The following is a 230,686-nucleotide window of genomic DNA, read 5'->3' on the forward strand; positions in this document are numbered from 1 at the left end:
ACAAGCTGATGCTTATCGAGACATAGGCATTGTGTGGCGAAAAACCACAGGTCGCATTAGGGATTTCAGACTCTTTAGCCAACAGTTGGAGTTATTTCTTAATAAGCAATGTAGCTTAGACGGTCAATGTAACGAATAATAAAAAACCCCAAATAAAGAACCCCAAATAAAAAATTTGGGGTTTTTTTATTATTTAAACAAACTATTTTTCCCCTTCCCTCGACTAACATAATAACAAAACCATTAAAGGCAGATCAGATGACGAGGCTAGTGTGTTTTTTCAATCACTTGAAACATTAATTGCCAAGGCGCAACAGGGCAATAAACGGGCGTGGTTGAAATTAGTCAAACAGCACGAAACACAGGTATATAACTATTGCTTACGGATGTTAAGTCATCCTGATGATGCAATGGACTTGATGCAAGAAGTGTTTATTTCTGTGTATAAGAGCTTACCGAGCTTTCGTGGTGAATCGAGCTTCAATACTTGGCTTTATCAAATTGTGCATCGCCGTAGTGTTGAATATTATCGCCGCCGTAAACTGCATCAAAGCTTGGACGGTGTGCCTGAAGAAAGTTGTGAGCATAGCGAATTAGAGACTAATCAATTGCAATACCAGCAGCATCATGAACTCAAAGAGATGATGAACAATTTACCCTGGGAGCAACGTTTGGTTGTGGAGTTAAAATTTTTTCAGCACTGTACATTCGAAGAAATAGCTGAGCAATTAGGTATTTCGACTAATACAGTTAAATCAAGACTATACAGTGCATTGGGCAAGTTAAAAGTGCATTTGGAGGCCGTAGATGGCTAATTTAGATTCATTATTTACCGCATGGCTAGAAGGTGAAAGCCTGACAGATGAGCAAATTACATTGCTGCAAGCCAATGCTGAGTATGCATTAATGATGAGCAATGCAATTAAGTGGCAACAGCAGAGCCGAGAATATGAAACGATGAAAGTTCCTCACTGGGACAGAGAATCCAGCATGCCAAAAGTGCAGAAATCGCATCTGTTTTTCGGTTCAGGGATGTGGGCGATGGCTGCCTCAATTGCATTATGTGCTTGGCTATTTATGAGTAATCCGCAACAAGGAAATCAGCAGTTACTTGAACAAGTGGCGAAGCAAACGAATTTGTTAGAGTCGCAGCAAAAGCAAATTGATCAGTTACAAAATATTTTAACGGCGCAAAACCAAGTACAGCAGCAACATATGTATCAACTAGCCAAAGAAGCAATCAAAACAGGGCGAATAGAGCGTCAAGAAGATATTGCCAGCGTGCTTGCGTATATCAAAACGCAGCGTGCTCAAGACCAAGCATATTTGCGTATGCAGTTGAATGATTTAGCAGAGCAAGTGGACGGCAGGCCATTGCCAACCGTTGCCAACAATGTGGAGTATTAAAATGTCAAAGAACATGATAACCAGTGCAGTGCTATTGTTATGTGGTATAGCAGCAGTTAACCCTGTGTCTGCCCAAAGTACAGAGGAATTAGACAGAATTCAGCGTGAAGTCGGGATCATGGAAAAAATCCTAACAGCGGCTTTAAAGCAGGATACAGATAACAAAGTTAGAAATGTCTCAGCAAGTTATTTACAGCATCAAGGTGTGGTATTTAGCTTTGACGTGCGAAGCCATTCTCGCTGGTCAAGTGTATTCGCATCCGTGCCCGATGCACCACTTCCACCATTGCCTGATATTGACTTTGAAGAGATCAGCGAAATTGAAGTATTAGGTGAACATGTACAAGTTATTAGCGATGCCGTTGTTGTAAAAACGCAAGAAGCCTATCAACACGCGATGGAGATGATGCGTGAAAGTGCAGAGCGTGTGCGCGAAGTCGCAGAGCAAGAGCGTGATGTTAGTCGAGAAATTCGTGATCTTGAGCGTGAAAAGCGTGACCTTGAATTTGATCGCCGCCACGATAAAGATGCAAAAGAACAAGAGCTTGAAAAACGTAAAAAAGAGCTGCAAGCATCAATTAAGGAGCTTGAAAAACAACAGCAAAAGTTGTCTTTACAGCAACAAGCAATGCGTAAAGAGTTAGCGGAAAAAAAACAAGCACGTATTACAGAGCAAAAGCAGCAGTTGGCAGAGCTTACACAGCGGGTGGATAAAAGCTTGTCATTGACTTTATGTGATTACGGTAGTGGATTAAGAACGCTGCCGAATGATGAGCATGTTAGTTTTATCATTCGTGGCATGAGCGAGCACAAGGGCGAGCAAATTAAAGTGTTTAAAAAATCAGACATTAAAAAATGTGTGGTAGGTGATATTAAAGCAGATGCTTTACTTAATCGCGCAACCCAGTATGAGTTTTGAAATGGTGAAAACGTTCTCAACAAAAAGCAGCCTATAGTGGCTGCTTTTCATCCATTGTAAAAGGTTTTAAGTTAGGTAAGAAGAGTAAGTAAACCCATACAACCAGATTAAAGTAGGGCACTAGCCCTAAGCTTGTGAATACTTTAACTGGGTACCCCTTAAAAGTTGCATTACGGTAACATTGATAAGCTATCCCTAGGTTAATGATCAGCAACAAAACGATTAATTGTGTCATTACTTTCTCCTTTATACCGATAATACATGAACTTAACGATGTTAAGTTATTTTCAGTATGTGTGATCTAATAATTAATGTCATGTTTTTTTGGTTGTATCACCATAAAAGCGTGACATTTTGTGTTGGTGTGAATTAATTATAGATGAGTATTATCAGGATGAAAGTTAAAAAACCAATAAAATTGTTTAAAAATGTATCAATTCTAGGTGCGCGTTTGCTAGCTAATTGTTAGCTAAAAAGTTTATCCGTAGATATTCTTTCAAGCTCACTAGTAATTTTTTCAACAGGCACTGGACGGGCAATAAAGTAACCTTGCCCGTAATCGATGCCTATTTCTTTTAGTGCTAAAAATATTTCTTTATTTTCAACATATTCTGCAACTGAGCGCTTATCTAGGGAGCGGCTAATATCATTAATTGCTTTCACTAACGCTAAATCAATGGGGTCGTTGAGCATGTCACGTACAAATGATCCATCAATTTTCACATGCTGTGCGGGTAGTTGTTTAAGGTAGTTAAACGTACTAAAACCTGTACCAAAATCATCGATAGAGAAATGGCAACCTAAACTATTGAGACGCTCTATCATTGCTCTGGTTGCGGCTAAATTATTAATACTGGCTGATTCTGTGATCTCAAAAATAATACGCGTAGGCTCAACGTTGTATTCTTCTAAGCTTGATTCGATATGCGGTAATAAGCGCTCATCTAAAAATGATTGCGCCGATAAGTTAATAGCGATCTGATTCAGCTCAGGGTACTCGGCAACACTTTTAATTGCATTTTTAATGACGCACTGATCCATCAAATAAGTGTCATTAAGTAGCTCTAATGCAGGAATAAATTGATTAGGGTAAACCAGTTCATCATTAAGTTTTAAGCGTAATAAAGTTTCAAAATAGGCAACATGGTTGCGTTTAAAATCCCATATTGGCTGATAATGAAGTTCAATTGAATCATGCTGTAGCGCTTGGCGAATACTATGTCCCCACTCTAAACCAGCTTGCAGATTATTGTGGCTACTGTCTTCTTTTGAGTAGCAATGGACTAAATTTCGGCCTAGGCTTTTTGCTACGTAAAGCGCAATATCAGCCTGTTTAAGACATTCGCTTGGGTCGTTGTTTTGTGCGGTAATCTGCGTCAGACCAATTGAACAGCTAATTGAGTAAACTTGTCCTTCAGAGTGAAATTGATGTTTTTCAATTGCCATACAAATGCTTTCTGCGACTAAGTGAGCATCGAGCAGGGTCGTATTTTTTAAAATGACTGCAAATTCATCACCACCAATACGACAGACTAAGTGCTCTTCGCTAATATTGGCTGTAAATAACTGGGCCACTTCTTTTAGGACAATATCACCTTGCTGATGACCTTTACTGTCATTGATAATTTTAAAGTGATCTAGGTCGATGTATATCAGTGCATGTTCAGCATCGTTACTGGTATATTTAGCTTGGCAAATACGTTGTAATTGCTGGTCAAAGTAGTAACGGTTATGCAGCTCAGTTAAGGTATCGTGAAGGGCTAAGTGGCGTAATTGTAACTCAGCTTGTTTGCGTTCATGAATATTGTCTATCGTTGCCGTAATCGTGGCTGAGTTGCGGCTATTTTTAATCAGTTGCATACGACATTCGACCCAAATAGCATTGCCATTTTTATGCTTCAGCTGTATTTCAACTTGTTGCTGTTGCGCACCGCCATGTAAGATGCTTTGTACGGTATCTTGTAATTTGTGTTGGCATTGAGGCAGACAAAAATCTGCAAGCGACTTCGCTAAGCTCGATTTTATACCGTAGCCAGTCAGACTTTCCCATGCAGGGTTTATAAAACGAATATGCCCTTGTTGGTCAAATTCAAGTACCACAGTATTAAGGTGAAGCAAAATACGCTGGTGAGCTGAAAACAGTTCTTTATAGCGGCTTTGGCTTTGACTTAACTGCTCCACTTTTTGAGCAAACTCAGCATAACTCACCATAAAGTCTTCACGACGGGCGGCGTGGTCGCACACTTTACTCAATAAAGACTGATCATAAGGCGCACGAATAAAATCAGTAACGCCAGAAAGTAACAACTGCTCCGCGTAATCTGCATCATTGTTATCAATGATGGTGACAATCGCCTGTTTTGGATTATGCTGCAAAATTTCACTAATTAACGTGCCAGCAGGATCAGACTGAGACTGAGTTGCATCAATCAACACGATTGCAAACTTTTGCTGTAAATAAGTAGCAAGTGCTGTTTTTGTCGACGTTGTATGCGTCACTGCAAAGCTCAACTTAAGTTGCTCAGTAATGCTATGTGCTTTGCTATTATCAGTTTCGAGAAGTAATAAGTTTAGCCGACTGCTTTTTTCTAAATGAGTTGAAAGCACATTCGCTAACACTTGTGGCAGCATATCTTGGCGTTCAAATGGTAATACAGCATCAATACCGTAGCTGCGAGCTGTAGTCTCTGCAATACGCTCACAATAAATCGGCGGCGTAAGTAAAATGGGGGTGTTTTTCGGTGTTTTTAATAGCCCAGAGCGGATCATGCGAGAGAAGCGCCAACCGTCTATTTTTCCGACTTCAAGACCTGTAATTATAATATCTACAGGGTGAGTTTTGAGGATTTTTAACGCGTCTTGAGAGTCGCTTACTTCAATAAACGAAAAGACGTTAAGTTTATTGAGTGTTGACTTAATTGTCTCACGTTCTGCAACGCTAGCGTTTAAAATTAGCAGTTTTAACTGCTTTGCCATGGCGCTACTACCTCTTAACTTAACCCATGTTTAATGAATAAGTTAGAATAATGACATTTTGTCTAATCTACAAGCAAACTTTACCTAAAATGGCTAATAAGCCTGTTAAAATTGCACGACTTTTACCCTAGGTCAATATGCACTTGGCTTTGCTTGAGGTAGTGAGCGTATCAGAGTAAACTTGGCGCGTTTTTATTTATAAGAGATACACTCTATGCGCGTGGCCGACTTTAGCTTTGACCTTCCAGATGAATTAATTGCTCGTTTTCCGAAAGCGGACCGTACAAGCAGTCGTTTACTCACTCTTGATGGCCCATCAGGCCAAGTAGAGCATAAAGTATTTAGCGATATTTTATCGCTTGTTAATGAAAATGACTTATTGGTTTTCAATAACACCAAAGTGATCCCTGCGCGTATGTTTGGGCAAAAAGAGTCAGGTGGTAAGCTTGAAGTGTTGGTTGAGCGTGTACTCGACGAGCACCGTGTACTGGCTCATGTACGTGCGAGTAAATCGCCAAAGCCAGGTTCTAAAATTATTCTCGAAGGCAAAGCAGAGGCAACCATGGTTGCCCGTCATGGTGAGCTATTTGAACTTGAATTTGCCAAAGATGGAAATGTGTTAGATATCTTAAACGATATTGGTCATATGCCATTACCCCCCTACATTGACCGCCCTGATAACGAAGCAGACCGTGAACGCTACCAAACCGTTTACGGTGAAAAGCCTGGTGCCGTAGCCGCGCCAACTGCGGGCCTGCATTTTGATGATAAGTTAATGGCGGCCTTAAAAGATAAGGGCATTAATATGGCATTTGTTACTTTGCATGTTGGTGCAGGGACATTTCAACCTGTGCGTGTTGATTCGGTTGATGAACATGTAATGCACTCAGAATACATCGAAGTACCTGATGAGGTGGTTAAAGCAGTAGCAGAAACCAAAGCAAAAGGCGGTCGCGTCATTGCCGTAGGTACTACCTCAGTACGCTCGTTAGAATCTGCTGCTAAAGTACATGGCGGCAAACTAGATACTTACTTTGGTGATACCGATATCTTTATCTACCCTGGTTATCAGTTCAATGTAGTTGATGCTATGGTGACAAATTTCCACTTACCTGAATCAACCTTGATTATGTTAGTGAGTGCCTTTGCAGGGCAAGATAACATTATGGGTGCTTACCATACGGCTATTAAGGAGCAGTATCGCTTCTTTAGCTATGGCGATGCGATGTTTTTAACGCGTAAATAAGCGTTAGTCATCTTATCACCCCGTAAAAAGCCCAGCATTTCACTGGGTTTTTATTTTTTAACCATTCTTACTAAGTTATGTGTTGATATGAAGCCTCTGCAAAGCGCTGAATTCTGCATCGTGGGAAGAGTTTAGCTAGCGGGCTTTTTATTTTCGAATTTAGCCCAATTAATAGTAATAAACCCGCAAACAGGGTAGAATCGAGCGGTTAAATTATAGCTTGTTGGACTGTTTTTCCGACACTGAGGATAATATGAAATTTGAATTAGACCGCACTGACGGTAAAGCGCGCCGCGGCCGCTTGATTTTTGAGCGTGGTGTAGTAGAAACACCCGCATTTATGCCGGTAGGTACTTACGGCACTGTGAAAGGTATGACACCTGACGAAGTGAAAGAGACCGGCGCACAAATCTGCCTAGGTAACACCTTTCATTTAATGCTACGCCCAGGCACAGAAATCATTAAGCAACACGGTGATTTACACGATTTTATGAATTGGGATCGCCCAATCCTAACTGACTCAGGCGGTTTCCAAGTATTCAGCTTAGGCGCAATGCGCAAAATCACCGAAGAAGGCGTGATGTTTAGCTCACCTGTGAATGGTGAAAAAATCATGCTTTCGCCAGAAAAAGCGATGCAAGTTCAGCGCGATTTAGGCTCTGACATCGTGATGATTTTTGACGAATGTACGCCATTCCCTGCCACTGAAAAAGAAGCAAAAGATTCGATGGAGTTATCACTTCGTTGGGCTAAACGCTCAAAAGAAGGTCATGGTGATAACCCTGCTGCGCTATTTGGTATTATCCAAGGTGGTATGTACCCAGAGCTTCGTGCACAATCACAAAAAGGCCTAGAAGAAATCGGCTTTGATGGTTATGCATTAGGTGGTTTATCGGTCGGTGAGCCGAAAAACGAGATGATCAATATTCTTGATCACTGTGCTTACAAAATGCCAGAAGACAAGCCTCGTTACTTAATGGGTGTTGGTAAACCAGAAGACTTAGTTGAAGCGGTTCGCCGTGGTATCGACATGTTTGATTGTGTAATGCCTACGCGTAATGCCCGTAACGGCCACTTATTCGTTACTGGCGGCATTGTTAAAATCCGTAATGCAGTACATAAAACAGACACCGGTCCATTGGATCCTGAGTGTGATTGTCATACATGTAAAAACTATTCACGTGCATACTTGCATCATCTTGATAAATGTAATGAAATCTTAGGCGCACGACTAAACACGATTCATAACTTACGTTATTATCAGCGCGTGATGGAAGGCTTACGTAATGCCATCAGTAATGGCAAACTAGACGAATTTGTTGCAGATTTTTATGCACGCCGCGGCCAAGAAGTGCCAGAGCTTGCAGATACATCAGATTAAATTTTTAGAAAAATTAAAGAGGAAGAGAAATGAGTTTATTCATCTCAAACGCCCACGCAAGTGCGGCAGGTGCAGCACCAGCAGGTGGAGGCATGGAAATGCTAATCATGCTAGGTATTTTTGGTTTGGTATTTTATTTCTTAATCTACCGTCCACAAGCTAAGCGTGTAAAAGAGCATAAAGCACTAATGAGCGCAATGGCGAAAGGCGACGAAGTACTCACGCAAGGTGGTTTAGTGGGTAAGATTACTAAAATCGCTGATGATAAAGACTTCATCGTGATTTCATTAAACGATCAAGCTGAAGTAACAGTACAAAAATCAGCTGTTTCTTCAGTACTGCCAAAAGGCACTATGAAGTCGCTATAACAATAAAAATAAGGACTCACACGTGTTAAACAAGTTTCCATTATGGAAGTATTTACTTGTTCTTGTTGTGTTAGTCGTTGGTATTTTATATGCCTCACCTAACTTGTATGGCCGTGATCCGGCCATACAAGTATCAGGCACTAAAGGTACTGATGCTGACCTCAGCGTACTCGATAAAGTAAATGCGACCCTCAAAGAACATAACGTTACTGTTAAATCAAGCAAACTTGAAGACGGACAGATCCTGGTTCGTTTTAAGAATGTTGAAGAGCAACTAAAAGCGCAAGACCTACTGCGTGATTCCCTTAGTGAAGATTACATCTCTGCAATCAATATGGCACCAGCTCAACCTGAGTGGTTAAAAGCATTGGGCGGTAACCCAATGAAGCTAGGCCTAGATTTAAGCGGTGGTGTTCACTTTACTATGGAAATCGACATGGCGACGGCGGTTGATACTCAGCTTGAGCAAATGGAACAAGATTTTAAAAGTGACTTACGAGAAGAAAAACTACGTTATCGCACCATTCGCCGCGTAGCAAATAGCGATCGTGTCCGGGTTGAAATGCGTAACGAAGAAGATAAAGATGCGGCAGAGCGTTTCTTATCAACCCGTTACCCACTGAATGTTTATATTGATGATAGCAGCAGTGATAATGCTTTTTACGTGAGCATGAGCGAACAAAAGCTTAAAGAAATTCGTGACTACGCTATCAAGCAAAACGAAACAATCATTCGTAATCGTATTAACCAAATCGGTGTTGCAGAGCCTAACGTACAGCGCCAAGGTGCTGAGCGTATTATCGTGCAACTTCCTGGGGTTCAAGATACTGCCCGTGCAAAAGAAATTCTGGGTGCAACAGCAACACTAGAATTCCGTGAAGTAGACGAAAATGCAGATGCAAGTGCCGCTATGCAAGGTCGTGTACCGCCTGGCACAGAAGTGATTATGGCACGTGAAGGTTATCCTGTGGTGCTGAAAAAACGCATCATCCTTGAAGGTAGTCACATTACTGGCGCGCAATCAGGTATGGATGAATATCAGCGTCCTCAAGTAAGCATTAGCTTAGATAGTAAAGGCGGCGCTAAAATGAATGCCTTCACTAAGCGTGCTATCGGTAAACGCATGGCAACGGTATTCATTGAATACAAGCCATCAGGTAAAACAGACGAAAACGGTAAAGCACTGCCACCAATTAAAGTGGAAGAAGTCATTAACGTGGCAACGATTCAAGCCCGCCTTGACCGTTCATTCCGTATTACTGGTATCGATAACCCTGCTGAAGCGCATAACTTAAGCTTATTACTTCGTGCCGGTGCATTAGTTGCGCCAATTCAAATCGTTGAAGAGCGCACAGTAGGTCCAAGCTTAGGTCAAGAGAATATCGAAGCGGGTATGACTGCGGTTGCACTTGGCTTTGCGTTTGTACTTGTGTTTATGCTTGCTTACTACAAAGGCTTTGGCATGGTCGCTAATATTGCCCTAGGTGCTAACTTAGTGCTAATTGTGGGTGTTATGTCATTAATTCCAGGTGCAGCGTTAACGCTACCGGGTATTGCTGGTATTGTACTGACAGTCGGTATGGCCGTTGATGCTAACGTACTGATATTTGAACGTATTCGTGAAGAACTTGCTGATGGCCGTAGCCCGCAACAAGCCGTTCATTTTGGTTACGACAGCGCATTTAGCACCATTTTCGATGCTAATATCACAACGCTTATCGCCGCCGTGATCCTGTTTGCAGTGGGTACCGGCCCGATTGCTGGTTTTGCAGTCACACTTGCGATTGGTATTATCACCTCTATGTTTACAGCCATTGTTGGTACCCGTGCGGTCATCAACTTATTCATTGGTGGTAAGCGTATTGATAAGTTGTCGATTTAGGAGTCAGCATGCAAATTTTAAAACTAGGTGGTAAAACACTACCGTTTATGAAGTTACGTAAGTTTGCCATGACAGTATCAACTTTGTTGATCTTGGCTTCTTTCGTATCGTTTTTTACTAAAGGCTTGAACTTCGGTCTCGACTTCACTGGCGGTACAGCGGTTGAAGTGGGCTTTGCACAGCCTGCCGATCTGAAAAAAGTGCGTGAAGCCATTACTGAAAGTGGCTTTGAAGACTTCTCAGTACAGCTGTTTGGCTCAAGTAAAGAGATTTTAGTACGTCTTGCACCACAAGGGGATGGCGTAAAAGCAGAGGTGATTGGTAATCAAATCATTACGGCGTTAAAGCAAACAGATTCAAGCGTTGAAATGCGCCGTATCGAGTTTGTTGGTCCAAGCGTAGGCGAAGACTTAAAAGAGCAGGGTGGCCTTGCCATGTTAACTGCGCTTATTTGTATCTTGATTTACGTTGCGTTTCGATTTGAATGGCGCTTTGCGGTAGGTGCGGTATCTGCGCTTTTACACGACGTTATTATCACGTTGGGCTTGTTCTCAGTGCTTGGTCTTGAGTTTGACTTAACGATTCTTGCGGCCATTTTGGCGGTAATTGGTTACTCACTCAACGACACCATCGTTGTATCTGACCGTATCCGCGAAAACTTCCGTAAAGTACGTGTTGATGACACGATTGAAATTATCGATATTTCATTAACGCAAACCCTAAACCGTACCTTAGTTACATCAATCACCACGATCTTAGTATTGATTGCGTTGTTCGTATGGGGTGGTCAAACGATTCACGGTTTTGCGACAGCATTACTATTTGGTGTGTTCATCGGTACTTACTCTTCTGTATACGTTGCTTCAGCAGTAGCGATTGCAATGGGTGTCAGCAAAGAAGACCTAATTCCAGAAGTAATTGAAAAAGAAGGTGCGGATCTCGATCCTATGCCTTAATAAGCCTAGCTTGACAAGAACCGCCCTGTTGGGCGGTTTTTTATTGGAACAAATTTATGAAACATCTCTTAATGAGTCTATGTATTATCTACTTATTGAGTGCCTGTAAAGACCAACAAGAGCAGCAATCAACAGCAGCTCAACAATCACAAGAGGCAACTTTACAACAACCACTAATAGCCTATGAAGGCTTAGTGTGGAGGGTGTTAACTAGCCTACAAGCTGAGTCGGATCAATTAACGGTTAAAGAAGCTATCGATAGCTTGATAAACTCATCTGAGTCGCTATTTTTAGCAATGAAAACACAGCTACCAGAATGTGAAGCTAGTTTGCTAGCAATGGCTGATTATGTGTCTAAGATGAAAGCGACAAAGGCGGTACAGTCGACGCCGATGAAGCACGCCCCTGCGTTACCCGATTTTACAGAGCCTCGTTGTTACCATACGCAACAGTTACTGCTTAACGCTTTAGCCGTTTTTGCTATCGCAGAGCAGGCTGCAATAACTGAACAAGACTACCATCAAGCTAAGTTAAAAATGATTGATAGTATTGCGCGTATTAAACAACTAAATTGAATAATCATCATGGTGATAAGTTAAGTTGCCATAAAATTGTCATACAGAATTGCTACTTTAATTGCCTACTTTTAAAACAGACGCTAGGTGAAAGGTGAGCGAACCACTACAGCGAATTTTAGATAACAGTGAAATAAAAACCTTATTTCAGCCTATCTTTGATATTTCTAATCAGCATATCTTGGGTTATGAAGCCCTTAGCCGTGGTCCAAAAGGCTCAGAATTAGAAATGCCTAGCGCCTTGTTTCGCGAAGCAATTGCATGCAATAAAATTTCAGAGTTAGAGCTCTTGTGTCGAAGTAAGGCGATAGAAAACTTCGTTAAGTTAAACTTACAAGGTAAGCTCTTTTTAAACGTAAGCCCAAAGACTCTACTCGACCCGTGCCATCCTAAAGGAGAAACATTACATCTTGTTGAACATTTTGGTTTGGCGGCGAATCGTGTTGTTATAGAAGTCACTGAGCAAGAAAAAGTGGAAGATGGCTTTTTATTATTAAAGACTATTGGCCATTATCGTGAACTCGGTTTTTCCATTGCTATTGATGATTTAGGGGCAGGCTATTCAGGTTTAAAGCAATGGTCTGAATTGTGTCCTGACTTTGTAAAAATAGATCGCTACTTTATTGATCACTGCGACCAGAGTGTGGTGAAAAAAGAGTTTCTAAAATCAATTATTGTGCTTGCCAAAGCAACAAACACGCAAGTTATTGCTGAGGGAATTGAGCGGGCAGAGGAGTTACGCTTGCTTGAGGGGTTAGGGATTCAACATGCACAAGGGTTTTTACTGGAAAGACCAAGCTTACAGCCCAGCTATCAAATTAATATTCAGTGCTTAGCACATTTAGAGTCATCTGATAATCCGAGTAGTTTTGAGCAATCGATGGCTATTGGCTGGTTAGCTGTGGAATATGCCAGTATCGAAACAACCACACGCTGCAAAGATGCGCATAGCCTTTTTGAGCAAGATAAATCGCTTACAAGTCTTGCTGTTCTTCAGCACAATATTCCCGTTGGATTACTACACCGAGACCAACTAACAGAAGTGTTCGCCGCACCTTATGGGCATGCACTTTATGATAAACAACCGGTGACATCCTTGATGGACAAGCAACCTCTGGTCGTTGACGAAAATGAGTTACTGGATACGGTAAGTCAGCAAATTACCGAGTTTGAATTTGATATTCGCCGGCATATTGTCATTACCCGTGAACAGCAATATCTTGGTTTAGCGCCATTGCGTAATATTTTAAAGCATATTACAGAAGAAAAAATACGCCATGCTCAACATGCAAACCCATTGACTATGCTGCCAGGTAATGTCGCTATTAACGAAGCGATTGAGTTGAGACTTCGCAATAAATACCCATTTTCACTCGCCTATGTCGATCTAAACCATTTTAAACAATTTAATGATTTATACGGTTATGCAAGCGGTGACAGTGTTATCAAATTATTAGCAGAGGTTATTGTTGACGCATCTAGTCTCAGTAAAGGGTTTGTTGGCCACATAGGGGGGGATGACTTTATGGTGGTGTTTGATAAAGAGGATGCACACACCGTTTGCCACAACATTATAGCTTTATTTGAGCAAAAATCGCGTGCCTTTTTTACCCCAGAGCATATTGAGCAAGGCGGTTATTGGGCCAGCAATAGAGAAGGTAAAAAGCAGTTTGTGCCATTGCTTACATTATCGATAGGCCTTGTGAAGCCCGATTTAGAGCTTTGTATCAATAGCCATCAAGTTGCTGCATTGGCGACTGATGCTAAAAAAGAAGCTAAACGTTATCAAACGAGTCATTTGTTTGTCTGTAAACGCAGTCGTCCTGCCCCCGCGGTGGTCAGGCTTAGCTGTGCAAGTGATGACACAGCGCGTATCGGATTATGAATTAATTTTAAGTTGGACTAATTTTACTTGTACCACTTAAAGGCTAGGTGTAGCTTAAAAAAAACACAATGATAAAAATAATAATGAAGCAATTAACAGCCGTAGCCTTTGTATTAATCACACTAATGTGCAGCCTAAATGTGTATGCCGATACCGTTGTTAATCTAGCAGTTGAACAACGTCCTCTGTATAAACGTGATGATTACCTTAATGAGCTGTTACTTAAAGCCTTAGAGGCTGCTCAATTCCCTGTTAAGATAAACAAAGTGTTGGTTCACCCCCATCAACAACGAACCTTGCTAAGGCTTGATGCTAATCAAGCTGATATCTACTGGAGTATGACCAGCCCAGAGCGTGAGCAATTAGCCATTGCCGTGCCAGTCCCTTTATTCAAAGGGTATATTGGTAAGCGGGTATTACTGACAAAACGGTCATTTTTACCTCGTTTTACCCAGCTTAAAAATAAGCGTGACCTCGCCCAGTTCACTGCTATACAGGGGCATGACTGGCCTGATACAAAAATTTTAGCTCAAAATGGTCTATCGGTTAGGCCATTAGCTAATTATCAAGCCATGTTTAGCTTAGTTATTGCAGGGCGCGTTGACTATTTTCCTCGCTCTTTTATAGAAGTTATGTCTGAGCTTGAGCAGATAAATGACGAGCGGTTAGTGATTGTTCCCGATGTGTATATTAGTTACCCAACTGCATTTTATTTCTTTGTCAGTCATCGTAAGCCAGCGTTAGCGAAAGCGTTGTTGAAAGGATTGCAAACGATGCAAGCATCGGGAGAGTTTGATGAAATGTTTAATCGATACTTTGCTGAAGGTTTAGCGAGCTTGCCATTCAAAGAAGGTAATACGCTTGAAATTGCATTGGAAAATGAGTACTTTCGGCCACAAAAAAAGGAGCCTTAGCTCCTTTTTTAGATTACAACCGCTGTTAGCGAAGTAGTGACTCAGTTAATACAGGACGAATTTCACGAATGATCGCTTGTGTTAACTTAGGTGCACCGCAGATGATGTTGCCGCTTTGGTTGTAGTTAATACCCCCTGCGAAATCAACAACCATACCGCCAGCTTCTTTTACTAAAAGCTCGCCCGCTGCTGTGTCCCATGGCTTAAGGCCAATTTCAAAGAAACCATCAACACGACCCGCAGCAACATAAGCCATATCTAATGCAGCAGAGCCTGCGCGGCGAATATCTGCAGTGTGTACGAAAAGTGCTTTAAACGCTTCTGAGTATGCGTCTAAGTGATGCTTTTGCTTGAATGGGAAGCCTGTTGCAAGGATAGAACCTGCTAACTCGTTAGTTTTAGTTACGCGTAAACGCTTGCTGTTAAGCTGTGCGCCTTGACCACGTGATGCAGTGAATAATTCACCACGAATAGGGTCATAGATCACGGCTTGGTCTAAACGACCTTTAACTTTAAGTGCAATTGATACTGCGAAATGAGGAATACCCTTGATGAAGTTTGTTGTGCCATCAAGTGGGTCTACAATCCATTGGTAATCTGCATCTTTACCTTTGTGCTCACCAAGTTCTTCACCTACGATACTGTGATCTGGGTAAGATTTTAAAATAGTGTCACGAATTGCGGCTTCAGCTTCTTTATCGATGTTAGTCACTAAGTCGTTAGTGCCTTTTTGTTGTACATCAACTTTTGATAAATCTTCGCTTGCACGAAGTAAAATTTTGCCTGCGTTACGCGCAGCGCGAACCGCAATGTTTAACATTGGATGCATAGCATTACCTTTGGGTTGTAAAAGAACGAATATATTTAAGCCGGCGTATTCTAGCGGTTTTTACTGCAAAGTAAACAACAAAGCAGAAATAGTTTTGGTTGTTTTTTGTACTGAGCTGATTTTAAATTAAATTTCGACCTTATAAATTTTAACAGCGAAAAACTTTTAGCGCAGTTTCGTGCTCTAATTCATCCCGACTTATCACCAATAAACGTGATAAATCGCAAACATGATCTACGATCAATTATGATTGACTGCACGATCTATATAGCCTCTAGAATTGCTTTCGTGCTAGAATTCGCGCAATTTTTGACATTCAGTAAGTAACAACGCAATGACACTTGATGATATTCGTATCGTATTAGTTAACACATCTCATTCTGGTAATATTGGCTCAGCAGCACGAGCGATGAAAACGATGGGTTTATCAAATTTATACCTTGTTGATCCTGCTTGTGAAATTGATAGTCATGCCAGTGCGCTTGCAGCGGGTGCAACCGATGTGCTCGGCAAAGCGGTGGTTGTTGATACCCTTGCCGATGCCATTGCTGATTGCTCTCTAACAATTGGTACTAGCGCGCGTTCGCGTACGTTATCATGGCCTATGGTAGAGCCGCGTGAATGCGGTGAAAAGCTCGTGGCAGAGGCTGAAAATGGCCCAGTTGCACTTGTGTTTGGTCGTGAGAATAGTGGTCTAACTAATGAAGAGTTACAGCAATGTAATTACCATGTATGTATTCCTGCAAACCCTGAATATAGCTCACTCAACCTAGCGATGGCTGTACAAACGCTATGCTATGAAACACGCATGGCTTACTTGAATACACAACCAAAAGCGCAAGAAGAAGATGAAGCAACCTACCCAAGTGCTAAACAAACTGAGTTGTTTTACGAGCATCTAGAACAAACATTGAATGACACTGGCTTTATCATTAAACAACACCCAGGTTTAGTGATGACCAAATTACGTCGTTTATTTAATCGCGCACGTCCTGAAGAAGCCGAAATGAATATTCTGCGCGGTATTCTTACCTCAATTAATAAGTCTATAAAATAATCACTGGTTATAAGTATAATACTTGACTAAATTACTCAGGTAATTACAATAACACCTAGTACTTGACTAATTTTGTCGGGTATTCGGTTTTATCAATGATGAACATCTATTTTATCAGATGATAATACTTGACTATTTTGGTCTGGTAATTAAAATTTGCACACCTTAGCGTGCAGTAATATCGGGGGCTCCATGAAGTTAACATCAAAAGGCAGATACGCAGTAACCGCCATGTTGGATGTTGCACTCCATACAAATGTGGGTGCAGTGCCCCTGGCCGATATATCAGAACGACAAGAGATTTCCTTATCATATTTAGAACAGCTATTTGCCAGACTTAGAAAAAATGGCTTAGTGAGTTCAGTGCGTGGCCCCGGTGGCGGATATTTATTAGGGCGTGACGCAGATAAAATTTCTGTTGGTGATGTTATTAATGCTGTTGATGAATCTGTTGATGCAACTCGCTGCCATGGTGCAACGGGTGGCTGCCAAAGCGGCATGCGCTGCTTGACTCATACTCTGTGGTCTGATTTGAGCGCACGTATCGAAGATTTTTTAAATAGTATTACCCTTGCTGAATTGGTTGAGAAATCAGACGTAAAAGAAGTCGCATCTCGCCAAGATAACAGCATCAATAATGCAATTAAGCAACTGGAAAACATTCAAGTAAGCTGTCAACTGTAGCTTGACGAAAGCGGAGAGAGAAATGAAGTTACCGATTTATTTAGATTACGCAGCAACCACGCCTGTTGATGAACGTGTGGCAAAAGAAATGATGCAATGCCTGACTATGGACGGTAATTTTGGTAACCCTGCATCACGCTCACACCGTTTTGGTTGGCAAGCTGAAGAAGCGGTTGATCAAGCGCGTACAGATATTGCTGATCTAATTAATGCTGATCCACGCGAAATCGTGTTTACCTCTGGCGCAACAGAATCAAATAACCTAGCTATTAAAGGTGCGGCGCAATTCTACAAAAAGAAAGGTAAGCACGTTATTACGGTTAAAACAGAACATAAAGCTGTTATCGATACATGTCGTGAACTTGAGCGTCAAGGGTTTGAAGTAACCTATATGGACGTTGAAGAAAACGGCCTTCTAGACCTTAAAAAGCTGGAAGAAACAATGCGTGATGACACAGTGCTTGTAAGTGTCATGCACGTAAATAACGAGCTAGGTGTTATCCAAGATATCGCGACAATCGGCGAAATGTGCCGTGAGCGCAAAATTATGTTCCACGTAGATGCTGCACAAAGCGCAGGTAAAGTACTTATCGACGTGCAACAGTTAAAAGTAGATTTTATGTCGTTCTCTGGCCACAAAGTATATGGTCCGAAGGGGGTTGGCGCACTTTACGTTCGCCGTAAGCCACGTGCTCGTTTAGAAGCACAAATGCACGGTGGTGGTCATGAGCGTGGTATGCGTTCAGGTACACTGGCTACTCACCAGTTAGTAGGTATGGGTGCGGCATTTAGAATCGCGAAAGAAGATTTCGAAAAAGATCATGCACACATCAGCGCACTACGTAAGCGTTTGATTGATGGCATCATGGCTGATATGGACGAAGTTTACTTTAATGGTGAACCAAGCCAGTCAGTGCCAGGTATTGTAAACATCAGCTTCAACTTTGTTGAGGGTGAGTCGTTATTAATGGCTGTTAAAGACATTGCTGTTTCATCAGGTTCAGCCTGTACCTCAGCAAGCTTAGAGCCTTCTTATGTACTACGTGCATTAGGCCGTAATGACGAGTTAGCACACAGCTCAATTCGTTTCAGCATTGGCCGCTTTACGACTGAAGAAGAGATTGATTACACCGTTGAACTAATCAAAAACTCGATCGGCCGTTTACGTGAGATGTCTCCTCTATGGGAAATGCATCAAGAAGGTATTGATTTAGATTCAGTTGAGTGGGCGCATCACTAATTAGTGATGAACCGCCGCTAGCAGGTAGTGAGGATAGTATTATGGCTTATAGTGATAAAGTAATCGATCATGTTGAAAATCCACGTAACGTGGGTGTATTAGACAAAAACGATCCGTCAGTTGCAACAGGCATGGTGGGTGCACCAGCGTGTGGTGACGTAATGAAATTGCAAATCAAGGTATCACCAGAAGGTGTTATTGAAGATGCAAAATTTAAAACATATGGTTGTGGTAGTGCAATCGCTTCTTCTTCACTTGTAACTGAGTGGGTAAAAGGCAAAACCTTAGACGAAGCGGCAACAATCAAAAACACTGATATCAGTGCTGAGCTTGAGTTACCGCCAGTGAAAATTCACTGTTCTATTTTAGCGGAAGACGCAATTCAAGCAGCAATTGCTGACTACAAAAGCAAACAAGCGAAGTAAGAGATAATTTCATGGCAGTGACATTGACAGATGCGGCAGCAAACCGCGTAGAATCATTTTTAGCAAATCGCGGCAAAGGCATTGGCCTACGCGTTGGCATTAAAACGACGGGCTGTTCAGGTCTTGCTTATGTTCTTGAGTTTGTTGACGACTTAGCAGAAGGCGACGAAATTTTTGAAAGCCGTGGTGTAAAAGTAATCGTTGATGCGAAAAGCTTAGTGTACATTGATGGCACTGAGCTTGATTACACCAAAGAAGGTTTGAATGAAGGGTTTAAGTTTAATAATCCGAATCAAGCTGATGAGTGTGGATGTGGCGAAAGCTTCACGGTTTAAGCTCAAAAAATTTTCCTCGCTTGAAGCCCTGCCTATGTAGGGCTTTGTTATTTCCTGTTCACCTAGTTGGATAATGTAATGCGTTACTTTGAATTATTTGCAATTCCAGTTGATTACAATATTGATTTAGCGACGATAAATAAACACTACCTTGAGCTGCAACGCGCAGTTCACCCTGATCGCCATGCCAGTTCAAGCAGCCGCGATAAGTTACTTGCTGTGCAAAATGCGGCTGAAATCAATGATGCGTTACAAACCTTAAAACACCCCGTGAAGCGCGCAGAGTACATGTTGAGTGAGCTAGGTGTGGATATTCGTGCTGAACAGCAAACCTTACAAGACCCACATTTCTTAATGCAGCAAATGGAACTTCGCGAAGAACTCGAAGAGCTTGAAAATGCCGCAGATCCTGATGCAGCCATCGCGCAGTTTGAAACGCAAATTAAACAGTTAGACAAGCAATATAGTCGCGAACTTGCTGAGCAATTAGCCAGTAATGATGAACAACAATGGCAAGCAGCTGCGGATAATATTCGTAAATTAAAGTTCGTTTATAAATTGCGAGATGAACTTGAGCGCATTGAAGACAGTTTATTTGATGATTAATTATTAGTTGTATAAAGCAGCTATTTAAGAGTTTAAAAAGAGCATTATGGCATTATTGCAAATTGCTGAGCCGGGGCAGAGCGCGGCACCACATGAGCACAAATTAGCAGTCGGTATTGACCTTGGTACGACTAACTCGTTAGTTGCAACAGTGCAAAGCGGCGAAGCCCGTACACTGACTGATTTAGCAGGCAATGCGATGCTTCCATCGGTTGTGCAATACCAAGCAGATAGCATCGTGGTGGGTGAACGAGCGGCGGCAGCTGCCACTCAAGACCCTGCTAATACTTTGATCTCAGTGAAGCGTTTCTTAGGTAAAACGCAGGCTGAAATCGAAAAAAGTTATGGTCAACTGCCGTATCAATTTTGTGAGCATGATGGCTCGTTAGCAATCAGCACCGTTGCGGGTGCAATTAGCCCAGTAACTGCATCGAGTGAAATTTTAAAAGCCTTGAAACTGCGTGCAGAAGATAGTTTTGCAGGGCAAGATATTTTAGGTGCGGTTATTACTGTACCAGCGTATTTTGATGATGCACAGCGACAAAGCACCAAGGATGCCGCTGAGCTTGCTGGCATCAACGTATTACGTTTACTAAACGAGCCAACAGCGGCGGCAGTTGCTTATGGCCTTGATTCAGGCCAAGAAGGCATTATCGCCGTATACGATTTAGGTGGCGGTACGTTTGATATTTCTATTTTACGCCTGCACCAAGGTGTGTTCGAAGTCCTTGCTACAGGCGGTGACTCAAGCCTAGGTGGTGATGATTTTGACTCACTGTTAGTGGATTACTTCAAAAAACAAACCGGTGTGAGCGAGCTTTCTGCATCGGTACTGCGTTTATTTATTAATAAAGCAAAAGCCTGTAAAGAAGCGCTAAGCCAATACCAAACTGTCAATGTAGGCTTAGAATTTGATGGTCAAAGCCACAAAGTTGAAGTAACCCGCGAAACCTTTGATGAACTAGCACTTGGTCTTGTGAAGAAAACACTGCGTTCTTGTCGCCGTGCGGTAAAAGATGCGGGTATCGAAAACGAAGAAGTACTGCAAGTGGTAATGGTTGGCGGCTCGACACGTATGCCAATTGTACGCTCTCAAGTTGCGGCATTTTTTGATAAAGAGCCACTGACTTCAATTGACCCTGATCGCGTCGTTGCACTCGGCGCAGCATTACAAGCAGATGTACTGGTTGGCAATAAACCAGATTCAGACATGCTGCTATTAGACGTATTACCACTGTCATTGGGTCTTGAGACCATGGGTGGCTTGGTTGAGAAAATCATTCCACGTAATACCACTATTCCTGTTGCACGTGCACAAGAGTTTACCACCTTTAAAGATGGTCAAACGGCGATGTCGCTGCATGTACTACAAGGTGAACGTGAGCTAGTTGATGATTGCCGCTCGCTGGCAAAATTCAGCTTAAAAGGTATTCCGGCCATGGCCGCAGGTGCTGCGCATATTCGCGTAACCTTTAAAGTTGATGCAGATGGCTTGTTAAGCGTATCGGCAATGGAAAAATCAACCGGTGTGCAAGCTGAAATCCAAGTAAAACCATCATTTGGTTTATCGGATGACCAAGTTGCGAACATGCTAAAAGATTCAATGAGTAATGCCAAAGACGACATGCAAGCGCGTATGCTTAAAGAGCAACAAGTTGAAGCGTTACGCGTTGTTGAAGCACTAGAAGCATCACTCGCAACTGACAGTGCATTACTTGATGAACAAGAATTAGCTGCGTTAAAAGCAGAAATTGCTAAACTTGTTGCGGTACGCGAAAGCGCAACAACACCGGCAGAAATTAAAGCAGCAATTGAAGCTGTCGACAATGCAAGTAGCGAGTTCGCTGCGCGTAGAATGGATGCATCAATCAAAAAAGCGCTGCAAGGGCAGTCAGTAGACGAAGTTTAACGAGGTAAGGTATGCCACAAATTATTTTTCTTCCACACGAAGAGTTATGCCCAGAAGGCGCTGCTATTGAAGCTCCTACAGGCGAAACCGTATTAGATGTTGCGCTTAAAAATGGTATTAGTATTCCGCATGCCTGTGAAAAGTCATGCGCGTGTACAACATGCCACTTAATTATCCGTGAAGGCTTTGACTCTTTAGATGAAAGTGATGAGCTAGAAGATGACATGTTGGATAAAGCATGGGGTCTTGAGCCTGAGTCTCGTCTTGGTTGCCAAGCAATTATTAAAGATGAAGATCTGGTAGTTGAAATTCCAAAGTATAATCTCAATATCGTTAATGAAGAGCATTAATTCTTAACGGCTTTGAATACCTAAAAACCGCTGTAGTTGCTTGGTCTCTACAGCGGTTTTTTGTTTTTGCGGTCCGCTTTACTAGGAGGTTTTATGTCTGATTTAGTTTTTTCTGATTCGTTTATCGATGGTGACTTTTATTCTACGAGCCAGCGCTTTAGTGTAGATAACCCTGCAACCGGACAAGCAATTACTGATGTGTCTGATATTGATGAAGCTGGCGTTGAGCTGGCCATTAAAAGTGCTGACGAGGCATTTAGCAAGCTAAAACAAACAACGGCAACTGAGCGTAGTGAAACGTTGCGTCGCTGGTATGAGTTGGTTATTGAGCACAAACAGCAACTTGCTGAGCTGATGACCAAAGAGCAAGGCAAACCTTTAAAAGAAGCATTGGGTGAAGTGGAGTACGGTGCGGGCTTTATTAAATGGTTTAGCGAAGAAGCCAAGCGTAGTTACGGCGACACGATTCCTGCTACAGACAGCCAACATCGTCTATCAACCATAAAGCAGCCAATCGGTGTTGTTGCTGGTATTACACCGTGGAACTTCCCAATCGCCATGATCACCCGTAAGGTTGCCCCTGCATATGCAGCGGGTTGTAGTTTTGTTATTAAGCCTTCTGAGCATACCCCTTTATGTGCAATTGCTTTGGCTTACCTTGCAGATAAAGCAGGGTTTGTAAAAGGGGCGTTAAATGTAGTGGTCTCAGAGAATGCAAAAATGGTTGGCGAAATCATGACTGAATCTGAGCGTGTACGTAAGTTCACATTTACAGGTTCAACCGCTGTAGGTAAGCAGTTACTTTCACAGTGCGCATCAACAATAAAGCAAACATCGATGGAACTTGGTGGTAATGCACCGTTTATTATTTTTGAAAATGCCGATTTAGATGAAGCTGTTGCTGGCCTTATGGGGGCTAAATTCAGAAACGCAGGGCAAACCTGTGTGGCAGCAAACCGAATTTTTGTTCAGCGTTCAGTGCTAGAGACGGTGCTTGAAAAACTCACAGACAAAGTGGCTGAGTTAAAGGTAGGCAATGGCTTGGATGACGGGGTGGATATTGGCCCATTAATTTATCCTAAAGCAAAAGAGAAAGTGCAAACACTTGTGCAAGATGCAGTAGATAAAGGGGCGTCATTAATTGGTGATAACAGCGAACTTGAAGGTAGCTTTCAAGCGCCATTGATTTTAACTGGTGTGACACCACAGATGGATATCTACCATGATGAAGTGTTTGGTCCTGTAGTAAGCATAATTGCTTTTGATGATGAACAAGAAGTCTTGCAGCTTGCTAACGATGTGCCGTATGGTTTAGCTGCGTATTTTTACAGTGAAAATATCAAGCAAGTTTATCGCGTAAGCGAAGCACTTGAATACGGCATGATTGGTATTAATGAAGGACTCATCTCAAACCCTGTTGCGCCATTTGGTGGTGTAAAGCAATCTGGTCTTGGCCGTGAAGGTGGTCATCAAGGATTAAATGAGTACCTTGAAGAAAAGTATCTTTGCATTAAGGTCTAATCTCACGCGAAATAAATTTCACGCCTACACCGGTAGGCGTCTTGCTTGCATGGCGCGTTTAAATTTCTGTGCCAAACCAGTTTCACGCCGACATCTTCCCGTTTATTTCCGATAAAATGATAGCGCTGTCATTTTAGTTTTTATATGATAGGTATGAATAATAAACAAAAATGACAAGTAATACGGAAAAAATACCGTAAACTCAGGGCATAAACGAGGAGAAAGTAATGGGTTTTAAAAAGTCTGCACTCGCTGCAATGATAATGGCAGCACCTATAATGGCAAACGCGGCACTCACACAGTCGCAGGTAAATCAGTTTGCTAAAGATACCGAGTTACTGTTTTCAGTTGAAGATAACTTTCGTAACAGAGACGCGGGCTTTTTAGGAAAAATCACCCTTAACAACCGCTCTGATGTTGCGTTACCTGCAGGCGAAAGTGATTGGCAACTTTATATCCATTCGGTTCGTAAAATTTCAACAGAGCATGTCGCAGGCCTCAATGTTGAACATGTAAATGGTGACTTACATCGTCTTGTACCAACCAGCTCATTTAAAGGGTTAGCAGCAGGCGAAAGTTTAGATATTCCTTTCGATGCGCAAGTATGGATTGTTGCATACAGTGATTTTATGCCGCGTGCATTTTTTGTGGCAGGTAAGAGTAAGCCAGCCATCTTTGCAAATACAGACACTGAGGACTTTAAAGAGTTTGTTACGCCATTCACTCGTGATAACCAACTATACCGTTACAACGAACCAAGAGATTTATCCGTTTTGGCAACGGCAAAAGTGCGTTTTGAAAGAAACCAAAAAGATAAAGTCGAAGTAAATAAAGACGATGCTTTAAAACGAATTATTCCAAAACCGCAAAAAGTTGATTTTAACCGCGGCACAACAACACTTAACAGTGATTGGCAAATTAGTTACCAAGGTCAGCTTAAACATGAAGTCATGGTATTCATGCAAGACCTGCAAGATGACTATGGAATTAGTTTAAAAGCTCAACCTGACCATATAAACCTTGGCAAAGAAAAAATCATTCGCCTAAACGTTGACCCTGCTTTAAACACAGGTAAAGCAGAAAGTTATACACTGGAAATTGACGATGATGTCATTAATATCGTGGGCAGTGATAATGCCGGTGTATTTTATGCGATGCAAAGTGTATTAAACCTAATTCCAGCAGGCAGCAAAGACTCTGCAAATTTACCACAGCTTGAATTAGAAGATGCTCCGCGTTATGGCTGGCGTGGCATGCATTACGATAACGGTCGTAACTATCATGGCAAAGAAGCCATATTCAAACTTGTTGAGCAAATGGCTCGCTATAAAATGAATAAGCTACATTGGCACTTTTCTGAAGATGAAGGTTGGCGTCTTGAAATCCCAGGCTTACCTGAACTCACAGACGTTGGCGGTTATCGCTGTTTTGATTTAGAAGAGCGCGAGTGTTTATTAACGCAGCTTGGTACAGGGCCATTTAAATCAGGCTCAGGTAATGGCTACTTAAAACGTGATGAATTTGTTGAGCTATTAAAATTTGCCAAAGATCGCCATATTCAAATTATCCCAGAAGTTGAAGGGCCTGGTCATGCGCGTGCCTCAATTAAAGCGATGGAAGCGCGATACCATAACCTGCTTGAAGAAGCAGAAAAAACAGCTAAAAATAACATCAAGTCACAGTCAGCTAATAAGGAAATTCAAAATGTAGATATTGGCCCTGCAACACAATATTTATTGACCGATCCTAAAGACACCTCTGTGTACATGACAGTTCAAAACTACAAAGATAACTCGATGAATGTATGTATGGACTCAACCTACGCATTCTTAGATAAAGTGACCTATGAACTACAGCAGATGTACCGCGAAGCAGGTGTGCAGCTAAAAAATCTACACATAGGTGGTGATGAAGTCGGGGCCGGTTCGTGGATTGGCTCGCCGATTTGTCAGGCGCTGTTTGCTGATCCTAATAATGGTGTTGCAGGCCCTGCAGATTTAAAACCCTATTTTACTCAGCGTGTTGCGACCTTACTTGAGAAACGTGGCATCTCTCCGGGTATATGGGAAGATGGCATTATGTATGATCGTGAAAACTCGTTTAAGCGTGATGAGTTTCCAAATAAAACCTTTACCGTTAATACATGGGATAATATCTGGGAGTGGGGGGTTGCAGATAGGGCGTATCGCTTAGCTAATGCCGGTTACCAAGTGGTGTTATCGCATGGTACGCATTTGTATTTTGATCACCCGTACGAGGCAAACCCTGAAGAGCGTGGTTATTACTGGGCAACCCGTTACACCGACACCAAAAAAGCGTTCAACTACATGCCAGATGATGTGTATGCCAATGCTGATTACACACGCACTCGCGAGCCAATTGTTAATCTAGAGGCGTTAGTTGGTCGCCCGTTACCTAAGCTTGAAAAACCTGAGAATATTTTAGGTATGCAAGGTCAAGTTTGGTCAGAAACAATCCGTACCGAAGATCAAGTGCTAGCGATGATCTTCCCACGTATTTTATCGGTTGCAGAGCGTGCATGGCACAAAGCTGATTGGGAAGGGCAAAGCGTTGATAGCAAAAAACAAGCAAAAGATTGGGCGGAGTTTTCAAGTGCCGTTGGCTTAAAAGAGCTTGAAAAACTAGCTCAAGGTGGCATTAATTTACACTTGCCTGTGCCAGGTGGAGTGATTGAAAATGGTAAGCTGTATGCCAACAGCGCCTTTGCTTATTTGAGCATTGAGTACAGCCTCGATAACGGCCAAAGCTGGCAGTCTTATGCTGAGCCAGTAAAGGTTGATAGCAAGGCAAAAGTAGCTCTGCGTACTCGCTTAAATGAGCAGCAAACCAGTCGCGTTACTTTTGTTGGAGAGTAATGTTTAAGGTATTTCGCGCGAAATAAATTCGCGCCTATTATATGGCGCGTTTTTAACGGTTGCAGAGTGCGGCATCTTCGCGCGAAATAGATTCGCGCCTATTATATGGCGCGTTTTTAACGGTTGCAGAGTGTGGCTCCTTCGCGCGAAATAAATTCGCGCTTATTATATGGCGCGTTTTTAACGGTTGCACAATGTGTACCTTTGCGTGAGTTAAGCTCATAGCTAAAAGAAATATGTCAGCGCTGTCATTTTTGTTGCGATAGTGTTATAAATATTTAATATCAATTTTATATAATTAATCTAAATGAGCAGCATTGCAGGGCCAATGCATGCTGTGATTGGGAAACGTTATGTCAGAAACGAATAAACAAAGCAGCTTAGTGCCAATGGCAATAGTTGCGACACTGTTTTTTATTTTAGGCTTTGCCACATGGTTAAATGGCTCGTTAATGCCGTTTTTACAACAAATTTTACAGCTTTCACCGTTTCAGGCATCACTGATAATTTTCTCATTTTATATTGCAGTAACATTTACAGCGATCCCATCGGCGATGATCATTCGAAAAGTGGGCTATAAAAATGGCATGGCGCTGGGAATGGCAACCATGATGGTAGCAGGGTTATTGTTTATTCCTGCGGCTAAAACGCAAGTGTTTGCACTCTTTTTATTTGCTCAACTTGTTATGGGCGCAGGTCAAACTTTGCTACAAACAGCCGTTAATCCATACGTAGTGAGAATTGGACCAGAAGAGTCCGCGGCAGCACGCGTGAGTGTCATGGGGATACTCAACAAAGGAGCTGGGGTTATTGCACCGATTGTTTTTACCGCGCTGATTTTAAGTGATTTTACGGGGTTTGTTGGTAAAGAATTAAGCCAAGCTGATATCGATGCCATGGCAAATGGTTTAATACTCCCTTATTTAGGAATGGCGATTTTTATTGGTGTACTCGGTTTTGCCGTCACTAAAATGCCATTACCAGAGCTAATCGACGATGCTGATGAGCAAAAACCAGGGCAAGTAAAGGAGGCGCTGAGCCACCCAAGCCTTGCGTTAGGGATTGTTGCATTATTCGTTTATGTAGCTGTTGAAGTAATTGCTGGCGATACAATTGGCAGCTTCGCACTTTCATTAGGTGTTGAAAAGTATAGTGTTATGACTTCATACACTATGGGGTGTATGGTATTGGGTTACTTTTTAGGAATTTTATTAATTCCACGTATATTGTCGCAGCAAGTTGCACTAACAATTTCTGCGATTTTGGGTTGTGCGCTTACAATAGCAATTGTTACAGTAAGCAATGAGTCTGTTTTTATTTCAACATTACTAGGCCTAAAATCGGTACTTCCTGATACCTTATTACTCATCGCTGTGCTAGGCTTTGCTAATGCGATTGTTTGGCCAGCAGTGTGGCCGTTAGCATTATCAGGTTTAGGCAAACTAACGAGTGTAGGCTCGGGCTTACTTGTGATGGGTATAGCCGGTGGTGCATTTGGCCCGTTATTTTGGGGTTTGGCAAGTGGCGGAGTTAAAAGTGCTGACGCCCAACAGGCAGCCTATATTGTGATGTTGCCTTGTTATTTATTTATCCTTTTCTATGCTTTAAAAGGGCATAAAATGAAAAGTTGGAAGTAATAATAAGCTTAAGGTTAAGTTATACAAATACTAACCTTGAGCTGTGAAAAGCATTTCTAGTAAATAGAAATAATCCCGTGTGTAATGCCACCGAAAGGTGGCATTTTTTTGTCAAAGCTAAACGGTACGTAAATTGATGTAAAACTGCTTCACAGAATAAGAGAGCTTTCCCCGTTTTTGTCGATTTTTCCGTTGTATCCGTTCATTTTTATGATCCAAGGCCAATAATCTCAAGATTTTCTACGGCTTAGTCAACTTAGCCAAATAGCTATTTATCAAATCAAGTCTTTGTTCCTCAAACATTATCCAAGCTTATTAAAAAAGCAAGGTGCTTACTAAATGAATGGAAGGGATGGAAATCAGGGGAACGCATTGAGATGAGTACTTGTGGATATGATGCTTTGCTGGATAACACGTTAAGGAATACCCAGCCATTTTACCTAATTAAAAATTTAGATGAATTTAAAACGCCATCGAATATGGTAATATTCGCAAATACAGCAGATAAGTGAAATGGTATAGGCAATAGAGCCTTTATCAAGTAGCTATTAGTAAAAGCTTTAGAGCAGGGTAAGCTCTAGAGCCCCTAAAAGGATTAAAATGAGATATTTAGTAACAGGTGCAGCTGGTTTTATAGGCTCTGCGGTTATACGCCATATCATTGAAAACACAAAAGACTCCGCTATTAATGTTGATAAACTGACTTATGCAGGTAATTTAGAGTCATTGAAATCGGTTGATTCGAGTGAGCGTTATACTTTTGAGCAGGTAGATATCTGTGACCGTGAAGAACTTGATCGCATTTTTAGGCAATATCAACCAGATGCTGTGATGCACTTGGCTGCGGAAAGCCATGTTGATCGTTCAATTACAGGCCCTGCAGAGTTTATTCAAACAAATATAATCGGCACCTATAATTTACTTGAAGCTGCTCGCCAGTACTGGAATACATTAGAAGGTAATGCTAAAGAAAAATTTAGATTTCATCATATTTCGACAGATGAAGTGTATGGTGATCTGCCACACCCAGCAGACCTTGCTCTGGAAGAAAATGAGCTGCAACCTCAGAGTTTGCCATTATTTACAGAGCAAACAGCTTATGCACCAAGTAGCCCATACTCTGCAAGTAAAGCATCGAGTGATCATTTAGTAAGAGCTTGGGCTCGTACCTATAATTTTCCAACAATCGTCACCAATTGTTCAAATAATTACGGCCCTTATCATTTTCCTGAAAAGCTTATTCCATTAGTGATATTAAATGCTTTAGAAGGGAAAGAGCTGCCGATTTATGGCAAAGGTGATCAGATCCGTGATTGGTTATATGTAGAAGATCATGCCCGTGCCTTATATAAAGTAGTGACAGAAGGAAAAGTCGGAGAAACTTACAATATTGGTGGGCATAATGAAATGCAGAATATAGAAGTCGTAAAAATGATTTGCGATCTTTTAGATGAGTTAGCCCCAATTAAACTTAAAGAGCTGAAATCGAAAGAGGGTGAATTATTAACTACATATTCTTCACTTATAAAGCATGTAAATGATCGCCCAGGTCACGATAGACGTTACGCTATAGACTCAACAAAAATGAGCAAAGAGCTTAATTGGAAGCCACTTGAAACATTCGAAACTGGCCTTAGAAAAACGGTACTGTGGTACTTAAATAACCTCGACTGGTGTCAAAATGTGCAAGATGGTTCCTACCAACGAGAACGCCTTGGTGAAATAAACCTCAACAAAACGGAGCAATAATATGAAAGGGATTATTCTAGCTGGGGGGTCTGGCACACGCCTATATCCTTTAACTCGTGGTGTTTCCAAACAATTACTGCCTTTATATGATAAACCTATGGTTTATTACCCATTATCTACTTTAATGTTGGCTGGAATTAAAGATATTTTAATTATAACCACGCCAGAAGACCTTCAGAGTTTTCAGCGAATTTTAGGTGATGGCTCAGATTTTGGTATTCAACTAGAGTATGCAGTACAGCCTAACCCTGAAGGGCTTGCCCAAGCATTCATTATCGGTGAAGAGTTCATTGGTAACAGTTCTGTGTGTTTGGTTTTAGGTGATAATATCTTTTATGGTCAAGGTTTCCCTAAAACATTAGCGAGTGCAAGTCATCGTGAAAGTGGTGCAACTGTATTTGGTTATCATGTTAAGGATCCGGAACGTTTTGGAGTCGTTGAGTTTGATGAGAACTTAAAAGCTATTTCTATTGAAGAAAAACCAGCTAAACCAAAATCTAATTTCGCTGTTACAGGGTTATATTTTTACGATAATTCAGTCGTTGAGAAAGCTAAAAAAGTAAAGCCTTCATTACGAGGAGAATTAGAAATAACCAGTATTAACCAGATGTATTTAGAAGAAGGTACACTGCATGTCGAGCTATTGGGTCGAGGCTTTGCTTGGCTCGATACGGGAACACATGAAAGTCTTCATGAAGCCTCTAATTTTGTACAGACAATTCAACATGTCCAAGGGCTTAAAATTGCCTGTTTAGAAGAAATTGCATGGCGTAATAACTGGTTAACGGCAGAACAAATACTTGCGCTGGCGGAGCCAATGAAAAAAATGAGTATGGTAAGTACCTTGTACAATTAGTCAGTAATTAAGTTCATGCACGACAAGAAAAAAATTAAAAGTGGTTTTATTTGGAGTGCATTAGATAGTTTAGGCACACAAGCAATAGCTTTAGCTACAAGCTTAGTTCTGGCTAATATCTTAGGTCCAGCAGTATTTGGTTTAATTGCCATGCTAGCGATATTTATTGCGGTTGCTAATGTGTTTATTAATAGCGGGTTCAACGCTGCATTGATACGAAAGACAGACAGAGATGAGTCTGATTTTGCGACTACTTTCTATTTCAGTCTTGGTGTATCCATAGGCTGTTACCTATTACTATTTTTCTGCGCCCCTTATATTGCCCAATTCTATCAGCAGCCAGAGCTAACTACACTAACCAGAGTTATTGCACTTGTTGTCGTGATTAATACTTTTTCGGCAATTCCCATTGTCAAACTCAGTGTAAGCTTAAACTTTAAAACGCAAGCTAAGTGCAATTTCATTGCACTTACTTGTAGCAGTCTATTAGCATTGGCTTTGGCTTATTTTGATCATGGTGTATGGGCATTAGTGGCTCAACAACTAGCATTAGCAATCATCAATGTATTGATGCTAAATATTTTGGTGCCATGGAGGCCTAAGCGCAAGTTTTCTAAAGAATCCTTTAAAAACCTATTTGGTTTTGGTTCAAAGCTACTTTTATCTGGCCTGTTAGATACTATTTACAATAATATTTATAGCCTAATTATCGGTAAGCAGTTTACAGCCGTTCAGCTTGGTTTATTCAATCAAGCGAATAGATTGTCTAGCTTACCTGCGGTTACTTTGACAGGGGTAATTCAAAAAGTTACTTTTCCTATGTTAAGTGCGATACAACACGATACGAAGAAACTTGATGCATCCTACTTATTAACTTTGCAATTTGCTGCAGTAGTCATATTCCCTGTTATGTTTGGTTTATGCATTATTGCCAAGCCGTTGATTGAAATCTTATTAGGGCAAGAATGGCAGGGTACTGCAGAGCTCGTCAGTATCATTACAATGGCGTTAGTGCTTTATCCAATTCATGCTATTAATTTAAACATGTTACAAGTGAAGGGACGTTCTGACCTCTTCTTAAAATTAGAAATAATTAAGAAGATAACGATTACCTTAATACTTGTTGTGACGGTACCTATGGGTATTAAAGCAATGTGTATAGGTATGGTTGTCAGCTCTTACTTGGCATTGTTTATCAATACTTACTACACAGGTAAGCTTTCGAGCTTAACGGCTTATAAGCAGCTGATAGCCTTGCTTCCGATTGCGCTTATTACCGCTTTTTCGGCCTTTTTAGGATACAGCGTTGGTATGAACTTCAGCAGCAATATTATTCAAATTATCACTATGTTAGGTGTTGCTCTAGGAAGTTATATTCTAATTCTAATTCTGATGCAGCGATCATTGCTTATTGCCTTAAAAAACACATTAAAAAATTAACCCTATATGGAGTCATTATAAATGATTGCCTTAAACAACCCTGTTAAACCTAACTTAAAAAAGCTCCAAAAATTACTCGAAAAAATAAATGATAATAGTTGGTTCACTAATTTTGGGCCTATGCATAAAGAATTAACTGAAAAGTTAGAGGATTATTTATGTGTAGAAAACCTTTTACTGACAAATAATGGTACGTCAGCACTTCAAATCGCAGGTAGGGCACTTAACAGCCACTCTCTAATCTCAACACCATTTAGCTTTGTAGCTACTGTTAGCGCTTTTAAATGGCAGAAAGATGAAGTGGCATTTGCGGATATTGACTCAAGTAGTTTAAATATTTGCCCAGATGCAATTAAAGCTGCTTATGAACAAGGCTGTAAAGCTGATACTTTAGTTGCTACACATGTGTATGGAAACCCCTGTGATGTTCTTAAATTAAAAGATCTTGGCGAACAAAAAGACTTTAAAATTATTTATGATGCCGCGCATGCTTTTGGTGTGAAAATCAATGAACAATCAATTTTAAAGTATGGGGATGCGAGTACATTGAGTTTTCATGCAACCAAAGTTTTTCATACGGTTGAAGGTGGAGCTGTTATTTTTAAAGATAAAGACAGTTATGAAAGAGCTGAGCGACTCATTAATTTTGGTTCTAACCCAAGTGATTCGAACCATGTTGGCATAAATGCAAAAATGAATGAGTATCAAGCAGCTGTTGGTTTGGTTAACCTTGAAGAAATAGATGATGTGCTTGATCATAGAGCTGAATTATTTCATGCATATAGACAAGGTTTAAAGGATGTAGTTAAGTTACCTACTTGGCACCCAGAAGCAAATGCCAATGGTGCTTATATGCCAATCTTGTTAGACAGTGAGAAACAGCTAAAGAAAGTGACTCAAGCATTAGAAGAAAATAACATTCAAAGCCGCAATTACTTTGCTCCTTCATTAGACCGAATCTTTGTAGATGAACACAATTACGGAACGTCCAATAGCTTAAAAGCATCAGAAAGTATCTTGTGCTTGCCTTTACATGCGCATTTAAAACTACACGATATTACAACCGTTATCGAAAATGTAAAAAAAGGATTGTAGAAAATATGGCTTTTTATACACAAATTGAATTAGAAGCTTTGGGATTCAAGCATGTAGGTAAGAATGTCAAATTGTCAAAATTAGCATCTATTTACAATGCGGCAAACATAGAAATTGGCGATAACAGTAGAATCGACGACTTCTGCGTTTTATCAGCGGGAAAAGAGGGGATTAGCATAGGCAAGTACGTGCATATTGCTGTTTATACGTCATTGATAGGTGCAGGAAGAATTACGATGGAAGACTATACATGTCTATCATCAAGATGTTCAGTCTACTCTAGTAATGATGACTATTCAGGCGAATATATGACGAACCCAACGGTTCCAAGTCAATATACCAATGTAAGTCATGCACCGGTTACAATCAAAAAGCATAGTTTAATTGGAGCTGGAAGCATTATTTTGCCAGGGGTGATAATTGAAGAGTGCGTTGCAGTTGGTTCTCTATCTTTGGTCAATAAATCTCTTGAGGCTGGTTTTGTATATGCAGGGCAACCCGCTAAAAAAATCAAGCAACGCAGCAGAAATTGTGAAACGCTGGAAAATGAATTATGTTCGAAAAACTAGTCGCACCTTGCGAGGAAGAGGTTACTAAACACTGGTTATATGCTGACCAAGTTTTCACTTCGATTATTTGCACAACATTTAATCAAGAAAGCTATATCCGCGATACAATAGAAGGATTTCTAGCTCAAGTTACAGAGTATCGGTTTGAGATTATTATTCACGATGATCTCTCTACTGATAACACGCGGGCTATCATCCAAGAGTACCAGCAAAAATACCCATCAATAATTAAACTCATACTACAAGATGTAAATCAGTTTTCGATCAACATTAACTTGCCTTTCAAACATTCGTTAGCAATTGCGCAAGGAGAATATGTTGCCCTTTGTGAAGGGGATGACTTTTGGGTGGATCGTTGTAAGTTGCAGAGGCAGATTCTGGAACTTAAAAAACATAGCGATCTGAACCTATGTGTACACAATGCATACATTATAAACTCTGAAGAGGAGCCACACTCTTCATATCAGTTTCCTACACGAAAAGAAGCTACTCATATCATTGATTATGCTGAAATATACAAAGTACACTCACAGTTTTGCCCAACAGCATCAATGTTTATAAGAAAAAGTGTCTTGGATAACTTACCTAGTTTTTTTTATGATGCGCCAATCGGAGACTTTTTCTTGGAGGCTTTCTCTGGGATTAATGGGATTGTTTATCTACATGAAAAAATGAGTGTCTACAGACGTGAAAGTCAGAACTCCTGGTCTTCTGAAACAGTAAATAATACCGTGAAATTAAAAAAGCATAACTTACGCATGATAGAGTCTCTAGATAAACTAGAGCGTTACCTTGAGCCTGAATATTCTCGTAATGTAAAAATAAGAAAACAATACATATTTGGCCAATTATGTACTCAAAGCGTGTTGCAAAATAAATATTTAGAGTCAGTGAAATACTTTAATAAATATCGTGCACAAGGCGCAGCTTTTAAATCACTGTTAAGTTTACTGTATCGTTGTTCTAAAACGCTATTTATGAGACGTGCATTTTAGGTATTACAGCTTCAACAAAAACTAACCAGCAGCGAAAAGGCTACTTAGTATCTAAGTAGCCTGAAAATGACATTACATTTAGTATTAGGGCTTAGAGCTTATTTTTAGGAGGAAAGCTTTTAATCTTACAGCTACAAAAACGCTACTTTTAAAGAGAGAGTTTTGCCGACATTGCGCACTTCAAAGAAGTTTAAAGAGTAAGTGAAATTTAATTTGATAAATAAGGATATTTATAGAGGAAAAAGTGGGGCGACTGATGGGGCTTGAACCCACGACAACCGGAATCACAATCCGGGGCTCTACCAACTGAGCTACAGCCGCCACTGAGACACACCTCGATTGGTGTGGCGCGCATATTACATAATTAATATCACCTTGTGAAGCCCTAAATAGAAAAAACTATAAAAAAGTTTCTTTGCTCGGAAAATTCAGAAATGCTCATGCAGTCAGGTGGCATTCAGTTTTGCAGATTAGACTTTCGCCCTCTGCAATAGAGCAATCACTCATTTTTAATCAGTCTGTAATTTAATGATTTTTTAACCAAAGATCATATATAATTTATACAGCGTTATGCTAAAAATGAACTTCAGGAGAGAACATGGATACTATAATGAACTGGATCAATGAGAATTCAGGTTTAATCATACATTACGCCATTCAGGGTGTGTTGGCGCTAATTATTTTTCTTATCGGTGGCCGTATCGCCAAATTTTGTGAAGGGTTAACTGAAAAAGCTTTCGACAAGAAAAAAGTGGATAAAGCGGTAGGTTCATTTGTAGCAAGCATTGTGTATGCGATCGTATTTGCTGCAACAATCCTAATGGCACTTTCGCAACTAGGTATTGAAACAACATCATTCATCGCTATTTTAGGTGCGGCTGGTTTAGCGGTTGGTTTAGCGCTACAAGGTTCATTATCTAACTTTGCATCAGGTGTACTAATCATTTTACTTCGCCCTTTCAAGTCAGGTGACTACGTTGAGGCTGGTGGCAAAGCAGGTACGGTTAAAAAGATTGAGATCTTCTCTACAGAGTTACGCACGCCTGATAACAAAGTGATTATCATGCCAAACTCAAAAATCATGGGCGATGCCATTATTAACTACTCACGCGAATCAACACGTCGTATCGATTTAGTGATTGGTGTTGGCTACGATGCAGATCTAAAAGAAGCAAAAGCAGTGCTAAAATCAGTGCTTGATAAAGAAGAGCGTCTACTTAAAGACCCTGCTTATACCGTTGCTGTGTCTGAACTTGCCGATTCAAGTGTTAATTTTGTGGTGCGTCCATGGGTCAACTCGTCTGATTACTGGCCGACCTACTTTGATCTTGTAGAAAACATTAAGATCGCATTAGATGATGCAGACATCACTATCCCATTTCCGCAAATGGATGTTCATTTGCATAAAGAAGACGCAAGCGTCAAATAAAAAGCAGTAAAGGTTATTTTTTAATGAAATTAAAAGCTTTATCAATTCTAGTTGCAGCATCAGCTGCAACTAGCGCATTCGCAGCTGACGAAACTAAAACGTGGGATGTAACCAGCGAACTGGGTGCAATTATCACTAGCGGTAATACTGAAACAACCACATTAAAAGGCGGTATTAAGGTATTACACAATCTTGAAAGCTGGAATAACGAATACAAACTTGACGGTCTTTATAAAGAAGATGAAGTTGAGAATGATGCGGGCGAAAAAGAAACGCAGCGTACTAATGAAAAGTACTCATTCTCTGCGCAAGGTAACTATAAATTAAACGAAAAGCACTCACACTTATTCATCTACGGCTCGCACGTATCTGATTATTTTGGTGCATATCGTAACGAAACAGTTATCTCCGCAGGTTACGGTTTACGTTTAATCGACCGTTCTGACATGTGGCTGAACGCTGAAATTGGTCCAGGTTATAAATACTTCCAATACCCTGATGACAGCACTGAAATGGATGACAACGGTAACTCACTTGCCGGTGAACGTGAAGGTGAAGTCATTGCGTTAGGTAAGGTTGATTACAACTGGCAAATTTCAGAAAGCGCACGTTTTACTCAGCTTGTATCTGTGGAATACGGTGATACAAATACCAAAACACGCTCTGAATCAGCTATTTTGGCGAAAATCAACGGCTCACTACAAATGAAAGTGGCGTATAACATCACCCACAACTCAGATGTAGCAGACGACAAAGAAAATACCGATACAGAAACATCATTAACGTTAGTTTATAGTTTCTAAGCGCTTTATTTTAAGATTGAATGGGTAAACTTGTTTACCCATTTTTTTTGCTTAAAAAATGATGTAGTATGCGGCGGTTAATCTTTATTTTCTTAGAAGGGAAACTTTGTGAAGTTTTTTAGGCTTGTAATCGCTCTTTTTATGTCGCTTTTATTTATAACAGAAGCGCACTCCGTCACTCCGACCAAGCAGCAAATTGAACAATTTAAAAAGCTACCTAAATCACAGCAAGAAGCTATAGCAAAGAAATATGGCTTGGATATAAGCATGCTGGATTCTACCAATAAGGATGGCGAGTCGCTTGACGATGAGAATAACAGCTCAGTGATGCCAAGAGATTTATTCGGTGAGAAAAAAGATAATAAAGAAGAACTCACGGATGAAGAAAAATTCAAACCTCAACCTGATGAGCTTAAGCCTTTTGGTTATGAGTTGTTTTCAGGTGAACCAACAACATTCGCGCCAACTGAGAGCGCACTGGTACCAGACACTTACATTGTTGGTGCTGGTGACACATTAACGGTTAACCTATTTGGTAAAGAAGCTTCAACTGAAGAGGCAACGATTGACCGTGAAGGGCGCTTAACGGTTGGTTCGCTTAAGCCTGTGACTGTTGCAGGTATGCAGTATGCTGATGTAGTTCAGTTAATTAAAGCAAAAGTTCAGCAAGAAATGATTGGTGCAGAAGCATTTGTATCAATGGGTAAAACACGTTCGATTCGAATCATGGTGTTAGGTGAATCTTATAAACCAGGCGCTTACACGGTTCCTTCACTTGCTTCGATTACCCACGCTCTTTTTGTTAGTGGTGGTATTTCAGAAATTGGTTCGTTACGTAATATACAACTAAAAAGAGCGGGCAAAACGGTCACTACACTTGACTTATATAACCTACTTATTAAAGGTGACAGTAGTAACGATGTAATCTTAAAACCTGGCGATGTGGTATTTATTCCGCCTGTAGGTATGCAAGTTACTGTTGATGGTGAAGTACGTCGCCCTGCTATTTTTGAATTGAAAGAAGGCGAGTCTAGTCAAGATCTTATTGCTATGGCAGGTGGTTTTAGTGCCGCTGCATTTCCTCAAAAGTCAGTGGTAGAACGTTATACAGGTCACAGCTCAAAAACTGTATTGCAATTAAACCTATTCGATAAAAACGCCTATACACCAAAAAACGGTGACACAGTAAAAGTGCCTTCATCAAGCCAAGAGCTAGATGATGCGGTGACTCTAATTGGTGCGGTTTCTCACCCAGGTAACTATTCATGGCATGAAGGTAAAACGGTTAGCCAGTTATTTAACTCGCTTAAATCTGATTTACTGCCAATTGCTGATTACGATTACTCACTCATTGTACGTGAAATCAATGTCCGTGGTGATATTGAAGTCCATCAGTTTTCTCTTTTAGATGCAGTAAATGGTAAGCAAGATTTAGAGCTTAAGCCGCGTGATATCGTTGTGGTATTTAGCCGTTTTCAATCAATTGAAAGTGAAGAAAATGCTTTAAACACAATGGCACTTACTAAAGAGCAGTTAAAGCAGCAAGAAAAAATCAGATTATGGGATGAATACGAAGAGCGTAAGTTCTATGAATTCATCGACTTAGGCTCGTCATTCGATAAAGAATTAGCACTTAGTGTCGCTGAAGAAGAAGAGGAAGAAGTTTTATCAATTACAGAAATGCTCACAAACAAAGATGAGTTAGAAGATGATGAGTATGCTGTATTTAGCCGTAAGAAATTACTAAAACCAATTTTAGCCAAGTTAAATCAACAAGCAACTAAAGACAGTGGCTTGCAGATTATTGGTGTGCGTGGTGAAGTATTTTACGAAGGCGTTTATCCGATGCCTGTTAATGCAGACGTACACGATGCGGTTGCAGCTGCTGGTGGCTTAAAAGAGTCCGCTTTTTTACAAAATGCTGAGGTAACGCGATACACAGAAAATTCAGACTTACAGCATATTAGTATTGATTTATCGACCTTAAATACAAAACAAGGGACAGAGCATTTTGCTTTAGAAAGTAAAGACACAATTAATGTTTACCCAATTCCTAATTGGCAGCAAGACAGAAAAATTAATATTCTTGGCGAAGTTAAATTCCCAGGTATCTACAGTATTGCAAAAGGTGAAAGCTTATCGAGCGTAATCAAACGTGCCGGCGGCTTTACTGATTTTTCTTTCCCTGAAGGGGCGGTATTTACCCGTGAAGCAATCAGACTACAACAACAGCAGCAATTAAATAAAATATCAGAAGACTTACGTCGTGATATTGCGTCTAAAAGTTTCAATAACTCAATTACTGATGCATCACTTTCTTATCAAGATATGGATAGCTTGATTAAAGACTTAGCTAAAGTGAAAGCGGTTGGCCGACTGGTTATCGATTTACCAGCCATTGCCAGTGGTAAACGCGATTTACAAGTTGAAGACAGCGATGTGTTGTATGTTCCTTCAAAACGTAACAGTGTTGATGTTGTGGGTGAAGTAAACTTCTCAGGTTCGCATTTATATCAAAATGAACTGAGCTTAGATGATTACCTAACACGCAGTGGTGGATTAAAACCGCGTGCTGATGAAGACCGTATCTATATTATTAAAGCCAGTGGTCTAGTCGAAGTACCAAACCGAGGTTCTTGGTTTGCGGTTAATAACGACTTTGAGCTATCACCTGGGGACACAATTGTGGTACCTCTTGATACCGATTACATTGATAACTTAACTCTTTGGAGTTCAGCAACACAAATTATGTATCAAATGGGTGTAGCAGTTGCAGCAATCAGCTCATTAGGTAACTAGACTATTTGATGAAAGCTTATGTAATCAAATTACTTAAACGTGCAATAGAGCAACTTCAAGTTGCTCTATTACCTTTATGCAGTAAATCACCAATACTGTCTGGGTTGTATTTTACTTTTTTCTCACGAGATTTTTTTTACGAGCACCAAGCAATACTTAAAGCTCGTCTTGCATATAACAATCAACAAGGCATGCATGGTAAATCAAGTGCCTTATTAAGACGCAATATACACCGCTTAGAAAAGGGGCTCATAATGCAGCCTAGGCGTAGTGTCTTTGCACTCGATTATTTAACAGAGACATTAGCGGCTTACCAACTTGCAGTAACCCAATCAAATGTGGAACAGTCAGAGTTGCAATGGGCAACGGATGTCCTCAGCGAGTACTTTTCTGTTGTAGATAAACAGCATTCAACTGTTGCAAAAAATTATGCTGTCTTTCAGCAGCTATCAACGGCACATAGCGGCTTGAAAAAGCCGTACGCTTACCAGCAAAAAGAGCCACACCAAGTTAGCTATGAGCAGTTTTTAGCGTTAACCAAGTTTCGTACCTCTGTACGTTGGTTTGAGCAAAAGCAAGTTGAGCTAGAAAAAGTTGAAAAAGCACTCGCTGCTGCACTGCAAGCGCCGAGTGCGTGTAATAGGCAGCCTTTCGAATTTTATTCTATTACAGAACAACCTTTGCTTAATAAACTGGCTAACTTACCAGGTGGGACGGCAGGGTTCGCAGACAATATTCCACATTTGATCGCCGTCGTTGGAGATTTATCGTATTATCCATTTTCGCGAGACCGGCATGTGATATATATAGATGGCTCGCTTGCATCCATGCAGTTTATGCTAGCACTTGAAACTTTAGGGTTGAGTAGTTGTCCTATCAACTGGCCTGAACTTATCACTTTAGATAAACGAGTCGCTAAGTTACTTGATTTACCGCAGTACAAGCGAGTTGTGATGTTCATTGCTGTAGGCTATCCCGCTAATTCAGGAATGATACCTTATTCAGATAAAAAGCAAGCGAAAGATATTTTAAAGCAGCTTTAATGCTTGAAAATTCGTTATATCGACAGCTATTTTCCTGCTTGATATACTCAAGCAAATTTAAATTTAAGGAGTTTTCATGAAAAAAAATAAAGGTTTCAGTTTAATGGAACTAATGATAGTGCTTATCATTCTTGGGCTATTAGGTTCTTTGGTTGCTCCTAAATTATTCTCAAAAGTAAGCTCATCGAAAATTAAAACTGCGGTTGCACAAATGCAGATGTTTGAAACAGCTATCGACACGTATCGTTTAGATATGGGCACCGTGCCACCAACATTACAAGCATTACGTAGAAGCGAATCGGCAAGTTGGGATGGTCCTTACCTACCAAAAGACATTCCGCTAGACCCGTGGGGCAAAGAATATATTTATAAAGTACCGGGTGAAAACGGTGCACCTTATACCATCATGAGTTATGGCCTAGATGGGCAACCGGGTGGTGAAGGTGAAAATGAGGATGTGATTCATAAATGATCGATCTTAGCCAATTACTTGCTGAGCAATTTAAAGTATCTGCCGCTGACATAGACAAAGCAAAGTCATATCAAAGTAGATACGATGGTAGGCTAGAGCAAATTTTAGTTAATATGGGCTGTTTAACTGAAGATGATTTAGCCCCTTTGTACAGTAAGTTATTAGGCTATCCGCTGTTTTCTGTCGATGACTATCCTAATTGGCAACTTCCTGAAGGGGTGGATGTAACACTACTTCAATCGCTCAAGGAACTAGATTGCGTATTACTTGAGGTGGGCGATGTATGGACTTTAGCCTGTAAGGACCCGCTTTCGTTATCGCTGGCACAGTTTATCCAGCAGCATGATGTCGATGTCAACATACTTGTTGCAACTGAGTCACAGCTACAAACCTTCTTTTACGAGATTCAAAGTACCTCAGAAAATAATATTGAGGATGATGAACTCACAGGTGATGAAGAGGCCAGATTAAGAGAGCTTGCTTCAGAAGCACCAACAGTAAACCTGTTAAACTCATTGATCACCAAAGCGCTGGCAAGAGGCGCGTCAGATATGCACCTTGAGCCGCATCAAGGGCGCTTTCGTGTGCGCTATCGAATAGACGGTGTGTTACATGAAGTAGATAAACTTGCGCCTAAAATGCAGTTACCTATCACAACGCGTCTAAAGATCTTATCAGGCATGGATATCGCAGAAAAGCGTCGTCCTCAAGATGGTAAAATAGAACTGCGTATCGCTAACCAAGAGCTTGATATACGTGTTTCTGCTTTACCGCTTAATGATGGTGAAAGTATTGTTTTACGTTTCTTATTAAAAGACTCAATTCGCTATGATATGTCGGTACTTGGTCTGTCTAATGATACACAAAATCTTATTCAGCAAGACCTACGTAAAACAACAGGGGTTATCTTACTTACGGGCCCCACAGGTTCAGGTAAAACAACAACCCTTTACACGTTCTTAAATGAACTTAACCGCCCTGATGTCAAAATTATTACGCTTGAAGACCCTGTGGAGTACCAACTAGAAGGCGTAAACCAAGTACAAGTTAATAACGATATAGGGTTTAACTTTGCTGCGGGTTTACGTTCAATAGTACGTCAAGATCCAGACATTATCATGGTCGGTGAAATACGTGATGCGGAAACCGCTCGTATCGCTTTGCAATCAGCATTAACAGGGCACTTAGTATTCAGTACCGTGCACACCAATGACGCAGCAAGTGCTTACACCCGTTTGCTCGATTTAGGTGTTGAAGAGTTTTTACTTAATGCGGCGCTGGTGTCTGTTGTTGCTCAGCGTTTGGCTAGACGCCTATGTCAGCACTGTGCGACACCTTTAGAAGATATAAGCGAATTACTTGCCCAGTATCCGCTAGAACAAGTTGCTAAAAATGCCGCAATCAGTGAATTAAACATCAAGCAAGCTGTTGGCTGCGAACATTGTAATCACACCGGCTTTAAAGGCCGAATTGCGATTAACGAATATTTGCGATGCGATGACGAAATCAAGCAACTGCCTAAAAATGATCAATTTATTTCTAAAGCACAAGCCCATAATGCGCAATTGAAGCGCCGTAACCTGATGCAAGATGGTTTGTATAAAGTGGTTACTGGCGTGACCACCATAGATGAAGTATTGCGGGTTGCAGGCTAATGGAATTTGAATATAAAGCCATTGATAACCAAGGGGCGCGGCATCAAGGTGTCGTCAATGCTGCCAGCCAAGCCGAGGCACAAAAAAAACTCCTCGCAGATGGTTTAAATGCATTATCTATTAAGCCTATAGCAAGTGCTTCAAGCATCAGTAGTTTATTTTCACAAAAAGTAAACTTGGATCAGCTCGAGTTTTTTACCAGTGAGTTGGCGCTTTTGCTCGAAAGTGGCATACGTGTTGACCGCGGTATCGATATCATTAAAAAAGCAAATGGTCACCCAGCATTAACACGGCTATTGAGTCAAATCTCGGCTTCTTTAAAAAAGGGCTCGTCACTGAGCGAAGCCTTTTCAGAACATGAGCATTTATTTGGACCTTTATATATTAGCTTACTGAAAATAGGTGAAACCTCGGGTAACTTACCAGAGGTGCTTAATCGCCTATCAAACGATTTGAAGTTCCAAAAAGACCTTCGCACACAAATTAGTACCGCGTTAACGTATCCAAGCGTTATCTTTTTTGTGTGTATTATGGCGGTTTACTTTGTGCTTACCTTTATTGTGCCAAAAATGTCGGGTATTTTTACCGACCTTAGCCAAGCGCCTTGGTACACACAAATGATCATCAATGTGAGTAACTTTTTTGTTGATTACCAAGTGATTATTATTGGCTCTGTGGTGGCTGCAATTATGGGGCTGTCATATGGCTTAAAGCGGCCAGAGGTTAAAAATTGGTTTTACATAAAAATCTCGCGCTTACCTGGCATTGGTAGCGTGATTTTAACAGCAGAACGTATTCGCTTTTCGCAATCTATGGCGATGATGCTAGAGGCTGGCCTACAACTAGACACCACCCTAGAGCTCACTGCAAATACCTTAAAACACCCAGAGCTGAAACGCGATGCAAAACTAGCGTTAAAACAATTAAAAACGGGTAAGCAACTGAGCCAAGTGTTAGAGAAAACACGTATTTTTCCTGACTTTTTCTTATCTATTATTAAAGTGGGTGAAGAGACAGGCCGACTACCTAGAGTGTTTTCTGAGGTTGCACAGCGTAGTAAAGCCGAACTTGAAAGTGTGATTAAAAAGCTGACAACTATGCTTGAGCCTATCATGCTTATTTTTATGGGGGGCTTTGTAGGTGGTATCGTCATAACAATGTTAATGAGTATGGTCTCTATTAATGATGTTCCATTCTAAAAAAGCCGCTGGCTTCTCTCTTATTGAGCTAATGGTTGTGATGGCAATCATGGCGATTGTTATGGGTTTGACCGGCGGGTTAGTCACCAAGGCGGTTGATCAACAAACACGCCAAGTTGAATTGCAAAAAGTGAGGCAACTATTTAAACGCCTCAGTTATCAAGCTTACTACTCTGGTTTTCCTATTAATGTTCGTATGCAAGGCAGTGAGATCACGGTTACAGTTAATCAGCAAGTATCTAGCATGCAATTTGAGCAATTAGTGTTTTCACCTAACGACTACCTAGTTGCGACTAACTCATTAGTGACCCCAAATAGCTATAAAATACTGCGCGCAGACACAATTCAAGAATACAAACTCGAGAGTATGTTTACCCCTTATGAAAACTAACCAAGGCTTCACCTTAATTGAAGTGCTCATAGCTGCGGTTATATTATTCTCATCGCTGGCAATAACAGCACAACTTTACAGTGCAAGCAGCTTATCTGCCGAAAAAGCAGCAAACACAGCTCAGTATTATCAAAGCGCTGAGCTTGTTATAACGAATATAAAGTCGCAGCTTAGAGAGCGTTATCAAACCACAAAACAAAAAGAGTACAGTGGCGTAACACAAGCTTTCGGTTTCGAATTTGAATGGCAAGCAACAACGCAAACAATGATAACCCCGCCAATGGAAGTTGATGAAGACTTCCCGCCTGATGCTCGTTTTCCTATCTTTCTAGTTGAAGTGGAAGCACCAAAGTCTGGGCGTTCTTTTCAATTTAGGGTGGTTGCATGGTAAAGCAAAAAGGCTTTTCACTCATTGAGCTTATGATAGCCACAGCGCTGTTGTCTATGGTAATGTTTACAGGTTACTTTGCATACAGCCTATATACAGACAAATGGCAAAAGCGAGCGGATCATTTTTGGCAGCTTAACCAAAGTGCACTCGGTACAGAGGCAATTATAAGAACATTAGAAGCGGCAAGTGTGTATATTGTTCGCGATCAAAAAGAGCAATTTTCAATATTATTTGCAGGCCAGCAAACTGAAATCACACTTGTCACCAACACAGGCTTATTTTCGAATGAAACTGCGCTTATTAATATTAAAGCAATTGACCAAGAAAACGGACTACAAAGCTTACTTTATAGTGAAATGCCTTTAAACAACACACTGTTGTTAAACTACCCGATAGAAGAAAACTGGCAGTACCAACATATCTTAGTAAACGACATTGCGAAGATAAATTTTCAGTTTTACGGCTGGGAAACCTTAGAAAATGCCGTTGCTGGTAACCTTGATAGTGCTGAGCTATCAATTGGAGAAACGCGTGTTAAAAGGCGTTGGTATACAGAACATAACCTCCCTAACAACAGGCTTTTACCTAATAAGTTAGCGCTGTTTTTTGAAAATGAACAACAGCAAGTTACTCATATACAAGTTGATTTGATTAACGTTTCGTACCTTGACCTCGTTAGACACTTAAGGCTGGACGTTTAATATGAAAGCTCAGACAGGTATTGCACTTATACAAGTCCTTATTATTTCCTTTATTTTGGCCTTATTAGGGATTTTTATTAATCAGTCGATACAACAACAAGTTAAAGTTACGCAGCAAATTCAAAACAAGTTTGCAATGCGTTTGGAGCTGGAAGAGGCCGAAACTCAGCTATTTTCAGCCTTATTAGCCCATAAAAAATACCCAGACACTAATAGTAATAACCAACTAGTTAAAAATTGGAACTTCTATGGTGAAGAGTTTAGATTAAGCGATTCAATATTTATAAGCTTAATGGACATGAAATCATTATTTAGTTTGAATATTTCAAGTCCTGATCTGATCAAAAATTTGTTAGTTCAACTCAATGTTGAAGAAAACACAGCACAAACCTTTGTAAGCTCATTGACTGACTGGAAAGACGAAAACGATGTAAGTCGTGTCAATGGTGCTGAGGCCAGCTTCTATAAGCAGCAAGGTAAACGTTATGTTCCCCGTAATGGTTATTTACAAAGCGTAAATGAAGCGGCTCTTATTCGAGGCGCTGAGCAAATACCGAAAGAATACTTTGCACGCTATTTCTCAACAGAAATGGTGACAGGTTTTAACCCAATTAACGCACCAGAGGCTATTTTAAAAGCGATAATAAAGGATGAATCGACAGCCAATAAAGTGTTGAAACGCAGAGCAGCAGGAACACTAAGCAGTTATGACTTTTATTTGCTAACAGGCATTGAAGAAGGTGAGTTTATAAATTTTGTCACTGGCAGCAAAATAAGAGTACAATTACGTGTTGTTTTAAATGGTGCGCAGTTGAGCAAGCAATATATTTTAGATGCTACTCCACGTTCTTACATAAAACCTATGGTGTTCTCTCAAGTTAGCTGGAATAAATCGTGAAATTAAATCAACTTACAAAATCAAGATTATTAAACACGCAGCTTAAAAATACTTTAGGCTATCTCGCTAATGGGGGAATAACCCCTATTTATGAGGACTGCACTCACTTTAAGCCGTTTTTTGTAGTGGTTGCTAGAAAGCACTACAGCATCACTCGTAAAAGTTATCCTGCGCTTAACATGACAGAGCTAAAGGCATTACTGAAAATAAATCAGCAACAATACAGTGATGCAAAACCGTTAGTTGAAATAAAGCCCAACAAAGAAATTGATGGTTTTGATGTAACAACTATCGTCTTTGATCAAGAGTGTGCAGCACTTGCTACAGGAAGCAAAGTGCTGATCCCTGAAACGGCTATTCTATCTAAGCAAAGCACGGCAGAAAAACAGCTTTTTGAGCTTAATACGCCACAAGGTGTATTGTTTTTTAGTCGTTCAGGAACAACTACTCATAGTGCCTACTGCAAGGGACTCATTCAAAATATAGCGGCATATAAACACAGTATTGGCCTTGCTGATGACATAGAGCCAACAATTATTAGTCAATCCGCTTATTTTCGCTTTTTGGCTGAGCAATTTAATGCATTAGCCATTGCTGATTTAGCCAAAATAAGTGTATTTAATTACCAGCATAAAATTAAAAGTACACAGCTACATGCCCTATACTGGGGGCCACTCATTAGTGTTACCTTGTACTTTGCTGTTATGGCTGGATGGCAGTGGTTAAGTATTAATGCCACGAAGCAAGCAATTGAAAATCAAGCTGACAATGCTAACCAGTTATTATCGCAAAAGCAGCAACTTGACGATTTGAACAATAAAGTTACCTTACTTGAAACACAGGTTAAACAAAATCCGGCCGTTTTTTCAGACTGGGATATAGTCCACAGCGCATTAAGTACAGGCATGTTAATAGACAAGTTTTCATCACGCCAAGGAGTGATCACATTAAGTGGTGAATCTAAAAGCGCGAATACGACAATCGCTGCAATTGCTAAGTTATCTCAGGTTGATAGTGCCATTTTTAAATCAGGTGTGCGCAAGTACAGAGGTTCTGAAAAGTTTGAAATTGAGATAACCTTGCATACAGAAGTACCTGCAGGAGCAAAAGCGAATGGCTGAACTTATAAAATATAAGCATTATTTAATTGTCACCGCTGCTTTAATTTTTGGTTTATATATTACCGAACCATTAATGCTAGCCTACGATGAGCTTAAACAAACGAATACGCTGAATCAAAAGCGTGAAACTAAATTAACAGCCTTACTTTCTGAGCAACAAGTACTCGCTGAGCAACTGGCGTTAGCCGAGCAAAATAAAACGAAATTACAAGCTCTTATGTTTAATAAACCCTCTGAGAGCGACTTTAAACTCACGGCTCAAACACTTTTGGAGTCAACTTTAGAGCCTGTTAATTGCTCAATAGAACGGGTTGCGTGGCGAGGCGAAACTCCAATAAGTGAAAACATTAGCCAGTGGCGACTCAATGTGCGCTTCAACGGTGATGCATTATGTGTTGTAAAGGCCACTAAAAAGCTAGAGTCATTAACGCCTTTAATACGCTTTGCAGAATATAATTTTACCAGCCGAGAGTGGAATGGAAGTACAACACAGTCATTAACGGGTGATATTGATCTTATTATGTGGAATAACCGTCAAGTGCTCCAACCACAAGAACAGGAGCCAGCAGCATGAATTGGATAATCGCAGCCATCTCTGTTATGAGTGTCATGTTTTTTGCTGTTCCTGAATTGCTTGACTCAAGCACAGAGCAATCCAGTAATAGTACTGATATCGCAGCATTAACTATTTCTGAGTCAGCATTAAAGCAAGATTCACCGTCGTTATTATTAACTCAATTGCAAAACGAAGCAAACAGTATAAAACGCCAGCAACTAGCCGAGCAAAAGCAAGCCGAGAGCAAAAATAAAAAAACAGCGGCTGAAAATGAACTCGTATTCGGCGATCAGGTTTTTCATTTATTAGGTATTTTTAACCAGCAGAACAATGTGTTTGTGATTATAAAAAATGACCAACAGCAGTTAGTAAAAGCAACAATAGGTGATACACTGGGCGGCAATGTAAAGTTAATTGCTGTAACAAATAACACCATTACCCTTGCAAACGAAACACAAACAAAAGAATTTAAACTTTTTCAACGGCAGTCTCATGAACAATCACCTTCATAAATCAAGCGCATTACTTTTTGCTATTTTATTTTTTAGCACTGGCTGTGCATCGCTTATTGAGCCTAGTAGCAATGTAAAAGCAAATAAAGTCGATGTTACAAATTCATACTTAAAAGATAATGACGACGGAATTAAAGACACAGCGCCTGTAAAAGTTGAACAACAAGACGAGAAAAAAACGACTTTTGAACGTGTCAATTCACTTGAAGATGGGCAGTCACTGACGTTAGAAGTTGACCTATCAAAGCAGTTTAATAACAGTAAACAGTTTCAGGTATCTGTTAATGCGTTACCGTTAAATGAGTTCATTCATTATTCGTTAGGTGAGCTGTTGCAAGTATCGTATTTAATTGAGCCATCAATTAAATCAAAAGCCACCCCTGTTACACTAGAACTGAAAGAAAAAGTAACCGCTCAGCGCTATTTTCAACTAGTACAAGAAATCTTTACGCAAAATAAAATTAGCATTACATTGAATGATGGGGTGTATTATATTTTTCCGGCTGACCCTAAAGGGAGTAAATCGGATGTTGCTTTTGGCTTTGGCCGCACCCCTGCATCGGTCCCTAATGTTGCAAGTGATATAGTGCAATTAGTGCCTACAAAATATGGTGTATCCACTGGGCTGCGTAGTGCCATTGCAGGTTTGGTTGACGCACAGGTGAGTATTGACCCTGCCCAAGGCATGGTGACAATTAAAGGTAAACGTGAGCAAGTGTTAAGGGCTATAAGCCTTATAAACTTAATGGATAGCGCTGCAATGAACAAAAAAGCGGTGGCGTTGATGAAGTTTAGCTATATAGACTCGCAAACATTTATTACCAAAGTAACCGAGCTATTAGCGCTTGAAGGGATTGATGCGCAAGCAAGCCGTTCAACCTCTGCCAGTGTTTATTTTATACCTATTGAGCATTTAGGGCAGGTTGTTGTGTTTGCAACCGCTGATGAAATAATTGACCGTGTTGAATATTGGCAAAAAGAGTTGGATAAGCCTGCAACAGGTGCAGAGCAAAGTTTTTATATTTATCACCCTAAATATGCAAGAGCCTCTGACCTAGGGCAAAGCCTTGCACCATTATTAGGTGGCAGCTTTAATAGTAAAAAAACACCCGAAAAGGCGGCAACTGATGCACCTACTCCAAGTAATGCATCAAGCCAAACACAAAATAACACAGTAAGCAGTATTGAAGGTGACGATATTCGCTTAGTGGTGGATGAGCGCGCTAATGCTCTTATTTTTTACTCGACAGGGCAATATTACCAAGAACTACAACCTATTATTCGCCAGCTTGATGTTATGCCTAAGCAAGTGATGATGGAAGTGGTGATTGCTGAGGTAAAACTCACCGGCAGTTTTTCTAAAGGTGTGCAATATGCTATTGAAAGCGGTGAGGCCACAGGTCGAAAAGAAAGCTTTAGCTTTAATACCGAAGGGGGAGGGGCATTTAATTACTCGATTGTTGGCTTACCTGGCAATATAAGCGTGAATTTATCGCAAACAGATGGCCTTGTAAATGTACTTTCGCGCCCAACGCTATTGGTACGCGATGGTGTCGCTGCTAATATTAGTGTGGGTGACGATATTCCAACTATAGGCAGCACCACCACAGACCCAATTAGTGGTGACCGCCAAACCACACAAGTGGAGTACCGTAAAACCGGTGTTGATTTAACGGTAACGCCAACCATTAATGCCCAAGGCACGGTGATTATGACTATTGAACAAAATATTTCGAATATATCACCAGATAGCAGCGGGGCAGGTGATAACCCGTCTATTTTTGAGCGCACCTTAAGTACAGAGGTCGTGGCTGGCAACGGCCAAACAGTGATGCTGGGCGGCTTAATTAGTGAGAATAAATCAAACGGTGCCTCATCAGTGCCATTTTTTGGTGACCTACCAGTGCTTGGTCACTTATTTAGAACAGACAGCAGTAGCTCAGATAAAACCGAGTTAGTAATATTAGTCACCCCTAAAATTGTACAAAACAGAGAAGACTGGCAACGGGTAAAAGACAGCTTTATTAAAGGCTTAGAAAACATTGCCTTTTAATTGTTGTAAATTGCTAAAGTACTGTGAGTAGAGTGGCGATATAAATACTAAGGTGCCTTTAGTGATGGTTACACTAAACGGCTTAGCTTTAGTGTTTAAGGTTAGTTTAAGCTTTTTATATTAAAAGGTGATTTGCGTTCATTGCCAAATGATTAAGTTTGGTTCTTTAGTTGTATAATTACTCTAATCGAACAAAAAAAGAGCTAAACGGCTGCGAAAGTGGCAAAATTGTATAAATAATCACTTGAAAAGATGTGCCTTAAAAGATAACTTTAGGTTGTTCAGTCAAAGTTAAGTTACGTAATAAAAAAGCGGTAATAAAACGACAACTGTGCGTACTAAACAACATTACATAAAACTGTAATGTAGGCTTGTTATAAGGTGTGTGTTTGCCTTAAATCAAAAAATGATTTAAAAACACATGCCAGTAACAATTTTATACTTGGGTTAGTTATTCGTTATATGCAATAATCGGTTGTAAATGACAGGTGAGTGTTAAGTAGGTTTGTTGTGAAAAGCGTTAAAAACTCTCTACAGCAAACAAAATTTTTTTTAAAGTAGTTTAAATTGTGAACAAAGTTGCAATTTAGCTGTAATTACTTGACATCTCTATAATAAGCCCTTAAATTTGCATTGATCTGGCAAACCTCCAGCCGGAACAATAAAAAATCTTGGTGTATTGCCTTCATTAACAATATGCCAGTTTCATGAAACTAGGAGAATGGAAATAATGAAACTATTCAAAAAAGCACTACTAGCTACGGCTGTATTTGGTGCAATGGGTGCACATGCTGCTGACGTATCTGATGCAGTTAAATTTACTTCAGCTGAAGGTTTTGCTGCTTCAGTTGCAGGTGGTCTTTCAGATGACCGTTCTGTACGTGTTATCGTTCGTGAAAAGCTAGAAGCTGGCGACAGAATCACACTTCAGTTTGGTAAAGGCTTTGGTGACAACATCACTGGTGTAGAAGCTTACACTGGTGGTGCACTTTCTTCAGGTCAAATCTCTATCAATAATGGTACTGCTGACTACACATTCACTGTTGACGCAGTTGCTAGTGACTTCGCTAAAGGTACAGTAGTACTTGAGCTAGACACTGGTTACACAGTTGAGCTTGATGAGTCTTTCGAAATCGTTGTTGCTGCAGATACATTCGAAGCTACTGCAACAGAAGCAAATTCAACAGTAACTTACTCTGCAGTTAGCTGGCAAGACGGTTCTGCTAAAGACACTAAAGGTGATAATACAGGTACTTTCCTTAAGTTCCGTAGTCAGTACTCTGCAACTGTTAAAACAGCGCTTGACGGTGTTATTGAGCGTAAAGACGGTGATAAGTTCATTTCAGGTTTCCCTGGTACAGCTGACGCAACTGATACATTAGTGCTTACACTTAAAGATGACACAACGCTTTTAGATGCAGTTACATCTGGTGCAGTAGCTACATTTAAATTAGCTGGTGACTTTAGTGATTTTGATCAAACAGTAGCGACTACTACTGATGTAGCATTCGCAGCTTCTGATGATACTATCGCACTTACAGCATTAACAGATTCTCTAGCAACCTTCACGGTAACAGACGCTGGTGCTGCTGGTATCGCTGGTGATATCACTGTAACATTAGACAATGCTACACGTATTGCTGCTTCAGAACGTATTAAAGCAACTTCATTCGCTCTAGCTGGTGATGTTAACTATGGTCTTCCTGCTACAACATCTGTTTTCTCAAATGCAGATGCAGGTAAATGGATTGTTGATGCAACTATCATCAATGTTCCTTACTTCCCAGTAGGTTACGAAGGTGTTTCAACTTCTGTACACTTCGCGAATGAAGGTTCTGCAGATGTTAACGTAATCATGACTGCTATCGATAACAGCGGTAAAGTATACGACGCTGTTGACATGGGTGATTTAGCTGCTGATACAGTAACTAAATACAAGCAAACTGATATCATGAAAGCATTCGGTATCACTTCAGCAACTAAGTTAAGCGTTACGTTTAACATTGATGCAACTGACGGTGTAGTTAATGCGTACGCATTCAGCAACGCTGGTACTGGTCGTCAATCACTAGTAACTTCACAACAAAAAGGTAAGTAATTAACATTACTTAATCTTTAGTGATAAAAACCCAGCTTAGGCTGGGTTTTTTATTTTTTAAGTACTGTTTAACACTTAAAATACAATCTAAACTTAAAATACAATCTAAAATGCCTTTCTGATTTTTTCCTATCATGCTTGCCCACAGACGCAGTTATTAATATGATGGCGACTTCGCAGTATGGTGTATATAAGCCTCTAAACTACCTTAAGGATAATGACACGATGTACAAAGCACTCTTATTTACCGCTTCTTTATTGGTTTCAGGTATGGTGGTTGCAAATGATAGCAATGACAGCGCATGTCAATTTGATATAGAGTTTTCATCAAAACCTAAAGAAAATAGTCAAACAGTGAACGCGTCTCCTTCCGTTACGATGGACATTAAACAGTTTGTTGCCACCAAAGTAGTCAAGAATGCAAAAATTGCGTCTAATGTAATGTGCCAACATTTGACGGGGCATGCCTTTACTGGCTCAGAAGGTGAGTTTGCTCAGTTTATTGATAACGCAATTCAAGGCCTTTTGAAAGCAGGTTTTAAAGACCTTAAATTTACTCGAGTAGGTGCAGATGACGCGACCTATAAAGATGACTTAACTCATCTAGAGTATATATTTACAGGTGATAAAGCGGGTAATAAGCAAGTGATTCATAACCTTGCTGTGATCGATAAGAAGAATAACCAAGTAATTACCATTTCTGTAAGTGGTAATGAAAAAGTCAGTGATGAAATTAAAAGCGAATACACTAAACTGGTAAATTCATTTAGCCTTTAATGCTTTTTTTGTAGACGATTTTAACTTTTCTAAAATCGTCTACTTCTCGCCTCTACTCTTCACCTCTACTCACCCTCACCTCTACATATGCTGATTTTAAAGCGTACTGTACTTGTCTTTTGCGCGTAGGTAGTTGTCGGTTTCAAATCGGCATAAATGCTGTATTTGTTGGTTGATGTGCGGTTCATTTAAATAATTTTGCAGTGTGTCTTTCACACTTTGCTTGCGCTTATCTAAATGGCTTTCGGTTGTATTATGACTGCCAATGTTAATCTGCTTACCTGTTAACGTGTGTATCTTAGAAGAAAACCCATCCAGATTATCTAAAAAACTCACCACGCTGTATTTTTCAAGGTTATCACTGAACTCACTTTGCATTGTTTTAGCATCATGCTCATCCCTAGCGAAGCGGCCAGCAATACACATACTGGTAACATTGGCCATTTGCCACCCCCTGCGGTGCTGCAAAATGGTGTCGACCTCTGCTGTGAGGTTATCGTAGTTTAAGTTGTTTGGTGCCATCATTGGCAATGAGTTGGTCAGTTTATTGTATAGGTAGTTCGACTTAAATCGGCTTACTGGCTCACGCAGCACAGTCACAAAGTGATACTGATTGGCAAATTGATTAAGCAATTGTTTGTTTGTTGTTACATGGCCACTTATATAGGGCCAGTCTTGTGCAAGGTGGTACGCAAGCAAGCCAGTTAATTGTTTAGCATGGTGATCGCTAAACTCACTAATACTATCTAAATCAGTAATTTCGCGGTTCATACCTGCTAGGCTCATGGCAATGGCACCTTCGCGGCTAAAGCGAGGTTGACCAGCAATCGCAAATTGCTCACGCATGGCTAAATCAATAGAAATACCTCCCGATTTAGGTACGTGTACAAAGCAGATTGGTTTTGCGTGGTTATGGCTGTTTTTAGCAATACGTCTAAAGGCAACGTCGTAACCAAGTCGGTTAATTATTTTTTTTACTGTGCTTTTCATACTGTACTTTTAAATCGTGAATGAGGTTTGTCAAAATTGGCACAGAGTGTAACACAGCTTGGTGCAATACTTTTGCGTACTCCCGAGTTTTTACGTTAATAAACAAAAAGCCATAGCTTGCAACCATATAAGCAATAATTGTTGCCCATGCAGCCCCTAACCCTTGGTATTTAGGTATGAGTAATAAGTTGAGTAAAATATTTACAACAGCCCCTAAAAGGTTAGAGAGCAGGCTGTATTTATAAAGTTTTTCAAGAATAAGCCATTTAGATAGCACTGCTCGCTGAAAAACAAACAAACTCGCAAAAATATGAACACTAAGAATAGCGGCACTGCTTGTGTATGCTGAGCCATAAATCAGTGCAATGATGTTGTCAGCAAGAAACCAAGTCGCTAAGCTTAAAATAACGGCAGAGCAAGTTAGCACCAGGATCAACCGCTGTAGTAACTGTTGATACAGGGTAGGGTGTTTAAAACGACAATGGCTAAGTTGTGTTGTATAAACATTGGCTATTAATACTGGAAACACATACCAAAATTCAGATAACTTAGCCGCTGCGGCATAGTAAGCCACTGCTTCTGTGTTAATGAGGTTAGCAAGCATTATCTGATCTATTTTTAAATAGATAACGGCTGCAACGCCTGAAAATAACAGCCATTTTCCTTTTTGATAAAGCGCAAGGTAAGTTTGCTTTTTGGGTTGTAGTTTATAAACCTGATGATGCTTTTGGCTGGTATACATAATGTAGTAACACGCGCCGATCAGTACGGTCTCAAGCCCTTGTAAAAAAATAAGCGTTGTTAAATCAGCTGCATTAATAATAGCGATGAGTTTTGCAATATTAATAAGTGTTATGGTTACTAGGCGTAGCTTTACCAACTGAGATACTTGCTTTTTAGCTATATAGAAAAACTCCAGCACATATAAAAATGTAAAACCTTGCATAGCGACTAACATGATTATTAGCCCTGCTTGCTGATGTTCTAAATTAAAGGCGTATAAGCACACTAAGGTAGTAATCGCTAACGAGACAATGGCACCTAATAAGCGAATAATTAAGGCAGACTTTATATAGTAGTGGCTGTTTGCAGGGTATTTTACGATGTATTTAGTAATAATATTATTAAGCCCCATGACTGCCAATGGGCTGAAAATGGCGGCAAATGAAACTATGTAAGAAAACTCGCCAAATAAGTCAGGGCCTGCTAGCCGTGCTAATAAAATATTGTTTATAAAGCCAAGGCCGAGTAGCACAACTTTTTCGATGATAAGCAGTAGTGAGTTTTTAACGTTTAAGCTCATTTTAGGTGTTTTATTGCCTATTTGAACGGGTAGTTTATCGTAAATCAAAGAAATTGCACGGAATGCTTGAATGACTATAGATTGCTGTATATTCTTACTCGCTTTGCGTTTTCATTCAGTTTGGGTTGCTTGTGTTAGTTGAAATTAAGGGTGTTCAATTTGTTAATAAGGGTGCGGAGTTGATGCTTGCATCGATTATTGCGCAGTTAAATAAAGCGTTACCAAATGCTGAAATTTGTTTAGTGCATAATGCTAACTCGCCTTATGTAAAACGAGCAAAAGTAGGCGCATACCAAAAGATCAACCTGTGCAAAAATATTCTTGACCTTAATTGGCTATTTTACTGTATTCCGTCTTCAATACGTCGTTATTTTAAAAATCGCTTTGGTATTGTAACTGAAGCGGATGTTGATGTGATTTTAGATGCGTCAGGTTTTAGTTATGGCGACCAATGGTCTGATCTCGTTTTAAGACAAGTGGCAAGTGTTGTTAAACGCACTCAGTCTCGCTCAAAGCATTATATTTTTATGCCGCAATCGTTAGGGCCTTTCTCGCGCGATGAAAATAAAAAGTATGCGAAGGTCGCGTTTTCTAATGCAAGCCTTGTGTTTGCAAGAGAACAGCCTTCGTATGAGCACATTGTAGAGCTTGTGGGTGAATCAACTAATATTAAGCAAGCCCCTGATTTCACGAATTTATTTGTACCAACAGCCAAGCCTGAATACGACATATATCAGGATCATGTTATTTTGATCCCTAACTCAAAAATGCTCAGTAAAAGAAATAAAAACACATGGTGGCGAGAAAACTATGTCACAACCTTGGCTCACTTGGCTAACCAAGCTCTTAAAAAAGGGGAGAAGGTGATTATTCTCAATCACAGTGGGGCAGATGACGCCCCCCTGTGCCATGAAATTAATCGCTTGCTAGACACGCCTTGCGAAGTGGTTGAGCCAGCAGATGCTGAGTCAGTCAAAGCATTAATTGCCAGAGGCAAAGTGATTATTTGCTCACGCTTTCACGGTTGTGTGAGTGCGCTTTCTCAGGCTATTCCATGTATTGCAACTGGCTGGAGCCACAAGTATCAAGAGCTTTTCAAAGAGTACGGCTCTGAGGAAACGCTGCTTCCTGCTAATGTTTCACCAGCTAGTTTAGATGCTTTACTCAATACGTGTTTGAACGAAAACACTGAAAGAAAGTCTCAGCTAGAAAATTATGCGATGAAGTATAAGCAGCAAAGTAAAGACATGTGGCAAACGCTGCTGTCTACCATACAGTAACTGTTTTTTGGCTCACTATTAAAAGTTGCGCTAACTGACAGGGGGAAGTCAGCTTTAATTCAGTTCTTAATTGTATGATTACATGTTAGTAACGAAGTTTTACAGTTTGTTTTTATGTTTGCTTGTAAGGTGATTGTAATTCTTATATTATTTTCGGCCTTTGTCTCGGTTGTAACTGTAAAGGGTACGATTTGTATGTGTGGGTTAAAGTTTAGTTTTTAGTTTTATAGCTTATAGGTACTAATCGGTAGCTAAAGTTAGGTTTTTAGTAAAACAAGGGTTACAGCTGTTAAAACGTTTATGTCTTTTTATTTGTAATCATCTATAATGATAGGCGTTTTGATGATGTTTCGGGGTACTTCATGTTGATTAAGGTTTATTTTCTGTGATTTTAACAACTATTGCACTTTTTATGTGCTCGTTTTTGAGCCTTTTTGTATTTCGAAAATTTGCCATTTATATAAATCTTGTTGATCAGCCAAATATGCGTAAACATCATAACGGCCCTGTCCCTCTAGTGGGTGGTTTGGCTGTTTTTGTTGTTGTATTCAGTTATTTAGTTATCTACCCCGATTCAATCTCTTCCACTTTTATTTATTTGTTTTGCGCCAGTATATTATTAGTCATAGGTGTTTTTGACGACTTATACGATATTAGTTTCCGATTAAGGTTATTAGTACAAGCGTTTATTTCAACCATGATGATGGTGTTTGGCGAATTGGTTTTTACCAATGCAGGGCAAATCGTCGGTGGCTTTGATTTAGAGTTGTCGTATTTTAGTTATCTCGTTACCGTTGTTGTGGTAGTGGGGGCGATTAATGCCTACAACATGGTTGATGGAATCGATGGTTTATTAGGCGCATTAGCGACCATTACGTTTGCTTCGCTCGGTCTGTTATTTTATTTTAATGGTCAAGTCCAGCTAGCTGTATTTTGTATGGTTGTAGTTGCAGCGACGATTCCTTATATATTAATGAATTTAGGTATTCCTTTAGGTCAGCGCTTTAAGATATTTATGGGCGACGCTGGCAGCACGGTGATAGGTTTTAGTGTTGTTTGGCTTTTACTCGAAGGTTCACAGTCAGGTAATGCAGCCTTTAATCCTGTAACAGGGCTATGGGTGGCGGCTATTCCAATTATGGATGCAATTTCTACTATTATTCGTAGAATCAAAAAAGGTCAGTCTCCATTTAAGCCAGACCGAGAGCACTTACACCATATTCTGCAAAGATTAGGGGTTGGCCCTAAGATGACCTTGTTTGTTATTTCTATGCTAGGTTGTTGTTTTGCGTTAGTGGGTATTTTAGCCCAGTTAAATGCTGTTCCTGACTACTACATGTTTTACGGCTTTATTTTCTGTTTAATCGTATATCATCAAGTTATGGTTAACATATGGCGATTAACAGTACGTGCTCGCCGATTTTTTGGTGTTTCAAAAAAGCAGCCAGAGGGAAAGGCTCATAAAGTTAAGCAATAGCTTTGTTATTGCTTCTGTATTAGTGAACAACCTAGGTAATGCTAAGTAAATTAATTAGGCAGACTGGAACGCTGATCAGCGGAAATTTATCTGCGTCTGTCCTGAACTTCTTCTCAGTCGCCCTCTCGTTGAAAGCATTAGGTGTTGAGTCCTTTGGAGAGGTGACTCTACTTCAAGCTTACATATTGGTTTTAAGTTTGTGTTTTAATCCGCAAGCATGGCAAGGTGTGATTCGCTACTTTTATCTTGAAAAAGATAAAGCATCTCTTATTGTGTTAACCCTCAAGTATGATCTGATATGTGCCCTCATCGGGACTCTAATTGCGATATGCTTTGCACAAACCTACGCAGAGAGCTTCAATTTGCAGCATCACACTGAATTATTACAGTGGTGCTCAGTATATATCCTACTTAATCAAACTAGTGTTGCTATAGGTGTTTTGCGTTATCAGGAACGCTACAACGTTTTGGCGATGCAGGCAATCGTTAGCGCCGTGTTGTTTTTTCTGTGCGCATTATTAGGGTACTGGAAAAACTTTGGTGTCGGTTTTTTTGTAACGGCGTACCTTCTGACTTTAGGTGTGGGGGTTATTTATATACAATGCCACAGCAGTCGGTATGTTGCTTCATTGATAAAAAGCCAGAGTGATTGCAACTTGCTGTCTAATGATAAGAAAAAAGAATTTAGCCGTTTTAATTTGACTGTACACATGACCTCGCTGGCCGATATCCCAGTCAAGCAATTAGACAATATTTTAGTGGGTGCTGTGGTCTCCGTCGGTGCCGCTGGTGCTTATCGTGTTATTAAGCAAATAGCTACTATCTCAACAAGGTTAACCAGTCCTTTAAATCAGGTTTTATACCCAGAGATTAATGTCTATTTAGCCGAAAAAGCGTATGACAAAGTCGAAAAGATAATGTCAAAAATAGTGCTGTTACTATTGTTACTTTCCCTTGCATTTGTTGCTGTTGCAAGTATGACATTTGATTACTGGGTTGTGGCTCTTTTTTCAGCAGAGTTGTTGGTTTACAAGTGGCATATTGTGGTATTTATGATTGTTCATGCAGTATCCGCTGCATTGACTCCGATACATCCTGTTTTTCTGGCTTTAGGTTATGTTAAGAGTTTATTACTGATTACGCTTTTTTCTAATCTGGTTTTATGTTTAGGGATCCTAGTTCTAGGGGCGAAAATTGAACTTTGGGGAGTGCTTATAGCAATCTTTGCTCAATATTTTTTGACTATAGCATGCAAGCTCCCTGTAATTTTAAGTAGATTAAGAAAGGAAAAGAATGAGGGTTCTACATTACATACCTAACTTTTCAATGAGCACGGAAACATTTATTTATGATCAAGTTACAGCGTTGGAAAAAGAAGGGATAGAATCTGCGGTAGTGACCGCTAAAAGAGTCAATGAACAAAGCCGTCCTTTTGAACTTGTCTACTTGTGCCCAATTAAAATGGTTATTAATGAGCGCTTTACACAGGCATTTGCCCTAAGGCTACAGTTGCTGCCATATATGATTGACTACAAATATTGGCAAAAGGTGATTGATGAGTTTAAGCCAGATGTTGTTCATTGCCACACTGGTAATGGGGTGAAGACATGGATGCACGTAAGCGAAAAACTCAACCTCAAAATACCCACATTGGCATCATTGCATGGCTCTGATGTAAATAGTGAACCTTTAATTAGGGCTAAATACAGGGCTGTACTTAAAAAAGCAGGTAGCAAAGATTTTATAAAGTGGACTGTTCCTTCTGAATTTTTAAAACGTAAAACAGTCGAAAATCTGGATGTTCCGAGTGAAAAAATTACAGTTGTGCATAACTCTTTTAATTCTATGTTTCTGTCAACAAAGCAGGAAAAGAGTTTCGATACTTTGAATATTGTCTCGGTTGGACGCTTAATTAATTGTAAAGGTCATGAGTTTTTGATTCGTGCATTGGCTGTTTTACATAAAGACTACCCTAATGCGACCCTCACCCTGATTGGTGGCGGTGAGCTTAAAGAGCATTTACAGGGCTTAACTGACCAGTTAGCTTTAACTAAACATGTGAACTTTATCGATATGGTGAGTCATCAAGCATTACCAGAGCTGCTTTCATCGTATAATATTTATGCGCAGCCATCGATTCGAGATGATGTTACATTTCAAGAAGAATCTTTTGGTGTCGCTGCACTAGAGGCAATGGCTTCGGGTTTAGCAACGGTAGTTTCTGAATGCGGTGGTTTGACTGAGCTGGCATCATTAGTTGATACATCCGCAATGAAAGTGGTGCCTCAAAGAGACCCTGAGTCATTGGCAGGGGCAATAGCTGAGTTATATAAAAATGAAGCGAGTTTAACCCTTGCGCAAAGACATAAATTAGCTGAGCTATTTTCAATAGACATGAATACAGCAAGTATTAAAAGACTTTACAGCGAGTTAACTCAGTAGTTCAGAACGTTAAGCCGTACTTTTCAAAAAAGTACGGAGTTACTTTTTTAGGAGCTTACTTGTTAACTCATCCGCGAGGAAAAAAGACTCTTTGCTGTAGGGAACAGGCTCATACGCGATGATGCCTTCTATATGACTCTCTATATGATTTACATCATGGCAAACCAAAGCATAGTTGTTTCTTTCGATATATAAGGCTAAATCTGATTGGTGTTTATCGACTCTGTCAAAATTTGGCACGACAATCATTTTTTTGTTGAGCTCCAATAATTCAAAAACAGTGCCAGCCCCCGCGTGTGTAATAACAATATCTGCATCGGCAAGCACGCTTGAAAACTCATTTGAACGAGCGAAAGAGTTGCCATTTTGAGGCTTGTATTCTCCTGTGCCTATCTGAAAAGTAAATGAGAACGCCTTCAATTTTGTAGCGGCTTGGTCTACCGCACGAATTAAAGAATCAAAAGATGATGAGCCTACAGTGACAAGGATTTTCATAAGCGTCCACAATATTTTGCATTTTTATAGAGGGTAAGCTGCTCTTTATTTTGCACCCAAAATTCACTGCATATTTTCGACATCCATTTACCAGTGAAAGAGCGTGTATAAAAGCGACAAAACGTCTCGATGAAAATGACGTTTTTACCCATGGCTCTGAGAATGATAGAAGGAATAATAGCCATGCCAGGTCCGGTTGAAACGATCCCCGTCACTTGGTACTTATGACAAATCTTTAGCGTAATAACGGTTGACCGAAATAGCCCAAGCATTGCCATTAACAATGATTTTAAACGGTTCTCTTTGTGACGAACATCACCTAGTTTGAAATGTGTTACTTGTGAACATAGTGGAGATGGCCCTAAAGATATAAACTTAAGTTCTGATTCTTTAATATGTTTATATAGTAAACTCATCTCTTTTTTGTGCCCACCTTCCCCATATGCGAGAATAACGACTGGTTGTTTTGACATGCTTATTGATTTCTATTTGATCTTAGGTTCATTTTTGTAATCGGTTCTTATGGCTATAAAGTCGGGGACAAAAGATAAGAAACACATATGCTTTATGATAACGAATTCAAAAAACATTTCCTAGCAGCAATTACTTAACGCTAGTTTTATGAGCATTTTTAAGTGAAATATTCGCGGGCGTAACTAAAGTTTTTAAATCTATTTTAATCATACCTTCATTTGCTATAATGCCTGACTTTTAGTAGTCAGTTGGTTGAGAAACTCCATGGAAAGTAAAGGTATAAACTTAACATTTTCTAGGTTAATGAAGTATAAATGGGTAGTTGTAATCGGTACTCTACTTTCGGCAGCATTGTCTGTATATATTGCTATGCAGCAACCAAATAAATACACAGCAAAAGTCTACTTGGTTCCATCTAATGCCAAGGAAGGGGGCGGCCTTAATAAATTAGCTGGTCAATTTGGTGGTCTTGCAAGTATGGCAGGGATATCGCTTGGTGGTTCTGAGGCTGACGAAGTTGAAACCGCAATTGAATTTATGCGAAGCAGAGGCTTTATTCAACCGTTTATAGAAAAAAGGAACTTATTACCAGAGTTACTTGCTCTAAAGGGGTGGGACCAAAGTACTGATACCTATATTTATAATCCTGAAGTTTACGATGCTGAGCAAAAAAAATGGGTAAGAACTCCGCCTCCTGGTAAAGATGTTGAGCCTTCGCCGTGGGATGGTTATATTCCTCTATTAGGCAGCTTCGATATACTTTATATGAAAAAAAAGGGCGTCGTTCAGCTAGAGGTGACAGCGCTTTCACCAGAGTTATCGGTTAATATTACCAATTGGTTAATTGAAGATATTAATGCCTTTTGGCGTGACAAAGACCGCAATGAAGCTGAAGAGGCTATTAATTACCTGCAAGAGAAAGCTGCGGAAACTAATGTCGCTGAGTTGCGCTCTCTATTCTACGAACTTATTGCGGACCAAACTCGCTCAAAGTTATTGTCTACCGTCGGTGACTTTCATCTAGTAAAACCTTTATCTCCGGTTATTTATCCTGAACAAAAATCAGGCCCTTCTCGCGCTCTTATCTGCTTAGGAATAACATTTTTTGGAGGCCTTGTTTCTCTAATTGTTGCATTTATTCTTGCGTTAAGAAAAAAGGCTTAAAAGCAATGACTACAGAACATGTTAAGCCTTGTGTGTTGCTCACGAGTAATCAATATAAGCCTAATATTGGTGGCATTGAGAACTCGCTTTATCACTTAGCACAAGAATACCTTCTGCTGGGCTATGAAGTTGTTATTGTAGCCAGTGACCTCAACCCTGAGAATAAAGAATTACCCGAAGTCGAGATAGAAGAGGGTGTGACTATTTATCGCTACCGTTTCGGACGCAGTAGAGGTTTAGGGCGAGTGCTAAAGCAGACTTATAATGCAGTTAAGCTTTATAAAAAAGTTTTGCAGCGTCACTCTCCGGTATTAACTATTTGTCGTTTTCACTTTAATGTTCTGTATTTAAAAGCCTTAAAATATAAAAATATTGTTTATTTAGTGCCAGGGGTTGTCGCTAACGAAACAAAAGCCAGCTACAGGGCTAATGATAATAAGCTACTAAAGCTAAAAGGGCACTTATCATTTTTTTTGCATAAAACTGTGCAACGTATGGCATTTAATAGCGCTGATAAATTATTTGTTTTCAGCGAAAACATGCAGCAGCAAATCCGAAATATTAACCGCTCTAAAGCAATGAGTATTTGTAAGCCTGGCGTTAGTTTGTCTCGCTTTAGTTTGGCGACACAAACTGAAAAATCTCAGCTAAAAAAAGAACTAGGTTTACCAGAGCAAAGCAAGGCTTTTTTATGTATAGGACGCTTTGTGAAAGCAAAGGGGTTTGATACTGCGATCGAAGCTTTAAAGCTTTTAAACGACAACAATGCCTCGCTCTGGCTACTAGGTGAAGGTGCTGAAGAGGCTGAATTACGCGCACTTTCTGAACGGTTAAATGTTAGTGGTAGAGTGATCTTTTTAGGTCGTCAAAGCTGCCCTGAACACTATTATAAAGCAGCTGACTTTTTCATTATGTCTTCAACATATGAGCCCTTAGGACAAACCATTTTAGAAGCGTTATCGTCAGGTTTGCCTATTATAGGTGCAAAATCGAGCGACAAGGTAGTCACTGCGACGAGTGAGATTTTGGAGCCTTCAAACAATATATTGGTCGATGAGTATTCTGCCTCTGCTTTTGCCAGAGGAATGACGAGCTTAATGGCTTTACCTGAGACGCAGTATACTCAGTTACAATATGAAAATAGAGAACTTGCAGAGCAAAAATTTAGCTGGCGTGTGCTTGCTAAGGAGTTAGCAGGTGATTTCTAAATTATTCTATTATTTATTAAAAGTTATTAGTCGAGTCATTAGTTCTGATAAATTACAGAATAAAATTGACAGCTTAGGCTATGCATTGAGTATCCAAAAGTACACCAGACAAGGTGCTCAGATTGGAGAAAATACACTTATTATTGATACTAAACTCTCGTCTTCATCTAAAGGAGACCGTTTTTATATCGGTAAAGATTGCACTATTACCGGAGCTACGCTTTTAGGTCACGATGCTTCTCCTACATTGTTTTTAAAGGAACTGGTGGTTCACAAAGATAGCTATAGGAAAGGATCTCGGCGCTCTTATCGAAAAGCAATTACCATCGGCGATAATGTTTTCATCGGCTGGGGGAGCATTATTTTACCTGGGGTCACTATTGGAAGTAACACTATCATTGGTGCAGGAAGTGTTGTCACAAAAGATATTCCAGATGGAGTGGTTGCGGCTGGAAACCCTGCTAAAGTTGTCAAGTCTACAGACGACTACGTTACAGCTTATAGAGAAACCCTTAAAAAAGAGCCCGGTAATTTCTGATGTTAAAGCTCTTTTTTTCTAACGATGACGGGCCTTCATATGCGGACAAGCTATGCGTATTTATGATGAGTCTTTATCTACTTGCTGATGTTGCTTCTGGATTCACTGTTCTTCAGTTAGGGATGGATTTAAAGCTGTCACTGCTATACAAATTACCATTAACTGGATTGGTACTGCTACTCGTACTGAAGCTTGATCCAAGGTATTTTATTTTCTTATGCCTTTTATTAGCGATACTGCTCATGGGGCCGGTACTTCAACTTCTCTCAGAAGCTGATACTTTCTTTTTTATCAGTGACTTCTCAAACGTGTATAAAATCCTCATGCCAATGTCTATTTTTATTTATTTTGGCTTGTTGGCTGCGCGTTGGGATTTGTTTACTAGAAAATGGCTTGAAAGAATATTAATTAGTAATTTTGCTATCCTGTGTTTTAACTTATTTTTAGGGGCGCTAGGTTTTGGTCGCTCAAGTTATCAATTAAGAGATGGTGAAACGGCAGGTTCTAATGGTTTTATATATGCGGCAAATGAATTAGGTGCGACCATGGTCGTGCTTTTCTCTTTCATGCTTCATATGTGTTGGAACTATAAGCGTAAGTGGTACATCCTGTTTTCTTTATTTACTGTGCTTTGTGGCTTACTTGTCGCCACTAAAACTGCCATGCTCGCTGCTGTAAGTCTTGTGTTTATAGTACCTATTCTCAATGAAAGAGAGAGGCTATTTAAAATGACGAAGCTGAAATTATATATTCTTGTACCTATGTTCTGTGCTATAGCGGTCATTGTATATGTAATTAACGATTTACTCATGGCTTTAGGCTTGTACGACAGACTTATGTGGGTACTGAGCCAAAAAGGAGTTTTAGGAATAATTCTATCTGGCAGAGATGAATTTGCAAAAGAGCTATTAGTTGTTTACGTCAATTACCTAGAATTCTGGCAGCAACTTGTAGGTGTCGGAACTGCGGGAATCGCTGAGTTTATCCCTATAAAGTACTCTGCTGAAATTGATGCGATTGATGTATTAGTTTACTTTGGATTCACTGGTTTATTTGTATGTTTTTCCTTCTACTTTTTTACCTTTATTAAAGCCTTAAAGCAATGTGTTAGGCCTGAATCTATTTATAGTCCTGCGGTGTTAGCTGGTACTCTTATCCTGCTATTTTTATCGCAGTTGAGTGGTCATGTTTGGATTTCTGGCACGTTAGGCATTTCACTCGGTTGTTTTGTATCGTTATTGTGGGTAGACACGGAAAGTAGGAGTAGCTCATGACAATATGTCAACCTCTCGTGAGTGTTTGGATACCAACCTACAACCGACTTCCACTTCTCAAAAGAGCTGTTGAGTCGGTAAAAAAGCAAACTTATAAAAACATAGAAATATTTATCGTTGATAATGGCTCTACAGACGGGACCGTTGAGTATTTAAAGCAGCTAGCTGGCGAAAATGAAAATATCCGCTTTCATAGCTTTGCTAAAAATGAGGGCGCATGTCGTGCTCGCAACTATGCAATTCAACATTCTCAAGGTGAGTATGCGACTGGCCTTGATGATGATGATGAGTTTTTACCAACCAGAATTGCAGACTTAGTTGAGGCATTTGAAGACAAATATGCCTTTGTTTGCAGTGGCTATATTTGGGATTACGGTCAAACTCAACGACCTATCTTAAATTCAGATATGATCATTGATATAGACGCTCAGCTAAACTTCAACCAAGCGTCTAATCAAGTTCTTACTAAGAGAGCACGCTTGATAGAGGCAGGGTTATTTGATGAGTCTGTTGTATCATCTCAGGATTGGGAACTGTGGACTCGAATGATTTTGACATTTGGTGCTGCGAAACGAATAAGTACTCCTTCATATATAGTGCATACTGCTCATGACAAACCCAGAATTACGGATAATCAAAAGAATCGCTCTGTAGGGTTTCAACAATTTTACGATCGGTACAGTCATTTAATGTCAAAAAGAAACAAAAAGTGTTTTGATTTTTTGGTTTATTACAGTAGCGGTCAAAAGGTAAGCCTGCTAACTGTATTTAAATATTTTACGCCCCCTATTGCTGGGAAATTACTGAGAGCATGGTTAGCTTCGTTATTTCCTGGACTTGCTAAAAAGAGATTAGAGCGCTTTAGAAAGGTTCAAAAATGAGTAAGATTTGTTTTATTGCAAACCTTTTCCCATCAAAAAAAGATCCCTCATTTGGAAGTTTTGTAGGTAAAAATTATCAACAGCTTCAAACACAAGGGAATCATATTGTAAGTAAGGTCGTTATTGATTATCGTGCTTCAGGTTTTGCAAAGCTTATTTGCTATATAAAATTTATTGCAAGCGGGATGTATGCAATAAGTAAGCGGAATTATGACTTCATTTACTTTCATTATTTAACATATTCGACCCTTTGCCTTATCCCTTTTCTATTGGTTGGAAGGCCGAAGTATGTAGTAAATATTCATGGCGATGATCTTGTTGGTAATACAACTATCCATAAGGTGATGGGGTTCGCGTCTAAATTAATATTAAAAAAAAGCACAGCAGTCGTTGTTCCATCCTCCTATTTCGAAGATAAACTTCTTGAGCTACATCCTTGGTATGATAAGGAGAAAATTATTGTATCTCCGTCTGGTGGTGTGGATTTTGATATATTTAAACCAACCATAAGCCCTTCACCATCCTTTTTCACTTTAGGGTATGTCTCTCGAATAGATGAAGGGAAAGGGTGGCAAGAATTGCTAGAAGCCTTAGTGTTAATTAGGCAGTCTCATCCTCATTTGATCAGTAAACTAAGATTGAATATCTATGGCACCGGCGCAGAGGTTGACGAACTAGTAAACACAATAGCCAACAGTGACTTATCTTCATTAGTTACATACTATGGTGCATTAGAACCAAATCAATTAGTTGATAAGTATAGTGAAATGGATGCTTTTATTTTTCCAACTCACAGAGAAAGTTTTGGTTTAGTGGCCGTAGAAGCTCTTGCATGTGGAACTCCCGTTTTAGCATCTAACATAAGCCCAGTGAATGATATAGTCCTACCTGGTAAAAACGGTTTACTGTTTGATGTAAAAGATAAAAACTCTATTGCCGATACAATCGTCGAATTACTAGAAATGGCACCTCAAGACTATGAATTACTGAGCTCATTTGCTCGTCAATCGGTATGTAACTATCGTTCAACTGAAGTCGCGCAGCATTTAGAAAATGAACTCAAAAAGCGATTATTACCCTAGGAAAGTTTAATGAAAATCACTATTGTCGGAACTGGTTATGTAGGCTTATCAAATGCAATGCTACTTGCTCAGCATAACCAAGTTATTGCACTGGATATTGTTGAAGAAAAAGTTGAGTTGCTTAATGCAGGTAAGTCGCCAATTATCGATACAGAAATCGAAGCATTCTTGACGAATAAAGATTTACAGTTTTCGGCAACCACAGACAAGCACTTAGCATTGAAAGATGCTGAATTTGTGATTATTGCAACACCCACTGATTACGACCCTGATACTAACTATTTTAATACGGGTTCAGTTGAAGCGGTTATTAATGATGTTTTAGCTATCAATCCTGATGCAACGATGGTGATTAAGTCTACGGTTCCGGTTGGCTTTACTAAAGCAATAAAAGAGCAGGTGAATAGCGACAATATCATTTTTTCTCCAGAGTTTCTGCGCGAAGGTAAAGCATTGTACGATAACCTGTATCCATCACGTATTATCGTGGGTGAGAAAAGTGAGCGTGCAAAGGTATTTGCTGAGTTATTAAAACAAGGTGCAGAAAAAGAACATATTGATATCTTATTTACCGACTCAACAGAAGCCGAAGCGATTAAGCTGTTTTCAAATACCTATTTAGCGATGCGGGTAGCCTATTTTAATGAGCTTGATAGCTATGCCCAAAGCCATGACCTTGATGCTAAACAAATAATTCAAGGAGTTGGTTTAGACCCGCGCATTGGCTCTCATTATAATAACCCTTCGTTTGGGTATGGCGGATATTGCTTACCAAAAGATACCAAGCAATTACTAGCAAACTATAAAGATGTGCCGAATAATATGATTCGAGCGATTGTTGATGCAAACTCGACAAGAAAGGACTTTATTGCCGAATCAATTATTAAACAAAACCCTAAAGTAGTAGGTATTTATAGGCTGGTCATGAAGTCCGGATCTGACAACTTTAGGGCTTCAGCTGTACAAGGCATTATGAAGCGCATTAAGGCAAAAGGCATTGAGGTCATTATTTATGAGCCTAGTCTACAAGAGAATGAGTTCTTTAATTCAGAAGTCGTAAAAACAATTGATGAACTCAAAACACGCGCCGATATTATTATTTCTAATCGCAATACCGATGAATTGGCTGATGTAGCTGAAAAAGTGTACACACGCGATTTGTTCGGTAGTGATTAGTTATTTATTACCATAATTAAATGTTAACTAAGCCTTTTATCTTTAGATGAGGGGCTTGGTTAATTCAATAGTATGGTTTTATTTTGCGCTGTATTTCCCCACGTTTTATTCAACACAAAAAGTGTCATTATTTATTGTTAACATGAAGAATATTAATAATAAATTACCTTGGGTTTGATATAATGTTCCGCTTTTGAGTGGTATCATTATACTCCGTTAAGCCAAATGAGCGTCTTACGTTAAAGCGCTATTTTAGTCACGATTTAGCACTTTATTTAGCTGAGTGCGTAACAATAAATGATTGATTATGTCGTACGCTTTATTTTATTCAGCAAGTAATAAAATAAAAATAGTAGGTATTAAATTAGCTTAGCGACTTAGCCTAAAAGGACATGAACCTCAAAGGGTTACCATATTTGATGAAGTGAGTGACGTTTTGCCTCGCTTGTATGAGTAGTTAAAGTGATAATTTGTTCATATTCGAGCAAGCTTTACACTGCTAACTTAGTTGTAAATTTGAGTTAATATTTAAAAAAGGACTTAATATGAAAGCTGTTATCCCTGTTGCGGGTCTTGGAACTCGTATGCTTCCAATGACGAAAGCCATTCCAAAGGAAATGTTACCGCTTGTCGATAAGCCTCTAATTCAATACATTGTTGATGAATGTGTGGCGGCAGGCATCAAAGAGATAGTGCTTGTAACACACAGCTCTAAAAATGCCATTGAAAACCACTTTGATACCAGCTTTGAGCTTGAAGCAACGCTTGAAAAGCGTGTTAAACGTACTTTATTAGAAGAAGTACGCTCTATTTGCCCTGATGATGTGACGATTATGCATGTACGTCAAGGCGAAGCAAAAGGGCTAGGTCATGCGGTATTATGTGCGAAACCTATTGTAGGTGATGATGACTTTGTTGTTGTGCTACCAGACGTCATTCTTGATAGCTATACAGCGGATCAAAAAACAGAAAATATTGCAGCCATGATCAAACGCTTCAAAGAAGTCAGAGCAAGCCAAATCATGCTTGAGCCTGTTGCAGCTGAAGATGTTAGTAAATATGGTATTGCTGATATTGGTGGAGTGACGATTAAAGCTGGCGAAAGCGCACCGATCAAAACCATGGTAGAAAAGCCAAAAACTGAAGAAGCACCATCGAATCTTGCGGTTGTTGGTCGTTATGTATTGTCTAAAGCTATTTGGCCTATCCTAGCAAAAACCTCGGCAGGGGCTGGTGGCGAAATTCAGTTAACAGATGCAATCGATGCATTGATGGAAGCTGAAATAGTCGAAGCGTTCCACATGAGTGGCCGTTCACACGACTGTGGTGACAAGCTAGGCTATTTAAAAGCAATCATCGAATACGGTATGCGTGATGAAAAGCTAGGTGCTGAGTTTTCAGAGTTTGTTGCACAAGCAGTTGCACCTAAGCCGACCCATTTAAAAGCAGTTTAATGCTGTTTGCTGGTTTAGAGTACACAGAACGCCTGCATTAATGCAGGCGTTTTTGTTTCTAACCGTTATTGCCCTAGTCAAACAGGTAGTCGCGACTTTACGTCGCGCAAATCAAATGCAACCAGCCTAATCGTAGTCGCGACTTTACGTCGCGCAAGTCAAATGCAACCAGCCTAATCGTAGTTGCGACTTTACGTCGCGCAAATCAAATGCAACCAGCCTAATCGTAGTTGCGACTGTACGTCGCGCAAATCAAATGCAACCAGCCTAATCGTAGTCGCGACTTTATGTCGCGCAACAACCTTAATTATTGATTTCTAAAATCGCTTTAAGGGTATGCTCTTTATCAAGAATATCACGATAAAGTGCAAACTGATTACGAGCCCGCTCTAAATTGTGGTTCGCATGTTTAGTGGCAAAGTAATTATCACCATCAATAAAGTCAGTCAAAAAGCGCAAGCCAATCATAAACGTCATTACTTTGGTGCCTAGCCAAAAGCTTTGTTTTTCGGCATCTGTGATCACATTTTGCAGCGGTTCAACATAGCCTTTTACAATTGCTGCGAAAATTTCTTCACGCACGCGAACATTATTTAAGTTAGTTGAGTCTTCTTGCTCAGGTGAACAGAATGTACGTACCATATCGCCAAAATCAAACAGCCAATAGCCAGGCATACAGGTATCAAGATCGATCACCGCTTTCGCACTGTCTGACTTTGTGCAAAACAGCATATTGTTGATTTTGGTATCATTATGGCAAGGTCTTAAAGGAATAGTACCGTCAAGCGCTTTTAGTTCTGCAACGAGGCTTTGCTGTGCTAAGCAAAAATCAACATCGTCTTGGCATAGTGCAGTTCTGTTCAGTGGGTTTTGCTCTAGCACTTTTTTGAAGGCAGCAAATCGCATTTCTAGGTTATGAAAGTTAGGAATGACATGATGTAACTGTTCAGCCTGAAAATCTTGCAGAGCAAGGGCGAATTGACCAAATGCATTGGCCGCAGTTTGTGCTTGCGAGATGCTGGCTACAACATCTTCACTATAACTGCCGCCAATAAATTCGAGTGCGCGCCATACTCCTTGGTCATATTCAACCAAAAAGTCATTTTCAATAGTGGGTACGTGACGAATAATATCTAAATCATACTCACCATTATTATTTTTCTTTGTTAAGTGCTGTTCTATTAAACGGGCATTCTCCACGAGCTTCTCTGGGGCTGGAAATACATCCGTATTTAACTTTTGTACCACCAAGGCCTGATCATCTGCTTTAAGAAGCATGGTTGTGTTTATATGACCATTTCCAATAGGCTTTAGGCTAATATTGGCGTCGTTTAGGCCATAGCACTGAGATAAATGCTCAGCTACAGGGTTTGACTTCATTGAGAGTTCACTCTTCATTTTTGATTGCACTGGGGCGGTGACTGTTACTTCTTCCGTGATATAGTTCATAAAGCTTATTTGAAACCTTTTCTAGCTCTGATTTGTAAGTCACACCATACCAAGGCGACAGGGCTGTATAGACTGTGACAGATTGGTGTTTACCTTGAATGGCGGCTTGGATTTGGTCGGGCAAATAATACTCTTTTGTGACACCGTTGTCATTACTTTCTAGGAACTCAAAAAAGCCGCTTTCTAAGTAATTGAACACATCGGGAGTTATTCCCCAAAAGCTCATTGAGCCCAATGAATCATCTGCAATTACCACTCTTTCACCTTGTGGAGTATCGCCGTAAAGAGCAGTATTTTCGTGTTTAATATTTAAGTATTCAATCACATTAGTGAGCTGCTGTTGTTCATTGACCTCACACAGCCCGCGATTAACTCCCCCTTCATCTGACAGTGTTTGGCTAATTGGGTAACCAACCATGGCCCATTGCATGCTGTGCTTAAAGTGTTCAGCAACTATTTCAAACGAAGTATCGCCATAATAGTCATCAGCGGTGATCACAATCGCAGGATTATCTACATAAGGCTTTGCACAAAGCAGTGCATGCCCAGTTCCCCATGGCTTGATGCGCTCTGCAGCTAGGTGGCCGAACTTGTCTGGTAACGCATCAATACTTTGCTCAACTAATACAACATCGAGGCCATTAGGAAGTCGAGGTAAGATTGTGGCCTCAAGTTCAGCACGAATTTTTTGATTAATAATGATCACAACTTGGCTAACACCCACTTTGACTGCATCGGCGATACTTAGCTCCATGATTGTGCGACCAAGACTTGGAATTTCAGCGATTTGTTTATTTCCGCCAAAGCGACTACCTAAGCCACCAGCTAATATAATTAAAGTGAGAGAATGCTGTGCCATTGTATCTATTAAATAAAAAACAAAATCTGAGTCTATCAGAAACAATCAAAACGTAGGAGGCGTTTTAATATTGAATCTTTTTTATTTATCGTTGAAGTTATTTTGTCGGCTTTATTTTAACGAGTAATGTTTACTCGCATCCCCCTTACCCCAGTGGTATATTGTCGTTTGAGGTATTGAATCGTTTAAATAGAGTGGGCGATGGCAAAAGATAGATACGCGCCTAAAGCACTGGGCGATATTATGGCAGGGCTCAATAGCCGACTTGCGTCCTATGCAGGCAAGGCGCAAGGGCTATCGAGTCAGCAAGTTATACTGGACGACTTCTTAGGCGAAACATTATCAAAAAAATGCCGAGTGAGTAATTATCGTGATGGTACTTTAATGATTGAGGCGGTCTCTGCCCCTATAGCACTGCGCTTAAATTATTTAAAAATGGACATGCTGTCGCACTTTCGTAAGGCGGGCATGGCTGAACTTGGGCAAATTAAAATTACTGCTAATCCACAAGCTACACAGCGTTTATCAGCAAAATCTGAGCAAGACAAAAAACCAGTTACAAAACGTCACATGAGTGAGCAAACAGCCGATTACCTCAGCGCCATTGCTGCGGATGCACCGCCGTCGTTAAAAGCTAAATTAGAACGCTTAGCGCAACATGGCCGTAAGAAGTAACGTGTAGGTGTGAAATTTATTTTGTGCGGGGGCTGCGGTCTGCTCGCAGTTCAAAGGGCGTCTTGCGAGCATAAGAGGCCTTCAGATTCGCCTTTTTTCATCCCTGATCTTGATTTTATTTCGATTGTCGCCATATCTACCCAGTGATTTAATTTTTACGCATTAGATCAAAGATTACGGCTAATTTTTAAATTTTCTTGCTGAAAATCCATATCTTCACACACAGAAGGTTTGATGTTGCGCAGACTCTGGTATGATAGCGCACGAAATAAGCTGTGTTTTAAACAGCGTACTGATAAATTGTTAATTAATATGCCCTACATCATGAGCATAAGCGCATATTAATTATCAATTAAAGAAAGTGGGTTAGCTAACGACTAGCTAACAAAGAATATATTGTAACGGTTTTATCATGATATCTAATTTATTTACCAAGATTTTTGGTAGTCGCAATGACCGCACTATTAAAAACCTAAGAAAGACGGTCGCACTGATCAATGCGCTTGAAACGCAATTAGAGGCGCTTTCTGATGAAGATCTAAAAGCAAAAACAGCGGAATTTAGAGAGCGTTACGATAACGGACAAAGCCTAGATGATATCTTACCAGAAGCATTTGCTGTGGTACGTGAAGCATCTAAGCGTGTAAATGGCATGCGTCACTTCGATGTACAGTTACTAGGTGGTATGGTTTTACATCAAGGTCGTATCGCAGAGATGCGTACCGGTGAAGGTAAAACATTAACGGCAACATTGCCTGCCTACCTACGTGGTTTAACAGGCAAAGGTGTTCACGTAATTACCGTGAACGACTACCTTGCAAAACGTGATGCGGAAACTAACCGTCCATTATTTGAATTCTTAGGCCTAACAGTAGGCTGTAACGTACCGGGTATGATGCCACAGCAAAAGAAAATCGCTTACGCTGCTGACATTACTTATGGTACGAATAATGAATTTGGCTTTGATTACCTGCGCGATAACATGGCATTTAGCATTGAAGAGCGTGTGCAACGCCCACTTTACTACGCAGTAGTGGATGAGGTGGATTCAATCCTAATCGATGAAGCGCGTACGCCGCTTATTATCTCAGGCCCTGCTGAAGATAGCTCTGAGCTTTACATCGAAATCAACAAAATTGTGCCAGAACTTGAGCTACAAGAAAAAGAAGATGAAGAAGGCGTTGAAGGCGACGGCGACTACACTATCGACGAAAAGTCTAAGCAAGTTCACTTAACTGAACGTGGTCAAGTTAAAGTTGAAGAACTACTGATCGAGCGCGGCTTAATTGAAGAAGGCGATTCACTTTATTCAGCCTCCAGCATCACATTATTAAGCCATGTGTATGCGGCGCTTCGTGCTCATAAGCTGTATCAAAAAGACGTTGATTACGTTGTTAAAGAAAACGAAGTTATCATTGTTGATGAGCATACAGGCCGTACAATGGAAGGTCGCCGTTGGTCAGAGGGTTTACACCAAGCTGTTGAAGCAAAAGAAGGTGTACGCATTCAAAACGAAAACCAAACATTGGCATCAATCACATTCCAAAACTACTTCCGTTTATACGACACATTAGCGGGTATGACAGGTACAGCAGACACAGAAGCGTTTGAGTTCCAGTCTATCTACGGTCTCGACACAGTCGTAATGCCAACGAACAAACCGATGATCCGTGACGATCGTGCTGACCTTGTCTACCTTACACAAGAAGAAAAGTACGAAGCAATCCTTGCTGATATCAAAGATTGTCAAGAGCGTGGTCAACCGGTACTTGTGGGTACTATTTCTATCGAAAGTTCTGAGTACTTATCGCAGTTCTTGCGTAAAGAAAAAATTAAGCACAATGTACTTAATGCGAAATTCCATGCCCAAGAAGCAGACATTGTTGCTGACGCGGGCTTACCTGGCACAGTAACCATTGCAACTAACATGGCCGGTCGTGGTACCGATATCGTGTTAGGTGGTAACTGGCAAAGTGAGGTTGAAAAGCTTGAAGAGCCAACTGATGAGCAAATCAAAGCGATTAAAGAAGCGTGGCAAAAACGTCACGACGCGGTAATCGAAGCGGGTGGCTTACATATCATTGGTACTGAGCGTCATGAATCTCGTCGTATCGATAACCAGTTACGTGGTCGCTCGGGTCGTCAAGGTGATGCCGGTTCAAGCCGTTTCTACTTATCAATGGATGACGCATTAATGCGTATCTTTGCTGGTGAGCGTATGACGAACATGATGCGTAAGCTAGGTATGCAACGCGGTGAAGCGATTGAGCATCCTTGGGTTAACCGTGCAATCGAAAACGCACAACGTAAAGTTGAAGCGCGTAACTTCGACGTTCGTAAACAATTACTTGAGTACGATGATGTAGCAAACGATCAACGTCGTGTTGTTTACTCACAACGTAATGAGCTACTTGAAGAAGGCGATATTTCAGAAACTATCACAGCTATTCGCAGCGATGTGCTAAACGGTACGATTGACCAATACATTGCGCCGCAAAGCCTAGCTGAAATGTGGGATATTCCAGGCCTTGAAGAACGTTTAAAGCAGGATTTCTTAATCGAGCTACCTATTGCACAATGGTTAGCTGATGATAATAAACTGTACGAAGAAAAACTTCGAGAGCGTATTGAAGAAGCGGTTGAGCAAGCATATAAGCAAAAAGAAGAGATGGTAGGTGAGTCTGTACTACGTCAATTCGAAAAAGCAATTATGCTACAAAGTCTTGATCAACATTGGAAAGATCACTTGGCAGCGATGGATCACCTTCGTCAAGGTATTCACTTGCGTGGCTATGCGCAGAAGAATCCGAAGCAAGAATATAAGCGTGAGTCGTTCGAGTTATTCTCTGAAATGCTTGAGAACTTAAAAGTCGACGTTGTCGGTATTTTGAGTAAAGTACAAGTTCGCGCTGAAGAAGATGTTGAAAAAGTTGAAGAGCAACATCGTAAGAGCGAAAATGCACCGCGTGAATACCAGCACGAAGAGGCAGAGCACCTTGGTGGCGAAACACCACAAGATGCAGTGGTTAGCCATCGTGCAGAACCAAAAGTCGGTCGTAATGAACCGTGTCCTTGTGGTTCAGGCCAAAAATTCAAACAGTGTTGTGGTAAATTAAAGTAACCTAAACTCTGGGAAAAAAGCGACGCTTGCGTCGCTTTTTTTATGATTGAGGAAATATAAAATGACTAAAAAAATAGTGCATGTTGCAGTCGGCGTTATTTATAAAGATCAGCAGCTATTTATCTGTAAACGTCCAGATGACAAACACCAAGGCGGCTTATGGGAGTTCCCTGGTGGTAAGGTCGAGCAGGGCGAAAGCGTATTTGCAGCGCTACAGCGTGAGCTGTTAGAAGAAGTAAATCTAACTGTTAACGGCAGTGAAGCGCTAATGGTGATCGAACATGACTATGGCGATAAATGCGTTCGTTTAGATGTGCATATTGTTGATAACTTCACAGGCACTGCTCATGGCGCAGAGGGGCAACAAGGGAAGTGGGTAGCAATTAATGAACTTGATAGTTACGCCTTTCCTGCTGCCAATGTAGAAATAGTTGAAAAGATAAAGCAAAAATACGAGCAATAAGCTTTGGTGAAAGTGTGAAATTTAAAAGCGCCCTACAAGCCATTGTCCGCTTGGTGGTGTGTAATTCCCTCTTTCTCTATCAAAAGTGCTGATATAAAATAAAACGACACTAAATAGCGTATGATAAATATATTCTAATAGTATATGCCTTACTTGTTTACGGTATCATAGCTTCTCTATTCAGTGGTTATTGACCTACACTTTTGTTTTTTGTCAGCGTTTAGTGCTGAACCTCTTTTTTAAGGTTAACAATGAAATATTTAGTCACCGGAGCCGCGGGTTTTATTGGTGCTGCGACGTGCCAAAAGCTATTGACCGCAGGGCATGATGTTATAGGTATCGATAATTTAAATGATTATTACGATGTTAGCTTAAAACTGGCTCGATTGGCTCAATTTGAATCTCATGAGCGCTTTTCTTTTAAAAAGCTTGATATAGCGAATCGCGTTGAAATGGCTGAGTTATTCGAAGTAGAAAAGTTTGAACGCGTTATTCACTTGGCGGCTCAAGCTGGTGTGCGTTATTCGATTGAAAACCCTGATTCATACGCCGATTCAAACTTAGTTGGACACTTAAATATTTTAGAAGGATGTCGCCATAACAAGGTAGCACATCTAGTGTATGCGTCTTCTAGTTCTGTGTATGGTTTAAATGAAAAAACACCATTTGAAACAAAAGATAGCGTTGACCATCCTGTATCATTTTATGCAGCAACTAAAAAAGCGAATGAGTTAATGGCGCATAGTTACTCGCATTTATATGATTTACCCACCACAGGGTTACGCTTTTTCACTGTATACGGCCCATGGGGTCGCCCAGATATGGCGCCTTTTATTTTTACTAAAAAGATGCTTGCTGATGAAACAATAGATATCAATAACAATGGCGATATGTGGCGCGATTTTACTTATATTGATGATATCGTTGAGGGCGTTATTAGGGCGGCAGATGTTATTCCAGAGCGTAATGATCATTGGCGAGTAGAGACTGGTTCACCTTCGACAAGTTCTGCTCCGTACCGTGTTTATAACATTGGCCATGGTAGCCCTATAAATCTAATGAAGTTTATTGAAGCAATCGAGTCTGAGCTGGGTATTGAGGCAAAGAAAAACTTTCGAGAAATGCAGGCCGGTGATGTTTATAAAACATTTGCGGATACCCAAGACTTATTTGCTGCAACAGGTTACAAACCTGCTATTGGTTTAGAAGAGGGTGTAACAAAGTTGGTTACTTGGTATAAATCATTTTATGGCTAAATTATAAAGCCCAAATACAATAGATGATTGAGCTTCGACCTGCGGATGTTTGTAAGGTAACTATTATCTTTATTTAAGTAATAGCGACCTTACAAAATAAGCGTCTATTTGTTTCACACTATCGCTTAAATATGCGACTCATCGCTTTTGATAAGAATTGTTACATATTCGATTTTATTGTTTTGCTTGAGAGGTTTATGATGGACAAAGCGAAAGACTGCCTATTCGTAGTATTTCGAAAATACCTCTAACTATACGATAAGTACGGGAACCTCATGAAAAAAGTAACACTTACCGCGGCAAGTATTGCACTTGCGCTCGGTCTTGTTGGTTGTGGTGAAAAAGAACAAGAAACTAAAGCACCAGCAACTGCTGCCGTCACTGAAGCAAAAGCGCCTTTAAATTCAGGTATTGAACTGGCGAACATGGACAAGTCTGTTCGCGCACAAGATGACTTTTACTATCACGTAAACGGCGAATGGTTAGAAAAAACAGACATTCCTGGTGATAAATCAAACTACGGTTCATTTACTCAGCTTTATGATGATTCGCAAAAAGCGATGAAAGAAGTACTCGAAAAAGCGGCCGCAAATACCAATGTTAAGCCAGGTTCTGATGAAGCAAAACTCGCTGCATTCTATAACAGCTACATGGATGAAGCCGCTCGTGAAGCGGCAGGCATCAAACCATTATCGCCAGTACTTGAAAGTGTTGATGCTGTAAAGAGCAAGTCCGATCTTGTTGCTTTAATGGCTGAACTTCGCATTAAAGGCGGTAACTTGCCGTTTGGTTGGTACGTAAATAACGACGCGAAAAACTCTAGCGAAAACGCGATGTATGTTTATCAGTCTGGCTTAGGTTTACCCGATCGCGACTACTACCTAAAAGATGATGAAAAATTCACAAAAATTCGTGAAGCTTATCAAGCATACGTAACCGCTATCTTAAGCAAAGCGGGTGTCGCTGATGCAGAATCTGCGGCTAAAGCTATTATTGATCTTGAAACACGTATTGCTGATGCACAGTGGAGCCGAGTAGAAAGCCGTGATGCAACTAAATCTTACAACAAGATGAGCGTTGCAGATGCCAACAAACTTACTGGTGACTTTGATTTTGCTGCTTACCTTGATGCGTCAGGCATCAAGACTGAAGATGTCATTGTTCGCCAACCTAGCTACCTAGAAAAATTTGCAGGTATCTACAGTGATACAGACTTAGCAACTTGGCAGAACTACCTTAAGTTCCACTTTGTAAGTAACTACTCAGCGCTATTAGATAAAGAGCTTGTTGATCTTAACTTTGATTTCTACAGCACAACACTGCGCGGTGTGACAGAGCAGTCACCACTTTGGAAAAAAGCCGTTGATGCATCAAACGGTGTATTAGGTGAAATGTTGGGTAAAGTGTACGTTAAAGACAACTTCCCGCCTGAAGCGAAAGCGCGCATGGAAGAGTTAGTTGATAACGTGATCAAAGGTTACGCAGTAGCAATTGAAAACCTTGAGTGGATGAGCCCAGAAACAAAAATTGCTGCGAAAGCAAAACTTGATAAGTTCACACCTAAAATTGGCTACCCAGATAAGTGGAAAGACTACTCAGCACTTGAAATGAAAGGTGATGACCTAGTGGGTAATTACATTCGCCATAGTGAGTGGGAATTTGCAGATATGACGGCAAAACTAGGTAAGCCTGTTGATCGTTCTGAGTGGCATATGACACCACAAACAGTAAATGCTTACTATAACCCAGTGAACAACGAAATTGTATTCCCAGCGGCTATCTTACAACCACCATTCTTTAACCTAGAAGCAGATGATGCTGTTAACTATGGTGCAATTGGTGCGGTAATTGGTCACGAGCTAGGTCATGGTTTTGATGACCAAGGTGCTAAGTATGATGGTGACGGTAACTTACGTAACTGGTGGAGCGAATCAGACCTTAAACAGTTTGAAGAGCGCACCGGCCAGTTAGTTGCTCAATACAATGAATACAAGCCATTTGAAGATGCTAGCGTAAATGGTGAGCTTACACTTGGTGAAAACATTGGTGACTTAGGCGGCTTAACCGTCGCTTATACTGCTTATCAATTATCACTGGGTGATGAAAAAGCGCCTATCATTGATGGTTACACAGGTGATCAGCGTTTCTTCATGGGGTGGTCACAAATTTGGCGTCGTAAGTACCGTGACGAAGAGTTACGTAACCGCCTAATGACAGACCCTCATTCACCAAGCCATTACCGTGTAATCGGTATTCTTTCAAACATGCCAGAGTTCTATCAGGCGTTTGATGTAAAAGAAGGCGACAAGATGTATATCAAACCAGAGGATCGTGTAAAAATCTGGTAATTGATTATTGATTTAAAAAAGGCTCTGAGTGAACGCTCAGAGCCTTTTTTGTTTTACATTTTTGTATTACTGCTTATGCTCATTTTTTAGTTTAACTGAAATGGGTACGAGATGGTATCATCAAAGAAGAGACTTAAAGGGCGTATTTCAAAAGCAAATAGCTACTATTCGGTAACTTTGTGTTGTTACGGGCGGCAGTCTATTTTCAAAGACTTCTGTCATGGCGCTATTGCAGCTAAGACCCTTTATTATTTAGAAGATAAAGTAGAAACAATCTGTTTTGTGTTAATGCCGGATCATTTACATTGGATATTTCGGTTGTATCCAAAGCACAATTTATCTCAAGTTGTAAAGCATTATAAAAGCCTAGTAACTCTCTCTATTCGCAAGAAAATGGGCAGGAAAGTAGTTATCTGGCAAGGTAATTTTTATGATCACTTGATTAGAGATGAAAGTGATTTATTAAACCAAGCTCGTTATATAGTTGCCAATCCTCTACGTGCCAATTTAGTTAAAAGCGTCGGCGATTATCCATTTTGGAATAGTATTTGGCTGTAGGCGTGAAATTTATTTCGCGCAAAGGTTTCAGGTTGTGTGGCGTTTCAGACGCGTCCTGCGATCATGACGCCTACGATTGATGTAGGCGTGAAATTTATTTCGCGCAAAGTTTTCAGGTTGTGTGGCGTTTCAAATGCGCCCTGCAAGCATGACGCCTACGATTGATGTAGGCGTGAAATTTATTTCGCGCAAAGGTTTCAGGTTGTGTGGTGTTTCAAACGCGCCCTGCAAGCATGACGGCTACGATTGATGTAGGCGTGAAATTTATTTCGCGCGAAGGGATTTAAACCATAATTGCATCTTTCAGATACTGGAATAATTCTTTGTAACTCTTAGCTGGTTTTTCTGCTTTGACTTCTTTGGCAGCGCCACGCACTAACTGGCGCATTTTTTGGCGCTCAAGCGCTGGATATTGCTCAATTGTTGGATTAATTAAGTCATCACCTTGCTTGATTAAATCATCTCGAAGCTTTTCGATTTTATTCATTAATACATCAGCTTGGTTATTTTTGTTCAGCATGATGTCAATCATGGCCTGAATTTCGTCCACGTTTTCTGTGGTACGTAATACTTTGGCGATGTAGTTTAAGTTACGGCGGTAAGCATCACTCTTATCACTGACTTTATCAGAAACAACTAACGCTTCTTTTAAATCGTGATTGAGCGGTAAACGATCACGTTGCTTTTTCGGCATTTTTGCGATTTCAGCACCCAGACCATGATATTGCATGGCTTCACGTTTTAATTCGCTTTTTGATACGTAAATAATTTCTTCTTCGATAAGTGGCTTTTTCTTCTTCGCCATAAGGATGCTCATTCAGTAAACTTAACTATTGGCTATTATACGTCATTTAGTTAATGATTAATATTAGCTGATGCACGTCTCGCAGTGTGTTAGCATTCGTTACACTATAAAAAATAGCAGAACCTAGGACACACAAGATGAAAGATCCTATTTATCAACACATTTCTGAAGTTAAAGACGCGGTCAGCGAAGTGCTAGAGCATGCAAAAAAGCTCGGTGCAACTGCAGCAGAAGCGGCGATGTCGAGCACCTCAGGTTTGTCTGTCAGCACGCGCATGGGCGAAGTTGAAACAATAGAGTTTAACCAAGACGGTGGCTTAGGTATCAGTGTTTATGTGGGTAATAACAAAGGCTCTGCTTCAACGGCCGACTTAAACCCTAAAACATTACGTACAGTGGTCGAAAAAGCCATTGATATCGCAAAATTCACTTCTGATGATCCATACAATGGAATCGCTGATAAAGAGCTACTTGAGTTTGCGCCGCTCGATTTAGATTTATACCACCCGTGGGAAGTAAGCCCAGAGCAAGGTATTGAACTTTGTCATCAAGCAGAGCAGGCGGCACTAAACGCCGATAAGCGTATTGTCAATTCAGATGGGGCGAGTTTTTCTTCTCACCAAGGTTTACGTGTTTATGGTAACAGCCATGGCATGGTTGCAGGTTACCCGCGCACGCGTCATAGCATTAGCACTATGGTGATTGGTAAAGAAGGCGAGCAAATGCAGCGCGATTCTGCGTATACTGTAGCGCGCCATAAAGATGATTTAAACGACGCTGCAAAAGTGGGCCTCGAAGCGGCAACAGAAACCTTGGCTAAACTTAATAGCCAAAAGCTCGGTACTATGAAAGTGCCTGTTATCTTTAGAGCAGATATTGCCAATTCATTATTCGGTCATTTAGTGTCGGCGATTGGCGGTGGTGCGCTTTATCGTAAATCGAGTTTCTTGCTTGATAGCTTAGGGACTAAAGTCTTTAGCGATTGTGTGAATATCTCTGAGCGCCCGCATTTATTAAAAGGTTTAGCGTCTTCACCGTTTGATGCTGAAGGTTTAAAAACCGTTGATCGTGAAATTATTCAAGGTGGTGAGCTGCAAACTTACCTGTTAGCAAGCTATGCAGCACGCAAACTGTCTATGGCACCAACGGGTCATGCTGGTGGTATTCATAACTGGTTAGTTGAGCAAACGCATGCTGATTTGAACGCGCTATTAAAAACCATGGGCACAGGTTTATTAGTGACTGAACTTATGGGCCAAGGTGTGAACACAGTGACTGGTGATTACTCACGTGGCGCAGCGGGCTTCTGGGTTGAGAGTGGCGAAATTCAATACCCAGTAAGTGAAATCACCATTGCTGGTAACTTAAAAGATATGTTTAAAGCGGTCGTTGGCTTAGGTGGTGACATCGAGCGCCGTGGCGGTATTCAAACAGGCTCTGTATTAATTGAACAAATGCAGATTGCGGGTAGTTAATTCATAAATAACTAATCATTTTTTAAAAGCCTCACTTTAGTGGGGTTTTTTTATTTGAAAAAGCGCTTTACCTAAACTTAACTTGAGGTTTTATCTTGGTGGCAGTTTAAAAATAAAAAGGAAATCCATCATGTATTTAGAACACGTAAACCTTGTTGTTAGTAATGTTGATGCCATGCTGCACTTTTATAAAGTCGCATTCCCGCACTGGCGTGTGCGTAGTCAAGGTGACAGCACATGGTCTGGCAAACCACGCAAATGGCTGCACTTTGGTGATGATTACCAATACCTTGCACTGAGTGATAACGGTGAAGATGAAAATCGTGATTTAGCGGGTCATCAAGTTGGCCTTGCCCATTTTGCTTATGTGACAAACGACATTAACGCCGTCATTGAACGTCTTGTTTCAGCCGGTTATGAAATTGATAAACGGGGTCCAGAAAATCCATACCGAAAAAATGTTTACTTTATCGACCCCGCAGGTTTTGAAGTTGAGTTTGTAGAGTATTTCAGTGATATTCCAAGTGAAAGGAATAATGATCTTTGATGTTGCCGTGAAAGTTATGTCGCGCGGTAGTTGTAGCTGCGGGTTGACCCCGCGTCATTGGTTACCTATTGCGCGATGTAAAATCGCGCCTACAATACCTCGCAACTTTTACTGCACCCTATTCATTTCTTTCCAACTGGCTTTTAGGCTATTGGCAAAGCTGATGAACTTTTCTTTCATGGTACGCTTTACTTTGATCTCCACTGAGCCTAGCCATACGTTACCTTCAATGGTAATGGTTGGGCCCTGACCTTTATTTAGAGCAACTGACTTGTTTTCTACGCTGCCAATAACGCTAAACAGTTTAGATACCACATTGACATGTTCAGGCACGTAGATCTCGTCGTTACCTAAAATACAGTTTACGTAAATAGTGACATGCTGATGCTGGAAAATCGCTTCACTAAAGTCGAGCTCAATTGAACCTAGGCAGTTTGTGAGGTGAATTTCTTTTGGCACAAGCCACTGGCCGCTGCGTTCATTTGAACCAAGAATACTACGTAACTGTAAGTTTTCATTATCATTGCTATGACTGTAGTGAGGTTTAAATTGAGCATGTTTATGTGATTTGTAATCAGTATCAGCTTTTAGCGCTAAGTCAGCAACAAGCTCAACAAGTACTTCGTTGCTGGTGGCTGCCATTGCTTGATCTAGTCGGCGTTCAAATGCCTCAGCTGAAATAACGGCATGACTGTAGTTATAAATGAGTTGATCGATGACTTCTTCTCTTACTTGATCGATTGGGCGATCTTCAAGTTTAACGGCCATGGTAGTTCCCTGTTGTAATTATAAAGTGATTGTTCTGTTATTGGATATGTAGCAAAGCTCAGGCCAAAGTTTATTTATATAAAAATCAATGTATTGTGTTTTTTGGCTTGTTAGTAACTTCGTTAAATTAACCATAGATTAATATTATCTGCAACTAATTGGTCATTTTTGCAACATTGTGAACTTATTACCGAGCAGCCTGTAAATTGTTACCGAGAAGAATATAACCATTATATGACTAAATCCATAAGGTGTTGATATATAAGGGTTAAATAGTTGGCATTAAAGTCGCATTAGTTAATTCGTCTTTAATCAAAAGGAGAAAGATTATGAATACATTCAACAAGTCTATGATTGCCGCGTTAGTTATTGGTGCTACTAGCATGTCAGCTCAGGCAAGCAGCTGGGAAAATGAAAGTAAAGATGCTTGGATTGATGGTAAGGCAGAAACTGTTCTTTTAATGAACACAAATCTAAACAACTTTGATATCAACACAGATGTAAAAAATGGCAAGGTTGTACTAACTGGTAAAGTGAAAAGTGAGCTTGATAAAGAATTAGCGGAAGAGCTAGTACTGAGCTTAGACGGCGTAACTGATGTTGAAAACAAGCTTACAGTTGTAAAAGACATGAAGACTAAGCACGCCAAAAAAGATATGGGCGACTCAGCTGAAAGTGACTTAACAGATGCAAAAATCAGCACTGTAATTACTACACGCTTCCTATTTAACTCAGAAGTAGGTGGTACTGATATCGATGTAGATACTGATAATGGTGTTGTAACCCTTAAAGGTACCGTTGAATCTGAAGCTGAAAAACAACTTGCAGTAAGCATTGCAGAAAATGCTGAAGATGTTCGCAAAGTAATCGATGAATTAACGATTGTTGCTGAATAATAAGTAATTAATGAAAGCCCAGCTTTGGCTGGGTTTTTATTTTATTTTCAAGGAGTGAATCATGGATTTAATTCGCATTATATTGTCAGTTTTAATTCCCCCATTAGGTGTATTTTTACAGGTAGGTTTAGGTGCACAATTCTGGATTAATATTCTTTTAACTCTATTAGGGTACATTCCAGGCTTGATTCATGCTGTGTATATTATTGCTAAACGATAATTGCACACAAGGATGATTTAGGAGCACAGCAAGGAAACGCTGTAGGAGTAACGGATTATAAACCGCAAGGAGTTACATAATGGAAAACGTAGCAAAGCACAATGGAAAGCAAGGAAGTAACAAGGCGTTATGGACAAGCGCACAATGGCAACGCTTTATGGAAAAGGTGAAAGGATAATTGCTAAGGAGCAGCAAATGGTAAGGAACCTAAAATGGATGAAGCTAGCGTAAGGAGGTGACTATATGGAACAAGTACAAACGCAATCAAAACAAGGAACGGATCAGCAAGGAGTTGCTTTATGGAATAAGCAGCAGTGGCAAGACTTTATGGATCATGCGAAAGCAGTTGCACCACAGGTAACAGGGAAGGCTGACGATAAAAACCCGATATTATCATCTTCAGGTGATATCGGGTTTTTAATCACATCAGCAATTTATCTTTATAATTTAAACTGATTAACAGTTCTATTTAGTGACACTGCTAATTCATTCAAATCACGGGCTTCATCAGCCAATTCATGAGCATGATCTGCTGTGCTATTCACTAAATGATTAATAGCCGCAAGGCTGTTATTGATATCTTCTGCCACCACTGTTTGTTGCTCCGTAGAGGTCGCAATTTGATGACTTTGATCTTGTACGTTTGTCACTGATTGTGCGATGTCTTGCAGTGCTGTCAGTACAATTTGTGTTTGTTCAACAGAGCCCTCAGCGCGTTCTTGCCCTTGTTGCATCATCGTGGATGCTTGTTGAGCACTCTGCTGTAACCTGCTGATCATATTACGAATATCATCTGTTGACTCTTGCGTACGGCTAGCTAATGAACGTACTTCGTCAGCAACCACTGCAAAACCTCGACCTTGCTCGCCTGCACGCGCTGCTTCAATGGCAGCATTAAGGGCCAGTAAATTAGTTTGTTCTGCAATAGAGTTGATTACATCGATGACGGCACCAATATTACCGCTTTCTTGCTCAAGACCAGCAACGACTTTAGACGCTTCACCAATGTGGCTTGCCAATGCGGTCATGACTGATTGAGCCTGTGTAGAACGGTTTGTGCCATCAACAGTAATGGTTTGTACTTGTTCAGCTGCATTATTGGTATTTTGTGCATTGCGCGAAATTTCGAGTACTGTTGAGGCCATTTCAGTGACAGCTGCACTAACACTGTCTACTTGTCGCTTTTCTTGTTGAATTTCATCATTGGTCTTTTGAGATACTGTTTTTAGCTGTGAAGCTGCTTGGCTTAACTGCTCCGCTTGTGCTGCAGTATTGAGCATCATTGCACGCAATTTATCAATAAAGGTGTTCATATGCAGGGCTAATTGGCCCACTTCATCGTGACTTTTTATATCAATTTTTTGTGTCAGGTCGCCATCTCCTGAGGCGATATCACGCATAATGTAAGTTAGTTTAGTCAGCGGTTTGGTGATCATTTGCGTAGCCCAAAAGATCATTGCAATGATAATCGTAAGAATAATGAACACTGATGTTGTGGTTGTCATTACCGCATCATTGACAGGCTCATCAATCATGCTGGTCGGAATTAAAATACCTACATACCAATCAAGATAAGGGGTTTCTAATTCAAGGCGATTGAAGACAACGTAATACTGCTCACCTTTAAAAGTGATGAAGCTACTACCGTCTTTTTTACTTTTCATAATGCGATTTAATTCGCTAAAGCCTGATGTATCGTTAAACTGTTTCTCTAGCGCTTCTAGGCCTTCTTTGCCATTTGGGCCTTCGTCGGTAATTGATAGTTTGTGACCTGTTCGTTTCGAAAGGTGCACAACTTTTTGGTTGCCATCAAGTAAAAAACCAAATCCTTGACCATTGAAACGAATATTTTCGACCATGTCGTTAATATTGTTGAGCTGTAAGTCGACACCACCAAAACCAATGAGTTTATTTTGTTTGTTATACACTGGTTGTTGTACAACCGCTGACGCATTGCCTGTGGTTAAGTCAACGGAAATAGGGCCGACATAGAGCTTGTTTATTGCTAGAGCATCTTGCCACCAACCACGTTTATAAGCGTAATAAGGGTCACCGTTAAAGTGTGTAGTACGTTCATTTTCTTTAAAGTACTCACCGGTGGTTGCTGAGGCAAAAAAAGCAGATAGAATATTGTCATCATTACCACTAATGCGTACAAAGTCTTGATTGATGCTGTTGTACCCAGGTTGGTTATCAAGTGGTTGATCACGCTCAGTCCAATTTTCAAACCAATTCACTAAATGTGGGTTAGTAATAAAAGTTTCAACAACTTTACCATAGCGAGCAAAGTAACCTTGCATTGAAAGTCGCTCACTTTGTAGGTAACTGTCAGCTTCTCGCTGAATTGCTTGTCGTGATAAGTCAGCGATGTGACTAACAAAAAAGCTCGATGCGATGATAAGTAGTACACTGATCGTCCCACCGATAAGAAGTAATATTTTTTTACGTAAAGAGAGGTTGTTTAACATAGGTGCACGTGTTTTTATTATTAGCTAGAGTAATCTATCTAATCATATTTGCACCCAAATCGCTACAAGACAAAGTAAAGTTTGTTAATAAAATAATACATAATACAAGAGGATGTTACCAAGTGGTTGTTAATGATAATAAATTAGTAGTGCTAGGTGCTGGCTGGCTAGGTGAAGCACTTTGTCTTAAGGCAAATGAATTAGGTTGGCAGGTGCAAGGCACTGGAAGAGAGGTCAAGCATGACCACGACTTTCAACGCCAATTGATATTACAATCAGGTGGATTAAAGCATACTGTCTCTTTAAAAGACGCGTGGTGGGTATGTGCTATTCCACCTAAAAGCCGCGACACTCAAAGTGATTATCTAGCGACGCTTTCCGCCAGTCTAGAGTTAGCTAAATCGCTGCAATGCCGAGGCTTTATTTTATGTTCTTCAACGGGTGTATATAACAACGCTGATAATACATACACAGAGCAAAGTACTATTGAATGTTCGTCACCTCGCCAACAGCTGTTGTATGATGCTGAACAATGCGTGCTGCAAGCGGGTGGTAAAGTATTGCGGCTGGCGGGGTTAGTTGGGCCAAACCGCGAACCTGGGCGGTTTGTCGCAGGTAAGGAGCTTAAGAGTTCAAGTCAACAGCTCGTCAATATGGTGCATCGAGACGATGTTATTCATGCTATTTTCAAGTTGATCGAAGGTTGGCCTAATGCATCTGCAATCTATAATGTAGTCAACCCTGCTCATCCAACGAAAGTTGATTATTACCAACAAAAGTGTGCCGAGCAGGGTACCTCTGAGCCAAGTTTCACCAGCGATGAGGCCAAGATGCGAATCATTGATGGATCGGCTATTGAGTCTTTAGGTTTTCAATATCAGTGGTCAATTTAAGCGGTTATTTTTTAAAGGTTAAATGCCCTCCTAGCCTATACTTACTGCCGGGGGAGACTAAACGTGCAAAGCTTACGATCCCCTCAGAGCACCAAGTTCGACGAATAACCTGCAGGCAAGGCTCTTCATTGTAAAGGTTGAGCCACTGACACATTTCACTGTTTGGCATAATTGCTTCAACAGTGTGTCTTGCTTCTGTTAATGGGGCTGCACTTGAGAGATATTCGTGGGGAGTCAGGGTGTGAAAGTTCTGTTGCAAATAATCTTTAGCCAGCTTTGGATTGACGAAACGCTCTTCAACTTGTAGTGGTTGCTCATTTTCATTGTGGACAATAACACTTCGATACACATGGCTATCAACATCAACACTTAATGCTATGGCAATAGGTGCAATGGCTTGTATTGATTCCATTACTAAAACAGTACAGCTGTATTGGCCATTTCGAGCTTTTACTTCATCGGCAATATTTTTTATCTCAAGGAGAGAAGACTGTGACTTTAAACTGGCAACAAAGGTTCCAAGTCCTTGGCTACGAGTTAAAATACCAGCATCTGTCAGTTCACTTAATGCTCGTCTTGCAGTCATTCTACTTACTTTGAATTGATTCGTTAACTCATTCTCTGACGGTACTCGATCGTTTTCTTGCCATTGGCCGGAACGAATATTATCAACTATAAATTGCTTTATCTGTGCGAATTTAGTGATGCTCATTGAAGGCGGGTGTATAAAGTTAATAGTATGTTACAAGGTGGCATAATTATCTTGTATATACAAGGTGACTTGATAAACTTTACGTCTATTTTAGCTTACCTGCTTGAGAGCAAAGCTAAGTCAGGGCACTGCAAAATTTAGTATAGGTGAAAAATGCACACAATGAACAATGATGAGTCACACTGGGATCTACTAATTACAGATGCCAATATTGCTACCATGAACCCTGCTATTGATGCACCCTATGGTGCTATCGAAAATGGCGCTATTGCTGTTAAAGATGGCAAGATTGCTTGGTTAGGGAAACAAGCTGAGCTACCAAAGTTTGATGCATTAGCTACCCCAACTGTGTCAGTGAAAGGGCAGTGGCTTACACCCGGTTTAATTGATTGTCATACTCACCTTGTTTTTGCTGGAAGCCGTGCCGAAGAGTTTGAACAACGACTGCAAGGTGTCAGTTATGAGCAGATAGCTGCAAATGGCGGGGGGATTGCAAGCACAGTTCGTGCTACGCGTGAAGCTGATCATGAAACATTATTTGTTGCAGCAAAAGAGCGTTTGAATGCGCTGTTTTCAGAAGGGGTGACAACGGTTGAAATTAAATCAGGCTATGGCCTTGATTGTGAGAACGAAATTAAACTTCTTGAAGTTGCGCGCTTATTAGGTGAAAACCATCCGGTTGATGTGAAAACGACCTTCTTAGGCGCCCATGCACTACCTTTAGAGTATAAAGGTCGTAGCGATGAGTATATCGATCTTGTCTGTGGTGAGATGTTAGAACGGGTCGTTCAGGCCAACTTAGCTGATGCGGTCGATGCATTTTGTGAGAATGTCGGGTTTAGCAATGAGCAAACACGGCGTGTATTTGAAGCCGCGAAGAAATATAACTTACCGGTTAAATTGCATGCTGAGCAGTTATCAAATCAGCATGGTGCAGAGCTTGTCGCTGAATTTAATGGCTTATCAGCCGATCATATTGAACATCTTGATGAGGCAGGCATTCAAGCTATGGCGAAAGCGGGTACTGCAGCAGTATTATTACCGGGTGCTTTTTACTTCTTAAGAGAAACAAAATATCCGCCAATAGAGCTGTTACAGCAGTACCAAGTGCCCATTGCTATTTCTACTGACTTTAACCCAGGTACCTCGCCATTGTGCTCTTTGCATTTGATGATGAATATGGCATGTACTATTTTTCGTATGACCCCAGAGCAAGCGTTAGCTGGGGTGACACGAAACGCCGCAGGTGCATTGGGTCTTGATGATCGTGGCGTCTTAAAAGTGGGTGCTCGTGCTGATATTGCCCATTGGCAAATATCTCATCCTGCACAATTAAGTTATCAGTTTGGTGTAAATAAACTGTCAAATCTGTGGATTTTGGGTAGACTAAATTAGATAGAACTTTTACACAGTTTGGATTACATGTCATTGATTGCTAGTTTAACAAGTGCCAGTACAAGTCTTCTCTTTGTGAGTGGAGATGTCATTGCTGTGTTTTTGGCAGGTGCACTGTTTATGGCTATGGTATGTGCGCTGTGTGTGACTCAAAATCCTATTTTACGACTCAGCCTAGTAGTCAATGGTATGCTTGGCCTTGCTATCCTGAGTTTAAGTGAGCCTTGGCTGATTTTGCTTTTGGCGATCAGTTTTTGCTTCCATCTTTGGCAAGCATTCAGAACCACTAATTGGCTAGCCATTATTATAAGTGTCACAGCAGCATTGTGTTTTGCGGTGTTGTTTTCTGCCCATTTATTATTGGATGTTGCTTTTTATTGGCTCGTATCTGCGGTAATAATGCTGACTGTGTCGGGCTTTTTCAACTACGAAGAAGCCAACGAAGAGGAAGAAGTTCCTTCTTTATTAACTCACCATAATGAAATAGATAAAACGCCTTTAAGTGACTTGCCTGATCGCAAAGCGCTGCAAGATGGCTTTTTACACTTTCGACAGCAACACCCGAATAATTGCGCTTTAGTCGTGATACGTTTAGAAGGCTTTGAAAGTGTAAATCAGCATATAGGTCGTGATTTTGGAGACTTGTTGCTTGCACAATCAGCCAGCCGTATAAAACATCAGTTAGAATCAGATTCTGTGCTTAGTGTCGCGGCTCCTTCGGGACTTCATGAGAAGCTTGCTCATTTAGGTGGATTAAATTTTGCGTTTATTTGTTCACTTGAAGAGCAACAACATCATCATGAGCAATTAATTAATAAAATTAGACAAGTAACCTTAAAGCCATTTAATGTGGCAAATTGCACCATTGAAGTGAAAGTCAGAGCCAGCTATGTTGGTTGTGATAATCCAGAACATAGTTTTGATAATTTGCTCTCGTTTGCCAACCTTGCGCTTGATGCCAACCCAAATAAGGAAATTGTGCCTTATCATGCAAATATGATGGTTGAACAGCTTGAACAACAAGCACGACTGCGCGAGCTGTCTAACCTTGATTTTGCCAGTGAATTAGAGCTGTATTTTCAACCGATTATACGTAATAGTGATGAGCGCATAGAGTTTTTAGAGTTACTATTGCGATGGCAGCACCCAAAGCAAGGTATTTTGGCTGCTAATAAGTTCATTGATGATATACGTGTTGCAGGGCTTGGTTATCCTGTCGCTGCGTATGTAATAGAGCGAGCTGCAGAGCTTGCGATGGCGCTGAGAATGGAAGGGATTGAGCTTCCTTTAAGTATTAATGTGTTTGGCCCCGAAATGCTCAATGAAGAGTTTATTGAATTTGTTGATCGTATTTTCAGTGAACACCGCTTAGAGATTGGTGACTTGATCATTGAATGCCCACTTGATTTGTTTATGAATCTTGATGACCAAGGCAAAGCGATGATAGCCAGATTAAATAGTATTGGTATCAAATTATGTGTAGATGGGTTTGGTGATACTCCTATTTTACTTTCAAAACTGCCAAACTTAAATGTCGAGTACATAAAAGTAGCTCCGTCGCTCACCGCTGACTTTGCTCATCAAAGCCAAGTGCGTAGCTTAGTGTCTGGTATGGTTGATATGCACAACCAAAACAATGCAAAAGTAATATGTGAAGGAGTAGAAACTCAAGAGCATCTTAAGTTTGTTAAGTCGCTTAATGCCTATGCGGCTCAAGGATATTATTTTAGTTATCCATTGAGTAGTGTAGGGATGATGTCTTGGTTAAAACAGTGGCGCTTAGAGCATCAATGATTATAGCTGTGGGTTTACCCCACGTTGCTTATTACGTGATATAAATTGCGCGATATAAAATCGCGCCTACAATCTTAACCTCGAACTAACCTGCTTCCCTGGCTTGTAAGTAAGCGTTCACAAGGGCGGTGATGATTTGGCCAGCATCGTTCATTCCTGCTTCTAAACCAACCGGATGTTGTGAGGGCGCACCTTCGCATAAGTGCAAGTAATGCGCATTGCTGTTGCTTGCTGCTACATGTACAAAGTGTTCTGCATCAGCGACACTAAACCCGCAGTTTGTATAAGCACTCACAGGCATGAGTGAAATACTGTCGAGATCGACTTCAACTCCTAATGGCGCTTTACTTAAACGCGCTGTTGCTTGTTTGCATGCAGTTGATAGGTCAATAGTACGACGTACTTGGATATCTTGATAGCTATCAAAGGTGAAGTGAGCACTTTTGAGTGCATCAAGGATCGCTTGATTATTTTTAAACTCATGCAAGCCAATGACGTGATAATCAGCGAGATGATTTTCTTCAAAGGCATACCTAAAGCCATTGCCGCTGTGACGACCTTCGCATGCTCTAAAATCTGCATGAGGGTCAAGGTTTATAGCATGAACTGGTTTATTATACTGTTTACTTAAGGCTCGCAAAATTCCTAAGCAATTGTTGTGTCCACCGCCAATAACGATAGGTTCTAAACCAGCAGCGAAAATCATCGCAAGCACGTGCTCAACGCGGGTATCTATTTGTGCACAAAGCTGGCGTAGCTTAGCCAAATCGTCATCGTTTTTATTATCAAGGTGTGTGGCTTGTTGGTGTAAATCATCAAGTGCCACTTCGCCTAGCAATAATACACGCTCGTGATTTAAAAACTGGTTATGTGACTGGTTAAGAAATCGCTTTAAAAAGGCAGGCCATGCTTGGTGTGAGCCACCATTACCTAAATTTGCTCGTGGGCCAATATCTTCACATACCCCAACTAATACATAGCGAATACCGAAATGTTTCGCATCAATTAAAGCTTGTTGGGCATTAACATGGGTATCCAATAAAGACAGTGCTTGCCATGCTTTTTGTTCATTTAAGCGGCGTGTACATAAATGTTCTACAGCCGCTCGTTCATAAATTTTAAGGTAATCAGTCACCGAGTTTAGTCTTCTTCTATTACTTCTAACTCTAATTCTTCGGCAGATAAAAGAATGCCAGTGCTATCTGCATAGATAAAGTCGTCATCAAAAAACGACACTCCTGCAAAGTTAACACCAATGCCATCTTCGCCGGCACCTTCGCTGTCAGCTGCAACGGGAATCGAAGCAATCGCTTGAACGCCTAAGTCGAGTTCTTCTAACTCATCAACATGACGTATTGCACCGTAAACGATGATGCCTTGCCAATTATTTTCCAATGCAATTTCAGCCAGCTCAATATCGATTAATGCACGGCGAGTGGAACCGCCACCATCAACGAGTAGAACGCTATCAGTTCCATCTGTTGATAAAATCTCGCGGATCAGCTCATTGTTTTCAAAGCATTTAACAGTTTTTACTCGACCACTAAAGCTTGGGCGTCCACCAAAATTAATAAACATTGGTTCGAGCACATCAACCACATCTGCAAAGTGGTCGCATAAATCCGAAGTGCTGTAATCCATTTTTTCATCCTCTAAAGAGACTGTCTGTTTAGTATTCAGTATACCTTGATACAACTCAATAACAACGACTTAATGTGGGTTTATTGGTTTAAATCAAAGGATTTTGTACACCGCAACATTAGTGTCTCAAAAGCGTCACCTAATTGTTATTTTTAACGCCTAAGCTGAGATGAGTATAAAAATTAGGCGCAAAGTATGACAAGGAGCTCACCATGGCAAACAACATACTTACAAGGTTAGCAAAGGTTGATGAGCAGCTGTTTTTGAGTGTCTTCAATGACGCTTCTCCAAACTGGGTGAAAAAGTCAGCAATCGGTTTATCAAAGACGGGAGATGGCGGGTTATATTTGGTGTTGCTCATTGGTCTTTGGTGGTTTACAGAGCAATTACACTTTCAGCAACTTGCACAGTGCCTATTGCTGGGCTTCGCGATAGAACGGCCTATCTATTTCTTAGCAAAAAAGCGGATTGCAAGGGTGCGTCCATGTGATTGCTTAGTTCAAGGTGCTTATTTGATCCCGAGTGACCAGTTTAGTTTACCGTCAGGGCATAGTGCAGGGGCATTTGTCGTGGCCACAATATTGGCTATTTATTTTCCTGAGCTTTCATTTGTCTGTTTTATGTGGGCATCAGGTGTCGCCATATCAAGAGTGATAATTGGGGTGCATTATCCTGCCGATGTATTAATAGGGGCGGCGATGGGGTCGTGTTGTGCAATGTTAGCTGTAATGGTGGTGGAATATCTATGAGAATTTTATATGGTATCCAAGGGACGGGAAATGGTCATATTACACGTGCTCGTGTCATGGCAACGACCTTTAGTGCATTGGATGTTGAGGTAGACTATGTGTTTTCTGGTCGAACTGAGCTTGATTACTTTGATATGGACGATTTTGCCGACTACAGAACATTTCGGGGTTTATCGTTTAATAGTAAATCAGGGCAGGTTGATAGTATAAAAACCCTAAAGAATGCACGCCCTTTACAGCTATTAAAAGATATTAAAAACTTAGACTTACGCCACTATGATTTAGTGTTCAATGACTTTGAGCCTATTACAGCGTGGGCGGCAAGGCAGCAAGGTGTACCTGTAGTGGGTATGAGCCATCAAGCTGCATTTTTATCAGATAAAGTGCCTATGTTTGGTCGGGCTTTCTTGCGGCGTGCACTTATACGTAATTATGCACCAGCGAATGTTTATCTAGGTGTGCACTGGCAACCTTACGCTGAGAATATTATTCCACCATTTATTGCAAATCATCACCATGACAACCCTGTAATGGTCGAAAACAAAGTACTTGTATATTTACCATTTGAAAACCTAGACAGTGTTGTTGATTATTTGAAGGATTTCCCTGAACGTGAGTTCTATTGCTATCACCCCAATGCCAAGGATAGCTCGGTGGGGAATATTCATTTGCGTGCGCCATCAAGAGTCGGCTTTTTAAATGATTTAGCCAATGCGGGGGGCGTTATCGGTAATGCAGGGTTTGAGCTTGCCAGTGAAGCGTTACAATTAGGCAAAAAGCTACTCTTAAAGCCGCTTGGCAAACAATTTGAGCAAGGGATTAATGCACAAACGTTATTAGCGATGGGGGCTGCTCATGTAATGAGCTATTTGAATCCAAATGCAATGGATGATTGGCTTCAATCCCCCCAAAATAAAAAACTGAATTTTCCGAGTGATCCGGCCCCATTAGTCGACTGGTTGCAGAAAAAACAATGGCAACAGCTAGATAAGTTGCATCATCATTTATGGCAACAGGTTGATCTGGGACAAAAAATCATTGTCTAAGCGTTTCTTATAGCGGAAAATGCATGCAAAATTTAGCTGCTTTCAATAATTTAGCTATACTCTAAAATGCATATTTCGATGGGGCACTTTGAATGAATGTATTACAAAACTTAACTATAAAGCGTCGTTTACAGTTAAACGCGCTAGTTGTTGGTCTTGCAATGGTTGTGATGCTGTGTGTAATTATCTTTGAGTCGCGCATGATGCTCAAGCTCAATGAAACGATTCAAAATGCTGAAGAGCTCGATATTCATGAGCTTTCAATGCGTAAGCATGAGAAAAACTTTCTATTTTACAAAGATGTAGATAGCCTTGAGTTATTCGAAAAAGAATATGATGGCCTAAAAAACAAAATGGCACGCCTTGATGAATTACTTGTTGATTTATCAATGGATGTAAGCAAGCTAAATGAATTCAGAGGGCTTGCGAAAGCCTACTATGAAGATTTTCAAGCAGTTGTTGTACTGCAAAAGAAAATCGGTCTACACCCCAAAGATGCGCTTTATGGTGACTTAAGAGGGGCTGTTCATCAGGTCGAGACTTTACTAAGTGAGCGCGAGAACTATCGTTTGTTAACGCTCATGTTACAGTTGCGCCGTGCAGAAAAAGATTTTATGTTGCGCTTTGACTTAAAATATTTAAGTAAGTTTGATGACCTAGTTGAAACATTCAAAACAGAGATCAGAAACTCACGATTCGATGCCAGTTATGAAAGTCAGTTACTGAGCTTACTAACCACCTATCAAACGAAATTTAAAGCATTAGTCGATGCACAGGTGGCACTTGGCCTTGATTTAGAGTCAGGCGCATTAGGTGAAATGAAAGCCAGTGTTGAGAAAAGTGATGCGATTGTGTCTGAACTTACTAATGACACCAAAGCGTTTGTGGAATCAAGCGCAGCGCAAGCGCAGTTTATTGCCGTTATGGTATTCATTATTGCCAGTATCGTGGTTATGGCGTTGGTTTATTTTACCAGCCGTTCTATTATTCAGCCAATTGAGCGTGTTTACCACACGATTAATGAGATTCGCCGCAGCAATGACTTAAGTATGGCGATTGCTCAGTCAGGTAAAGACGAAATTACCACTATGTCTATGGACTTTAATAGCTTGATTGGTGATTTTAAAAAGCTAATTTACGAGGTGAACACTGCACTTGGAACGCTTAATGTCGCTACTGAGCACTTATCAGAAACAACTGCTGCAACGAGTTCAGGCATGCAAGAGCAGTTACACGAAGCAGATATGGTTGCCACAGCAGCAACAGAAATGCAGGCAACGATTCAAGATATTTCTCATAACACTGAAGCGGCCGCTAAAAAAGCAGAGTCAACTAACTTAAGTGCTCAGCAAGGTCGCTCGGAAGTTGAATCAACCGTGGTGCAAATTAACCACCTGTCTGAGTCGTTAGGTAATGCGTCTAATGTTGTGTCTCAACTTGAAAAAGATGCCGAAACGATTGGCTCGGTACTTGATGTAATTCGGGGTATTGCAGAGCAAACCAACTTACTTGCTCTGAATGCGGCAATTGAAGCTGCTCGCGCAGGTGAGCAAGGGCGTGGCTTTGCTGTGGTTGCTGACGAAGTACGTTCACTGGCACAGCGCACGCAAGATTCAACTCAAGAGATTGAGAGTATTATCTCCACTCTACAAGGGCGTACTCAAGAAGTGGTGAGTATTATGCAAGAATGTCGAGCTCAAGGTGGTGAGAGTGCAGATCAAGCCAGCAAAGCCGGTGAGTTACTGCGTTCGATTACCGAAGATGTGCAAACCATCATGGAAATGAGTACACACATTGCAACGGCTATTGATGAGCAAAGCCAAGTAGCCTCTGAGGTTAACAAAAATGTGGTTCGCATTCGTGATATAGCTCAAGAAGCGTCAGGCCATGCGGCAACCAATGCGCAAACCAGCGAAGAAGTGTCTGAGCAAGCGCGTGTGCTTTATCAAGCAATTGATAAGTTTAAAGTTTAATACATTTTTTGTAGGTAAAAGAACAGCGCGTTGACTAGTCGTCATCGCGCTTTTTGATTTTTGATAGCCTCTAAGGCACAAACTTAATAGGCACGCTGTCTTTGTTAGCTTCGTGCTCTGTGACTCGCGTTTGGTATTGCTGCCAAAGTTCATCATGATTGGCTTGTAAGTCTGCTAAGTAATGCCAGCTGTATAAACCGCTGTTATGATTATCACTAAATACTAAGCGCAGAGCATAATGGCCAACCGGCTCAATCTTACTAATCGCTACTTGCTGTTTATCAAGCACCAATTTCATAGGTTCGTTGCCATGGCCTTGTACTTCTGCTGAAGGCGAGTGAACACGCAAAAATTCAGCATTAAATCGCGCAATAGAGTCATCGTCAAAATGAACATCTAAGACTTTACTTACAGTGTGGTAATGAACTTTAGTGACTTCTTTCATGTCAGCCTCGATAGACGATTTATAAACTAAAAAGCCTCCAGTTGGAGGCTTTTGATTATAACGCTAATTTGTTGATTAAAGAATGAAGCGACTTAAGTCTTCATCTTCAACAAGTGCACCTAAGTGCTGTTCAACATAGCTTGCATCGATTGTCAGTTTTGAGCCTGCTTTTTCAGATGCATCAAATGAAATTTCTTCCATTAGTTTTTCCATCACAGTGTGCAGACGACGAGCACCAATGTTTTCGGTTTTCTCGTTAACTTGCCACGCAGCTTTAGCAATACGCTCAATTGCGTCATCAGTAAACTCAACATCAACTTGTTCTGTTTTTAACAGTTCACGTTGCTGCTCAGTGAGTGATGCATGAGGTTCGGTTAGAATGCGTTTGAAGTCATCTGCTGATAGTGCTTCAAGTTCAACACGAATAGGTAAGCGGCCTTGAAGTTCAGGGATCATATCTGATGGTTTAGACATCTGGAATGCGCCTGAGGCAATAAATAACATGTGGTCGGTTTTCACCATGCCGTGCTTAGTGCTAACTGTTGAGCCTTCGATAAGTGGTAGTAAATCGCGTTGTACACCTTCACGACTTACATCAGGGCCAGATGCTTCACCACGTTTACAGATTTTATCAATCTCATCGATAAACACGATACCGTTTTGTTCAACTGCGAAAATAGCCTGCTCTTTTAACTCTTCAGGGTTAACCAGTTTTGCTGCTTCTTCTTCAACTAGTAGCTTAAACGCTTCTTTAATTTTTAGCTTACGCTTGCTGCGCTTGTCGCCACCCATATTTTGGAACATGCTCTGTAGCTGGTTGGTCATTTCTTCCATACCAGGCGGTGCCATAATCTCAACATTAGGCTGTGCTTGTGCAACATCGATATCAATTTCTTTATCGTCTAGCTGACCTTCACGTAATTTTTTACGGAAAGATTGACGAGTAGAAGAGTTCTCTTCTGTTTTTGACTCACCAAATGTATCGCGTGCTGGTGGCAATAAAGCATCTAAAATACGCTCTTCTGCCGCTTCTTCAGCGCGATATTTAAATTTCTTAGTTTGTTGTTCACGTGTCATTTTAATCGAAATATCAACTAAATCACGGATGATCGTCTCAACTTCTTTACCAACATAGCCCACTTCGGTGAACTTAGTTGCTTCCACTTTAATGAAAGGGGCATTAGCAAGTTTTGCAAGGCGGCGAGCAATTTCAGTTTTACCCACACCTGTAGGACCAATCATTAAAATGTTTTTTGGTGTTACTTCGGTACGTAAATCATCGCTCAGTTGCATACGGCGCCAGCGGTTACGTAGCGCGATTGAAACTGCTTTTTTAGCTTTTGCTTGGCCAATAATATGTTGATCAAGCTCGTGAACGATTTCTCTTGGCGTCATCTCAGACATAGCAGTTCCTATTACAATTCTTCAATGGTTTGATAGTTATTCGTAAATACGCAGATATTGCCAGCAATTGTCAGGCTTTTTTCGACAATTTCACGAGCACTTAAATCGGTATTTTCCAGTAGTGCAGTGGCTGCTGATTGTGCGAAGTTACCACCGCTACCAATAGCAATAAGGTCATTTTCAGGCTGCACAACATCGCCATTACCCGTGATAATTAATGAGGCGGTTTCATCTGCGACTGCAAGCAGAGCTTCAAGCTTTCTAAGGGCGCGATCACTGCGCCAGTCTTTAGCCATCTCAACGGCAGCCTTAGTGAGGTTACCTTGATGCATTTCTAATTTACTTTCAAAACGTTCGAATAGAGTGAAGGCATCAGCAGTACCGCCAGCAAATCCAGCGATTACTTTGCCATTATAAAGGCGTCGAACTTTACGGGCGTTGCCCTTCATTACGGTATTACCAAGTGAAACTTGGCCATCGCCACCAATAACGACCTTGTCGTCGCGGCGTACACTTACAATAGTGGTCATGTTTTTCCTCATCTTCGAGCGGCAGAGCCGCTCGTAAAAAGCGATTGATGAGGTGTTTATATGGGTGAATGAACTAAAATCAAGTCCAAAGCCAAATACCGCAGCCCATTATTTTGATGCGTTTCAGTTTATTTTTGTCACTTTCTGCTTGGCGTTTGGTTTTATAGGGCCCCAAGCGCACTTTGTACCATACGCCATTACTTCCTTCGACGCGCTTAGCTTCTGCAACAAGGCCTGCAAATGCTATTTTTGCTTTTAGGGTTTGTGCTTGTTCTAGTGTTCTAAACGAGCCACATTGCATAACGTATGGGCCTTTTTGTTCAAGCTCTTTTACTTCAACTTGAACTTCATGCTCTTTTATTTCTTTAATAAACTCAGGCGGTTTAGGTTTTGGAATCACCTTTTCTTCCGCTTTAGTCGGATTGGCTTGCTGCTCAACAAGTGCAGGATCAGCATTGTGCTTTATGTACCACAAACCATAGCCAAAGCAGCCCACAAGAATAATAGCAAGCAGCACTAATGCAACTGGAAAAGGTTTTTTTGCGGGTGCCTGCTTTTTATTATTTCGATTCGATGGTTTTTTATTTATGTAATCGTGTTGTGCCATGATTCTCTATTGGCCTTTAAATCATATCTATAGGATCAACGTCTAAGCTCCACCGCACCTTTTGCGCAAGTTTACTGGTACTAATATAGTCAACCATTTGCGCTAAATACTGGTGTAAGTGGGAACGCTCCTGCGCTTGAATATGTAATTGGAACCGATACTTACCCGCCACACGTTCCAGTGGCGCGGGGATCGGGCCGAGCAATTGTATACCAGATACACTCTGTACAGGAACCAAATCAGTTAAAAAATCCATAACTTGATTTATGTTATGTCCTTCAGCACGCACAATCGCCATATTCGTAATGGGGGGAAGCAGGGCATCTTCTCGCTCAGTCAAGGCGTAACGCGCAAAGTCTTGGTAGCCATTATTAACAAGGTCTTGCAGTAGCGGGTGCTCAGGAAAGTGCGTCTGCAATAACACATGCCCAGGCTCACCACTACGTCCAGCACGGCCTGCTACTTGTGTTACAAGTTGCGCTAAATGCTCAGTGGCACGAAAATCACATGAATAGAGGCCACTATCGACATCTAAAATCAGTACTAAACTAACATCGGCAAAATGGTGGCCTTTTGCCAACATTTGCGTGCCAACTAAAATACGAGCGCCGCCTTGGTTGATGTCATCGAGGGCTTTTTCTAGGCTACCTTTACGGCGTGTTGAATCACGGTCGATACGGCTAATAGGAATATCGGGAAAGGTTTGCGTTAAAAACTCTTCGATTTGCTCAGTGCCTTTACCGTTTGGAAAGATCTGCGTACTGCCACAATCAGGGCACTGATGAGGCACGGTATGTTGTTCACCACAGTGGTGACAAATCATTTGGCCAATGGCTTTATGAAATGTTGCGCTGGTACTGCAACGTGAGCACTCACTTAGCCAGCCGCATTCATGGCATATAAGCGTAGGTGAAAAACCACGGCGATTTAAAAATACCATAACTTGCTTGCCACGCTCTAAATGTTGGCGCATATAAGCAAGACTGGCATGAGCGATGCCGGCTTGCTCAGGTTGTCCTTTCATGTCCAATAGTTGAAACTGATTATCGGTGCTGGTTTGTGCTCGCTGTGTTAAACTAAGTAGCTGATATTTATTAGTAATCGCCTTATATAAGGTTTCTAATGCAGGTGTCGCGCTGCCGAGTATCAATGGAATATTATGTTGGAAGGCTCTGTAAGCGGCAAGATCTCGCGCATGGTAGCGTAGTGTATCTTGCTGTTTAAATGAGCTGTCATGCTCTTCATCAACAATGATCATGCCTAGTGATGAAAAAGGTAAAAATATACTCGAACGTGTGCCGATAACTATCGCACAACTGCCTTTTTCACAAAAGCGCCATGTTTGTAGGCGCTCGTTATCAGTGAGTGCCGAATGCCATAGCATAATGGGCGTATCAGGAAAGCGACGACGAAAACGATTGACGGTTTGTGGGGTTAGACCTATTTCAGGAACCAAAACCAAAGCTTGTTGGCCTTTTTTTAATATTTCTTCAAGGCATTGTAAGTAAACTTCTGTTTTGCCGCTGCCAGTCACCCCTTCGAGTAGAAAGCTTGCAAACCCATGGGCTTGGTTAATGGTAGTACAAGCGACAGCTTGTTCTTTATTGAGAGTCGGTTTTTTACTCACTGTGGGTGCGTGTTGCTGCCATTGATTGTCATGCTCAATAAATTGTTTGATTAGCGCTTTCTCTAGCAGGCTATCAATTGTTTTTTTATTAAAACCGAGCGCTTTTAATTCGGTTAACGATGACTTACCCGACTGCGCAAGTTGCTTTAATAAGTTGAGTTGCGTTTTCGCTCGTAGAGAGGGGAGCTTTGCCCCTTTTTCAGTTAACTCAACCATATTAATGCTGGTTTTATCAGGGCATTCACCTTGTCTTAAAGCAGCGGGCAGTGCAGTATGTATGGTCTCACCTAAAGGATAGCAGTAGTAGCGAGCTGTAAACTTTAATAGCTCTAAATGACGTTTGGATAAAATCGGGGCTTCGTCAATCACCTCTATGATGGCTTTTATCTTCTCTTTAGGGATGTCAGTACTTGTTTTCGTGGCAAGTATGACCGCTACTTTTTTTTGTGGGCCGAATGGCACAAGAACACGCATGCCCGGCTGCAATTCAATGTTATGCAACAGCGGTTCAACTTTATAATCGAAGGTACGCGGTAAAGGGACTTTTATGGCAACTTCTACAAAGTGCATGGTGGCTCAACGAAAACAAGAACAGACAGATAATGTACTAAAAATAGTCGTAAAAACCTACCAACAAATGCTAAGCCAAGCGCCGTCTGTTTATTTTTTTAGCGAAAGATGCATTTAAAGCTTGTCGCAGAGCGTATTGGCCTATAAAATACGCGGCCTATTAATTGTATTAACGACGTATGGTGCCAGACTACGGGTTTGGAGAGCGATGCGGCCTTAACTAGAGGTTCCCTATGAAAGAAGGTATTCACCCTAAGTACGAAGCTATCACTGCAACTTGTTCATGTGGTAACAAATTCGAAACTAGCTCTACTTTATGTAAAGACATCCACTTAGACGTATGTTCTGAGTGTCACCCGTTTTACACTGGTAAGCAAAAGATTTTAGACACTGGCGGCCGTGTTGATCGTTTCAACAAGCGCTTCGGTGCACTTAGCAGCAAGAAGTAATGTCTGCTGTTTAGTTAAAAAAAGCACCTTAGGGTGCTTTTTTTATACCTGAAATTAACAAAGCATGATATTAGACGCTATGCCGAACATGCTGTTTTCACTCACTTCCCATATAACTATTTTTGCTTGTTATGCTCATTATGTCGCTAATTTTGCAGACAAAGTGCAATCCCTTCGCTATATTCTTAGATGTATAAATGATTCCAAAAGTTACAAAAAGTAATAAATTTAAATAACTTTGTAAGTAAATGCTGGCAATGTCGTCGAAATGGTCATTTGGAACTAATTTCGGCTATTTGCAGTGTTCGTGCATATAAAATACAAAAACAGGTGCTTAAAAGGTCATAAATAGGTGAATTTTTATGTCTGATTAATCGCAACTATGCACAGAAGTTGTGGGTAAATCCTTTAAAATTAAGCGATATAGCATATAACAGGATAGACCTGATAATACTTGGAATTTTTATACATTACAGGTATCGTACTGATGCAAGCTCTCTCACTTTTTAACTTTTTTGCAGGATACTATCGCGTTATGTCAGATTTCCGTGAACAAGCATTACATTACCACGCTCACCCCGTTCCAGGTAAAATTAGTGTTGAACTAACCAAGCCGGCCGAAACGGTTAACGATCTCGCTTTAGCTTATAGCCCAGGTGTGGCTGAACCAGTTCGTGAAATCGCTGCTGATCCAGCAAATGCCTACAAATATACTGGTAAAGGTAACATGGTTGCGGTGATTTCAAACGGTACCGCAATTTTAGGTTTGGGTAACTTAGGCCCTCTTGCATCAAAACCTGTCATGGAAGGTAAAGCATTACTATTCAAACGTTTTGCTGGCCTTGATTCAATCGATATTGAAGTAAAACATCGCACTACAGAAGATTTCATCAATACTGTTGCAAACATCGCTGATACGTTTGGCGGCATCAACCTAGAAGATATTAAAGCACCAGAATGTTTTGAAATTGAAAAAGCGCTTATCGAGCGCTGCGATATTCCAGTTTTCCACGATGACCAACATGGTACAGCTATTGTTACTGCTGCCGGTATGCTTAATGCCCTTGAAGTACAAGGTAAGGATATCGAAGATGCCATTATCGTATGTTTAGGAGCTGGTGCGGCAGCTGTTGCTTGTATGGAGCTGTTAATTAAGTGTGGTGCATTACGTGAGCATATCTATATGCTTGACCGTAAAGGTGTGATCCATACTCGCCGCGATGATTTAAACGAATATAAGCAGTTGTTTGCTAACAACACTGATAAACGTACATTACAAGACGTTATTGCTGATGCGGATGTATTTGTAGGTGTATCTGGGCCAGATTTATTGACGGCGGATGACTTAAAGCTAATGGCAGACAAGCCAGTGGTGTTTGCGTGTTCAAACCCAGATCCTGAGATTGCGCCAGAAGTTGCACACAGTGCGCGCAATGATTTAATTATGGCAACGGGTCGTTCAGATTTTCCTAACCAAGTAAATAACGTGCTTTGTTTCCCGTTTATTTTCCGCGGTGCGCTTGATGTGCGTGCAACGGCAATTAATGATGAAATGAAAATTGCAGCTGTGCATGCTATTCGTGGTATTGCCAAAGAGCCAGTACCAAGCGAAGTATTAACAGCGGCTGGCGTTGAATCACTTGAGTTTGGTGCCGAGTACATCATTCCGAAGCCAATGGACCCGCGTTTATTACCACGTATCGCGCGTGCTGTTGCAGAAGCGGCGGTTGAGTCGGGCGTTGCGCAAATCGAAATGCCAGAAGATTACATGCGTTAAATTTATTTACGCTAATAAAAAACTCAGCCTTAGCTGAGTTTTTTTATACCTGTGAATCGGCGTCTATCCGATGGCTCATTCAGAATCAAGTACAGGGATATCTAATCCCATTTCAAGCATGATCTTTTTCACTTCTTCAGGGACTTTTTCTGGGTTGTCTTTGCGTAAGTCGTCATCATTTGGTAATGGCTGACCTGTAAAAGCATGTAGAAAAGCTTCGCATAGAAGCTCACTATTTGTCGCATGTCGTAGGTTGTTGATCTGACGACGAGTGCGTTCATCTGTTAATACTTTTAGTACATTTAGCGGAATTGATACGGTAATCTTTTTAACTTGTTCTGATTTTTTACCGTGTTCTGCGTATGGGTGAATGTATTCACCGTTCCATTTAGCCATAAGTAATTTCGTTGCCTCGGTTATAAGTAGTTCACGCCTTTTTCACAGCGCAAAGATGCGGAAATTTTATCTCTTTAAAAAAGATAGTCAAATACTAGTTATTTAGCCATCTAGTCGTGTAAATGTATAAACTTCTTTATGTCAGCCACAAATGCTTTGACTTCTCATAATTGATCATCTAACCTTTTAGACGTCTAAACATCCAATTAATGAGTAGGTGATGAAATGAGTGAAAAAAATAAAGCGACGATAGCTGTTCGTCATGGTATCGAAGCTGACAAACATCATGGTGCTGTCGTTCCACCTATCTATTTATCAACCACCTATTCATTTGCTGATTTTGATACTAAACGTCAGTATGACTACGGACGCAGTGGTAATCCGAATCGTGATATTTTGGCTGAAACACTGGCTGAACTTGAAGGCGGTGCAAAAGGCATTATTACAGCAACGGGTATGTCTGCGGTGCATTTAGCAACACAGCTTTTAAATAGTGACGACACTTTAGTGATCCCGCATGACTGCTATGGTGGCAGTTACCGTTTATTCACATCATTAGAAAAGCGCGGGTTATTGAAGCTAAAAGTGTTAGATTTAACCAACAGTGAAAATCATCAAGAAATTTTAGCAATCAAACCAAAGCTTATCTGGATAGAGACACCCAGTAATCCAATTTTGCGTTTAACTGATATTAAAGCGATCACCTCAATTGCTAAGCAATGTGGAGCTTTAGTTGCTGCCGATAATACGTTCTTATCACCAGCACTCCAAAATCCAATTCAGTTTGGTGTAGATATCGTCGTACATTCAACGACTAAGTATATTAATGGCCACTCAGATGTAGTAGGTGGTGCAGTGATTGCCGCAACACAAGAGCTTGGTGATGAACTAGCTTGGTGGGCAAATAACATTGGTATTACCGGTGCACCATTCGATAGTTATTTAACCCTTCGTGGTTTGCGAACATTAAATGTGCGTTTAAAACAACACCAAGAGAATGCGTTTGCAATCGCTCAGTATTTAGAAAATTCGCCTTTTGTTAGTCAGGTTTATTACCCTGGTCTTGCTTCTCATCCTCAGCATGAGCTCGCTAAAGCGCAGCAACGTGGCTTTGGTGGTATGGTTAGCTTTGATATTAAAGGTGATATTAATGACGCTGCTGCGTTTTTAACAAGCTTAAAAGAGTTTAGCCTTGCAGAGTCATTGGGTGGGGTTGAGAGCCTTATTTGCCATCCTGCGACAATGACTCATGCTGGCATGGATCCTAAAGCACGCCTTGAGGCAGGTGTGGGCGATACACTCATTCGTATTTCTGTCGGTATTGAAGATATTAACGACTTAATTGCTGATCTGGAACGTGTTTTCAATCAAGTTAAACCAGGCGAAGGCTTACAAGCGGGCCAACCTAAAGCCGCTCAAGTACAGCCAACTAATCAGCAAAATACATCGTTTAAGTTAACGCCTGCACATACGGCATTGTGGTAGAAGAAATGGTTAATATTGTTCATAAATTTGGTGGCTCAAGCCTAAGCTCAGCCGAGCGGTATCAAGCAGTTGCGAACATTGTGTTGGCAAACACTGAGCTAGGCGATTGTGTTGTTGTATCAGCCTCTGGGAAAACGACAGACACACTTGTAAAGCTCTGGCAGAGCTATCAACAAAATGATAATCAAGCTGTGAGTGATATTTTATTGCTTATTGATAATAATCAGCGTGCACTAATCGAGCAGCTATTAGTGTCGCAGAGTAAGCAACATGCATTAGCTAAACTAAAAGATGAATTAGCATCACTGACAGCGTTAATTGCCCAGCAACAACTACATGAAGCACCTTTACTTGCTCATGGTGAGGTTTGGTCTGCTCGGTTACTTGCAGCCTATTTAAATCAACTCGGTTTAGAATCTAAAGATGTTGATGCAAGACAGCTCTTTACTTTGCATGATGGCCAATTGTTGCATCAAAAAAATCAGCAAAGTTGCAGTGAGTTAATCAACCATAACCAGATCAATGTTGTGACGGGGTTTATTGCCGCTGATTGCCAAGGCAATACCGTAACCCTAGGGCGCAATGGCAGTGACTATAGTGCCACACTACTGGCTAGTTATACCTTTGCAAAGCAAGTTTCAATTTGGACTGATACACAAGGTGTATTTAGTACAGATCCTCGCAAAGTTAAAAATGCTGTTAAGTATAACAAGGTATGCCGTGAACAAGCGAATTTGTTAGCCCGTTTAGGTAACCCTGTATTGCATGCTAAGACATTGTCGCCGCTAAAAGGTAGCGACATTAAACTCGTTGTAAGAAGCAGCTTTGACTGTGAGGCAAGCCCAACAGAGGTTGTAAAAGAGGGGTACAGTAAAGCTAAACGTTTTATTACGACCCTTGATAACATTGACTTGCTTCGTGTTGATAAATTAAGTAGTGGCGAAGTGGGTGAATTGAGCCAGTTGATTCAGCATAGCCTGCATCACTTTGTAAAAGCCGGCGATACCTATCTGTTAGTGCCAGGCTCGTGTACACATCAAGTTGTAAGTTACCTTGCAGGGCGTGCCAATATTGTTGAGTCTAATTTAAGTGGTTGTGCGGTGGTAGCGCCAAGTAGTGATATTAGCTCACTCGCAGAGCAAACAACGGCGTTATTAAAAGAGCAAAGTATCAACACACGCTTTGTACAGCAAGATGAAAAATACGTGTTAGTTTTAAAAGACCAAGCGATTGATAGTGACGTGCTGACCTTACTACACGACAAGTTAATTAATAAAGGCCAAGAGTTGGCTGTGATTGTTGCTGGGCTGGGTAATGTTGGGGAGGTGTTTCTTTCACAACTACAAGCGCAGCTAAAACGCCTTTCAGAACACTATGAAGTGAAAGTGGTCGCTTTACTTCGCTCCAAGCAAATGCTGTTTAGTGCTAGTGGTTTAAACACTAAGATGTGGCAAGAACAGTGGCAAAATGAAGCACAAAACTACGAAAAAGAAGAGCTATTAACACGTATTAGTGAACTCGATTATGAGCACAAAGTGATCGTAGATATCACAGCTAGTGAAGCGTTTAGCCTTTTATACCCTGATTTTGTTGAGCTAAACTGCCACCTGATCAGTGCTAATAAATATGCCGGTACGGCAGCTAATAGTTGGTATCAAAACTTACGCAGTAATTTAGCTGATCGTAATTTATTATGGCGTTATAACACCAGTGTTGGTGCAGGTTTGCCTATCAACTTTGCACTCGCTGATCTGCAAAACAGTGGCGATAAAATTAACCGTATTGAAGGGGTTTTTTCCGGTACTCTGTCGTGGTTATGCAGCAGTTATGATGGCAGCGTGCCGTTTTCTGATTTAGTACTAAAAGCACAGCAAATGGGTTACACAGAGCCTGATCCTCGTGAAGATTTGTCGGGTCGAGATATGCAACGTAAGCTGCTTATTTTAGCACGTGATCTCGGTCTTGATTTAGAGCTTGATGATATTGCTTTAACACCATTAATGCCTGAAGAGTTGGCCGCGGGTAGTTGGCAAGATTTCTTAGCAAATAAGCATTTAGTTGATGAATTTATGACGATAAAAGCTGAGCAAGCACAAGTCGAAAATAAGCTTGTTCGCTATACCGGCGCGATTACCATTACTCATGGCAACGTGAAAGCTGAAGTTGGTCTAGTTAATGTAGCAAAAGACGATGTGCTGGCAAGCCTTAAGCCAGGTGACAATATCTTTGTTATTAACTCACAGTGGTACACTGAGAACGCTTTGGTAATACAAGGCCCAGGTGCAGGAAAAGAAGTCACTGCGGCAGGGGTTCATTCTGATTTGTACTGGTTGGTGAACAACCTAAAATAAATCTTGTTTATCGTGTAATAAAAAACCGCCAAATGAAGTGACCCCCAATAGTTGGACATGCCAATTACTGGGGGTCTTTTTATTACACTCAATTAGCTAAAATAGCTCTTCTTCTGTTGAAAGATTTTCTTCGAATACATCAGTTGGCTGATCGAGTACATATTTCGTAGGGGCTGTGCCCTTAATAAAGTACTCAAAGCGGCTGGTATAATCATTTTTATGACTAAGCAAGCCCGTGGCTAAGTCAATACGAACAGACACCAGTCCTTCAGGTAACTCAATAGGTGCCTCAGGCATGCCATCGAGTGCGACTCGCATAAAATCAACCCAAGCAGGTTGAGCTGTTTTAGCACCAGACTCTGCACCAGATATTTGTGATTTATCTAGATTATTATTGTAGGTTGAACGGCCAAGTGGGTTACCTGGGTTATCGAAACCAACCCACACTGAGGTCATTACATTTCGATTAAAACCACTAAACCAAGTATCCACAGAGTCATTGGTTGTACCGGTTTTACCAGAAAGATCACGGCGCTCAAGTGCTTGAGCTCGCCAGCCTGTACCACTCCAGCCCGTTTTGTGGGTCCAACTACCGCCACCCCAAATTGCGCTATGCATCGCTTGTGAAATTAAGAAAGCATTTTGCTTTGAAATAATACGCGGTGCACAACGCGGCGCAGTATCCGGTTGTGCTGAATTTAACTGGTCACTGTCAGCTGTATAACTTGTAAATGATGTCGGCTCGGGCGTGTCACACGCAAGCTCTGGCTGTGTTTTAAATATCGTATTGCCAGAAGAATCCTGTATTTCAGTAATAAAATACGGGGTGATGAGGTGTCCACCATTAGCAAAGCTACTCATCCCTCTGGCAAGTTCAAGCGGTGTAATTGAAGCACTGCCTAATGCAAGGGATTCACTGCGGTTAATATCGCTATTCAAAAAGCCGAATTTGAGTAGGTGGTCTGCGGTGCGTTGTAAGCCAACACCGCGTAGTAACCTTACAGAGATCACGTTTTTAGATTGTGCAAGGGCACGGCGGATACGAATAGGGCCGTTATACACTGCAGGGCTGTTCTTTGGACGCCATGCAACACCTTGGCTTTTATCCCACTGATTTATTGGCGCATCATTTAAAATAGATGCCAAGGTGTAGCCGTTTTCAAGTGCCGCTGAGTAGATAAACGGTTTTATATTTGACCCTACTTGACGTTTTGCTTGAACAGCACGGTTGTATTGGCTTTGCTCAAAGCTGTAGCCCCCAACGATAGCCTTAATACGGCCATCTTGTGGGTCGAGGGATACCAATGCACTTGATGCCTCTGGTATTTGGCTCAAAATGTAGCTGTCATCAGTGTTTTTACGAAGCCATATTTGCGCACCCGCTGTGAGGATTTCAGCAGCTGTTTTTGGTGGGAAGCTTTGACGGTAGCGAGTGATATATTTACGCGCCCACTTTAAGCCATCCCATTCAACCGTTACCTGTTCGCCATTTTTTAGCAACACTTGAATTGATTGTTCTGCAACTTGGGTAACGACACCTGTTAATAATGGACCAAACTCTTTAACGTCTTTTAGTTTTTCTAAAATCGCGTCTTTGTTAAGAGGATTTTCTGTTTCGCTATCCCATAGCTGAGCTGTTGCACCTCGATAGCCATGACGCATATCGTAAGCATGGAGGTTATTGACTAAAGCATCTTGTGCAGCTTGTTGTATTTCAGAATCGATACTTGTAAATACTCTAAAGCCAGTATTGTAAGCGCGTTCATGACCAAAACGGGCGACCATTTCTGCACGTACCATTTCTGAAATATAGGGCGCGTATACATCAATTTCAGCGCCGTGAAACTTAGCTGTGATAGGGGCACTAGTTGCTTCATCATATTGCGCTTGTGTGATGTATTTTTCTGTATACATACGACCAAGCACTACGTTTCGACGTGCTTTGGCACGTACAGGGTTTCGGATAGGGTTTAAAGCAGAGGGGGCTTTTGGTAAGCCTGCAATCATCGCCATTTGCGCAAGGGTTAGTTCGTTTAGTTCTTTACCGTAGTAAACTTGGGCGGCGGCACCAATACCAAAAGCTCGATTTCCAAGCTCAATTTTATTTAAGTACAACTCAAGAATTTCATCTTTACTAAGAATACTTTCAATATGCAGTGCGATGAAAATTTCTTTGACCTTACGAATATACGCTTTTTCTCGAGTTAAGAAAAAGTTACGAGCTAACTGCATAGTTATAGTGCTTGCGCCTTGTTTCTTTTCACCTGTGGATATGAGTACAATGGCAGAGCGAACAATACCAATAGGGTCAATCCCTATGTGTTCGTAAAAGCGGTTGTCTTCAGTTGCCAAAATTGCATCAATGAGTGGCTGTGGTATTTGATCTATCGTGACGGGAATACGTCGTTTTTCACCAAATTGATTAATCAATAAGCCGTCCCGAGAAAAAACCTGCATAGGTGTCTGTAACTGAACGTCTTTTAGTACCTGAACGCTAGGAATGTCAGGTTTAACGTAATAGTATAGACCGACTAAAGTAATAAGGCCTAAAAACGAGCAGATGATAATAAATTGTAAAGTTCTCTTTAATAAAATCACTTATATTTTCCCTAAATAGACTCCCAATTAGAATCGGAGACTGCTAGTATATATTGATTAAAAAATGAATAATATTTTTTCAGACAAAAATTATAACTTGTTTATTATTAAAACAAAGGCCAAGTTGCAAACATGCTAAGTCAACTATTTAAAAAGCCTTCATCTATGATGGTAGGGATCGACATTGGATCGCATTGTATCAAAGCGGTGTTGTTGCAGAAAACAGACGCAGGTTTGCGACTTGAGGCTTTAGCGATAGAACCTATGCCTAAAGGCGCAATATCTGAACGATCAATCCAAGATATTGAAGCAATTGGCAATGTGATTACTAAATTAAAAAAGAAACTACCCAAATCAGTTCAGTCCGCGGCCGTAGCCGTGTCTGGACAAACCGTGATCACGAAAGTTATTTTTATGGATGTATCATTAACTGATGCTGAATTAGAGTCGCAAATTGCCATTGAAGCCGACAGCCTCATTCCTTATCCACTTGATGAGGTTAATATTGATTTCGAAAAACTTTCAATCAATGAAGCTGATCCAAGTAAAGTGAATGTTTTACTCTCTGCTGCGCGAACTGAAAGTGTAGAGGCACGGGTTAGTGCACTTGAAACAGCCAACCTGAAAGCGAAAGTTGTTGATGTTGAAAGCTACGCATTGAGCCGTGCCATGGACATCTACTATCAGCAGCTACCAAGTGATGCTTTTAACAAGTGTGTAGCCGTCGTTGATATCGGTGCTGTATTGATGCTGGTGAGTGTTGTTCAAGCGGGTGAAACGATATATACCCGTGACCAAGTATTTGGTGGTGACCAATACACTAATAGTATTGTCAGTTATTACAACAAGAGTTTTGATGAAGCTGAAATTGGTAAAACAACCGGTGATTTACCCCCTAATTATACCTTTGAGGTGCTTGCACCATTTCAAACATCGCTTTTACAGCAAGTAAGGCGTGCTGTGCAAATGTTCCTAACAACCAGTGGTAAAGATCAGGTCGATTATATTGTTTTAACCGGTGGAACCGCCATGATAGATGGGTTAGACCGTCTATTGATTGAAGAATTAGGGATCCATACAGTGGTTGCAGAACCTTTTGCTAATATTGAGATAGCCCCAAAGATAGATCGTAACGTTTTACAACGTCATCGTACGCAATTTGCAATAGCGACAGGGTTAGCATTAAGGAGCTTTTCATCATGCCACATATAAACCTGCTACCTTGGCGTGAACAGCAACGAAAAGAGTCACAAAATAAATTTGTCACTATTTTGTTTGCAGTTGTGGTGGTTTGCTTCTTGAGTATGTACATCCTGAGCTCTTTTTATAGCGGTCTGCGCGAAGGGCAAAATATTAAAAATGATTTTTTGAACACAGAAATAGCATTACTGAATCAACGTATTCGTGAAATTAACGAGTTGGATAAAAAGAAAGAAAGCTTACAACAACGTATGCGCTTAATCGAAGAGTTACAAAGCAGTCGTAACCTGGGGACGCAAATTATGGACGAAGTTGCGAAAATAGTGCCTGCGGGAGTGTATTTAACTAAATTAGAGCGCCGCGGTAATAGTATTCATGTTGTTGGTCGTAGCGAGTCAAATAACCGTTTATCAACCATGCTACGCCAAGTTCAAGGCTCTTATTTACTTGAACGACCTATCATGCAAGGTATTGTTGCAGGTGAACAAACATCAAGACTACTGAGTGACTTTAATATGGAATTTTATGTTAAGCCATTTGATAAGATAGGCGAGGCGCGCAATGAACCTTGATATCAAATCGTTAACAGAAATAGATTGGAATGAAATAGAGCTCGAAAACATGGGCGATTGGCCTATCGCCGTTAAAGTTCTGTGTTGTAGCTTTGTTGCAGCTATTGTACTTTACTTTAGTTACAGCTTATTGGTGTCTGATGAAATCGCGAGTTACCAAGCCGCTGTTGAGAAAGAAACCCAACTGCGCACCACCTATAAGCAAAAGTACGCTATAGCCAGTAATTTAGAACTGTATCGCCAACAAATGATTGATATGGAAGAAAAGTTCTCGCAGCTATTGAAGCGCTTACCGACCTCAAATGAAACCCCTGGATTACTCGATGATTTATCTTATGTGGGAACAACCAGCGGCCTTACATTCTTAAAAATTGGTTGGTTACCTGAAATAGAAAAAGAATTTTATACTGAGTTACCAATAAAAATAGAGGTTGTGGGTACTTATCATGAGTTTGGTGATTTTGTTGGTAAAGTCGCACAGCTTCCTCGTATTGTGAGCCTTCATGATTTCACAATTCAAACCTTAGGGAATGATGAGTTAACGTTTAGTGTTGTGGCTAAAACATACCGTTATGAAGGAGGGACTAAAAAGTGAAACAGTTCCCCTTAGTAATCATGATGAGTTTATTGCTCAGTGCCTGTAACGATGATACCTCTGAGCAAAAAGAGTTTATTGATCAGGTTAAAGCAAGCACAACGCCGAAGGTCGAGCCGATTCCACAAATGGCGAATTTTGAGTATTTTGAATACAGTGCGGGTAAAATGCGCAGCCCATTTGTCGCCCCTAAGCCTGAAATTATTCAAAATAATCTCGTGCAGGTAAAAAACTGCTTACATCCCGATCCTGACCGTGTTCGCCAGCCACTAGAAAAATACCCGTTGGATAATTTATCAATGAAAGGAACAATTGGCCGAAGTGGTCAAACATGGGCACTGATCAAAGCGGCTGATGAAACTCTTTATCGGGTTACCGTTGGTAATTATCTTGGTTTGTATCATGGCGAAATAAAAGAAGTGCATGACAATTATATACAATTATTAGAATTAATCCCTGATGGGGCTGGTTGTTGGAAAGAGCGTCTGACAAAACTAGAAATGTTAGAGGCAAATACAAATGGTGCAAGTTAATCGTATGAAAAGTAAAAACAAAATGCATAAAGCAACGACTTGGTTAAATGATATGCATAAATATATATTAGCTGCATTAGCTTTTTTTATGGCGCAAGCTGCTGTAGCCGCTCCATTATTATATGACATACGTTATAACCCATTAATGAAGGGCGAGACACAATTACAACTCGTCTTTGATGAAGCACTTACCTTTGAGCCAAAAGTGCAGGTGTATAACACGCCAGCTCGTATTGAGATGCTATTCAGTGATGTAGGCGTTGATAACGGTGTTCGTGATGTAGCCGTAAACCAAGCAGGTATAAAGCATGTTACAAGCACAATGACTTCTGAAGGTCTAAAAGTGACAGTGTCTTTAGAGCGTTTGAAAATTTATAAAACAATAGCTAAAGATAACATAGTCAGCTTACATGTTTCGGACAATCCAATCACATCCGACGAAGCCGATCCTCTTTCTGCAAAGAACAATTATATCAATACAATTCAGTCGATAGATTTTCGCCGTGGTGAAAAGGGAGAAGGGCGTGTACTTGTATTTCTGCAAGATACGCAAGCTGCCATCGACGTTCACGAAAGTGGTGGGAAAATTGTTGCAGAGTTTCATCACACAGATATTTTAGATGATCTACTTTATCAATTAGATGTACTTGATTTTGGCACTGTGGTTAGCTCAATCGAAACCTTTAAAGAGGGTAATATGAGCCGTGTTGTCATTGAGCCTAATGCGGCGTTTAAATTTACTCATCAACAAATAGAAAATATTTTCACCCTCACTGTTGAAAAAGATGATTCACAGCGAGCCTACCTTGATGGTGGTATAGAGTATCAAGGTCGACCAATGACCTTAAACTTTCAAGATATTCCGGTGCGCGCCGTTTTGCAGATTATTGCTGGCTATAATGAGTTTAATCTAGTGACCAGTGACTCTGTAACAGGAAACATCACATTACGCCTAGAAGGTGTACCATGGGATCAAGCGCTGGACGTTGTGTTAAAAGTCAAAGGTTTAGACAAACGTATGGATGGCACGATTTTAATGGTTGCGCCATCTGAAGAGCTTGCAGCCCGAGAAGCAAAAGAGTTAAAAGCGAAACAACAAGTTGAAGACTTAGAGCCTCTATACAGTGAGTACATTCGCCTTAACTACGCAAAAGCAGAAGAGTTTGCGGACTTATTAAAAACCGACACCAATAGTATCATTTCTGCGCGTGGTAGTGTGTCAGTTGATAAACGCACTAATACACTGCTAATCAAAGATACCGCAAAGAGTATTGAAAGTGTTCGCCGTATGGTTGAAACCTTAGATATTCCGGTAAAACAAGTGGTGATTGAGTCACGTATGGTAACAGTACGAGACAATGTTCAAGAAGACTTGGGGGTTCGTTGGGGCTTTAGTGATCAACAAGGGAGTGATGGGATTGCTGGCACATTAGAAGGTGCAGAGACGATTTCGAATGGGGTTATTCCTAATTTGTCTGATCGACTCAACGTTAATTTACCAATCTCAAACCCTGCGGGAAGCATTGGTATGCATGTAGCAAAACTTGCAAATGGCACCTTAATTGATTTAGAGCTGACAGCGCTTGAAGAAGAAAATAAAGGTGAGATTATTGCAAGTCCGCGTATTACAACAGCAAATCAGCAAAAAGCGCGTATAGAACAAGGTACTGAGATCCCTTATGTTGAAGCGGCATCAAGTGGTGCAACAACGGTGAGCTTTAAAAAAGCAGTATTAAGCTTAGAAGTAACACCGCACATCACGCCAGATAACAAAGTCATCTTAGATCTTGTGATTACACAAGATACACGTGGTGATACTGTTCAGACACCAACAGGACCTGCTGTAGCGATTGATACCCAACAGATTCAAACGCAAGTGTTGGTTGAAAACGGACAGACGGTTGTGCTTGGCGGTATTTTCCAACAGCAAATCGTCAATTCAACAAAGAAAGTCCCCCTATTGGGTGATATTCCGTACTTAGGTGTTTTATTTAGAAGCACCAGTGAATTTAATGAAAAAAGAGAGTTGTTGATCTTCGTAACACCAAAAATTCAAATCGATTAGGTGATTTTTTCTTAATCAACGAGCAATTAACCTGTTTAATTGCTCGTTATCTGGCTTTTTATGTTAATTGACTTGAAATACCCAATCAATTACTGAGATAATCCCCTCCTTAATTTTGGGGCCAGGTCGTTAGGCGGGGTTTTATTTCAAATTTTAGAGTTCGTTTGTACTAAAAAGATATGGCTGAGAAACGTAATATATTTCTAGTGGGCCCTATGGGGGCTGGCAAAAGCACAATTGGTCGTCACATTGCTGACCAATTACACCTTGAATTTTTCGATTCAGATCAAGAGATCGAGCGTCGTACTGGAGCAGATATTGCTTGGGTATTCGATCTTGAGGGTGAAGAGGGCTTTCGACTTCGTGAAGAAACTGTTATTTCAGACTTAACTGAGATGCAAGGTATCGTTCTTGCAACCGGTGGTGGTTCTGTGATCAGTAAAGAAGTACGTAACAAGCTTTCTGCTCGTGGTATTGTTGTATACCTTGAAACGCCGATCGAAAAGCAAGTTGCACGCACGCAGCGCGACAAGCGTCGTCCATTATTGCAAACAGAAGAAGCACCGCGCGATGTATTAGAGCGCTTAGCTGAAGAACGCGAACCGCTATACAAAGAAGTCGCTGATTTTGTTGTCCGCACTGATGAACAAAGCGCAAAAGTTGTTGCTAATCAAATCATCGAGAAATTAGATTTTTAAAAACCAAGAATAAAAGGAAACTAGCGATGCTTGAATTAACTGTTAATTTGGACGAGCGAAGTTATCCTATTTATATTGGTCAATCTGCACTTCAATACCAAGGTCGACTCCGTGAACATATCGGTGATTGTCGACCTGTTATTATCACCAACGACACTATTGCACCTTTATATTTAGATGATGTAATGAGGTCGTTGGCTGATCATAATCCGCTCTCTTTTATTATTCCTGATGGTGAACAATATAAGTCACTAGAGTGGTTTGAAAAGATTTCAGCATTTTTACTTGAGCATAACTGTGGCCGAGACACCTGCTTAATAGCTTTGGGTGGTGGTGTGGTTGGCGATTTAACGGGCTTTGTGGCAGCGTGTTATCAACGTGGCGTGCCGTTTATACAAGTACCAACAACCTTACTATCACAGGTCGATTCCTCGGTGGGTGGTAAAACAGCGGTAAATCATCCGTTAGGTAAGAACATGATTGGCGCTTTCTATCAGCCACAAGCGGTGTTCATTGATACTAAGTCTTTGCATACGTTGCCTGAGCGTGAGTTTGCAGCAGGTATGGCTGAAGTCATTAAGTATGGCCTGATCTACGATACAGAATTATTTGCTTACCTTGAGCAAAATATTGCCAACCTTAAATCACTCGATGAGCAAACATTACAACACGTGATTTACCGTTGCTGCGAAATTAAAGCGCTTATTGTTGCTGAAGATGAAAAAGAAGCGGGCCTGCGTGCATTATTGAATCTAGGTCATACGTTTGGTCATGCGATTGAAGCACAGATGGGCTATGGTAATTGGCTACACGGTGAAGCGGTTGCAGCGGGTATGGTATTGGCGGCAAGACTAGCACACAAGCGTAATGATTTATCACAACAAGAGGTTGAACGTATTGAAGCGCTTATTGCTCAATACGACTTACCTGTGGAAGCGCCAGATGAGATGACTTGCGAGCAGTTTCTTACCCACATGCGCAAAGATAAGAAAAATAAAAAAGGCACCATTCGCTTTATTCTTCCTACAAAATTTGGTCAATGTGCGCTGGTTAGTGATGTAACTGATCAGCAGGTTTGTGATTTACTTATACGCTAATGCAATCGCAAATATTGCCTAGCCGTGCTGCGCTAGTTGATCGAATCGCCCTACAGTTTGAATATGGGCAAAACCTGATATGTTTATTAGGTCCTTCTGGTTTAGGGAAAAGTTATCTATTAGAAACTTTTATTACCGATAAGTATCTTGAGTTTAATAAAGCTTTTGTGCAACTTAACGGTAAGATGACGGATCAACAATTTGTTACTGATTTACTCGAACAGAATTTTCGCAACCCGCTTATCGATCACTCATTAACACTTTCAGAGAACTTTTATCAGCTCTATAAGCAGCAGCCATGTGGCGATTGTTTATGGGTTATCGATGGTGGTCGTCACCTATCAGAAGAGCTTGTTCAGCAGCTTGAGCTTATTGCCAAGCAAAGCCCCAGTACGCTCTATATCCTAATAGCCTCGCAATCGGTAGGGCAGTTTACACAAGCCGTAGAAATTCATCTTGAAGCCCTCAATATGAGTGAGAGTAAACAATTGATGCGTTGGTTTTTTCCTAACTTGCCAGTTGAAGAAGACCCTGTTTTTCGCACTTTTGTTGAAGAAGCAAAGGGTAATCCAGCTCTTTTATTGGCTTGGCAGCCACAAGAACACACCGCTGATATTCGTGAACCTGAAAAAAGTTATAAATTACTCTACTTACTCTTATTACTGTTAACGACCATGCTGCTGATAATTGGCTTTTTATACAAGGCCGATATGACCGAGTGGTGGAAAGAGCATTATCAACAAGATACAACAGCAAAGGTAGCCACTGCGCTGCCAGCTGAAAAAATCATAGCACCAACTGACAAAGCACTTGAAAAAGCACCTATTGAAACCGCTCAGCAACAAAGTAATGGGCAAGAACAACCTGTTGCTACGCTATCACATGAAAATAACGTATCAGCAATTGTTGATAGTTTAGCTATTCCTGTACCTGCTGAACCTCAAGAAACGGCAGAAAGTGATGATACCGCCACTGATTTAGAAGGTGCACCAGCGGAGCAAAAGCAGCTAACAGAGCCCGCTGAGGTTGCAACGTTAACAGGAAATGCCTGGTACTTAGCTGAACCTGATGGGCACTTTGTTATTCAACTGCTGGCTGTAACTAAACAAGAAATTACCGATAAGTTTATTACAGAAAATAACTTACAGGATACAGTTCACATATACCAAGCACTACGTAATGGTACACGTTGGTGGATTGTTACTTCCGGCAGTTATGAAAGCTTAGGTGACGCAAAAAAGGCTGCTTTACAGCTTTCTGATAATGTGCGTAAAAATCAGCCTTTTTACAAAAAAATAAGTAAAATTAAGCAAGAAATCGCCTCACTAGATCAGTAAAATAAAACAGATTAGTGTAGAATCGCGCAACACTGAATTGAAGTTAAGAGCAGATGCAGCAAAAGACCAGAGCCTTCCTTAAGTGGGCAGGTGGAAAATACAGCTTAGTAGAAGATATTCATGCCCGTTTAAAAAAAGCGAGCGCGAGCGCTGATACCTTAGTTGAGCCTTTTGTTGGTGCAGGTTCTGTTTTCTTAAATACAGATTTCAAGCATTACATTCTTAATGATATCAATGCAGACCTTATCAACCTATATACCGAACTAAAACGCACTCCGGATGAGTTTATTAGTGATGCGAAAAAACTATTCGTTGAATTAAACAATCATCCTGAAGCTTATTATGAGTATCGTGTTCAGTTTAATCAAAGCAATGATGTGTATGAGCGTGCTATCTTATTCTTATACATGAATCGCCATGGCTACAATGGCTTATGTCGCTACAACCTCAAAGGCATTTTTAATGTGCCTTTTGGTAAATATAAGCGCCCATATTTTCCTGAAAAAGAAATGAGCTTTTTTGCGCACAAAGCACAGCAAGCAACCTTTACTTGCTTAGGTTATGACGAAGTATTTAAGCTTATTCCTGAAAATGCGGTTGTTTACTGCGATCCACCTTATGTGCCGTTAAGTAAAACGGCCTCGTTTACCTCGTATGCGAAAGGGGGCTTTAATTTAGATGATCAAGCTAACCTAGCAAATCTGGCAGAGCAAACAGCATTTGAAAATAACACTCCAGTGCTTATCTCAAACCACGATACAGTGTGGACTCGGAAAATATACAGCCAAGCAGCACTTGATGAGATTCAGGTGAAACGCACAATTAGCCCAAAAGGGGGCTCGCGGAATAAAGTAAATGAGTTGATGGCTATGTATTTAGCACCAAAGAAACGGTGAAATAAATAGCCGCTACGAATAAGCTAAATAACACAAGAGCAATAACAATGATTGTGCTTAATGAGTGCTCTTTGAAATCGGCCTGACGTTTGTTTTCTGATTGCACACCAAAAAAAGCAGCAAAAACACTTTGTAATGCGCTAAAAAACTTACTCATCGGGCTTAAAATTTCGAGCCTAAACTACTAACTTTTTTTGATTCTTCACTACTTGTTAGTAATTCTAGTAAATCTAAATAATGGAATTGTGCGCTGCGGCTATCGCCTGTAAGCCAAGAAAACCAACCAGTTTCTTGTTCGGCTTGCATACATTGATTAGCACTTGTAGAAAGGCCTGTTGTGTTACATTGACAATTTGATGCAGTTAATAAAAAGTCGTCATTCGCAGTTGAAAGCGAATGTGCAAAAGCAGCAACAGTCAGTGCGGACGCGATTAAGATCCCAGTTTTAAAAGCACGCATGGTAATAACCTTTGTTTATGTTATTTTGCCAAGCATACCTAACAATTGCTCAAATAACAAACTTAATTACTGCTGAATTTAAGGAAAAATTAATAAAATTAGTGTCTTGAGGTAAGCTTTATGTTTAATTTTTGTGTGTTAAAACCTAACTATGCGAATAAATTAAATAATTTATTACTCATACTCAAGTTTAGTTAGCTGAATGGACTAGTTCACTGTATTTATTTACCTCACAAAGAGCGCAGTGTTTTAATCGGCTAGCTATTGGGTTACATTATGCGCTCTTCTTGCTGTCGCAAATTATAATGGAATTTCTCATGTTGGAAACATTACAAAAGTATTTAATAGCCCCGTCTATACTCTCGGCCGATTTTGCTCGCTTAGGTGAAGATGTTGATCGTGTACTCGCAAGTGGCGCTGATGTTGTACATTTTGATGTAATGGATAACCATTATGTGCCAAACCTAACTTTTGGCCCGATGATTTGTAAAGCACTGCGTGACTACGGCGTGACGGCACCGATTGATGTACATCTCATGGTAAAACCAGTCGATCGAATTATCCCAGACTTTGCAGAAGCAGGCGCTTCAATTATTAGTTTTCACCCTGAAGCCAGTGAACATATTGATCGCACCTTGCAGCTCATAAAAGACAGTGGCTGCCAAGCAGGTCTGGTGTTCAACCCTGCAACCAGTCTTAGCTACCTTGAACATGTACTCGATAAAGTCGATGTAGTGTTATTAATGTCGGTTAACCCAGGCTTTGGCGGCCAAAGCTTTATTCCTCATACCCTCGAGAAGCTTCGCCAAGCGCGTAAAATTATTGATGACTCAGGTCGCAATATTCGTTTAGAAGTTGATGGTGGTGTGGGTATTGATAATATTGCCGAAATAGCAAAAGCGGGCGCTGATATGTTTGTCTCAGGCTCTGCGATTTTTAATCAACCAGATTATAAAGCGGTAATCGATGCAATGCGCAGTGAACTTGCGAAGGTTGATTCATGAAATACGATGCAGCATTTTTTGATTTAGATGGCACCTTAGTCGACAGTGTTTATGATTTATATATTGCAATGAACCTGACTCTGACTGACTTAGCATTTCCAGTTGTTAGCCAAAAGTTGGTCGAAAGCTGGGTGGGAAATGGGATAGAAACACTTGTTAAGCGCGGCTTGAGTGGCGATATGCAAATCAGTGAACATTTAGACGAAGCCCTTGCTGAGCGCGCTATTAATTTGTTTTATCAGCATTATGACCACGTTGTGGGTGACTATAGTGCGCTTTATCAGCATGTAGAAACAGGGCTTGCTGCGCTTGCTGGTATGCCTAAAGTGGTGATCACCAATAAGGCACGTCGTTTTACCGAGAAGTTACTTGATAAACTCTCACTGACCAGCCATTTTCAGCTGATTGTCTGTGGTGATGATATGGCAAAGAAACCATCACCTGAGCCTTTGCAGTTTGCATGTCAGCAACTTGATGTAAGCCCAGAAAAAGCGGTTATGATAGGCGACTCAAAAAGTGATATTTTGGCTGCCAAAGCGGCTAATATTGAAGTTGTTGCGCTAAGCTACGGCTATAACCAAGGTGAAAACCTCGCTGATTTCAATCCAGAGTACCTCTGCGAGAATTTCTTAGATATAATACCTGTTCTTACCCAAAGGTAAGTGCATTTTAAATTCGTCTTTTTAAGTAAAAATATAAAGGAACATCATGAGTAAACCAGTAGTGTTAAGCGGCATTCAGCCAACCGGTGGTATGACAATAGGCAACTATGTTGGCGCTATTAACCAGTGGCTTAAGCTACAGGAAGACCACGAAAGTTTCTTTATGTTAGTAGATTTACACGCCATTACTGTACGTCAAGATCCAGAGCAACTACGCTCTCGCGTGCTTGACGGTATTGCGCTGTATGCAGCATGTGGTATCGACCCTGAGAAATCGGCACTATTTGTACAATCTCAAGTGCCTGAACATGCTCAGCTTAGCTGGGTTTTAAACTGTTATGCGCAAATGGGTGAGCTTAACCGTATGACGCAGTTTAAAGATAAGTCGTCAAAGCATGCGAATAACGTAAATGTGGGTTTATTCTCTTACCCTGTGCTGCAAGCGGCTGATATCTTGTTATATCAGGCTGATCAAGTGCCAGTGGGTGAAGATCAAAAGCAACATCTTGAGTTAACACGGGATATTGCAACACGTTTCAATAACTTATACGGTGATGTGTTTAAACTACCTGAACCATACATCCCTGAGTTTGGTGCACGTGTAATGAGCCTGCAAGATCCGTTGAAAAAAATGTCTAAGTCAGATGAAAATCCAAACGGTTACATCATGTTATTAGATGAGCCGAAGAAGATAGAAAAGAAACTGAAAAAAGCAGTAACAGATTCTGACGAGCAAGCGCGTATCTACTTTGATCGTGAAGAAAAACCAGGTGTATCTAATTTACTCACTTTATTATCAGTTGCAACTAAGCGCTCAATTGAAGACTTAGTGCCTGAATATGAAGACAAAATGTATGGTCACCTGAAAAAAGACACAGCAGCAGCTGTTGTTAATATGATTGAGCCAATTCAAGCGCGCTTTAAAGAAATTCGCGAAGATCAGTCACTACTTGATAGCATTATGAAATCAGGTGCTGAAAAGGCGAGTATCCGCGCTGAAAAAACATTAAAAGCTGTTTACGATGCGGTAGGTTTTATCCCTCGTCCGTAAGCTTTTCAACAAATTATTGAAATAAAAATACCGCTTAATAGCGGTATTTTTTTGTCTGCTATTTAGTAACTGGCAAGATACCTGGTGAGTCACAAGCTATCACTTCAAAGCGGTAGCCATACTCCGCATTGTTATCTGGGGTTACTTGCACAATTTCATAATCATTGAGTTCAACCGCTTTACTGTTTTCTGTTTTTACACAGCGGGAGTAACTATCTGCCTCAAAGCTGTATGCAAACATGGCAATTAAGCGTTTACTGCGTTCAAAGTAGCCTTTGGTATCTAAAAACTGGCGTAGGTTTTCGGCTGTTTCGCCATCACCGTCAAGATTTATGTCAGGCTTTGGTGTGAGTGGTTTCTCTGAGCTGTCTGGCAATTGTTGTTCTATTTTTTCACTGAGTTCTTCTACCGCTTTTTGTTGCTCTTCACCTGACTCTTTAGCAATGGCTTTACTATCTGCAAAGGTACTGACAATGTTGTCGAGTACTTCTTCAGGCGGTTGGTCGTCAATAAAGGAAATTAGGTTAATCAATACCACTGACGCTAATACAAAGCGCACTATGGCGGTTAATAGTGGCGAATAGCTTTGGCTTATAAACTTAATTCGCTCAGAGCCAAATGGTTTTATCAGTAATAAAGCAAAAATATAGAAGGGTAAAAAAAGTTGAAATAATAATAGGGTCGCTAGGCTAATGCCCATCGCCCAAGGGGGTAAATATAAGAGAGTGGCAAAGTTATGCGTGTAGTTAAAGTGAGTTGATGAGACATGAGTTACATCGTTTACAATACCGCTCGCACCGGCCAATACAAAGTTAGCGATACTGGCGTAGAAGATTAAAATTAACGCTTTGCCTGCAAGTGAATGCCAAAGCTGATTAAATTTCGGCCAAAACTCTATAACGAGTGCTATGATCGTAATGGTTGCACTTAACCAGCCCGATTGTAGAACAATCAGGCTGCTTAATGCTAACAGATAAAGCTTTTGCGCGGTACTTAAGTTAAACCAAATGGCTTGTATACGTTCAACCAGCTTTGTTTTATGTGGCTGCCAGCTACGCTGCTGTTGTTGAAGCTGTTTATTCGCGCGCCATTTTGCAATTTTTAAATACCTACGCACGCAATATCCTTTTTATAGTAGTGGTTTTAAGTATCTTCCAGTGTGTGAACGCTCACAATCAGCGACCTCTTCAGGTGTACCAGAAATTAAAATTTCTCCCCCACCTGAACCGCCTTCTGGACCTAAATCGACAATCCAGTCTGCGGTTTTAATCACATCAAGATTATGCTCAATAACGACTATGGTGTTACCGTGATCGCGTAAACGGTGGAGCACTACCAATAATTGCTGAATATCAGCAAAGTGTAAACCCGTAGTTGGTTCATCAAGGATATATAAGGTTTTACCGGTATCGCGTTTTGACAGTTCACGAGCCAGTTTCACACGCTGCGCTTCACCACCTGAAAGAGTCGTTGCAGCTTGACCTAAGCGAATATACGACAAGCCGACATCCATTAAGGTTTGTAGTTTACGTGCAATAGCGGGAATTTTATCAAAGTACTCACGGGCATCTTCAACAGTCATTTCGAGTACTTGGTGAATGTTTTTACCTTTGTACTGTACTTCGAGTGTTTCGCGATTATAGCGCTGACCCTTACACACATCACAAGGCACATACACATCCGGTAAAAAGTGCATTTCTACCTTGATTACGCCATCGCCTTGGCACGCCTCACAACGACCACCTTTCACGTTAAAGCTAAAACGACCCACTTTATAGCCACGTGAACGGGCTTCTTGAGTACCTGCAAATAGCTCACGAATACCAGTAAAAATGCCGGTGTAAGTGGCAGGGTTTGAGCGCGGAGTACGGCCAATCGGGCTTTGGTCAATATCAATCACTTTATCAAAATGATCTAGGCCCTTGATTGACTTGTACGGAGCCGATTCAGCGGTCGTTGCGCCATTTAACTCGGTATGAGCCAGCTTAAATAAAGTGTCGTTGATAAGCGTTGATTTACCTGAGCCTGATACACCTGTGACACAGGTCATTAAGCCAAATGGAATACGTAAATCAACGTTCTTTAAGTTGTTACCTGTGGCACCAAATAACTCAAGCCATTTGTCGGTAGTTTGATGACGAGACTCTGGTACTTCGATTTTCTTTTCACCAGAGAGGTACTGACCGGTGATTGAATCTTTACTTGCTAGAATATCGTCGTGAGTACCCTCGGCAATAACATGGCCGCCATGAACACCCGCACCTGGGCCAATATCGATAATATGATCCGCTGCTCGAATGGCATCTTCGTCATGTTCAACCACAATCACTGTATTGCCTAAATCACGTAAATGAATAAGGGTTTTTAGTAAGCGGTCGTTATCGCGTTGGTGTAAACCAATTGAAGGCTCATCCAGTACGTACATAACACCAACAAGACCTGCACCGATTTGGCTTGCTAAACGAATACGCTGCGCTTCACCACCAGACAGGGTGTCGGCACTTCGCTCAAGCGATAGATAATTAAGGCCTACATTAATTAAGAAAGATAAACGGTCACGAATTTCTTTGAGAATTTTTTCGGCAATTTGCGCGCGCTGGCCTGTCAGACTTAAACTTTCAAAAAATGCCATGCTTTCACCAATACTCATTGTGGTGATAGCTGGTAGATTCGTTTGACCAATAAATACGTGGCGAGCTTCTTCACGCAATCGAGAGCCATGACAGCTCGGACACGCTTGGCTCGTTTGGTATTTAGCCAGTTCTTCGCGCACTGAGTTTGACTCGGTTTCACGGTAGCGGCGATTCATATTATTTAAAACGCCTTCAAACTCATGGTTACGTGTAATTAAATCGCCACGGTCATTGCGGTAGTTAAAGGCAATTTTAGTTTTACCTGAACCTTCAAGAATCACCTTTTGAGCCTCTTTACCAAGCTCTTGGAAAGGCACTTCTAGGTCAAACTTATAATGCTCTGCGACAGCTTGCAGCATTTGGAAGTAATAAAAGCTGCGTTTGTCCCAGCCTTTAATGGCACCGCCCGATAAGCTTAGCTCTGGATTTTGCACAACACGGTTTGGATCAAAATACTGACGCACACCTAAACCATCACAGCTTTGACATGCACCAGCTGGGTTATTAAATGAGAATAAACGTGGTTCAAGTTCACTCATGGCATAGCCACACGTTGGGCAGGCAAAGTTGGCAGAAAACAGCATGTCTTCGCTGAGTGAGTCGTCCATCGCCGCTACATGGGCAATACCACCTGATAGCTCAAGGGCTGTTTCGAATGATTCAGCTAAACGCTGTTGTTGGCCATCTTTTACTTTAAAGCGGTCAACCACGACCTCGATAGTATGCTTTTTATGAAGCTCGAGAGTCGGTGGATCAGATAAGTCACATACTTCGCCATCAATACGGGCGCGAATAAAGCCTTGGCTTGCGAGTTGCTCTAATAGCTTAACATGCTCACCTTTGCGATCTTTGACTACGGGGGCTAACAGCATTAGCTTGCTACCTTCAGGTAGGGCTAAAACCGTATCGACCATTTGGCTGATCGTTTGTGCGGCAAGTGGCAAGTCGTGAGTAGGGCAGCGAGGCTCACCTACGCGGGCAAATAATAAACGTAGGTAATCGTAAATCTCAGTGATTGTACCAACTGTTGAACGCGGGTTATGCGAGGTCGATTTTTGCTCGATAGAGATAGCAGGCGATAAACCTTCGATGTGATCGACATCGGGTTTTTCCATTAGCGATAAGAACTGTCTTGCATAGGCTGACAGTGATTCAACATAACGACGTTGCCCTTCTGCATACAAAGTATCAAACGCTAAAGACGATTTCCCTGAACCAGATAGGCCAGTGATAACTATCAGCTTATCACGGGGAATGGTTAGGCTGATGTCTTTTAAATTGTGCGTGCGGGCGCCTCGGACTTCAATGTTTTCCATGCTATCTCGTTTTATTACCTAATTATTTTTTCAGTATCTCATAATACGCGATAAGATTAATCCTTGATCAAAGAAAAAATCATCACTTACAGGTGATTATTTAGTTTTCGCTTGTGGTAGAATCCACGCTCAGATTTTAATAGACAGCAAGATCAGTAATTCATGACAGCATCTTCACTCAACTCTCGAGAAAAACGCGCAGCCGTTTCGTTGGCGAGCGTATTTGCATTCCGTATGCTTGGCTTATTTATGCTGATGCCAGTTTTGGCAATTTATGGTCAGCAATTAGAAGGGTTTTCGCCACTATGGATTGGCTTTGCTATTGGTGCTTATGGTTTAACACAAGCTGTGTTGCAAATTCCGATGGGTTGGTTGTCTGATAAAATTGGTCGTAAAAAAGTTATTATTGGGGGTCTGTGTGTGTTTGCGCTGGGCTCTGTGATTGCGGCAACCGCTGAATCTGTGCAAATGGTGACGCTAGGGCGCGCCTTACAAGGTATGGGCGCGATTGCCAGTGCATTATTAGCGCTGGCTTCTGATTTAAGCCGTGATGAGCAACGTCCGAAAGTGATGGCCGTAATTGGCATGTGCATTGGTATGAGCTTTGCCGTTGCCATGCTACTTGGACCAATTGTTGCTGCCTCTTGGGGAGTTGCTGGCGTATTTTGGCTTACCGCTGGGCTTGCTCTTTTAGGTATTTTAATTGTGTTATTTTTAGTACCTAATGCGGTTAGTAAAGCCCCAAAAGGCGACACGCTCGCTACCTTAGATGACATTAAGCAACTCATTAAACACCCGCAATTAGCACGCCTTGATTTTGGTGTGATGTTGCTTCACCTTACATTAACCACCGTATTTGTAGCCTTACCAGGCCAGCTTATAAAAGATGGTTTAATTGCCGATCACCATTGGTATTTATACATCCCTGTGCTGTTTTTAGCGTTTTTCTTGATGGTGCCGATAATGATAGTGGCGATTCGCAAAGAAAAAGAGAAACAAGCCTTTATTGGCTCAATCGCGCTGCTTGTTTTAAGTATGCTGGCTATGTCCCTATGGGTTGACTCTGTGATTGGCATTGGAATTTGTATGCTGGTTTACTTTATTGCTTTTAACTTTTTAGAAGCAACCATGCCTGCACTTGTGTCGCGTATTGCCCCTGCAAATCAAAAAGGCTCTGCGATGGGCGTGTTCTCATCAACGCAGTTTTTTGGTGCCTTTTTAGGTGGTTTATTAGGGGGTTACGTTGCTCAAGTATTAAGTGCGCAAGCAGTGTTTGCGGCGGCGGCACTTGTTGGGTTAATATGGCTTATCCTTGCTTGGAATATGCAAGTCCCACCAAGAAGTAAAATTATTAGCTTAATGACTGAATTAAGTTCAGAGCAGCAGGCACAAGTGCTTGCTTCTCGTCTAGTTGCTTTACCGGGCGTAATTGAAGCAACGGTTGTTTGTGATGAAAATCGCAGCTATTTAAAGATTAATGATAAAGAATTTGACCTAGACCAAGCACGCAAAGTGGCTGGTTTAATCTAACGTTTTATAGGAGAAGTTCCATGGCACGCGGTGTGAACAAAGTTATCTTGGTTGGTAATTTAGGCCAAGATCCAGAAGTACGTTATATGCCTAATGGCAATGGCGTAGCGAATATCAGCATTGCTACGACAGATAGCTGGAAAGATAAAAACACAGGGCAAATGCAAGAGCGTACTGAATGGCACCGTGTTGTGTTATTTGGCAAACTAGCAGAAGTTGCTGGTGAGTATCTTCGTAAAGGTTCACAAGTGTACATTGAAGGTCGTTTACAAACGCGTAAATGGACTGACCAATCAGGCCAAGAAAAATACACCACAGAGATCGTGGTAGACATGGGTGGCCAAATGCAAATGCTAGGTGGTCGTGGTGGCGATCAACAAGGTGGTGGTTATCAAGGTGGCCAATCACAAGGCGGTTACCAAGGTGGTCAACAACAAGGTGGCGGCTACGGCGGTGGCTCACAACAAGCACAAAGCAATAATAGCTATGCTCCACAACAACAGTCTGCGCCAGCACAGCAGCAACAGCGCCCGCAGCAGCAACCTGCACCACAACAACAAAGTAATAACCAGTATGGTGGCGGTTATAATCAACAGCAGCAAAACAACGCGCCACAACAAGGTGGTGGTTTTGCTCCTAAACCTCAAAATGCACCACAAGGCGGCGCATCAAACCCGATGGAACCACCAATCGATTTTGATGATGATATTCCGTTCTAGATCACTCGCATTGAGTGTTTGAGTTATTTAAACCCAGCCTAATTGCTGGGTTTTTTATTGCTTTAACATGGCTTTGTTATTTTGCGTAAGCTTGCAGTTGTCGGTTACAAAATAATTATCATTAACACTTTTTGCTAGGTGTTTAAAAATACATGACTTTTGACAGCGTTGGTCTTAGGATAATTCTGAAATTGCTTTTAATCGCTCTGTAGCCTTGTATTTATAGGGTTCTTGGACAACACTTTGTGTATGTTTGAGCAACAAAGCTGTGAAATGAAAAAAGATTTTACTGCACATATTAAGAAACCGGAGGCCATTTATATGGCGGCCGTTTTTTTGCTATTAGTTGTTTTTAATATTTTTTTAAGTGATGTACTACACGAAAAAGTACATAACTCAGGGACTGAGCTTGCCAAGCAAGTTTATGACTTAAGTCTCGACCCTGTTTCCTCACATGACATTATTGCAACTTTAGTTCAAAGCCAAGGGTTTGTGATGAATACGTCAGAGGTATCACCTAGTTTAGCGAAGTTTATTGATTTAGAGCAGGAAGTATTTAGCTATAAGACGGTGAGCCTGCGGTTATTTCATTGGCCTTCTTGGTTAGTGGAAAGTCATTTGTTTTTGTTTCTAAATTTAATCTTGATTGGAGCGTGTTATTGGGGGTTACGTCGCTGGCGGATGGCGCTTAAGACACCTGTGCTGGAAGATGCAACGATTAAAAAGCCCGCTCAATTAAGTGAGGCCAAGCCTGAAATGCCGCGTAAATTAGTAACGCCAAAGCTTTTGCCTCATCAAGATTTGAATATTCTGTATGGTGTTCCTACTAATTATAACCATTTATTTTCGTTATTTTTTTGGAAAACCCCTTTTCCTGAAAACTTGGATGTCGATAATTATTTTAAATTAGTGATTGCTAAAGGATTTGGTGAGCTGGTCAATCGCTCGGTTAAATTGCTTCCTTCAGGAGGCGTTGCGGTCACACTGAATAGCGTCCCTGCGACTGAGGTTGATAAATACACTAAGCGATTGCATCAAGTTATCTATCAAGCATGTCTTAATTATCGCAGTGACTTGTCCCGTAGTGATGTAAAAATAGGGGTGTGTAATTACCGCACTGGGGCGGATCAAGCGGTTGTTTATCAGTTGACTAAATCGGCCCTTGCGCTAGCAAAACAAAGTGCCTGGCAACATATTCATCGCTTGCCGTTTGGGCACACGCAATCGAGTGTGCTTGCTGATAGCAAAGAACACTTATTTGAATATATAAAGAAAAAGCACTTTATGCTTTTTTTCCAACCATTATTCGATTTGCAGACCGGCGATATCCTTCAGCATGAAGCGTTAATCCGTATTCGTCATAAAAGCCTCGGACTTTTGGCGGCGCGTCATTTTATCCCGCAAATGAGTAGCAAGAAGGATGTACTTTTGCTTGATCAAACGGTTGTTTTGCAGGTAAAAAAAATACTGTTGAGTGAACGAGGCGCAATGGCCGTTAGTATCAACTTACATGCCCTGAATTGGTTTAATAAAGAGTTTTGGCAGTGGTTGAAAGGTGAGATGCAAAGCTGTGATACGGTCAGTAAGCTGCAATTTGAATTAAATGAGGATGACTTTTTAAAGCAGCGCCACCGATTAGCAGGGCAGTTAGATTGTTTGGGTAAATTGTCGGCAGGAGTGGTTATCGATAATGTACGCAGTGCAGAGCACTTGCCCCTTTACCGTGAGCTTGCTAATTTTTGCGCTATAAAGCTCGCGTTTGAGTTAATACACAATATTGATACTAACAAGCAGCAACAAAAGATGGTGAAGGAAATTATCGCAAAAGGGCATGAATTAAGTTGCCCTGTTTATGCTGTGGGTGTTGAGACACAAAATGAGTTAGCAACGCTGAAAAATTTAGGAGTGGTTGCTGCACAAGGGTTTTATTTTGCTGAACCACTGCAAAAGTTGGCGGATATTACCCCATATAGCTGACCGTCGCTAAATTAAGCCTCTGTACTTTAACCCATTTAGACCTTGTAACCCGCCTGTGTGGATGGCGGTTATTACACTTCCTGATGCAAAGTAACCTTGCTCAATTAACTGCCAAATAGCATACATCATTTTTCCACTATAAATAGGTTCAAGGGGAATGTCGTATTGTTGAGTAAAGGTTTGACAAAAACGCCATAACTCATCAGAAAACTTGCCATATCCGCCATCATGATAATCACATAAAAGTTGCCAGTTGTGCTGTTCTTTTGCTTTATTACTGAGCTGTTTTATTTCTTCGATTAAATAATCAGCGTGTTTAAGGACAGCAATACCTAAAAGGGTTGTTTGACTGCTCGTTCCTTCTATTAACCCTGCTAATGTGCCACCGCTACCCGTTGGGCAAATGATATAGTCACTAGCTGGTAAGCTTTGTGCCAATTCCACACAGCCTTTAATCGCCGCAAGGTTTGTTCCCCCTTCAGGCAAGATGTAAGCATTAGGAAACTGCTTTTTTAGTTCGTCTAAGTAATGGGGATCATGACGCTGGCGGTAAGTAAGGCGATTGACCGGATGTAGCGTCATACCAAAGCGCTTTGCATCGTTTAGCGTCGGGTTAGCTTCATCAAGTAAGGGGCCACGGATAATCCCATGAGTTTTGAAGCCAAATAGTTTTCCTGCGATTGCACTGGCGTGGATATGATTTGAGAATGCGCCACCAAAGGTTAACAGCTCTGACTTACCCTGTTGTTGCATTATTTGTAAGTTAAATTTAAGTTTTCGCCATTTATTGCCGCTTATTTCAGGGTGAATCAGGTCATCACGTTTGATAAACAACTGTAAGTTATGCGCTTCTAACAGAGGGTGGAAAATGGGTTGAATGGGTGACTCACAACTAATATTCACGATGCTACTTAGATAAAAAAAGGGGCTCAATTATAGCAAAATCGTCATATAGATAGAAATTAGTCAATTAAACTAAAATGATTATGTTATTTACTGGCATCAACTAAGGTAATAGTTGTAAACTCAGATAATAATTGAACAAAGCTTGTGTTTTGCCTTGCAAGTACATAGCATAAGAGTTTAATTATAAAAAATAATAATGACCAAATAATTGCCGCTTTTTGGGAATGGAATATATGCGAATAGCTCCTTTATCTCTGTTAATTTCAGTTAGTTTGCTAGCAACGAGTGCATTTGCACAAGATACTGCTACGGTAACTGGGATTGAATCAGAGATCAGTAAAAAACAAGCCGAATACGATAACTCGACCGTAATCCTCGAAAAACACCTAAAAGAAGAAAGTCAGTTACAAAAACAACTCGAATTATTACGCGCACGCTCAACTGAGTTAGACAAAGAAAAAAACCAAGCGCTTGATGCAATGAACGAGATGTACCGTCGACTTATTGATGACCCAACATTAGATATCAGTAATGCGCAAGCGCGTTATCAAAAAGCAGTGGTTGATCATAAACAGAACAAAGATGATATTTCGATGCAATTAGCGGCAATTGCTTCACACCGAAAAGATATCGAGCAAATTCGCGTAGCGAAACATACGCAACTAAACACATTAGAAAGCTTAAAAGAGCAGTTGGCTACAGCACGTGTCGAGCGTTTGCGCAATGAGTTTACTCGTGAAGGCACTTTAGAAGTTAATCACACAATTAACTGTAAGCGTACCGAAACACTTGCAGCCTGTGAGCAGCGCGGCCAACAAATGGGCTTGCAAAAAGCCACCAAACGTTTTGTAGACCAAATTTTTGCTAACTTAACCGAAGAACGCCTTGTTGAACCAAAGCGTAATCTTGCTGGCGCACAAGTTAAAATTCTTAGCAGTCATGTTGTAAATAGTGCGTTTAGCGGCCAAGGTAATTACAACGTGAACTTAAGCGTAACGATGCGCGGAGACGTAAATAGTAGCCGTTTATGTAGCTTACTGAATTTGGATAACCGTTTTTGTGCTGATTATGGCACACCGCTGGCGGGCAGCTATCAACCAAACTATACAACGACTTACTCGGATAGTCAGTTAACATTCAGTGACTCTCAGGATAATAGTAAGGTGGTATCGGTTTCTCGTATGAGTGAGGAGCCGGTAAGTGATTATTCTGTAAAAAAGCCAGTAAGGGTTGAACCATTACCTGATCTAAAAAAATCTAAAATGGTTGAATTAACGCTTCGTTCTAATGTCTATGATGATGAAGTGTTTATAGATGGCGTCAGTTTTGGTTCTACTAAACTTACAACATCATTACCTGTTGGCTTTCATAATGTAGAAATTCGTAAGCGCGGCTACAAAAGCTATCAAGTTCGCTTAGAACTTAATAAGTCACAAACAATTCATGCCAAGCTGGTAAAAAAGCCTGAGCCTGTTGTTGCAGCTATTACAACCGCTGAGCAACCATCATCGGCACCAGCGGCAAGTATTGTAAATAAAACGAATACGGCGAGTCTCGTTGTCATTCCGGCAGGTAAATTTAAAATGGGCGATATCAACGGCAGTGGTCTTGCTAATGAGCGTCCAGTGGTAGAGAAAACCATTGCCAACTCCTTTGCTATGCAAAGTAAAGAAGTCAGTGTTGGTGAGTATGAGCAGTTTGTTGCCAATACAGGTTATAAAACAGAAGCCGAAAAAAATCGCGGTTGTGCTTATTACCTAAATGGTGAACCTGTGTGGGAAGCAACCCTAAACTGGCGTAATCCAGGTTTTGATCAAGACAGTGATTTTCCGGCAGTGTGTTTAACCTACAATGATGCTAAAGCATACGCAGATTGGCTATCAGGGCAAACTGGCCAGCTATTTCGTTTACCCAATGAGGTTGAATGGGAATACGCTGCACGTGCAGGTAAAGAAACTGAATACCCTTGGGGTAATGAAATTGGTAAAAACCTAGCGAATTGTGGTTGGTGTGGCAGTGAGTGGTCTAACAAAAGTGCTGCGCCAACAGGCTCATTTTCTCCTAATGCATTTGGCCTATACGATACTGTAGGCAATGTATGGGAGTGGACAAATAAAAAATCGGAACAGTCTGATGTGGCTGTTCGTGGTGGGGCATGGAATTTCGCACCTAGCTTGGCTCGTGTATCTACGCGTTTAATTTTAGCGCCAGATTTTCGTGCAAACTATATTGGGTTTCGTCTAGTACGCGAACGATAAATTTAATAAGGAAGCAATGGATGCTTCCTTTTTTAACAAATAAAGAAGGTAGCTGCGCTTTTTCATGGTGAGCATGATAGAGTGAAAGCAGCTAATATAAGAACGTATTTTCAAAGGTCATCCAGCCTCATGTTTAAAAAACTTCGTGGTATATTTTCAAACGATCTATCGATCGACTTGGGTACAGCCAATACCCTAATCTATGTAAAAGAAGAAGGAATCGTATTAAACGAGCCTTCAGTTGTTGCTATTCGCCAAGAGCGCGCTGGTGGTCCTAAAAGCGTTGCCTCTGTGGGAACAGAAGCTAAGCAAATGCTTGGTCGTACACCTGGAAATATTAAAGCGATTCGTCCAATGAAAGACGGTGTAATTGCCGACTTTTATGTGACCGAAAAAATGCTTCAGCACTTCATTAAGCAAGTACATAACAACAACTTTATGCGTCCAAGCCCGCGTGTACTTATTTGTGTTCCTTGTGGTGCAACACAAGTAGAAAAACGCGCCATTCGTGAATCGGCAATGGGGGCAGGTGCACGTGAAGTGTATTTAATTGAAGAGCCAATGGCTGCGGCAATTGGTGCAGGTTTACCAGTATCTGAAGCAACAGGTTCAATGGTTGTTGATATCGGTGGTGGTACCACTGAAGTGGCTATTATTTCTTTGAATGGTGTGGTTTATTCATCATCTGTACGTATTGGTGGTGACAAGTTTGATGAGGCAATTATCAACTATGTTCGTCGTAACTTCGGTAGCTTAATTGGTGAAGCAACCGCTGAAAATATTAAGCATCAAATTGGCTCTGCATTTAAAACAGATGAACCAGTTGAGATTGAAGTGCGAGGCCGTAACCTTGCCGAAGGTGTGCCGCGCTCATTCACGCTTAACTCACATGAAATTCTAGAAGCATTACAAGAACCACTGATGGGAATTGTAAGTGCTGTGATGGTTGCACTTGAGCAGTCTCCACCAGAGCTTGCATCAGATATTTCTGCACATGGCATGGTATTAACCGGCGGTGGTGCATTACTAAAAGATTTAGACCGCTTACTCATGGAAGAGACGGGGATTCCGGTTGTTGTTGCTGACGACCCACTTACCTGTGTTGCGCGTGGTGGCGGTAAAGCCCTCGAAATGATTGATATGCACGGTGGTGACGTATTTAGTTACGACTAATGAAGTTAATGTTTGGTCGTACAATCTCTTTGCAACTGCGACTTTTTGTCGCAGTGCTTTTGAGTGTCGTTTTGATTGTGGGCGACCGCTATACACAGGGTGGCACAACCATTCGCACTAGCTTAAATACCCTAGTAAGCCCACTTATCTATCTTGCTAACCTGCCTTATGAACTATTTAGTATAGGTGCAAAAAACCTTCACACACGCGATCAACTTCTTACCGAAAATGAAGCACTTAAAAAGAAGCAGCTACTACAAAGCGAACAACTACAACAGTTAGCCTTTTTAAGTCGTGAAAATGATAAGTTACGTGCTTTACTAGGTTCATCGGCTAAGCAATCTAATCGGAAGATCATTGCGCAAGTATTGTCTGTACATTCAAATCCATATAGTCACCAAGTGGTGATTAATCGTGGCACAACCGATGGCTTAAGTGAAGGCCAAGCTGTCATCGATGAAATGGGGGTTGTTGGGCAAATTACGCAAGTTGGATCGACAACTTCCCGCGTATTATTAATGACCGACACCACACACGCTACGCCAGTACGCATTTTACGTAACGATGTACGCACAGTGGTTGAAGGCATTGGTAAGATTAATGTCGTAAAGCTTTCACACGTGCCTCACAGCCTTGATGTACGCATAGGTGACATCTTAGTGACCTCTGGGTTAGGAGGAACTTTTCCTGAAGGTTACCCAGTGGCCGTTGTGACAGAAATCAATCGCGATGAAGGTCACCCATTCGCACAAGTGTATGCTGAGCCTATTGCACAGTTGGACCGTATCCGCTTATTGGTTGTGCTGTGGCGTAACCAGCAGGAGAGCATAAGTAATGAATAGTCGCTATTCCTTGCTAATCGCAATTAGTATCTTCTTTGCACTGGTGATGGCATTGATGCCATTGCCTATTTCATTTGAACCTTATCGACCTGATTGGGTGTTAATGGTGCTGATGTACTGGTCGCTCGCTGTACCACATCGTCTTAATATCGGCACGGCTTGGGTGGTGGGGTTACTCATGGATTTGGCTTCGGGTTCACCACTTGGCGTGAACTCATTAACTTACTCTGTGTGTATTTTTATCACGGCAAGTAACTTTCAAAAAATTAGAAACTTTTCTCTATGGCAGCAGAGCATATTAGTGGCTCTGTTTTTAACGCTTTACCACCTTATGCAATTTTGGCTTAATCATTTCTTGATGGGGGTTTATTTCAGCCCGCATTACTTATGGCCAGTGCTAACCGGCATGCTTTGTTGGTGGTGGATTTTCTTAATATTGCGTAAATACCGCCGTCATTTCAGGATTAGATAATGCAAACCGCAATTTATTTGGCGTCTGCATCACCGCGTCGAAAAGAGTTGCTCAGCCAGCTTGGTATCGAGTTTTCTCAATTTAGCGTTGATGCAGATGAAAGCCAATTCCCGAACGAGTCTCCTCGTGATTATGTTGAGCGTTTAGCGAGACTCAAAGCACAATCTGGTGTCGCAATGGGTTACACTGACCGCCCTGTGCTTGGCAGTGATACCGTGGTGGTGATTGATGACACCGCACTTGGCAAACCGATTGATAAAGCAGACTTTATCGCAACAATGAAGCGCCTATCAGGGCGTACTCACCAAGTTATGACCGCCGTAGCTATTGCTGACAGCCAGCACGTAAAAAGCAGTCTTGTTGTCACTGATGTGACTTTTAAACAATTAAGCGATGACGAAATCGATGCATATTGGCACTCCCAAGAGCCACAAGATAAAGCCGGTGGTTATGGTATACAAGGTCTAGGCGGGCGATTTGTGAGTCACATTTCGGGTAGCTATTTTGCTGTTGTCGGCTTACCTTTATATGAGACAGAGCTGTTATTAAACGAATTTTTAAGAGGGTAACATGAGCACCGAATTACTGATCAACGTTACACCGAGTGAAAGCAGGGTTGCGCTGATTGAAAATGGCGTACTGCAAGAAATTCAACTAGAGCGAATTGGCAACCTAGGGATTGTTGGTAATATTTACCTCGGCAAAATTAGCCGTGTATTACCAGGCATGCAAGCCGCATTTGTAGATATTGGCTTAGACAAAGCGGCTTTTTTGCACGCGTCTGACATTGTTAACAGCGCCTCTATTGTTGAAGGTGTTGATGAGCAACCCATCAAGAAAGTACAAGATATTCGCGAGCTTGTTCGCCAAGGACAGCACATCATGGTGCAGGTGGTCAAAGATCCTCTTGGTACTAAAGGGGCGCGTTTAACGACTGATATTACAATTCCATCTCGTTACTTAGTGTTTATGCCTGATGCGACACACGTCGGTGTGAGCCAGCGTATTGAAACCGAAGAAGAACGTTTACGCTTGAAAAAAATTGTTGCTGAATACGGCGATGAAGATGGTAGTTTTATTGTCCGTACTGCTGCCGAAGGGGCAAGTGAAGCTGAGCTTCGTCACGATGCTGAGTTTCTAAAAAAGCTGTGGCAAAAAATTGTTACTAAGCGCAAAAAAGTAAGCAAAGAAAGTATTTTGCATGAAGACCTTACACTGGCGTTTCGAACTCTTCGTGATTATGTTGGCGAAGATATGGAGCGAATTCGTGTTGACTCTAAATTAACGTATCAAGAACTAAAAGAATTTACTGAAGAGTTTGTACCAATTCTATCCGGCGCGCTTGAATATTACCCAGGTGAGCGACCAATCTTCGACTTATTTGATGTTGAAACCGAAATTCAAAAAGCCTTGCATCGTAAAGTAGAGCTTAAATCGGGCGGTTATTTAATTATTGACCAAACTGAAGCGATGACCACCGTTGACGTAAATACCGGCGCGTTTGTTGGCCATCGTAATTTAGAAGAAACTATTTTTAACACTAATATTGAAGCAACATCGGCGATTGCCCGTCAGTTACGGTTACGTAACTTAGGCGGCATTATTATTATCGACTTTATCGATATGGTCAGCGACGAGCACAAACGCCGAGTGCTTCATTCACTTGAGTCAGCATTGGCAAAAGATCGCGCTAAAGCCAACATAAATGGCTTATCTGCACTAGGCTTAGTGGAGATGACTCGAAAGCGTACCCGTGAGAGTTTAGAGCATATTTTATGTGATGTTTGCCCTGCGTGTTCTGGACGAGGCTCACAAAAAACGGTTGAAACAGTCTGCTACGAGATTCTGCGTGAAATTGTGCGGGTTAATCGCGCTTATGCTGCTGATAAATTTATGGTGTATGCTGCACCATCGGTCTCTGAGGCACTTATTAATGATGAGTACCATAACCTTGCTGAACTTGAACTATTTATTGGCAAGCAAGTCAGTATTCAAACAGAGAGTTTATATAATCAAGAACAGTTTGATGTGGTAATGATGTAATGAACACAAAGACGGTCTGCTTTTATTGTATACGCAAGGTATGGCAAGTATTTGCTATCACCCTTGTGTTGCTGGCCGTTATTGTCTCTGTTTTAAAGTATACACTTCCCTATGCCAATGATTATAAAAGCAATATTGAAACGTTTTTATACGAGCAATTTGATGTCAACCTGTCAATAGGTTCTATCTCTGCGAGCTGGCAAGGAAAGGGGCCATCATTAGTTCTCGAAAATATCTCATTTGAAGACAACCAAACATCGCCTATCGCTTTAAATATTGATAAGGCGAGTCTTGAAGTTAATCTTTGGGAATCACTTAAAACCCGTCAATTAAAGTCGAACTACTTTGTCATTAATGGTTTCCATGCCGATGTCGACTTACCAACAATGCTGGAATTAAGCAGTGAACAACAAAGTAATAGCTTTGAGCAAAAAGAACTTATCGAAAGCTTGTTTTTAGGGAAAACAGGTCATTTTGCTGTGCAAGATAGTAGCCTTAATTTTATGTTAGGTGATGGCAAAGCACGTAAACTCATTCTTGAAAACATTGTTTGGCAAAATACCCCTGAGCAGCATCAAGGCGCTGGTTCATTAGCTTTACCTGGCATCTCGGTGGGGAGCTTTGATGCGCGAATGGCATTAAATGGTTCAACACTTGAAACCATGGCGGGTGATATCTATGTAGAGGCTGCTAATGTAGATGTGTCTAAATGGCTTGCACAATTTATCAATACTGATAAACAGCAATTGCACTCAGATATGAATTTACAAACGTGGGTTAGCCTTGAAAAAGGCTTGATCAGCGATGTGAAAGTGCAGTGGCAACCTAGCTTTGTAAATTGGCAACAAAACCAAGAGTCGCATCAAATCAACCTAAGTAAAGGCGGGTTCCACTTGTTTCCTTGGCAGCAAGGGTGGCGTCTAAAAAGTACCGGTCTGACCTTTGAAAGTGATTTAAAGCAATGGCCGACACTGCAATTTGAAGCCCAACTTGGTAAGCAAAATAAAATTTGGCTTAAGCAATTTGATTTTGCTTTATTAGCCAAACTTGCCCAATTAAGTAATTTTGAAGTACTTACTCCATTTTTGGACCGCCAACCAAATGGACAATTAAGCGATGCGTATGTCGAGTTTGGACAAAGTGAACAATGGCAACTTTGGTTTAAAGGTGACCAACTAAATTGGTTGTCACTAAACGGTATCCCTGGTGGTCAAGCAATTAGAGTCGATGGCTTCATTAATCAGTCTGCTGGTCGCATACAACTTTATGGAGAAAACAACCGCTTATTGACCAACGGTAGCTTTAGCCAAGATATTGCCTATAACCAACTCAATATTGAGCTCGATTTACACCATTACACCGACGGCTGGCGTATCAGTAGTGATAATTTATGGCTTGATAACGACGAGGTGACGCTTGCAGCTGAAATGATGTTAAGCCTAACAGATGACCCTCGCTTAGATTTATATGCAGAAGCGTATGCACCTGATGCCACAGTAGCAGGGCATTATTTTCCTTTGCCTGTAATGAGTGAGAACTTAGTTAACTATTTAAATGGTGCCATTCAAGGTGGTGAAGTAAATAAAGCGCAAGTGCTCTATTCAGGACCTTTTGAAGGCTTTCCATTTAGGGAGCAACAGGGTCAGTTTGAAGTATTGGCAAACGTCAATAGCGCAAACTATCAATTCTCACCAAGTTGGCCTGCGGTTGAAGACGCTAACGTAACGCTACATTTTGAAAATGAGCGCATGGATATCTACAGTAAGTCGGGCAAGCTTGTTAATTTAGACTTAGGCGATAGCGTACATGTCAGCATTGCTGATTTAATGAATGCCGAAATGCTTAAGGTTGCTATTAATAAACGCGCTCATGGCGAAAAGTTAACGCCTTTTTTTGCTGCAACGCCACTGGCAAAACCTTTAGCAAGTGTTTTTGAAGTTGTGCAAGCTCAAGGGGAGGCGGCCGCAGAAATTGAGTTGTTGGTTAACTTACGCTCAGGGCATGTTGATGCAATAGGTGAAGTTGAGCTTGCAAATATCCCTGTATACCTTGCGCAGCCAGGTATAACCCTTAACCATATGACCGGCATTGTTAAATTTAATAATGACAAAATCGATTTCAATAATGCTAAAGCTGATTGGATGGGCATGCCGCTGACCGCTAATTTCAGCAGTGAGAACGTCGCAGATAATTATCGCGCCGAAATAGCGATAAAGCTTGCTCTTGAAGCAGAGCCATTAATCGAACAAGCACATGGTCTCTTAGCGGGTTATTTAACGGGGCAAAGTGATGTAGACATTAATGTATTACTTAACTTTCTACCAAATGACTTTAACTACCGTGCGGACGTAAGTGGTAACTTAGTGGGTCTTAGTAGTCAATTACCTGCTCCCTATAATAAAAGTAAAGAGCAAACATGGCCACTTACGGCTGTTGTGCAAGGCGACAGAATTTCAAACTTGATCACTGCGAACGTTAATGAGCAGGTTTTCTTTAATGCTATTTTAGATAATGGCGAACAAAAATTTAATAACGTACATTTAATTTTGGGTGAGCAAGACCTTGGCCTTAATCGTGACGGTTTTGCTGTATCAATTGATTTACCACAGACAGAACTGACACCTTGGTTTGGTTTAATTGACCAAATTATTGCGCTCGCTAAAGTAAAATCAGACTCACCAAGTGTGATGCCTACGTTTAATAACGTAACCGGTAAATTTAATAAGCTTGCACTGCACAATATCGAGTTCAATGATTTTGAGTTTCGTTTAGCACCAAAGCAATCAGACTTAGAATTAAAACTAAATGCCAAAGAATTACGCGCCGATGCACTCATTCCAACCGGTGAAACGCGCAGGCCAATTCAAATTTTTACTGACTACTTACGTATTAATTTTAATGAAGCTGCACCAGAGCAAACCAAAGATGTTGGTGAACCAGAAGACTTAAGCTGGTTAACGCGTATTCCTGCCATCGAGTTTAACTGTGAAGATTGTAAAGTCGCAGATTATCAACTTGATAAAGTCAAAAGTAGTTTAGTCGGTGAGCAAGACACACTGTTATTTACTGAAGTGCTCATTGATAAAGGCGATCATGTACTCAGAGGGAAAGGGCAATTTGCCGATGGCCAAACACGATTTACTGGTAATTTACAAAGTGACGATATTGGTGAGTTATTTGATGAGTTTGATATAACAACCACCGTTAAGGACTCAGACGCCGATATTCAATTTGATTTAGCCTGGCAAGGTGCCCCGTATAACGTTGATGTACCAACACTGATGGGAGAGCTAGATTGGCGCTTAGGTGAAGGCCATCTTGCTGAGATAAGTGATGGCGGTGCGCGAGTATTTTCACTGTTAAGTTTAGACTCCTTAGTGCGTAAGCTAAAACTGGATTTCAGAGATGTATTTTCGAAGGGTTTTTTCTATAACAGTATGCAAGGGACTATGCAGCTTGATAAAGGCATTGCTTACACGCAAGATACCAAACTTGACGGTGTACCTGCTGACTTGACTATTAAAGGCCATACTAACCTAAATACCCTTGAAATTGACTATGATTTGGCAGTCGCACCACAGGTTACTTCAAGTATTCCTGTTATAGTTGCATGGATGGTTAATCCTGTAAGTGGCTTAGCGGCACTTGCCATCGATAAGGTTATTCACTCTGCCCGGGTGATCTCAGAAATTAATTTTAAAGTCAGTGGCAGTATGAGCGATCCTGAGGTGACCGAAGTCGATCGTAAAAGTCGAGAAGTTACTTTACCACAAGCTGCACAGAGCCAGCCGCAATCTTCCTCACGGTTAAAATTAAAAGACGCGGCATCATCTGTGAGTTTACAAACCAATGAAGGCTAATATGTCGGGTCAGGTTTTAGCATTACAAATGTGTTCTGGTATCAATGCAGAACAAAATATGGCGTCTTTGAGGCTGTCATTACAGCAGTTACCTAAAACGCGTCCTTTACTGGTTTGCCTACCCGAAGCTTTTTTGATCTTTAGTAAAAGTAGCCAAGCGAGTTATCAATTAGGGCTTAAAATTGATGACTACAAAGCACAACTTGCACAACTGTGTAAGCAACATGATATTTGGCTAGCTGCTGGTACCGTGCCTGTTTCGCAAGATAATGGAAAATACTTAGCTGCCTCATTTTTATTTAATAGCCAAGGTGATGTAGTCGCGCAGTACAATAAAATTCACCTATTTGATGTCGATGTTGCGGACTCCACCCGATGTTATCGTGAGTCAGATGCGACACAAGCGGGTAGCGATATTGTCGTGGTTGACTCACCCTTTGGTAAAATTGGTTTAGCAGTATGTTATGATCTGCGCTTTAGTGGTTTGTTTAGTGCTATGCAGCGACAGGGTGCTGAGCTAATTTTAGTTCCTAGTGCTTTTACTGTTGTTACCGGTGCTGCTCATTGGCATCACTTATTAGCTGCCAGAGCAATTGAAACACAGTCTTATGTAGTTGCAGCTGCGCAGTGGGGAGATCATGAAAATGGTCGGCAAACATATGGCCACAGCATTATAATTTCGCCATGGGGAGATACGCTCAGTGAGCTTCCAAGTGGCACAGGGTTTATCAGTCATGAACTTGATTTAAACCAATTGAATAAGATACGCCAAGACATGCCTGTGCAGTCTCAGCAACGATTTAGAGAGCATTTATTATGAACACGGTTGAACAGCATTTATTACAAGACAGCCAGCTAACACGAGAAGAACTCGAAAAAACGCTCGCCTTTATTCACCAACATCAAGTGGACTACGCCGACTTGTATTTTCAATCAAGTCATCATGAATCCTGGGTACTTGAAGATGGCCTTGTGAAAGAGGGATCATATAATGTTGAACGTGGGGTTGGTGTTCGTGCTGTCAGTGGTGAAAAAACAGGGTTTTCATACTCAGATGCAATCAACTTAGAAGCGTTAAATAAAGCGGCGACTGCTGCGCGTAGTATTGCAGATGCAGGTGAAAATAAAACAGTTCAAGTGTTTAGTGATGTTGCTGCAAAACAACAATATGCACCGCATCAACCTATTCAAAGCATGAGTGATAGCGATAAAGTAAATTTACTACGTGAGCTTGAAAACTATATTCGTGAATTAGCACCTGATGCAGAGCAAGTGATTAGCTCAATGTCGGCGGTGTATGAAGAAGTACTTATTGCAGCCAGCGATGGCACATTTGCAACCGATATTCGCCCGCTTATTCGTTTAAACTGCTCAGTATTACTTGAAAAGAACGGCCGCCGTGAACGCGGTGGTGCTGGTGGCGGCGCGCGTTTAGATTATGGCTATTTTAAAGAATTAGTTGACGGTAAGCCTCGTTGGATGGGATACGCTGAAGAAGCGGTTCGCCAAGCAAAAGTAAACTTAGAAGCAATTGATGCCCCTGCAGGCAGTATGGAAGTCGTACTAGGTGCAGGCTGGCCAGGTGTGTTACTACACGAAGCGGTAGGTCATGGCCTTGAGGGGGACTTTAACCGTAAAGGCGCATCAGCGTTTAGCGGCAAAGTAGGTGAAAAGGTAGCATCTGAGCTGTGTACAGTCGTGGATGATGGCACCATTGCTGACCGCCGTGGTTCATTGAACGTAGATGACGAAGGAACCCCTGCAGCCTATAACGTACTTATTGAAAACGGTATTTTAAAAGGCTACATGCAAGATAAGCTTAATGCGCGTTTGATGGGCGTAAACCCTACTGGTAATGCGCGCCGCGAATCTTATGCTCACTTACCTATGCCACGTATGACCAACACGTATATGTTAGGTGGCGAACATAGCCAAGCAGATATTATCAGCTCTGTGAAAAAAGGCATTTTTGCGCCGAACTTTGGTGGGGGCCAAGTCGATATTACCTCGGGTAAATTTGTGTTCAGCGCATCGGAAGCCTATTTAATTGAAAATGGTAAAATCACTCAACCGATTAAGGGAGCTACATTAATTGGTAACGGCCCTGAAGTGATGCAGCAAATTTCAATGGTGGGTAATGACCTAGCGCTTGATAAAGGCGTAGGAGTGTGTGGTAAAGACGGCCAAAGTGTACCGGTAGGCGTTGGTCAGCCAAGCCTTAAAATTGACAACTTAACTGTTGGTGGTACGGCATAAAAACTTAACTTAACGTGTGTTTACGCTAGTACGTAAACACACTGCAATCCCTTATTCTTGAGTTTCTATCAATAATCTTCCCTTTTTATAATTTGTGACCTAAAATAGGTACCTTGCTTATTTTATATCGGTTAGGTCACAGTGTTTCATCGGTTCATTTATTTATGTGTATTCTTGTTGTTGCTATCTGGGTGCAGCAGTTTGTCGCACGAAGAGTGTATGCAAGCTAGTTGGCAAGAATTGGGCTATGACCATGGTGTTCAGGGGTATAGCTATGATCAGGGTAAAGACATTGTCTTTGCATGTAGAGAGTTTGGTATCACGCCTCAGTTAGAAGAGTATAAGAAAAGCTATCAACAAGGACTTGCTGTGTTTTGTGTACCAGAACATGGCTTTACCCTCGGTATTCAAGGACAAGCTTACAATGGCGTATGCAATGATGAGCACTTTAGAAGAGCATGGGAAGAGGGGAATGATCGCTATCAAATTGAAGCAAGAAAAGCAGAAATAGATCAAAGAATAGACACCATAAATTGGCAGCTTCAATCTATTTCGAATGAATTGAGCAATAAAAATAACTCAAGCGAAAAACGTAAAGAGTTGAGATATCGACGGACACAGCTAGAAAGAGAGCGTAAAGATTTAAGAAGAGAAAGGTCACTTTTACCTTTACTCGACAAGCTTCCCTCATTTCATTTTAGATATGAACTGTAATTAATTTAAGAGGATACTATGAAAAAAATATCAGTTTTAATGGCTTTTTTAATGCTTGCCGGTTGTGCCTCAGAATCAAATTTGCAAGACCATGAACAACGCGCTTTACTCGACCATCACTGTTTGGGCGGCGAAGTTGAAGCAAATTATAACTATACATTTTTTAGCACAGATGCTGATGAAATGAATAAAAGCACGGTGGACACAGTGTGTCACCCAGTGAAAACTCAATCTGAACTTGAAAAAGATATAAGAACAGGTGGTTATAACTGATCTATCAATAAAGCCTGCTGCTGCAGGCTTTATCTAGCCTATAAGTAAATCGTTTAAACAGTACTAAGCATCCAGATACCCGCCGCAATCATAAATAAGTTTTCGCTCAGAGAAATAAAACCGAGCGGCACATTACTATCTCCACCTACACAGGCACACTTAAGTTCTCGTTTATCAATGTATACAGCTTTAAACACAGATATAGCTCCTATGCTACCAATAAGCAGCGAAAATGGTGCAACAGCTAAGGCGGGTAATTCGGCCACCATACCAATGGCAACATACGCCTCAATAAACGGGTAAATATAGGCATAGGGCACAACACGCATGGCGAGTAAATCATAAGTAATAAATGAATTTGAAAAACTGTATAAGTCTTGCAGTTTTTGAATTGCGAGCACAGCCATTGTCAGTGCAACAAATAGCATTATGTTCTGCATCGACAGTAAAGCAGTGCCATTTGCATAACTAAAACCACAACTCAGTAGCATGGTCACTGCGAAAATGGCTAACACGGGCGTGTAAGTTGTGCCTTGTTGCCCTGCTTCTGGCAGGTTAAAAAAGTCGCGCAAATCATCGTAACCACCAATGCGTTTATTATCGATAAAGGTTTGCGGGGTGGTTTTTACATCATGCTGCTGTTTAAATTTATCGGTTTGCTCACGGTTTGTTAAATGACGGTCATCAACATCGTAACCATGACGTTCTAGTAAATCTTTTGATTTTAAACCGAATGGGCAAATATGCTCATCGGTCACCATGCGATATAAAATTGCAGACTTAGACACAGTGCCTCCTTGTAAAAAATGCCTTGTTTCTTCGTAATAATTGCTTAATTACACAGTAAACAAGGGCAAATTGTTGCTATAACTGGTTACTTTATTAACAGTTACAAGGTTTGTGCCAGCACTGTTTATTGCTTAGTTATGGTTAAAACGGCATTCATCACAGGGTCAACACCCGCAAAGTAATCTTTTGCCGATAATGAAATAGGCAGATCGGGTGCTAACCAAATTCGATGATCTTCCGCACGGCTTTGCTGGTGGAACTGACTCGAAATAAGCCCTGTTTGTTTACTGTAAGGTAAGTTAAACCAGCCCGCTTCACCTACCACATTCGGACGGGTGCCTGATGGTTCACCTACAAAAATTGTTGGCACTATATTGGCAATCTTAACTGCTACATCATGGCCTGCCGAAAACGTATTACGGCCAATTAATATAAATAACTTACCTTGTGGTTTTAATACTTTAAAAAATGCGGCTGTTGCCACCAAAGGAGGGGTAAGCGAGCCATTACCACCACTATTATGGCGAAGGTCCAGCACCATATGTTCAATGTCATCGTGTTTTATTTGTGTTTGTAGTTGCGTGGCAAATTCAGCAAGTGTGAGATCTTTGCTATTACGTACATCATTGAATTGTACATACAGTAATTTATTCGTTTTGATTTGCTCGCTCCAAAACGGCGTGTTGTTTTGCGCTAAGTAACGAAGCGTAGGGTGTTCAGCAAGTTTTGGTAATTTAGGAAAGCCTGCAAATTGCATCGATTTTAGCGCTGGCGTAACAGTGGTGACAGCCCCTTTCGGTGAGCTGAGCGTGAGTGTTACCTTATTGCCCTTGCTAATACCAAGCCCATTGAGCGCATCAAGCAAACTTAAATAATATGGGCCTAACCAAAGGGTTTGCATTTCATTATCGCGAGCATTAACACGTTTGGTTAACTCAAGGGCTTGCTCGGCTGGTGTATCGGCTAGTGCTTCAACTTTATAGCCAATATATTGCTGATAATCGCTACTGGCTTTGGTGATGTATAAGCCATCACTAAATTGATAAAACTGAAATGGCAATTGCTGAAAGTTGCCTTTTTCACCCCATGCAGGGATCAATAAATTATGACCATTGCCAAGTAGTGCTATTAGCTCCATAAACTGAAAAACAATTTGCTGATCAGTCAGGTTAGGAATCGCTTTATCAATGCCCGCTACTTTTTCTGCAAACTGTAGTTGGCTCATATTTTGGTACATGGCCACGTGTAAACGTTTAATCTCCGCGACTAAAAACGCTAAATCGGCGCGCCATTTTTGATCGCGATTGAGTTCAGTACCGAGGTTATTACCCGCTAGAGATTTAAAGCTGGCTGATTGCGCAAAACGCTCAAAGTGAGGATTAGTGCCTGATTTAAATAAGCTGGTGCCTGCAAGTGTTGGTCGGTCATCCCACCTTGCAGAAAGTGCTTTTTTAAGCCAATATTCGGCTTGTTGTTGGTTATTAAGCTCAGCATACGCCTCTGCAATTTTCACCATTAAATCGTTAGGGTTACTAGCCCCATTAGCAATGCCTTTTAAGCTAGTCCCAATTGCAAGTGCGCGTTGCAAAGCATTGCTGGCATTTAGATAGTCGGCCAATTGAAAGTAACTGAGGCCAAGTAAATACCAAGTATCACCATCATGTTGATATTCATTAATGAGCTTTTTTGTGAGTTTATTCACCAGAGCCCAGTTTTGTTGTTTAGCAAATTCTATTGCCGCTGTTTTCGATTGAAAGTAAGCGATTGGGTCGCTTGCACCAACGCGACTTGGTTGCACTTTTAAGGCTTGATTCGTCACTTCTAAAGAATGATTAGTTGCTAAAGAAAAACTCGAATAGTTCATTAAAAGGATAAATGTTAGTAGTAAAAAATAGGACTTGTACATCTGGAGTCTCAAAGCTGTTTTTTTGTTTAAATTAGCGTTTTGGCTGTAAAAAAGCGTCCTAAAACAGGATTTAGGACGTTTTTTGTCTGTTTTATGAGCAGGTTTTTAGTGTTTGCTTCTTAAATTGACTCGGCGTTAATCCCGTTTCTTTTTTAAACACCGCATTAAAAGTCGATTTAGAATTAAAGCCAGCTTGAAATGCCAGTTCTATCAGGCTGAGTTTTTGAGATGAGTCTTGCTCTATTTCGCGTTTAACATCATTCACTCTATGCTGGTTGATGTACTCACAAAAGTTGTTCCCCGTTGTGCTGTTAATAGCCCAAGATATTTCTTTACTACCGAGCCCAGTTTTATTTGCTAAGTCGTTTAATGACAACCTAGGTTGTCGATAAAGCGATTCATTAATAATCAAGTTATCAATGGTTGAGAAAATTTGCTGCGCAAGTTGCTCGTCAGACGAATCAGTTTGTTCAGCTTCGGGTTCTTCAGGCAATGTGACTGGCTCGAATTGAAAGCTACTTTTGATGGTGTGAAACAACAAAAAGCTAAACATTAGCAGTAACAGTATTTCGTTTAATAAATACCAGTGCATCTTTAAATCGAGCGGCGTGATTGGTTGCACATTCATACGCAGCAAATCGAATACGACAATAATGGCAAAAATAAATAATGCTTTGATCAGCCACTTTAATTTAAGGCTCTCAGCATCTGAGCGAGCATGCATAAGTTGTTTGTGATAGCGCTTTAAAATGCCATAAGCAAAGTAGAAATAACCAAGTTGACTAAGTGAACCAAGTAAAATGATCGCTTGTGTGTAGTGGGTAAAGGCCAAGGAAATAGCCGCAGGAATTAAGTGAACCGCGTAGTGTGATGTTTTAAAGGGTTGCTTACCTGTAATCGACAAGGTAAAAAAGTAAATCATAGGCCCATACAGTAATGTAAATGCTGGGGTGATTAAGTAATCAGAAAACTCTAACCCTTCTAACAGATTAAAGGCGCATACACAGCCTTGAAATGCAAACAACAGCACCAAGGAACGACTTTGTTTTTGGCTATTAATTAATAATGCACCAAATAACATTTGAAACAGAAAGATACTCTGTACAAGGTGTACAGGGAATAAAGTGATTGATTGCAAAGTAGTTTACGTTTTTATTATTTTGACTGAGTTTAACAACTCACCCTCACTTTGTAATCATAGGCATAAAAAACTTGTGGCAGCATCATAAGTTTTTTGTTTCAATAATAAATACAAGTTGCTTTTTGTTTAACCATTTTCTTATTACTTGATGTGATTGCTAGTTACAAGAATCTGACAAGTGGTAGATGAAGCCTTTTTTATCTAGTTGGATAAATAACTTTTTAACAAGGAGTTAGATAGTTTGAAGAATATATTTTTGTGTGTACTTTTAGTGAGCACATTTGTCGTTTCTGGATGCAGTAGTATGTCGCTGGCATCAATGTATAAAATGATGAGTTTCGACCCTTTAGAAGTTGAGCCAAGCGAGGTAGTTGTTGCTGTTCAAGTTCCTGTAGGAATTGTTATTAATAATAACGATGTAGTAATTAAATTTAACGTAAAAGCTGATGATCCTAACTATAGTTTTGAGCATGAATACTTTGTCAATGTGAATGAAAAATATGAATTACCTGATGAGTTAAAACAAAAAAACAAGGTGAATAGTAACATTTTTATTTTACAGTTGAATAAAAATGACGCACTAGAAATGCGGCATGATCAGGATGTAGTAAAAGATTATAAAAAGAATAGTATCACGGGTACTATTAATATGAGTGTGAACGTCAACTCAGCATGTAAAAACAGCGACTTTTCATCTGAAAATAGTGAGTTAAATGTCTATTTGAAACTTAATAATAGGGATGATTTTTTTGCATTTATGGAAGATGTAAACGTGTTCGAGTTGGAAAGGAATGAGAGCGGTTATTATAAACCTATTTCATTTTGTTCGTAGGTGTATTTGGCTCAATTCTATAAGCTCCACTTCTATGAAAAATCGTGAGTTTTATTAAAACCTTGTGACAGCACCACAAGGTTTTAATATTGACTCGCAACGCGAGTTTATCTCATAGTAACAAACTCTTCAGACCCAGTTGGGTGAATCGCTACAACAGCATCAAAGTCTGCTTTGGTTGCGCCCATCTTCATGGCAACAGCAAAGCCTTGAATCATTTCATCTACGGTAAAACCAATGCCGTGTAAGCCAACAACTTTTTCGTTATCACCTGCACATACTAGCATCATGTTGCATGCTTGGCGGTGTTGTGTAACCGCGGTATACATAGCAGCAAAGCTTGATTTATAAACTTTAACGTTTTCTTCGCCATATTGCGAAATCGCTTCTTGCTCCGTTAAACCAATTGTACCGATTGGTGGGTGACTAAATACCACGGTAGGCACTAGCTCGTAGTCCATCTTTAAATCATCAGGTAATTCTTTATTGAATAAACGCTCAGATAAAATACGGCCTGCTTTAACGGCTACAGGTGTAAGTTCGATACCGTTTTCGATGATATCACCCACTGCATAGACGTTCTTAGCAGTGGTGTTTTGGAATTCGTCTACTTTTACATAACCACCTTCATTGACTTCAACTCCCGCAGCTGCAAGATTGATCTTATCAGTTGTTGGTGTACGGCCAATGGCCCAAATTACTTCATCAACGTTTTGGCTGTGGCTATTTTCAAAATGAATCGTTAAGCTACCATCGCTTTCTTTAACGACTTCTTTTGGCGTGCAATCTGTATGAAGAGTTGGGCCTTCTTTTGCCATAATATCGACTAGGGTATCAACGATGTATGGGTCAAAAGTACGCAGTGGTTTGTTTTTACGAACAAACAGGTGGGTTTCTGTGCCAAGGCTGTGGAGTACGCCTGCGATTTCAACGGCAATATAACCCGCACCAATAACAGCTACACGTTTTGGCTGTTCGTTTAATTCAAAGAAGCCATTTGAGTCAATACCAAGCTCAGCGCCTGGGATATTGGGAATAGTAGGGCGGCCACCTACGGCAACAAGAATATGGTCAGCAGTGTATAGTTCACCATTAACTTCAACCGTTTTGCTATCAACAAATTTAGCAAAGCCATTGATTACAGTTACGCCATTGCTTGATAAATACTTATTGTAACCTTGGTGAATACGGCCTATGTACGCTTCGCGACTCTCTACTAATTTAGCCCAGCTAAAGCTTTTTAACTCAACATCAAAGCCATAATCAGGTGCGTAAGCATTAATAGCTTCAGCCACTTGTGCACCATGCCACATCACTTTTTTAGGAACGCAGCCCACGTTTACACACGTGCCGCCCATGTGTTTTGCTTCAATAAGTGCCACTTTTGCGCCACGCATTGCTGCTCTGTTAGCAGAAGCGATACCGCCGCTACCGCCACCAATTGCAATGTAATCAAAATGCTGAGCCATAGTTTGTCCTCAAAAATAGATAACTTTTCTTTAATTAATCGATAATAGCATAATAAAGACCAAGGTTAAGCCCCTTGTATTTCATCAATTTGCCCCAACCTCAGAATCATCTTCGCATTAAAAATTGAGAACGAAAATGACAATTGCAGAAAATAATCCACTTATTGGTTTAGAAGGGCTTCCGCCGTTTTCTAAGATTGAACCAGCGCATGTGGTGCCAGCATTAAAAGCGGCAATTAAAGAGTGTCGTTTAACTATCGATAAGGTCTTGGCAGCTAAGTCATATACGTGGAATGATTTGGTGCTTCCACTTGAAGAAGCTGACGATAAGCTATCACGACTATTTTCACCGGTATCTCATATGAACTCAGTCGTGAACAGCGATGAGCTACGAGAAGCTTATGAGCAATGTTTGCCGTTGTTATCGGAGTACTCAACGTTTGTGGGTCAGCATCAAGGTTTATACGATGCTTATAACGCTCTACACAACAGCGATGAATTTAAAGCACTTACCACCGCACAGCAAAAAACGATTACTAATGCGTTACGTGACTTTGAGTTATCAGGTATTGCGCTAAAACCAGAGCAACAAAAGCGTTATGGTGAAATTAGTGCGCGTTTATCAGAGCTTTCATCTAAGTTTGGTAACAATGTAATGGATGCCACACTTGCTTGGCAAAAGCATATTACTGATGAAAGCGAGCTTGCTGGTTTGCCTGAATCTGCATTAGCTCTGGGTGCTGATACGGCAAAAAGTAAAGATCTAGATGGTTGGGTATTCACGTTAGATTTTCCATCTTATTTACCTATCATGACTTACGCAGATAACCGCGAATTACGTGAAGAAACATATACCGCGTTTGTTACTCGTGCGTCGGATCAAGGTCCGAATGCGGGTGAGTTTGATAACTCTGCCATTATGAGCGAAGAACTTGCGCTTCGTCATGAGCTTGCGCAATTACTTGGTTTTAACAGTTATGCAGATATGTCATTGGCAACAAAAATGGCAGAATCACCTGCTCAGGTATTTTCATTCTTAGAAGATTTAGCAGCTAAGTCTAAGCCACAAGCCGAGCAAGAGCTGGCTGAGCTAACGGCTTATGCAAAAGATAAACACGGTGTGACGGAGCTTGCCGCGTGGGATTACGCTTATTACGCAGAAAAGCTTAAGCAAGAGAAATACGCGATTTCTGATGAAGTACTGCGCCCTTATTTCCCTGCAAATAAAGTATTAAATGGCTTATTTACCACAGTAAATCGCTTATTTGGTATTAACGTTAAAGAAGTGAGTGACTTTGATACTTACCATCCTGACGTACGTTTCTTTGAGATTTACGACAGTAGCAACACGCTACGAGGCCGTTTCTATTTAGATTTATATGCACGAGACCGCAAGCGTGGTGGCGCATGGATGGACGATTGCATGGGTCGTAAAGTACGTGCTAACGGCGAGCTACAAACACCCGTTGCTTACTTGGTGTGTAACTTTAATAAAGCGGTGGGTGATAAACCTGCACTGTTTACTCATAACGAAGTAACCACCTTATTCCATGAGTTTGGTCATGGTATCCATCATATGTTAACTCAAGTTGATGCAGCGCCAGTGGCGGGTATTAACGGTGTTGCATGGGATGCGGTTGAATTACCAAGCCAGTTCTTAGAAAACTGGTGTTATGAAGAAGAAGCGCTTAACTTCATCTCGGGTCACTATGAAACAGATGAACCACTACCAAAAGAACTGCTTGATAAATTGCTTGCGGCGAAGAACTTCCAATCAGGTATGCATATGCTGCGTCAGCTAGAGTTTTCGTTGTTTGATTTTACGATTCATCATGACTACAAAGCAGGTGAGCCTTGTAATATTCAAGCTACATTTGATGATGTGCGTAGTAAAACAGCGGTTGTTAAGGTTCCAGAATTTTACCGTTTTCAGCATGGCTTTAGCCATATTTTTGCTGGTGGCTATAGTGCAGGCTATTACTCGTATAAATGGGCAGAGGTTCTTTCGGCTGACGCATTTTCTAAATTTGAGGAAGAAGGGATCTTTAATCAAGAGACAGGGCAGGCCTTCCTTAACAATATTTTAGAAAAAGGAGGCAGCGAGGAACCTATGGAACTATTCAAGAAGTTCCGAGGCCGTGAGCCACAAGTTGATGCACTGCTTAGGCACAGCGGAATTGCAGCCTAAATAGTAAGTATTATTGGAAAGCGCCGAAAGGCGCTTTTTTTATTAATAAACCTTAGCAAAATCAACCCTGCGTACTATGCTTTTTAAAAAGCTATTTACAGGATAAAAGCATGTCGAAACTGGTGTTAGCCATAGATGATGACAAATACGTACATCATGTAATTGAAGAGTCACTTTCTGGCTTTTGCACATTGATCCATGCTAAAAATGGCGATGAAGGGTTAAGACAAGCAATTAAATATAATCCAGACATTATTTTACTAGATGTTGAAATGCCCGGAAAAACAGGGTTTGAAGTATGCAGTGAATTAAAAGCTAACTCTCAAACTAAAGATATACCCGTGATGTTTCTATCTGGGAAAAAGGAACTTCCTGACCGTGTTAAGGGTTACAATTCAGGGGCTTCTGACTATATTGTTAAACCCTTTAATGCTGAAGAGTTAATGGCACGTATCCGTGTTTTGTATGAATACCGACAGCATTCTAAAAAGCTAAAAAGCGATGTGGAGCGCGCGCAAATAACCGCTGAAATCGCCATGACAGACTCGGGTGATATGGGGCGTATTATGCGCTATGTGGGTCAAAGTTATCATGCACATGATATCCAATCGCTGTCAGAATACATGTTTGAGTTTTTTAACCCAATGGAGCTCGATGTAGTGCTCGCTTTTTGGTATCAAGATATCGGGATTTTTTGTGGTGCAGAGGGGGCTGTTTGCCCACTAGAGCGTGAGTTACTCGAAAAACATCGCGATGCTAACCGGTTTGTCGATTTTGGCCATCGTACCATTATTAACTACCCGAAAGTGTCCATGTTAATTAAAAACATGCCACTTGATGATGCTCAGTTGTATGGCCGATATAAAGACTTGTTTCCGCATATTCTTGAAGTGACCAATGCGAAGGTTCAAGATATGGAAGTCAATGAGCGAGCACTCACACAGGCTAAACAAATCGGTAATGCATTTAGCGAGCTGTCGGAGCAAATGTATCAACACAGTTACTCGCGAGAACGGGCTGTCGAAAAGTTTGCTGTGCAACTGAGTGAACTGAATAAGTCAGTTGAACAAAGTAAGTTACTAAATAGCGATGAAATCATTTTTCATTTACAGCACTTACAACAAACCCAGTTACTTTTTGCCTCGCTGAATGATGATCTTGAAGCGATTAAGTTTCAGTTGCTCCACATTATTGAATCGCGTAGTGAGCTATTGGGTCATTTACAAAAAATGGCAGAGCCTAGCCACACAGAAGATGTGACATCACAAACGGATATCGAGCTATTTTAAGCCATGATATACTCATGGCCATTAGTATAGCTCGGAGTTTTACGTGGTAATTCATTGTCCCTTTAAAGAAATGCGTCCTTATTTAGATGCTATAGAGCAGCGCTTTGGTTTAACTGAATGGGCGAACAGTAATGACGGCTTTTCATTGCATTATGATGAGCAAGGTCTGAGCTTAAAAAAGAAAGATGAGCCTAAACTAGGGGCTATCCACGTCGACTTTGTCACAGGAGCGGCGGCGCACCGCCGTAAATTCGGTGGTGGTAAAGGCCAAGCAATTGCCAAAGCTGTAGGGTTAAATAAAGGAGCCACACCCGTTGTCCTTGATGCCACAGCAGGACTTGGGCGTGATGGTTTTGTGCTGGCGTCACTCGGTTGTAAAGTTATTTTGCATGAGCGTCATCCTGTGGTAGCTGCACTATTATTTGATGGCCTTGAACGCGCCTACGGTGATGCTGAAATTGGCGCATGGATGAAAGAAAATATGAGCTTAGTATTCGGTTCGAGCCATACTCTACTTGCTCAGTGTAACGATATACCAGATGTCGTGTACTTGGATCCGATGTTTCCTCATCGTGAAAAATCAGCTTTAGTTAAAAAAGAAATGCGAGTATTCCAAGCGCTTGTTGGCGCTGATAGCGATGCAGATGATCTTTTAGATTTTGCCTATCCGCTGGCGAGTAAGCGAGTCGTGGTAAAGCGGCCTGACTACGCGCCATTTTTAAATGCTGAAACACCCAGCATGCAGATCAAAACTAAAAAGAACCGCTTTGATGTATATGTGAAAGCTGCAATGACCTAACCTACCCTTTTGTACTATTTTTGATTAATAGTTTCTGGATATTAGGTTGGGTTACATCAAATTGTCATAAAAGGTTAATATTCTACACGCGTAATGACTTAGGGGATTATAGTTTATGCGCGTGTCATCATTTACTCGGTTATTGGCCGTTTTACTCACACTTGCTAGTATCTTGTTAGCGGCGACCTTATTTTGGGCAAGCCAAACTCTATTAAGTTTAGAACAACAAAATAACGCTTATAATAAACTCAAAAATACCCTAGTTATTGATTTAAAAAGCCACCTCGATGACTATTTAGAGCAAGGTGATAGTCAATACCTTAATTTATCATCGGCACTGATTGCTGAGGTCATAAAGCAAGACTTAGCGCATCTTCCTCAAGATTTAAATTCACACTTATCAACTCAACTCTCAGCATTAGATAAAGATATCAATGGTAAATACCGTGCTCTAGGTAAGTTATCGGGTAACGAAATGGCTTTATTGGACAACTCGCTCAGGCAAATGGCAGGCTCTGCCTCCTCGCTAATAGGCTATGCTCGTAAAGCAAAGCCGCAAACAGATTTAGCGCTTGAATATTACCAACTGGGTGCCGACTATTACAACGAAGTGACATCACTTGCTTTATACACCTACAAGCTGGTTTTAAGCTTTGATCAAGACACCAAAGCAAGCCTCAATCAAAGCGTAGAAAATTTAAATGCATTAGCAAGCAAAATTGATGCGCTTGATAACCTAGGAGTGATGAGTGAAGTCGACGAAGATGCTTTATTTTTTGGTGAAGAAGCCGAGGACTTAGCCGGGGATATTAAATCGGAGTTAATAAGTTGGCCTAAGCGTTTCCCTCGTGATTTAGCCTCAACGCTAGAGCAAGCTGAGCAGCGTCAAACGGGTATGCAAGCACTGCGTGAACAAATTGCGGCCTTATCGGCAACGGTGCTTGGGGCTGAGCAAAAACTGAAAGACGAACAAAGCCAGCTTAAACAGCACGTATTTATTGTATTTTGTATTGCGATTGGCATGTTAGTGGTACTTGCAGGCGGTGTTTATTTTGTACAGCGTAATCAAGTTTTAAACCCGCTGCGTCAGTTACGAGATGGCTTTGCATTCTTAATTGAAAGTAATGAGCTTAAAAATATTGAAAGCAAAAATCCAAAAACTGAAATAGGGGAGATAGCTCATTATTTTAATCAGTTAATTGAGCGTCAACGAATTGAAGCGGAAGAGCGTGCGCAAATGCTCAAAGTGATTAATGACTTTATGTTAGAAATGAGTGAACACTTACTTACTATTGCTCAAAAGACCGATGCTAGCCACACTCAAGTTGAGCAAAATCAAGGGCTACTAAGCGATATTCAACATATTGGTGAACAAGTTAACACCATTAATAGTCAAGTGGCTGACAACGCAAAACAGACATTTGGTGCCATGGAGCAAAGCTTAGGTTTTGCTGAGAGTATGCTAACAGCAAGCTCACATACTGAGCAGCGTGTTGAGCAAGGGTTAAATAGCTTAAAAGAGCTATTAAAGGGCGTGGATGATGTTGGTCAAGTTATTGAAGTAATTAAAAATATTGCTGAGCAAACTAACTTGCTAGCATTAAATGCCGCTATAGAATCGGCTCGTGCAGGGGGGCATGGCCGAGGTTTTGCGGTTGTAGCTGACGAAGTGCGCAAACTTGCTAGACAAACCCAAGGCTCACTTGATGATATTAACAGTCAGCTTAATCGCCTAAGTGAAAACTCATCAATGGTATCGACACAAATAAGTGCCCTTGCTAACGATGCAGAGTTACAAACACAAAATGCCCAAGAGCTAAAACGTAACTCTGAAGGCGTTGCTGATAATGCACAAGATGCTAACAAGGTCGCGTTTGATGCGATGGAGCTAGCTAAACAGCAAAATGCATTACTCGAAAACTTTAGTCAGTCTATGCAAAGCATGAAAGGCCAAGTGAGTGAATCGAACGTGCTAGTAAGTGATATTCAGCAGCGTTTGCAGCAACAAATGCAGACAATTAAAACCAGCTTAGGATTATAAGTGTTTCAAGTGGACTGAAAAGCACAAAAAATAGCGAGAGTTGCTGCTCTTTCTAATGGGGAATGTATTATTTAACTTCTTTAAACCAAGTGCGGGGTGAGCGCACTTGGTTTTGACGGTATAATCTTTACCCTATCTTTTGCTGCGTGGAACATCACTGGATTGATACATTGATATTTGATGATTATCTGGATCTGCGATTTCTGCTGACCAGCCACCTGGTGCATGGCTTACAGGGGTGACAATAGTTACTCCCTTTGTTGCGAGTGTTTCGACTACGTCATCAATCCCACCATCAGCTAACTCAAAAACAATAATGGGTGTGTTTCCGGGCTTTGACTCCTGCTTAAAAAAGAGTAGTTCGATGTCATTTGCTGTTTTAGCAAGCAGCCAACCCTCTCCATCTTCTTCCATTCTTTGAATGTTTATTCCGAGCGTATCACGGTAAAACGCTTCTGTTTTATCTAGATCGCTAATGTAATAACAAATTGCGCCAATTTTACTTTTATCAAGCATGGTTCTTTTCCTGTTTTTTAATAGATATCACCTTATGTTGCCGTGCAAGGTGGTTTTGTGAGGTCATCATAAAAAGATGTCCATCAGGGTCATGGCTTGCGAGTGTCGCTTCATCACGGCATGGCGCATTAAGAAGTGCTTTACGTATTTGCCCAAACGGCAAATCTTCAGCTAAACCTTCAAGTTCAAGTATTTGTTTTGCAACGGTTTGTCGCCAGCGGCGTTTAATCTCAGCTATCCGTTGCCTTAGAGCTGCGTCTGATACTCGCAGCAGCCAGATGATTTCTTTTTTACAATGCCCTGTTAAAACTAAAAGTGCTGTTGTTTTTAGGCTAGGCGGTAATGAATCGATAAAATAGGTTGCTGTTTCGTCGTTGTATGTGTGTGTATTGTTCGTATTGGTGAAAGTTACTTCACGCTTTTTTCTTCTTGCGGCAGAACGCGCATTAAATACAGATTGATTACGCAGTACACCCATAAGCCAGCGACGGTTTTTTATACATGTTAGATCTGAGCGTTTAGCCTCAACGGCAACAAGAAGAGCCGTTTGCAGTAAGTCTTCAGCCTCTTCTTTATGTAATGTCACCTTATGAGCATAGCGTAAAAGGTTTGCGTAATAATTTTTATTATTCATAGCGCTTAGTGATTATAAGTAGAGTTAGCAATTGATATATAGTTTAATTAAACCTTACTCTTTCATACTGCTAATGTATATTTTCTTTCAAGGAATCACGATGATCGAACAAGGCCAAACTTTACCTACTGCAACCCTTAGCGAATTAACCAGCGAAGGCATGCAAACGTTAGACACAGAAGCATTATTTGCTGGTAAAAAAGTAGTGCTATTTGCTGTGCCAGGGGCATTTACGCCTACCTGTTCAAACGCTCACTTACCTGAGTTTGTTACACTGGCTGATAAAATTACCGCCAAAGGCGTTGATGCGATTTACTGCGTCTCAGTGAATGATGCATTTGTAATGAAAGCATGGGGTGAGGCACATAATGCTGAGCATATTCGTATGTTAGCCGATGGTGATGCTAGTTTTACCAAGGCGCTTGGTTTAGATAAGGACACTGCTAGCTTTGGTGGTGTGCGTTCAAAACGTTATGCAATGATCGTCGACGACCAAACTGTAACAGACTTGTTTGTTGAGCAGGATAAAGAATTTACAGTAAGCCGTGCAGAGGCCGTTTTAGCTAAATTATAAAACTAAAAAAGCCGGACGAGAGTCCGGCTAAAAGTCCCAAGGGTAATCGGGGTTATCAACGATTAAGGTTGATATTGTGCATCAAGTGTGACACCTGAAAAGGTTTGAAATGCATTTAAGCTTAAGTGCCAAGTACCTGCTTGTGGGTTGCTAAAAGTACATGTTTCAGCACTGCCACTTTTGTACGGACGACAGTCATAGCTGCTTGTTGTAGGTTGACTTCCAAATTTAACAAATAAATCTGCATCACCTGTACCGCCAGAGCTAGTCACTGTAAAGCTAGACATATTAGCAGGCACATCAATAGTGTAGTGTTTCCATTGACCAGCGTTAGCCGAAATATTTTCAACTGTACCGCCGCCTGCTTGTGGTGAGCCTGTACCACCAGAAGCGGTTAAGTCACCTACAAGGCTCACACCTGAGTAGGCAGAATAAGCACTTAGCATTACGTGGTATGTACCTGCTGTTGGACTATCGATTGAACATACTTCGTTATTACCGCTTTCATAAGGGCGGCAATCATATGTTGTTGTAGTAGGAGCATTACCTGCGCGAACATATAAGTCTGCATCGCCCGTACCACCACTCATAGTGAAAGTAACATTTGTTGCGCCCGCCGGTACTTCCATTGTGTAGTAGGTTTTGCTGCTTGCTGCGCCACTTAAGCCTGTTAATGCTTGACCATCTTGTAACTCATTGCCTGTAGCTGGCGGCTGAGTTGAACCCGATGCTGCTGCAACTGCAGCGGCTGCATCGACAATACCTGTACCACAGTTATTACATGTAGCAGGGAAAGAGCGAGTCGTTGATTTTAAAATGCTTTCAATTTCATCTGGCGTTGCAGAAGGCTTCGCTTGTTTGATAAGTGCCGCGACACCTGCAACATGCGGTGCAGCCATTGATGTACCTTGTGAGAAATGATAAGAATCACTGCTTGGGCCAGTTGCGCCTGAGTTATGAGTTGATAATACACCCTCTGAATCATTCGCAAAGCTTTGCGCACCACCAGGGGCTGCAACATCAATATTACTACCAAAGTTTGAGTAATAAGCACGACCACCGTTACGGCCAACAGAGGCAACATTTACAACGCCATTACAGTTACCTGGGTTGTAGTTAGCCGAATTATCATTACTGTTACCAGCGGCGATAACAACAACTGCGCCGTTGTTGCGTGCTTGGTTTATAGCATTTTGCGTTGTTGAGCTACATGCACCCCCACCACCTAAACTCATGTTGATAACATCAGCAGGGTTAGCATTTGCAGGTATGCCAGACACTGAACCACCTGACGCCCAGATAATACCGTCTGCAATATCAGATGTTAAACCACCACATTTACCAAGCACACGTACAGGTACAACCTTGGCATCATAAGCAACACCTGCAACGCCTTCACCATTATTTGTTACCGCAGCAACGGTCCCCGCAACATGAGTACCATGCCAGCTAGAGTCTTGATCTGCCTTTGGTGAAGGATCGCCATTTTGATCTGTACCGCACTCACCACGTACAACTGCATCGCCAGGGTCGCGAGCGTCGCTGTCACGGCCACCACCATCGTTGGCAACAGATAGGTTCGAAATCATGTCGTAGCCAGGTAAGATGTTGGCGTTTAAATCAACATGTGGGCGGTAACCCGTATCAAGTACAGCAACTGTTACACCGCTGCCTGTTGCGCTATCCCATGCTGTAGGTAGATTCAAGCCACCTGCTTGCTCGTAGTAGTGCCATTGGTCAGAATAACGTGGATCATTAGGTGTTGCGAAAGGCTGTAACATTTGGTCAATTTCAATGTACTCAACGTTGCCAGTTGCCATAACTTCTTGCATAAATGCTTGTGCTTCATCGGCCGAAAGCTTTTTATCAGCGCGCATTACGTGGTGGTTGCTCATTGCCATGGCACGTACATACTGAGCTTTTGCTAAGCCTTTTTTACTGCTGAAATTCTTCACAAAGCTTTGTGCTTTTTGGTTCATCATAGCAGGTGTTTGCTCAGCGGCAGACATCGTGGTCATATCAGCGTTGCTATTTTTGTATTTAATAATAAATTGTGTTCCAAAACCGCTTTGACCTTGTAATTTTGCAGCGGTATCTGCCATTGATGGTGGTAACATTTGGTTTGGTGCGGCCATTGCTGCTGTTGTTCCAAATAACGCTGTGAGGCTTAATGCAATTGCGCACTTTTTCAAGTTGTTAGTTGTCATAATGATCCCTAGATTGTTATAAGTTGCTTCGCACGACTTTCCGCGAAGGGGGACAAAGGTAAAATAAATGTAAATATAGTTAAAATATCGTTTTGTTATGTTTGTCTCTATTTTGGTTATAACTAAATGTATAGATGGCTAAATATAACTATTAATTGGGTTTTTTTGCTTTTTTCTAATTATAAAGTTCCAATTTACTGTTATAGAGTTTTTACTTTATTTTGTTTTTTGGGTTTATCTTTTTTCAAAAAAATGACTAAGTTAACAACGAGCGCGTAATATCTTGTTATAATCAGCTAAATTTTTTCAGTGAGAATGAGTAATGACCCAAGTAGATGTAATTGTGATTGGTGCCGGTGCCGCAGGTTTAATGTGTGCAGCACAAGCAGGCTATCGAGGTCGCAATGTTACTGTGCTTGATATGGGCAAAAAGCCTGGCCGTAAAATTTTAATAAGCGGTGGTGGGCGTTGTAACTTCACAAATGAAAACGCAAGCCCAGACAACTACTTGTGTACTAATCCTCACTTCGTAAAATCCTGTTTAAGCCGTTATACCCAACATGACTTTATTGAGCTGGTGGACCGTCATGGTTTGGCTTATCACCATAAAACGCTGGGCCAGCTATTTTGTGATAACAGCGCGCAAGATATCGTTGATATTCTTTTAACTGAGTGTGAGTGGGCTGGGGTAAACATTGCTCTTCGTAACGAAGTACTTAGCGTGATAAAAAACGATGCTGGTTATGAAGTTATAACCGAACAAGACAGTTATCAATGCGAGTCATTGGTGGTGGCATCCGGTGGTTTAACCATGCCAAAACTTGGCGCATCGCCCATTGGTTATAAAATTGCTGAACAATTTGGCTTAACGCTGCTACCAACCATGGCCGCATTGGTGCCATTTACTTTGCACCAGCATGATAAAGATCGTTTTGATGGTTTATCGGGGATCAGTATCCCATGTGTAGTGACGAGTGAAGATGGCACCCAGTTCAAAGAAAATATCCTCTTTACCCACCGCGGCTTGTCGGGGCCCGCTATTTTGCAAATCAGTTCATTCTGGCGCGCAGGGCAGAGTGTTTACATAAACTTATTACCTGAGCTTGATTTAAAACAGCAGCTTGAGCAGTGGCGTCAAAGCCAAGGGCAAAAGTCACTAAAAAATACCCTTGCAACCATTTTACCCAAACGCTTTGTTGAAATGCTGCACGATACAAAAGCGATTCCAGATTGCAATGTAAACCAGTTAACCCATGCACAAGTCGACGCATTACATGACTACATTCACAATTGGCAAATAAAACCCAATGGCACAGAGGGTTATAGAACAGCCGAAGTTACACTCGGTGGCGTAGATACCGATGAGTTAAGCTCAAAAACCTTCGAAGCAAAAAAATCAGCAGGTCTTTATTTTATTGGCGAAGTGACCGACGTCACTGGTTGGTTAGGTGGTTACAACTTCCAATACGCTTGGAGCTGCGGCTTTGCAGCAGGGCAGTATTGTTGATTAGTTTTATAACATAACCAACAAAGCCGCTAACTTCACTTAGCAGCTTTGTCGGTTGCAAAAAATATAAGGGATTAATTGCGAGAATATAAAGTATTAACGTAGGTCGAATCTGTCTAGCGTCATTACTTTAGTCCACGCAGCTACGAAGTCATCAACAAACTTCTGTTTTGCATCGTCAGATGCATACACTTCAGCAATTGAACGTAGCTCTGAGTTTGAACCGAAGATTAAATCGACTGGTGTCGCTGTCCACTTAAGTTTGCCTGATTGACGGTCATGGCCTTCGTAAACACCTTCTTCAGAAGACTTAGACCACTTCGTTGACATATCGAGTAGGTTAACGAAGAAATCGTTGCTTAATGTGCCAGGTTTTTTTGTGAATACACCGTGTTTAGTTTGGTCAGTATTCGCGTTAAGAGCACGCATACCACCAAGTAGTGCAGTCATTTCTGGTACTGATAAGTTGAGTAAATCAGCACGTTCGACAAGCATTTCAGCAGGTGATTTCCATGCTGAGCTGTAGTAGTTACGGAACGCATCCGCCGTTGGCTCAAGCACTTCGAATGATGCAACGTCAGTCATTTCTAATGACGCGTCCATACGACCTGGCTTGAACGGGACTGCGATAGAGAAACCCGCGTCGCTTGCTGCTTTTTCGATTGCAGCCGCACCACCAAGAACAATCATATCAGCGAGTGAAATTTCTTTACCGCCGGATGCGTTTTTATTGAACTTAGTTTGGATTTTCTCAAGTTTGCTAAGTACTTTAGCCACTTCTTTTGGGTTGTTTACCGGCCAATCTTTTTGCGGAGCAAAACGAATACGTGCACCGTTTGCACCACCACGCATATCTGTGTCGCGGTAGCTTGCTGCTGATGCCCATGCAACTCGTACAAGTTCAGATACAGATAAACCTGAATCTAAGATGTTTGCTTTAAGTGACGCGATATCTTTGCTGTCTACTAGTTTGTGGTCAACCGCAGGAATGTAGTCTTGCCAAATTAATACTTCTTCTGGCACTAAGTCACCTAGGTAACGAGCACGTGGGCCCATGTCACGGTGGTTTAGTTTGAACCATGCTTTAGCAAATGCCAGTTCGAACTCTTTCGGGTCGTTTAAGAAACGCTCTGAAATCTTACGGAACTCAGGATCTGCTTTTAACGCGATATCAGTTGTGAACATGATAGGCGCATGACGCTTACCTTTAATGTGCGCATCGGGTACTAGGTTAGACGCTTGACCATTTTCTGGGATCCACTGAGTCGCACCTGCAGGGCTCTTAGTTTTAACCCACTCAAAGTTGAATAGGTTTTGTAGATAATTAATTGACCAACGTGTTGGTGTCACTGTCCATGCACCTTCAAGACCTGAAGTGATGGTATCTTCTGAGTGACCTTTACCACATTTGTTTTTCCAACCTAAACCTTGCTCTTCGATACCCGCGGCTGCTGGCTCTTTGTCTAAACACGTCGCTTTTTTCGCACCGTGTGCTTTACCAAAGCTGTGACCACCGGCGATTAGCGCAACGATTTCTTCATCGTTCATTGCCATGCGGCCGAATGATAAACGAATGTCTTCTGCTGCTAGAAGTGGATCAGGGTTACCGTGAGGGCCTTCAGGGTTTACATAGATTAAGCCCATCTCAACGGCCGCTAATGGGCCTTTAAGTTTGCCTTTTTTGTCACGACGTTCGTCAGTGAGCATTTTGCCTTCAGGGCCCCAGTATACGTAATCTGGTTCCCAATCGTCTTCACGACCACCGGCATAACCGAAGGTTTTGAAGCCCATTGATTCAAGTGCAACGTTACCTGTTAACGCCATTAAGTCAGCCCAAGAAATGCTGCGACCGTATTTTTGTTTTATAGGCCAAAGTAAGCGACGTGCCTTATCAAGGTTCGCGTTATCAGGCCAGCTGTTTAGCGGGTCGAAACGTTGTTGACCACCGCCTGCGCCACCACGACCATCAAACGTACGGTACGTACCTGATGCGTGCCACGCCATACGGATGAAGAATGGACCATAGTGACCGTAGTCAGCAGGCCACCAGTCTTGAGAGTCAGTCAATACTTTCTCAATATCTGCTTTCACTGCGTTTAGGTCTAACTTTAAGAATTCTTTTTTATAATCAAAGTAAGGACCCATAGGATCTGACTCTGCACCATGGGCACGAAGTTGGCTAAGATCTAATTGTTCTGGCCACCAGAATTGGTTTGATTTGATGTCGTTTGTAGCTTGTACGCCTGTTGCCACCAACAGTGATACCGCAACAGCTACTTTAGACAAGGCTGAGGTCGATTTTTTAAACATTGTATAGTCTCCAGTTAGAAGTTGCGTGAAATATAGAGTTGTTCTGATTAACTTTCCACTTACAAACTGGGGTTTAAATCGATTGATAAAATCGAAAAAACAGATGATATGATTGATTTTATAGAACAAAGCCAGCAAAAATGCTGGCTTTGAAGGAGGTGTGCTTTGAGCTAAAATTTAGCTTGTTGCTTATTCCTCAATAAAAGGGATGCCGTTTTTGATCCACTCAGCGGCTGGTTTGCCTTTTAAGTAGTGATCAAAATATTCCATCATACGTACCGAGAAATCTACTTGGTTAGGGAATTTCTTCAAGTGATGTGGTTCACCTTCATATTGTAAGAAGGTGGCATCTTTACCCGCACGGCGAAGAGCAAGGTAGTACTGCACCCCTTCGTGCCATGGCACCGCGTCATCTTTGTCACCAAACATAATGAGGATTGGGGTATTTACTTTATCTGCAAAGAACACTGGTGAGTTTTCGATGTATAGCTCTGGTGCTTCGAATAAGGTTTTACCAATGCGGCTTTGACCTGTTTCGTATTGGAACTGACGCGCAAGACCTGATTTTAAGCGAATACCGCTGTAAGCACTGGTCATGTTAGACACCGGCGCTCCCGAAACAACCGCTTTAAACATATTTGTTTGGGTGATCATAAAGGCGCTTTGATAGCCTGCCCATGAGTGACCTTGTAAGCCAATTTTATCGGGATCAGCAATGCCTAAATCAATTAACTTTTGAGTTGCGTTGATCATGGTTTGTGTTGATGATTTACCAGGATGACCAATCTCAAAACGGATATCCGGTAAGAAAATCGCATAGCCATTTGAGGTAAACATCGGGAAGTTAGGGCGATGATTTAACTCCATTTTCGGGAAGTCATACATGCGTTGGCTCATATAGCGGTAGAAGTACACAACTACAGGAACCTTGTCGCCTTTTTTGTAGCCTGCAGGCTTAATTAATACGCCTTGTAAGTCTTCACCATCAAACCCTTTGTAGCTAATAAGCTCTGGTTTTTCACCCCATGCAAAGTTGCTAATTTGTGGGTTTAGGTTGGTTACACGCTGAGGCTTTTTGAAGCTAAAGTCAGTTTGGTAGTAATCAGGGAATTGCTGATAAGTTTGCGCTGTAAATAGATATTTGTCGGCATTTTTCGCCTTTTTAACAACATCATAGCGCTTTTTACCCGAAAGTACTTTGCTTACTTTATTACTTGTTAAATCAAGTTTAGCAATTTCAGTTTGTTTATCTTGCACGTTGGTTGCGCTGAGTAATAAAGTCTCGCCTTTGGCAAAGCCAACTTGGTCTTTATCAAGTTTAATAATACGATATTGGGTATTCGTTTCTTTACCTTGGGTTAAACGCGTTGCCTTTTTTGTCGCGACATCAAAAGCCCAAATATCAAATTTACTGTAAACCAGTACTTGGCTGCTGTCGTTTAACCAGCCAGCAAAGCCATAACCTGGCTGAGGTGACGGGTAGTCATGCTTATCATCGGCAAAAATCGCGTTAATTGCCTTAGATAAGGTCGAAACTTTGTTATTTCCTAAATCTTTAAGTTGAACGTGGCTGTTTTGAAAAAATGCCGCATATTGACCATTTGGCGCAAGGCTGGGTCTAAATGGATAATCGTTGATGATAGCCGTTTGCTTACCTGTTTTAACGTCAACACTGTAATAGTCTGCGTAAAAACCACCGTACATTATGCGTTCCAGGTAAGGTAGGTCTGAATAGCCTAATAGCGCTTCGCGGTGAGTGTTAAGTGAAACCTCAGGCATACTTGGTGTACTTAACTGCACAACCTGTTGACCATTTACATGATACACCGCTTTATAATGACGAAGCTTGTTATTTTCATTCCATTGCTGCTCTTCACGTGGCTTAATTTCAGCGTCTTTATTGTGCCAAACATTGAGGCCTTTATGGTCGCGAATGGTATCGAAATCATATAAAGAGGCTTCGTCTGTGTATTCTTTTGCTTCGATCTTTGCCGTTAATTTCGGATGATTTTCAAAGTATAAACGAGCACCATCTTCAGACCATGTTAATGAGGCTGTTTTGCCAATAGTCCAGCTATTATCAGCTGAGTTTATGGTCGATAGGGCACCATTTTGTAAAAGCTGTAAGCTGTGGTCGCGACGTCGCGTATCATCATTCACATAATTACCAATTAACAGCGCTGCGGTATTGCTGTTTGGTTGCCAAGCTATTTTATTTGCAACAACACCTGGCTCATCAATCAACACACTAGTTGCAAAGTCATTGTTAAGCGTAACTAATACAACTTGGTTGTCGGCACCATCACTAAAGCTTTGGCTTGCGAGTAATTGCTCGCCGGTGCTGCTCATTGCATAGCTAAACACATTGTTTAGGGTGTGAGTGGTTTTGTCTTGAAGGTTAACAAGCACTAAATCAAAGCTTTTATCTTTTTTATCTGGTTTGATTTCGCTGCTGTTTTCGTCTTTTTCTTGGTCGTCTTTTTTATCTGCTTTCTTATCGAGTCTGTAAGCAAGCCATACACCGTCATCTGATAGCGCATAGTCTTTTACATCGTTAAATGTCTGTTGCTCACCGTTTTTAGTATTTACTAAAACAAGGTTGTTTTTCAGTTCGTCTTTTTTCTTAGTGGTTTCTTTTTCAAGTAGGGTCGGTACCTGAGTAAACGCCACCCAATTTGCCGCTTTATTAATTATAGGGCGAGTACCGCGCTCAACGCTTGCAAGGAGGGTGTTATTGTTTAATGCGTAAACCTGACCTTCAGCATTACCGCGATAAGGGTCGGCACTGAAAGTAAGAATTTGGCCATCTTCAGACAGTTGGGTGCCTTTTGCGTATTTAAAATCAAACACGTCTTTAAATTGCAGAGCTTCTTTTGCACTGAGCTGTGCACTACCAAGGCTTGCCACTAAGGCTAAGCTCAAAAGTGATAATTGCGCTTTCATTTATCTTCTCGTTGTTTTTAAATTTACGCGTTCAGTGTAGCGTTTTTAGTAAACAATTCGAGTAGATACGATAAGTTGCTTATTTAGGGAGTTGAGCTGTAAGCCTAAAAACTTTTCGGTAGGTTTTGTAATAAGAGGGTGTAGCGGAGTTACCCGCGTACTTTTGATTAGACTGTTGCGCGATATTAAATCGCGCCTACAGCTAACTTATAACCAAATCTTTTTCAGTTCAGGCCATTGTTTTTCAAATTGCGCACTCGGTTTCGCTTTAAAGTCGCTGCGCACGAATTGATTCATCTTACCTTCAACGTAAGCCAGTAAGAAGTTGGCTAACGTTGTTTCGTCAGATTGGAATGCTTTACCTTCACGAAGCTTACGTTCACGAAGAACTTGCTTAAATTGCGTTTCTAGCTTTTCGAATAAGCCTTGCACACGTTCACGTAAGCGCTCTTGCTCACCTTGCAAGGCATCACCAGTTAAAATACGGGTAATACCTGGATTTTTTTCGGCGAATGCTAATAGTAAAAGCAAAATATTGTATACGCGTGTTTGACTCTCTTTTTCATTTTCTAGAATGAGGTTAATACGCGATAGCAGAGTATCTTCAATAAACTCAATCAAGCCCTCAAACATCCGCGCTTTACTCGGAAAATGACGATAAAGCGCAGCTTCAGACACGCCCACTTCAGCCGCTAGTTTGGCAGTAGTGATACGTTGACCTGGGCTGGTTTCTAACATCTGTGCGAGTGCTTGCAGAATCTGCTCTTTGCGATTACTTCTTTTTGTCGCAGGCATGACCATTCCTTTCTTATAATTTATTACTTGCGCTGTATAGACTCAGACAAGCCATTTTTTGTGCAAATGAGAGGCTTATGTTAATGTTTTATTCAGCTTCTTTCCAGCATTTTTACAAACGCTTGGCAAGCTCCGTCATAACACTCATCGCTAAATCTTTTTTGCTACCCACCGCTAAATCTTGCTGCTCATTGTGCCAGAACAGTGTTAAAGCATTATGATCAGAATTAAAGCCAAGGCCTTCTTTTGACACATCATTTGCACAGATCATGTCGAGATTTTTATTTTTTAATTTACCTTGGGCATAGCTTGCAACATCTTGTGTTTCGGCGGCAAAGCCAACCGTGTATGGGCGGTTTTCGTTAAGTGCAGCAACGTTAGCAATGACATCTGGGTTTTTAACTAAGGTGAGTGTGAGTTCATCACCTTGTTTTTTCATTTTTTGATCTTCAATTGCGGCTGCGCGGTAATCGGCAACGGCAGCACAGCCAATAAAAGCATCAGACTGTACAGCAAGTTCCATTGATGCGATTAAAAGCTGCTCAGCGCTTTCAATGTGAGTGATCTTTGCATTCGCTGGTGCTTTAATTGTCACTGGCCCTGAAATCAGGTTTACCTTTGCACCTAAAGCAAGTGCCGCTTCGGCAAGGGCATAACCCATTTTTCCTGAGCTATGATTAGAAATATAACGCACGGGATCGAGGGCTTCTCTGGTTGGCCCTGCTGTAATTGTAATGGTTTTGCCAGTAAGTAATGGCTCAATGTCTGGCTGTGTACACAGCGCTACCAGTTCATGCGGCTCTAGCATACGCCCAGCGCCTACATCACCGCAGGCTTGCGAGCCTTTACCTGGCCCCCAAATTGCTACCCCGCGCTCGGCGAGAGTATTAAGGTTAACCTGCGTTGCAGGATGTGCGTACATTTGTTGGTTCATCGCCGGTGCGACAGCCACTTTGGCTGGCGTTGCTAATAAAAGCGTGGTGAGTAGGTCATCAGCTATGCCCATCGCCATTTTTGCTAATATATTGCTGGTCGCAGGCGCCACTAAAATCAAATCTGCCCACTTGGCAAATTCAATGTGCCCCATTGCGGCTTCAGCTGCAGGGTCAAGTAATGAATCAGACACAACCTCTCCACTGACGGCTTGCATCGTCAAAGGGGTAATAAAGTGCTTGGCTGACTCTGTCATAACCACTTTTACTTCGCAGCCAGTGTCTTTTAAGCGTCGCACTAGCTCTGCACATTTATAAGCTGCAATGCCGCCACTTATACCTAGTAAGATTTTTTTATTTGCTGATTTTGTCATTACATGAAATTTAACTTTGGTCGATATGCGCTAACGATAGCAAATCTTTGCCAATTTCATGAAGTTTTCTTTTTTAAAGGAAGGAAAAAAGAAAGTTTTGTTGTACAGTTTAATTTGTTTGTTTCTTTTTAGGGTACTTTGATGTCGTTAAAGGATTTACCATTGTCAGCTCGGCCTCGCGAAAAGCTGCTTTTACAAGGCGCTAAAGCGCTCTCAGATGCAGAATTGTTAGCTATCTTTTTGCGCACAGGTGTTGCTGGTATGAATGCGATTGAATTGGCTGAACACTTATTACGTATTAATAGTACATTGCAGAATTTATTTAATGCCAGTGAGCAAGCGTTTTGTTCTCAAAGAGGGTTAGGGACTGCAAAGTATGTACAGTTACAAGCGGTATTAGAGTTAAGCCGACGTTACTTACTTGAACAATGCCAGCGAGAAGAGGTATTTAGCTCTCCTCAAGCAGTGTATGACTACCTGACTATTCAATTACGGGGCTTGCAACAAGAAGTATTCATGGTGCTTTATTTAGATAGCCAAAATCGATTAATAAAAGATGAAGTGCTTTTTTATGGCACTATAAATGCTGCTTCTGTGTATCCCCGTGAGGTGGTTAAGGCTGCCTTAAAGCAGAATGCGGCGGCACTTATCTTTGCTCATAATCACCCAAGTGGAGTCGCGGAGCCTAGTGAAGCAGACAAGTTAATTACTCATAAATTGCAGCAAGCACTCTCGTTAGTCGATATTAATGTGCTTGATCACATCATTGTAGGCGGTAAAAACTGTGTTTCGTTTGCTGAACGAGGATTAATTTAAGCGAAGCGAAGACTGGAGTGTGTTAAAAATGAGCAGTTTAGCGGTTTTTTAGAAATTAGTTTAATTTAAATGCAGTTTTTACTTTCCCTAAGGGCTTTCGATCATTATAATTGGCCGCTATCAAATTTACACATGAGCTGATTGGATAAGATCTGTTACTTGATCTTTGCCTGCATAAGCTGTATAAAGAGCGCCCTTCGATTTATCCCGGGGCACAAATACATGGCCTAAGGGAAAATTAAGCTCGAGCGAAGTTATTGGAGATATATAGACATGTCTAAAGTATGTCAAGTTACAGGTAAGCGTCCAGCGGTTGGTAACCACCGTTCACACGCGAGAAACGCGACTAAACGTCGTTTCCTACCTAACCTACAAACGCACCGTTTTTGGGTTGAAAGTGAAAAACGTTTTGTAACATTACGCACTACGACTAAAGGTATGCGTATTATCGATAAAAAAGGCATCGACGCGGTTCTTACAGAAATCCGTGCTCGTGGCGAAAAAGTTTAAGGAACTGAATCATGCGCGATAAGATCCGTTTAGTTTCAACTGCTGGTACTGGTTTTTTCTACACTACCGACAAGAACAAGCGTAACATGCCTGAAAAAATGGAAATCAAAAAATACGATCCTAAAGCTCGTAAACACGTGATTTTCAAAGAAGCTAAAATCAAGTAATTTTAGTTTTTCAGAATCTCAAAAACCCAGCTTCGGCTGGGTTTTTTGTTTTTACAGCCTAGAAATCAATAATTCAGTACAAGAATCTAACTTGGCTTGCTGTTTTATCTTGCTTAATTATCAATCTAAGCGTAAAATGCGCGCTCATTTCGGCTTATTAAATTTAATTCCTTGCCTTAAACCGACTGGCCGAAACGGTAGAAGGCTCTATTAACCGTAAGGAATATCCATGCGTCATTACGAAATCGTATTCATGGTTCACCCTGATCAGAGTGAGCAAGTACCTGGTATGATCGAACGTTATACTGGTTCTATCACTGAAGCTGGTGGTACTATCCACCGTCTTGAAGACTGGGGCCGTCGTCAATTGGCTTACCCAATCGACAAGCTTCACAAAGCTCATTATGTTCTTATGAACGTTGAAGCACCTACTGAAGTAATCAGCGAGCTAGAAACTACTTTCCGCTACAACGATGCAGTGCTTCGTAACTTAGTTATGCGTACTAAAGACGCTGTAACTGAAGCATCTCCTCTTGCAAAAGAAGAGAAGAAAGAAGCACCAGCTGCTTAATCGTTTTGAGTCCAAGCATGGCGCTTGCAGTTGAGACAAAAAGATGAGCCAACCGCTTAATCCTTATATGAATCAGCTGACACTATCTGGGGTTGTTTGTAAAACCCCCAAGTATAGTCAAAGCCCTGCTGGTGTTCCGCATTGTATTTTTGTTCTTGAACATAAATCAATGCAAGTTGAAGCAGACCTTAACCGTAATAGTTATGTCAGGCTTCAAGTGGTTGCCAGCGGTGCGTCAATGCAGCAACAGACTCAACAATTGCACGTTGGGCAACAAGTGCAAGTGACGGGGTTTTTAAACCGTCATGAAGGCCGAAACGGCTTAAGCCAATTGGTCTTGCATGCTCAACATATAGAAAGAATTTTTTGAGGAATTTTACTCATGGCACGTTATTTCAGACGTCGTAAGTTCTGCCGCTTTAAAGCGGAAGGCGTACAACAAATCGATTATAAAGATCTAGCTACTCTTAGAAACTATGTTACAGAAAGTGGCAAAATCGTACCTAGCCGTATCACAGGTACTAGCGCTAAATATCAGCGTCAGCTAGCAACTGCTATCAAGCGTGCTCGCTACTTAGCCCTTCTTCCATACACTGACTTACATAAGTAAGCAGCGGATTAACAGTTTTTAAAAGGTGTAGAGACATGCAAGTTATTCTACTAGACAAGATCGCAAACCTAGGTGGCCTAGGTGACCAGGTTGTAGTTAAATCTGGCTTCGCACGTAACTTCCTTTTCCCACAAGGTAAGGCAGTTCCTGCAACTAAAGCTAACATCGAAACTTTCGAAGCACGTCGTGCTGAGTTAGAAGCTAAGATCACTGAAGATCTAGCTGCTGCTCAAGCTCGTGCTGACAAGCTAGAAGCATTAGCTGAAGTAACACTAGTTTCTAAAGCTGGTGACGAAGGCAAATTATTCGGTTCAATCGGTACTCGTGACATCGCTGACGCTATCTCAGCTGTTGGTGTTGAAGTTGCTAAATCAGAAGTTCGTTTACCTCTAGGTACTATCCGTGAGACTGGCGAATTTGACGTTGCAATCGCAGTACACTCAGACGTAACAGCTACTATTAAAGTAATCGTTATCGCTGAAGCTTAATAGCAATATTAAGTAATAAAAGCCGTGCTTTAAAGCACGGCTTTTTTGTATCCGCTTCTTTTCAATTGGTACAAAAGCAGTTTTATAGTCTTACCTACATTTTAAAAGGTAGTTCTTTTATCTTAATCTCTTCTTCTTAATTAGTATAATTGGTGTACTCAATATGAAATTGCTTAAATTGACACCGACAGCGCTGTCATTTATATTTGATTCGTAAAAAAGTGGTAAGGATTTAAGGTTGAAAAGTAAATTATCATCAAATAATAATTATAAACAACGTGGATTTACGCTCATAGAAGTTCTCATTGTCATCGCTATTTTAGGTATTTTATACAGTGTGGCGTTACCTGCTTATACCGAGCATATGCAGCACAGTAGACGTGCTGATACTCAGCAAGTTTTATTACAGTATGGTGCCAGTCTCGAACGCATATATTCGAGAAATGGTGGCTATCCTAATACATTTGCAACACAAAATACTGATTACTACACCTTCACGTATACGCCAACGAAAAAGGCACCTGGAGCCGTTGTTGATTTTAAAAACCGTGGTTTTAATTTAAAGGCAACACCTAAGTCTGGCTCAGCTCAGGCAGGGGATCGCTGTGGTGAACTCATGATTAAACATGACGGTAGTAACAGTGCTGCTGTAAATGATTGTTGGGAGTAGCTGTTGTGCGTAAAGCGGCTGGGTTTACTTTAATTGAGTTAATGGTTGTGCTTGCGATTATTGGTATTTTAGTCAGTCTTGCTTTTCCGTCATTTAGTCAGCAAATTCTACAAGATCGTATTGTAACGACAGCTAATCAACTCAACAGTGTTTATAAATATGCTCGCAGTGAAGCTGTAAAGCAAGAGCGCCCAATTAAATTGGTGGTAAATAATAATCTCTGGCAAGTTACTTTAAACGAAGCGGGTGCAGATACTGTATTAAAAGAGTTTGCAATTACTAAGGCTGGCGTAACAGTAAACTTAATTGCGCTAACCATTAGTGCAAGTGGTGAAGTAGACCAGCAAGCCCAAATAGATATTAAAGATAATCACACCAATACCACAGATTATGTAATGTGTGTCCTTAAAAGTGGCCAAAACTGGTTAGCTGAATCATCAAAGGGATGCGCATGAAAAAGCAAGCTGGTTTTTCTTTATTAGAGGTAATGATTTCGGTTGTGATTGCTGGTATCGCTTTACTTGGTTTAGCTGCTGCTCAGTTAAAGTCGCTACAATATGCAACAAATAGCTTTCACTACACTGTGTCTTTAATTCAAGGTCAAAATAGTATTGAGCGGATATGGCCTCGCATTTGTGAAATTCAAAAAACTAACCCCGCACTTTTCCAAGATGTTGATTTCAGAGCAAGTTTGGCCCCCCAAGTCGCTGATTATCAAATTACGATTCCTGCGATTTATAATGATGATATGCAAATTAATGTTGCGTGGGTTGATGAGCGCATGACCGATAATGCAGAAAATCAAATAAGTCTTAATGCGAGTTTTCCTGACTTGTCGGCAGTGTGTTTATGAATAAATTAACACGCGGGTTTAGCCTTATTGAGTTGATGGTTGCCTTAGCCGCAGGGGCATTTTTACTTGCTGGTGTGAGTTTGTCATATGCAGCAATTAAAGGCACAATTGAAGTCAGTAAAGAGCTTGAAAATGCGCAAGAAGTTATTCGCTATACCAGTAAAATATTCAATCGCAGCATTAAGCAAACACAGCTAGTACCCTCCATTAGTGCGGATAAATCAACCATAACAATCATACAACCAGAGGGCGTGATTGCATGTAATGGCACTTTAACCACGGGCGCTATGACTGAAGTGTATAGCCTAGATAATAGTAGTTTAATGTGTTCACTCAATGGTGCTGCCGCTGAGCGTTTATTAACGGGCTTAGAAAGCGTGTCGTTTAGCTTATCTGGAGAGCTGGTTACTATTGTTGTAAAACCCCAAAAACTACCTGCTCAATTTGGTGCAGGAATTAATATTGATGTTGCTCTAACAAACACTATTTTAGTGAACGCATATGGTGGAAATAGTGTCTAAAAAACAACAGGGTTTTACGCTTATAACCGTATTAATTTTAACTGGCATGGCCAGTGTTGTTGTGCTTAGTTCATTACGAGAAAATATTGTTCAAGAGCGATTAAGTGGTAATTTTCAGAAAAAGCTCAATAGCCGCCTATTGGCAGAAAAAGGGGTGTTCGAGCAAGCTAAACTACTGCAGCAAACATTGAACCGTGAAGGTGTGCTGGCCATAGATGAACTAATTGATAAAACGGGTAATGCCAGTGGTGTAGGGGTGATTGGCGATGATGCAAAATTTACTGCTTTACTAAGCAAAAACCTTGATGGTGAACTGGAAATTGCAAGTTTAGGTCAACGTTATGCAGGTGATGCTCAAAGCAATTTAGTCGCCCGTTTTAGTGTGCAAGGGGGCAAAGGGAGTTCGGCATTTACCAATGCAATGGTGGGTTGTAAAGGTGTGAATTTGTCAGGTAGCGGCACCATCGATAGTTACGACTCAAGCCAAGGAAGCTACGAAGAGACAAAATCGAGTGATGGTGATGTATCGACAATTGATGGTGATTCAGATGTTGTTCTTTCAGGGCATTCACCTATTAAGGGCGACGTAAAAGCAACGGGTGTTATTTATTTAAATGGCTCATCTCCGATAATTGGTAATATACGCTCAAATACGGGAGTTAATATTTCATCAGGCAGTGGTTTACGTATTGATGGTAACGTATACACGCGAGGTTTTTATATCCATAAAGGTGGTCGGGTATCTGGGGTTGTTAGAGCCAACGGCGATGCTTCTATGCAGTGGTCAACTTATATTGATAATACCCAAGGCGAACGCTTAGATATTATGTATGGTGGAACGGGTAATTTTAAAGATACCTATAATAATCAGCAAGATGGTGTGCACTATAGTAATCGTAAGTTTAACGTGAACCCAAATGTAGAGCCTATTACAGTCGCAGATCCAAGTGCACCAGATTATGACCCTACAAACCCTGATACAAGCTGTGATCCTTTAATCATCCCCGAGAAAATGGCGAAGCTGCACAGTGACATTGACAGTTATCATTCGCTATCAATTGGGGCTACCCAACAGTTTAAACTAACCAATGAAAAGGGCTTTTTTAGCCAGAATGGTAGCCAAGTGATACTCCCAGGTTTAAGTGATGTATTTTTATTTGATACCAAGATTCAAAATCAACCACATGGTTCGACAAGTAAGGAATATGTGTTTGCCCTAGACAAGTTAAAATTGACCAGTGATGGAAAAATGGAAGTTTCAGGGGGCGATGTTATTTTATTTATTGATGGTGACTTTTCGATGGAAGGGGACACGCGTTTAACGATAAAAAAAGATAGCAGCTTAACGATACTTATCACTGGCAAAATTAATATAGGGGCAGGTGCGAGTGTGATCACAGAGCAAGAGGGCTTAACGACAAGTGGTCACCCATCGTTGTCATTTTATTCATCATTTACTGGTGTAAATGGTGTGCAATTTAGTGGTGCTGCAAATCTATATGCGGCAATTTACGCACCTTTAACAACAGTAAAATTATCCGGCAGTGGTGAATTGTTTGGTAGTGTTCGTGGTTCAACGATTACTGCCTCAGGGGGCAGTGGTGCTCACTATGATGCTGGCCTTTTAAAAGTGCAAAATGGTGGAAAGCCATCAACGCCTGCTCGAATCGTGTTTTTAGGTTGGCGTTATAAAACACCAGAAACTATTCAACAAGACAATGAAGGCGCGCTTACTAACTAGCTGTAAATAGTGTCAGGTCAACTAGTTGCCCTGACACGTTAAAAAAATTTAATTTCATTTAAACCTTTTGAATCTCCCCTTACGTCTAATACACTAAATTCACAATAATAATCATAAAGGACGACATCCAGGATGTTGATAGATGCAGAACAAGCGTTCGTCCAGCAAAGTGAGCATGCCTTAATTGAACGCGTTAAAAGCGGTGATCAAGGTGCTTATGCAACACTTTATGAGTTGCATGTGAAGCGGGTTTATAGCCTTTGTTTGCGACTACTTGCAGATAAAGAGCACGCCGAAGATGCAACACAAGAAGTGTTTGTACAGTTATGGCACAAAATAGCGAACTTTGATGGGCGTTCACAGTTTTCAACATGGTTACACAGTGTCACCAGTAATATTGCGATTAGCTATATTCGCAAACACAAAAGCTGGTTTCAGAAAGTAGTGAGTTTTGAACAAAGTGGTATGGATGAGCAAAGCGCAGCTGATTGCGACGGTTTTAATGGTCTCGATAAATTAGTACTGAGACTACCTGAACGAGCACGTATGGTTTTTGTGCTTCATGCAATTGAAGGCTATCGCCATGAAGAAATAGCAAGCATGCTTGATATGGCCGTAGGTTCAAGTAAATCGCAATTTCACCGTGCAAGGCAGTTATTAAAAGAGTGGTATGAAAATGAGTAAGCCAGAATTTGAACAATTTTTAAATGACTCGCTTAATCAGAAGCAAGATATTAGCCCAGAAAAAGATCTCTGGCAGGGTATTGAGCGAGCAATTGCAAGGCCGCAAACACAGCAACCTGATAAGCCAACGCGTGGCTGGAATAAACTCGCTGCTGTTGCCGCTTGCTGTATTGCAGCACTTTTAACTGTGCAGCTTTTTGTCGGCCAAGGTGAGTCAAACAGCATGATGGCAATGAGCAATTATTTTACTAAGCAAAAGCAAGGTTTGTTGGTGCAATATCAAAACCAACCTGCATTAACAGATAACTGGCAGCAACAGTTAAAAGAGTTAGAAGAAGCTGAGAGTGCCATCAAACAGGCTCTCGAGAATGAACCAGAAAACCCTGCTTTATTACAAATGCTCTCGCAGGTTTATCAGCAACAATTAGATTTAATTAACAAGGTGCATGCACCTAAGTGGCAAACGATTTAGGAGTAACAATTATGAAATTACTAGTCTTAACATTAGGATTACTGCCACTGATGGCAATGGCAGGACAAACCATTAATGAACAAATTGATGTCCCTGCAAATAAGCGTATTTTTATTGAAAACCAACGTGGTGATGTACGTATTGAAGGGTGGGATAAACCCCAACTTAAAATCGAAGGTGAGCTTGACGATAAAGCACAAGGTTATCGTTTAGAAGTTGAAGGCAGCCGTGTTGAATTTGTCGTAAAAATGCCGCGTAACTTAGGTGCTTGGAATAATGGTGATGGCTCTCGTTTAACTATTTACATGCCAAAAAGCAGTGAGCTTGAATTTGCTGGGGTGAATGTAACGGTTAGTGCCAAAGAGCTTGAAGCGGGCGCTGAGATCGATACCGTCAACGGCGATATTACAGTGCAAAATATAAGTGGCAACATGAGTTTTGAAACGGTCAATGGGGATGTAAATGCTCATGACCTGAACGGAGATATTCGCTTTGAAACCGTCAATGGCGAAATTAACGATAAAAACTCACAAGGTGCTTTACGCTTTACCGCAGTAAATGGCGACATTAAGTCAAAAACTAAAGCGCAAGATGTGCGCCTTGAGAACGTAAATGGTGATATTGACTTTGCTTTTGATGCGATTAAAAAGCTGCGTATCAATACCGTAAACGGTGAAGCTGAAGTTCACATCAATAAGCTGCTTGAAGATGCCAATATTCGTTTTGAATCAGTCAGTGGTGATGCTGAGTTTTACTTCCCAACTGATGTATCGGCAAAGTTTGAAATTGAAGCGCATGCTAACGGTAAAATTGTAAATGAGCTCAGTGATGACAAAGCGACTAAAGCGAAATACGGCCCATCAAGCGACTTAGAATTTAGTATTAACGGTGGGGATGCAGATATCGAAATGGATACCATTAGCGGGCGTATTGAACTTCGTAAACAGAAATAACGAACAATAAAGCGGGAAGTTTTCCCGCTTTACTATTTGCACAGCCTTTGCAAGTCGATAGAATAGAGCCATTCAATTTTAGTTTTGTGATGTTATGGCCAAACCAGATAAGCAAGTCGATACCTTAAAAGTCCCTCCCCATTCAATAGAAGCTGAGCAATCTGTTTTAGGTGGTTTAATGCTTGATAATCAAGCGTTTGACCGTGTTGCTGAGTTAGTGGTTGCACAGGATTTTTATACCCGCACCCATAAGCTGATTTTTGAAGCTATGGTGAGCCTTGCTGAAGGTGGTGATCCGATTGACTTAATCACTATTTCTGAAAATTTAGAAAAAAACAATCAGTTAAGCAGTATAGGTGGTTTCGCCTACCTTGCTGAAATAGCGAAGAACACACCAAGTGCGGCAAACATTGATGCCTACGCGAATATCGTGCGTGAGCGTGCTGTTATCCGTGAAATGATTGGTGTTGCAAACGAAATTGCCGAAGCCGGTTTTAGCCCAGAAGGGCGTACCAGCCATGACCTACTTGACTTCGCTGAAAGTAAAGTATTCAAAATTGCCGAGCAGCGTACAAAAAGCACTGAAGGCCCACAAAGCTTACACAGCATTCTAGAAAAAACTGTTGATAAGATTGAAGAGCTTTACCAGTCGCCGCAAGATGGTGTAACGGGTGTTAGTACGGGGTATGCCGATCTAGATAAAATGACGGCGGGTATGCAGCCTTCAGATCTTATTATCGTGGCAGCACGTCCATCGATGGGTAAAACCACCTTTGCGATGAACTTAGCCGAACACGCTGCCATGACACAAGATAAGCCTGTACTTATTTACTCACTAGAGATGCCGTCGGAGCAAATCATGATGAGGATGTTGGCATCGCTAGGTCGAATTAACCAAACTAAGGTTCGTACGGGTCAGCTAGATGATGACGACTGGGCGCGCCTGTCGTCAACCATGGGCTTGTTGATGGAAAAAGGTAAGATGTATGTTGATGATGCATCGGGTCTAACACCAACGGATGTGCGCTCGCGTGCGCGCCGTATTGCTCGCGACCATGGCGGTATTAGTATGATCATGGTCGATTACTTGCAGCTAATGCGTGTGCCAAGCTTGTCGGATAATCGTACCTTAGAGATTGCTGAAATCTCACGTTCACTAAAAGCACTGGCAAAAGAACTGCAATGTCCGGTTATTGCACTATCGCAGCTTAACCGTACCCTAGAGCAACGTGCTGATAAACGCCCAATCAACTCCGACTTACGTGAATCAGGCTCAATCGAGCAGGATGCCGACTTAATCATGTTTATTTATCGTGATGAAGTATATAACGAAGACAGTACAGAAAAAGGCGTGGCCGAAATTATCATAGGTAAACAACGTAATGGTCCAATTGGTAAAGTACGTTTAACCTTCCAAGGTCAATTCTCGCGTTTTGATAACTACGCGGGTCCTGCAATGGATGATGAATATTAATGCGTTTAGCCATTGCTGAAATTAACCTAAAAGCGCTTGCCCACAATTTAGCACAGGTGAAGCGCTTTGCACCTGATTGCAAAGTAATGGCTGTATTAAAAGCGAATGCTTATGGTCATGGCTTAGTTAAAATTGCCCAATACTTAAATGATGCGGATGCATTTGCGGTTGCACGTATTGACGAAGCGCTAGCGCTTCGTGCCGGTGGATTGACAAAACCTATAGTGTTGCTTGAAGGCTTTTTTCATAAAGATGATTTACCCATTCTTTTGGCAAATAACTTTCAAACCATTATTCATGATGAAAATCAGCTAAAAGTGCTTGAAGAAGCACAGTTAGATGCGCCTATTGCATGTTGGTTAAAAGTGAACACCGGCATGCATCGTTTAGGTATTTCACCGTCACAGTTTGAAGGGTTTTATAGCCGCCTAAAAGCCAGTAAAAATGCACACAATAACATTAAGTTGATGACTCATTTCTCATGTGCTGATGATATTAACGATGATAAAACTGCACAGCAGATTGCTTTGTTTGATGGCTTGGTTGCAGGAAAAGGTCAGCGTCATTGCTTGGCCAACTCCGCAGGCATTATCGCATGGCCTAATGGGCATGGTGATTGGGTTCGACCAGGGCTGATGCTGTATGGGGTGTCGCCTATGCTAAATAGTATTGGTCAACAACATGGCTTAGAGCCTGTGATGCGTTTAAAAACCCGTGTTATTGCGATTCGTGATGTTGACGCGAATCAGTGTGTTGGTTATGGCGGTCGTTGGCACAGCGATAAACCAACTAAGCTTGCTGTGGTCGCGATGGGGTATGGTGATGGTTATCCACGACACGCAGAGCAGGGCACACCGGTCGTTATTAAGTCACAACGCTATGGCATTGTTGGCAGTGTGGCGATGGATATGATCACGGTTGATATTGGTGATAACCACGACAATATCAAAGTGGGTGATGAAGTGATCATGTGGGGGCCTGAGCTTCCTGTTGAAGAAATAGCCCAATGCGCGACAACCATTCCTTATGAGTTACTGTGTAATATCACCCCACGCGTAAGCTACGAGTATCAAGAGTAACTTATAGTTACTCTTTAATGAAATACACGTCGCTAAATCCCATTCGTGCAAATTCTTGGTCACGAAAGTTACGCACTGCTGATGAGCCTTTTGAAGTCATTTCGACTTGCTGCTCCATTTTTAAATAACTTGTTAAATCAATACCTTCAGCCGCTGCAATCGCATGGTACATATCGCGGTATTTATCTTTAGCAAAATTGATTTCGCGAGGTTGGTTTTTAAATTTGTAAGTGATGCGGCGTGCCATAATGAATCCTCAAAGTTTATCGGGGCTGATTTTACACTAAAAAATAACCATAGCCATGACTTGTTAGTATAAGCGGGTTACAATGCCATACTTTTCAAAGACTCGGTAAATCATAATGAAACTTTCAGTAGAGATCAGTAAGTACCCACTACATCAAGACTACATTCCGTTTATCAAAGGTTTTATTGATCGTGTAAACAGTTACGAAAATCTTAAAGTAATCACCAATACCTTATCAACTCAGATTTTCGGTGATTATGATTTAGTCATGTCTGTATTGAATACTGAAATCAAACGTTCTTATGAAGAGTTTGGTAAAGCGATTTTTGTGTGTAAGTTTTTACATGGCGATTTATCGCCGAGCGACGATTAGTACCACAAGGTTACAGTAAAGCATGGATTTTTTGACAGACACGTTTGCAGGATTTACTGCGATGTCTCTTTGGGAATATATTGCAGTTGCACTGTCAATGGCGTATTTACTACTTGCGATTAAAGAAAGTCTATGGTGCTGGCCAGCCGCTTTTATAAGTACCTTTATTTATACCGTAATGTACTGGAATGGCGCACTTTTGATGGAGTCGCTACTTAATTTTTATTACATGTATATGGCGGTATATGGGTGGGTGGTCTGGCGTCGGGGTATGAATAATAAAGATCATCTACCGATTATTTCATGGTCGTTAAAAAGACATGCTGTTATCTTGCTTTTGACCTCATTAATTTCAGTGATTATTGGCTTTGTAATGGCTAATTATACCCATGCTGATTTTGCCTACCTTGATAGTTTTACAACCTGTTTTGCTGTTGTTACGACTTATTTGGTTGCTAAAAAGGTGCTCGAAAATTGGTTATACTGGATTGTGATTGATGCTGCATCAATGTACTTGTACTTTGAAAAAGGGTATTACCCTACACTCGTATTATTTGTTTTTTATACGGTTATGGCGGCGTGGGGCTTTAAAACTTGGTATGAAGAATACGAGCAACATCAAGCTAAGCCACTTGCACAGCTATAATGAAAACAGAGCAACAAATTCATGCGCTATTTACGCGCTTTAACTCTAGCTTAACGATTACCTCAATTAGCCCGTTGGTTGAGGGATTAAGCAATGATAACTACCTAGTAAAAACATCAACCAAGGCTTTCTTGGTTAAGCATTATCGTGATCACTGGCCGGCGATAGGGCTAGCTGCGCAAGCGCACTTTGCTAAGCAAAGTTGCTGCCCAGCACCGCTTTGGTTAGAGCAGGCAACTGATACTGCCATTTTTGACTACGTGGCGGGTAGCATAGCAAGTGGTGAGTTTTGTAGCAGTTTATTACCTGATTTAGTTAATTTGCATCGCTACCCAGTGCTAACCGAGCCCATGGATATTGCCTATGAAATTAACTATTACCGGCAAACAGCACGGTATCAGCAGCATGCGAGTTTAATTGAGCAATCGCTCGCGTACATTGCTGCTGCGCCAAAAGATATGGGCTTTTGCCATAACGATTTGGTAAAAGAAAATATAATAGTGAACGAATCGGGCATGTTTTTAATCGACTTTGAATATGCCAAAAGTAATGATGTTTATTTTGACTTGGCTGCGCTGGTGGTGAGTTTTGGGCTCAATGAGTCGCAGCAACTGCAGTTGCTTAAAAACTATCAATCACGTGTGTGTGAACACCGTGAATTCAATTTATCGCTCGAAAAGCTCGCTGCGTTTCATGCTGTATTTTTACTATTGTGCATTTGCTGGTATGAACAACGCGGTGCAATGGATAAAGTGGCGCCACTGCTTACACAGCTTAACCACTTTATTGAGGAAGTAAAAAATTAAAGGCCGCCAATTCGCTCGGCAAGTTCTTTATATTTTTTTACATCTTCTGGTTCAAATAAAGGCTCACCTTTGTCATCTTGTGATTTCGAGATTAATAAATGCTCGCGAGCAAGTCGTTTAACACGTTCGACTTTTACACCTAAAAATTCTGCAACTTGCTCTGTAGACATTAAACTCATATTCAAATTCCCCTTACACGGCAATGAGTGCCATTTGTTATTTAATTTATTAAGTATACGTTAATACCGTGGTTCTGCCCGAATGTGAAGTGTTTTAATGCAATTTGCTGAATTTATAAGCATATAGGGCTTTAGATGCTAGCATTTAAGGCAAGATGCCATTATCATTGCCGAGTTGTCATGCTGATATCGCGAGTCAGTATTGATGACGACAAATGTGCTCTCGTGGTGAAATGGATATCACGTGGCCCTCCGGAGGCTAAGTTGCAGGTTCGATCCCTGCCGAGAGCGCCATTTGCTCTGCTATTTATTTCCTTTTAAACTTATCATTACACTATCAAACAGCTTGCTAATGATAGTAAAGCTGCATATTTAAGTAAGCCTGTTCAAACATCATCCCTATAAGTAATTCATTAAATTTGTTTGTATTTTATGTTCCTGCGTTTAAGTCCATTACTTAAAATACTTTATATTCCCTTTTTAATTGCAAATTTAATTGATAATCATTATTGTTAAGGTTGTTTCGGCATCGCTATACGCAAGTGTACTTGGTTTCTCTTGTACTTTTGGTTTCAAACTGCGTTTTATGTTGATAGACACATCATTAAAGCTTAAAAGGAAACTTAATGAACAGCTTAAAGAATTTACTTTTTATTGCTGCACTTATCGGCAGTAGTTTTGCAAATGCACATGAAGTTTGGTTGGTAAAGTCTGCAAAAGGCGATGATATAAAACTGTATTTAGGAGAGCCTGGTGAACCTGAATCTGGCGATAGTATTGCAGGGCTGAAAAATGCACAGGTATTTGTTAATGATAGTCAGTCGACTTTAGCGCTTACTCAACACCAAAACTATTGGTTAGCTGAGGTAAAAGAGCAAGGTGATGTAAGAGCTTTCATAGATGATTTATGGGAGCCTTGGCAAATGGAAAAAACCTCAGAACAAGAGGCGGATAAGCTCCAAGCGGCTAAGCTTTTTGCTAAGGCTGGCCGTCAAGATACCAAAGCTAAACAAGAGCTCGAGTTCGTGCCAAGCAAAGCAAATGGGAACACCTTCACACTTGTTTATAAAAATAACCCTGTTGTTGATCATGCTGTATTAGTGCAAACACCTAGTCAGCAATTAAAAATAACAACCGATAAAAAAGGGCAATTAACTGTTACCAATAAAGAGAAAGGAACCTACATTATTTCCAGTGATTACCCTGTTGAAGGAAAGGCTGTTGTTGCCGGTAATCAGGTTGATAGCACGTATAATATTGTAACGATTAGTTTTCGAGTTGATTAACTTTAATAGGTGATACGTATTTTAAACTAGCGTTTTCATTACGAATCAGCTCTTTAAATTTGGCTACCTAAGTCAAATAGCAGGCTAGCTTGTGAGTGAGAACGCGGTTTGCTGATACTGTTATTATTTTCTACACTAGTTGAACTCGTGTTCTTTTAAAGATAAAAATATGACTTATAGTCCAATCCCCTGTGCTGACTACGATCAATATGAGCTTTGGTGTATGCAAAACGCTGAGTTGTTGATCACATTACATTCTGGTGAGCAGCTTCAGGGCAAAGCAGTAAATTTGAAAATAATACACCCAGATGGTGAACACTTAATTATTACAACAGCAAAAGGCGAACATAACGTTCGCCTTGATTTGATTACTTCAGCAATTGTTATTTAACACCAGTTAGAGCCATTTTTTATTTTTAAAGTAAATGCCAATACCGACAGTAAGCACGACTAAAAATATTAAAAATACGCTGAATGCATAGGGGTTCTCAGTACCTGGTATACCGCCAACATTCACACCTAATAAGCCTGTTAAAAAGCCCAGTGGCAAGAAAAGTGCCGCGACAACCGACATCACATACATACGTTGATTAAGTTGCTCAGACACTTGGTTAGCAATGGTTTGTTGAATGATTTGCGCGCGTTCAATTGAGCTGTCTAGCTCTTCTAAAAAGCGAATTACCATGTTGGTTGTTTCGTTCAAACGTGCTTTATCATCTTCATTTAACCACTTGTACTTATTATTTAATAAAGTAATAAGCGCTTCTTTTTGTGGCCTTAAATAGCGTTTTAGAGCAATGGTTTGGCGACGCATTTGCGCTAACGCTTGGTTATCAAAGCCTTTATTTGGTTCGTCAATTTCATCTTCAAAAATATCTAACGTGTCATCAAGGCTGTCAATTACACCTTGCATGCGTGATGTTAAATTTTGTGCCAAATCACACACTAATTCAGAGATTGAACAGGGGCCGTTACTATCATTAAATGACGCAACAACATCTTGTACAGAGAGCAAACGACGTTTGCGAGTTGTCACTATGATGTTTTCATTAATAAATAAACGTAAAGATACCATGTCTTCAGGGCTCTGTGCAGGGTTTAGATTGACGCCACGCAAAAACAGCATAGTGCCATTGGTTACTTTAGTCAGGCGCGGGCGTGTCTCATCTGCTGTTAATGATGCTAATTCGTAGTCGGTTAATAGATTACTGCTTTCAAGCCACTGAATCGCTTCAGGCTGACTATAATCCATATGAACCCAAAGTTTTCCGTGTTCGGGTTGCCAATTTTGCAGCTCAGTACTATTGTCAATAGCACGTGCACCGCCTTGCTCGTCTAAAATTAAGACATGAAGTAACCCATTGATCATATTGAACTCTCGTTTTACAAATGGTGCGATATAGTTGATTATAGTTTAGCCTACGTCAATTAAATCGATTTATCGAGGGGATAAATATATTTCGTTGGTGTTTCTAGCTCTGTAGCGTATAAGACACTTTTTTATAGAGGGCACATTAATGACTGCAAAAATTATTGTTGGCTGGCGCGAATGGTTGAGCTTACCTGAACTGGGAATTGATAAGATCAAAGCGAAAGTGGACACTGGAGCGCGTACTTCGTGTATTCATGCTTTTGATGTTGAGGAGTTTTCAGAAAATGGTGAGAACTGGGTGAAATTTTCAACCCACCCTTTACAAGACGATGAAGAAACAATTGTAGAGTGCCGCGCAAAAGTTGTTGAGCGCAAGTATGTGACCAGCTCAAGTGGTCAGCGCGAACTTCGCTACTTTATCGAAACAAAATTAGTCGCAGGAAACCAAAGCTGGCCTGTAAGGGTGACTTTAAGTAACCGTTCAACAATGAAGTTTAGAATGTTGTTAGGGCGTACAGCAATGGAAAACCGCATAGTCGTTGATCCGGCTTTATCTCATTTATTATAGAAAAGGACTTATCACACGTTTTTACGTGTATGAGTTTATCAGTTAAGGTTTTTAACTATGAAACTTGGTATTTTATCACGCAACCAAAATTTATATTCAACACGTCGCTTGATTGAAGCTGCTGAGCAGCGTGGTCATGAAGTAAAAGTGATTGATGCACTACGTTGTTATATGAACATCAATTCAGAGCAACCTGAAATACATTACCGCGGTGAAAATTTAAAAGATTTTGATGCAATTGTACCGCGCATTGGTTCATCAGTGACTTTTTATGGCTGTGCAGTATTACGCCAATTTGAAATGATGGGTGTATTCCCTGTGAATGAATCAGTCGCAATCACTCGCTCGCGAGATAAGTTACGTTCATTACAACTATTGTCACGTAAAGGCGTAGGCATGCCAGTAACAGGGTTTGCGAGTAAACCTGATGATGTAAAAGACTTACTAAGCATGGTAGGTGGCACGCCTGTCGTAATTAAATTACTTGAAGGTACGCAAGGTATCGGCGTGGTATTAGCTGAAACACGTAAAGCGGCAGAAAGTGTAATCGAAGCGTTTATGGGTTTAAAAGCCAATATCATGGTGCAAGAGTACATCAAAGAAGCGGGCGGTGCGGACATTCGCTGTTTTGTATTAGGCGATAAAGTAATTGCGGCAATGAAACGTCAGGCGCAAGAAGGTGAATTTCGTTCTAACTTACACCGTGGTGGTAGCGCGACATTAGTGCGTATTACCCCAGAAGAAAGAAAAACAGCCGTTGCAGCAGCTAAAGCAATGGGCTTGAATGTAGCGGGGGTTGATTTACTTCGCTCTGCACGTGGTCCATTGGTGATGGAAGTAAACTCGTCACCAGGCCTTGAAGGCATTGAAGTTGCAACCGGTAAAGACATTGCTGGCATGATTGTCGAGTTTATTGAAAAAACAGCGGCATCAAAAAGAACAGCAACGCGTGGTAAAGGTTAAGTAATATAAGCGCTCTATTAAAAGGAACAGTGCGTGGCAAAGGTTAAGAAAAATACACCGTTTTCAATTTTGGGTGATACTGTTGGGGTTGGAGAGCGCAAAGCGTTTTCGATTGAGGCTGCAAAGCTTTATACCCACTCACCGTTGAATATTCCGATTGAAGTTGTAAATGGAGTGCAGCAAGGGCCTGTGCTAATGGTGTGTGCTGCAATTCATGGTGACGAGTTAAACGGGGTTGAAGTTGTAAGACAGTTACTTGCTAAAATCGACCCTGAGCAATTGCGTGGAACCATTATTGCTGTACCGATTGTGAATGTATTTGGCTTTATCCATAAGTCGCGTTATTTACCTGACCGCCGTGATATGAACCGTAGTTTTCCTGGTTCAACACGAGGCTCGTTAGCAGGGCGTATGGCGAATGCGTTTTTTACTCAAGTAGCCGTGCATTGTACGCATATTATTGATTTACATACTGGCGCAATCCATCGTACTAACTTGCCACAGATCAGAGCCAACTTAAGTGACCCCGAGACTGCAGCTATGGCTAAAGCATTTGGTACGCCGGCGGTGATTGACGCCTCACTGCGTAATGGCTCATTGCGTAGTGAAGCGGCCAATTTAGGCATTCCTGTTATCACTTATGAAGCGGGAGAGGCACTGCGCTTTGACCCAATTGCCATTGCCGCAGGCGTGCAAGGGGTTGATTATGTTATGCGCCATTTAAAAATGGTGCGTGGCAAGCGTGCTAAAAAGCTTCCTGAGCCAGTGATTGCAAGCTCGACGAGCTGGATACGTGCCGAAGTGGATGGTATTGTCCGTGCGCAAGTATCCCTTGGTGAGCGAGTGATGAAAGGGCAAGTGCTCGCTTATATAAGTAGTCCATTAGGTGATGCTGAGCTTGAGCTACTGGCACCCCGCAGTGGTATTGTTATTGGCCAGCAAACGATGCCACTTGTAAACGAAGGGGATGCAGTGTTTCATTTAGCCTACTTTGCCCATGCGAATAGCCTTGTAGAGCAACAGCTCGAAACCTTTATTGATGAAATAAGCGATATTGAAGATGAGCTAAAAACGGCTGAACTCAATAACTAATAGCTGTTAATCTTTTTCTTTAAAGCCGCATTTGCGGCTTTTATTATTTGAGATAAGCGTTAATTACAGGCATTTCTGATTAATCAGGCATTGAATTAACTTCTTTAGTGTTTAAAATAGAGACGAATGGAATTAGTCAATTTATAAGGAAATTACGATGTCTGCACATGCTCGTCGCGCAATTGCTCAAAGGCAGCGCTAACAACAAATTCAAAACATACTCGCCAGTAATAATCATACAATGTTAATCATGAACTCAGCGGAGTTTGTTGATTACATTATTTCTGTAAAAATGAAACAGGGGTATTCTCGTGCACAAGCTGTTGATTGGATTGATGCGCAGTTAAAAGAATATAACTCTGTATCTAATAAATGGGAAAGAATTAAAGGTGATTTAAAGTTCGGTGTAGGCTTATATCCTTTGTTTGATGATGTAAGATCGCTTACTGTCCTAGCTGCAGCACTTAAACAGCAGGGAAATGTTAAAGTCAAAGTGTATAACGGCTCGCCAGCCATAATTATAGACTCATACCCACGTATTCGTGAACACTTAACAGGGACCCGATACTTAGCAAGTAATCCAAAGTTATTTACAGTTGGTGTGGGTAAGTTAGAAGCGGCAAAGTCTATGAAGGGCGGGTTTATTGTTACTTTGATTATATCAGTTACTTTTCATGCCTTAGATCAGGTTCTTAGGGACGAAAAAACATGGCATGATTTTGTTGCCGGTGTTGCTGTCGATATGGCAATTGTTGCGGCAACTATAGCTGTTACTGGGTTAGCATTGATGGGATTGCAAACATTAGGGGCTGTTGTTGCAGGGGTCACTGCGGCACCTTTAATAGTGGTAGTAATCGTTGGGGGTGGGGCTACTCTTTTGTCAATTGCTTTTAAAAGTGAAATAGATCAATTAGTAAATATTTTAACTCTTAGCTTGAGAGACATGGAAGAAAAGGTAATTGCAGGTTTAATTAAAATTAATCCTCAAAAGGTCAATTTTGATCGCAATAATAACAATAACTTATTTAAATATTTACATCAGTTATTCGGTGTACCTTTTATAGATATTAATTTGGATAGAGGATGAGAATGCTAATTTTAAAGTGGGAAAAATCAGATGAAAAGTTTCAAGAACTTACTTTAAAAGCTAAGTTTTTACATTTGTTTAGTTTCTTACTCTTTTCAATATTTACAGCCACTTTATTGTATTTATCATACATAGGTGTTTTTAAGCATTTACTTCTGGACTCAAGACGTTTTTATATTAGCGAGACTGGCCTGCTAGCACCTGCGATATTCTTTTTACCTTTTCCATTTTTTATGGTTTTCGCAATTATTCAGAAAGTTTTTAATTATAAAATCGATCAAACATTTAAATTTATGATAAAAACTTCAACTATTGGTATAGCCTTGTTTTTTGTTTCTATATTTGTTTGTAGTTTTTACATAGAAGCAAACTTAAAAAAGCATGGTTATACTTACTGCTCTTGGTATAAATTTTCCCCGACGCGCTCACCTGATGTGTGGTTAAAAGATAGCCGTTTTTGTTTGAAAGAGGGTGCAATTGTTGCTTTAGACGTTGAGAAATGGTTTGAATATCATGACAATAAAGGTATTGAACCTCAACTTGATGAACTTAAAGTATTCATTACTAAAGCGCGTAAAGAGCAAGGTCGTTAAAATATAAGAACATAATTCTATCTAAAAAGGAACTTCATGCTGTTTTTTAGGGGTAAAGAATCTGAAGGAAATTTTTCAGATTTTGAACTCAATAAAAAAGTGATTATATGTCTGACATTTATATTATTGCTGCTTTTAGCTTATGGATACATGTATGGTACTTACGTAGGTGTGAAAAATCATTTAATTATTAATGATGAGCTATATTACATTAGTGAGGTTGGTTACCTAGCTCCAGCTATTTTTTTAGTACCATTTCCTATTATTGCTATTATAGGCGGTGTTCAAAAGTTGCTAGGAAAAGAAAATAATAAAACAGCTAAACATCTAATAAAGTCATTGCTTTATGGTGTTCCCTTGTATGTGGTTTTTTCAATTATTTGTAGCTTTTATATCGAAGCAAACTTAAAAAACCATGGTTACACTTACTGTTCGTGGTATAAATTTTCCCCGACACGCTCCCCTGATGTATGGCTAAAAAATAGTGAACTTTGTTTGAAGGTTCATCATTATGTTGTGTTAGATGTTGAAGAGTGGTTTGAGTGGCATAATGAACAAGGTATTGAACCTCAACTTGATGAACTAAAAGCCTTTATTGCTAAAACAAATAAAGAGCAAGGTCGCTAAAATAAACGAATGTTATTAGATATCAGAAAAGGAACTTCATGCCATTTTTAAAGTGGGAGAAATCAGGTGAAAAATTTTCAGCTCTTGAAGTTAAAGCTAAGTTTTTAATATTCATAACAATAGTTTTCTTAAGCTTTATTGCTGTATTAATCACGTATGCGTCATATAAAGGATTCAATGAGCATGTTTTTTTTGATAAAGATCATTACTATATAAGTGAAGTAGGGTTACAAGCTCCTGGCTTTTTCATATTGCCGCTCCCGCTTTTTATGATAATTGCAGGTGTTCAGAAGATCTTTAATTATAAAAATGAAAAAACATTTTTGCTGATGATAAAGTCAACATTAGCTGGCATAGTTTTATACTTTATTTCGTCGATTGTGTTGAGTTTCTATATTGAAGCAAACTTAAAAAACCATGGCTACACTTACTGTTCGTGGTATAAATTTTCTCCGACACGCTCCCCCGATGTATGGCTAAAAAATAGTGAACTTTGTTTGAAAGTTCATCATTACGTTGTGTCTGATGTTGAAGAGTGGTTTGAGTGGCATAATGAGCAAGGTATTGAACCTCAACTTGATGAACTAAAAGCCTTTATTGCTAAAACAAATAAAGAGCAAGGTCGCTAAGTTAAATCGTGGCTGTTTTAAATTAGACAGTTTTAGTGTGATTCAAAGCCGCAGATGCGGCTTTATTTTTTGGGGCCTAGAATACGTTTTGTCGATGCTGTTTTCGTTGGGGCAGGGGCTTTGTTGAGCACCATCACAGGGCGGGTAACAAAGATGTTATTAGGGTAAATAACTTTATGTCCGTCAACGTGTTCAAGCACAACATTCATTAATCCCATTTCAGTAATGCGACCTTCAAGAAAGTTTGCGCCATCAATCACTCTTACCCAATAGCCAACACGGCAGTCGTTTTGAATGAACATGAGTAAGAAGGCTGTTAAGTTACTAAGAAGTGACCATGCAGCAAACAGTGCAACGCCGAGCATGGCAAAAATTGAGGAGCCAAGCACTAACAAACCACGCAACTCGATCCCCCAAAAAACTAATACTAAACACAGCATGACAATGGCTAAAATAATATTTAGTAACAGCTCTGCGCGGTATTCACGATGAGGATCGGCTTTTCCTTTGATTGCTTTAAGCAACAGCTTTTTCGTGGTTTTACGAAGCAACGGGTAAAGCAAAATCGCGATGATTGTGACGATTAAATGGTATTGCTCATTAAAAAATTCGACGAAGTCCAAACGGGTTCCTAAGTTAAAGATTTACGCACTAATTTTATCGTTTTAGGCTGTGAAAAACAGTACTTTAAAAAGTATTTTTAACGGTGACGAGCCACTGCACAGAGTCAATATCATCATCTTGTTTGTTAATTGGCGCAGCAATATCGAGGTGAATAACCGTGCCTGCATTTGCGCGACTTGGGGCTAAGCGAAGCCCAACCCCGACGTTTTGTAATACGTTGCCGTTGGAGCCATTGTCTTTATCGTTATACCAAGCACGGCCTATATCGTAAAAGGCTGCACCGCCTACTTTAAATAATTGTAGTAAGTCATATTCCCAATAATAGCGTTTTTCTAATGTTACTAGGAAGCTGCGATCACCTACTTGGTAATCTAAAGGGTAACCGCGTAAACCATTTTCTCCCCCTAAGGTTAGTTGCTTGTCTGCGGTCAGGTTTTTTGCATATTGCAGACGCACTTTTGCATACCAAGTTTGTTGTATGCTGGTGTTTAAGTAGTACTGAACTTGTGAACTGGTTATTAAGTTTTCAACATCGTCTTGCTCTTCATTCCAATAGCCATCAATGTCTGCTTTGAAGCGCCATAGTTGATTATCACCAGTGTAATGTGCTTTTGATAAGGAGAGCGAGTAAATGGTGCGGCTGGCATCATCACTTATATCTTTACTTGAATAACCCAGTAAGGCGCTAATATTCCAGCCTAAATTAAGATCCTCGGTGCGGTAGATGCTGTCAAAATTTCTCACTTTAACAAAATGGTCTTCAAACCACTGGCCACGAATATAGGGGTAACTTACGTTACGATCATTGGCGATCGGTAAATGTGTTTCAGGAATGGCTGCAAAGGTATCTTCTCGGTTTTCAAAGCCGATGCTAAGGCGCTGAGTCCAATTATTTGCAAAATGACGAGAGTGGCCAAAGTAGGCTCTATTTAAAATCGTTTTTTGCTCAAATTCGCTAACAACATCACCGCGGTAATATAGCGACTCACGACGCTGGTCAGAGTAACTCGTAAAGCCATAGCTGTAAGGGGTATCTATTGAGAAAAAGGGATAACTTAAATCTATGTAGTGGCGTTTACCATCATCGTTGTCTGAGTATTCAACACGACCTCGATAACGGCTAGATAGAATATTAGGATCATCATATACGAATAGATAACCGGTACGATCAGCATCACGCGTGCGTGAGAAAGAAACCCGTTTACCCCATCCTAAAAAGTTAGATTCACGAAAACCAATACTCGATTCGTTTTCACCGCCACTGCGGCTAAAGCTTATTTCAGGAAGTAAAGTCCATAAATCACGCGTCACAACCTTCACACGAACATTGCCATCGCAATCAAGGTTAGCGTGAATGCGCGCGTCATATAGGTAGCCTTGCTTGCGCAGGAGCCGCTCTGACTCTAGTAGCTTACGAGGGTTATATGTATCGCCTTCGTTGAACAGTAAAACGCTATGAATAACCTCAGGCTCCGTTGTCATGTGTGCGCGGTTTGCAAAGCGAAATAAAAAGTTATCTTCTTCTTCAAGTTCAGTGTTGAAGACATTAAGTTGCTCAAGCTCAACAGCAACAATTTTGCGATTTTCGGCGGCTTCAGGAAGTGGGTTGTCGGTATCAAGTTGGCGACGTAGATTGTTATCTTGTGATTTAAGCGTACGTTGGTTTTGACAATAATTGTTATCATCACTAGGTAGCTGCTGCGCATATGCACTTGCTGCCATGCTTACTGTCAGTAATGTCGTTAACTGAGCAACAAAGTGCGACTGCTTAAATCCCATTTACACCCTTAGTTGTTTATGCCTTATACAGATACTACATACTAAGCGCAGAAAAAAGTCTAGCTTATTATTGTAACTGCATAACTAAATACTGATAAAGGTCAGCTAATAAGGCTGCTGCTTCAACGCCTTCGGCGTTAATCCAAATACTTTCACTGTAATGTTCAAAGTTTAGATTAAAACTATGATCTGTAAAGTGAAACCTTACTCTATGTCGATCAGCTCCCGCATCAAAGTCAGCAGTTTGAATAGCTGGAGCGTGCAGGAAAAAGTGTAGCCCATAACGCAAAGTCTTCATCGGTGGGATGTTCGCTTGGCGTGATGATAATAACTTGATGCTCAGCATCGTATAGAAGTTCAGTCATGCTTACCCTAGTTGGCTGCGAGGTAATCGCGAATGGTATTTAAAAACGGTGCCCCATACTTGTTAAGCTTTGTAAAACCAACACCCGATACTTTTAAGAACTCACTGTCATTGGTTGGCATCAGCTGTGCCATTTCTGCAAGGGTTTTATCATTGAAAACCACATAAGGCGGTACATCGTCTGCATCTGCAAGCTCCTTACGTAGAGCACGCAGTCGCGCAAACAGCTTTTTATCGTAATTGAATTGAGCAAGTTTATCTTGGTATACGTGTTTCGCTTGAAGGCGAGGTTCTGCCAGCTGTAGGGCATATTCACTTTTAAGCACTGCGCGTGCAGCTTCGGTTAAACGAAGCGAAGAACCTTGCGTGATGTCTTGGCTCAATAAACCCTGATGAATAAGCTGCCTTAAAATACTCAGCCAAAACTCCACACTGTGATCTTTACCTATCCCATAGGTGCTTAGCTGGTGGTGATTATTATCACGGATACGACTCGTGTTAGCGCCGCGCAACAGCTCAACAATATAACCAATACCAAAGCGTTGCTCAGCACGGTAAACACAGGATAATGCTTGTTGCGCAACCAGTGTACCATCAAAGCTTTTTGGTGGATTTAGACAGATATCGCAGTTGCCACACGTTTCACGTTTGTATTCACTAAAATAATTGAGCAAGATTTGTCTGCGGCAGGTTTGTGCTTCGGCAAAGCTAGCCATAGCGTTAAAGCGCTGCTCTTCAACACGGCGACGTTGTTCGTCCTCAATATCTTCAAAAAAGCGGCGTACGCGGCCGATATCAGCCGGATCAAAATACATAATCGCTTCTGCGGCAAGGCCATCACGACCAGCACGGCCTGTTTCTTGGTAATAGGCTTCAATGCTTTTTGGAATATCGTAATGCACCACAAATCGCACGTTTGGTTTGTTGATGCCCATTCCAAACGCAACGGTGGCGACTACAATTTGAATATCGTCACGAGCAAAGCCTGATTGTACAAACTGGCGTTGCTCGTTACTCATACCTGCATGATAAGCTGCGGCATTAAATCCTGCGTCAGCGAGCTTTTCAGCCACATCATCGACACGTTTTCGGCTGGTACAGTAAATTATACCGCTTTGATTTTGTTGTTCTTTTAAGTAACGAAGTAGTTGCACCATCGGTTTGAACTTTTCTTCAATAGTGTAACGAATATTGGGTCTGTCAAAGCTACCTGTGTGCACGTATGGGTGATTAAGCTGGAGCTGTTCAATAATATCGTAGCGAGTTGCTTTGTCTGCTGTGGCAGTTAATGCCATCATGGGCACATGCATAAAGCGCTGTTTTAATTCATTGAGCCTACAGTAATGTGGCCTAAAATCGTGCCCCCAATGCGATACACAATGGGCTTCATCAATCGCAAATAAGGCTAGCTTAAGATGGCTCAAACGCTCTAAAAAATCATGCTGTAAGACTTTTTCTGGTGCAACATATAAAAGCTTAATTTGACCATAGTGCAATTGCTGATACACCGCTTGTTGTTCTTCAAATGGCAAGCTGTTGTTGATATAGGCAGCTTGAACACCAAGGGCACGAAGTTGCGCAACCTGATCTTGCATGAGGGAAATAAGTGGCGAAATGACCACAGTGACGCCATCAAGGATCAAAGCAGGTACTTGATAGCACAATGACTTACCACCGCCAGTAGGAAGCAGCACGAGCGAATCTTGTCCGTCTAGCGCGGCGGCTATAATAGCGTGTTGGCCATCACGAAACTCACTGTAACCAAACACTTGTTTGAGTACGGCTTGTGGTGAGCGAATGGGTGTGTTGGTTGTTGCGGTATTGGTATTCATCGCGAGCATTTTAGTGGTTTTTTATAGCGATGTCTTTAGCAATATACCCAAACGACCTCAATATGCAGAATTCAGCGTTTCACAGTAGCTTAATATCAAGGCGTTACTTTGCAACAATGGCAGTACCCTTTTAAGAAGTAACAACGATGAGGGTAAGTGCCTCTGGAGCGCCCAAAGGGTTTATTTAACCCGTTTTAGTTGCGCAGTTAGAAAGGGGGCGTAAAATAGTGTTTTTAATCAATAAAGCCTAACTTATGCCTACCAATACCGAACAGCGAAAAGGGGTCATTTTCGCATGTTTAGCCTTTTTTATGTGGGGCTTAGCACCCATTTATTTTAAGCTTCTACAAGATATTTCTGCTTTTGAAATATTGATGCACCGTGTTATTTGGTCGGTGTTATTTTTACTTCTTATTATTGCCGTTCGTCATCAGTGGCAGCGAATTCGAGTCGCTTTAAGTCAGCCTAAGTTGCTGTTTATGCTGGTGGTTACCGCTACCTTGTTGGGCTTTAATTGGGGCTTGTTTATTTGGGCTGTGAATAATAACCACATGCTGGATGCAAGCTTAGGTTATTACATAAATCCGCTTTTAAATGTATTACTGGGGATGCTGTTTTTAGGTGAGCGTTTACGTAAGTGGCAAGGTGTTGCGGTAGGTTTAGCCTTGTGCGGGGTACTGTTACAGTTAGTGAGTTTTGGCTCTTTCCCTGTGGTTGCGTTTTCATTGGCGGGCTCGTTTGCTATTTATGGTTTATTACGTAAAAAGCTGCCTATTGAGTCATTACCAGGTTTGTTGCTCGAAGCGCTAATTTTACTGCCTGTTGCATTGATTTACTGGTGGTTAATGGTGCCGACTACAAGTTCAGATTTTACGGCTAATAATTGGCATGTTAACTTATTGCTGATCAGTGCTGGTGTCGTGACAACCCTACCTCTTTTATGTTTTACAGGTGCAGCTAAGCGCTTGCAATACAGTACCTTAGGTTTTTTTCAGTATATAGGTCCAAGTTTAATGTTTATGCTTGCTGTGGCGTTTTATGGTGAAGTATTTGATGCTGAGCGCGTGGTTACCTTTGCGTGTATTTGGAGTGCGTTGGCATTATTTAGTTGGGACTCTTATCGCCAAAGCCGTAAGCAGCGAAAAGCGCAGCTAGCCGCCGTAACTAAGCCAGTATAAAGCTTAACTAATGAGTTTGTTACGTCCACTTTCTTTGGCTTGATAAAGTTTTAAGTCGGCCTGTTTTATAAGTTCATCAAGGCTATAAACAGGCCCACAATGAAAGCCTATCGATAAGGTGAAGGCTACCTTATCTTTACTAAATTCAGTACTGTGCTTTTGGACAAAAAGACGAAACTTTTCTAATCGTTGGTATGCTTTTTCAGCGTCTTGATCAGCAAAGTACACCGCAAACTCTTCACCACCAAAACGACCAACAAGGTTATCTTTGAAGTAGGTTTGCATACATTGTGCTAGCCCTTTTAAAACGTCGTCTCCTGCATCGTGGCCGTATTTATCGTTAATTGCTTTAAAGTGATCTACATCGATCATTCCTAAAGAGACTTGATTGTTGGCAAGTTTAGCGGCTTTTAAGTGGCTATTTGCTTCACCAAAAAAGTAGCGGCGGTTAGGGAGTTTTGTAAGATAGTCAGTGTTTGCTTGTAAACGAATCGTTTTAATATTCTCAAGCATGTCGACGTTCTGGCTAAGCCGACAATAAAATTCTTCGCTATTAAATGGTTTACGCAGGTAGTCATCTGCACCTGATTTTAAAAAGCGCGTTGAAAGATGTAATGTATCAAGTGCTGATATACCAATAATTGCTTTTTCATCGTTTGAGTATAAACGGCGAATCTCGACACAGAGCTCATCACCGTTCATATTCGGCATTTCGTTGTCGGTAATAATAACCGAAATGGTTGGGTTCTCAGCGAGCACTTTTAATGCTTGCACACCATCTTCAGCCTCTAATACTTGGTATTTATGCCGTGTGAGCAGGCTGCAAATATAATGGCGAGTGGATGCTGAATCGTCAACAACGAGTACTTGAATTTGCTCATTACGAGGGAGGCGAGTAAGTTGCTTTTCTAGGTATTGATAAGCTTGTTTATTTTCTTTGGTGATGTAATCAATAATAGGGTGTTTTTCAACAATATTGCGTGTGGTTTCATCAAGGTTACCCGTCATTACAATGGTAGGAATGTCAGCTGCAATGGTACAAGGTACAGCTTCACCGGTTGGCGCATCAGGCAGAATAAAATCAACAACGGCGCAAAAGTAACTGTGCTGGCTAATGAGCTCTTTTGCTTCGGCGAGTGAAACTGCGAGATCTGCTTCATAGCCAACTTTTTGCGCGATATGTTTTTGCACTCGCGCAATGGTTGGCGTATCTTCAATTATTAATAGTCTTCGAGTCACGGTTTGCCTTGTAATAACTTATTGGCGAAACAAAAGTTATTACAAGTTTTAACCCTAAAAGGCTAAAAAAGCAAATCGTTATAGGCTGTCTGACTCAGAATAGTATTCAACACTTTGCGATGTTGGACTTGCAATTCGAGAACGACCAAATAAAGTGTGAAACTTAGTTTTGCAGGTTGTCTGTTTAAGGTATTTTATCCAAGCGCGTTCAATCGGGTTGGTGGCTTCTAAATTACCTGTCACAACTTGCACAAATTGAGTTTGAAATTCATTTTGTGGTTCTAGGGTTTTGTTGTATAAACCCTTTAATATAACACCATGCTGTTCGAGAATGTCGGCTTCTAGCAAAGTGAAGTGACCACTACGACCAAAACCGCGTGGGAAATTTTGATCATCATAAAATTGACGTTGGCTTGCAAATGCCTGACGAAGTGATGAAATGTCAATGCTCATGGCTTTATCCTCATGCCCTAATTTCTTGCAGGAGTATGGATCAAGTTGTCGATTTTATTAAACAAGTTATTTTTATCGTAAGGGTAAAAAATGGATATCGATTTATTGAAGACTTTTGTTGAAGTGGTGCGCACGCGCCATTTCGGTAAAGCAGCTGAGAATTTGTATATTACGCAGTCTGCGGTGAGTTTTCGGATCCGACAATTAGAGCAAGGTTTAGGTGTTAATTTATTTATTCGTCAGCGCAATAATATTCAGTTAACAGCGCCAGGCGAGCGGTTACTGCCTCATGCACAAATGATCATAACGGGCATGCAAAGGGCAAAAGTCGATGTCGCACTGGCAGATAATATGCACAAGCAGATTAGCCTAGCAGGCACCCCAAATGTTTGGGATGCATTTTTGCAGTTCGGCATTACTAATATAGTCTCTGCGATGCCTGGCGTGTCACTTGTGGCTGAAGTTAAGGCTCAGCAAGAAAGCACTCGTTTATTACTAGAGCGTACATTAGATCTTGCTGTGCTGTTCGATCCTCCGAAGGTGGATGAACTTGTTGTTAAGCGAATATGTGAACTACCAATCATTCCGGTCAGCGCTTTTGAAGCTGCAAATAGTGAAAACTTTTTCGATAATCAGTATGTGTATGTTGATTGGGGAACGTCCTTTTCGTTATGGCATGCACGTGAGTTTAATGGCCACGCACCTCCTTATTTTAGAACCAGTACAGGCCGTATAGCACTCGATTTAATTTTAAAGTGCGGCGGCAGTGCATTTATTCCTCAGCTACTTGTTGAGGAGCAATTAAAAGCAGGTGAGCTTTATCATGTTGAAGATGTGGCCCACACATCCCGTGATGTGTTTGTTGCATATCATAGAGACAATGAACAAACCCCACTACTGGAAAAATTGGTCAACCTCTTGATGGAGCTAAAAATAAGTTATAAGTAGTTCCTGTTGAATATAAAAGTGTTCTTATAGCCAGCTACTACTTGGTAACTGGCTATACAAATCCCTTCGTCATCTAAAAAATAGATAATTCATACTACTAACACCTCTTTGTTATTAGCACTGTCTAGTTTGTTAACGCGACGTTTTGCTATAAGGAGAAGGCTAACGGCTAGTAGCAGCAACCAGATTAATGGCGTGTAGCTGTACACCGGTGTAGCAAGTTCGCTGCTAAATTGAGGAATATCCGCAAGATTCGTGAGTGTTGGCTTTGCGCTACAACCATCACACGGTGCAAAGTCTCCTCTTTGATTGGCTTTAGCAATCTCGTTGGCAAAGAAACGTTGTAGTGCTTGATGATGAGCTTCAACTTCGCTCATAAAAGCGTGATGACGCGTTAAACCGTTTCCAGCTAAATCAACCAATAGTGTTTGGACAATGAGCGCAGGGGAAAGATACTGTAGTTTTTGAGCGCTTTGTTGTTGTGCTTGCTGCGCGTTTAAAAAGCGTGCATCTTGAACTTCCATTGCGTGTTCAACAGAGTTTATTGTCGCAATTTTTTTGGTGGCGTAATCACTGGCGCCACTGCCATTTTTTGCAAGCTCTGGATGGTCTTGAAAATACTGCGCTAAGGTTTTTTCACTTGCTTTTTGAGCGTCATCGCTGGCTGCTCGAAGACTATCTATATAGTGAATACGTGAAGGCGTTGGGTCGAGTAAAGCAATGCTTGTGTTGACCAAAGCAGGAACAACAATCACCAAGGCAAGCCAACAGGTAACGAGAGTCGCAGCATTGTTTGCGGCACTTTTGGCCCGGCTATTAACCCAAGCTGTTAAAGCAATCCAAAATCCAGAATAACACAGTACAATAAGGTTATAGCTAAGTAGTTCAGTAACACCCATCTGGTCTCTGATAATAACCAAAAGCAGGCTGCTTATGAGTAAAAATGGCATTACAATCAACGCACTTCGTAGTAATAATTGGTAGGTGAGTAGATGCGTGGCACTGCCACCTTGAAGCATTAGTAGCCTTAACTGTCCGCCTTGGCGCTCACTCGCTAAAGCATTAAAACAAATGCTAATAATGAGCAATGGCAGTAAATAGATCACCACAAAGCTTAAGTCGAACTGACCAAGTAACAGTGAAAGCGGGTGGACATAATCATATTGATGAACAATATGCTGCTTTTCTTTAATCAGCATTTTAAAGTAATACGGTAATACATCCGCTTGTCCCGTAGCGATAGGAGCCGTTGCGAGCGGCGTTTTGGTAGCGTAATTTTGCATCAAGTAAAAAGCTTGTCCGCGCAGGTCGTACGGGTCTTCCCACCATTTATGATTTTCGGTGCTCGCGAGCCTTTCGGGTAATCCTGCTTTAGCATTTTGAATTGTTTGTTGCTGCATTTGTTGAGCAGCAAGTACTACGTCGCGCTGCTTATTGGCAAAATAATGGGCGTTAAAGAATGCCACGAGTGCAAGCACGCTGGTGGTAAGAAAAAGTGTGAGTACGAGTTTCTCTCGCCATAGGTTTTTAAGCTCAGTGGCTAATATTAGGCGCTTCATCTTTGTTCCTCTAAACGTAGCTTTTTAATTGCAAATAAACTAAGTAGCACCAGTACAATCAGCCAAAAGGCAAGGCTTATAAGGCTAATAGCGTAGTGAGGCAGGTAGTGAGTAAAACGTGGATATTGGTATGAAAACTCAGGGATCTGCTGCCATAGCTCTTTTCCTGCGGTGTAATGTCCCTGGGCCTTATGGCCATGATCTCTTTGATTAAAGTTAAGGACTTCTTGCATTAGACGACGATGTTGCTCTGCTGCATTTTCAAAAGATTGCTGGTGGCTAAAATCAGTGGCTGCGGTCGCCATCGAAAGTGTTTGTACTGCGATAAAGGGTGTTAACAACCCTGCCAACTGGTAGCTTTGTGATTGTGCTTCAAGCTGTTCTAAACGTGCTTTAAATAAGCGGTCAAAGATTTTGTCGGCGTATTGTTCACCAAATTGGAGTTGTGCTCCGGCATAATCGAAGGGCAAGTCTGCTACTTGGCTGACGCCATACTGGGCGAGTGTTTGCTGCTTAAATTTTTCAATCGCATCGAGGCGTGCATCGGTATAAACCTCACTTTCAAGTTTTGCTTGAAACGCTTGACCAGAGCCTTGTGGATGCAAGGTGGTTGCAATATTCATTGCAAGTTTTGGTAGTAATAATGTTGCGAATGCCCATATAGTAAGTAATGTAATTAATGCGCGTCGTGCCGTAGGAAATAGGCTTGAGAGTGTCGTAGTGATTAATGCCCAAAGTAATAGGTAAATTAAATAAGAGAGTAAAAATAGAGCGCTTCTTAGCGTGTAAGGCGCCTCACTTGCAGTTTGGCTATAAAGTAAAAAAAGTGCAACGGGTAGCAAGAACAGGCATGACAGTGTGAAAAGCACAGCACATTTAGCAAAAAACAACTTTGCTGGGCTTGCACCTGCTGCAAGTAGTTGTTTTAAAGTGCCTTGCTCGCGTTCCCGTGCAAGTAATGGGTAGCCAATTAAAATGATCAATAAGGGTAATAACACTTGCAACACAAAGGCGGGTGATAAGCTCCCAAAGCGCGACAACGGCACGTTATCTTGTGCGCTTCTAAATAAGCTATCGTTACGAATGTGCGCCTCTAACCTCAATACATTTCCTTGGTAGGCTTGTAATCCATCATCGAGCGCTTCCAGCGGCGTAGTGGGCTTAACGACATAAATGCCGTAATGAGCTGCAGAGTGGGGGCCTTTCTCACCTTGGTTCAGCCAGCGTAATTGCTCTGATTGAGATACCTCGTTTACGGCTTGCTGATAGCTTTGATGGCTTTTAAAACCAGTCACACAGGCCAGTAATAATAACAAAACAGCAATACCACTTAGCCAGAGTGCTTGACCTTGCCGCTTAGTATCGAGCCATTCTTTTTTAAAAGTACTTTGTAACATTAGGCGCCCACCTTGATATGCTTAAGGTATACAGATTCAAGTTGGACTTCTTTTAATTGTTCGAAAAGTAACGTGTCGACTAATTGCCCTTGATTAATAATTGCAACACGATGCGCATCCTCTTGAGCACGGTATAAGTCGTGGGTCGCCATTAAAATTGCGACACCTTGTTTCGCTAGCGATTGTATGAGTTGACTAAACTCATGGCTAGCTGATGGATCAAGACCTGAAGTTGGTTCATCTAGAATCAATGCTTTAGCTTGTTTTGCAAGCGCTATAGCAATGCCTACTTTTTGTCTCATTCCTTTTGAATAGGTTGCAACGGGTTTATCTACAGCATGGCTTGGTAGTTTTACTTCTGCGAGTAGGGTACGAAATTCGTCATCGGTTTTGTCGATACTCGCCACTTTGCTGAAATAGGCGAGATTCTCAAGTCCAGTAAGGCGAGGGTAGAGAGCCACTTGCTCGGGAATATACGCTAAATGCTGCCTCGCTGTTACAACATCGAGTTGTGGGTTTACCCCTGCAATAGTGATTTCTCCTGCATCAGGTTGTAAAAAACCTAACAGGCAATTAATGGTGGTTGTTTTTCCTGCGCCGTTAGGACCAAGCAGCGCTAAAATCTCTCCTTGATGTACGGCCAAGCTTAAACCTTGAAGGGCTTGATATTCGCCAAAGCGCTTTTGTAAGTTATTAATTTGAATAATGGGTGTGGTCATGATTTATCCTTAAAAGCTGACGCTTAATGATGCAATAAGTGTCCGGCCGCGACCTGACGCGACGCCCCAATCTATGCCTTTAGCACCGCCAGACAGCCAGTACTCTTTATCAAATAGGTTTTCGGCCTTAATTCGCAGTGTGGTGTTAAAATCACTAAAGTGATATTTGGCACCTAAATCAAAGCGTGTATAAGCCGGAAGGTTCAAATTGTTATTAACATTTTGTTCCCGTTCACCCACATGAAACATGCCTGCATTTACACTTAGGTTTTCTAAGAAAGGGAGTTGATAATCTAAAAATAGATTTGCTTGGAATTTAGGAACATTTGCAGGACGATTACCATTGAGTGCAGGTTCACCATCAAGCTCATCCAAACTAGGGTCCATAAATGTTATCGAAGCAACAGTTGATAGGCCTTCAATAAACGAGCCGCTGGCATTAAGTTCGATACCTTTATGAGATTGAGTCCCGTCTTGTACAAAGTAATTGGTGATATGGTTATGGTATTCCAGCATTTTTTCAATTTCGAATACTGCAACGGAATAGTTCATTGAGTCAGTTTGGTATTTTATACCGGCTTCTATTTGTTCACTTTCTTGTGGCCCTAACGATTCGCCTTCGTTAATTGCTCCACTGCCAATTACTGCTACGCCACCTTCTCCAGCACCTTCAGAGTAACTGGCATAAAAAGCGAGTTGATCGTTCGGGTTATAATTTAAGCCAATAATAGGTGTGTTGAAGGTGCGATCATCTAATCTTGATTTAGCTTGGTTTGGTGCGGTTTGATCTTTTTTATATTGAATATGACGCAGCCCTAGAGTCGCATAAAATACATCATTAAAATGCAGGGTATCGGTAATGAAAAATGAGCTTTCGGTTGTATCGGTTGTTGTTGGGTCGGGGTATTCTGGGAAGACTGGTTTACTTACATGTATAGGGTTAAATATGTTACCAACAGGATTGTCTAACTCAAACCAGCGACCATCTTTAGATTGGTAGTCACGAATACTTGCGCCGACAACGAGTTCATGTTCAATGCCTGCAGTAACAAGTTGCCCTGTAAAGAAGCTGTGGGCAGAAACCGTATCATAGGTTTCATTTGGCGTTACTTGAATACTTGCTGATAGAACATTTCCTTCTAAATCAACTGAATATATATCAGGAAAAATAGTGAACCGATCATTCCCCGAAAGTGCGACTTGGTTAACCCACTGCCAGTTATCATTGAGCCAAAAATCCACTCGCGCCGCTATATTGAAGGACTTGGTTTTATATTTTGCCCAAGGTTGGCCAAGTAATACTTCACTCGTATCTACATAAGGTGGGAGCACGGAACGGCTATCATCATTTGGGTCACGCGCTAAACCAATAAGTGGTTGTGATACAGTGCTTTTGTCTTGATAGTCGCCATCTAAGCGAATAAAAATACGATCAGACAGTTGCCAGTCTAGAGCTGCGCTAAAAAAGTACCTTTCTAGGTCGTCACCACCAGTAAAATCGCCATTTTTTTCTGCTGCGGCGTTGATACGATAACCAAAAGTTTGCTCACTATATAAAGGACCACCAAAATCTACATGAATATAACGGCCCGCACGACTACGAAATTCTGTCGTGATATCTAAAAAGGAGTCCATCGTTGGGCGCTTTGTTACGTAGTTAATCGTGCCGCCAGGGTTGTTAAAACCTGAGACTAAGCTTGATGGACCTTTAATAATATCGATTCGTTGAATGTTCTCCAGTGGCACATCCTGATAAGGAGCAAGAGCAAGGCCATCTCGTCTTAGACCATTTGTCCAATCGAGTTGAAAGCCCCTCAGGCTGACAAAATCAAATACTGTGCCGATAGCCGTATTTTGTACAGATGCATCATTGGCAAGCACTTCGCTCAACGTTTTTACTCTTTGATTTGTTATTAACTCTTCAGAAAAAGATTGAATAGAAATAGGTAAAAACTGAGGATCTTTGATTCCTAGTGCCGAGGCATTTACATCTCGGGTACTATAAAGTGGTGTACGCGTACCTTGAACTTCAAGTTTTTCAATAGTTTGAGTTGCAAATGATTGCATTGAAAATAAACCAGTAAGAACACTTACTGTTAGAACAGACCTTTTCATTTTTTCCAACCAGAATTTAAGTAGTGTAAGTAATTATTGTTTTGTTAAATGTTATAACATAGCTAATAAAGCATGTTTAAATTTTAATTGGAAGTGATAATAGTTATCATTTTATTGTGTTTGTTTTTTGTTTTGAGAATAGGGATAATAAAAAATGAGCGCTTATTATGGCTGGCGGAGATCACCTTTACTAGCAAGTATTAAGTGAACAAAAGCATATTATTAGCCAGCTTATGCGTTGTTATATTATTACATTTTTAGCTATAAAGTTATTGTAAATGACTGTAAATGAAGTTGTGATATAGCAAGCATTTATCTTTGTTTAAACTACTCGTATTGCTTCTATCATGAACTGATAAAGGTTGTGATGCAGTAAAGTTTTTAAAAAAGTCCAACACATGCCACAGGCTCTCTCATTTTATAACCAACTGATGTTTTTAAAATATATTTTAATTACAAAAATAATTACCTTTTATGAATATAAATTGACGTTTTTGTTTCAACTGTCATCTTTCTGTCATTTTTCACTGGCACACTGCGCTCAATCAAACACGAGTATGTGTTTTTTGTTGCGATTATTGAGGAAACGACATGAAATTTGCAAAGTCTAGCTTATTCCTAGCTTTATTTGGTGGTTTATCTTTTTCTGCACTAGCTGATGTAGATTTATATGGTAAAGCCAACGTGACTGTTCAATCATCAGATGATGGCGAAGGGTCTTTTACTGAAATTAAAAGCAATAACTCACGTTTTGGCTTAAAAGGTTCTGAGAAGCTAACTGAAGGCTTAGAAGCTGTATACAAATTTGAGTTTGGTGTTGATGTCTCTGATGCTGATTCTAAAGGCGATAACGATGACAACATTACTGCACGTAACCAATATGTAGGTGTTAAAGGTGGCTTTGGTCAAGTTGTAATTGGTCGTAATGACACTGCGATGAAGCAATCTCAAGGTAAAATTGATTTATTTAATGACCTTGAAGGTGATATTAAAAACGTATTCAAAGGTGAGAATCGTTTAGGTGATTCTATCTCTTATGCATCAAATGATTTTAGTGGTTTCAAAGTATTAGCGACTTACATCGCGGAAGATGATGTAGATGCTGATGATGGTTACTCAGTAGCACTGACGTATGGTGACGCTAAACTTAAAGAAAGCAAAATATACGCTTCTGTTGCAGCAGACAGTGAAGTGAAAGGCTACGATATTGTTCGTGCGACAGTGCAAGGTAAAGTTGGCGACTTCAAACTAGGCGCAATGTACCAAACACAAGAAAAAGTAGATGGCAGTGCAGAGGCTGACGGCTATTTAGTGAATGCGGCTTATCAAATGAATAGCAATACATTTAAAGTTCAATATCAAGTCATTGACTTTGATGAAGGCGACAAGAAAACAGCTATTTCAGCAGGTGTTGATCACAAGCTAAGCAAAAACACCAAGGTATTTGGTTTCTACTCAACATTTGATACTGACAACCAAGTTGATCAAGACTACTTAGGTGTTGGTATTGAGTACAAGTTTTAATCCTCTAAAGGAATAACTCCCTAACTTGTTAGCCCAGCATCTGCTGGGCTTTTTTTATATTATCTGTATTACGCTAAGGCGTAGTCGGACTTGCCAGCAAGCCAACGTTGAATAAGCTTTTCACTTTGTGTGGGGAATTGCTCAAGCATTTTAAATGCGATTGGGCGTACTTGTGTTAAGGTTTGTGTATCACGGCTCAAGTCAGCGATTTTAAAATCAGCTAAGCCTGTTTGTTTTGTGCCAAGTACTTCACCTGGACCGCGAATTTCGAGGTCTCTTTCGGCGATAACAAAGCCATCATTGCTTTCACGTAGCACTCCTAAACGTTTTTGCGCTGTTGCAGAGAGCGGGGCATGATAAAGTAAAACACAGTGTGATGCAGTTGCACCACGACCAACACGGCCGCGCAGCTGGTGGAGTTGTGCAAGCCCTAATCGTTCTGGGTTTTCAATAATAATCAGGCTCGCATTGGGCACATCAACACCCACTTCAATCACTGTCGTTGCAACTAATACGTGAATATTACCCGCTTTAAACTCGCTCATAATGGCTTGTTTTTCTGCGGCTTTCATACGGCCATGTACTAAGCCTACCTGCAATTCAGGAAGTGCATTTTTTAATTGCTCTGCGCTATCTTCAGCTGCTTGACATTGCAGTACTTCCGATTCATCGATTAAGGTGCAAACCCAATATACTTGACGGCCTTGCTCTTGGCAGGCTGTTTTGACCCGTTGAATAATTTCATCACGGCGAGTATCGGGGATTGCAACTGTCGTAATAGGCGTTCGACCAGGGGGAAGTTCGTCTATGATGGAGGTTTCTAAATCTGCATAAGCTGTCATCGCTAAAGTGCGGGGAATAGGTGTGGCGGTCATAACGAGTTGATGTGGGTAGCAATCACCAAAGCGACCTTTTTCACGCAGTGATAAGCGCTGGTGCACACCAAAGCGGTGTTGCTCATCAATAATAATTAAAACAAGGTTATTAAACTCAACCTGATCTTGAAATAGCGCATGCGTACCTACGATCATTTGTGCTTCGCCAGAGGCTATTTTTTCGAGTGTGACGGTGCGCTCTTTACCTTTGCTTTTACCTCCAAGCCAAGCGACTTCAATACCGAGTTCTTTAAACCATTGGCTAAAGTTGATGCCATGTTGTTCTGATAAAATCTCAGTTGGTGCCATTAAAGCTACTTGGTAACCTTCACTAATCGCTGTTAAAGCGCTCAGTGCTGCGACTAATGTTTTACCTGAACCAACATCTCCTTGCACTAATCTCATCATTGGGAAGGGATGCTGTAAGTCCCCTTTGATTTCTGCAACCACCCGACTTTGCGCATTAGTTGGGCTAAAAGGGAGCTGTGTTAAAAACTGTTGTTCTAGTTGATTATGCGGTGTTAAGGCGACCGCTTTGACACTTTGACCTTTTTGACGAAGTTTTAATAAGCTGATGTTTTGTGCCAGTAACTCTTCAAAGACTAGTCGTTGCTGTGCAGGATGAAAGCCTTGCTCCAGTGCCGTTAAATCAACATCATTTTGTGGGCGGTGCAATGTTAAAAGTGCATCACTTAAACGCATGCCAGTTGGTTGAAATTGTTCTGGCAATAATTCTTCTACAGGGTATTTTGCAAGTAAGTTGAGCGCTTGATCACTTAAAGCGCGAATAGACAGCTGCTTCAGCCCCTTCTGTGACAGGATAAACCGGTGTCAGGGTTGTGTTTGTTGGTTGCTCTGACGCAGTGTCTGACAAACTATATTCAGGGTGAGTCATTTCAAAACCAACCCGCCCACGGCGTATTTCGCCAAAACAGCGTATGATTTTACCCGCACTCAGCGCATTTTTTTGTGCCGCATTAAAGTTAAAAAAACGCAGCGTTAAGCGACCCGTGCCATCATTCACTTGGCATACCAACATACGGCGCTTACCAAATGTTATTTGGCTTGTTTCAACCGTGGCTTCAATGCTGACATGACTGTGAGGCTGTAAGTCACATATGGCATGGATACGCGTGCGGTCTTCGTAGCGATGAGGTAAATGAAACAGCATATCTTGCACTGTGTTTATTCCCAGCTTAGCAAGACGCTCGGCCATTTTAGGGCCAACGCCTTTTAATTCAGTAATGGGATAGTGTGCTAAGCTAGGATGACTCAAAGGTGACTCAAATTATTAATTAGTAGACTTTTTTCAGTTTACTTGCACTCGTCAGTGGCTTCAAGCGTTTGCGTGTGCTTTAACGTGTGCCAAAAGATGTCATCAGCAACGATTTCACCATTTTCATCAAGGGCAGGGTAGGGAAGCGCTTTTTCGCGGCATTGCTCAGCAATAATGGGATGGCAACCTTCAAACAAAATACGGTGCTTCACTTTTTCATCGAGCATATTGCGGTTATATAAGCCCGCTTCTTCGCGTTGGCGTTGTGCTTCAAACAAAATAAGTGCCGCTGCGACAGAAACATTCAGCGATTGCACCATACCCTGCATAGGAATAATGATGTTCTTATCTGCATGTTCAAGCGCACGAGGTGAAATGCCATCACGTTCTTGTCCAACAATCACAGCTGTTGGTTTGGTGTAATCTATTTCACGAAAATCAACGGCATCATCAGTTAAATTGGTTGCCAAAATTTGCACATCGGGGTTATGAGCTCTCATCATAGCAACAGCATCATCAATATTGCGGTGTAAGTGAGTGTCGAGCCAATTCTTACTCCCACCAGAGGTATTATTGGTGAGCCACTTTTGATTATCAGGCCACACAGCATGCACATGATGACAGCCTGTAGCGTCAGCTGTGCGGGCAATGGCCGACAAATTATGATGCTTGTGTACTTCTTCTAAGCAAACGGTTAGGTCTGTTTGACGGCGATCTAATACGCGCTTCACACGCTCAAAGCGAGTTGTATCCATAGTTATGTGCTCGTTGGCAGATTCTAATTGGTGCTGATTATACGCAGTATAGTGCTAAGGCACTACCGCTCTACTAATTGGATTTTGTAAGGAGATCAGTGTTTCGGTGGATTGAATTGCCTCGATTGCTTGAATCTTATTAATTAACACATCTTGTAGGTGATCAATAGAGCGTGCCATCACTTTGATAAATATACTGTAGTTGCCTGTGGTGTAGTAGGCTTCAACCACTTCTTCTAACTCTTTTAAATGTAATAAAGTTTGCGGGTAATCGCGGGCATTATTCAGGTTGATACCTATAAAGCAGCATACATCGTAACCGAGTTGCTTTGCATTAATGCTTACCTGAGTGCCCGTAATGATGCCAGCTTGTTTCATCTTTTCGACTCTGACATGAATTGTGCCAGCACTTACAGCAAAGCGTTTAGCTAATTCTGCATACGCTGTGCGCGCATTTTCCATTAAGGCATTAAGGATGTTTTTATCGAGATTGTCGATTTGATAATTTTCCATCGTATTTTTCAGTGTTAATTGTTGAATCAATAAATTTTATAGCATTATTTTTATGAAAATTTCAATGTTAAGTTCTTTTTATTGATGGTTATTGAAAATAACCTTTATTTAGTTGAGGATTGTTTTAACGAAGAGATTTCAGTTCTCTATTAAGCAAGTAACAATAACTGGGAATGAGGCCAATTATTATGAGTTCACACTACCTAAAGCAACAGCAGCAAATAAGCAAAGTAAAACAGTTCTTTTCAAGCCAACTAGAACAACAATTAGGGCTTGTTGAAGTGCAAGCGCCAATTTTGGCTAAAGTCGGTGATGGTATACAAGATAACTTAAGCGGTACTGAAAATGCTGTGTCGGTAGCGGTGAAAACGATTCCTAGCAGTCAATTTGAAGTGGTGCACTCACTTGCGAAGTGGAAAAGAAAAACACTTGCAGATCATGACTTCTCTGTAGGTGAAGGCCTTTACACGCATATGAAAGCGCTTCGTCCTGATGAAGAATCATTAAGCCCAATTCATTCAGTGTATGTGGATCAGTGGGATTGGGAGAAAGTTATCTGTGAGAGCACTGAGCGCACTTTAGATAAGCTCAAAGAAACCGTCACATCAATTTATCAAGCAATAAAATCAACAGAGCGCTTTGTTGCCAGTGAGTTTGGTTTAACACCGTTCTTACCAGAGCAAATTACTTTTGTGCACAGTGAACAATTACGACAAATGTATCCCGATTTCACCGCAAAACAGCGTGAAAAGGCAGTCGCTCAAGAATATGGTGCAGTATTTCTAATTGGTATCGGTGGCGCACTTGCCGATGGGAAAATCCATGATGTGCGTGCCCCCGATTATGACGACTGGTCTACTAAAACCTGTAGTAAATTTGCCGGTTTAAATGGCGACATTCTAGTTTGGAACCCAGTACTTGAAGATGCATTCGAAATATCATCAATGGGTATTCGTGTAAGCCCTGATGCATTGGCCACACAGTTGGCAATTACAGGTGACCAAGCACGCCTTGAGTTTGATTGGCATAAAGCATTGTTAGCGAAAAAATTTCCACAAACAATTGGTGGTGGGATTGGTCAGTCACGTTTAGCGATGTTGTTGTTACAAAAACAGCATATTGGTCAGGTACAAGTGGGTGTATGGCCAGAGCAATTGAAGCAGCAGGTTGACGGTATTCTTTAAATTAATGCTTTAAGTTAAAAAGAGGCTTTAGGCCTCTTTTTAACTTGTTTTGAACTCAACTTCGATTTTATTTTCTTCCAGCTTCACTTTACAAGGCGGGTATTGGCGATTTGTGCGTAATACTTTGTCGAAAATATGTATTTCGACTCCTGAGTGAAGCGCTTTATTCACGACCAATTCGGCATCTTCGAGTAAGTCATGCAGATGATGTTCTAAGCTTGATAGCTTTTTCTCTAACTGTTCGGCTTGTTGACAATAATGAGTTTGTGTTGCGCCTATTTTTGCGAGTAGCAGCTTTTTCTTTTCAGCATCTTTGACTTGATCTGCTTTTTCAATGGCTTCTTGTAATGTATCAAGCTGAGAGTCTGTTTGTGCGAGGTCTTTTAAACATTGGTCGGTTTCTGCTGTGACATCGGCGCCTGATGCAGCGAGGTTTACAACCATTTTAGCCCCTGATTCGTTGCCAATTTCACCAGCAAGAATGATTTGCGCATCGAGGATTTCTCCGCCAAATAACTTACCTTGTGGGTTATCTTCTTGGCCAACTTGCAACAGCTTTTTGGCTTTCATAATACAGTGACTCGATTGGCGCTCTATAATAATATTATTGGCTTCTAGATAACTATATTGGCCGTGTGATAAGTGAATATCACCTTGACTAATAATATTGCATGATAGCGTTTTATCATCGAGCTGATGACCAATCACACCTTGCTTAATGGTTATATCGCCAATGGCAGATAGGTGACCTGATTCAACTGTTCCCATCACTGTAATATCACCTTTGGCATTTATACGCATGCCAGGTTCGACATTGTGAGTGACAATAACACTTCCTTCAAAATCAACATGACCACTTTTAACGTTAACATCAGCAATGGTGAAAATATCATCGACACGCATGCCGTTAGCAATATCCACGGGCACGCCTGAAATTGCCGAAACTAATTCTAGCGGGTTATTTTTTGAAATCTCTGTGCCTTCGCCTGCAACAAGTGCGCTGCTTTCACCTGCTTTTGCAGGTAGCACATCGCCAGTGACGGTAAATCCCTCTTTACCTGGGGTCGCGGGGATTTGTTTTACCAATAATACACCCGGTTCAACGCTGGCTAATTTACCAAAGTCGCGCATATCAACGGTGCCGTCTTCGCGCAGAGTTGGCTTTTTCAATCGGTCTTTTAATGTTTCAACTTGTGGTACTAATTTAGATGGCTGTCCATCAACAGGTAAACGGCCTTTTGCTACGACACCTTTTACCTTTTCACCTGCGGGAAGCTCAAGTTGTTGTTGTAATAACTTTTCTAGGTAGGCTTGTTTATACCCACGTGCGACACCTGCTTTGATTAACTCTTTTTTGGCGTTTTCTAGGCTCATGATTGTGCCACCTTCGGCAAGTGTTAACTCGCCTGTAGCTAGCATTTTGTCATCACTGAGTGTTATTTCGAGGCTTGCATCATGCTTTGAAGCAACAACAAGCGTACGCTCTTTCATATCGGTTTTGAAAAAGTTGTTGATGGCATCATGATCCACTCTGCATTCACAGAAAGACGACTTTTCTAGTGCCTCAATAATAAAGGCAGCACTAGGTGGTGAGTGTTCATGAACATCCAATAAGATGTTTCCGTTATGAGCCAGCTTAAACACGTGGAGATCCTTTTATACTGTGATAGCTAAAGGTATATATTTCTATTTAAAACTAGAATTATTAACACAGATTGCTAGAGAATTGCTTTTGAGTCAAGAGTTTCGGCTGAGAGATAGAGGGATTTTTATAATAAAGTGCCAGCTGTAAAAACAGCTGGCACGAAAGATCAAAAGTGGCGATTAGTTTGTAGAAGGTAACTCCATGATGCCATCAATCTCAACTTGTACACCTTTAGGTAATGCACGAACGCCAATTGCAGCACGGGCAGGGTAAGGTTGCTTGAAGTATTGGCTCATCACGTCATTAACAATCGCGAAATTAGATAGGTCAGTTAAGAAGATATTAACCTTAACCATGTCTTGAATTTGGCCGCCGGCAGCTTCACATACAGCCGTTAAGTTTTTGAATACTTGATGAGTTTGCTCAGTAAAGTCTTCTGAAACCACTTCCATTGTTTCTGGTACAAGTGGAATTTGGCCTGATAAATAAACGGCTGTGCCTACTTTAACAGCTTGGCTGTAAGTGCCAATTGCGGCAGGTGCATTATCAGTAGAAATAAAAGATTTGTTCATGATTATCCTTGTTACTTTTTACGATAGACTCGCTGTACATCAGGCATCACACGAATGCGGCGCATGATGTTGGCAACGTGAACACGATTTTTCACTGTAATGCCTAAGTCTATCATGTATAAATTACTTTCTTTTTCGTCGGTTGCTATCTCGACAATGTTTGCTTGGGTTGAAGCCACAACATTGGTAAGTTTAGCGAGTGCACCCTGATGATTAATTATCTCAATCCGAAGGGCTGCAATGTATTCTTTTTCTGGGTTGTCATCCCATTTCACGACCAAGTATTTAGAGCGCTCTTTCTCCCAACCACGAATGTTTTTACATTCTTGGCGGTGAACGGTAAGGCCTTTACCTTGGCTTATATGAGCTGTGATAGCATCTCCAGGTACAGGGCGACAGCATTTAGAGTAGTTAACTAACATGCCTTCGGTACCAATGATGGTTGCTTTTGCTTTTTTTGCGATATCGTTTAAGTCGTCGGTTTCTTCTTGTACTAGACGTTTTGCGATAAGTACACTCATTAGATTGCCAGAACCAATTTCAACAAGTAACTCTAGAACAGTATTTAGCTCATGCTCTGTTAGCACGCGTTGAATGTTCTCGTCTGGAATATCATCCAGTTTATGTTCGCCAAGGGCTGAGTCCAGTAATCGACGGCCAAGTAACATTGCTTCTTCGTGTTGTTGGCTCTTAAGATAATTACGAATACCAAGGCGCGCTTTTCCAGTGACGACAAAATTTAGCCATGTTGCATTAGGGTGTGCGCCTGAGCTGGTTATCACTTCCACGGTTTGACCCGTATCAAGCGCTTTGCTCAGTGGGTGAGGCTTACGGTTTACGCGAGCTCCAACACAGGTATTACCAACATCAGTATGAACCGCATAAGCAAAGTCAACAGCCGTTGCGCCCATAGGCAGCTCTACAATTCGGCCATCAGGGGTAAATACATAAATTTCTTCAGGGAATAGCTCTGTTTTAACGTTTTCAACAAACTCAAAAGACGAGCCTGCACTTTGCTGAAGCTCCAGTAAGCTTTGCATCCATTGGCGTGCACGTTGCTGTGCGGTATGGCCTGCGCTATCACCGGCTTTTTTATACATCCAATGAGCGGCAACCCCTTTGTCGGCCATATGATCCATGTCGTGGGTACGAATTTGAATCTCAACAGGAATACCGTGTGGGCCAACTAATGAAGTATGAAGTGATTGATAACCATTGGTTTTTGGCACCGCAATGTAATCTTTAAAGCGGGTTTCGATTGGCTTGTAAAGGTTATGAGCAACACCTAACACGCGATAACAGGTATCCATGCTGTCTACGTTAATGCGAAACGCATAAATATCCATCACTTCATTAAACGACAGCTCTTTATTAAGCATTTTTTTGTAAATGCTGTAGAGGTGTTTTTCGCGACCAGAAATAGTGGCGTCGATACCTGCTTCTTCTAAGCGTGCTTCAATTTCACTTTTGATGTTACTGATGACTTCTTTTCGATTGCCGCGAGCTTTAACCACTTCAGATTTTAAAGCGCGATGACGCATTGGGTAGAGTGCCTGAAAGCCTAAATCTTCCAGTTCATTTTTAATATCATGAATACCTAAACGGTTAGCGATTGGCGCATAAATTTCGAGTGTTTCGCGGGCAATACGACGGCGTTTGTCGGGACGAAGTGCGCCTAAAGTGCGCATATTATGTGTTCGGTCAGCAAGCTTGATCAAGATAACACGAATATCTTGAGTCATGGCCATAATCATTTTGCGGTAATTTTCAGCTTGGAATTCTTTTTTATCTTTAAAGCTGAGCTTATCGAGCTTACTTACCCCTTCTACTAGTTCGGCGACAGTATCACCAAATATTTCGGCTAAGTCTTGTTGACTAAAATCGGTATCTTCAATCACATCATGCATCAGGGCTGCCATGAGTGTTTCGTGATCTAAATGCATGCCAGCAAGAATTTGTGTCACTTCGACGGGGTGGGTAATGTAGGGCTCGCCGCTTGAGCGAGTTTGCCCCTCGTGGGCTTCACGAGCTACCACGTAGGCTTTTTGTACCAGCTCTATATCAGCAGGCGACAAATATTCGGAAATTTTCTTTTTTAGACCTTCAAAAAGATACAAAGTCACACTCCAATGCGCTAATGAAGTAAATCGGTAACGGTATGAATAGAATATACGATGAAAAGAAGGGCTTGCCAACGGCTAGTGCAGAAATACTAGCCGTATAGCGAAATCAAAGCGGGGAGCTTGATTATTGGTTACCACCAACGATAGCAGCAACAGCAGCCATTTCAGCGGCTTCTTGGTGTTGTTGTTCTTCACGGTCAATTAAGTCCATTGAAGAGCTGTCAACTAACCCTTTTTCAATTTCACGTAAAGCAATGACTGTCGGTTTGTCATTTTCAGCATCAACAAGTGGATCTTTACCACCTACTGCGATTTGGCGGGCACGACGAGCCGCAACTAAAATTAAGTCAAAACGATTACCAATTGCATCTACTGCATCTTCAACAGTTACGCGAGCCATCTTAGCACTCCAAATAAATTTTTAAGCAAAGGCGTAGTTTACTGTACCAAGTTACATTCGCCAATAGCTTGTGGTTAATTTTTATCTTTATTACCTAAAATTGTATTATTTAAGTAAGGCGTTCAATAATTCTTGATGGCGAATAGTTTGGCTTTTGAGTGACAAACGTTTTGCCATGACAATTGTTTCGATTTCAGCAAGCGCAGTATCAAAGTCATCATTCACAACCACATAATCATATTCATTATAGTGTGATGTTTCTGATTGTGCCTTTGCCATTCTGCCAGCAATTACCTCGGCAGAGTCTTGACCACGATTATTTAAACGTGATTCAAGCTCTTCTTTAGACGGCGGAAGAATGAAGATGGTTTCAACATCATCCACTAAGTTGCGGATTTGCTGGGCACCTTGCCAATCGATATCTAAAAATACATCAATGCCAGCGTCGAGCTGAGTTTCAATGGCTTTTTTAGAGGTGCCGTAATAATTATCGAAAACTTGCGCCCATTCAAAGAAATCATTCTTGTCAATCAGTGCTTTAAATTCCTCAACCGACACAAAATGATAATGCACACCGTTTTCTTCACCAGGGCGAGGTGAACGAGTTGTGTGTGAAACCGATACCTTCATATCGCTGTGTTTGTTTAGTAATGCACTAATTAAGCTTGATTTACCTGCACCTGAAGGGGCCGATAAGATAAATAAATTTCCGCGAGTTTGCGCCATGATCTGTCTCTATTGAAAATAAATAGGCTCGGACTATTGCTAATCCAAGCCTTTAATTTATCTATTGTACTTTATTTCGCTAAAAGTGCTCAAGTTTGCCTGCTTTTAGACTTTCAAAAACAAAAGACCCAGCAGATGAAGGGTCTTATAAAATGCTGTAAAGCGCTTATTCGATGTTTTGGATCTGTTTATCGATAAAATTTACAGGAAGATAGGTAAATCAAGGTCTGTAAGGGGTTTTTGGTCTATTTAAAAGCCCTCTTACTCACCAGTGTACTCACCATAAAGAAATCGAAAAAAATTTATGAAAAAAATTAAAAAATACTCAATTTCTAACTGGGAAAGTTGGGATATGGGAAACATATCTAACTATCTGCATCAGTACAAACACAAAATGGTGAGTGCAGAGAGACATTCACAGACAACAAGCAATCATCACGAGTGATCCAAAATTGTAACTTACTGCCTGCTTTAACCAGGTAACATTTATCGCTAGGCCGAACGTGTTTGAGAGTTGTACGTTCAATCGGCTTTGCCGACCTTGCTATATCAGCAAATTCTACTTTTTTAGCCCTGTTTATAAAGTCCATAGATTTCATATAAGCCCCTTTCGCTATGAGGTTGGTAAGTTTTAGGCGCTTGCCGCCTAAAGGCGCGCCATACCTCATGGCCAACACAGACTACGCAGAGAAAAGCCAGTCAAGCTAGAAATCGCCCGAAGGGTTGCGAAGCAAGGGGGCCCCGCTTGCGGGGTTCCGATTTATGGCTTTACAGGATTTGAACGAAGTGGTTTAGGGCTTAATGTGTAATTTTGCTATTTCAACTTAAAAAATTGCTTCTTGAGTGTTGAATGTTATTCTAGTGATAGTAAACATATTTGTTTGGAGCAAACAGTGATCAAGTGTCACCTCGCAAGACTAATGGGCGAGCACAAAATGCGAATTGCAGACGTTGCCAGAGAAACCGGGTTGAGTAGAAATACTATTACTCTGCTTTACCGTGAAACAGCGCAAAAAGTAGATCTTGAAGCAATAGATAAACTTTGCATTTTGTTCAATTGTGAGATAAGCGAACTATTTGAGCAAACAACACATGATGATCAAACAGGACACCAGCAGTAAATGACCCTGATAAAACTAAAGGACCTCGAAGCACATTTATGGCATGCGGCACATATCATTACCGGGCCCATCGATGCTTCTGATTACAAAACATATATTTTCCCTATTTTATTTTTCAAACGTATATGTGATGTGTATGACGAAGAATTTCAGGAAGCGATGGAACAAGTAGGTGATGAAGAGCTTGCTAAAGGTGAAATGTTTCACCGAATTCAGATCCCTGAAAACTGTCATTGGCGGCATGTCTTCAATCGGACCAAAGATGTAGGGCAATCACTCAAAGAAGCCTTCAGAGGTATAGAGTTAGCAAACCCTAAACTGCACGGTATATTTGGTGATGCAAGCTGGACCAATAAAGAACGGCTATCCGATGAACTTCTGGCGACCTTGTTAAATCACTTCAACAAGGTAAACCTTGGTGTTGCTTCAGTGCGTGATGACGATATGGGGCGCGCATACGAGTACCTAATCAAACGTTTCGCTGATAAAGCCAATAAAAAAGCCGGTGAATTCTATACGCCTCGAACCATTGTTCGCTTAATGGTTAACATTCTAGACCCGCAAGCGGGTGAAAGTGTTTACGATCCTGCGTGCGGTACGGGCGGGATGCTACTGGAAACCATCCACCACGTTAAAGAAAACGGCGGTGATCCGCGTTTGCTAAAAATCAAAGGCCAGGAGAAGAACCTCACCACCGAAGCTATTGCCCGTATGAACCTGTTTTTACATGGGCAGGAAGACTTCGACATAATACGCGGAGATACACTTCGAGAACCCAAGTTCATCCAAAATGACCGCCTCGAAACGTTTGATTGCGTTATTGCAAACCCGCCGTTCAGCTTAAAAGAATGGGGTTATGATCTTTGGGCTAACGATCCTTATGGCCGAAAGCAGTATGGTTTAGCACCTAAAACAAACGGTGACTTTGCTTGGGTTCAACATATGTTCGCCTCACTGAACGAGCAAGGGCGTATGGCAGTGGTATTGCCCCATGGCGTTTTATTTAGGGGCGGTGCGGAAGGCAAGATCCGTACACAGCTTTTAAAAGAAAACCGCATCGAAGCAATCATAGGTGTAGCGTCAAACCTATTTTATGGCACAGGTATTCCTGCCTGTATTTTGGTGTTACGCAAATCGCGTCCGGTCAGCCATAAAGATCACGTACTTATTATCAATGCGGAAGAAATCTTCACCAAGGGGCGCGCGCAGAATACCCTATCAAACGAGCAAGCGGACGAGATTTATAAAATATATAAGCAACAAGAGTCCGAAGGCCCCGCTGCAAATGAAATTGAAGGTGTTGCGCGTTGTGTGCCGTTGAGTGAAATCGAAGAAAACGACTTCAACCTCAATATAGCTCGATATGTTCAAAAGCCCCTCGAGGAAGAGAGCATAACCGTTGAAGAGGCATTAGCTGATTTTCGTAGCAAGCTGACTGCGCTGGAAAAAGCAGAAGATGAATTGGAAGCCCTACTGATAAAAGAAGGGTTTGAACTGTGAGTACAATGAACAAGAAAAAGTTAGAGGATTTGCTCTGGGGGGCCGCGGAATTTTTACGAGGCCAAATCGACGCCTCAGATTATAAGCAGTACATCTTCCCACTACTATTTTATAAGCGCCTGTCGGATGTGTATTTGGAAGAATACACCGAAGCGCTAGAGTTACATGATGGTGATTCAGAGTATGCAGCTATGCCAATGCATCATCGTTTCGATATACCTGAAGAAGCACGCTGGGAAAAGGTGCGCCACACCAGCAAAAACATTGGTGAGGCCATTCAAAACGCACTGCGTTTAATTGAAGCCAACAACCCGCGCTTACATGGCGTGTTTGGTGATGCCCAGTGGACCAATAAAGAACGTTTACCCGACCACCTGCTATCTGATCTGATAGAGCACTTCAGCAAAATTCCGCTGGGGATTAAGTCGGTCGCTCAGGATGATCTGGGTGAAGCTTACGAATACCTAATCAAAAAATTCGCTGACGACTCTGGCCACACCGCTGCCGAGTTTTATACCAACCGTACCGTCGTGCATCTGATGACGCGCATCATGGGTTTAAAACCCGGTGAAACCGCTTACGACCCAACCTGTGGCACCGGCGGTATGTTGCTGAATGCAGTGATGGATTTACGCTCTCAGGGCAAAGAATGGAGATCCGTGCATCTCTATGGCCAAGAGGTGAACCTGCTCACCTCAGCCATCGCCCGAATGAATATGTTCCTGCACGACATTGAAGAGTTCGATGTGCTGCGCGGCGATACTCTGGCGGAACCCAAGTTTATTGAAAACGACCAGCTCAAGCAGTTTGATGTGATATTCGCTAACCCGCCTTACTCCATCAAAAAGTGGAACCGCGACAAGTTTGCTGCCGACCCATACGGCCGCAACCTCTACGGCGTACCACCGCAAGGCTGCGCCGACTATGCGTTTTACACCCATATCATCAAAAGCTTAAAGCCGGATACTGGCCGGGCGGCCATGCTTTGGCCACATGGCGTGTTGTTCCGTGATTCCGAGCAAAGCATTCGCAAACAGGTAATCGAGTCTGACATTATCGAAGCGGTGATTGGCCTTGGGCCCAACCTGTTTTACAACTCGCCGATGGAATCCTGCGTGGTGGTGCTCAATTGCAATAAATCCGCCGAGCGTAAAAACAAGGTGTTGTTTATCAATGGCGTAGAACACGTTACCCGCGAACGCGCCCACAGTCGCCTGTCTGATGATGATTTAACTGTACTCTGTGAAGCCTACTTTGAACCCAATAAGCAAAGTGACATCACCGCGCTGGTCGATATCGACACCATCAAAGAGAATCTCTACAACCTGTCGATTCCGCTTTATGTGCAAGCTCAAAACAATGGCGAAGTACACGATATTGAACATGCCATTGAGGCATGGAAGGTTAGCCGGGTGCAATTGCAAAAGCAGACCAATAAATTATTCCAAAGCCTCGCGCAGTTAGGTTACGAGGTAGAAAGCAATGACTGATAGACAAAACGTTAAATTTGGTGATATTTGCCGCGAAGTAAAGCTCACTACCAAAGACCCGATTGCCGATGGTTATGAGCGTTACATTGGCTTAGAACACTTGGATTCTGGCTCGCTAAAAATTAAACGCTGGGGAATGATTGCCGAGGACAACCCGAGCTTTACTCGTGTATTTAAGAAGGGGCATATCCTGTTTGGCAAGCGCCGTCCTTATTTAAAAAAGGCGGCGATTGCTGAGTTTGATGGGATTTGTTCTGGGGATATAATCGTGCTTTGCCCAAAAAGTAGTTTACTTTTAGATGATTTATTACCCTTTATTATACAGTCAGATTTGCTGTGGAATCATGCTGTAAAAACTTCATCAGGCTCGTTATCGCCGAGAACAAAGTTTGCAGAGTTGGCAAAACTAGAATTGCGACTGCTACAAGATAAAGAGCAGGTTAGATACCTAGGTACACTGAGAGCAATTGAAAGCACGCTTGCACAGGTCGAATTTGTAAAAAATAGTGCAGAAATTCTCTTTCAGCGCTTGATTGATCGTTTTTTAACAAACGATAGAAGTGAAACACCGTTAACTGGTTTTAGTAGATCAAGGCTTAAAAACTTGGTGTCAGTTAACTGCAAATCTGTGGCAGCAATTAAAAACTCCACCACTTCGTTCGATTATGTCGATATTTCTTCGGTAAGCTTCCCTGGTCAAGTAAACGAATTGAATAGCATGAGTTGGATTGATGCACCAAGTCGAGCTCAACGAGTTCTAAGCGCAAATGATGTAGGTGTTAGCACAGTAAGACCTAACCACAGAGCATCATTTTTTGTAGATGATGAATTAATCGGCAAAGTGGCATCAACGGGTTTTTCAGTATTGACACCAAAAGAAAGTAAATATGGAAAATGGATATTTTATGCCACATTAAGTAAACAATTTACGCATTCATTAACAAACTTAGCTACTGGCACAAGCTACCCAGCAGTATCTGACGGTGATGTATTAGCTCAACAGATTGATATTCCGAAAGATAATTTGAATGAGTATATTTCTACACTCGACAATATCAGATTATCGGTTAGTCATCTTAATGAGAAAATGAGTAACTTGAACGATGTCAAAATAAATGTGATTCGAGAGTTAATGGAGTAATTATATGTTTAACGAACAAACTGTCACAGAAAATGGAATTATAGACCGCTTAAAAGGGATAAGCGGTGTAAAGTGGACTTACTGCCATGGCGAAAACCTGCCCAAACAAGCGCAGGACATCCTCGTAGATGAGTGGCTTAAAGACGCCTTGTGTTCGTTAAACCCTGATATTGCCAAACAACCGGATTATGCCGATGAAGTGATTTATAAGCTGCGTGGTGTGGTGCTGGAAGCACGTCATACCGGTTTGGTAAAGGCCAATGAAAACTTTCATGAATGGTTAATGGCCGAAAAAACCTTACCCTTTGGTGAGAATGGCGACCATATCACCATCAACCTGATTGATTTTGACAATATCGCTAACAACCACTTTGTGGTGTCACAACAGGTGCACTATATCGCGGCGACCGAAGTCTATTTTGATATTGTACTCTATGTAAACGGTATTCCCTTGGTGGTGGGCGAAGTGAAAACCGCTACCCGCCCGAGTGTAACCTGGCAAGACGGCGCCGCCGATTTCATGGGCGGTAAAAAGCACTATTGGAAAAACGTTGAACCCTACTTTGTACCCAACCTGCTGTGTTTTGCCAGTGAAGGCAAAACCTTTGCTTATGGTGCCATCAATGCCCGGGTAAAAGACTGGGGCCCTTGGCACAATACCGACCTGCGCGATGACATTTTGCCCGGCTTGGCATCGGTGCTGGACAGCTGCGAGGGCTTGTTAAACCCGCAAACTTTATTGCAGTTGCTAGAATCTTTCGCACTGTTTTCAACGGTTAAGACCGGTAAAAACACGCCACCCAAGCGCATTAAAATTCTACCGCGTTACCCGCAGTTTGAAGCGGCCAAGCAGATTGTTGACCGTGTGCGCAAGGGCTACCCGAAAAAAGGCCTGATCTGGCATTTCCAGGGCTCGGGTAAATCGTTATTGATGCTTTACGCGGCCAAGATGCTGCGCAGTGACAATGCCCTGAAAAACCCCACCGTATTGATTGTGGTTGACCGGCGTGATCTAGATACGCAAATTAGCGAAACCTTTGGCGGTGCCGACGTTAAAAACCTGATCAAGGTACAGAGCTGCAAAAAGCTTGGCGAACATATCGAACAAGACAGCCGCGGCATTTTAATTACCACCATCTTTAAGTTTAAAGATGTCGAGATTGATGATAGCAACCCTAATGGCCTTAACAGCCGCGACAACATTATTGTGTTGGTGGACGAAGCCCACCGCACGCAGGAAGGTGGCTTGGGTGAGAAAATGCGCTGGGCCCTGCCACAAGCGCACTTTTATGGTTTAACAGGTACACCGATTTCTGGTATCGACCGCAACACCTTTAAGCTATTCGGCGCCGAAGAAGACCCTGGTCGCTACATGAACCGCTACAGCTACAAGCAGTCAATCCGCGATGGCGCCACTAACCCGGTCAAGTTTGAACCACGCTTGGCTGAGCTGCGAGTAGACCGTGATGCTATCAACCAAGAGTTTGAGCAGCTCGCCAAAGACAATAATCTCGACGACGAAGAAAAAGCCGCACTATCTAAACGTGCGGGCAAATTAGCAGTGATGCTTAAAGCGCCCAAGCGCATGGCCGCTGTGAGCAATGATATTGCCGAACACTTTAGCAGCCACGTTAAGCCGAAAAAGATGAAAGGTATGGTCGTAGTTTACGACCGCGATGCCTGCGTTCAGATGTATTACTTGTTGGGTGAAAAGCTCGGTTTTAATGCCGTTGAAGTGGTGATGAACGTCGATCAGGCACCCGTAAAAGCCGAAGAAGGCGGTAAAAAAGACAAGCTCAATAAAGACTGGCGTAAATGGCATGACGATTTGGAATTGCCGATTAAACAAGAAGATTTTGAGCGCTGGCAGCAGATTGATGCCGAAGACCACACCCAGAAAGACTTAATCGAAAGCTATAAAGACCCCAAGCATCCGTTGCAGCTGATCATCGTCACCGCCAAGCTGCTCACCGGCTTTGACGCGCCTATCTGCTATTGCATGTACTTGGATAAACCGCTGCGCGACCACACGCTGCTACAGGCCATGTGCCGCACCAACCGTTTGTACGAAACAGACGACGTGCGCAAAGATATGGGCCTCATCATTGATTACCTTGGCGTGTTTGAGAACCTGCGCACCGCGCTGGCCTACAACCCAGAAGAGATTGATGGCGTGGTAGAAGGCATTGAAGCCTTTAAAGAATTATTACCCGCCCAGTTAGATAAATGTTTGTCCTTTTTCCCCAATGTGGACCGCACCTTAGAAGGTTTCGAAGGCATTATGGCGGCGCAAGAATGTTTGCCGACCAATGAAAAGCGTGATGAGTTTGCCGCCAGCTTCGGCGTGTTAGCTAAGCTATGGTCGGCCATTAACCCAGACACCTTCTTAGCCCCGTATCGCAAAGACTACAAATGGTTGGCCCAGATCTATGAATCGGTGCGCCCAGTCGGCCAAACCGGCGCTTTGGTGTGGGCGGCGCTTGGCCCTGAAACCATCAAGATGATCCACGAGCATACCGACATCAATCGCATCCGCGACGATATCGACGAGCTGATCATGGATGAACACGCCATTTTCACCCTGACAGACAAAGAGCAAGAGCAGCGCGCGAAACGCCTCGAAATTGACTTGATGGGCCGCCTACGTGGCAGCAACGACCCTAAGTTTGTCGAGCTGGGTGAACGCTTAGAAAAACTGCGCCAAGACTACGAAGCCGGTGTCATCAAAGCCATCGACTGGTTAAAAGGCCTGTTAGACGCCGCCAAAGATACGGTACAAGCCGAGCGCGAAACCGGCGAGCATGTGGTGACCGAAGAAGATAACAAACAGGCCTTAACCAAACTCTTCTTGGAAACCCGCCCAGAAACCACGCCAAAGTTAATCGGCGATGTGGTTGAGCAGATCGACAAGATCGTTAAAGCCACCCGGTTTGAAGGTTGGCAAAACTCCAACAGCGGCCCGCGTGAAATTCAAAAGGCGCTGCTGGTAACACTTGCCCAGTTTGGTCTTGGTAAAGATAAAGAGCTGTTTGCTAAGGCGTATGGGTACATAGAAGAGCATTATTAGGAAGTAAAAATGCCATGGACAAATGAGCATATTCAGTGGCTCCAAGACACTGGTCAAACACTGACACTTCAGTGTGGCAAGCAAGCAAAAATTTATCGATTTCATCATGATGTTAATGATCAAATGAAAATGGCCGCGTGGGCAAAGCATTTTAGAAACCATTACTGTAGTGATGCTGAGATTGACATGCTTAAAGCCCCCGGACAGTCTCGCACTGAATACCTGCTAGAAATGAAGTTTCCCAATCAAACAGTAGCACCTGGTCCGAGTATTCGAGCGGGGGATTTTGCCGAAATTCTCGTCGCAGATTATTTGACGTTTTTACATGGTTATAAAGTTCCGAGAACTCGATATGACCGTAAAGGTGTACCAAATGAATCCACCAAGGGATCTGATGTTCTAGCCTTTAAACAGGTTGATGGACAGCCTAGCAGCGACGAGCTCCTTGTTTACGAAGTTAAAGCTAAATTAAGTCCAGGCGCTAAGTCTATGCTTCAAGAAGCGGTTGACCATTCTGCAAAGGACCATTTGCGTTTAGCTGAGTCACTAAATGGTATTAAGCAGCGTATGATAGACCGTAATGAGCCTGATGGTGTAGGAATGATAAACCGATTTCAGGACTCAGTTAACCAACCGTATAGATTAAGATTTGGTGCAGCAGCAGTGTGTTCTGATAGTGCATATGATGGTACTTTACTTGCGAGTGCAGATACATCACAACATCCGCACTCGGATGATCTTGAATTGTTGGCGATTCAAGGTCATGAATTGATGGCGTTAGCTCACGCACTTTACGAGAGGGCTGCCCATGAGGTTTGAAAATAAATCCCTCAAGCTTTTATCGATAACTAAATCGAAAGCCAAAATGTACGAATTTGGTTTGGATGAAGAACATCATATTCACCTATTAGAGTCACCAAATGAATTGCTTCTTA

Annotated in this window: 209 protein-coding genes, 2 tRNA genes and 3 pseudogenes (2 of these 214 running past the window's edge); 153 read left to right on the top strand and 61 right to left on the bottom strand. The window is 41.2% G+C overall.

Translation table 11 applies throughout. From position 1 onward, the window contains the following. The 4 genes from L0Z67_RS01645 to L0Z67_RS01660 form a co-directional block, all read left to right on the top strand. Nucleotides 1-139, top strand: the end of a protein-coding gene (locus tag L0Z67_RS01645) for a hydrogen peroxide-inducible genes activator (protein WP_062567222.1). 788 nt of this gene lie to the left of the window's left edge; only the last 139 of its 927 coding nucleotides appear in the window; its start codon lies off the left edge, out of view; the stop codon is at nucleotides 137-139. Nucleotides 140-272: 133 nt separating this feature from the next. Continuing rightward, entirely contained in the window at nucleotides 273-815 is a 543-nt protein-coding gene (locus L0Z67_RS01650) for an RNA polymerase sigma factor (RefSeq protein WP_237114732.1), read from the top strand. Further along, complete coding sequence (locus L0Z67_RS01655; protein ID WP_062567224.1) at nucleotides 808-1,407, top strand: hypothetical protein; 600 nt, start codon at nucleotides 808-810, stop codon at nucleotides 1,405-1,407. The genes L0Z67_RS01650 and L0Z67_RS01655 overlap by 8 nt, the downstream gene beginning before the upstream one ends. 1 nt (nucleotide 1,408) lies before the next feature. Continuing rightward, nucleotides 1,409-2,326 carry a hypothetical protein gene (locus L0Z67_RS01660; protein ID WP_237114733.1) on the top strand — a complete coding sequence of 306 codons (918 nt, stop codon included), beginning with the start codon at nucleotides 1,409-1,411 and terminating at the stop codon, nucleotides 2,324-2,326. A gap of 31 nt (nucleotides 2,327-2,357) precedes the next feature. Here L0Z67_RS01660 and L0Z67_RS01665 read toward each other — a convergent pair whose 3' ends face one another. Then, entirely contained in the window at nucleotides 2,358-2,561 is a 204-nt protein-coding gene (locus tag L0Z67_RS01665; RefSeq protein ID WP_062567226.1) for a hypothetical protein, read from the bottom strand. Nucleotides 2,562-2,791: 230 nt separating this feature from the next. Continuing rightward, complete coding sequence (locus L0Z67_RS01670; protein WP_237114734.1) at nucleotides 2,792-5,302, bottom strand: EAL domain-containing protein; 2,511 nt, start codon at nucleotides 5,300-5,302, stop codon at nucleotides 2,792-2,794. A 214-nt stretch (nucleotides 5,303-5,516) separates the two neighbouring features. Between L0Z67_RS01670 and queA the strand changes: the two genes are divergently transcribed. The 8 genes from queA to L0Z67_RS01710 all read left to right on the top strand — a co-directional run bounded on the left by queA (nucleotide 5,517) and on the right by L0Z67_RS01710 (nucleotide 14,509). Further along, nucleotides 5,517-6,548, top strand: a complete 1,032-nt coding sequence (gene queA / locus L0Z67_RS01675; protein ID WP_062567228.1) for a tRNA preQ1(34) S-adenosylmethionine ribosyltransferase-isomerase QueA — start codon at nucleotides 5,517-5,519, stop codon at nucleotides 6,546-6,548. A 253-nt stretch (nucleotides 6,549-6,801) separates the two neighbouring features. Beyond that, nucleotides 6,802-7,929 carry a tRNA guanosine(34) transglycosylase Tgt gene (gene tgt / locus L0Z67_RS01680; RefSeq protein ID WP_237114735.1) on the top strand — a complete coding sequence of 376 codons (1,128 nt, stop codon included), beginning with the start codon at nucleotides 6,802-6,804 and terminating at the stop codon, nucleotides 7,927-7,929. 29 nt (nucleotides 7,930-7,958) lie between these two features. Beyond that, nucleotides 7,959-8,297 carry a preprotein translocase subunit YajC gene (gene yajC / locus L0Z67_RS01685; protein ID WP_062567230.1) on the top strand — a complete coding sequence of 113 codons (339 nt, stop codon included), beginning with the start codon at nucleotides 7,959-7,961 and terminating at the stop codon, nucleotides 8,295-8,297. A gap of 22 nt (nucleotides 8,298-8,319) precedes the next feature. After that, nucleotides 8,320-10,179: a protein translocase subunit SecD gene (secD, locus tag L0Z67_RS01690; protein WP_193988192.1), complete on the top strand. Its 1,860-nt coding sequence runs from the start codon at nucleotides 8,320-8,322 to the stop codon at nucleotides 10,177-10,179. Nucleotides 10,180-10,187: 8 nt separating this feature from the next. Continuing rightward, nucleotides 10,188-11,135, top strand: coding sequence for a protein translocase subunit SecF (gene secF, locus L0Z67_RS01695; protein ID WP_062567232.1), 948 nt, complete (start codon nucleotides 10,188-10,190; stop codon nucleotides 11,133-11,135). Nucleotides 11,136-11,191: 56 nt separating this feature from the next. Beyond that, on the top strand, nucleotides 11,192-11,710 hold the full coding sequence (locus tag L0Z67_RS01700) for a hypothetical protein (protein ID WP_062567233.1): 519 nt from the start codon (nucleotides 11,192-11,194) through the stop codon (nucleotides 11,708-11,710). A 94-nt stretch (nucleotides 11,711-11,804) separates the two neighbouring features. Continuing rightward, nucleotides 11,805-13,595, top strand: coding sequence for a bifunctional diguanylate cyclase/phosphodiesterase (locus L0Z67_RS01705; protein WP_193988193.1), 1,791 nt, complete (start codon nucleotides 11,805-11,807; stop codon nucleotides 13,593-13,595). Between the two features lie 83 nt (nucleotides 13,596-13,678). Further along, complete coding sequence (locus L0Z67_RS01710; protein ID WP_405128394.1) at nucleotides 13,679-14,509, top strand: substrate-binding periplasmic protein; 831 nt, start codon at nucleotides 13,679-13,681, stop codon at nucleotides 14,507-14,509. Nucleotides 14,510-14,534: 25 nt separating this feature from the next. On the opposite strand, the gene suhB is transcribed toward L0Z67_RS01710, so the two are convergent. After that, complete coding sequence (gene suhB, locus L0Z67_RS01715; protein ID WP_062567236.1) at nucleotides 14,535-15,338, bottom strand: inositol-1-monophosphatase; 804 nt, start codon at nucleotides 15,336-15,338, stop codon at nucleotides 14,535-14,537. Nucleotides 15,339-15,672: 334 nt separating this feature from the next. Between suhB and trmJ the strand changes: the two genes are divergently transcribed. From trmJ to L0Z67_RS01800, 17 genes and pseudogenes are all read left to right on the top strand, one after another. Then, the gene (trmJ, locus tag L0Z67_RS01720; RefSeq protein ID WP_062567237.1) at nucleotides 15,673-16,395 is read left to right on the top strand and encodes a tRNA (cytosine(32)/uridine(32)-2'-O)-methyltransferase TrmJ; all 723 of its coding nucleotides are present in this window, start codon (nucleotides 15,673-15,675) and stop codon (nucleotides 16,393-16,395) included. Between the two features lie 192 nt (nucleotides 16,396-16,587). Beyond that, the gene (iscR, locus tag L0Z67_RS01725) at nucleotides 16,588-17,079 is read left to right on the top strand and encodes a Fe-S cluster assembly transcriptional regulator IscR (RefSeq protein ID WP_062567238.1); all 492 of its coding nucleotides are present in this window, start codon (nucleotides 16,588-16,590) and stop codon (nucleotides 17,077-17,079) included. Nucleotides 17,080-17,101: 22 nt separating this feature from the next. Continuing rightward, the gene (locus L0Z67_RS01730) at nucleotides 17,102-18,319 is read left to right on the top strand and encodes an IscS subfamily cysteine desulfurase (RefSeq protein ID WP_062567239.1); all 1,218 of its coding nucleotides are present in this window, start codon (nucleotides 17,102-17,104) and stop codon (nucleotides 18,317-18,319) included. 41 nt (nucleotides 18,320-18,360) lie between these two features. Continuing rightward, the gene (iscU, locus tag L0Z67_RS01735) at nucleotides 18,361-18,744 is read left to right on the top strand and encodes a Fe-S cluster assembly scaffold IscU (protein WP_062567433.1); all 384 of its coding nucleotides are present in this window, start codon (nucleotides 18,361-18,363) and stop codon (nucleotides 18,742-18,744) included. A gap of 11 nt (nucleotides 18,745-18,755) precedes the next feature. Beyond that, nucleotides 18,756-19,079, top strand: a complete 324-nt coding sequence (gene iscA, locus L0Z67_RS01740) for an iron-sulfur cluster assembly protein IscA (protein WP_062567240.1) — start codon at nucleotides 18,756-18,758, stop codon at nucleotides 19,077-19,079. Between the two features lie 78 nt (nucleotides 19,080-19,157). Further along, on the top strand, nucleotides 19,158-19,685 hold the full coding sequence (hscB, locus tag L0Z67_RS01745) for a co-chaperone HscB (RefSeq protein WP_062567241.1): 528 nt from the start codon (nucleotides 19,158-19,160) through the stop codon (nucleotides 19,683-19,685). A 46-nt stretch (nucleotides 19,686-19,731) separates the two neighbouring features. Next, nucleotides 19,732-21,594, top strand: coding sequence for a Fe-S protein assembly chaperone HscA (gene hscA, locus L0Z67_RS01750; RefSeq protein WP_237114737.1), 1,863 nt, complete (start codon nucleotides 19,732-19,734; stop codon nucleotides 21,592-21,594). A gap of 11 nt (nucleotides 21,595-21,605) precedes the next feature. Next, nucleotides 21,606-21,944 carry an ISC system 2Fe-2S type ferredoxin gene (gene fdx / locus L0Z67_RS01755; RefSeq protein ID WP_062567243.1) on the top strand — a complete coding sequence of 113 codons (339 nt, stop codon included), beginning with the start codon at nucleotides 21,606-21,608 and terminating at the stop codon, nucleotides 21,942-21,944. Nucleotides 21,945-22,037: 93 nt separating this feature from the next. Then, nucleotides 22,038-23,465, top strand: a complete 1,428-nt coding sequence (locus L0Z67_RS01760) for an NAD-dependent succinate-semialdehyde dehydrogenase (protein ID WP_237114738.1) — start codon at nucleotides 22,038-22,040, stop codon at nucleotides 23,463-23,465. A 227-nt stretch (nucleotides 23,466-23,692) separates the two neighbouring features. Then, nucleotides 23,693-26,341, top strand: coding sequence for a family 20 glycosylhydrolase (locus L0Z67_RS01765; protein ID WP_237114739.1), 2,649 nt, complete (start codon nucleotides 23,693-23,695; stop codon nucleotides 26,339-26,341). A 353-nt stretch (nucleotides 26,342-26,694) separates the two neighbouring features. Continuing rightward, nucleotides 26,695-27,978, top strand: coding sequence for an N-acetylglucosamine MFS transporter NagP (nagP, locus tag L0Z67_RS01770; RefSeq protein WP_371354326.1), 1,284 nt, complete (start codon nucleotides 26,695-26,697; stop codon nucleotides 27,976-27,978). 600 nt (nucleotides 27,979-28,578) lie between these two features. Further along, the gene (gene rfbB, locus L0Z67_RS01775) at nucleotides 28,579-29,727 is read left to right on the top strand and encodes a dTDP-glucose 4,6-dehydratase (RefSeq protein ID WP_237114741.1); all 1,149 of its coding nucleotides are present in this window, start codon (nucleotides 28,579-28,581) and stop codon (nucleotides 29,725-29,727) included. Between the two features lies 1 nt (nucleotide 29,728). After that, nucleotides 29,729-30,594: pseudogene (gene rfbA / locus L0Z67_RS01780) on the top strand (glucose-1-phosphate thymidylyltransferase RfbA). 4 nt (nucleotides 30,595-30,598) lie between these two features. Then, the gene (locus tag L0Z67_RS01785) at nucleotides 30,599-32,023 is read left to right on the top strand and encodes a lipopolysaccharide biosynthesis protein (RefSeq protein WP_237114742.1); all 1,425 of its coding nucleotides are present in this window, start codon (nucleotides 30,599-30,601) and stop codon (nucleotides 32,021-32,023) included. A 21-nt stretch (nucleotides 32,024-32,044) separates the two neighbouring features. Further along, nucleotides 32,045-33,118 carry a DegT/DnrJ/EryC1/StrS family aminotransferase gene (locus tag L0Z67_RS01790; RefSeq protein ID WP_193988201.1) on the top strand — a complete coding sequence of 358 codons (1,074 nt, stop codon included), beginning with the start codon at nucleotides 32,045-32,047 and terminating at the stop codon, nucleotides 33,116-33,118. A 5-nt stretch (nucleotides 33,119-33,123) separates the two neighbouring features. Continuing rightward, nucleotides 33,124-33,687, top strand: coding sequence for an acyltransferase (locus L0Z67_RS01795; protein ID WP_193988202.1), 564 nt, complete (start codon nucleotides 33,124-33,126; stop codon nucleotides 33,685-33,687). Continuing rightward, nucleotides 33,672-34,682, top strand: a complete 1,011-nt coding sequence (locus tag L0Z67_RS01800) for a glycosyltransferase (RefSeq protein WP_237114743.1) — start codon at nucleotides 33,672-33,674, stop codon at nucleotides 34,680-34,682. The genes L0Z67_RS01795 and L0Z67_RS01800 overlap by 16 nt, the downstream gene beginning before the upstream one ends. 245 nt (nucleotides 34,683-34,927) lie before the next feature. Here the strand turns inward: L0Z67_RS01800 and L0Z67_RS01805 are convergent. Continuing rightward, nucleotides 34,928-35,003 (bottom strand) — tRNA-His (locus L0Z67_RS01805). 277 nt (nucleotides 35,004-35,280) lie between these two features. On the opposite strand from L0Z67_RS01805, the gene L0Z67_RS01810 reads away from it, so the two are divergent. From L0Z67_RS01810 to L0Z67_RS01890, 17 genes are all read left to right on the top strand, one after another. Next, the gene (locus L0Z67_RS01810; RefSeq protein WP_062567247.1) at nucleotides 35,281-36,111 is read left to right on the top strand and encodes a mechanosensitive ion channel family protein; all 831 of its coding nucleotides are present in this window, start codon (nucleotides 35,281-35,283) and stop codon (nucleotides 36,109-36,111) included. Between the two features lie 23 nt (nucleotides 36,112-36,134). Next, nucleotides 36,135-36,914, top strand: a complete 780-nt coding sequence (locus L0Z67_RS01815; RefSeq protein WP_130151602.1) for a YdiY family protein — start codon at nucleotides 36,135-36,137, stop codon at nucleotides 36,912-36,914. 108 nt (nucleotides 36,915-37,022) lie between these two features. Further along, entirely contained in the window at nucleotides 37,023-39,713 is a 2,691-nt protein-coding gene (locus L0Z67_RS01820; RefSeq protein WP_346657787.1) for an SLBB domain-containing protein, read from the top strand. 8 nt (nucleotides 39,714-39,721) lie between these two features. Then, complete coding sequence (locus L0Z67_RS01825; RefSeq protein WP_193988204.1) at nucleotides 39,722-40,756, top strand: nitroreductase family protein; 1,035 nt, start codon at nucleotides 39,722-39,724, stop codon at nucleotides 40,754-40,756. 76 nt (nucleotides 40,757-40,832) lie between these two features. Continuing rightward, nucleotides 40,833-41,228, top strand: a complete 396-nt coding sequence (gspG, locus tag L0Z67_RS01830) for a type II secretion system major pseudopilin GspG (protein ID WP_130151605.1) — start codon at nucleotides 40,833-40,835, stop codon at nucleotides 41,226-41,228. Next, nucleotides 41,225-42,883, top strand: coding sequence for a GspE/PulE family protein (locus L0Z67_RS01835; RefSeq protein ID WP_193988205.1), 1,659 nt, complete (start codon nucleotides 41,225-41,227; stop codon nucleotides 42,881-42,883). Before gspG ends, L0Z67_RS01835 begins: the two co-directional genes overlap by 4 nt. Further along, nucleotides 42,883-44,082, top strand: a complete 1,200-nt coding sequence (locus L0Z67_RS01840; RefSeq protein ID WP_193988206.1) for a type II secretion system F family protein — start codon at nucleotides 42,883-42,885, stop codon at nucleotides 44,080-44,082. Before L0Z67_RS01835 ends, L0Z67_RS01840 begins: the two co-directional genes overlap by 1 nt. After that, the gene (locus tag L0Z67_RS01845) at nucleotides 44,066-44,473 is read left to right on the top strand and encodes a type II secretion system protein (protein WP_237114745.1); all 408 of its coding nucleotides are present in this window, start codon (nucleotides 44,066-44,068) and stop codon (nucleotides 44,471-44,473) included. Before L0Z67_RS01840 ends, L0Z67_RS01845 begins: the two co-directional genes overlap by 17 nt. After that, nucleotides 44,463-44,864 (top strand): PilW family protein, encoded by a 402-nt coding sequence (locus L0Z67_RS01850; RefSeq protein ID WP_193988208.1) that lies wholly within the window; start codon nucleotides 44,463-44,465, stop codon nucleotides 44,862-44,864. The genes L0Z67_RS01845 and L0Z67_RS01850 overlap by 11 nt, the downstream gene beginning before the upstream one ends. After that, entirely contained in the window at nucleotides 44,858-45,565 is a 708-nt protein-coding gene (locus L0Z67_RS01855; RefSeq protein WP_237114746.1) for a prepilin-type N-terminal cleavage/methylation domain-containing protein, read from the top strand. Before L0Z67_RS01850 ends, L0Z67_RS01855 begins: the two co-directional genes overlap by 7 nt. A gap of 1 nt (nucleotide 45,566) precedes the next feature. After that, nucleotides 45,567-46,463: a general secretion pathway protein GspK gene (locus L0Z67_RS01860; RefSeq protein ID WP_193988209.1), complete on the top strand. Its 897-nt coding sequence runs from the start codon at nucleotides 45,567-45,569 to the stop codon at nucleotides 46,461-46,463. Then, nucleotides 46,460-47,584, top strand: a complete 1,125-nt coding sequence (locus L0Z67_RS01865; protein WP_237114747.1) for a hypothetical protein — start codon at nucleotides 46,460-46,462, stop codon at nucleotides 47,582-47,584. Before L0Z67_RS01860 ends, L0Z67_RS01865 begins: the two co-directional genes overlap by 4 nt. After that, nucleotides 47,577-48,158, top strand: a complete 582-nt coding sequence (locus L0Z67_RS01870) for a hypothetical protein (protein ID WP_193988211.1) — start codon at nucleotides 47,577-47,579, stop codon at nucleotides 48,156-48,158. Before L0Z67_RS01865 ends, L0Z67_RS01870 begins: the two co-directional genes overlap by 8 nt. Further along, the gene (locus L0Z67_RS01875) at nucleotides 48,155-48,652 is read left to right on the top strand and encodes a hypothetical protein (protein WP_193988212.1); all 498 of its coding nucleotides are present in this window, start codon (nucleotides 48,155-48,157) and stop codon (nucleotides 48,650-48,652) included. Before L0Z67_RS01870 ends, L0Z67_RS01875 begins: the two co-directional genes overlap by 4 nt. Beyond that, the gene (locus L0Z67_RS01880) at nucleotides 48,633-50,705 is read left to right on the top strand and encodes a secretin N-terminal domain-containing protein (RefSeq protein WP_237114748.1); all 2,073 of its coding nucleotides are present in this window, start codon (nucleotides 48,633-48,635) and stop codon (nucleotides 50,703-50,705) included. The genes L0Z67_RS01875 and L0Z67_RS01880 overlap by 20 nt, the downstream gene beginning before the upstream one ends. A gap of 730 nt (nucleotides 50,706-51,435) precedes the next feature. Further along, nucleotides 51,436-52,803, top strand: coding sequence for a hypothetical protein (locus tag L0Z67_RS01885; RefSeq protein ID WP_237114749.1), 1,368 nt, complete (start codon nucleotides 51,436-51,438; stop codon nucleotides 52,801-52,803). Nucleotides 52,804-53,028: 225 nt separating this feature from the next. Then, a complete protein-coding gene (locus L0Z67_RS01890; protein WP_193988215.1) occupies nucleotides 53,029-53,580 on the top strand; it encodes a hypothetical protein in 552 nt (183 codons plus the stop codon). Between the two features lie 96 nt (nucleotides 53,581-53,676). On the opposite strand, the gene L0Z67_RS01895 is transcribed toward L0Z67_RS01890, so the two are convergent. Next, the gene (locus L0Z67_RS01895; protein WP_237114750.1) at nucleotides 53,677-54,570 is read right to left on the bottom strand and encodes a sulfotransferase family 2 domain-containing protein; all 894 of its coding nucleotides are present in this window, start codon (nucleotides 54,568-54,570) and stop codon (nucleotides 53,677-53,679) included. Further along, nucleotides 54,542-55,873: a flippase gene (locus L0Z67_RS01900; RefSeq protein ID WP_237114751.1), complete on the bottom strand. Its 1,332-nt coding sequence runs from the start codon at nucleotides 55,871-55,873 to the stop codon at nucleotides 54,542-54,544. The genes L0Z67_RS01895 and L0Z67_RS01900 overlap by 29 nt, the downstream gene beginning before the upstream one ends. A 131-nt stretch (nucleotides 55,874-56,004) precedes the next feature. On the opposite strand from L0Z67_RS01900, the gene L0Z67_RS01905 reads away from it, so the two are divergent. The 4 genes from L0Z67_RS01905 to L0Z67_RS01920 all read left to right on the top strand — a co-directional run bounded on the left by L0Z67_RS01905 (nucleotide 56,005) and on the right by L0Z67_RS01920 (nucleotide 61,072). Next, entirely contained in the window at nucleotides 56,005-57,153 is a 1,149-nt protein-coding gene (locus L0Z67_RS01905) for a polysaccharide pyruvyl transferase family protein (RefSeq protein ID WP_267145284.1), read from the top strand. Nucleotides 57,154-57,538: 385 nt separating this feature from the next. Next, complete coding sequence (wecA, locus tag L0Z67_RS01910) at nucleotides 57,539-58,630, top strand: UDP-N-acetylglucosamine--undecaprenyl-phosphate N-acetylglucosaminephosphotransferase (protein ID WP_267145285.1); 1,092 nt, start codon at nucleotides 57,539-57,541, stop codon at nucleotides 58,628-58,630. A gap of 38 nt (nucleotides 58,631-58,668) precedes the next feature. Beyond that, nucleotides 58,669-59,949, top strand: a complete 1,281-nt coding sequence (locus tag L0Z67_RS01915) for a lipopolysaccharide biosynthesis protein (RefSeq protein ID WP_237114753.1) — start codon at nucleotides 58,669-58,671, stop codon at nucleotides 59,947-59,949. After that, nucleotides 59,924-61,072, top strand: a complete 1,149-nt coding sequence (locus L0Z67_RS01920) for a glycosyltransferase family 4 protein (RefSeq protein WP_405128395.1) — start codon at nucleotides 59,924-59,926, stop codon at nucleotides 61,070-61,072. Before L0Z67_RS01915 ends, L0Z67_RS01920 begins: the two co-directional genes overlap by 26 nt. Nucleotides 61,073-61,111: 39 nt before the next feature. Here L0Z67_RS01920 and pssE read toward each other — a convergent pair whose 3' ends face one another. Continuing rightward, complete coding sequence (pssE, locus tag L0Z67_RS01925) at nucleotides 61,112-61,567, bottom strand: PssE/Cps14G family polysaccharide biosynthesis glycosyltransferase (protein WP_237114755.1); 456 nt, start codon at nucleotides 61,565-61,567, stop codon at nucleotides 61,112-61,114. Continuing rightward, on the bottom strand, nucleotides 61,564-61,983 hold the full coding sequence (pssD, locus tag L0Z67_RS01930) for a PssD/Cps14F family polysaccharide biosynthesis glycosyltransferase (protein WP_405128396.1): 420 nt from the start codon (nucleotides 61,981-61,983) through the stop codon (nucleotides 61,564-61,566). The genes pssE and pssD overlap by 4 nt, the downstream gene beginning before the upstream one ends. Nucleotides 61,984-62,305: 322 nt before the next feature. Here pssD and L0Z67_RS01935 point away from each other — a divergent pair, with 322 nt between their 5' ends. The 8 genes from L0Z67_RS01935 to galU all read left to right on the top strand — a co-directional run bounded on the left by L0Z67_RS01935 (nucleotide 62,306) and on the right by galU (nucleotide 70,818). Further along, nucleotides 62,306-63,205 (top strand): Wzz/FepE/Etk N-terminal domain-containing protein, encoded by a 900-nt coding sequence (locus L0Z67_RS01935; protein ID WP_193988224.1) that lies wholly within the window; start codon nucleotides 62,306-62,308, stop codon nucleotides 63,203-63,205. A gap of 5 nt (nucleotides 63,206-63,210) precedes the next feature. Then, nucleotides 63,211-64,413, top strand: a complete 1,203-nt coding sequence (locus tag L0Z67_RS01940; RefSeq protein WP_237114757.1) for a glycosyltransferase family 4 protein — start codon at nucleotides 63,211-63,213, stop codon at nucleotides 64,411-64,413. Continuing rightward, nucleotides 64,403-64,951: a DapH/DapD/GlmU-related protein gene (locus tag L0Z67_RS01945; protein ID WP_405128397.1), complete on the top strand. Its 549-nt coding sequence runs from the start codon at nucleotides 64,403-64,405 to the stop codon at nucleotides 64,949-64,951. The genes L0Z67_RS01940 and L0Z67_RS01945 overlap by 11 nt, the downstream gene beginning before the upstream one ends. Further along, the gene (locus L0Z67_RS01950) at nucleotides 64,951-66,225 is read left to right on the top strand and encodes an O-antigen ligase family protein (protein ID WP_193988227.1); all 1,275 of its coding nucleotides are present in this window, start codon (nucleotides 64,951-64,953) and stop codon (nucleotides 66,223-66,225) included. Before L0Z67_RS01945 ends, L0Z67_RS01950 begins: the two co-directional genes overlap by 1 nt. Continuing rightward, the gene (locus L0Z67_RS01955; protein WP_193988228.1) at nucleotides 66,222-67,106 is read left to right on the top strand and encodes a glycosyltransferase family 2 protein; all 885 of its coding nucleotides are present in this window, start codon (nucleotides 66,222-66,224) and stop codon (nucleotides 67,104-67,106) included. Before L0Z67_RS01950 ends, L0Z67_RS01955 begins: the two co-directional genes overlap by 4 nt. Beyond that, the gene (locus L0Z67_RS01960) at nucleotides 67,103-68,188 is read left to right on the top strand and encodes a glycosyltransferase family 4 protein (RefSeq protein ID WP_193988229.1); all 1,086 of its coding nucleotides are present in this window, start codon (nucleotides 67,103-67,105) and stop codon (nucleotides 68,186-68,188) included. The genes L0Z67_RS01955 and L0Z67_RS01960 overlap by 4 nt, the downstream gene beginning before the upstream one ends. 9 nt (nucleotides 68,189-68,197) lie before the next feature. Beyond that, nucleotides 68,198-69,364, top strand: a complete 1,167-nt coding sequence (locus L0Z67_RS01965; protein ID WP_193988230.1) for a nucleotide sugar dehydrogenase — start codon at nucleotides 68,198-68,200, stop codon at nucleotides 69,362-69,364. Nucleotides 69,365-69,909: 545 nt separating this feature from the next. After that, nucleotides 69,910-70,818, top strand: coding sequence for a UTP--glucose-1-phosphate uridylyltransferase GalU (galU, locus tag L0Z67_RS01970; protein WP_062567267.1), 909 nt, complete (start codon nucleotides 69,910-69,912; stop codon nucleotides 70,816-70,818). A gap of 303 nt (nucleotides 70,819-71,121) precedes the next feature. Here the strand turns inward: galU and L0Z67_RS01975 are convergent, their stop codons facing one another. Then, nucleotides 71,122-72,198 (bottom strand): phosphotransferase enzyme family protein, encoded by a 1,077-nt coding sequence (locus tag L0Z67_RS01975; RefSeq protein ID WP_237128106.1) that lies wholly within the window; start codon nucleotides 72,196-72,198, stop codon nucleotides 71,122-71,124. 7 nt (nucleotides 72,199-72,205) lie between these two features. Continuing rightward, on the bottom strand, nucleotides 72,206-73,126 hold the full coding sequence (locus L0Z67_RS01980; RefSeq protein WP_237114759.1) for an NTP transferase domain-containing protein: 921 nt from the start codon (nucleotides 73,124-73,126) through the stop codon (nucleotides 72,206-72,208). A gap of 201 nt (nucleotides 73,127-73,327) precedes the next feature. Here L0Z67_RS01980 and L0Z67_RS01985 point away from each other — a divergent pair, with 201 nt between their 5' ends. From L0Z67_RS01985 to L0Z67_RS02010, 6 genes are all read left to right on the top strand, one after another. Further along, entirely contained in the window at nucleotides 73,328-73,801 is a 474-nt protein-coding gene (locus L0Z67_RS01985; protein WP_237114760.1) for a DUF721 domain-containing protein, read from the top strand. Between the two features lie 412 nt (nucleotides 73,802-74,213). Then, nucleotides 74,214-76,922: a preprotein translocase subunit SecA gene (gene secA, locus L0Z67_RS01990; RefSeq protein WP_237114761.1), complete on the top strand. Its 2,709-nt coding sequence runs from the start codon at nucleotides 74,214-74,216 to the stop codon at nucleotides 76,920-76,922. 61 nt (nucleotides 76,923-76,983) lie between these two features. Beyond that, complete coding sequence (gene mutT / locus L0Z67_RS01995) at nucleotides 76,984-77,385, top strand: 8-oxo-dGTP diphosphatase MutT (protein ID WP_405128398.1); 402 nt, start codon at nucleotides 76,984-76,986, stop codon at nucleotides 77,383-77,385. A 251-nt stretch (nucleotides 77,386-77,636) separates the two neighbouring features. Then, the gene (locus L0Z67_RS02000) at nucleotides 77,637-78,641 is read left to right on the top strand and encodes an NAD-dependent epimerase (protein ID WP_405128399.1); all 1,005 of its coding nucleotides are present in this window, start codon (nucleotides 77,637-77,639) and stop codon (nucleotides 78,639-78,641) included. Between the two features lie 275 nt (nucleotides 78,642-78,916). Then, nucleotides 78,917-80,989 carry a M13 family metallopeptidase gene (locus L0Z67_RS02005; protein WP_062567274.1) on the top strand — a complete coding sequence of 691 codons (2,073 nt, stop codon included), beginning with the start codon at nucleotides 78,917-78,919 and terminating at the stop codon, nucleotides 80,987-80,989. A 111-nt stretch (nucleotides 80,990-81,100) separates the two neighbouring features. Continuing rightward, entirely contained in the window at nucleotides 81,101-81,547 is a 447-nt protein-coding gene (locus L0Z67_RS02010) for an REP-associated tyrosine transposase (RefSeq protein WP_237114764.1), read from the top strand. A gap of 283 nt (nucleotides 81,548-81,830) precedes the next feature. Here L0Z67_RS02010 and yjgA read toward each other — a convergent pair whose 3' ends face one another. Beyond that, nucleotides 81,831-82,352 carry a ribosome biogenesis factor YjgA gene (gene yjgA / locus L0Z67_RS02015; RefSeq protein WP_062567435.1) on the bottom strand — a complete coding sequence of 174 codons (522 nt, stop codon included), beginning with the start codon at nucleotides 82,350-82,352 and terminating at the stop codon, nucleotides 81,831-81,833. 137 nt (nucleotides 82,353-82,489) lie between these two features. On the opposite strand from yjgA, the gene pmbA reads away from it, so the two are divergent. Next, nucleotides 82,490-83,827, top strand: coding sequence for a metalloprotease PmbA (gene pmbA, locus L0Z67_RS02020; protein ID WP_405128400.1), 1,338 nt, complete (start codon nucleotides 82,490-82,492; stop codon nucleotides 83,825-83,827). Between the two features lie 130 nt (nucleotides 83,828-83,957). After that, nucleotides 83,958-84,374, top strand: coding sequence for a VOC family protein (locus tag L0Z67_RS02025; RefSeq protein ID WP_062567276.1), 417 nt, complete (start codon nucleotides 83,958-83,960; stop codon nucleotides 84,372-84,374). Nucleotides 84,375-84,482: 108 nt separating this feature from the next. Here the strand turns inward: L0Z67_RS02025 and L0Z67_RS02030 are convergent, their stop codons facing one another. Continuing rightward, nucleotides 84,483-85,142 (bottom strand): LiaF domain-containing protein, encoded by a 660-nt coding sequence (locus L0Z67_RS02030; protein ID WP_062567277.1) that lies wholly within the window; start codon nucleotides 85,140-85,142, stop codon nucleotides 84,483-84,485. Nucleotides 85,143-85,471: 329 nt separating this feature from the next. Here L0Z67_RS02030 and L0Z67_RS02035 point away from each other — a divergent pair, with 329 nt between their 5' ends. From L0Z67_RS02035 to L0Z67_RS02045, 3 genes are all read left to right on the top strand, one after another. Then, nucleotides 85,472-86,038: a BON domain-containing protein gene (locus L0Z67_RS02035; RefSeq protein ID WP_062567278.1), complete on the top strand. Its 567-nt coding sequence runs from the start codon at nucleotides 85,472-85,474 to the stop codon at nucleotides 86,036-86,038. A 61-nt stretch (nucleotides 86,039-86,099) separates the two neighbouring features. Continuing rightward, complete coding sequence (locus L0Z67_RS02040; protein ID WP_064971745.1) at nucleotides 86,100-86,258, top strand: YqaE/Pmp3 family membrane protein; 159 nt, start codon at nucleotides 86,100-86,102, stop codon at nucleotides 86,256-86,258. Between the two features lie 243 nt (nucleotides 86,259-86,501). Further along, nucleotides 86,502-86,714, top strand: coding sequence for a hypothetical protein (locus L0Z67_RS02045; protein ID WP_062567279.1), 213 nt, complete (start codon nucleotides 86,502-86,504; stop codon nucleotides 86,712-86,714). On the opposite strand, the gene L0Z67_RS02050 is transcribed toward L0Z67_RS02045, so the two are convergent. Then, nucleotides 86,699-88,726, bottom strand: coding sequence for a methyl-accepting chemotaxis protein (locus tag L0Z67_RS02050; protein WP_062567280.1), 2,028 nt, complete (start codon nucleotides 88,724-88,726; stop codon nucleotides 86,699-86,701). The two genes, L0Z67_RS02045 and L0Z67_RS02050, sit on opposite strands and share 16 nt — an antisense overlap. A gap of 122 nt (nucleotides 88,727-88,848) precedes the next feature. On the opposite strand from L0Z67_RS02050, the gene L0Z67_RS02055 reads away from it, so the two are divergent. Beyond that, nucleotides 88,849-89,619, top strand: a complete 771-nt coding sequence (locus L0Z67_RS02055; protein WP_193988237.1) for an NADP-binding protein — start codon at nucleotides 88,849-88,851, stop codon at nucleotides 89,617-89,619. 4 nt (nucleotides 89,620-89,623) lie between these two features. Here L0Z67_RS02055 and hutC read toward each other — a convergent pair whose 3' ends face one another. Further along, the gene (gene hutC, locus L0Z67_RS02060) at nucleotides 89,624-90,331 is read right to left on the bottom strand and encodes a histidine utilization repressor (RefSeq protein ID WP_062567282.1); all 708 of its coding nucleotides are present in this window, start codon (nucleotides 90,329-90,331) and stop codon (nucleotides 89,624-89,626) included. Between the two features lie 153 nt (nucleotides 90,332-90,484). On the opposite strand from hutC, the gene hutI reads away from it, so the two are divergent. Both hutI and L0Z67_RS02070 read left to right on the top strand, forming a co-directional pair. After that, the gene (hutI, locus tag L0Z67_RS02065) at nucleotides 90,485-91,726 is read left to right on the top strand and encodes an imidazolonepropionase (protein WP_062567283.1); all 1,242 of its coding nucleotides are present in this window, start codon (nucleotides 90,485-90,487) and stop codon (nucleotides 91,724-91,726) included. A 120-nt stretch (nucleotides 91,727-91,846) separates the two neighbouring features. Next, a complete protein-coding gene (locus L0Z67_RS02070) occupies nucleotides 91,847-93,520 on the top strand; it encodes a GGDEF domain-containing phosphodiesterase (RefSeq protein WP_193988914.1) in 1,674 nt (557 codons plus the stop codon). 85 nt (nucleotides 93,521-93,605) lie between these two features. On the opposite strand, the gene L0Z67_RS02075 is transcribed toward L0Z67_RS02070, so the two are convergent. Both L0Z67_RS02075 and rraA read right to left on the bottom strand, forming a co-directional pair. Next, nucleotides 93,606-94,655 carry a formimidoylglutamase gene (locus tag L0Z67_RS02075; protein WP_062567285.1) on the bottom strand — a complete coding sequence of 350 codons (1,050 nt, stop codon included), beginning with the start codon at nucleotides 94,653-94,655 and terminating at the stop codon, nucleotides 93,606-93,608. A 5-nt stretch (nucleotides 94,656-94,660) separates the two neighbouring features. After that, the gene (rraA, locus tag L0Z67_RS02080; RefSeq protein ID WP_062567286.1) at nucleotides 94,661-95,161 is read right to left on the bottom strand and encodes a ribonuclease E activity regulator RraA; all 501 of its coding nucleotides are present in this window, start codon (nucleotides 95,159-95,161) and stop codon (nucleotides 94,661-94,663) included. Between the two features lie 212 nt (nucleotides 95,162-95,373). On the opposite strand from rraA, the gene L0Z67_RS02085 reads away from it, so the two are divergent. The 3 genes from L0Z67_RS02085 (at nucleotide 95,374) to L0Z67_RS02095 (ending at nucleotide 98,929) form a co-directional block, all read left to right on the top strand. After that, nucleotides 95,374-95,910, top strand: a complete 537-nt coding sequence (locus L0Z67_RS02085) for a phosphatase PAP2 family protein (protein ID WP_405128401.1) — start codon at nucleotides 95,374-95,376, stop codon at nucleotides 95,908-95,910. Next, the gene (locus L0Z67_RS02090; RefSeq protein WP_062567288.1) at nucleotides 95,907-96,956 is read left to right on the top strand and encodes an MJ1255/VC2487 family glycosyltransferase; all 1,050 of its coding nucleotides are present in this window, start codon (nucleotides 95,907-95,909) and stop codon (nucleotides 96,954-96,956) included. The genes L0Z67_RS02085 and L0Z67_RS02090 overlap by 4 nt, the downstream gene beginning before the upstream one ends. Before the next feature lie 92 nt (nucleotides 96,957-97,048). Continuing rightward, nucleotides 97,049-98,929 carry a methyl-accepting chemotaxis protein gene (locus L0Z67_RS02095; protein WP_062567289.1) on the top strand — a complete coding sequence of 627 codons (1,881 nt, stop codon included), beginning with the start codon at nucleotides 97,049-97,051 and terminating at the stop codon, nucleotides 98,927-98,929. A 70-nt stretch (nucleotides 98,930-98,999) separates the two neighbouring features. On the opposite strand, the gene L0Z67_RS02100 is transcribed toward L0Z67_RS02095, so the two are convergent. The 5 genes from L0Z67_RS02100 to priA all read right to left on the bottom strand — a co-directional run bounded on the left by L0Z67_RS02100 (nucleotide 99,000) and on the right by priA (nucleotide 104,112). Further along, nucleotides 99,000-99,374 carry a gamma-butyrobetaine hydroxylase-like domain-containing protein gene (locus L0Z67_RS02100; RefSeq protein ID WP_062567290.1) on the bottom strand — a complete coding sequence of 125 codons (375 nt, stop codon included), beginning with the start codon at nucleotides 99,372-99,374 and terminating at the stop codon, nucleotides 99,000-99,002. A 75-nt stretch (nucleotides 99,375-99,449) separates the two neighbouring features. Then, nucleotides 99,450-100,778, bottom strand: a complete 1,329-nt coding sequence (gene hslU / locus L0Z67_RS02105; RefSeq protein ID WP_193988239.1) for an HslU--HslV peptidase ATPase subunit — start codon at nucleotides 100,776-100,778, stop codon at nucleotides 99,450-99,452. Between the two features lie 11 nt (nucleotides 100,779-100,789). Next, nucleotides 100,790-101,308: an ATP-dependent protease subunit HslV gene (gene hslV, locus L0Z67_RS02110; protein ID WP_130151657.1), complete on the bottom strand. Its 519-nt coding sequence runs from the start codon at nucleotides 101,306-101,308 to the stop codon at nucleotides 100,790-100,792. Nucleotides 101,309-101,387: 79 nt separating this feature from the next. Then, nucleotides 101,388-101,915, bottom strand: coding sequence for an SPOR domain-containing protein (locus L0Z67_RS02115; protein WP_062567293.1), 528 nt, complete (start codon nucleotides 101,913-101,915; stop codon nucleotides 101,388-101,390). Nucleotides 101,916-101,931: 16 nt separating this feature from the next. Then, nucleotides 101,932-104,112, bottom strand: coding sequence for a primosomal protein N' (gene priA / locus L0Z67_RS02120; protein ID WP_405128402.1), 2,181 nt, complete (start codon nucleotides 104,110-104,112; stop codon nucleotides 101,932-101,934). 233 nt (nucleotides 104,113-104,345) lie between these two features. On the opposite strand from priA, the gene rpmE reads away from it, so the two are divergent. Both rpmE and L0Z67_RS02130 read left to right on the top strand, forming a co-directional pair. Beyond that, entirely contained in the window at nucleotides 104,346-104,561 is a 216-nt protein-coding gene (rpmE, locus tag L0Z67_RS02125; protein WP_036973208.1) for a 50S ribosomal protein L31, read from the top strand. Nucleotides 104,562-105,096: 535 nt separating this feature from the next. After that, a complete protein-coding gene (locus tag L0Z67_RS02130; protein ID WP_062567436.1) occupies nucleotides 105,097-106,338 on the top strand; it encodes a malic enzyme-like NAD(P)-binding protein in 1,242 nt (413 codons plus the stop codon). A gap of 75 nt (nucleotides 106,339-106,413) precedes the next feature. Here the strand turns inward: L0Z67_RS02130 and metJ are convergent, their stop codons facing one another. Further along, nucleotides 106,414-106,734: a met regulon transcriptional regulator MetJ gene (metJ, locus tag L0Z67_RS02135; RefSeq protein ID WP_062567295.1), complete on the bottom strand. Its 321-nt coding sequence runs from the start codon at nucleotides 106,732-106,734 to the stop codon at nucleotides 106,414-106,416. A gap of 225 nt (nucleotides 106,735-106,959) precedes the next feature. Between metJ and metB the strand changes: the two genes are divergently transcribed. Together metB and metL are read left to right on the top strand one after the other, a co-directional pair. Then, nucleotides 106,960-108,219, top strand: a complete 1,260-nt coding sequence (gene metB / locus L0Z67_RS02140; protein ID WP_062567296.1) for a cystathionine gamma-synthase — start codon at nucleotides 106,960-106,962, stop codon at nucleotides 108,217-108,219. Between the two features lie 5 nt (nucleotides 108,220-108,224). Continuing rightward, a complete protein-coding gene (metL, locus tag L0Z67_RS02145; RefSeq protein ID WP_405128403.1) occupies nucleotides 108,225-110,570 on the top strand; it encodes a bifunctional aspartate kinase/homoserine dehydrogenase II in 2,346 nt (781 codons plus the stop codon). Between the two features lie 96 nt (nucleotides 110,571-110,666). Here the strand turns inward: metL and L0Z67_RS02150 are convergent, their stop codons facing one another. Continuing rightward, nucleotides 110,667-113,168: a penicillin-binding protein 1A gene (locus tag L0Z67_RS02150; protein WP_062567298.1), complete on the bottom strand. Its 2,502-nt coding sequence runs from the start codon at nucleotides 113,166-113,168 to the stop codon at nucleotides 110,667-110,669. 132 nt (nucleotides 113,169-113,300) lie between these two features. On the opposite strand from L0Z67_RS02150, the gene L0Z67_RS02155 reads away from it, so the two are divergent. The 9 genes from L0Z67_RS02155 (at nucleotide 113,301) to L0Z67_RS02195 (ending at nucleotide 122,161) form a co-directional block, all read left to right on the top strand. After that, complete coding sequence (locus tag L0Z67_RS02155; RefSeq protein ID WP_193988242.1) at nucleotides 113,301-114,380, top strand: pilus assembly protein PilM; 1,080 nt, start codon at nucleotides 113,301-113,303, stop codon at nucleotides 114,378-114,380. Continuing rightward, nucleotides 114,368-114,940: a PilN domain-containing protein gene (locus L0Z67_RS02160; protein WP_062567300.1), complete on the top strand. Its 573-nt coding sequence runs from the start codon at nucleotides 114,368-114,370 to the stop codon at nucleotides 114,938-114,940. Before L0Z67_RS02155 ends, L0Z67_RS02160 begins: the two co-directional genes overlap by 13 nt. Next, a complete protein-coding gene (locus L0Z67_RS02165; RefSeq protein ID WP_062567301.1) occupies nucleotides 114,930-115,535 on the top strand; it encodes a type 4a pilus biogenesis protein PilO in 606 nt (201 codons plus the stop codon). The genes L0Z67_RS02160 and L0Z67_RS02165 overlap by 11 nt, the downstream gene beginning before the upstream one ends. Nucleotides 115,536-115,555: 20 nt before the next feature. After that, entirely contained in the window at nucleotides 115,556-116,068 is a 513-nt protein-coding gene (locus L0Z67_RS02170; RefSeq protein WP_062567302.1) for a pilus assembly protein PilP, read from the top strand. 52 nt (nucleotides 116,069-116,120) lie between these two features. Beyond that, on the top strand, nucleotides 116,121-118,133 hold the full coding sequence (locus L0Z67_RS02175) for a type IV pilus secretin PilQ (RefSeq protein ID WP_405128702.1): 2,013 nt from the start codon (nucleotides 116,121-116,123) through the stop codon (nucleotides 118,131-118,133). Between the two features lie 179 nt (nucleotides 118,134-118,312). Then, complete coding sequence (gene aroK, locus L0Z67_RS02180; protein WP_036973192.1) at nucleotides 118,313-118,831, top strand: shikimate kinase AroK; 519 nt, start codon at nucleotides 118,313-118,315, stop codon at nucleotides 118,829-118,831. Nucleotides 118,832-118,857: 26 nt separating this feature from the next. Continuing rightward, nucleotides 118,858-119,928 carry a 3-dehydroquinate synthase gene (aroB, locus tag L0Z67_RS02185; protein WP_237114771.1) on the top strand — a complete coding sequence of 357 codons (1,071 nt, stop codon included), beginning with the start codon at nucleotides 118,858-118,860 and terminating at the stop codon, nucleotides 119,926-119,928. After that, complete coding sequence (locus L0Z67_RS02190) at nucleotides 119,928-121,265, top strand: AAA family ATPase (protein WP_237114772.1); 1,338 nt, start codon at nucleotides 119,928-119,930, stop codon at nucleotides 121,263-121,265. The genes aroB and L0Z67_RS02190 overlap by 1 nt, the downstream gene beginning before the upstream one ends. Before the next feature lie 53 nt (nucleotides 121,266-121,318). After that, nucleotides 121,319-122,161, top strand: a complete 843-nt coding sequence (locus L0Z67_RS02195; protein WP_062567306.1) for a Dam family site-specific DNA-(adenine-N6)-methyltransferase — start codon at nucleotides 121,319-121,321, stop codon at nucleotides 122,159-122,161. On the opposite strand, the gene L0Z67_RS02200 is transcribed toward L0Z67_RS02195, so the two are convergent. Together L0Z67_RS02200 and L0Z67_RS02205 are read right to left on the bottom strand one after the other, a co-directional pair. Next, nucleotides 122,133-122,318 carry a DUF2970 domain-containing protein gene (locus L0Z67_RS02200; protein ID WP_062567307.1) on the bottom strand — a complete coding sequence of 62 codons (186 nt, stop codon included), beginning with the start codon at nucleotides 122,316-122,318 and terminating at the stop codon, nucleotides 122,133-122,135. The two genes, L0Z67_RS02195 and L0Z67_RS02200, sit on opposite strands and share 29 nt — an antisense overlap. A gap of 5 nt (nucleotides 122,319-122,323) precedes the next feature. Beyond that, nucleotides 122,324-122,620, bottom strand: a complete 297-nt coding sequence (locus tag L0Z67_RS02205) for a hypothetical protein (protein WP_062567308.1) — start codon at nucleotides 122,618-122,620, stop codon at nucleotides 122,324-122,326. Nucleotides 122,621-122,937: 317 nt separating this feature from the next. Between L0Z67_RS02205 and rpe the strand changes: the two genes are divergently transcribed. The 3 genes from rpe to trpS are packed head-to-tail and all read left to right on the top strand — an operon-like array spanning nucleotide 122,938 to nucleotide 125,337. Further along, nucleotides 122,938-123,624 (top strand): ribulose-phosphate 3-epimerase, encoded by a 687-nt coding sequence (gene rpe / locus L0Z67_RS02210; protein WP_062567309.1) that lies wholly within the window; start codon nucleotides 122,938-122,940, stop codon nucleotides 123,622-123,624. Continuing rightward, entirely contained in the window at nucleotides 123,621-124,286 is a 666-nt protein-coding gene (locus tag L0Z67_RS02215) for a phosphoglycolate phosphatase (RefSeq protein ID WP_193988245.1), read from the top strand. Before rpe ends, L0Z67_RS02215 begins: the two co-directional genes overlap by 4 nt. A gap of 46 nt (nucleotides 124,287-124,332) precedes the next feature. After that, nucleotides 124,333-125,337, top strand: a complete 1,005-nt coding sequence (gene trpS, locus L0Z67_RS02220; RefSeq protein WP_062567311.1) for a tryptophan--tRNA ligase — start codon at nucleotides 124,333-124,335, stop codon at nucleotides 125,335-125,337. Between the two features lie 58 nt (nucleotides 125,338-125,395). Here trpS and L0Z67_RS02225 read toward each other — a convergent pair whose 3' ends face one another. Next, a complete protein-coding gene (locus L0Z67_RS02225) occupies nucleotides 125,396-126,454 on the bottom strand; it encodes a hypothetical protein (RefSeq protein WP_062567312.1) in 1,059 nt (352 codons plus the stop codon). Nucleotides 126,455-126,466: 12 nt separating this feature from the next. Continuing rightward, nucleotides 126,467-129,286 carry an excinuclease ABC subunit UvrA gene (uvrA, locus tag L0Z67_RS02230; protein ID WP_237114773.1) on the bottom strand — a complete coding sequence of 940 codons (2,820 nt, stop codon included), beginning with the start codon at nucleotides 129,284-129,286 and terminating at the stop codon, nucleotides 126,467-126,469. 162 nt (nucleotides 129,287-129,448) lie between these two features. Between uvrA and L0Z67_RS02235 the strand changes: the two genes are divergently transcribed. The 3 genes from L0Z67_RS02235 (at nucleotide 129,449) to L0Z67_RS02245 (ending at nucleotide 133,512) form a co-directional block, all read left to right on the top strand. Further along, complete coding sequence (locus tag L0Z67_RS02235; RefSeq protein ID WP_062567314.1) at nucleotides 129,449-130,816, top strand: MFS transporter; 1,368 nt, start codon at nucleotides 129,449-129,451, stop codon at nucleotides 130,814-130,816. Nucleotides 130,817-130,836: 20 nt separating this feature from the next. Next, a complete protein-coding gene (gene ssb, locus L0Z67_RS02240) occupies nucleotides 130,837-131,535 on the top strand; it encodes a single-stranded DNA-binding protein (RefSeq protein WP_062567315.1) in 699 nt (232 codons plus the stop codon). A 321-nt stretch (nucleotides 131,536-131,856) separates the two neighbouring features. Continuing rightward, the gene (locus L0Z67_RS02245) at nucleotides 131,857-133,512 is read left to right on the top strand and encodes an EAL domain-containing protein (RefSeq protein ID WP_405128405.1); all 1,656 of its coding nucleotides are present in this window, start codon (nucleotides 131,857-131,859) and stop codon (nucleotides 133,510-133,512) included. Between the two features lie 6 nt (nucleotides 133,513-133,518). On the opposite strand, the gene L0Z67_RS02250 is transcribed toward L0Z67_RS02245, so the two are convergent. After that, complete coding sequence (locus L0Z67_RS02250) at nucleotides 133,519-134,415, bottom strand: 1-aminocyclopropane-1-carboxylate deaminase/D-cysteine desulfhydrase (RefSeq protein WP_405128406.1); 897 nt, start codon at nucleotides 134,413-134,415, stop codon at nucleotides 133,519-133,521. A gap of 236 nt (nucleotides 134,416-134,651) precedes the next feature. On the opposite strand from L0Z67_RS02250, the gene L0Z67_RS02255 reads away from it, so the two are divergent. The 11 genes from L0Z67_RS02255 (at nucleotide 134,652) to L0Z67_RS02305 (ending at nucleotide 148,309) form a co-directional block, all read left to right on the top strand. After that, nucleotides 134,652-136,676: a formylglycine-generating enzyme family protein gene (locus tag L0Z67_RS02255; RefSeq protein WP_062567318.1), complete on the top strand. Its 2,025-nt coding sequence runs from the start codon at nucleotides 134,652-134,654 to the stop codon at nucleotides 136,674-136,676. A gap of 129 nt (nucleotides 136,677-136,805) precedes the next feature. Further along, nucleotides 136,806-137,849, top strand: a complete 1,044-nt coding sequence (locus L0Z67_RS02260; protein ID WP_036973172.1) for a rod shape-determining protein — start codon at nucleotides 136,806-136,808, stop codon at nucleotides 137,847-137,849. Further along, nucleotides 137,849-138,691, top strand: coding sequence for a rod shape-determining protein MreC (gene mreC / locus L0Z67_RS02265; protein ID WP_193988248.1), 843 nt, complete (start codon nucleotides 137,849-137,851; stop codon nucleotides 138,689-138,691). Before L0Z67_RS02260 ends, mreC begins: the two co-directional genes overlap by 1 nt. Next, complete coding sequence (gene mreD, locus L0Z67_RS02270; protein WP_062567319.1) at nucleotides 138,684-139,163, top strand: rod shape-determining protein MreD; 480 nt, start codon at nucleotides 138,684-138,686, stop codon at nucleotides 139,161-139,163. Before mreC ends, mreD begins: the two co-directional genes overlap by 8 nt. Next, nucleotides 139,163-139,732 carry a nucleoside triphosphate pyrophosphatase gene (locus tag L0Z67_RS02275; RefSeq protein WP_062567320.1) on the top strand — a complete coding sequence of 190 codons (570 nt, stop codon included), beginning with the start codon at nucleotides 139,163-139,165 and terminating at the stop codon, nucleotides 139,730-139,732. Before mreD ends, L0Z67_RS02275 begins: the two co-directional genes overlap by 1 nt. Before the next feature lies 1 nt (nucleotide 139,733). Then, entirely contained in the window at nucleotides 139,734-141,206 is a 1,473-nt protein-coding gene (rng, locus tag L0Z67_RS02280; protein ID WP_062567321.1) for a ribonuclease G, read from the top strand. Then, entirely contained in the window at nucleotides 141,206-145,066 is a 3,861-nt protein-coding gene (locus tag L0Z67_RS02285; RefSeq protein WP_405128407.1) for a YhdP family protein, read from the top strand. Before rng ends, L0Z67_RS02285 begins: the two co-directional genes overlap by 1 nt. A 1-nt stretch (nucleotide 145,067) precedes the next feature. After that, the gene (locus tag L0Z67_RS02290; protein WP_228074392.1) at nucleotides 145,068-145,886 is read left to right on the top strand and encodes a carbon-nitrogen hydrolase family protein; all 819 of its coding nucleotides are present in this window, start codon (nucleotides 145,068-145,070) and stop codon (nucleotides 145,884-145,886) included. Beyond that, on the top strand, nucleotides 145,883-147,322 hold the full coding sequence (gene tldD / locus L0Z67_RS02295) for a metalloprotease TldD (RefSeq protein WP_062567324.1): 1,440 nt from the start codon (nucleotides 145,883-145,885) through the stop codon (nucleotides 147,320-147,322). Before L0Z67_RS02290 ends, tldD begins: the two co-directional genes overlap by 4 nt. A 219-nt stretch (nucleotides 147,323-147,541) precedes the next feature. After that, nucleotides 147,542-148,036, top strand: coding sequence for a DUF2799 domain-containing protein (locus tag L0Z67_RS02300; protein ID WP_228074393.1), 495 nt, complete (start codon nucleotides 147,542-147,544; stop codon nucleotides 148,034-148,036). Nucleotides 148,037-148,054: 18 nt separating this feature from the next. Beyond that, a complete protein-coding gene (locus L0Z67_RS02305; RefSeq protein ID WP_228074395.1) occupies nucleotides 148,055-148,309 on the top strand; it encodes a hypothetical protein in 255 nt (84 codons plus the stop codon). A gap of 53 nt (nucleotides 148,310-148,362) precedes the next feature. Here the strand turns inward: L0Z67_RS02305 and L0Z67_RS02310 are convergent, their stop codons facing one another. The 3 genes from L0Z67_RS02310 to L0Z67_RS02320 all read right to left on the bottom strand — a co-directional run bounded on the left by L0Z67_RS02310 (nucleotide 148,363) and on the right by L0Z67_RS02320 (nucleotide 152,142). Continuing rightward, complete coding sequence (locus L0Z67_RS02310) at nucleotides 148,363-149,097, bottom strand: MauE/DoxX family redox-associated membrane protein (RefSeq protein ID WP_405128408.1); 735 nt, start codon at nucleotides 149,095-149,097, stop codon at nucleotides 148,363-148,365. A gap of 125 nt (nucleotides 149,098-149,222) precedes the next feature. Next, nucleotides 149,223-151,004: a hypothetical protein gene (locus L0Z67_RS02315; RefSeq protein WP_405128409.1), complete on the bottom strand. Its 1,782-nt coding sequence runs from the start codon at nucleotides 151,002-151,004 to the stop codon at nucleotides 149,223-149,225. Nucleotides 151,005-151,095: 91 nt separating this feature from the next. Further along, nucleotides 151,096-152,142 (bottom strand): AraC family transcriptional regulator, encoded by a 1,047-nt coding sequence (locus tag L0Z67_RS02320; RefSeq protein WP_157066148.1) that lies wholly within the window; start codon nucleotides 152,140-152,142, stop codon nucleotides 151,096-151,098. 244 nt (nucleotides 152,143-152,386) lie between these two features. Here L0Z67_RS02320 and L0Z67_RS02325 point away from each other — a divergent pair, with 244 nt between their 5' ends. Continuing rightward, complete coding sequence (locus tag L0Z67_RS02325) at nucleotides 152,387-152,977, top strand: hypothetical protein (RefSeq protein WP_157066149.1); 591 nt, start codon at nucleotides 152,387-152,389, stop codon at nucleotides 152,975-152,977. A gap of 107 nt (nucleotides 152,978-153,084) precedes the next feature. On the opposite strand, the gene gorA is transcribed toward L0Z67_RS02325, so the two are convergent. Beyond that, a complete protein-coding gene (gene gorA / locus L0Z67_RS02330; protein WP_193988254.1) occupies nucleotides 153,085-154,446 on the bottom strand; it encodes a glutathione-disulfide reductase in 1,362 nt (453 codons plus the stop codon). Between the two features lie 136 nt (nucleotides 154,447-154,582). Between gorA and prlC the strand changes: the two genes are divergently transcribed. The 4 genes from prlC to L0Z67_RS02350 all read left to right on the top strand — a co-directional run bounded on the left by prlC (nucleotide 154,583) and on the right by L0Z67_RS02350 (nucleotide 160,763). Then, nucleotides 154,583-156,634: an oligopeptidase A gene (prlC, locus tag L0Z67_RS02335; protein WP_062567331.1), complete on the top strand. Its 2,052-nt coding sequence runs from the start codon at nucleotides 154,583-154,585 to the stop codon at nucleotides 156,632-156,634. A 110-nt stretch (nucleotides 156,635-156,744) separates the two neighbouring features. Then, nucleotides 156,745-157,923 carry a two-component system response regulator gene (locus tag L0Z67_RS02340; protein ID WP_062567332.1) on the top strand — a complete coding sequence of 393 codons (1,179 nt, stop codon included), beginning with the start codon at nucleotides 156,745-156,747 and terminating at the stop codon, nucleotides 157,921-157,923. A 43-nt stretch (nucleotides 157,924-157,966) separates the two neighbouring features. After that, entirely contained in the window at nucleotides 157,967-158,722 is a 756-nt protein-coding gene (locus L0Z67_RS02345) for a class I SAM-dependent methyltransferase (protein ID WP_062567333.1), read from the top strand. Between the two features lie 115 nt (nucleotides 158,723-158,837). Further along, on the top strand, nucleotides 158,838-160,763 hold the full coding sequence (locus L0Z67_RS02350; protein WP_405128410.1) for a methyl-accepting chemotaxis protein: 1,926 nt from the start codon (nucleotides 158,838-158,840) through the stop codon (nucleotides 160,761-160,763). A 132-nt stretch (nucleotides 160,764-160,895) separates the two neighbouring features. Here L0Z67_RS02350 and L0Z67_RS02355 read toward each other — a convergent pair whose 3' ends face one another. Continuing rightward, complete coding sequence (locus tag L0Z67_RS02355; RefSeq protein ID WP_193988276.1) at nucleotides 160,896-161,279, bottom strand: VOC family protein; 384 nt, start codon at nucleotides 161,277-161,279, stop codon at nucleotides 160,896-160,898. Further along, nucleotides 161,272-161,913, bottom strand: a complete 642-nt coding sequence (locus L0Z67_RS02360) for an RNA polymerase sigma factor (protein ID WP_193988277.1) — start codon at nucleotides 161,911-161,913, stop codon at nucleotides 161,272-161,274. The genes L0Z67_RS02355 and L0Z67_RS02360 overlap by 8 nt, the downstream gene beginning before the upstream one ends. Before the next feature lie 100 nt (nucleotides 161,914-162,013). Between L0Z67_RS02360 and L0Z67_RS02365 the strand changes: the two genes are divergently transcribed. After that, a complete protein-coding gene (locus tag L0Z67_RS02365) occupies nucleotides 162,014-162,487 on the top strand; it encodes a peroxiredoxin (protein WP_405128411.1) in 474 nt (157 codons plus the stop codon). 62 nt (nucleotides 162,488-162,549) lie between these two features. Here L0Z67_RS02365 and L0Z67_RS02370 read toward each other — a convergent pair whose 3' ends face one another. After that, on the bottom strand, nucleotides 162,550-164,694 hold the full coding sequence (locus L0Z67_RS02370) for a S8 family peptidase (RefSeq protein ID WP_405128412.1): 2,145 nt from the start codon (nucleotides 164,692-164,694) through the stop codon (nucleotides 162,550-162,552). Nucleotides 164,695-165,016: 322 nt separating this feature from the next. On the opposite strand from L0Z67_RS02370, the gene L0Z67_RS02375 reads away from it, so the two are divergent. Further along, the gene (locus tag L0Z67_RS02375) at nucleotides 165,017-166,201 is read left to right on the top strand and encodes an NAD(P)/FAD-dependent oxidoreductase (protein ID WP_405128413.1); all 1,185 of its coding nucleotides are present in this window, start codon (nucleotides 165,017-165,019) and stop codon (nucleotides 166,199-166,201) included. Between the two features lie 96 nt (nucleotides 166,202-166,297). Here L0Z67_RS02375 and katG read toward each other — a convergent pair whose 3' ends face one another. From katG to coaBC, 4 genes are all read right to left on the bottom strand, one after another. Further along, nucleotides 166,298-168,511, bottom strand: coding sequence for a catalase/peroxidase HPI (katG, locus tag L0Z67_RS02380; protein ID WP_405128414.1), 2,214 nt, complete (start codon nucleotides 168,509-168,511; stop codon nucleotides 166,298-166,300). 189 nt (nucleotides 168,512-168,700) lie between these two features. Next, nucleotides 168,701-171,454: a prolyl oligopeptidase family serine peptidase gene (locus tag L0Z67_RS02385; RefSeq protein ID WP_405128415.1), complete on the bottom strand. Its 2,754-nt coding sequence runs from the start codon at nucleotides 171,452-171,454 to the stop codon at nucleotides 168,701-168,703. 207 nt (nucleotides 171,455-171,661) lie between these two features. Beyond that, entirely contained in the window at nucleotides 171,662-172,249 is a 588-nt protein-coding gene (slmA, locus tag L0Z67_RS02390) for a nucleoid occlusion factor SlmA (RefSeq protein ID WP_062567343.1), read from the bottom strand. A 112-nt stretch (nucleotides 172,250-172,361) separates the two neighbouring features. After that, nucleotides 172,362-173,555, bottom strand: coding sequence for a bifunctional phosphopantothenoylcysteine decarboxylase/phosphopantothenate--cysteine ligase CoaBC (gene coaBC, locus L0Z67_RS02395; RefSeq protein ID WP_405128416.1), 1,194 nt, complete (start codon nucleotides 173,553-173,555; stop codon nucleotides 172,362-172,364). A 141-nt stretch (nucleotides 173,556-173,696) separates the two neighbouring features. Here coaBC and radC point away from each other — a divergent pair, with 141 nt between their 5' ends. From radC to alr, 17 genes are all read left to right on the top strand, one after another. Continuing rightward, nucleotides 173,697-174,371, top strand: coding sequence for a DNA repair protein RadC (gene radC, locus L0Z67_RS02400; RefSeq protein ID WP_062567439.1), 675 nt, complete (start codon nucleotides 173,697-173,699; stop codon nucleotides 174,369-174,371). Nucleotides 174,372-174,644: 273 nt separating this feature from the next. After that, nucleotides 174,645-174,881 (top strand): 50S ribosomal protein L28, encoded by a 237-nt coding sequence (gene rpmB, locus L0Z67_RS02405; RefSeq protein WP_036973115.1) that lies wholly within the window; start codon nucleotides 174,645-174,647, stop codon nucleotides 174,879-174,881. 11 nt (nucleotides 174,882-174,892) lie between these two features. Then, nucleotides 174,893-175,048, top strand: a complete 156-nt coding sequence (rpmG, locus tag L0Z67_RS02410) for a 50S ribosomal protein L33 (protein ID WP_022946036.1) — start codon at nucleotides 174,893-174,895, stop codon at nucleotides 175,046-175,048. Nucleotides 175,049-175,277: 229 nt separating this feature from the next. Further along, nucleotides 175,278-175,619 (top strand): 30S ribosomal protein S6, encoded by a 342-nt coding sequence (rpsF, locus tag L0Z67_RS02415; protein ID WP_036973113.1) that lies wholly within the window; start codon nucleotides 175,278-175,280, stop codon nucleotides 175,617-175,619. A 67-nt stretch (nucleotides 175,620-175,686) separates the two neighbouring features. Continuing rightward, the gene (gene priB / locus L0Z67_RS02420) at nucleotides 175,687-175,989 is read left to right on the top strand and encodes a primosomal replication protein N (RefSeq protein WP_062567440.1); all 303 of its coding nucleotides are present in this window, start codon (nucleotides 175,687-175,689) and stop codon (nucleotides 175,987-175,989) included. Between the two features lie 12 nt (nucleotides 175,990-176,001). Then, the gene (gene rpsR, locus L0Z67_RS02425; RefSeq protein ID WP_002962753.1) at nucleotides 176,002-176,229 is read left to right on the top strand and encodes a 30S ribosomal protein S18; all 228 of its coding nucleotides are present in this window, start codon (nucleotides 176,002-176,004) and stop codon (nucleotides 176,227-176,229) included. 35 nt (nucleotides 176,230-176,264) lie between these two features. Continuing rightward, on the top strand, nucleotides 176,265-176,717 hold the full coding sequence (rplI, locus tag L0Z67_RS02430; RefSeq protein ID WP_405128417.1) for a 50S ribosomal protein L9: 453 nt from the start codon (nucleotides 176,265-176,267) through the stop codon (nucleotides 176,715-176,717). A gap of 238 nt (nucleotides 176,718-176,955) precedes the next feature. Continuing rightward, the gene (locus L0Z67_RS02435) at nucleotides 176,956-177,387 is read left to right on the top strand and encodes a type IV pilin protein (protein WP_062567346.1); all 432 of its coding nucleotides are present in this window, start codon (nucleotides 176,956-176,958) and stop codon (nucleotides 177,385-177,387) included. A 5-nt stretch (nucleotides 177,388-177,392) separates the two neighbouring features. Beyond that, a complete protein-coding gene (locus tag L0Z67_RS02440; protein WP_405128418.1) occupies nucleotides 177,393-177,842 on the top strand; it encodes a GspH/FimT family pseudopilin in 450 nt (149 codons plus the stop codon). Beyond that, the gene (locus L0Z67_RS02445) at nucleotides 177,839-178,240 is read left to right on the top strand and encodes a prepilin-type N-terminal cleavage/methylation domain-containing protein (protein WP_193988284.1); all 402 of its coding nucleotides are present in this window, start codon (nucleotides 177,839-177,841) and stop codon (nucleotides 178,238-178,240) included. Before L0Z67_RS02440 ends, L0Z67_RS02445 begins: the two co-directional genes overlap by 4 nt. Then, entirely contained in the window at nucleotides 178,237-178,761 is a 525-nt protein-coding gene (locus L0Z67_RS02450) for a prepilin-type N-terminal cleavage/methylation domain-containing protein (RefSeq protein WP_405128419.1), read from the top strand. Before L0Z67_RS02445 ends, L0Z67_RS02450 begins: the two co-directional genes overlap by 4 nt. Beyond that, complete coding sequence (locus L0Z67_RS02455; protein WP_405128420.1) at nucleotides 178,754-180,502, top strand: polymer-forming cytoskeletal protein; 1,749 nt, start codon at nucleotides 178,754-178,756, stop codon at nucleotides 180,500-180,502. Before L0Z67_RS02450 ends, L0Z67_RS02455 begins: the two co-directional genes overlap by 8 nt. 132 nt (nucleotides 180,503-180,634) lie before the next feature. After that, nucleotides 180,635-181,186, top strand: a complete 552-nt coding sequence (locus L0Z67_RS02460) for an RNA polymerase sigma factor (protein WP_062567350.1) — start codon at nucleotides 180,635-180,637, stop codon at nucleotides 181,184-181,186. Beyond that, entirely contained in the window at nucleotides 181,173-181,658 is a 486-nt protein-coding gene (locus L0Z67_RS02465) for a hypothetical protein (protein ID WP_193988286.1), read from the top strand. The genes L0Z67_RS02460 and L0Z67_RS02465 overlap by 14 nt, the downstream gene beginning before the upstream one ends. An 11-nt stretch (nucleotides 181,659-181,669) precedes the next feature. Further along, complete coding sequence (locus tag L0Z67_RS02470; RefSeq protein ID WP_193988287.1) at nucleotides 181,670-182,611, top strand: DUF4097 family beta strand repeat-containing protein; 942 nt, start codon at nucleotides 181,670-181,672, stop codon at nucleotides 182,609-182,611. Between the two features lie 94 nt (nucleotides 182,612-182,705). Next, the gene (gene dnaB / locus L0Z67_RS02475) at nucleotides 182,706-184,085 is read left to right on the top strand and encodes a replicative DNA helicase (protein WP_062567352.1); all 1,380 of its coding nucleotides are present in this window, start codon (nucleotides 182,706-182,708) and stop codon (nucleotides 184,083-184,085) included. After that, entirely contained in the window at nucleotides 184,085-185,164 is a 1,080-nt protein-coding gene (gene alr / locus L0Z67_RS02480; protein WP_062567353.1) for an alanine racemase, read from the top strand. The genes dnaB and alr overlap by 1 nt, the downstream gene beginning before the upstream one ends. Before the next feature lie 7 nt (nucleotides 185,165-185,171). On the opposite strand, the gene L0Z67_RS02485 is transcribed toward alr, so the two are convergent. After that, a complete protein-coding gene (locus L0Z67_RS02485) occupies nucleotides 185,172-185,411 on the bottom strand; it encodes a DUF2960 domain-containing protein (protein ID WP_130151710.1) in 240 nt (79 codons plus the stop codon). 115 nt (nucleotides 185,412-185,526) lie between these two features. On the opposite strand from L0Z67_RS02485, the gene L0Z67_RS02490 reads away from it, so the two are divergent. From L0Z67_RS02490 to L0Z67_RS02500, 3 genes are read left to right on the top strand one after another with little or no spacing between them, the layout of a single operon-like run. Next, nucleotides 185,527-185,784: a hypothetical protein gene (locus L0Z67_RS02490; RefSeq protein ID WP_062567355.1), complete on the top strand. Its 258-nt coding sequence runs from the start codon at nucleotides 185,527-185,529 to the stop codon at nucleotides 185,782-185,784. A gap of 22 nt (nucleotides 185,785-185,806) precedes the next feature. Further along, entirely contained in the window at nucleotides 185,807-186,430 is a 624-nt protein-coding gene (gene pnuC / locus L0Z67_RS02495; RefSeq protein WP_062567356.1) for a nicotinamide riboside transporter PnuC, read from the top strand. After that, a complete protein-coding gene (locus tag L0Z67_RS02500) occupies nucleotides 186,430-187,236 on the top strand; it encodes a phosphotransferase (protein WP_193988288.1) in 807 nt (268 codons plus the stop codon). The genes pnuC and L0Z67_RS02500 overlap by 1 nt, the downstream gene beginning before the upstream one ends. Here the strand turns inward: L0Z67_RS02500 and L0Z67_RS02505 are convergent. Next, entirely contained in the window at nucleotides 187,233-187,415 is a 183-nt protein-coding gene (locus L0Z67_RS02505) for a hypothetical protein (protein WP_062567358.1), read from the bottom strand. The genes L0Z67_RS02500 and L0Z67_RS02505 overlap by 4 nt on opposite strands. Nucleotides 187,416-187,634: 219 nt before the next feature. Here L0Z67_RS02505 and L0Z67_RS02510 point away from each other — a divergent pair. The 3 genes from L0Z67_RS02510 to L0Z67_RS02520 all read left to right on the top strand — a co-directional run bounded on the left by L0Z67_RS02510 (nucleotide 187,635) and on the right by L0Z67_RS02520 (nucleotide 189,092). Continuing rightward, a tRNA-Arg gene (locus tag L0Z67_RS02510) sits at nucleotides 187,635-187,709 on the top strand. A gap of 332 nt (nucleotides 187,710-188,041) precedes the next feature. Beyond that, nucleotides 188,042-188,701, top strand: a complete 660-nt coding sequence (locus L0Z67_RS02515; RefSeq protein WP_062567359.1) for a hypothetical protein — start codon at nucleotides 188,042-188,044, stop codon at nucleotides 188,699-188,701. Between the two features lie 169 nt (nucleotides 188,702-188,870). Further along, nucleotides 188,871-189,092 (top strand): Rho-binding antiterminator, encoded by a 222-nt coding sequence (locus L0Z67_RS02520; RefSeq protein WP_405128421.1) that lies wholly within the window; start codon nucleotides 188,871-188,873, stop codon nucleotides 189,090-189,092. 6 nt (nucleotides 189,093-189,098) lie between these two features. Here the strand turns inward: L0Z67_RS02520 and zntB are convergent, their stop codons facing one another. Then, nucleotides 189,099-190,070 carry a zinc transporter ZntB gene (gene zntB / locus L0Z67_RS02525; RefSeq protein WP_237114793.1) on the bottom strand — a complete coding sequence of 324 codons (972 nt, stop codon included), beginning with the start codon at nucleotides 190,068-190,070 and terminating at the stop codon, nucleotides 189,099-189,101. A 148-nt stretch (nucleotides 190,071-190,218) separates the two neighbouring features. On the opposite strand from zntB, the gene L0Z67_RS02530 reads away from it, so the two are divergent. The 7 genes from L0Z67_RS02530 (at nucleotide 190,219) to L0Z67_RS02560 (ending at nucleotide 195,632) form a co-directional block, all read left to right on the top strand. After that, the gene (locus tag L0Z67_RS02530; RefSeq protein WP_062567362.1) at nucleotides 190,219-190,641 is read left to right on the top strand and encodes an ATP-dependent zinc protease; all 423 of its coding nucleotides are present in this window, start codon (nucleotides 190,219-190,221) and stop codon (nucleotides 190,639-190,641) included. Between the two features lie 57 nt (nucleotides 190,642-190,698). Continuing rightward, on the top strand, nucleotides 190,699-191,604 hold the full coding sequence (rimK, locus tag L0Z67_RS02535) for a 30S ribosomal protein S6--L-glutamate ligase (protein ID WP_062567363.1): 906 nt from the start codon (nucleotides 190,699-190,701) through the stop codon (nucleotides 191,602-191,604). A gap of 33 nt (nucleotides 191,605-191,637) precedes the next feature. Next, the gene (locus L0Z67_RS02540) at nucleotides 191,638-192,696 is read left to right on the top strand and encodes a succinylglutamate desuccinylase/aspartoacylase family protein (protein WP_062567364.1); all 1,059 of its coding nucleotides are present in this window, start codon (nucleotides 191,638-191,640) and stop codon (nucleotides 192,694-192,696) included. Between the two features lie 250 nt (nucleotides 192,697-192,946). After that, nucleotides 192,947-193,783, top strand: a complete 837-nt coding sequence (locus L0Z67_RS02545; RefSeq protein WP_405128422.1) for a hypothetical protein — start codon at nucleotides 192,947-192,949, stop codon at nucleotides 193,781-193,783. A gap of 2 nt (nucleotides 193,784-193,785) precedes the next feature. Next, nucleotides 193,786-194,376: a DUF1240 domain-containing protein gene (locus L0Z67_RS02550; RefSeq protein WP_237114795.1), complete on the top strand. Its 591-nt coding sequence runs from the start codon at nucleotides 193,786-193,788 to the stop codon at nucleotides 194,374-194,376. Between the two features lie 36 nt (nucleotides 194,377-194,412). After that, nucleotides 194,413-195,003: a DUF1240 domain-containing protein gene (locus L0Z67_RS02555; protein ID WP_237114796.1), complete on the top strand. Its 591-nt coding sequence runs from the start codon at nucleotides 194,413-194,415 to the stop codon at nucleotides 195,001-195,003. Nucleotides 195,004-195,041: 38 nt separating this feature from the next. Next, nucleotides 195,042-195,632 (top strand): DUF1240 domain-containing protein, encoded by a 591-nt coding sequence (locus tag L0Z67_RS02560; protein WP_405128423.1) that lies wholly within the window; start codon nucleotides 195,042-195,044, stop codon nucleotides 195,630-195,632. 62 nt (nucleotides 195,633-195,694) lie between these two features. Here the strand turns inward: L0Z67_RS02560 and L0Z67_RS02565 are convergent, their stop codons facing one another. The 4 genes and pseudogenes from L0Z67_RS02565 to recQ all read right to left on the bottom strand — a co-directional run bounded on the left by L0Z67_RS02565 (nucleotide 195,695) and on the right by recQ (nucleotide 200,231). Then, on the bottom strand, nucleotides 195,695-196,255 hold the full coding sequence (locus L0Z67_RS02565) for a mechanosensitive ion channel domain-containing protein (protein WP_237114798.1): 561 nt from the start codon (nucleotides 196,253-196,255) through the stop codon (nucleotides 195,695-195,697). A 64-nt stretch (nucleotides 196,256-196,319) separates the two neighbouring features. Next, nucleotides 196,320-198,035 (bottom strand): BamA/TamA family outer membrane protein, encoded by a 1,716-nt coding sequence (locus L0Z67_RS02570; RefSeq protein WP_405128424.1) that lies wholly within the window; start codon nucleotides 198,033-198,035, stop codon nucleotides 196,320-196,322. A gap of 67 nt (nucleotides 198,036-198,102) precedes the next feature. Beyond that, nucleotides 198,103-198,400: pseudogene (locus tag L0Z67_RS02575) on the bottom strand (DUF3630 family protein). A 7-nt stretch (nucleotides 198,401-198,407) separates the two neighbouring features. After that, a complete protein-coding gene (gene recQ / locus L0Z67_RS02580; RefSeq protein WP_237128017.1) occupies nucleotides 198,408-200,231 on the bottom strand; it encodes a DNA helicase RecQ in 1,824 nt (607 codons plus the stop codon). 254 nt (nucleotides 200,232-200,485) lie between these two features. Between recQ and rarD the strand changes: the two genes are divergently transcribed. Further along, the gene (rarD, locus tag L0Z67_RS02585) at nucleotides 200,486-201,409 is read left to right on the top strand and encodes an EamA family transporter RarD (RefSeq protein WP_237128016.1); all 924 of its coding nucleotides are present in this window, start codon (nucleotides 200,486-200,488) and stop codon (nucleotides 201,407-201,409) included. Nucleotides 201,410-201,412: 3 nt separating this feature from the next. On the opposite strand, the gene L0Z67_RS02590 is transcribed toward rarD, so the two are convergent. Together L0Z67_RS02590 and L0Z67_RS02595 are read right to left on the bottom strand one after the other, a co-directional pair. Then, nucleotides 201,413-202,648 (bottom strand): diguanylate cyclase, encoded by a 1,236-nt coding sequence (locus tag L0Z67_RS02590; protein WP_405128425.1) that lies wholly within the window; start codon nucleotides 202,646-202,648, stop codon nucleotides 201,413-201,415. 78 nt (nucleotides 202,649-202,726) lie between these two features. Further along, nucleotides 202,727-203,101, bottom strand: coding sequence for a DUF413 domain-containing protein (locus L0Z67_RS02595; protein ID WP_130151724.1), 375 nt, complete (start codon nucleotides 203,099-203,101; stop codon nucleotides 202,727-202,729). Between the two features lie 90 nt (nucleotides 203,102-203,191). Here L0Z67_RS02595 and L0Z67_RS02600 point away from each other — a divergent pair, with 90 nt between their 5' ends. Continuing rightward, complete coding sequence (locus L0Z67_RS02600; protein ID WP_062567377.1) at nucleotides 203,192-204,049, top strand: LysR family transcriptional regulator; 858 nt, start codon at nucleotides 203,192-203,194, stop codon at nucleotides 204,047-204,049. An 89-nt stretch (nucleotides 204,050-204,138) separates the two neighbouring features. Here L0Z67_RS02600 and L0Z67_RS02605 read toward each other — a convergent pair whose 3' ends face one another. The 4 genes from L0Z67_RS02605 to L0Z67_RS02620 are packed head-to-tail and all read right to left on the bottom strand — an operon-like array spanning nucleotide 204,139 to nucleotide 209,839. Then, nucleotides 204,139-205,608, bottom strand: a complete 1,470-nt coding sequence (locus L0Z67_RS02605) for a DUF3526 domain-containing protein (RefSeq protein WP_193988308.1) — start codon at nucleotides 205,606-205,608, stop codon at nucleotides 204,139-204,141. Beyond that, the gene (locus L0Z67_RS02610; protein WP_405128426.1) at nucleotides 205,605-207,005 is read right to left on the bottom strand and encodes a DUF3526 domain-containing protein; all 1,401 of its coding nucleotides are present in this window, start codon (nucleotides 207,003-207,005) and stop codon (nucleotides 205,605-205,607) included. Before L0Z67_RS02610 ends, L0Z67_RS02605 begins: the two co-directional genes overlap by 4 nt. After that, entirely contained in the window at nucleotides 207,005-207,724 is a 720-nt protein-coding gene (locus L0Z67_RS02615) for an ABC transporter ATP-binding protein (protein WP_062567380.1), read from the bottom strand. Before L0Z67_RS02615 ends, L0Z67_RS02610 begins: the two co-directional genes overlap by 1 nt. 9 nt (nucleotides 207,725-207,733) lie before the next feature. Continuing rightward, nucleotides 207,734-209,839 (bottom strand): TonB-dependent siderophore receptor, encoded by a 2,106-nt coding sequence (locus tag L0Z67_RS02620; protein ID WP_405128427.1) that lies wholly within the window; start codon nucleotides 209,837-209,839, stop codon nucleotides 207,734-207,736. Between the two features lie 591 nt (nucleotides 209,840-210,430). Between L0Z67_RS02620 and L0Z67_RS02625 the strand changes: the two genes are divergently transcribed. Continuing rightward, complete coding sequence (locus L0Z67_RS02625) at nucleotides 210,431-211,363, top strand: porin (protein ID WP_062567382.1); 933 nt, start codon at nucleotides 210,431-210,433, stop codon at nucleotides 211,361-211,363. 68 nt (nucleotides 211,364-211,431) lie between these two features. Here L0Z67_RS02625 and recG read toward each other — a convergent pair. From recG to asnC, 3 genes and pseudogenes are all read right to left on the bottom strand, one after another. Beyond that, a pseudogene (gene recG, locus L0Z67_RS02630) lies at nucleotides 211,432-213,514 on the bottom strand (ATP-dependent DNA helicase RecG). Nucleotides 213,515-213,552: 38 nt separating this feature from the next. Continuing rightward, nucleotides 213,553-214,269, bottom strand: a complete 717-nt coding sequence (gene trmH / locus L0Z67_RS02635) for a tRNA (guanosine(18)-2'-O)-methyltransferase TrmH (protein WP_062567384.1) — start codon at nucleotides 214,267-214,269, stop codon at nucleotides 213,553-213,555. Between the two features lie 54 nt (nucleotides 214,270-214,323). Then, nucleotides 214,324-214,782: a transcriptional regulator AsnC gene (gene asnC / locus L0Z67_RS02640; RefSeq protein ID WP_062567385.1), complete on the bottom strand. Its 459-nt coding sequence runs from the start codon at nucleotides 214,780-214,782 to the stop codon at nucleotides 214,324-214,326. A gap of 188 nt (nucleotides 214,783-214,970) precedes the next feature. Between asnC and asnA the strand changes: the two genes are divergently transcribed. Next, nucleotides 214,971-215,966 carry an aspartate--ammonia ligase gene (asnA, locus tag L0Z67_RS02645; protein WP_062567386.1) on the top strand — a complete coding sequence of 332 codons (996 nt, stop codon included), beginning with the start codon at nucleotides 214,971-214,973 and terminating at the stop codon, nucleotides 215,964-215,966. 39 nt (nucleotides 215,967-216,005) lie between these two features. Here the strand turns inward: asnA and L0Z67_RS02650 are convergent, their stop codons facing one another. From L0Z67_RS02650 to L0Z67_RS02675, 6 genes are all read right to left on the bottom strand, one after another. Further along, nucleotides 216,006-217,610, bottom strand: a complete 1,605-nt coding sequence (locus tag L0Z67_RS02650) for a DUF342 domain-containing protein (RefSeq protein ID WP_062567387.1) — start codon at nucleotides 217,608-217,610, stop codon at nucleotides 216,006-216,008. Nucleotides 217,611-217,790: 180 nt separating this feature from the next. Continuing rightward, on the bottom strand, nucleotides 217,791-218,183 hold the full coding sequence (locus L0Z67_RS02655; protein WP_062567388.1) for a RidA family protein: 393 nt from the start codon (nucleotides 218,181-218,183) through the stop codon (nucleotides 217,791-217,793). Between the two features lie 11 nt (nucleotides 218,184-218,194). After that, on the bottom strand, nucleotides 218,195-220,300 hold the full coding sequence (gene spoT, locus L0Z67_RS02660; protein ID WP_062567389.1) for a bifunctional GTP diphosphokinase/guanosine-3',5'-bis pyrophosphate 3'-pyrophosphohydrolase: 2,106 nt from the start codon (nucleotides 220,298-220,300) through the stop codon (nucleotides 218,195-218,197). A 130-nt stretch (nucleotides 220,301-220,430) separates the two neighbouring features. Beyond that, nucleotides 220,431-220,706: a DNA-directed RNA polymerase subunit omega gene (rpoZ, locus tag L0Z67_RS02665; RefSeq protein WP_054554225.1), complete on the bottom strand. Its 276-nt coding sequence runs from the start codon at nucleotides 220,704-220,706 to the stop codon at nucleotides 220,431-220,433. A 105-nt stretch (nucleotides 220,707-220,811) separates the two neighbouring features. Then, the gene (gene gmk, locus L0Z67_RS02670; protein WP_237114804.1) at nucleotides 220,812-221,432 is read right to left on the bottom strand and encodes a guanylate kinase; all 621 of its coding nucleotides are present in this window, start codon (nucleotides 221,430-221,432) and stop codon (nucleotides 220,812-220,814) included. Nucleotides 221,433-221,797: 365 nt separating this feature from the next. Beyond that, nucleotides 221,798-222,031, bottom strand: a complete 234-nt coding sequence (locus L0Z67_RS02675) for a hypothetical protein (protein ID WP_405128428.1) — start codon at nucleotides 222,029-222,031, stop codon at nucleotides 221,798-221,800. Between the two features lie 294 nt (nucleotides 222,032-222,325). Between L0Z67_RS02675 and L0Z67_RS02680 the strand changes: the two genes are divergently transcribed. The 7 genes in view from L0Z67_RS02680 to L0Z67_RS02710 are tightly spaced (at most 9 nt apart) and all read left to right on the top strand, a layout consistent with a single transcriptional unit that may run on beyond the window. Then, nucleotides 222,326-222,553: a helix-turn-helix domain-containing protein gene (locus tag L0Z67_RS02680; protein ID WP_405128429.1), complete on the top strand. Its 228-nt coding sequence runs from the start codon at nucleotides 222,326-222,328 to the stop codon at nucleotides 222,551-222,553. Further along, complete coding sequence (locus L0Z67_RS02685; RefSeq protein WP_405128430.1) at nucleotides 222,554-224,053, top strand: N-6 DNA methylase; 1,500 nt, start codon at nucleotides 222,554-222,556, stop codon at nucleotides 224,051-224,053. Between the two features lie 5 nt (nucleotides 224,054-224,058). Then, nucleotides 224,059-225,543 carry an N-6 DNA methylase gene (locus L0Z67_RS02690; protein ID WP_405128431.1) on the top strand — a complete coding sequence of 495 codons (1,485 nt, stop codon included), beginning with the start codon at nucleotides 224,059-224,061 and terminating at the stop codon, nucleotides 225,541-225,543. Continuing rightward, a complete protein-coding gene (locus tag L0Z67_RS02695; protein ID WP_405128432.1) occupies nucleotides 225,536-226,684 on the top strand; it encodes a hypothetical protein in 1,149 nt (382 codons plus the stop codon). The genes L0Z67_RS02690 and L0Z67_RS02695 overlap by 8 nt, the downstream gene beginning before the upstream one ends. A 4-nt stretch (nucleotides 226,685-226,688) precedes the next feature. Beyond that, a complete protein-coding gene (locus L0Z67_RS02700; protein ID WP_405128433.1) occupies nucleotides 226,689-229,751 on the top strand; it encodes a type I restriction endonuclease subunit R in 3,063 nt (1,020 codons plus the stop codon). A 9-nt stretch (nucleotides 229,752-229,760) separates the two neighbouring features. Further along, a complete protein-coding gene (locus L0Z67_RS02705; protein ID WP_405128434.1) occupies nucleotides 229,761-230,570 on the top strand; it encodes a Hachiman antiphage defense system protein HamA in 810 nt (269 codons plus the stop codon). Next, a protein-coding gene (locus L0Z67_RS02710) for a DEAD/DEAH box helicase (RefSeq protein WP_405128435.1) crosses the window boundary here: on the top strand, nucleotides 230,560-230,686 show its start. Its footprint extends 2,990 nt past the window's final position; the window shows 127 of its 3,117 coding nt (coding positions 1-127); its start codon is at nucleotides 230,560-230,562; its stop codon lies beyond the right edge, outside the window. The genes L0Z67_RS02705 and L0Z67_RS02710 overlap by 11 nt, the downstream gene beginning before the upstream one ends.

The organism is Pseudoalteromonas sp. PB2-1, from assembly GCF_045040605.1.
Taxonomy (GTDB): Bacteria; Pseudomonadota; Gammaproteobacteria; order Enterobacterales; family Alteromonadaceae; genus Pseudoalteromonas; species Pseudoalteromonas arabiensis.

Excerpts from the sequence above, each read along its gene's own strand:
- L0Z67_RS02005 (WP_062567274.1), top strand. The coding sequence starts at position 78,917 with ATGAAAAAAGTAACACTTACCGCGGCAAGTATTGCACTTGCGCTCGGT.
- L0Z67_RS02190 (WP_237114772.1), top strand. The coding sequence starts at position 119,928 with ATGCAATCGCAAATATTGCCTAGCCGTGCTGCGCTAGTTGATCGAATC.
- L0Z67_RS02130 (WP_062567436.1), top strand. The coding sequence starts at position 105,097 with ATGTCAGATTTCCGTGAACAAGCATTACATTACCACGCTCACCCCGTT.
- hutI (WP_062567283.1), top strand. The coding sequence starts at position 90,485 with ATGCACACAATGAACAATGATGAGTCACACTGGGATCTACTAATTACA.
- pnuC (WP_062567356.1), top strand. The coding sequence starts at position 185,807 with ATGGATTTTTTGACAGACACGTTTGCAGGATTTACTGCGATGTCTCTT.
- rpsR (WP_002962753.1), top strand. The coding sequence starts at position 176,002 with ATGGCACGTTATTTCAGACGTCGTAAGTTCTGCCGCTTTAAAGCGGAA.
- L0Z67_RS01875 (WP_193988212.1), top strand. The coding sequence starts at position 48,155 with ATGAATTGGATAATCGCAGCCATCTCTGTTATGAGTGTCATGTTTTTT.
- aroK (WP_036973192.1), top strand. The coding sequence starts at position 118,313 with ATGGCTGAGAAACGTAATATATTTCTAGTGGGCCCTATGGGGGCTGGC.
- rarD (WP_237128016.1), top strand. The coding sequence starts at position 200,486 with ATGCCTACCAATACCGAACAGCGAAAAGGGGTCATTTTCGCATGTTTA.
- L0Z67_RS01855 (WP_237114746.1), top strand. The coding sequence starts at position 44,858 with ATGGTAAAGCAAAAAGGCTTTTCACTCATTGAGCTTATGATAGCCACA.
- trmJ (WP_062567237.1), top strand. The coding sequence starts at position 15,673 with ATGACACTTGATGATATTCGTATCGTATTAGTTAACACATCTCATTCT.
- uvrA (WP_237114773.1), bottom strand. The coding sequence starts at position 129,286 with ATGGAAAACATTGAAGTCCGAGGCGCCCGCACGCACAATTTAAAAGAC.
- L0Z67_RS01765 (WP_237114739.1), top strand. The coding sequence starts at position 23,693 with ATGGGTTTTAAAAAGTCTGCACTCGCTGCAATGATAATGGCAGCACCT.
- rplI (WP_405128417.1), top strand. The coding sequence starts at position 176,265 with ATGCAAGTTATTCTACTAGACAAGATCGCAAACCTAGGTGGCCTAGGT.
- L0Z67_RS02315 (WP_405128409.1), bottom strand. The coding sequence starts at position 151,004 with ATGTACAAGTCCTATTTTTTACTACTAACATTTATCCTTTTAATGAAC.
- nagP (WP_371354326.1), top strand. The coding sequence starts at position 26,695 with ATGTCAGAAACGAATAAACAAAGCAGCTTAGTGCCAATGGCAATAGTT.
- trmH (WP_062567384.1), bottom strand. The coding sequence starts at position 214,269 with ATGGATACAACTCGCTTTGAGCGTGTGAAGCGCGTATTAGATCGCCGT.
- L0Z67_RS01730 (WP_062567239.1), top strand. The coding sequence starts at position 17,102 with ATGAAGTTACCGATTTATTTAGATTACGCAGCAACCACGCCTGTTGAT.
- rpmE (WP_036973208.1), top strand. The coding sequence starts at position 104,346 with ATGAAAGAAGGTATTCACCCTAAGTACGAAGCTATCACTGCAACTTGT.
- mreD (WP_062567319.1), top strand. The coding sequence starts at position 138,684 with ATGAATAGTCGCTATTCCTTGCTAATCGCAATTAGTATCTTCTTTGCA.
- gspG (WP_130151605.1), top strand. The coding sequence starts at position 40,833 with ATGAAAAAAAATAAAGGTTTCAGTTTAATGGAACTAATGATAGTGCTT.
- L0Z67_RS02485 (WP_130151710.1), bottom strand. The coding sequence starts at position 185,411 with ATGGCACGCCGCATCACTTACAAATTTAAAAACCAACCTCGCGAAATC.
- L0Z67_RS01975 (WP_237128106.1), bottom strand. The coding sequence starts at position 72,198 with ATGAAGTCAAACCCTGTAGCTGAGCATTTATCTCAGTGCTATGGCCTA.
- mutT (WP_405128398.1), top strand. The coding sequence starts at position 76,984 with ATGACTAAAAAAATAGTGCATGTTGCAGTCGGCGTTATTTATAAAGAT.
- galU (WP_062567267.1), top strand. The coding sequence starts at position 69,910 with ATGAAAGCTGTTATCCCTGTTGCGGGTCTTGGAACTCGTATGCTTCCA.
- L0Z67_RS02365 (WP_405128411.1), top strand. The coding sequence starts at position 162,014 with ATGATCGAACAAGGCCAAACTTTACCTACTGCAACCCTTAGCGAATTA.
- L0Z67_RS01955 (WP_193988228.1), top strand. The coding sequence starts at position 66,222 with ATGACAATATGTCAACCTCTCGTGAGTGTTTGGATACCAACCTACAAC.
- pssD (WP_405128396.1), bottom strand. The coding sequence starts at position 61,983 with ATGAGTTTACTATATAAACATATTAAAGAATCAGAACTTAAGTTTATA.
- L0Z67_RS02370 (WP_405128412.1), bottom strand. The coding sequence starts at position 164,694 with ATGACAACTAACAACTTGAAAAAGTGCGCAATTGCATTAAGCCTCACA.
- L0Z67_RS02300 (WP_228074393.1), top strand. The coding sequence starts at position 147,542 with ATGCAAGCTAGTTGGCAAGAATTGGGCTATGACCATGGTGTTCAGGGG.
- L0Z67_RS01980 (WP_237114759.1), bottom strand. The coding sequence starts at position 73,126 with ATGGCACAGCATTCTCTCACTTTAATTATATTAGCTGGTGGCTTAGGT.
- L0Z67_RS02035 (WP_062567278.1), top strand. The coding sequence starts at position 85,472 with ATGAATACATTCAACAAGTCTATGATTGCCGCGTTAGTTATTGGTGCT.
- metJ (WP_062567295.1), bottom strand. The coding sequence starts at position 106,734 with ATGGCTAAATGGAACGGTGAATACATTCACCCATACGCAGAACACGGT.
- L0Z67_RS02195 (WP_062567306.1), top strand. The coding sequence starts at position 121,319 with ATGCAGCAAAAGACCAGAGCCTTCCTTAAGTGGGCAGGTGGAAAATAC.
- L0Z67_RS02255 (WP_062567318.1), top strand. The coding sequence starts at position 134,652 with ATGCGAATAGCTCCTTTATCTCTGTTAATTTCAGTTAGTTTGCTAGCA.
- L0Z67_RS02175 (WP_405128702.1), top strand. The coding sequence starts at position 116,121 with ATGCATAAATATATATTAGCTGCATTAGCTTTTTTTATGGCGCAAGCT.
- hslU (WP_193988239.1), bottom strand. The coding sequence starts at position 100,778 with ATGTCTGAGATGACGCCAAGAGAAATCGTTCACGAGCTTGATCAACAT.
- L0Z67_RS02355 (WP_193988276.1), bottom strand. The coding sequence starts at position 161,279 with ATGCTTGATAAAAGTAAAATTGGCGCAATTTGTTATTACATTAGCGAT.
- rpmB (WP_036973115.1), top strand. The coding sequence starts at position 174,645 with ATGTCTAAAGTATGTCAAGTTACAGGTAAGCGTCCAGCGGTTGGTAAC.
- coaBC (WP_405128416.1), bottom strand. The coding sequence starts at position 173,555 with ATGACAAAATCAGCAAATAAAAAAATCTTACTAGGTATAAGTGGCGGC.
- L0Z67_RS01935 (WP_193988224.1), top strand. The coding sequence starts at position 62,306 with ATGGAAAGTAAAGGTATAAACTTAACATTTTCTAGGTTAATGAAGTAT.
- L0Z67_RS02515 (WP_062567359.1), top strand. The coding sequence starts at position 188,042 with ATGAACAGCTTAAAGAATTTACTTTTTATTGCTGCACTTATCGGCAGT.
- L0Z67_RS01845 (WP_237114745.1), top strand. The coding sequence starts at position 44,066 with ATGATGTTCCATTCTAAAAAAGCCGCTGGCTTCTCTCTTATTGAGCTA.
- iscU (WP_062567433.1), top strand. The coding sequence starts at position 18,361 with ATGGCTTATAGTGATAAAGTAATCGATCATGTTGAAAATCCACGTAAC.
- L0Z67_RS02375 (WP_405128413.1), top strand. The coding sequence starts at position 165,017 with ATGACCCAAGTAGATGTAATTGTGATTGGTGCCGGTGCCGCAGGTTTA.
- L0Z67_RS01895 (WP_237114750.1), bottom strand. The coding sequence starts at position 54,570 with ATGAAAAGCACAGTAAAAAAAATAATTAACCGACTTGGTTACGACGTT.
- L0Z67_RS02445 (WP_193988284.1), top strand. The coding sequence starts at position 177,839 with ATGAAAAAGCAAGCTGGTTTTTCTTTATTAGAGGTAATGATTTCGGTT.
- L0Z67_RS01835 (WP_193988205.1), top strand. The coding sequence starts at position 41,225 with ATGATCGATCTTAGCCAATTACTTGCTGAGCAATTTAAAGTATCTGCC.
- hscB (WP_062567241.1), top strand. The coding sequence starts at position 19,158 with ATGCGTTACTTTGAATTATTTGCAATTCCAGTTGATTACAATATTGAT.
- gmk (WP_237114804.1), bottom strand. The coding sequence starts at position 221,432 with ATGGCGCAAACTCGCGGAAATTTATTTATCTTATCGGCCCCTTCAGGT.
- metL (WP_405128403.1), top strand. The coding sequence starts at position 108,225 with ATGGTTAATATTGTTCATAAATTTGGTGGCTCAAGCCTAAGCTCAGCC.
- L0Z67_RS02200 (WP_062567307.1), bottom strand. The coding sequence starts at position 122,318 with ATGAGTAAGTTTTTTAGCGCATTACAAAGTGTTTTTGCTGCTTTTTTT.
- L0Z67_RS01850 (WP_193988208.1), top strand. The coding sequence starts at position 44,463 with ATGAAAACTAACCAAGGCTTCACCTTAATTGAAGTGCTCATAGCTGCG.
- L0Z67_RS01815 (WP_130151602.1), top strand. The coding sequence starts at position 36,135 with ATGAAATTAAAAGCTTTATCAATTCTAGTTGCAGCATCAGCTGCAACT.
- L0Z67_RS01985 (WP_237114760.1), top strand. The coding sequence starts at position 73,328 with ATGGCAAAAGATAGATACGCGCCTAAAGCACTGGGCGATATTATGGCA.
- L0Z67_RS01960 (WP_193988229.1), top strand. The coding sequence starts at position 67,103 with ATGAGTAAGATTTGTTTTATTGCAAACCTTTTCCCATCAAAAAAAGAT.
- L0Z67_RS02115 (WP_062567293.1), bottom strand. The coding sequence starts at position 101,915 with ATGGCACAACACGATTACATAAATAAAAAACCATCGAATCGAAATAAT.
- L0Z67_RS02010 (WP_237114764.1), top strand. The coding sequence starts at position 81,101 with ATGGTATCATCAAAGAAGAGACTTAAAGGGCGTATTTCAAAAGCAAAT.
- L0Z67_RS02705 (WP_405128434.1), top strand. The coding sequence starts at position 229,761 with ATGCCATGGACAAATGAGCATATTCAGTGGCTCCAAGACACTGGTCAA.
- L0Z67_RS01890 (WP_193988215.1), top strand. The coding sequence starts at position 53,029 with ATGTACAAAGCACTCTTATTTACCGCTTCTTTATTGGTTTCAGGTATG.
- L0Z67_RS01665 (WP_062567226.1), bottom strand. The coding sequence starts at position 2,561 with ATGACACAATTAATCGTTTTGTTGCTGATCATTAACCTAGGGATAGCT.
- L0Z67_RS02675 (WP_405128428.1), bottom strand. The coding sequence starts at position 222,031 with ATGAAATCTATGGACTTTATAAACAGGGCTAAAAAAGTAGAATTTGCT.
- hslV (WP_130151657.1), bottom strand. The coding sequence starts at position 101,308 with ATGACCACTATTGTAAGTGTACGCCGCGACGACAAGGTCGTTATTGGT.
- secA (WP_237114761.1), top strand. The coding sequence starts at position 74,214 with ATGATATCTAATTTATTTACCAAGATTTTTGGTAGTCGCAATGACCGC.
- L0Z67_RS02260 (WP_036973172.1), top strand. The coding sequence starts at position 136,806 with ATGTTTAAAAAACTTCGTGGTATATTTTCAAACGATCTATCGATCGAC.
- L0Z67_RS02550 (WP_237114795.1), top strand. The coding sequence starts at position 193,786 with ATGCTAATTTTAAAGTGGGAAAAATCAGATGAAAAGTTTCAAGAACTT.
- aroB (WP_237114771.1), top strand. The coding sequence starts at position 118,858 with ATGCTTGAATTAACTGTTAATTTGGACGAGCGAAGTTATCCTATTTAT.
- L0Z67_RS01825 (WP_193988204.1), top strand. The coding sequence starts at position 39,722 with ATGAAAGCTTATGTAATCAAATTACTTAAACGTGCAATAGAGCAACTT.
- rpe (WP_062567309.1), top strand. The coding sequence starts at position 122,938 with ATGTTGGAAACATTACAAAAGTATTTAATAGCCCCGTCTATACTCTCG.
- katG (WP_405128414.1), bottom strand. The coding sequence starts at position 168,511 with ATGTTTAAAAAATCGACCTCAGCCTTGTCTAAAGTAGCTGTTGCGGTA.
- L0Z67_RS02700 (WP_405128433.1), top strand. The coding sequence starts at position 226,689 with ATGTTTAACGAACAAACTGTCACAGAAAATGGAATTATAGACCGCTTA.
- L0Z67_RS01870 (WP_193988211.1), top strand. The coding sequence starts at position 47,577 with ATGGCTGAACTTATAAAATATAAGCATTATTTAATTGTCACCGCTGCT.
- L0Z67_RS02450 (WP_405128419.1), top strand. The coding sequence starts at position 178,237 with ATGAATAAATTAACACGCGGGTTTAGCCTTATTGAGTTGATGGTTGCC.
- L0Z67_RS01790 (WP_193988201.1), top strand. The coding sequence starts at position 32,045 with ATGATTGCCTTAAACAACCCTGTTAAACCTAACTTAAAAAAGCTCCAA.
- asnC (WP_062567385.1), bottom strand. The coding sequence starts at position 214,782 with ATGGAAAATTATCAAATCGACAATCTCGATAAAAACATCCTTAATGCC.
- metB (WP_062567296.1), top strand. The coding sequence starts at position 106,960 with ATGAGTGAAAAAAATAAAGCGACGATAGCTGTTCGTCATGGTATCGAA.
- hutC (WP_062567282.1), bottom strand. The coding sequence starts at position 90,331 with ATGAGCATCACTAAATTCGCACAGATAAAGCAATTTATAGTTGATAAT.
- L0Z67_RS02045 (WP_062567279.1), top strand. The coding sequence starts at position 86,502 with ATGGAACAAGTACAAACGCAATCAAAACAAGGAACGGATCAGCAAGGA.
- rfbB (WP_237114741.1), top strand. The coding sequence starts at position 28,579 with ATGAGATATTTAGTAACAGGTGCAGCTGGTTTTATAGGCTCTGCGGTT.
- iscR (WP_062567238.1), top strand. The coding sequence starts at position 16,588 with ATGAAGTTAACATCAAAAGGCAGATACGCAGTAACCGCCATGTTGGAT.
- suhB (WP_062567236.1), bottom strand. The coding sequence starts at position 15,338 with ATGCATCCAATGTTAAACATTGCGGTTCGCGCTGCGCGTAACGCAGGC.
- L0Z67_RS02155 (WP_193988242.1), top strand. The coding sequence starts at position 113,301 with ATGCTAAGTCAACTATTTAAAAAGCCTTCATCTATGATGGTAGGGATC.
- L0Z67_RS02305 (WP_228074395.1), top strand. The coding sequence starts at position 148,055 with ATGAAAAAAATATCAGTTTTAATGGCTTTTTTAATGCTTGCCGGTTGT.
- L0Z67_RS02470 (WP_193988287.1), top strand. The coding sequence starts at position 181,670 with ATGAAATTACTAGTCTTAACATTAGGATTACTGCCACTGATGGCAATG.
- L0Z67_RS02090 (WP_062567288.1), top strand. The coding sequence starts at position 95,907 with ATGAGAATTTTATATGGTATCCAAGGGACGGGAAATGGTCATATTACA.
- L0Z67_RS02290 (WP_228074392.1), top strand. The coding sequence starts at position 145,068 with ATGTCGGGTCAGGTTTTAGCATTACAAATGTGTTCTGGTATCAATGCA.
- queA (WP_062567228.1), top strand. The coding sequence starts at position 5,517 with ATGCGCGTGGCCGACTTTAGCTTTGACCTTCCAGATGAATTAATTGCT.
- L0Z67_RS02605 (WP_193988308.1), bottom strand. The coding sequence starts at position 205,608 with ATGAAGCGCCTAATATTAGCCACTGAGCTTAAAAACCTATGGCGAGAG.
- L0Z67_RS02560 (WP_405128423.1), top strand. The coding sequence starts at position 195,042 with ATGCCATTTTTAAAGTGGGAGAAATCAGGTGAAAAATTTTCAGCTCTT.
- L0Z67_RS01840 (WP_193988206.1), top strand. The coding sequence starts at position 42,883 with ATGGAATTTGAATATAAAGCCATTGATAACCAAGGGGCGCGGCATCAA.
- L0Z67_RS02385 (WP_405128415.1), bottom strand. The coding sequence starts at position 171,454 with ATGAAAGCGCAATTATCACTTTTGAGCTTAGCCTTAGTGGCAAGCCTT.
- secF (WP_062567232.1), top strand. The coding sequence starts at position 10,188 with ATGCAAATTTTAAAACTAGGTGGTAAAACACTACCGTTTATGAAGTTA.
- L0Z67_RS01655 (WP_062567224.1), top strand. The coding sequence starts at position 808 with ATGGCTAATTTAGATTCATTATTTACCGCATGGCTAGAAGGTGAAAGC.
- L0Z67_RS02235 (WP_062567314.1), top strand. The coding sequence starts at position 129,449 with ATGACAGCATCTTCACTCAACTCTCGAGAAAAACGCGCAGCCGTTTCG.
- L0Z67_RS02050 (WP_062567280.1), bottom strand. The coding sequence starts at position 88,726 with ATGTTAAACAACCTCTCTTTACGTAAAAAAATATTACTTCTTATCGGT.
- priB (WP_062567440.1), top strand. The coding sequence starts at position 175,687 with ATGAATCAGCTGACACTATCTGGGGTTGTTTGTAAAACCCCCAAGTAT.
- L0Z67_RS01950 (WP_193988227.1), top strand. The coding sequence starts at position 64,951 with ATGTTAAAGCTCTTTTTTTCTAACGATGACGGGCCTTCATATGCGGAC.
- L0Z67_RS02570 (WP_405128424.1), bottom strand. The coding sequence starts at position 198,035 with ATGGGATTTAAGCAGTCGCACTTTGTTGCTCAGTTAACGACATTACTG.
- dnaB (WP_062567352.1), top strand. The coding sequence starts at position 182,706 with ATGGCCAAACCAGATAAGCAAGTCGATACCTTAAAAGTCCCTCCCCAT.
- L0Z67_RS02205 (WP_062567308.1), bottom strand. The coding sequence starts at position 122,620 with ATGCGTGCTTTTAAAACTGGGATCTTAATCGCGTCCGCACTGACTGTT.
- rpoZ (WP_054554225.1), bottom strand. The coding sequence starts at position 220,706 with ATGGCTCGCGTAACTGTTGAAGATGCAGTAGATGCAATTGGTAATCGT.
- L0Z67_RS02245 (WP_405128405.1), top strand. The coding sequence starts at position 131,857 with ATGGCGGCCGTTTTTTTGCTATTAGTTGTTTTTAATATTTTTTTAAGT.
- L0Z67_RS02360 (WP_193988277.1), bottom strand. The coding sequence starts at position 161,913 with ATGAATAATAAAAATTATTACGCAAACCTTTTACGCTATGCTCATAAG.
- L0Z67_RS02170 (WP_062567302.1), top strand. The coding sequence starts at position 115,556 with ATGATGAGTTTATTGCTCAGTGCCTGTAACGATGATACCTCTGAGCAA.
- L0Z67_RS02215 (WP_193988245.1), top strand. The coding sequence starts at position 123,621 with ATGAAATACGATGCAGCATTTTTTGATTTAGATGGCACCTTAGTCGAC.
- L0Z67_RS02350 (WP_405128410.1), top strand. The coding sequence starts at position 158,838 with ATGCGCGTGTCATCATTTACTCGGTTATTGGCCGTTTTACTCACACTT.
- recQ (WP_237128017.1), bottom strand. The coding sequence starts at position 200,231 with ATGAATACCAATACCGCAACAACCAACACACCCATTCGCTCACCACAA.
- L0Z67_RS01810 (WP_062567247.1), top strand. The coding sequence starts at position 35,281 with ATGGATACTATAATGAACTGGATCAATGAGAATTCAGGTTTAATCATA.
- L0Z67_RS02285 (WP_405128407.1), top strand. The coding sequence starts at position 141,206 with ATGAACACAAAGACGGTCTGCTTTTATTGTATACGCAAGGTATGGCAA.
- yjgA (WP_062567435.1), bottom strand. The coding sequence starts at position 82,352 with ATGGCGAAGAAGAAAAAGCCACTTATCGAAGAAGAAATTATTTACGTA.
- L0Z67_RS02615 (WP_062567380.1), bottom strand. The coding sequence starts at position 207,724 with ATGACCACACCCATTATTCAAATTAATAACTTACAAAAGCGCTTTGGC.
- rpmG (WP_022946036.1), top strand. The coding sequence starts at position 174,893 with ATGCGCGATAAGATCCGTTTAGTTTCAACTGCTGGTACTGGTTTTTTC.
- prlC (WP_062567331.1), top strand. The coding sequence starts at position 154,583 with ATGACAATTGCAGAAAATAATCCACTTATTGGTTTAGAAGGGCTTCCG.
- L0Z67_RS01940 (WP_237114757.1), top strand. The coding sequence starts at position 63,211 with ATGACTACAGAACATGTTAAGCCTTGTGTGTTGCTCACGAGTAATCAA.
- L0Z67_RS02555 (WP_237114796.1), top strand. The coding sequence starts at position 194,413 with ATGCTGTTTTTTAGGGGTAAAGAATCTGAAGGAAATTTTTCAGATTTT.
- asnA (WP_062567386.1), top strand. The coding sequence starts at position 214,971 with ATGAGTTCACACTACCTAAAGCAACAGCAGCAAATAAGCAAAGTAAAA.
- L0Z67_RS02070 (WP_193988914.1), top strand. The coding sequence starts at position 91,847 with ATGGCTATGGTATGTGCGCTGTGTGTGACTCAAAATCCTATTTTACGA.
- L0Z67_RS02520 (WP_405128421.1), top strand. The coding sequence starts at position 188,871 with ATGACTTATAGTCCAATCCCCTGTGCTGACTACGATCAATATGAGCTT.
- L0Z67_RS02595 (WP_130151724.1), bottom strand. The coding sequence starts at position 203,101 with ATGAGCATTGACATTTCATCACTTCGTCAGGCATTTGCAAGCCAACGT.
- L0Z67_RS01915 (WP_237114753.1), top strand. The coding sequence starts at position 58,669 with ATGCTAAGTAAATTAATTAGGCAGACTGGAACGCTGATCAGCGGAAAT.
- yajC (WP_062567230.1), top strand. The coding sequence starts at position 7,959 with ATGAGTTTATTCATCTCAAACGCCCACGCAAGTGCGGCAGGTGCAGCA.
- L0Z67_RS02000 (WP_405128399.1), top strand. The coding sequence starts at position 77,637 with ATGAAATATTTAGTCACCGGAGCCGCGGGTTTTATTGGTGCTGCGACG.
- L0Z67_RS02600 (WP_062567377.1), top strand. The coding sequence starts at position 203,192 with ATGGATATCGATTTATTGAAGACTTTTGTTGAAGTGGTGCGCACGCGC.
- L0Z67_RS02025 (WP_062567276.1), top strand. The coding sequence starts at position 83,958 with ATGTATTTAGAACACGTAAACCTTGTTGTTAGTAATGTTGATGCCATG.
- L0Z67_RS02690 (WP_405128431.1), top strand. The coding sequence starts at position 224,059 with ATGAACAAGAAAAAGTTAGAGGATTTGCTCTGGGGGGCCGCGGAATTT.
- L0Z67_RS02620 (WP_405128427.1), bottom strand. The coding sequence starts at position 209,839 with ATGAAAAGGTCTGTTCTAACAGTAAGTGTTCTTACTGGTTTATTTTCA.
- L0Z67_RS02500 (WP_193988288.1), top strand. The coding sequence starts at position 186,430 with ATGAAAACAGAGCAACAAATTCATGCGCTATTTACGCGCTTTAACTCT.
- L0Z67_RS02530 (WP_062567362.1), top strand. The coding sequence starts at position 190,219 with ATGACTGCAAAAATTATTGTTGGCTGGCGCGAATGGTTGAGCTTACCT.
- L0Z67_RS02610 (WP_405128426.1), bottom strand. The coding sequence starts at position 207,005 with ATGTTACAAAGTACTTTTAAAAAAGAATGGCTCGATACTAAGCGGCAA.
- gorA (WP_193988254.1), bottom strand. The coding sequence starts at position 154,446 with ATGGCTCAGCATTTTGATTACATTGCAATTGGTGGCGGTAGCGGCGGT.
- L0Z67_RS02490 (WP_062567355.1), top strand. The coding sequence starts at position 185,527 with ATGAAACTTTCAGTAGAGATCAGTAAGTACCCACTACATCAAGACTAC.
- L0Z67_RS01965 (WP_193988230.1), top strand. The coding sequence starts at position 68,198 with ATGAAAATCACTATTGTCGGAACTGGTTATGTAGGCTTATCAAATGCA.
- pssE (WP_237114755.1), bottom strand. The coding sequence starts at position 61,567 with ATGAAAATCCTTGTCACTGTAGGCTCATCATCTTTTGATTCTTTAATT.
- pmbA (WP_405128400.1), top strand. The coding sequence starts at position 82,490 with ATGAAAGATCCTATTTATCAACACATTTCTGAAGTTAAAGACGCGGTC.
- L0Z67_RS02655 (WP_062567388.1), bottom strand. The coding sequence starts at position 218,183 with ATGAACAAATCTTTTATTTCTACTGATAATGCACCTGCCGCAATTGGC.
- L0Z67_RS02465 (WP_193988286.1), top strand. The coding sequence starts at position 181,173 with ATGAAAATGAGTAAGCCAGAATTTGAACAATTTTTAAATGACTCGCTT.
- slmA (WP_062567343.1), bottom strand. The coding sequence starts at position 172,249 with ATGCCTGCGACAAAAAGAAGTAATCGCAAAGAGCAGATTCTGCAAGCA.
- tgt (WP_237114735.1), top strand. The coding sequence starts at position 6,802 with ATGAAATTTGAATTAGACCGCACTGACGGTAAAGCGCGCCGCGGCCGC.
- L0Z67_RS02695 (WP_405128432.1), top strand. The coding sequence starts at position 225,536 with ATGACTGATAGACAAAACGTTAAATTTGGTGATATTTGCCGCGAAGTA.
- L0Z67_RS01760 (WP_237114738.1), top strand. The coding sequence starts at position 22,038 with ATGTCTGATTTAGTTTTTTCTGATTCGTTTATCGATGGTGACTTTTAT.
- L0Z67_RS01885 (WP_237114749.1), top strand. The coding sequence starts at position 51,436 with ATGAAACTATTCAAAAAAGCACTACTAGCTACGGCTGTATTTGGTGCA.
- L0Z67_RS02505 (WP_062567358.1), bottom strand. The coding sequence starts at position 187,415 with ATGAGTTTAATGTCTACAGAGCAAGTTGCAGAATTTTTAGGTGTAAAA.
- priA (WP_405128402.1), bottom strand. The coding sequence starts at position 104,112 with ATGCACTTTGTAGAAGTTGCCATAAAAGTCCCTTTACCGCGTACCTTC.
- L0Z67_RS02460 (WP_062567350.1), top strand. The coding sequence starts at position 180,635 with ATGTTGATAGATGCAGAACAAGCGTTCGTCCAGCAAAGTGAGCATGCC.
- L0Z67_RS01660 (WP_237114733.1), top strand. The coding sequence starts at position 1,409 with ATGTCAAAGAACATGATAACCAGTGCAGTGCTATTGTTATGTGGTATA.
- rpsF (WP_036973113.1), top strand. The coding sequence starts at position 175,278 with ATGCGTCATTACGAAATCGTATTCATGGTTCACCCTGATCAGAGTGAG.
- L0Z67_RS01785 (WP_237114742.1), top strand. The coding sequence starts at position 30,599 with ATGCACGACAAGAAAAAAATTAAAAGTGGTTTTATTTGGAGTGCATTA.
- L0Z67_RS02085 (WP_405128401.1), top strand. The coding sequence starts at position 95,374 with ATGGCAAACAACATACTTACAAGGTTAGCAAAGGTTGATGAGCAGCTG.
- L0Z67_RS01900 (WP_237114751.1), bottom strand. The coding sequence starts at position 55,873 with ATGAGCTTAAACGTTAAAAACTCACTACTGCTTATCATCGAAAAAGTT.
- L0Z67_RS02165 (WP_062567301.1), top strand. The coding sequence starts at position 114,930 with ATGAACCTTGATATCAAATCGTTAACAGAAATAGATTGGAATGAAATA.
- L0Z67_RS02275 (WP_062567320.1), top strand. The coding sequence starts at position 139,163 with ATGCAAACCGCAATTTATTTGGCGTCTGCATCACCGCGTCGAAAAGAG.
- L0Z67_RS02095 (WP_062567289.1), top strand. The coding sequence starts at position 97,049 with ATGAATGTATTACAAAACTTAACTATAAAGCGTCGTTTACAGTTAAAC.
- iscA (WP_062567240.1), top strand. The coding sequence starts at position 18,756 with ATGGCAGTGACATTGACAGATGCGGCAGCAAACCGCGTAGAATCATTT.
- tldD (WP_062567324.1), top strand. The coding sequence starts at position 145,883 with ATGAACACGGTTGAACAGCATTTATTACAAGACAGCCAGCTAACACGA.
- L0Z67_RS01700 (WP_062567233.1), top strand. The coding sequence starts at position 11,192 with ATGAAACATCTCTTAATGAGTCTATGTATTATCTACTTATTGAGTGCC.
- rng (WP_062567321.1), top strand. The coding sequence starts at position 139,734 with ATGAGCACCGAATTACTGATCAACGTTACACCGAGTGAAAGCAGGGTT.
- L0Z67_RS01795 (WP_193988202.1), top strand. The coding sequence starts at position 33,124 with ATGGCTTTTTATACACAAATTGAATTAGAAGCTTTGGGATTCAAGCAT.
- L0Z67_RS02685 (WP_405128430.1), top strand. The coding sequence starts at position 222,554 with ATGACCCTGATAAAACTAAAGGACCTCGAAGCACATTTATGGCATGCG.
- radC (WP_062567439.1), top strand. The coding sequence starts at position 173,697 with ATGTCGTTAAAGGATTTACCATTGTCAGCTCGGCCTCGCGAAAAGCTG.
- mreC (WP_193988248.1), top strand. The coding sequence starts at position 137,849 with ATGAAGTTAATGTTTGGTCGTACAATCTCTTTGCAACTGCGACTTTTT.
- L0Z67_RS02040 (WP_064971745.1), top strand. The coding sequence starts at position 86,100 with ATGGATTTAATTCGCATTATATTGTCAGTTTTAATTCCCCCATTAGGT.
- L0Z67_RS01860 (WP_193988209.1), top strand. The coding sequence starts at position 45,567 with ATGAAAGCTCAGACAGGTATTGCACTTATACAAGTCCTTATTATTTCC.
- ssb (WP_062567315.1), top strand. The coding sequence starts at position 130,837 with ATGGCACGCGGTGTGAACAAAGTTATCTTGGTTGGTAATTTAGGCCAA.
- L0Z67_RS02030 (WP_062567277.1), bottom strand. The coding sequence starts at position 85,142 with ATGGCCGTTAAACTTGAAGATCGCCCAATCGATCAAGTAAGAGAAGAA.
- zntB (WP_237114793.1), bottom strand. The coding sequence starts at position 190,070 with ATGATCAATGGGTTACTTCATGTCTTAATTTTAGACGAGCAAGGCGGT.
- L0Z67_RS02340 (WP_062567332.1), top strand. The coding sequence starts at position 156,745 with ATGTCGAAACTGGTGTTAGCCATAGATGATGACAAATACGTACATCAT.
- alr (WP_062567353.1), top strand. The coding sequence starts at position 184,085 with ATGCGTTTAGCCATTGCTGAAATTAACCTAAAAGCGCTTGCCCACAAT.
- hscA (WP_237114737.1), top strand. The coding sequence starts at position 19,732 with ATGGCATTATTGCAAATTGCTGAGCCGGGGCAGAGCGCGGCACCACAT.
- L0Z67_RS01920 (WP_405128395.1), top strand. The coding sequence starts at position 59,924 with ATGAGGGTTCTACATTACATACCTAACTTTTCAATGAGCACGGAAACA.
- L0Z67_RS01880 (WP_237114748.1), top strand. The coding sequence starts at position 48,633 with ATGAACAATCACCTTCATAAATCAAGCGCATTACTTTTTGCTATTTTA.
- trpS (WP_062567311.1), top strand. The coding sequence starts at position 124,333 with ATGAGTAAACCAGTAGTGTTAAGCGGCATTCAGCCAACCGGTGGTATG.
- L0Z67_RS02545 (WP_405128422.1), top strand. The coding sequence starts at position 192,947 with ATGAACTCAGCGGAGTTTGTTGATTACATTATTTCTGTAAAAATGAAA.
- fdx (WP_062567243.1), top strand. The coding sequence starts at position 21,606 with ATGCCACAAATTATTTTTCTTCCACACGAAGAGTTATGCCCAGAAGGC.
- L0Z67_RS01710 (WP_405128394.1), top strand. The coding sequence starts at position 13,679 with ATGAAGCAATTAACAGCCGTAGCCTTTGTATTAATCACACTAATGTGC.
- L0Z67_RS01800 (WP_237114743.1), top strand. The coding sequence starts at position 33,672 with ATGTTCGAAAAACTAGTCGCACCTTGCGAGGAAGAGGTTACTAAACAC.
- L0Z67_RS02100 (WP_062567290.1), bottom strand. The coding sequence starts at position 99,374 with ATGAAAGAAGTCACTAAAGTTCATTACCACACTGTAAGTAAAGTCTTA.
- rraA (WP_062567286.1), bottom strand. The coding sequence starts at position 95,161 with ATGGATTACAGCACTTCGGATTTATGCGACCACTTTGCAGATGTGGTT.
- L0Z67_RS02160 (WP_062567300.1), top strand. The coding sequence starts at position 114,368 with ATGCCACATATAAACCTGCTACCTTGGCGTGAACAGCAACGAAAAGAG.
- L0Z67_RS02625 (WP_062567382.1), top strand. The coding sequence starts at position 210,431 with ATGAAATTTGCAAAGTCTAGCTTATTCCTAGCTTTATTTGGTGGTTTA.
- rimK (WP_062567363.1), top strand. The coding sequence starts at position 190,699 with ATGAAACTTGGTATTTTATCACGCAACCAAAATTTATATTCAACACGT.
- L0Z67_RS01670 (WP_237114734.1), bottom strand. The coding sequence starts at position 5,302 with ATGGCAAAGCAGTTAAAACTGCTAATTTTAAACGCTAGCGTTGCAGAA.